The sequence below is a fragment of the Hyphomonas sp. genome, assembly GCF_041398465.1.
Taxonomy (GTDB): domain Bacteria; phylum Pseudomonadota; class Alphaproteobacteria; order Caulobacterales; family Hyphomonadaceae; genus Hyphomonas.
Genome location: NZ_JAWKUS010000003.1, coordinates 172,016 through 396,101 on the forward strand (window position 1 = coordinate 172,016; position 224,086 = coordinate 396,101).

Below are 224,086 nucleotides of genomic sequence, written 5' to 3' on the forward strand. Positions count from 1 at the left end.
TGAGATCGGTGGCAGTTAAAGCGGATGCGCTTTCAACTACACACGAGTTTCTCGATCAAGCCGATCGAGCAATTAGTACCGGTTAGCTTCACGCCTCGCAGCGCTTCCACACCCGGCCTATCGACGTGCTGGTCTTGCACGGCTCTCAGGGATACCTGGTTTTGAGGTGGGTTTCCCGCTTAGATGCTTTCAGCGGTTATCCCGTCCACACATAGCTACCCTGCAATGCGGCTGGCGCCACAACAGGTCCACCAGAGGTGTGTTCATCCCGGTCCTCTCGTACTAGGGACAAATCCTCTCAAGTATCCAACACCCACGGCAGATAGGGACCAAACTGTCTCGCGACGTTCTGAACCCAGCTCACGTACCACTTTAATCGGCGAACAGCCGAACCCTTGGGACCTGCTCCAGCCCCAGGATGTGATGAGCCGACATCGAGGTGCCAAACGATGCCGTCGATATGGACTCTTGGGCATCATCAGCCTGTTATCCCCGGAGTACCTTTTATCCGTTGAGCGATGGCCCTTCCATTCGGGACCACCGGATCACTATGACCGACTTTCGTCTCTGCTCGCTCCGTCGAGCTCGCAGTCAGGCAGGCTTATGCCATTGCACTCAACGAGCGATGTCCGACCGCTCTGAGCCTACCATCGCGCGCCTCCGTTACTCTTTGGGAGGCGACCGCCCCAGTCAAACTACCCGCCACACAGGGTCCCGGCCCCATCCAGGGGCGCGGTTAGACATCAAAGAAATTAAGGGTGGTATTTCAAGGTTGGCTCCACTCCGGCTGGCGCCAAAGCTTCAAAGCCTCCCACCTATCCTACACATAAGTTCTTTAATGCCACTGTGAAGCTGTAGTAAAGGTTCACGGGGTCTTTCCGTCTGACCGCGGGTACCCCGCATCTTCACGGGGAATTCAATTTCGCTGAGTCTATGTTGGAGACAGTGGGGAAGTCGTTACGCCATTCGTGCAGGTCGGAACTTACCCGACAAGGAATTTCGCTACCTTAGGACCGTTATAGTTACGGCCGCCGTTCACCGGGGCTTCAATTCAAGGCTTGCACCTCTCCTTTTAACCTTCCGGCACCGGGCAGGCGTCAGACCCTATACGTCGCCTTGCGGCTTCGCAGAGCCCTGTGTTTTTGATAAACAGTCGCAACCCCCAGTTTTGTGCCCCTCAGACCTGGTTGCCCAAGTTGAGGCCTCCTTCTCCCGAAGTTACGGAGGTAATTTGCCGAGTTCCTTCAACATAGTTCTCTCAAGCGCCTTGGTATGCTCTACCTGACCACCTGTGTCGGTTTCGGGTACGGTCTTAATGGGAGGCTATTTCCAGGAACTTCCAGGCTGCAGACCCAATCCAATAAGGGGCTACAACTTTCGAAATCCGTCACTCATCCCTTGGCCCACGAATATTAACGTGGTTCCCATCGGCTACGCCTTTCGGCCTTACCTTAGGGGCCGGCTAACCCTGCGCAGATTAGCTTTACGCAGGAACCCTTGGTCTTTCGGCGAGAGGGTCTCTCACCCTCTTTGTCGCTACTCATGTCAGCATTCTCACTTCCGATACCTCCAGCAAACCTCACGGTTCACCTTCGCAGGCTTACGGAACGCTCCGCTACCACTCTTTCGAGTCCGCAATTTCGGCGAATAACTTTAGTCCCGTTACATTTTCCGCGCAGAGGCGCTAGATCAGTGAGCTGTTACGCTTTCTTTAAAGGATGGCTGCTTCTAAGCCAACCTCCTGATTGTCTCAGCACCTCCACATCGTTTCGCACTTAGCTATTACTTAGGGGCCTTAATTGGCGGTCTGGGTTGTTTCCCTTTTCACGACGGACGTTAGCACCCGCCGTGTGTCTGCCACGCATAACTTCTGGGTATTCGGAGTTTGAGAAGGTTTGGTAATCCGGTGAGGACCCCTAGCCCATTCAGTGCTCTACCCCCCAGAGTCTAATCGTGACGCTCTACCTAAATAGATTTCGCGGAGAACCAGCTATCAGCAGATTTGATTGGCCTTTCACCCCTAGGCACAGGTCATCCGAGAGCTTTTCAACGCTCAACGGTTCGGCCCTCCAGTGCGTGTTACCGCACCTTCAGCCTGCCCATACCTAGATCATCTGCCTTCGGGTCTAATGCTACGTACTCGGTCGCCCTATTCAGACTCGCTTTCGCTGTGCCTACACCTAACGGCTTAAGCTTGCACGCAACACTAAGTCGCTGACCCATTATACAAAAGGTACGATGTCACTCCGAAGAGCTCCATCAGCTTGTAGGCATCCGGTTTCAGGATCTGTTTCACTCCCCTCATCGGGGTTCTTTTCATCATTCCCTCACGGTACTTGTTCACTATCGGTCGGTAAGGAGTACTTAGGCTTGGAGGATGGTCCCCCCATGTTCAGACAGGATTTCACGTGTCCCGCCCTACTCTAAAAGGTCTTCATGTTACGGATACGGGGCTATCACCCACTATGGCGTACCTTTCCAGATACTTCTCCTTATTTCAGACCAGGCCTGGTCCGCGTTCGCTCGCCACTACTAACGGAGTCTCAATTGATGTCCTTTCCTCCGGGTACTTAGATGTTTCAATTCCCCGGGTTCGCTTTTTAACCCTATGTATTCAGGTTAAAATACCTCGCTATTGAAATGTCAGATACATCGTCCGCGAACGGAAGATTTATCCAACATCTCGGAGGTGGGTTTCCCCATTCAGAAATCACCGGATCAAAGGATGCTCTCGCCTCCCCGGTGCTTATCGCAGAGTGCCACGTCTTTCATCGCCTCTTACCGCCAAGACATCCCCCGGATGCCCTTTTGACGCTTGATCGTTTTTGAAACCCATGTGCAGTGGAAAACGCATACGCGATACCACCACATGGATCTCGATCAGACATGTTGGTTTCTTGCAGACTGACCCTTTGGATGACGGCCTTGCGGCAATCATTTTATCGGCTGAAGCAACCAAGCCAGACCCAATGGGTCGAGCGGCGTGGCTGCCGGATCAATCTTTCCCTTACGATGACAAATATCCCGGAGCTTGCTCCGGAAACGGACGTTCTTCTTTCGATCGTTGTGTGCGCCATAAAAGGCGATGGTGGAGCCAGACGGAGTCGAACCGACGACCTCCTGAATGCAAATCAGGCGCTCTCCCAACTGAGCTATGGCCCCGTAACCCCGGCTTCCCGCCAGGTCGCATGCCCTGCCCTGCGTTGCCGCAGGCTTCGATGGTGGGCCGAGGAAGAGTTGAACTTCCGACCTCACGCTTATCAGGCGTGCGCTCTAACCACCTGAGCTACCGGCCCATGACTGGTCAGGGCCAGGCCCATCGCGGTCAAAGTCGAAGACAGGCGATAAAGCGCCCGCGGGGCTCGCTTAGTGCTCGAACCGACAAGATGCCGGCTCAAACAACGAACGAAGGAAGAGAAACGGAGACGGCGCGATAGCCGCATATGTTTTGCTCCTCAATGGGAGCTATTTAAGAAGCCTTGGAGTTCCGCGTGAGCAAAACAATCCAATGCATCCTTAGAAAGGAGGTGATCCAGCCGCAGGTTCCCCTACGGCTACCTTGTTACGACTTCATCCCAGTCACTGACCCTACCGTGGCCGCCTGCCTCCGAAGTTAGCACAGCGTCTTCGGGTAGAACCAATTCCCATGATGTGACGGGCGGTGTGTACAAGGCCCGGGAACGTATTCACCGTGGCATGCTGATCCACGATTACTAGCGATTCCACCTTCATGCCCTCGAGTTGCAGAGGACAATCTGAACTGAGACAGCTTTTTGGGATTATCCCATTGTCACTGCCATTGTAGCACGTGTGTAGCCCTACCCGTAAGGGCCATGAGGACTTGACGTCATCCCCACCTTCCTCCGGCTTGCCACCGGCAGTTTCCTTAGAGTGCCCACCCAAACGTGATGGCAACTAAGGATGAGGGTTGCGCTCGTTGCGGGACTTAACCCAACATCTCACGACACGAGCTGACGACAGCCATGCAGCACCTGTCACCGATCCAGCCTAACTGAAGGAATCCATCTCTGGAAACCGCGATCGGGATGTCAAGGGTAGGTAAGGTTCTGCGCGTTGCTTCGAATTAAACCACATGCTCCACCGCTTGTGCGGGCCCCCGTCAATTTCTTTGAGTTTTAACCTTGCGGCCGTACTCCCCAGGCGGACAGCTTAATGCGTTAGCTGCGTCACCGACAGGCATGCCTGCCAACAACTAGCTGTCATCGTTTACGGTGTGGACTACCAGGGTATCTAATCCTGTTTGCTCCCCACACTTTCGCACCTCAGCGTCAGTATCAGTCCAGTTAGCCGCCTTCGCCACTGGTGTTCCACCGAATATCTACGAATTTCACCTCTACACTCGGTATTCCGCTAACCTCTCCTGAACTCCAGACTTCCAGTTTCAAATGCAGTTCCGAGGTTGAGCCCCGGGATTTCACATCTGACTTAAAAGTCCGCCTACGTGCGCTTTACGCCCAGTAATTCCGAACAACGCTAGCCCCCTTCGTATTACCGCGGCTGCTGGCACGAAGTTAGCCGGGGCTTCTTTACCAGGTACTGTCATTATCATCCCTGGCGAAAGAATTTTACAACCCTAAGGCCTTCATCATTCACGCGGCATGGCTGCATCAGGCTTTCGCCCATTGTGCAAGATTCCCCACTGCTGCCTCCCGTAGGAGTCTGGGCCGTGTCTCAGTCCCAGTGTGGCTGATCATCCTCTCAGACCAGCTATAGATCGTAGGCTTGGTAGGCCATTACCCCACCAACTACCTAATCTAACGCGGGCCGATCTTTCGCCGATAAATCTTTCCCCCGGAGGGCGTATACGGTATTACCACTCGTTTCCAAGAGCTATTCCGTAGCGAAAGGTACGTTCCCACGCGTTACTCACCCGTCTGCCACTATGTCGTTCGACTTGCATGTGTTAGGCCTGCCGCCAGCGTTCGTTCTGAGCCAGAATCAAACTCTCAAGTTGAGTGTTGATCTGACGAAACCATCCATTGGAATGTGGACGGTTACTCAAGCTGTTAAGCATAAGTATTGCGTTCTTTTGACGAGAAACCCTTTGTCACAAAGAACGGGCCGAAACCCATTCGATGGATAAAAGAATTTTCTCTCAAGAAACGCATCCGTCGTGATCGTATGAACCTGCCGTCGATTGCTCTCTGGCGAGGTTCGCAAGCCATCACGCCGCCTGCGTTTCTCTTCCTTAATCTCTTACGATGTCAAACAGCTGGAACCGGAGTTCCGAAGCCCTTCAGAAGCCCGCGGCCCCGTCCGGAAGTGGCGGCTTATATGGGCCGCCGTTTTCCCCGTCAACACCCTTTTTTGCGCCTTCTGCAGTTTCCGGTTTGAACCGGGGAACCACCAGATTTTTAGCGCAAAAGAAATCCCCGACCGGTGACCGGCCCGTTATTTCAGAGCGTTTTGAAGAACCGCCTATATAGCTTCTGTTCGGTCCGAGCTGCAAGCTCTTTTTGCACTTCACAGAGGCCTTTTTGGCGGGCCCCGCTTCCGAAACCCGAGGGCGTCTTCAGCGGAGGCCGGGAGATACTCAAGGCACGGGATGGCCGCAACCCCCTTCTGCAGCAAATCGCAAGAAATAATGCGATTTCACTGCAGAGCGGCCATGCATCAACGCCGGATTTCCAGCTCTAAAATGCTAGAGCCTTGTAAAATCAGTATTGTGTCGCGATGTACGATTTCATCGCTTCGGCTTCGGCTTCTGTCTCGGCGATCTTCCATTTCACCAGATCGCCGATGGAAACGACCCCAATCAGCCGGTCATTGCGCAAAACCGGCAGGTGTCTGACTCGCCGATCGGTCATCAATTGCATCGCATCATCCACTTTTGTGGTCGTCTCGATGGTGATGACGTCGCGAGTCATGGCGTCTCCGACGTGAATATTCAGGGCCGCCCCTCCGTTGCGGGCGACGTGACGAACGATATCGCGTTCGGAAAGCACGCCGACGATCTCTCCGCCGTCACCCAATGCCACCACTGCGCCTATTCTTTTTTCGTCCAGGGTACGGGCTGCGTCGGCGAGGGTAGAATCAGCCTTCACCGAAATAATTTCGCGCCCCTTGTCGTTCAGGATCTGGTCTATTGTCATGCGCGTCCTCCGTTATGTGCGGACCGCTGACCGGCCTCGCCGTCACGGAAACCTAGCATAAAGCCTTCTATCCGGCGATCAGAATCGCGAAACGGGCCTCCGGGACCGGAAGAACTGGAATGCGACGGCCCCCGCAATGAAGCCGCCCAGATGCGCCTGCCAGCTGATTCCCGCCCCTAGGAGCGATGGTCCCATCAGCCACAAGGCCAGGTTCACCAAGGTAAAGAACAGGAAGACGGTCAGGAACCGCTTCGTCAGGATCCGCCCGCCCCGCCCTTCCTGTATGAGCACCCAGGCCGCAAACAGGCCGCTGGCGCCGCCTGACGCCCCGATCAGGCCGGTTCCGGCCGGATATTGGGTGATGAGGTGAAACAAGGAACCGCCCACCACGGACACCGCAAACACGATCAGGAAGGGAATCGCCCCGCTTTTCCGCCCTATAGAGAGAGATGCGTGCACCAGCCGGCCGAATATCACGATCAGCGCGGCATTCAGGATGGCTCCGGCCCAGCCATCATGCAGCAGGGCACTCGCAAGAAGCGGTATCAGTGCCTCCAGAGGGGAGTTGTACGGCAGCGCCCCCTCCGCCCCTATCCCCATGGATGCCCAGAACCGGTCCGTCTGCAGCACGCCCATCGGCAAAATGAAGCCCTGCCAGCTGGCCGGCGCGAGGACACGCAGGACGTGCGCCAGTAAAATGACACCCGCCAGACCGGTCACTGCCGGCGGGGCTTCTATAATGGGTGGCGTCCTCTTTGCGCGCGTCACGGGGCCGATTCTGTCCTTGCTTGCGGAACTCTCACCCCGGCAGGCTAGACGCGTGTGTCTGGGTTGGCCAGCGCTGGCACCTTCCCCGCAATAAAAAAGCCCCGCCTGGTCTGGCGGGGCTTTTCTCAATTGATGTGCAGGCCGTCCTAGAAGGACTTGCGGACCGTCATGCCATAGGTGGCCGGCTGGCTCGGATAGCCCGAGAATGAACCGGATTGCGCAACGGCCGGGAAGATCGATGTGACGAATTGTTCGTCAAAGATGTTCCGTCCCCAGAAGGTGAGGTTCAAGCCGCTATCCGTCGTAAAGCCGACCGAGGCGTTGAACAAATTGTATCGCGCTCCTGGTTGATGATGGCCTGCTCTGCCGGGTCGTCCCGGTAAGCGGTCGGGCCTTCATACTGCCAGTCGGCACGCAGGAAGGAATCGAGGCCCTTGAAATCGAATGTGTAAGCCGCCGATACCGACGTCGACACTTCCGAAATACTTGCAGGCTTCGAACCCGAGATGTCACCGGCGGAAGATTCAGGGAAGCTGTCATAGACAGGATCGAGGAACGTGCCGGCAAAGCCAAGCGTCAGGTTGTCCGTGGCGTTCCACGTCGCATCCACTTCGAGGCCCTGCGTCGACTGCTCACCCGCATTGGCGAGCGCGAAGCCCGTGCCGGTGAAGATGTTGGACTGGAAGCCTTTGATCTTCTGGTCGAACACCGCGAGGTTCACGGCGAAGGTGCTCCAGGCGCCCTTCATGCCGATTTCGAACACTTCCGCCTCTTCCGGACCGGCGAACCGGGTACCCGTTGTCAGGTTTGGCGTGGCGAGCCCGGCTGTGACGAGGTTCGCATAGCCCGTCGGTGTCGGACGGCTGTCGCGCGAAAGGTTCCAGGACGACGCCTTGAAGCCGGTCGCATAAGATCCGTACACGTTGATATTGTCCGTCGCGTCATAGGCGAGGCGCAGCGTGTAGGTCGTATCGCTGTCATTGGTGGAGCCGGACTCGACCGCGTTCGGGAAATTCACGAACTGCGGAAGGAACTGCAGCTGCTGCAGGCTGCCCGTCGCGCCTGCGGCGACGGCTTGCATTTGCGCGAACGCATCCGGATACGCACCGGCAAAAGCCATGACTGCGGCCGGGTCGGTGTAGTTCACACCCGCCCCGCCCAGCAGGCCCGCCAGCGTCGCCTGCGAGATGTAAGGTGCAAGCGGGCCGAGATCGACGGCCGAGAACGCGTCGGTCGAAATGACCTGCCCGTAGGCGTCCTTGTTGTCCTGCGTATAGTTCAGGCCCACCGTTGCCGTCAGGCGGTCGGTGAAGTGGTAGTCGATCGTGCCGAACAGCGAGAAGGCATCGTTGTCCTGGCCATAGGCCTCGGTCATGCCCTGCCCCGACTGGAAGAAGGTGCCCGGCGCAACGCCGAAGACCACAGGCTCCAGCCCCGTCAGCAGGCCGGACGACAGCACATCGATGTATGGGCGGATATCGTCGCCGTAGAAGATCTCGTTTTTGATTTCGACGCTTTCATCGAAATAGAAGGCGCCGACCATCCAGTCGAGATTGCCGGTGCCGTTCGAGGTCAGCCGCAATTCCTGCGTGAAGGTCTCGATGTCGGTGTCATTATAGAAACGGCTCAGCAGGTCTGCGCTGGTGAAGTCAGCGTCCTGGTTCGTCACGGCTTTCGACGTGCGGTAGGCCGTGATCGAGGTCAGGCTTGCGAAGCCCATGTCATAGTCGCCCTGCACGGAGACACCGGAGTTCTCGATGTCGTTCTCGGGCTTCAGGTTATAATAGACGTCATAGGAAAACGGGTCTTCCGGATCCAGTGCCCCGCCGATGCCGAAGATGGCCGCGCCGGTCGGGCCGTTCACGACGTTTGCCGCGACACAGCACAGCTCGTCGATCTTGTCGAAGTCGCCGATGATGCGGAAGCTCAGGTCTTCGGTCGGCTCGATCAGAAGCTGGCCGCGGACGCCCCAGCGGTCGCGATCGTTGATCTCTGCGCCGGTGTTCAGGTCATCGGCATAGCCGTCGCGGGTGTTGTAATTGCCGCTCAGGCTGAATGCGACGTTCTCTGCAAGCGGGCCGGTGATATCGCCGGCGGCGCGGAACAGGCCGAAATTGCCGACCGTGGCTTCCGCCGAACCGCCAAATTCGTATTGCGGCTTCGCGGTGACGACCGAGATCACACCGGCAGAGGCGTTCTTGCCGAACAGGGTCGACTGCGGACCGCGCAGCACTTCGACGCGCTGGATGTTCGGCAGGTCGGCGATCTGGGCTGCGGAACGCGACCGGTAGACGCCATCGATGAACACGCCAACCGACGGCTCGATACCGGCATTGTTATCGCCATTGCCGAAGCCGCGAATGATGAAGTTGGTGTTGGCAGACGACTGGTACTGGCCAACGCGCAGAGACGGCACGATCGACTGCAGGTCGCCGAGGTCCATGATCTCGGCCTGTTCGATGACCGAGCTGTCGACAACGGAGACGGCCACCGGCACGTCCTGAAGCGTCTGCTCCCGCTTGGTCGCCGTGATGGTCACGGTTTGCAGGGTGCGCGACGAGTCTTCGTCACCGGCTTCCTGCGCATGTGCCGGAAGCTGAGCTGTTGCCAGCGCCGTCAGGCCGACACCGAAACTGAGAAAGGCTTTGAAGCCCGCACGTGAATAGGCATTGGATGTGAGCACGAGGTCACTCTCCCTTTGGAAATTGATTTTTGAAAGACTGCTGAAGTGAGTGGAGGAAACGCCAGTCTTTGCGAGTTTTCTCGCACGCCTTTCGTATCCTTTAGGTTACCGACAGCAAGGGTTTCACCCACAATTGCTGCCCAAAGTGGATATACGTTGCCGGAAAGTCACGAACTGCAAAACGCGCGCTGTCTTTTTAGGCACGATTGCGGCTGATCTGTCCGCATTCCCGCTAGTGGGCCGAATAAATTATCCATACGGCAATGACCGGCAGCACCTGATCCCCAGGCCGAATCAACAGGCCGTCCCGTCGAGGGACACGTCTGGATCGCCATCGGTCGCTTCCCGCGGGCAATGCCCTGGAGCAACTCACCAAAAACCACTCATGCATGCCCCTACAGGGGAAAAGCCGGCACGACTCCCCTTCATAATTCGCCATGCTGGGGAAAAGCTGCGTCTGGAACAGTTATTGCGCAAGAGAGCCCGAACCGGCCCGCGGGGGCCTGCAAACAAATTCGGAGTTCCACCCAGTCATGAATGACCGGTCCATTCATCCCAATACGAGGGTCCTGCTGGACGCCTGGCGCCGCATGAACGCAAACAGTGCTGCGGGGGCCATTGAATCGCCACGCGTCGAAGACCATCCCGGCCTGATCGACCGCCTGTTCGTTCTCGAGAACAAACGCGATGGCGCCTGGCTGTTCCGCACCGCCGGCACATCGCTGACCGAATTGCTGGGCCGGCCGCTGGTGGACCACAACTACCTGAATCTCTGGACCGGCCCGGACAAGCCGATGATGTCGGCCTTCCTCGACGCGGTTCAGCTGGACGGGGCACCGGGTGTCATCCGCGGGCGTGGCGAGACTCTGACGGGGCAGCGCGTTGAGCTGGAACTCACCATCATGCCGCTGGCCAAGCAGACAGAGCGCCCGGACAGCAACCGCCTGCTCGGCCTTTACCAGACACTCGGCGGCGAACCCATGCTCAAGGGCCGCCCAGTCTGGCGCCACCGCGTGTCGATGCTGGTGCCGCCAGATACCCGCGCCAGCGAACCCCGCATGAAGCTGGTCGCTTCAAACGCCTGAACGCCCAGCGCCGGATCGCCGATACTGTAACGTCCGGCTCAAGCGCCAGTCAGTTCCGGAACTTCGGCCCGCGCCAGCAGCGGCTTTTTCAGGATCAGGTCGGCTGCCTTCTCGGCGATCATGATAGTTGGCGCATTCGTGTTGCCGCCAATCAGCGTCGGCATCACCGAGGCGTCGACCACTCGCAGGCCTTCAACCCCCTTCACTCTCATCTCACCGTCCAGCGGCTGGGAATCGCTCACACCCATCGCGACCGTGCCGACCGGGTGGTAGATCGTTTCGCCGGTGCGGCGGATGAAGGAATCGATGTCGTCATCGGAAGTCGCCCCAGCGCCCGGCAACATCTCTGCCCCCGTGAACGGCTTCAGAGCGTCCTGCGCGCAGACTTCACGCACCATCTTCACAGCTTCCCGCATGGCGCGGCGATCTTCTTCCGTAGCCAGATGGTTTGGATCGATCGCCGGGTTGGCGAACGGATCGTTGGAAGCAAGGCAAACCGTTCCGCGGCTTTCCGGACGCAACTGGCAGGCGTGAACCGTGTAGCCATCCTTTTTCGGGTCATGCTTGCCATGATCCATCATGATGGCATTGACGAGGTGCAGCTGCAGGTCTGGCATCTCAAGCCCCGGACGGGACTTCAGGAAGGCACCGGCTTGCAGGAAGTTGTCTGCGCCAGGGCCGGTCTGGTTGTAGAGATACCGGAGGCCAACGCCGAGCTTCTTGATACCCTTCTGCATCGAATAGGCGGAAATCGGCTGGGTCATCTCATGGATGACGGTCACGTCGAGATGGTCCTGCAGGTTCTGGCCCACGCCCTTGGAATCCACCACGGTCTTGATGTCGAACCGGCCCAGATGCTCTGCATTGCCGACGCCTGACAGCTGCAGGATCTGCGGAGACTGGACCGCCCCGGCGCAGACAATCACCTCACCGTCGGCAAAGACAGATTGCGGCAGGCCGCCCTTGCCTTCCACCACTTCAACACCCGTCGCCCGGGTGCCTTCGAACAGGACGCGGGTCACCCGGCCCGTGGAGATCACGGTCAGATTGTCACGGACATCCACGATCGGACGGAGATAGGCATAAGACGCGCTCCAGCGCTCGCCCTTGTGAATCGTTCGCTGGTAGGGGCCGAAGCCTTCCTGCTGCGCCCCGTTGAAATCGTCCGTTGTCTTGTAGCCGGCCTGTTCGCCCGCCTTGACGAAAGCGCGGTAAAGCGGGCTGGACATCGGCGCTGAAGAGACATGAAGCGGACCGGAGCCACCGTGGAAAGCGTCTTCGCCCTTGTCCAGCGTCTCTGATTTCTTGAAGTACGGCAGGACGCTCGCATAGTCCCAGCCCTTCAGGCCCATCTGGCCCCACTGGTCATAGTCACCGGCATGGCCGCGAATATAGAGCATGCCGTTGATGGAGGAGGATCCGCCCCACCCCCGTCCGCGCGGCCAGTAGAGCTTGCGCCCATTCATGTGCTTCTGCGGCTCGGTCCAGAACCCCCAGTTGAAATCATTCTCCTGTTTGATCAGGGCTCCCACGCCGGCCGGCATGCGCACCATCAGCGAGTTGTCCTTCTTGCCCGCTTCGATCAGACATACCTTTACCGCCGGGTCAGCCGACAACCGGTTGGCAAGGGTACATCCGGCGCTTCCTGCACCAACGATTACGTAATCATAGCGTTCCATGGGGGTCCTGTTATCCTCGTTCGCCGGTGGAATTTCGGCGGTTCGCGCAACACTTTGTGAACGAAAGCGTGCTAAGTAAAGAGCGTGGGGAGAAGTAGTCCGAAAGGACGGGTCAGCTCAAGGAGTGATTGATGACCTTCTCTACTTCTCAGGCTCTGACGACATCAGAAACGCCGGAAGAATATTTTGACCGCCGTCGCCATAAGCGCGTGGATATTCAGCTTCCGGGCCGGTTCCTTACGCATATTGGAAACGATGCGTCGCTTTCGACGATCAATCTCTCCTGTTCAGGTGCGCTGGTCCAGTCTTCGACCCTGCCGGATCCGGGCGCGGAACTTGTCTGCTATTTCGATGACCTTGGACGCGTGGTCGCCACCGTCGTGCGCCATACCGGCGAAGGCTTTGCCCTGTCTTTCAATGTGGCCTCGCACAAGCGCGAGAAGATCGCCGACCGTCTGACCTGGCTGCTCAACAAGGACATGCTGAACCTGTCCGAAGAGCGCGAAGCCCCGCGCTATGCGGCCGACGTGCCGGCCCAGGTCCTGCGCCGCAGCGGTCAGGTCCTGAATTGCCGGGTGCTCGATATTTCCCTCACCGGCGCGAATTTCGAGTGCAAGGGCGCTGCCCTGCCAAAGCTTGGCGAGGTCGTCAGTGCAGGGACGATCCCGGCGGAAGTGGTGCGCACAGGCCGCGGCGGATTTGCCGTGCGTTATCTGCAGAAAAGCGAACGCGATTCACTCTGATCCGGCCAGGCGGGGGGCGCAGGCCAGGCCAAAGCACGCGGGTCAGTCGATCCGCTTGAGGCCCGTCTTGTGGCGCTTCCAGTTCTCGACATAGTGCACAGCCGACATCTTGATCACCTGAACCTGGTGCTCGGAGACCGGCTTCACGACCTTGCCCGGCGCGCCCATTACAAGTGAATTATCGGGAATTTCCTTGCCCTCGGGGATCAGGGAGTTCGCGCCGATAATGCAGTTCTTGCCGATCTTCGCTCCGTTCAGGATGATCGAGCCGATGCCGATCAGCGTTTCGTCGCCGATCGTGCAGCCGTGCAGCATCACCATGTGCCCCACCGTTACATCGCGCCCGATGTTCAGCGGTTGGCCGACATCCGTATGCAGAACGCAATTGTCCTGAATATTGGAATTCTCCCCGATCGTGATCGGGTCGTTGTCCCCGCGCAGCACAGAGCCATACCAGATCGAGGCATTTTCCTTGAGGATGACATTGCCCATCACCTGGGCCGTCTCGGCGACCCAGTAATTGCCGTTTTCAGGCACGTCTGGTCGATTTCCATCCATCTCGAAAATAGCCATGCCTCATCCCTTCATTTCGCTTGCGGATTTAATGTTTACCATCTGATAACTCTGGTAGTGTCTATTCATCAACAGATTCGGACGTGGAGTACGGTCATCCTGAGACTGTGTCATACCCCGCCGCCCGGAAGATACCGGGTTGAGGTCCTGCCGCCCATCGGGCGTGTTGCCTCCCCTTCCCCCCAAGTTTCCAGCCAGCCGCTGCGCAATTTTGCCAGCGGCTTTTTTAGTCCCTGCAGCAAGGAGACCTCCCATGGGAAAACGCAACGCAGCCAAGCGCATGAAAACCGCTTCGGAAGTGAACACCTCTGCCTGGTTTGAAGAAACCGGCCGCGTGAGGGGGCCACGGCTGCAGGCTATTGAGGGAGGTCGGGCCTGGCATCCGGACGATGCCGACCAGAAATACAAGCGCGCCGCCACCGCCCCCGAGGGCGACCGCGGCCAGCGCTACCAGAAGAATGTAAAACCCCGCTCCGAGAATCAGGCCCGCCTGATGGAGGCGATGGACGAATACGCCCTCGTCGCCGCGCTCGGCCCGGCGGGTACCGGCAAGACCTATCTCGCCATCTGCAAGGCCGTCGAGGCGCTGCAGAAAGGCAAGGTCTCCCGCATCATCCTTTCGCGTCCTGCGGTCGAGGCAGGCGAGCAGATCGGCTTCCTGCCCGGCGCCATGGAAGACAAGCTCGCGCCCTACCTGCGCCCGCTCTACGACGCCCTGTCCGACCGGCTTTCGCCCGGACAGCTGAAACACATGCTGGCCGAAGGCGTGATCGAGATCGCGCCGATCGGGTTCATGAGGGGACGCACGCTCAACAACGCCTTCATCGTCATCGATGAAGCGCAGAATTGCACCTACACGCAGCTGAAGATGCTGCTGACGCGGCTTGGCTGGCACTCCACCATGGTGATCACCGGCGACCCGGCCCAGTCGGACCTGCTGCCGGAATTCTCCGGCCTCGCCAAAGCGGGTGAGCGGCTGGAGCAACTCGCCGGCGCCGCCGTGGTGACGCTGGAAGGCCAGGACGTCGTCCGCCACCCGCTCGTCGCCGACATGCTGAACGTCCTCTGAGCTAAGACCGCCTCACCCTTGATCAGCCCGCCGGAATGCCCTCCGGCGGGCTTTTTCTATGGGGCGGAAACGCGCGTTGATCCGGCATGATCCGGTATAGTCCGGTATGATCATGCCAGGTCATGCATGATCATGACGAAGTCAGATTTCGTGCGATGCTGGTCATGCTGGAATGGCGGTCGGGGACAGGTTCCTTTGTCTCCCACAGCCAACCCGCCGCAGTCCCCTGCGAAGGCAGGCATCTTCGTTAACTGGGGTAGGCGTGAATTCGTCGGATAAGCCCCCATGCCACGCTCCCCACCATGACCGACTGCACCGATTTCCTCTCCCAGGCCTTCAACACGCTCGCCCGTGCAATTGCGGAGGCGGGCGTGTGTGCGGATCTCTACAAGACGCCTGAAACAATCTCGAAATCGGTGAACCGGCGTGTGCGCGCAGAGCTGAAGCGGCTGGCCGTGCTGCTCCGCCGTCTGATCTTCCTGCTGGCGCTGAAGATGGAGCTGGCACCTCTGAAGCCGCGTATCGGCAGCAACTATTACGCGCCAAAGACTCCCGATGCAGAATACCGCTACATCTTCACCATGGTGCCTACGCCATCCCGCCCATGCCCGCACTTCCTGAAAGGGCCGGTGACGTTGCCCATGCCCGGGCCTGTCCCCGCCGCGCCGCTGATTGCGCGGTGGCAGGCCATGCTCGACACGATGAAACATCACAAGCGCCGCGCCCGCTGCCTCGCCCGCACGATCCAGCGCTGGCAGGCCGCGGGCGAAGCCCGGCCGCACGTGCTGCCGATCCCGAACACGCACCGCATGCCAGCCGCCGTCGCGCTCGTTTCCGGCGGGCTCACCGTGCAGCTGCTCGAAGCGCTGAAGGGTTGGCCCGAGCCTGACACGAGCTGAGCCTTCTCAAGAATCAGGAAACTTGCCGGAGCGCGGAGGCGTTTCCGGGCGAGCGTGCTGCCCGGAAAACAGCCTGTCCCTATTCCTCGCTATCGTCCTTCGCCACCGACGCCGCCAGCGAGGCGGACAGGAACCGGTCGATGTCGCCATCCAGCACGCCCTGCGTGTCGGAGGTTTCCACTTCGGTCCGGAGGTCCTTCACCATCTGGTATGGCTGCAGGACATAGGAGCGGATCTGGTGGCCGAAGCCGATATCGGTCTTGCCGGCATAGCTGGCATCGGCGACTTCGCGGCGCTTCTGCAGTTCCAGCTCATAGAGGCGGGAGCGCAGCATCTGCCAGGCCTGGTCGCGGTTGCGGTGCTGCGAGCGGTCGTTCTGGCACTGGACCACGATGCCGGTCGGCTCGTGGGTCAGGCGGACGGCCGAGTCGGTCCGGTTGACGTGCTGGCCGCCCGCGCCGGAGGCCCGGTAGGTGTCGGTGCGCACATCGGACGGGTCGATCTCGATCTCGATATTGTCGTCGATCACAGGCGTCACGGTCACGGAGGCAAACGAGGTATGGCGGCGCGCGGAACTGTCGAACGGCGAAATGCGGACGAGGCGGTGGACGCCCTGCTCCGACTTCAGCCAGCCATAGGCGCTGTCGCCCTTGATCTGGAGCGTCGCGGACTTGATGCCAGCCTCTTCGCCCTCGCGCTCGTCCATTTCCTCGACCTTGTGCCCATGCTTTTCGGCCCAGCGCACATACATGCGCCGCAGAATCGAGGCCCAGTCCTGGCTCTCGGTTCCGCCCTCGCCGGCATTGATCTGGATGTAGGCATCATTGCCATCGGCCTCGCCTGAAAGGAGCGCGGCGAGTTCGGCCTTCTCCGCCCGGTCAGCGGCGCGCTTCAGCGAGGCTTCAAGGTCGGCGACCATGTCATCGTCGCCCTCGGCCAGCTCCAGCAGCTCGCCGGCGTCTTCGGCTTCCTTTTCGAGGGCCTCGACGGTTTCGATCCCGTCGGCCAGTTTCTGGCGCTCACGCATCATGGCCTGGGCGGCCTGCGGATCGTCCCAGAAGTCCGGCTTCTCGGAGAGGGCGGTCAGTTCATCGAGGCGTTTTGTGGCTGTATCCCAGTCAAAGACGCCTCCGTAGCAAGGCGGCCGAGGAGCGGATCTGGTCAATCAGCGACTTGATTTCTGCGGACATGTGTTCGGCCTTTCGAAGGAATAAAATCTGCGAGGCGGGCCTATAGCGCAGCCGCCCCGCAGGGTCAAAACGGATTGGGGTCAGTAAGTGCCGTCGAGGTCGCCGGTCACAGCCTGCTCCTGCGGCTGCGTCGGGTCTTCCGGCACGACACCGGCATCGCGCTCCGGATCAAAGCCGGACACGCTGCCCGAGCTGCTACCGGAACCGCAGCTGCCGGAAATCGACAGGCAATCGTCGCTTCCGTTGAAGACCGAAAGCCCGGGCTCCGTACCCGGACGGAAGGCCTCGTCGATGATCACGCTCGTCTCCGGCCCCGGCAGCTCGCCCGTCCGGGCATCGATCTTCACAAGGCGAACGCCGGGCGGAATCCGGAACGGGATAGCCGGCTGGTCGGCCAGCGCCTTTTCCATGAATTCGGTAAAGATCGGCGCGGCAACGGAACCGCCGGCTTCGCCTTCGCCAAGGGTGCGGTTGTCATCAAAGCCAACCCGCACACCGACGACGAGGTCAGGCGAGAAGCCCATGAAGATCGCATCGCGATAATCGTCCGTGGTTCCGGTCTTGCCGGCCAGCGGCTTGCCGACGCGGAGCGCCCGGCGGCCGGTCCCCCGCTCAACAACGCCTTCCAGCATGTGGGTGATCTGGTAGGCAATGATCGGATCGAGAACCTGCTCGCCGACTTCGGCCAGCTGTGGCGGCTCCAGGCCATCCCACTCTTCAGACTGGCAGCCTTCGCAGATCCGGTCGTCATGCCGGAAAAGAGTGCGGCCATGACGGTCCTGAACACGGTCCAGCAGTGTCGGCGTGATCTTCTTCCCGCCATTGACGAAACCGGCATAACCCCGCGCCATGTCGATCAGATAGGCATCGCCCGCACCAAGGGACATGGCCGCATAAGGCGGCAGCTGGTCATAGACACCCATGCGGACGGCGAGGTCGCTGACCGCTTCCATTCCGATGTCCTGCGCCACGCGCGCGGTCACCTGGTTCAGCGACTTCTCCAGCGCGATCCGCAATGTGACCATCCCGTAGGACCGGCCTTCAGTGTAATTGGACGGGCGCCAGTAATCGCCAGTCGAGACATCGAAAGACACGAATGGCGCATCCAGCATCCGGGTCGCCGGGGTGTAGCCCTTTTCGAGGGCGGCGGCGTAAACAAACGCCTTGAAGCTGGAACCCGGCTGGCGCTTCGACTGGGTTACGCGGTTGTAGCTCGACTTGAAGAAGGAGAAGCCGCCCTGCATCGCGAGGATCCGGCCCGTATGCGGATCAAGCGCGATCAGCGCGCCATCCGCTTCCGGCACCTGGCGCAAAGTGGCATTGCCCACCGGCACCAGCATCGGCTCGATCTCGCCCTCGTCGATCTCATTGCCTTCCGGATCGAACTCGACTTCTTCGGACCGCGGCGCCAGCGTTTCGTCGGCATTGAGGACCTGGCGCTTGAGTTCCGCAAGAACGACCTGCCCGACCTGCAGCCCGGCCTTGCCGCCCTGAGGCTTGTAGGTCTCCGCCCACTCGACTTCTTCGGCGGGCAGAGCGATCGTCGCGCCATCGGTCAGCAAAAGCGTCGCGCCAGACTTCGACACCTTCTGCACCATGGCCGCTTCCCATGTGCCGTAGCCGCCGGGCAGCTTGACCTCGTTCAGGGCTTCCTGCGCGCCATCGTTCGGATCAATCGTGGCAACGGGACCGCGCCATCCATGGCGGCGGTCATAAGCGATCAGCCCATTGCGGAGCGCTTGCTGGGCGGCGAGCTGCAGGTGCGTATCGATTGTGGACCGGATTGAAAGCCCACCCTGCTCCAGCGTTTCCTCGCCGTATGACTTGATCAGGTCGCGGCGCAGTTCCTGGACGAAATATGTCGCAGCGACATATTCCGGCCCTTTCAGGCGGCGCGTTGTGGTGAGCGGCTTGGCGATCGCCTCGTCGGCCTGGTCCTGAGTGATGTACCCATCCTCGACCATACGTCCCAACACATAGTTGCGACGGGCCACAAGGCGTTTGGGATTTGTGTACGGATTGACGGCCGACGGAGCCTTGGCAAGAGACGCGAGGACAGCCGCTTCGGAGAGGTCCAGTTCCGGCAGCGATTTGTTGAAGTAGTTCAGCGCAGCAGACCCGACGCCATACGACCGGCCGCCGAGATAGATTTCGTTCAGGTACAGTTCGAGGATCTGGCCCTTGGTGAATTCCTTTTCCATGCGCTGGGCAACGATGGCTTCCTTCGCTTTGCGGGTCAGGTTCTGATCCCGCGTCAGCAGCATGTTCTTGGCCACCTGCTGCGTGATCGTCGATCCGCCCTGCAGGCCGCCCTTGCCGGTAATCTTGTTCTTCACCGAATTGATGCCGGCGCGAAGGATGCCAACATAATCGAGGCCATTGTGGTGGAAGTAGTTTTTGTCCTCAGCGGCAACGAACGCATCGATGACATGTGCGGGGATCGACTCGTACGGGACGAAAACCCTGTGCTGGTCAGCAAATTCCGCAATCAGGGTCCCGTCGCCGGCATGGACGCGCGAGGTGATTGGCGGTTCATACTGTTTCAGTTTGGCAATCGATGGCACGGTACGGCCGAGCGCTGCAAAATACAGCCAGAGCACAATTATGCCGATAACCGCCAGGACGAAGCCGAGCACGAAGAGCCGACGCATCCAGATCCACATCCAGCGTGGTCCGGGCAGGTAAACCCCATTGATTCCGAAGCGGTTTTCGACGCTTTCGTATCTGCCGTCATTCATGAATAGTTTCCCTGCCGTCTGCAGACGGAATCGCAGCCTTTTCAGGCGATAGTAAGGCGCGCCGCTGGCGCGTTAAAGGGGCGGGTGTCAGATGTCCTGACGGTCAACTTCGCCATCCGTCAGCGAGACATCCGGTAAGGCTTTGCGTTCCGGCTCCGGTAGGTTGAGCCCGTTTTCGAGCCGGTCAATGAGCGCGGCCTTTTCGGCAGCTGGCGGGTGGTTGTCGAGCGCAGCCTGCCAGGCCTCTGCTGCTGCCTCCTTGTCATCCAGATACCAGTAGATGTCTCCCAGATGGGTTTCGATCTCCCAATGCTGGTGCGGCTCCAGCTCCTTGCGGGCCAGTTCGATCAGGCGCTTGGCCTCGTTGAGATGGCCCAGCTTGAAATAAGCCCAGCCGAGCGAGTCAGCGATATAGGGATCGCGTTCCGCCATGGCGCGGGCGCGGCTCAGCACCTTGAAGCCTTCTTCCAGCTTGTCTGTCCGCTCGATCAGGAAATAGCCGAGCGTGTTCAGCATGTAGGGATCGTTCGGGCGCGACAACCGCTCGGTCCGGAGGATGGCGAGGGCCTCATTGATCTGCCCGTTCCGGCCCAACGCGTCTGCCAGGACGATACGCCGGTCATGCGTATCGTCGAGTTCGCGCGCCTGCTCGGCATGCTCGACCGCTAGCTGGGGATCACCGAACTGGTTGAAGATGTCCGTCGCCAGGCCATGCGCTGCTGCTTTTTCCGCCGGGTTCTCCGACATGGCGATGACTTCCTGAATCAGGTCCCGCGAGGCCTTCTCGTCATTCATCCGCGAGTGCAGCTGGAGCGCGCCGTAAAGCGTCGAGAGCCGGTCGTCGTCGTCCGTCAGGCTGAGCGCCCGGTCGATCGCTGCGCGGGCGGCATCTTCCTGACCCGTCATCAGCTTTGCCTGCGCAGCCGCAATCTGAAGGGAAGCCGTCGCTTCGGGCGCCGAATTGGCGACATGGGCCACGCCGTCATAGAGGGCGCTGGCGTACATTTCGTCGATAATGCCGGACCGCAGGTCTTCGTTTTCCGGAGAAACCAGCAGCGCGACCTGATCGAAGGCGGAGCGCTGATCGTCGAAGCCGTCGACCCGGCCGCCCATCATGATGCGGCGGATGACGCGCTGTTCCTGAAGAGCACGGGAGACGTCCGAGAGGGATTGGCTGAACGCTTCGACAACCGACTGCGGCTGGTTCCGCAGGTTCTTTCCAGTCTCCAGGCTGTCCATCGCAGCGGCGTAGCTGATCGCCTCTTCCGGCTCCGCGTCAGCCAGTTTCTGGTACACGGCCTTGGCCTCGTCGATCCGGCCCAGCCGCTGAAGCAGCAGGGCATGACGGGATATCACCGTACGGATGTGACTGTAGAGGAGTCCCTTGGGGTCGAATTGGTGTTCAGGTGCTTCGATCTTTGACGGCGTCATCGCCTCGTAAACGGCGAGCGCCTGGTCCGGCCGGTCGAGCGCGTCCAGCATCGCCGCGAGCGACAGGTCGCCGGTGAGGCCCGGCATGCCGCTGGCGGCGCCGCGGTGGCGGTTGATCGCCTCATCTGCCTTGCCTTCCATGGCAAGCAGCCAGGCATCGAGATAGATATAGAAACTGGTTTCGCCTTCTTCACCCGACCGCGCGCTGGCATCGGAGAGTGTCTGGCGTGCCTCTTCAATCCGGCCGGCGGCCGCCTCGTCCAGCGCGATGAACGCATCGAACAACGGGCTGGCATCCCGGTCTTCCATATCCAGATTGCGGGTCATCGTGAGGAAGGCAGCCATGTCACCGGCCTTCACCGCATCGGAGGGCACAGCATAGGCGTCCGGCCCGACAGGCTTGCCGCGCGCATCCAGAACAGACGTGGCGCGCGCCGCGTCGGAAAGAACCGAATAGGTCTCGGCGATTTCGATGTCTTCTGGCTGGTTCGCCACCAATGTTGCCGCGGGCGCCGACGCGCATGCCCCCAGTGAAACGGACAGGGACAGCGACAAGACAAGCGCACTTGCCGCGACAGAATTCTTGAAGCGCATGGGCTCTCTGGTCTCCAGCCTGGCTGATCAGTCGAGTGAAGCAGCCCCGTACGGCAAGAGCAAGGCGGCCACATGTTGAATAAGGCAGGTTTGCTGCCTTGTTCATAAACAGGGGCTTAATCTGCCCCGTTTGCCGGGATCCTGCCCTGTGTTCCGATACGAAACAGCCCGCTCCTTGTCAGGAACGGGCTGCACCATGATCGCCGGTAACGGTCAAATCACATATTCGGATAGGCCGGGCCACCGCCGCCTTCCGGGACGGTCCAGTTGATGTTCTGGTTCGGGTCCTTGATATCGCAGGTCTTGCAGTGGATGCAGTTCTGCGAGTTGATCTGGAACTTCAGCTCGCCGCCTTCCTCGACCCACTCATACACACCTGCCGGGCAATAGCGCGCGGACGGTCCGTCAAACACATCATGCTCGGACGATTTCTGAAGGGCCATGTCGGCCACCTTCAGGTGCACCGGCTGGTCTTCGCCATGATAGGTGTTGGTGAAGGAGACGTTGGTAAGCTTGTCGAAGCTGATGACACCATCCGGCTTCGGATAGTCGATCGGCTTGAACTTGCTGGCTGGCTTCAGCGATTCCGCATCCGTCTTCGTGTGATGCAGCGTCGGCAGGAATCCGAACCCGACCAGCGTGCGCATCCACATGTCCGGAACGCCAATCATGGCGCCGAGCAGTGTGCCGAACTTCGACATTAGCGGCTTCATGTTGCGGACAGGCGAGAGGTCCTTCCAGACCCAGCTGTCGCGGACAGACTGGCTGTAATCCTCAAGCACGTCGCTCTGGCGGCCATCCTTGATGGCTGCGAAGGCCGCCTCGGCGCCCAGCATCCCGGTCTTCATGGCATTGTGCGTACCCTTGATCCGCGGAAGGTTCACGAAACCTGCGGAACAGCCAATCAGGGCACCGCCCGGGAACGCCAGTTCAGGAATGGACTGAATGCCGCCGGACGTGATTGCCCGCGCACCATAAGCCACACGGCTGCCGCCCTTCAGGTACTGCACAACATCAGGATGGTGCTTGTACCGCTGGAACTCCTGATACGGGGCCAGATAAGGGTTCTTGTAGTTCAGGTGGACGACATAGCCCACCGAAATGAACGGCTCGCCATTGTCGCGGAAATGATAGAGGAAGCCGCCGCCATCGCCGCTCTTGCCCATCACCGGCCAGCCGAATGTGTGCTGGACCAGCCCCTCGGTGAAGTTCTCCTCCGGCACGGACCAGACCTCTTTCAGGCCGATGCCGAATTTCTGCGGATCGCAATTGTCACGCAGGCCGAATTTCGCCGTCAGCTCCTTGGTGAGCGAACCGCGCGCGCCTTCAGCGAAGAAGACGTATTTGCCCAGCAGCTCCATGCCCGGCTCATAGTCCGGCTTGTGAGAGCCATCTTCGGCGATGCCCATGACACCGGCCACGATGCCTTTGACTTCGCCGTTCTCGCCATAGACGACTTCGGAAGCGGCAAAGCCCGGGAACACTTCAACGCCGAGGTTCTCGGCTTCAGTACCCAGCCAACGGCAAACGTTCGCCAGCGAGCCGATGAAACAGCCATGATTGCTCATCAGCGGCGGGAATGGAGCCCAACCCACTTCTGCCGACCCGTTTTCGCCGAGCAGCTTGTATTTATCGACCTTCACTTCGGTCTTCAGCGGGCGGTCATCGCGGGTGCGCCAGTCGGGCAGCAATTCGTCGAGCGCTTTCGGATCCAGCACAACACCCGACAGGATGTGCGCGCCGATCTCGCCGCCTTTTTCCAGGACAACGACCGACAGGTCTTCACCCGCTTCGTTGGCCAGTTGTTTGAACCGGATCGCCGCTGCCAGACCCGCAGGGCCGCCGCCCACGATCACCAGGTCGAATTCCATCGATTCCCGTTCTATAGCGTCGTCCGCCATTGGTTTCTCCTCGCTTCGGCCTTAGAGTTGCCGCCCATATCTGCAATTACTTAAGCACTTACAATGTCTGCCGCGAAGGTCCAGAGCTTCTGAATGCCCGCCCCTACGTCAATCACTGCCATCGAAGCCCTCACCGATTGGTGGGAAGAGATGGGCGTGGACGTAGACCATGCACGGGTCGATGCACTCCTGAAGGCCGCAGACACTGTAGTTTCTGCTGCACCGCAGCAATCCGCGCCTGTCCGCCCGCGCCGCCGGAAGCCGACAAACTGGGTCGATGAGGCCAAGTCTCAGGCTGCAGGGTGCGACACTCTGGACGCCCTGAAGGCTGCAATCGAATCGTTTGAAGGCAGCCCGCTGAAGGCTGCGGCCCACTCCACCGTGGTTTACGACGGCACCCCCGGCGCCAGCCTGATGGTCATCGGCGAAGGCCCCGGTGCGGAGGAGGACCGTCGGGGCCTGCCTTTCGTCGGCAAGGCCGGGCAGCTTCTGGACCGCATGCTGGCGGCCATTGAGCGCTCGCGCGAGGCCAACGCCCTCATCACCAACGTCAATTACTGGCGCCCGCCCGGCAACCGGAACCCGGACCAGGAAGAACTGGACGTCTGCCGACCCTTCGTCGACCGGATGATCGAGCTGACGAAGCCCAAGCTGATCGTTGCTGCCGGTGGCGTGCCCGCCAAGGCCCTGCTGGACACGCAGGACGGGATCATGCGTCTGCGTGGCTCGGAGCACGTCTTCACCACCGCAGGCGGCTACTCCGTGCCACTGATCCCGCTACTTCACCCGGCCTATCTGCTGCGCCGTCCGCAGGAAAAGTCCCGCGCCTGGCGCGACCTGCTGCTGGTCGAGCAGCGGCTGGGCGAGCTTGGCGGCTGATGCCTGCTCCACTTTCCATAGTGATTCCAACGCTGAACGCCGAGGCGGAGCTTCCGCTTTGCCTCGATAGTCTGATGCCGGGTCTGGAGGCCGGGCTGATCCGGGAGGTCATCGTGGCCGATGGCGGCTCTGACGATGCCACCGCGAAGATTGCCGGGGCGATGGGAGCCAATCTGGTGACCGGCGCGCGCGGACGGGGTGCGCAGCTCGCCGCAGGGGCGGCTGCCGCGCGGGGTGACTGGCTCATGTTCCTGCATGCCGATACTGCGCTTTCGCGTGACTGGGCCGAGCGCACATCGGATCATGTCATGACCAAACCGGACCATGCCGCGTTCTTCGAGCTGCGGTACCGGTCCGATGCGCGCGCGGCCCGGACTTTGGAGAAGCGCGCGAACCGGCGCGCCCGGATGCTGGGCCTGCCTTATGGCGATCAGGGCCTGCTGATCAGCCGGAAGCTCTATGACGAGGTCGGCGGCTATCTGGACGTACCGCTGATGGAGGACGTGATAATCGTCCGCGCTATCGGCAAGCAGCGCCTGACGGAGCTGAACGCGGAGGCGCGCACCTCGGCTGCAAAATACGAGCGCGACGGCTGGCGCAAGCGGTCATGGCGCAACGCCTTCCTGCTGCTTCGCTTCCTGCTGGGCGCCAAACCGGAAGACCTGGCGAAACGCTACACCTGACGAGGACAGTCTCATGAGCGAGGAACGGAATTCGGTGGAACTCTACCGGCAGGAGGGCGAGCATTTCCGATCCGTCCGTGCGACGCTGGAAGCAGACAAATTCACGTTCGACACACAGGACATGGGCAAGCTGGTCGAAGAGATGTGGGGCGATTCAGACTATGAGTTCTGGACCGTCGTACCGAAGGAAGCCTGGGGCCAGTTGCTGATGGCGCTCTCTATCGAATTTTTCGCAAACGACCCGCAGGCGACAGACCGCCTGCACGATATTTGTATCGCCCATGGCGTTCCGTATGAGCGGGGCAGCTGGGCCTAGTCGCCATCCCACCAGATGGGATCGTCGAAATAGGCCTTGTGCGAGACACTCAGATAGTCCGCAATCGAAGCCTCTGTGGGCAATCCGCAGGTATAGGAATCGAGCTTTTCGATGCCATAGGCCTCTCGCTCTTCTTCGCTGACATCGCCGCACCAGGGCAGTTCGACATCGAATGCCTTCATACCGTCGGCATCGAATTCCGGTGCCCGACGGGTGACGCCGACGACATAGGCCGTTTCATCATCCTCGATCATCCTGATCTCGGTCAGCCAGACAGGGCCCATGGCGGTATCCATGAGCGGGACGAAGCGGATGCCCATCGGATCCTCGTCCTCATCCTCGCCGGGCGGCGGCATCATAAGATAGCCCTTGTTACCCCGGTTCGGCACAGTGCGGGCGCAGTCATCCGCGTCACTGCAGATAAGGACCGGCGAGGCCTCGTCGAGGCGGACCGCTTCGCCTTCCGGGATGAAAGGCGTGTCGCTCATGAAGCAGGCAGACAGGAAGCCAGCTGCTGCCATGGCCAGGGCAATGTTCAGGCGTTGCATCAGAAGGCCTCCTTTTTTGGCCCGGATTTGTCCCAGCCATCTTTCGCCGGACACCAGACAAAAGTAAGGCATTGGCATGGGACGTCCAACTCTTCTCGTATTCGCCAAGCCGCCGCGCATCGGCCTGTCCAAGACCAGGCTGGCCAAAGGCATCGGCCCGGCCGCCGCCCGGCGCATCGCCGGCTTTACCCAGGCACGCACCTTCCGGGCGGCCGTGCAGTCCGGTTGCGACACGATCATCTATGCCGCGCCGGACAGTGCGCTGCGTGATGTCACCACAACAGATTGGCCAATCCACCTGCCGCGCTGCAGCCAGGGGCCAGGCACGCTGACCGAGCGTCTGGAAAAGGGATTCGATGAATCCCCGCCCGGGCCGATCCTGTTCATCGGAACCGACGCGCCGGACGTGTCGCCCGCCTTGCTGCGCCAGGCCGTGCGCCTGCTGGCCCGGCACGATGCGGTCTTTGGTCCCGCCGAGGATGGCGGCTTCTGGCTGTTCGGCATCAACAAGGGCCCACGCACGCATTCGCCGTTCCGGAATGTGCGCTGGTCTGGCCCGCACGCCATGCAGGATGTCTGGTCCAACCTGCCCGCCCACGCGAATATCGGCCTTTTACCGATGCTGATGGATATCGACCAGTTGAGCGACTGGCGTGCCTGGAGCCGCCGGCGCCACACCTGGCGGCCGCCTGCGATCCACAGGAAAAAGCTAGAGGGACACTAGTTTGTTCTTGATTTGTTCTGATCCACATGGCTTTCTCCGGCCATGCGGACCGGACAGAAACTCTCCCCCAAAGGCCGTGTCAGCCTGATCGACACGAAAGACGCGTCCGAACGCGTAACGCAGCGCGGGCGCGGGGCTGTTTCCAACCAGACCGGCCGGTTCGAACGTGAAACCCGTTTCGCCTTCGACGATGGCTGGGACACGGTCGAGCAGGACGCCATGCGGATCGAGACGCTGGTGATGCCGGAAACGGCGCGGACGGTGATCACCTTCAACCGCTCGCCGGACATTTCCTTCGACCGAACGGTGAACCCCTATCGCGGTTGCGAGCATGGCTGCATCTATTGCTTCGCCCGGCCGAGCCATGCGTTTCACGGGCTTTCAGCCGGCCTCGATTTCGAAAGCCGGCTTTTCTACAAGACCAATGCGATCCGCCAGCTGGAATGGGAATTGTCCCGCCCCGGCTATGTCTGCCGCCCGATTGCGCTCGGCATGAATACGGACGCCTACCAGCCGATCGAGCGGACCTACAAGATGACCCGCCAGGTGCTTGAAGTGCTGGCCGCGCACAACCACCCGGTCAGCCTGCTGACAAAGTCTGCCCTGATCCAGCGTGACATCGACCTGCTCGCCCCGATGGCGGCCAGAGGCCTTGTGCGCGCGGGCGTTTCGATCACAACGCTGGACCGCACGCTCAGCCGCAAGATGGAACCGCGCGCCGCCACGCCGCAGCGCCGGCTGGAAACCGTGCGCGCCCTCAGCGAGGCCGGCATCCCGGTCACCGTGATGACCGCGCCCATCATCCCGGCCCTGAACGATCACGAGATCGAGGCATTGCTGGAAGCGGCTGCCGCGCATGGTGCGAGCGGCGCAGGCTATGTGCTGTTGCGCCTGCCGCACGAGATAAAGGACCTGTTCCATGAATGGCTGGTCCAGCATGTGCCGGACCGCGCGGCCAAAGTGATCAACACAATGCGCGACATGCGCGGCGGCAAGGATTACGACGCGCGCTGGAACGAGCGCATGCGCGGCCGCGGCCCGGTGGCGGACCTGATCGCGAAACGCTTTGCCCGGGCGGCGAAGCGGCTGGACCTCGGCAATCCCCGGCCGCCCCTGCGCTCAGACCTGTTCGCGCCTCCTGTACAAAAGGGCGGCCAGATGGCGCTGGACCTGTAGTGCCGCTTACGGCTGGCTCTTCGGCAAGTGCCAGCCGAAAATCAGCGCCGCTCCGCGTAGGACGAAAGCGACCAATACGCCGGACGCAAACGCCCACGTCTCTGGTACGCCCGAGAAATAGAGCGCCGCATAAAGCCCCGCGCCCACCAGCGCGGCGGTGGCGTAGATGTCTTCTTTCAGCAGGAGCGGATCGCGGTTTGCGACGACGTCGCGCAGAATGCCGCCGCCGGTTCCGGTCAGGATGCCCATGATCACCACAAACAGCGGGTCGTGCCCGAGGCTGGCGGTTTTCGCCGCGCCAGCGATCGCAAATATGGCGAGGCCCACGGCGTCGGCCCAGCGGATCGGCTTGAACGCGTCGACCAGGCCGTGAAGGAAGAACGCCATCACGCCGCCCGCAATGGCGCACCAGATGATCAACGCATCATGCAGCCAGAAGACCGGCTGGCCCAAAATGATGTCGCGGATTGTCCCGCCGCCCACAGCCGTGATGATCGCCAGCACGACAGCACCGAAGATGTCCATCTTGTTGCGGACGGCGACAATGCCGCCGGACAGGGCGAACACGAATGCGCCGATTGGGTTCACGATGGTGAGGATCAGATCGAGATCGAAAGTCATGGCCCGTTTCCTAATCCGATTTTGTGTCTGCTCTCAATCCCGGCAATCACCGCCCGAATTACACAGGGACTCACAGGGTTTTCCACAATTCGAATCACAGGCCTATCCACAGCTCGAATCAGCAACTAGTTTCGATTCCGGAACGATTCGGAGCCGGAACGAGGCGGCGCGGTTAGGGAATCACTAACCGGTGCAACGCACTGATTCGGGTTTCTGTCTTTCACGCGTTGCGTCTTCGGGGCTGTACCAATGGAACTGCAAAAGAACGTCATCATGCAGGGTGACTGCATCGATATCCTTTCCCGCCTGCCGGACCGGTCGGTGGATCTCGTCTTTGCTGACCCCCCCTACAACCTGCAGCTCGGCGGCGGCCTGACCCGTCCGGACCAGTCGACCGTGGATGGCGTGGACGATGAATGGGACAAGTTCGACAGTTTCGATGCCTATGACCTGTTCTGCCACCAGTGGCTGGAAGAATGCCGCCGCGTCCTGAAGGATGATGGCGCGATCTGGGTGATCGGCTCCTATCACAACATCTTCCGCGTCGGCGCGATCCTTCAGGACCAGGGCTTCTGGATCCAGAATGACGTGATCTGGCTGAAGTCGAACCCGATGCCGAACTTCAAGGGCACCCGTTTCCAGAACGCCCACGAAACGCTGATCTGGGCGGGCAAGTCCGAACGCTCGAAATGCACCTTCAATTACGACGCGCTGAAAGTATTCAACGAAGACAAGCAGATGCGCTCTGACTGGCTGATCCCGCTTTGCACGGGCGGTGAGCGGCTGAAGGATGATGAGGGCAAGAAGGCCCATCCGACCCAGAAACCGGAAAGCCTGCTGCACCGCGTCCTGCTTGCGACGACCAATCCCGGCGACACTGTGCTCGACCCATTCTCCGGCACGGGCACGACTGCTGCGGCCGCCAAACGCCTCGGCCGCAACTATATCGGCATCGAGCGGGACGAGACCTATGTGCGCCTCTCCCGCGCGCGGCTGAAATCGATCGAGCCTATCGACGGCGAAGCGCTGGAAACCGAGAAGAGCAAGAAGTCCCTGCCGCGCGTGCCGTTCGGCGCGCTGCTGGACAGCGGCTGGCTGAAGCCGGGCGACCGCCTGTTCAGCCCGCAGCGCCGCTACCAGGCCCGTATCCGGGTCGACGGCTCACTGACGACGGGCAATGTCTCCGGCTCGATCCACCGCCTCGGCGCGCATGTTCAGCAGGCCCCGGCCTGCAATGGCTGGACTTACTGGCACTACGAAACCGACAAGCGCGACCTCGCGCCGATCGATCTCCTGCGCCGCCGCTACCGCGAAGAAATGGGCCTGAACTAGGCCCTATTCGGCATCGTCCTATTCCAACGGCAACCGGAATGGACCGGCGGGCAATCCATTGCCATCGAACAAGTTGCATAGCGGCGCATCGCCCTGGCAGAAATGCACCTCATCGGCCTGCAGGCTGCGGGGAGCCTGGAGCACCACCGTGTCGCCGGCGACTTTTCCGTCCACATAGCTGCACTTGCCATTGTCGAGGCACATTTCAAATCCGATGACCCGATCGGAGCTGATCGTCTTCAGCCCGTCCGCGACACCTGCAAACCTGACTCGCACAGTGTCGCCGGAACGGACCACACCAACAACCTCCGGACCTGACGGCCCGACAACCGGCTCGCCATAAGCCAAACCTTCGAAGACGCGCGCGGCGCGCTCCGCGACAACCTGCTTTTCAGGCGGGTGAAGATTGTCCGGATCGCCAAGATCGATTGTGACCACAATACCGACCTTGTCATCTTGAGCAGCCACCTTTCGCTGGGCTTCCCGGACCCAGCCCCAACCGCCCGTGCCAGCCTTTGACGGTAGCGCCCCCCAACGCGGCAACTGGACCACCGCAACGGGCAGTTCAGTGTCGCCAAACGTGTCCCGCCAGTCCTGCACCAGAAGCCTCAGGAGGTCGGTATAGAACGGCTTACCGGCGTTCGATTCGCCCTGGTACCAGAGCACTCCTTTCATGCGCAGGCCGGCCAGGGGGGCGATCATGCCATTGTGCATGCTCGAAAAGCCCTGTCCCCGATACCATGGCGCAGGCGCCGCAGTGCCCATGGCGCCGGGCGCCTTCAGCCAGGTCCAGCCCTTTGTGATCGGTACCGATCCGCCGGATTCAAGATCGACCCGCACTGCTCCGTACGGCCCGATCAATCCACCAGCGCCGGACCTGTTGTGGACATTAACAACCAGCGTGTTCTCACCCGGTTTCAGCACGCCGGGCGGCACATCATAGTTGCGCATGATGTTCCAGCCGTTCGTCGCGCCGATGGCTTCGCCGTTCAGCCAGGTCACATCGACATCGTCGACACGCCCCAGGTTGACGGTCGCACCACCCTGCGCCTGAGACGGGGTCAATGTGAACGTGATCCGGTGCCAGACCATGCCGAGGAAATTGTCGAGTTCAGGCACGCCCCAATCGTGCCAGTCGGAGAGGCGTCCATCCGGCGTCGGTTGCCAATTCAGCGACGGATCACCCGTCCATGGCGCCTGGGCATTCCCCGGCCCCTTGCCCCGCCACCAGTTCGTCCAGCCTTTTGCATATTCGACTGCCGCTGCCTGGGGGTTTTCCCGGTAGAGCTTCAGGAGTTCGGCGGTCGATCTGTACTTGTCGCTGCCTGCCAGGGCCGTCTCGCCAATCCAGGGCTCGATCCGTGAACCGGCCCAGGACGCATCGATCAGTCCGACCGGTACATTGTATTTTGCGTTGAGGTCACGGCCGGTAAAATAGCAGACGGCTGAGAAGTCTGCCGCGGTCCCGGCGGAAGATACCTCCCAGGCGTTGCCCTTCGGCAAGGCCGCCTGCTCAGTCAGCGCGGCTGCGTGACTGATATCGAGCAGCCGGATCTGGTCATTCGCAGCATTGGAAAGTTCCTGCTTTGCGTAGATCGCGCTCTCCACCGGCCATTCCATGTTCGATTGTCCGGAGCAGAGGAAGACATCGCCGGCGAGCACGTCGGAAATGGACTGCACCGTCCGGCCACCGGATTTCAGAACAATCGAATGAGGCCCGCCCGCTGGCAGGGCCGGAAGGTCGACACTCCAATGGCCATCCGAGCCGGCGACCGCGCTATGCGATGTTCCGTCAAGGACAACATTGACGCTGGCATTTGCTCCAGCCGTTCCGAATACGGAAAGAGGAACGTCGCGCTGGACCACCATGTGATCGGTAAAGACGCTTGCCAGCTTCGCAGTCTCGGCACTGGAACACTGAACCAGAAGCTGCAATGCACAAAGCGTCCAGATCGGTTTCATCATTACGGATCGGCCTTTTTTTTCAGTTCTCGCTTTCGCCGGAATTCAAGCAGGGAAACCTGAAGATAGCGCGAATGGAAGGCTATATTGTGCCTAGTTTCAGGGCTTTGGCAAAAACGCTGGGCAGGCCTTCCACCTCGGCCAGCGGCACCCAGAACCCGTCTGCATCTGCCGGCCGGCGCAGCAAGTCGGTCCGCTGGACGGTGAGGCGAAGATCAAAGTGCGTGAAGACGTGGCGAACTTCGCCGATCTCCTGCCATTCAGCCTTGAACGGCGGGGCGGGATCTGAGCGTTCACGCTCCACCCAGTCGCTGGTCGGCAGGCCGGCCATGCCGCCGAGCAGTCCTTTGTCGGGCCGCCGCTGCAGCAGCACCTCACCCTTGTGAACTGCCACGAAGGCCACGCCGCGCCGGATGGGCTTCACCTTTTTCGGTGGTTTGATCGGGTAGCGCTCCGGCTCACCTTCGGCTTTGGCGACGCAATAGGCGGAGAGCGGGCAGATGAGGCAGTTCGGCCGGGTCGGCGTGCATACGGTTGCACCAAGGTCCATCAGCGCCTCGGCAAAATCCCCCGGACGGTCAGCCGGTACGAGGCGTTCCACTTCAGCATGGAGGCGCTTCTTCTCCTCCGCCCATTCGCCTTTCAGCGCCAGCAGGCGCGCGAAGACCCGGTCGACATTGCCATCGACGGCCGCAGCCGGCTGGTTGAACGCAATCGCAGCAATGGCGCCTGCCGTATAGGGGCCAATACCCGGCAACTTCTTCAGCTCCGCCGCCATTTCCGGCCAGCTGCCGCGTGCTGCGATTTCACGGGCACACTTCAGCAGGTTCCGGGCGCGGGCGTAGTAGCCGAGCCCCGCCCAGGCCGCCATCACGTCCTCATCCTTCGCCGCGGCCAGCGCCCCGACCGTCGGCCAACGCTTTGTAAAGGCGTAGAAATACGGCGTCCCGTGGGGAATGGTCGTCTGCTGCAGCATGATCTCGGCGAGCCAGACGCGGTACGGGTCGCGCCGCTCGCCCAGCGCCGTGCGCCAGGGCAGGTCCCGCCCATGCCGGTCAAACCAGACCAGCAAGTCTGCAGGCAGTCTGTTCAAATCCCCGTGTTTCGGCACAGCCTGCCTTTTCGTTGTCTTCATTCCCGTGCAATCTCAGATCAATGGTCACGAGATCAAGCATCGATCCCATCGAAGAGGCCCGTGCGCGGGTCCGCCTGCGCTATATGCGCGGCCGGGCCGTCCATCCCGGCATGGCGAAAATCGGCGTTGCAGCGGAGCGGCTGACCCGCAAGTCCGGCGCGAAGAAACTGCCGCCCATCCAGGTCCTCAAGAACCGCTGGCGCGAGATCGCCGGGGAGCAGCTCTACAAATTCTGCCGCCCCGAACGCCTGAGTGGCGGCAAGGATGGCCGGGTGCTGACCCTGCGCGTGCTGCCTCAGGCGGCGCCGATGGTTCAGCACCAGTCAGAGACCATCCGCCAGCGCGTCTCCGTCGCGGCGGGCGGCGATGTGGTCTCCATCAAACTGGTGCAGGGCGCGCTGACCACCAGCGAACCTCCCCAGAAACCCCGCCGGGTGATCCGACCGCTCACTCCAAAGGAGCGCGCAGAGCTCGAAGCGAGCACGGCGGGCATTCAGGACAAGCGGCTGCGGGAGGCAATTGTTGCGCTCGGCGCCGCCATGCTAACCGCGGAAGACACCGAAACAGCACCGGATAAATCATGACAGGTCTGATCCGACGTCTCGCCATCGCGGCACTCGCCTGCGCCGCCATGTCCGCTCCAGCCCGTGCCCAGGAAGACTGGCAGGAGTGGAACGCGGCAGATGAACTTGGCTGGGTGGAAGGCGCCGCCGATGCCCCGGTCACGGTGATCGAATATTTCTCCCCCACCTGCAGCCACTGCAAGGAGTTCGCCGAAGACGTCCTGCCGGTCGTCGAAGAGAAATATGTCGCCACCGGCAAGATCCGTCTGGTCATGCGCGAATGGGTCCGCAATTCGGTCGACAAGACGATCCTGACACAGGCGCGCTGCCTGCCGAAGGAGGATGGCCTCTCTTATCTGAAAGACATCTTTGCCCGGCAGGACGAAATCTTCGTCGCCGCTCAGGTCGGAACCCTGCCCGGCACACTTTTGATCGTCGGCACGCCCTATGGCATCTCCGACCGGGAGAAATTCGATACCTGCTACCAGAACATGGATATCCGCTTCGACATGCTTGAGGTCGACAAATCCTCCGAACACTACGACGTCCACGCCTCGCCGACCTTTATCGTCGACGGAACCCCCTATGCCGCCACAAACGCCATGATGACGCCTGAAGGCTTCACCGCATTCCTCGATGCGGAACTGGCCAAATCCACCCCTGCAACAAACTGAATGCACGCCAAAAGTTAACAGCAGCCCCCGCTTCCGTTAACCAGTTGGCAACCCAATCGACTCAATTCTTAACGCGAAAGCCATGATCATGAATCTTATCTCGAGACGCTCCGCCCTGGCCGCAGTTTCGGCCCTGATGCTTGCCGCTTGTGGCGGCGGCGACGGCGGCTCCACAGCGGGCATGCCCGCCATCACGAAGGGCGATCATGTAAAGGGCTCCGAGAGCGCCCCGATTACGATCATCGAATATGCTTCGCCGACCTGCCCGGCCTGTAAGTATTTCCACGACTCGATCCTTCCGGAACTGACCGAGAAGTATGTCGTCACCGGCAAGGTAAAGTTCGTCTTCCGTGAATATCCGATCCACGAACCGGACGTGCCCGCCTATGTCCTCGCCATGTGCGCCGGGGACGGCCAGTTCTACGACATCATGGACGATCTCTTCGCGAACCAGGCCGGTATCGTCACCGCTGCCCAGAATGGCACGCTGAAGGCCACTCTGCAGACCATCGGCAAGCGCCACGGCATCGAGACCACCGAACAGTTCGACGCCTGCATGGCGAACCGCGACTATCGCACCGTACTCGCCGACAAATACCAGGTCGCGACAGAGAAATGGGGCGTCGACTCGACCCCGACCTTCATTATCAATGGCGAGAAGCACCTGTTTGGCGGTGAGACCGGCTCGGTCGAGAACTTCTCGAAATTCCTCGACAAGATGCTGGGCGATGAAGCGCCAGCCGCCGAAACAGAAGCCACCGCTCCGGCCGAAGACGCCGCACCGCAGCCGACCCAAACCGGTGACGATGCTGGCGTTTCGGAATCGACCGACCAACCATAAGACAAGGGAGCCGGAATGCAGATCACTGAACTCCGCATTGCCGGCTTCAAGTCGTTCGTCGACCCGCAGGATTTTCCCGTCGAACCGGGCCTGACCGGGATCGTCGGGCCGAATGGCTGCGGCAAGTCCAACCTTCTCGAAGCGCTGCGCTGGGCCATGGGCGCCAGTTCGGCCCGCGCCATGCGTGGCGGGGAGATGGACGATCTGATTTTCTCCGGCTCCGGTACCCGGCCTGCACGCGAGACGGCCGAGGTCACGCTGATCCTCGACAATTCGAAGCGCACGGCCCCGCCGGAGTTCAACGGCTCCGACACGCTGGAGATCGTCCGCCGCATCCGCCGCGGCGCCGGCACGTCCTACAAGCTGAACGGCCGGACCGTCCGCGGGAAGGACATCACGCTCCTCTTCGCAGATGCCTCGACCGGGGCGAACTCTCCGGCGCTGGTGCGGCAGGGTCAGATCTCCGAACTGATCGGTTCGAAGCCGCAGAATCGCCGCCGCATCCTCGAAGAAGCCGCCGGGATTGCGGGCCTCAACACACGCCGCCACGAGGCGGAGCTGAAGCTGAACGCGGCAGAAGCAAACCTCGAACGTCTGTCCGAGGTCTCTGCCGAAGTGGAGCGTCAGCTGGCCAGCCTGAAGCGTCAGGCCGCAAAGGCGCGCCGCTACAAGAAGCTGTCCGAAGAAATCTACGCCCTCGACGCACTGATCGCGCATCTGCGCTGGCACGAGTCGAAGCTCGCCTGCGAGACAGCGCGCGACAAGCTGGAAGAAACGAAGCGTCAGGTTGAGGAAGCTTCCCGGCAGGACGCCGCTTGCGAAGCAGCCCGCATCGAAGCCGGCGAAGGCCTTGCACCGCTGCGCGAAGCCGAGAGCATTGTTGCCGCGAAACTCGGCCAGGCGCGCATCGCACTGGCAAAACTGGAAACCGAACGCAAGGTCGCCTCAGACGCCCATGCGCGGCTGGAAGCCGAAGCAACCCGTCTGATGGAAGACATCGAGCGCGAGCAGGCGGCCAAGACCGAAGCAGAAGACGCGCTCGCCCACGCAAAATTCGAACTCTCCGCCCTGCCGGTGGAAGACGAAGCTGCGAATGCCGAGACCGAAACGCAGACCCGTGTTGCGCTGGAAACCGCCCGCGCCGATCTGGTCAAGGCTGAACAGGCTGCCGACGATGCGCAGACCCGCCTGTCCGAAGCCCGCGCACGCCGTCAGGCCACGGAAGACCAGGCCGCCGCCCAGAACCGGCGGAAAATTCATCTGACTTCGGAAGTCGAGCGTCTTCGTTCCGACATGGCTTCACTGGAAGATGCCGTCTCGCTGGTGAGCAAGCTGAAGGCTGCAAAAGCGGCCGAGGAAGAGGCAGACGCCGCCTTACAAGCCGCCGAACGCTCCGTGGAAGATGCCGAACAACGCCTCAATGCTGCCCGCGAAGCCGAGATCGCCGCCCAGCCGCCGCGCGACGAAGCCGCCAGCGCTGTCCGCGAACTGGAAGCCGAGATCGGAGGACTGCGCAAGCTGCTGCGGAAAGCCGAGGGCCCGAGCGCTCCACCGGTTGTGGAACGCATCCGCACGCGCGATGGCTATGAGAAGGCCGTCGCAGCGGCGCTCGGCGATGACATCGAAGCGCCCACCGACAAGGCCGCCGCCATGTACTGGGGCGGCGCTGACGCTGTCGCGCAAATGTTGCCGAACGGCGCGACACCGCTCTCTCAGTACACGGACGCGCCGGGTGAACTTGCCGCCCGCTTGTCACAGTGCGGACTGGTCGATGCGACAGACGGCGCGCGTCTCGCAGGGCAGCTGAAGCCCGGCCAGCGTCTGGTTTCGAAGGAAGGCCATCTCTGGCGTTGGGACGGGTTCGCCCGTACACCGGACGCACCGGTCAGCGCCGCCGCCCGCCTTGAACAGCAGGCCCGCCTCGAAGCGGCGCTTGCCGAACTCAGCCCCCTCCAGGAAACGCTCGAAGCGCGGGACGCTGCGTTCGCCGCGGCGCGCGATGCCCGGGTGGCTGCAGAGGAAGCGCTGCGCAATTGCCGCTATGAAGTGGCCCCCGCCCAGCGTGCGCTGAACATGGCGCGCAGCACGGTGACCGATGCCGCGCAGGCCTCCGAACGGGCGGCGATGAAGCGCGATACGGCTGGCGAAGCCCTGCAGCGCGCCGAGTCCGAGCTGTCCATCGTCAATGAAACCCTTGCGCTGATCGCGCCGTCCGACAGCCGCGAACTGGAGAGCCAGCTGGAAGCGCGCCTCGCCGAAGCCCGCACTGCTGTTGCCGAGGCCCGGTCCGCCGAAATCGAAGCGCGAGGCCGCCTGACCGACATCACGCGTGGCCGGGAACAGGCCGCAGCCCGCCGCCAGGGCCTTGAGCGCGACGTCGAAACCTGGACCAGCCGCATCGCGGCTGCCGCCGAGCGTGTGGGCCGCCTGGTGGAGCGCCGGTCTGCTGCAGCTGCAGAAGCGCTCGCCGCAAAGACCCGGCCAGAGCAACTCGCCGCCGAGATCGACACGCTCTCAACCGAGGTCGCCTCGCTGGAAGCCGAACGTCAGAAATCGGCTGACCGGCTCGCAGAGAAGGAAGCCGCCATCCGCGAGGCCGAGTTTGCCGCCCGCCGCGCCTCCGCTGCCGCCTCAGAGGCACGCGAATCCCTCGCCGGCTGGAAAGTGAAACTCGAAACCGCCGAAAACCGGCTCGAAGAATCGGTAGAGATCGCCCGCAACAATTTCCAGCGCACCCCCGAAGGCCTGCTGGCGATTGCCGAAGCAGGTCTCAATGAAGAAGAAATGGGCGAGTTCACGCCCCGCGACATCGAACGCCGCGTCGAAGACCTGCGCCGCACCCGCGACCAGCTGGGCGGCGTAAACATGGAAGCCGAGGAAGAAGCGGCTGAAATGGAAGAGCGCCTCGGCGCGCAGGTCGTCGAAAAGGAAGATCTCGCCAAGGCGATCGCCAAGCTGCGTCAGGGAGTCGAGGCGCTGAACGAGGAAGGCCGCGACCGCCTCGTGAAGGCGTTCGAGCAGGTGAACGAGCACTTCAAGGCGCTGTTCACAGCGCTGTTCCGGGGCGGCCAGGCCGAGCTGCGCCTTGTCGATGCCGACGATCCGCTGCAGGCCGGCCTCGAAATCTTCGCCCAGCCGCCCGGCAAGAAGCTGGGCACATTGAACCTGATGTCCGGCGGCGAGCAGGCGCTGACGGCAGCGGCGCTGATCTTCGCCGTGTTCCTGTCGCGCCCAGCCCCAATCTGTGTGCTGGACGAGGTGGATGCCCCGCTCGACGACGCGAACGTCGACCGTTTCTGCAACATGCTCAATGAAATGCGCCAGCGCACCGACACGCGTTTCGTGATCATCACGCACAACCCGGTCACGATGAGCCGGATGGACCGCCTTTTCGGCGTCACGATGCGTGAACAGGGCGTTTCAAAGCTGGTTTCTGTGGACCTGCAGGCCGCTGAAGAGCTTGTTGCGGCGGAGTAGCGCACACATTACGAAAATAACCCAAGGAAAAACAGGGGGCTAGCTTTCTGCATCTCCGGTTGACTTGGACAGCCTGCCTACATAGTTTGCGCCGAAATCCGGGGGGAAGCCCCGTCGGCAAGGATTCGCGGCTGCGGAGCATCTGAAATCATGTCCAGCGAGGGACCGAATGACCTCGGCGAACGTATCGCCAAGGCAAAAGCGGCCCGCGATGAACGTGAGGCAAGAAAGCGGCGCGATGAGCAGGCAGACGGGACCAGTCTCTCTGCAGGGGGCTATGCCCTGCGATACGGCGCCGAATTCGTCGCCAATGTCTTTGTCGGAGGCTTTTTCGGCTTCTGGATCGACAAGTTCGCAGGCTCGGAACCTTGGGGATTGCTGATTGGCGGGACCCTCGGTTTCGTCGCAGGCATCCGGGCCATAATGCGCGCCTATAAAGAGCTGAATGCTCGGGCGCTGGAAATGACACAGGGGCAAAGTGCCCCGAATGAAGACGGGACCAAGGACGAATGACCTTCCTGATGCCGAGCGTAGCGATCGATCCGATCCACCAGTTCCAGGTCAGCAAATGGCTGGACCTCAACATCGGTGGCATTGACCTGTCCTTCACCAATGCCTCCGGCTTCATGCTGCTGGGTGTTGTGCTGACCATCGCCTTCTTCGGCGTGGCCGCATCGAAGGGCCTTCTCGTACCGTCCCGCCTGCAGTCGATGGCCGAGATCGGCTATGGCTTCGTCGCTGACATGGTGCGCGGCGCGGCCGGCGAGGAAGGCCTGAAATTCTTCCCGTTCGTCTTCACGCTCTTCTTCTTCATCTTCTTCGCCAACATGATCGGCATGGTGCCGTACGCCTTCACGACGACGAGCCACATCATCGTGACCGCGGCGCTCGCCCTGCTCGTGATCTCGATCGTGATCGGCTACGGCTTCTACAAGAACGGCCTGAAATTCTTCAAACTGTTCGCTCCGTCGGGCGCACCGTTCCTGATCTACTTCCTTCTCGTGCCGATCGAGGTCATCTCGTTCTTCGCACGTCCGCTGACCCTGGCACTGCGTCTGTTCGCCAACATGCTGGCCGGTCACATCATGCTGAAGCTGTTCGCCGGCTTCGCTGTTACGCTGATCGGTGCAGGCATCGCCTACGTTCCGGTGGCGCTTCTCGCTTTCTCGATGGGTGTTGCACTCAACGCGCTCGAATTCCTGGTTGCGGGTCTTCAGGCTTACGTCTTCGCGATCCTGACCTGCGTCTATCTGAACGACGCGCTGCACCCATCCCACTAGGAACCTGTTCGCCGGTGCGGCGTCAAAGCCGCACCAAAACCGCTTGACGCCTCCCACCGAACACGCTTCACGGGCGGCAAAATGTAGAAACCTTAAGCATTCCAACAAGGAGACACCCAATGGAAGGCGATATCACTCTCGGCCTCAAATATGTCGGCGCTGGCCTCGCAACGCTCGGCATGATCGGTGCTGCAATCGGTGTGGGCAACATCTTCGGCTCGTTCCTCGACGCCGCTATGCGCAACCCGTCCGCTGCTCCGCAGCAGACCGGCAACCTCTTCATCGGTATGGCCCTCTCCGAGGCTCTCGGCATCCTGTCGTTCCTCGTCGCCATCCTGATCCTGTTCGTGGTCTAATAGACCAACGTCCAGTCTGAACGGGCCGGCGGCACCCTTGCCGGCCGGCCCGATCCTGTCGTATCCCGACACAGAGGTAACCTGATGCTGATCGCATTGCTTGCTGAAGGCGCCGCCCACGGGCACACGCCGGACGACGCGCCACCGGCTTTCCCGCCGTTCGAGACCTGGCACATGCCGGGCCAGTTGTTCTGGCTCGCAATCCTGTTCACGACGCTGTACCTGGCAATGTCGCGCTGGATCCTGCCGAAACTGTCCGACACGCTGGAAAAGCGTTCTGACCGGATCGCTTCGGATCTCGATCAGGCTGCCCGCCTGAACGATCAGGCCACCGAAGCCCAGCAGGCCCTCGAACTGCGTGTCGCACAGGCCCGCAACAAGGCCCGCGAAACTTCGGAAAAGGCGAGCGAGAAGATGGAAGCCGAAATGGCCGCCGAAACCTCGCGCGTCGATGCCGATATCGCCAAGAAACTGGAAGCTGCCGATGCCCGCATCGCAACACTCCGGTCGAACGCGATGGCAAATGTCGAGCAGATCGCCATCGACACGGCCGAGGCCATGACGGCCCGGTTCGGCCTGAAAGCTTCTGCTGGTGACCTGAAGTCTGCCGTCACAGCCGCGATGGAGAAGAAGTAAGACCATGAAACGCATTGTCCTCTTCTCCGCTATCACCGCCTCTGCCCTGCCAGCCTTCGCTGCTGAAACCGAGCATGGCGCCGCTGGCGGCCATGGCGGTGGCGGCTTCATCGGTGGCCTGCAGTATGCAGCCACAGACCCGGTGACCTTTGCCGCCTTCCTGGCGCTCGCTTGCTTCGTTCTCATCGCCGCTCGCATGGGCGCATTCAAAACCGTTCTTGGCGGTCTTGATGCCCGCGCGGAAGGCATCCGCAAGGAACTGGAAGAAGCTGCCAGCCTCCGCGAACAGGCTGCTGAAGCCCTGGCTGCGGCTGAACGCAAGGCCCTCGACGCCGACAAGGAAGCCGAGGCCATGATCGAGCAGGCCAAGGCCGACGCCAAGCGCATCATGGAAGAGACCCGCAAGGACATCGCCGAGCGCCTCGCCCGTCGTGAAGCGCTTGCCGAAGCGCGTATCGCCCGCGCCGAAGCCGAAGCGACCGAGGAAGTACGCCGCGCGGCTGCCGATGCCGCTACCGAAGCGGCCCGCCGTCTTCTGGCCGGTGACACAGCTGTCGACCAGTTCGAGAAAGCCGCCCGCGAGATCGAGAAGGCGCTGACCAACTAGGCTCCTCTCAGGCACACCAAACAGAAAGCCCCGCGAAGCCACTTCGCGGGGTTTTTGTTTGGGCTGATAGCTTATGAATATGCTTGGCCTTCCCTACGCGGGATGGCACGTCAGCTGAGTTGCAGTTTCACAAGGCGCGCGTAAGCGCCGTCGGCGGCCAGCAACTCGTCGTGGCTGCCCTGCTCCACCACCCGGCCATCCTCAACCACCAGAATGCGATCCGCCGCGCGGACGGTGGACAGGCGGTGGGCGATGATCAGGACAGTACGGCCACGGCCAAAATCACTGAGCGCCTGCTGTACGCGGGACTCGCTCTCCGCATCGAGCGCTGAGGTCGCCTCGTCGAGCAGCAAGACGGGCGCGCCGCGCAGGATGGCGCGGGCGAGTGCGATGCGCTGGCGCTGGCCGCCAGAGAGGTTCCGGCCCATTTCACCGGCCGGAGACTGGTAGCCTTGCGGCAGGGCCATGATGAACTCATGCGCAAAGGCAGCGCGGGCAGCGACCTCGATTTCGGCCTTGGTCGCGCCGAGGCGTCCGAGCGCAATATTGGCCTGGATCGTGTCGTCGAACAGAGCCGAGTCCTGAGAGACGAGCCCCAGATTGTTGCGCAGGCTATCGCCGGTCATGCCCCGGATGTCCTGCCCATCGACGCGGATCGTACCGCTGGACGGATCATAAAGGCGCAGGAGCAGGTTGAAGATCGTGGATTTTCCGGCGCCTGACGGGCCGACGATCGCCACCGTCTCCCCCGGGGCAGCCTTGAAACTCAACCCCTTCAGGGCTGGCGTACCGTCCGGATAGGCAAAGGCGACATCTTCGAAGCTGACATCGCCGGACACTTTTCCGAAGTGCCTTGCGCCCGGCAGATCAGCCATGACGGGTTTCGCTTCGATGATTTCGAACACACGGTCGGCTGCCGCGCCACCTTCCTGCGCGACGGAGTTCAACGTGCCGAGGGCCCGGATCTCCGGCGAAGCAACGCCAAGCGCTGCGATGAAGGCCAGCAGGTCGCCAAGGGACATCTGGCCCTGCGATATCCGCCATGCGGCAAAGCCAAGGATACCCGCCAGTGCAACGCCGCCTGCAATTTCGAGGATCGGGTCGACGGCCGCCCGGTCGGCCAGCACTTTCAGGAACAGGCGCGAACGCTCGGCGAAACCGCTGCGGGCACGGCCCTTCTGATAAGCTTCGAGACCATACGCCTTGATCACCCGGGCGGACTGGAAGCCTTCGGAAAGCAGCGAGGTCATTTCCCCGACCTGCTTCTGCGCCCGGCGGGAGCGTTTACGCACCCGGTTGCCGAGGCTGATGACCGGCGCAAAAGCGATCGGATAAGCGACGAGGATCAACAGGGTCAGCTGCCAGTCGATCCAGGCCATCACGCCAAGACAGCCGATCGTAGTCGCCGTGCTCTTGGTGAAATTGTTGGCGAAGCGAAGCGCCGCGTCGCGGATGGCGTTCACATCATTGATGAAGCGCGAAACGAAGCCGCCTGAGGCATCTGAAGACAGGCGCGCGAAATCACCGTCGATCAGCGTTTCGAACTCGTGGGTCTGCATGCTGACCAGGCCGCGCTGGACGCCGGTATTGTTCAGCAGCGTCATCAGGTACATCGTCAGCGAGCGCGCAGCCGCCAGCGCCACGATTGCCGCGCCGATGTGCAGGATCCAGCTGGAATCGGCATTGCCACTCTCGCCGAAACTCGCTTCCAGACGGTCGCCCATCAGCTTCAGCACAAAGGTATAGGCCATGGCACATACGGACGTGCCCAGCGCCATCAGCGTGCCGCCGATGAACCAGCCGAGGTGCGGCCGGAAATAGGCCGCGAACAATCTCCGCAGGCTCCCCCGCTGCGCCTTCGGTTGCTCGGTATCAGACGTGATGGTGATCCCCCGTCAGCGGGTCCAGCAGCTTGTGCGCGTGCAGGATGAAGTAGCGCATTTCGGCGTGGTCCACTGTGCGCTGCGCTGCCGATTTCCAGGCGTCGTAGGCGTCCTTGTAGTTCGGGAAGGCGCCGACAAAGTCGAGCTTGGACAGGTCTTCGAACTCAACTCCGGTCACGTCCTTCAGCTCACCGCCAAACACGATGTGCAGCAGCTGCTGCTGGCTTTTCGGGGCGTCGCCCATGTTCTTGTGCTCCGTGGTTGTGGCAGCCATGGCCGCCCTTTCCTGTGGGTCAGGTATACCCACAAATCCTGTCCTGCGCACTAACAGAGGGTGAAGCCCGGCGCCAGCCGCGATGACACTGCGCTGAGCAGGAACTTCCTGATTGAACACAAGGGGTTCACCCTTGTGGGTGGTGACGACGCCGCCTGCCTGCTCGACAAGCACTGTCCCGGCGGCAAGGTCCCAATCGGACTTGCCCGCCAGCGTCAGGGTCGCGTCCCACTCCCCGGTCGCCACAAGGGCCATCCGCAGCAGGGTTGAGTTCGGTTTCGGGCTGGCAATTGTGATATCCGGCCATGGCTCGGGCCAGCTCGGATGGTCAATCATGCCTTCATTGGTGATCAGGCGGCAGCCGGTCTCTTCCGAGCAGGCAGACACACGGATCGCCTGCCCGTTCAGGAAGGCGCCGCCCGCCTCCCAGGCTTCGTAAAACCGGTCCTGTCGCGGCGCGTAGAGCACGCCCGCCACAGCGCGGCCTTCCTCGATCACGGCGAGGGCCACACACCAGTTCGGGTCATCCCTCATGTAAGCGCGCGTGCCGTCAATCGGATCGACGACCCAGCAGCGTTGTTTCTGCCGTGCATCCACGCTGTCGGTCGTCTCTTCGGACAGCCAGCCATATTCGGGCCGCGCCCGCTGGAGATGCGCGGCGCAGAGCCGGTTCACTTCAATATCGGCTTCGGTGACCGGACTGCCGCCGGTCTTGTGCCAGACGCGGTTCTGATGGCCGCGGTGCTGATAGGAGACGGCGAGCTCACCGGCCTCACGGGCAAGCGCCCGCATCGTGTCCATGTCTTCGAGGAGCGTCCGCTCAGCTGCCCGCAAGACTCATCCCTTCCACCAGAATGCTCGGTGCGTCGCGCGTACCGCGGAATTCGAGGTTGGACGCCGGAACGAGGCGCGAGAACATTGACGGCAGGTCGCCCGCAATCGTGACCTCGGACACCGGATAGGCAATCTCGCCGCCTTCGAACCAGAAGCCCGCGACACCGACCGAATAGTCACCTGTGTTCGGATTGATCGACGGGCCGAACATGTCGGTCACCAGCAGGCCTTCGCCAACGCTGGCCATCAATTCTTCCGGCGTCTTCTCTCCGGCGCGCAGATAGATATTGGACGTCGTGACGCCCGGCGGGTCACCGAAACCAAGCGCGGAAAAGCCGTTCGGCTCCAGCCCCAGCTGTTTCGCCGCCGGTGTGTTCAGCAACCAGGCAGTGAGGCGGCCATCCTCGATCAGGTGGGTCTCGCGCACCGGCAGGCCTTCGCCGTCATGGCTGCGAGAGCCCATGCCCAATTCCCGGAACGGATCGTCGGTGATGTAGACGCCTTTCGCGAACACCTGCTCACCCATCCGGTCCTTCAGATAGGACACGCCGCGTGCGATCGATGGGCCGGAAATCGCGCCCAGCATGGCGCCGATCAGACTGGCGGACACGCGCCGGTCGTAGATCACCGCCGCCTTGCGGGTGCCGAGCTTGCGGGCGCCGAGACGGGCGATGGTGCGGTCGCCTGCGGTTTTGCCGATCTCTTCGGGCAACGGCATATTCCTGAGGAAGCGGACCGACCAGGAATCATAGTCCCGTTCCATCTTCCCGTCCTTCTCCGCAACAGCCGAGAGGCCGAGGCTGGTGGACGAGCCCTGCTTGAAGGCCGCAAAACCATTGGAGGCGGCGACCCAACGCTTCGACCGGTTCCAGGAGGCCCCGCAACCAGCCACCGTCTTGATCCCCGGAATGGCAAGCGCTGCGGCCTCTGCCGCCAGCGCGCGTTCTTCCAGAGCTTCGGCAGGCATCTCCGGTTCGCCGGTCAGGTCCATATCGAGATCGCCGGTGGCGAGCATCGATGCGTCAGGCAGACCGCAATACTTGTCTTCCGGCACGGCCTTCGCCATCGCGACGCAGCGCTCGGCCAGCATTCTCAGCCCGTCGGGCGAGAGATCCGCGCCGGAGACATGCGCCTGTTGCTTGCCGTAGAAGCAGCGCAGCGCCACCGACACGCTTTCCTCACGCTCGATGCTTTCCAGCTTGCCGTCCCGCACCGCGACGCCAACACCGTCCGCCTCGCCGATACGCGCATCTGCTGCGTCCGCGCCGGCTTTGCGGCACTGCTCAATAAGTCCGGCAAGGAGATCTGCCGGGGGAATCCTGAAATCAGCCATGCGCGCTAGATGGCCTGCGGCACCTGCAGGCGCAATCCCCCGTGTCAGAAACAGCCGTGTCAGAAGAGGCCCTGCCAGACCAGCAGTCCGGCGATCACCAGCATCGGCACCCAGGTCAACAACATGCCGAGCGCACGTGCTGCCATCACCGAAGCTGAGAGCCCGGCGGCATGCAATAGACGTCCGGCGGTGAAACTCGCGCCAAGGACGTGAACCAGCATCGCCGAGCTGCCCATCACCGCGGTCATGAAAAGGCCGATCATGAAGGCCGGGACGTGCTCGCTGGCATTTCCGTGCGTTCGGATCCTGAGTGTCAGCGTATCGTTCCCGCCATCACCCACCGAGACCTTTGCAGATCGGCGATGCATCATCACCCGCACGGCCAGAACGACGAGGAGCGCGATGTTCAAGCCAACATAAAGCGACGCGACCTGTGTCGAGTTCATGCCTGTCCCTTCCTTCCCAAATGAAAGACCGCCAGCGTTTCCGCCGGCGGTCCCATAACCCCCCGCAAAGACAGATCAGTCGTCCCGGCGCGCATCCGGCAGCCGGTCGTTGATATCGTCCCGGATGTCGAGCAGCGTCACGATCAGGCCGCAGATCAGGCTGGCCGCGATCCAGCCGCCCACGGTGAACACGGCGAAATCGGCTACCATGGCCAGCGTACCCGTCAGGCCCACGAGTTCGCCCGTGAATTCGCCCTTGTTGTAAATGCCGAGTGCAATCCCTGACACGATAACGGCGATATAGGCCACATAAACCATCGTGCGGAAGCTGTTGATAATAAAGAACTTCATGGTCTTCCCCTTTCTGGAGCAAATCGGAATCTAAGGGGATTAACCCTGTTCGTCACGCAAATACTCGTCAGAAACGAACCTGACCCCCGCCAGCTGGTGCAGAATTGCACTATCCTGCGCGCTCAGCCGTCTTCTCCGGTCGAAAGCTCACACTTTTCCATTTCCTGTTCGGCATCGAAAAACTGCATCTTCTCGGAATCCGTCAGACTGAGAATGTATTCGCCGACCGGCCGTTTCTCGCGCGAAATCGCAACCGCTGCGCGCTTGAACAGGTCCGGGCTGAGCTTGGCCTGCATCGCATCGACAATGCAAACGCAGGTCTCCGGCACTTCACCTTCCGCGATGCACGTGTCGACAAGCTGGTCGTGACTGTTCTTCGAACCGCCACACCCGGTCAACGCAGCGGCGAAAGCCAGCCCTGCAATCATCATCGTGCGCATCGGTGTCTCCCTCACCGCCAACGACGGAAAACGAAGCATGAATCCCGCTGCGGGGGAAGCGACCCCGTTCGCGGGTGCTATTCGCGCTGCAGGATCTTGTCGACCTGAATACCCTTGCCGAAATCGCGCAGGAAATCCTCTTTCACCTTCAGCCGGTCATAGTCTTCGGCGATCCAGTCGAGGAAAGGCTTCCACTCACCGTCCGGCCGGCCCTCATTGAAGTCGGCATAGGCCTGGAAGAAGGCGTCCAGCATGCCGGTCTTGCCGTGCTTGATGTGGAGATACTTCAAGGAAAGCTGCTCAGTCGCCTGATGAAACGGGACTTTTTCCTTCAGCAGCATGTAGAGAACGGCCATCAGGCCAGCCCGGTCTGCGCCGGATTTGCAGTGCATCAGGGCCGGGTATTCGATCGTTTCGAACAGGTCGCGCGCGGCGAAAATCGCCTCTCGGGTCGGCGTATCGCGGGAAAAAACCTGAAAATCGATCAGGGTAATACCGGCTTGTTCGCAGGCTTCCTTCTCCAACAGGTAATAGCCTTTGGTGCTTTCTCCCCGCAGATTCAGGATCGTCTTCAGACCCAATTCTTTCGCATATTTCATGACCTTGGCAGGCGAAGGCTGGTTCGACCGGTACATGTCCGGCGAGATCTGGTGGAGGTTCTGGTAGATCGCGCGCAGGAAACCATGGTCCTGCCAGACCATTTCGCGCCGCGCCCGCGACCGGCCTTCCCGGGTCGAGAGGTCCGCCGCAACATGCTTGCGCTTTTTGCGCTTTGCCTTGGGAGTCAGTTTCACCATGAAGCCCCGCGATTAGCCTTCCGCCCGGTTTCCATCAAGCGCTGGCTCGCAGGGAAATCTAAACCGGACGGTAAGGTTCTTTTACGATCATGTCATGAATTGCTGGCCCCTCAGGGATTTGAGCCATGCCTGCCAAAATGCCATTTCGCGCCTTCCTTGCGGTCATCCTTGCCGCCGGGAGCGCTGCGTTCATGGCAGAAGCGCAGGGCCGTATCGGGCTCCAGCCGGCCAGCGTCGAACTGGAAACAGATGCCGGCCAGCCAATGCGTCAGGTCGTGACCGTCGCAAATCTTGACCGCGCCCATCCGGTTTCCGTCTCGCTGGCCCTCGCCGACTGGGCCTATGATTCAGACGGCGCGCCGGTTTTCACGCCCGCCGGGGAGAGCGAAACATCTGCCGCAGGCTGGGCGCGATATGGAGCGCCGACGATTTTACTGGCGCCCGGTCAGTCAAAACAGGTCGTCATCCAGCTCTCGGCCCCGGATAAACCTCCGCGAACCGGAGATTATCGCGTCGCCTTGCTCGCTTCATCCGTCATGAAGGACGCCGAAGGCCGCTGGCAGAAAAGCCAGATCGCGTCTCTCGTCAGCCTGACGATCGGCAAGGCAAGTTCCCGCCCGCGTATCGAAGCCAGCCGCCTGACGGTCACCGACGCCGGAGACCCGGCGATCGCACTCGACTTCTCCAATACCGGCAACGCCCATGCCCGCCTGGATGGCGTGATCGAAGTCCGCAGCGGCAGCGAAATCCTTCTCACGCACAAGCTGGACGATGTGATCGTGCCGGAAAAAGGCATTCGCAGCCTGATCGTCCCGCTGGACCAGCCCCTCCCGGCCGATGCCGACATCGAGGTTCGCCTGACCAACCAGTTCGCCCCGCAAACGACGCGCGGCGAGAAGGCCTTGCCGGTTCACAAGGTGAAAACCGAGGCCGAGGCCGCAACCGAAGTGGCAGACCTGTCCATCCCGGTCGGCGGGCTGAACTAGGTCCCTCCAAAAAAAATTCACATCCGCCGCATCCAAGCGGGGCCTTCACTGCATCTGACAGTCAAACAGCGGCAATTCCGCCGCGCGAGTTTGCAAGAAGGAGCCTGAAATGACCGAAGACATTCTCGTCCCGGCCATATTGTTCGGATCAATCGTCGGGATCGTGTGGCTGGTCAGCTACTTCAACTCCCGCAAGCGCAACACGATCCATGAGACGCTGCGCCACGCCATCGACAAGGGACAGGTGCTGTCCGATGACATGATGGTGCGCCTGTCGCTGGCGAACGACCCGGTGCGGGCCGATCTCCGCCGCGGCGTGCTGTTCATTGCTGCCGGCCTTGCCTTTGCGTTCCTCGGCACGATGGTGGGCATGGAAGAAGGTGAAGCGATCCGTCCGATGCTGGGCGTTGCCGCCTTCCCGGTCTTCCTGGGTGTTGCATACCTTGGCCTGTGGGTGTCGGGTCGCAATGAACGGAAGGCCTGACCTCTACCTGGTCACGGACGAAGGACGGGACATGCGCACGGATCCGGACCTGGCAGCCGATGCTGCACGCGGCAACGAGGCGGCTTTCGCCGAACTCGTCCGCCGCCACCAGGCCCGCGTGCGCGGCATGTCCCGGCGCCTGACCGGATCGGCTGCCGCCGGTGACGACATCGCCCAGGCCACTTTCCTCACGGCCTGGCAGAAGATCGGCACCTATGCCGGCGGTACGTTCAGCGCCTGGATCTGTGCCATCTGCTGGCGGGAATTCCTCCAGGTCCGCCGCAAGACGCGGCCGGAGATCGAGTTCGACGAGACGGCGGAGATCATCCCCTTCGACCGCCCGACTGACCGCCAGGACGACCGGATGGATCTCAGCCGGGCACTGGAACAACTGAGCGAGGCCCAGCGTGTCTGCGTCGTCATGTGCGTCGCCGCCGGCCTCACCCACCGCGAAGCGGCCGAAGCCACCGGTTGGCCGCTTGGCACCGTGAAATCCCATGTGCTGCGGGGTGTCGAAGCCCTCCGGAAACACCTTGCGAAGCCCGAAGTGGCGTGATGGAGTAGAAACATGCGCGAAGAAGAAACCTTCCAGGACCTCACCAGCCTTTTTGCGGCGGAAGACCGCGCGCTTGAAGCGAAGCCCTTCGTGGACGAGGTGATGGGCAAGGTCCGCCGCCGCGCCCTGATGCGCCGGGCAGTCCTGCTGGCTGTTGGCGGTGTGGGCGCAATCGTCGCCGCGCTGCAGATGCCGGGCCTTCTGGGAGACTGGGCCGCACTGGACAATACGGTCGTCAACTCAATCGCCTCCGCCCAGCAGCAGGCAGACCTTCTGGCCAGTTCGAACCCGCTCTGGCTTGGCATCGCCGCGGTTGTGGGCCTCTGCGTGGCAGCTGTCGCGACGATGGAACGGGCCTAGGAACCGCACGACGGGGGGCCGGAGGGAAGCAATGATACGCCTCCGCCCCATGCTGGCCAGCGAGTTCGCTGACTATGTCGCCTATTTCATTCCTGACTATGCTGCAGAGATCTCTGCAAACTACGATCAGGATACGGACACCGCATTGGCGTGCGCCAAACGGGATGTCGAGAGCAGCTTTCCGCAGGGCGTCGACACGCCGGGCCAGGATCTTCTGTGTATCGTTGACGAAGGTGACGCCGCGCTCCTCGGCTATCTCTGGTGCAAACCGGATGAAGACGGCCCGTGCGTTTTCATCAGCGACTTCTACATTCTTCCAGCCCATCGCGGTAAGGGATACGCCAAAGCCGCCCTGGTCGCATTGGAAAACCTGTACGCGATGACAGGACATCGCGAAATCCGATTGCGGGTGGCGGCAGACAATGACGTCGCACAAAACCTGTACCGGAGCGTCGGCTTCTCCCCGACCGGCATCAATATGCGAAAGGCGTTTGGCAGCAGTCCGGGAGAGGCCTGACAATGCTTCCAGCACACTTGTCCGGAGACGCCTTCGCGCTCCGGTAAATCGACCTGACGGGAAACACGCTCAGCCGCTGTCATTCCATGCGACAGCCAGCGCTTCATTCAAACGTACACTGAGAACCTGTGCGAAGCTTTCAGCCAACCGGCCGGCGCGGAAGCCGGGCACGACCTGAAGGCTGACCGGGTGCATTTCCCCCGCCGCCCGCCAGCGATGCAGCGCCCGCGCCATGCGCCGGGCGTGCGGTGCCGGGTCTGCGAGGATGCCGCCGAGCACGATCACTTTTTCGATGAAGCGCCCTGCGGGGACTTCGTCCGGCTTGGGCTTTGCCGGAATGTCCAGCATCGCGGGCATTGGGGCATAGTGGCCGGGCGCCAGCGCAAAGCGCCAGGGGCGCTGGCCGGACGCGGCCAGGAAGCTGGCGGTCACGTCTTCCACGCCATCGGGCAGCGCCGCACGGGACGCCCCTGCCCGCGGCTTCACCGGCGGCAGCGTATCGATCATGCCAGCCGCCAGCAGGAAGATCAGCTGGCGGATATAATTCATCAGGAAAGAGAGGCGCACCCGGCACTGCCGCGCCATGCCGCGCGACAGGACGCCAGGCCGCAATTGCAGCCCGGCGTGTACGATCAGATCGGCCAGCACATTCCGCGCCGTCTCCATCGCTTCTGAAAAGAAATCGCCTGTCTCATCCATGCGCGAAAGGATGGGGGCTGGATGGGCCTGTTGGGTTCAGGCGCGCGGATGTACTGTGGGTGTTGGCTTGAAGGGGTTGATATAAGGAGAGTTTTCCACGTTCTGCACCCACCATGCATCCTGCCCTTTGAGCCATATATGCTGACAGGTTGGAATGGGCCCAATGGTGCCGTTGCCTTCTCACGTCCTTCAAGGCACCCTTGGGCCAACTCAATAGGTTGCGCTTGCAGGATGGGGCTGTAGATGGATTTAAACTTCGTGCGAGCCGATCTCGAACAGCACCGCGAATTGCTCATTAATTTCAATATTGAGTATCTCTGCTGGGCCGGTGATTCGGTGCAAGAACGGTTCGGGCTCTCGCTGCCAAGTCTCTTGGGAATGCCTATTCCCGATTATGTCCACAGCTCGTTAAACAAGCTGTGTGAGGGAACGCCGCCAAACGGCGTTTATGTCGTCTTCAGTGGGGAGACCGCGCTTGGAATGGGTGGGCTCCGCCGCATACGAGACGGCGTTGGCGAGATCAAACGCATCTATGTCTCCCGGGCGAGCCGTGGCGGGGGAATAGGCGCGAAGATCCTGGATCGGCTCGTGCGCGACGCGCAGAGCTTTGGCTATCAGGAACTCTTGTTGGAAACTGGCCCCTTCATGACTTCCGCTCATCGCCTCTACGAGGCGGCCGGGTTTGTAGATATCCCGCCGTATGAAGAGGCAGAGGTGCCTGAAGCGCTACATCGGGACTGGCGCTTTATGCGCTGCCGACTGAGCTAAAAGATCGCCAGACGACTTCTTATGAGCGCCACCCCATCCCTTCCAGCAGCGCCTTCGTCTCATAAAGCGGCAGGCCGACAATCGCGGTGTAGCTGCCGTTGATGCCGGTGACGAAGGCGCCGGCGGCGCCCTGGATGCCGTAGCCGCCGGCCTTGCCCTTCCAGTCGCCGCTGGCGACGTAATCGGTAATGTCGCGGTCGGTGAGGCGTTTGAACTTCACGCGGGCAAGCACAGTGCGGGCGCTGAGGCGGCCATCGGGGGCGCGCACCGCAATGCCGGTGAGGCATTGGTGCGACCTGCCGGAGAGCAGCCGCAGGAAGGCTTCGGCCTCGGCCGCATCTGCCGCCTTCTCAAGGTTCCGGCTACCCAGCGCGACGACCGTGTCGGCGGCCAGCACATAGCCCTCTTCCGGGCAGGCCAGCGCCTTCTCGCGCGCAAGCCGCTCGGCCAGCGCGCGCGGGCTTTCGTCCTTGCGGCGGGTTTCGTCGATGTCTGTGGGGCAAATGGCGTCCGGCACAATGCCGATCTGGGCGAGCAGTTGCTGCCGCCGGGGGCTTGCGCTGGCAAGGATGAGCCGCGCGGCCCCGGTGGACGCCATGACGCTTACTTGAAGCGGTAGGTGATGCGGCCCTTGGTCAGGTCATAGGGCGTCATCTCGACCATGACTTTGTCGCCAGTCAGCACGCGGATGCGGTTCTTGCGCATCTTGCCAGCCGTGTGGGCGATGATCTCGTGGTCATTTTCGAGTTTCACGCGGAAGGTCGCGTTCGGCAGCAATTCCACTACCGTTCCCTCGAATTCGATCAGTTCTTCCTTCGACATGCAGTCTCCAAAACAGGACGGTCCAAAGCGCCGCCATCCGTAAATGTAGGGTGCGCCTTACAGCGTTGCAGGGATTCCGGCAAGGATTCGAGTCATCCGGCCGATCACCCGGCTGCCCTCGCCTGACCGGCATGGAGCGCGCAGATCAGGGTGAACAGGCGCCGGGCGGTGAGGAAGTCGACCTCCACCTTGCCCTGAAGGCGCTCTGCCAACAGCTCAGAGCCTTCATTGTGGATGCCGCGCCGGGCCATATCGATCGCCTCGATCTGGTGCGGCGACTGGGTTCGGATCGCGTCATAATAGCTGTCGCAGATCATGAAGTAATCGCGGATCACGCCCCGGAAGGGGTTCAGTGACAGGATGAAGGTGTGCACGTCCTTGCCATGCTCGTCGCGCACCGCGAAGACGAGGCGCCGCTCCACCTTGGACAAAGCCAGAATGAAGGGGCCTTCGCCATGGTCCGGCAGGGCGAAGCTGTTCTGCTCGATCAGGTCGAAAATGGCGACACGGCGCTCGTGCTCGGCGTCGGGCCCCGAGGCGCCCAGCGTGTCTTCGTCGATCTCGACCGCGATAAGACGGTTCTTATCCGACATCGCCAGTTCCTGTGCCTGGCCCTGAATTCGACCGGATGGAGACGGAACGCGCATGCGCCGGCAGGCGCTCGGCTTCAGCGAGACGCAGCGCCGCCGGGGCAAGTGCCGCGAAACCCTCAGCGCTCGCGCGCTGCACGCTCATTCGCTTCAGGAAGTCATAGAGCCCGAGGCCCGACGAGAACCGCGCCGCACGGCTGGTCGGCAGCACGTGATTGGAGCCGGTGACATAGTCGCCCAGCGCTTCCGGCGTGTGGTGGCCGAGGAACACCGCGCCTGCGTGGCGGATCTTTGGCAGCATGGCGTCAGGGTCTTCGACAGCGAGTTCGACATGCTCCGCCGCAATGCGGTTCGCGATGGTGGCAGCTTCATCCAGGTCACGCGCGAAGATGATCGCCCCATGGGACGACCAGGACCGCGCTGCGCGCTCACCCGTCGCCAGCGTTTTCAACTGCGAATCCACAGCGTTATCCACAGCCCTGCCCACAGCCTCATCCACAGCAATCAGGATCGACTGGGAGGATGGGTCGTGCTCGGCCTGGCTCAGCAGGTCGGCGGCAATCCAGTCGGGATTGGCTGTGCCGTCTGCGATGACGAGGATTTCCGAGGGCCCGGCAATCGTGTCGATGCCAACGCGGCCAAAGACCTGCCGCTTGGCTTCAGCGACGAAAGCATTGCCCGGGCCGACGATCTTGTCGACCGGCTTCAAACGCCCAGCCCCGAACGCGAGCGCGCCGACGGCCTGCGCCCCGCCGATGGGGTAGAATTCATCGACGCCCGCGCGCAGCGCCGCATAGGCGACGGCCGGCGCCATTTCGCCCTTCGGCGCGGGGGCGACCATGACGATCCGGTCCACGCCGGCGATCTTCGCCGGGACGGTGTTCATCAGGACCGAAGACGGATAGCTCGCCCGCCCGCCGGGAACGTAAACGCCAACACTTTCCAGAGACGTCCAGCGCCAGCCAAGCTCGACGCCTGCCTCGTCCGTAAACGAATGGTCTGAGGGGCGCTGGGCGCTGTGATAGGCGGCGATACGGTCGTGCGCGAAATCGATGGCCGCTTTCAGGTCCGCCGGACATTCGGCAGCCAGCGCCGGAAGGTCCACATTATCGGACTGGAGCGTGGTCGGGTCGATCTGCAGCTCGTCGAACTGGGCCGTATAGCGGGCCACGGCCTCACCGCCGCGGACTTCCACTTCGTCCAGGATCTTTTCCACGATCCCGCCGACATCATGACCGTCCGCCCGCTGTTCCCCAAGGAAGCGGCTGAACCGGGTTTCGAAATCCGGTGCGGATGTGTTGAATGTACGGGCCATTGGCGCGGAATTCCCAGGAAGGATTGGTGTTTCTGAACCCCGCTTCATGGACTCTCCGTCAGCCGCTGGCAAGGCGCTGAGTCGGCGCATCCCGCTGGCCGGGCTTTGCGGAAACCCTATCCCGGCTTACCGTGCTGCATCCGGCACGGTTTGGGAGGACCTCCGATGTACAGCCACGTTACCCTCGGCACCAATGACTGGGCCGCTGTGAAGCCCTTCTGGACGGCAGTCACGGAGGCGCTCTCCATCCCGGTCATGTTCGAATATGATCGCGGCATCGCCTATGGCGAGGCAACCGGGCCGAAACTCTTCATCGGCCCGCCTTTCGACGGCCAGCCCGCCACGAATGGCAACGGCACCCATGTCGCTTTCATCGCGGACAGCCGGGCGAAAGTGGACGCTTTCTACGCGGCCGCAATGGCCAATGGCGGATCGGACGAAGGCCCGCCCGGCCCGCGCCCGCACTATCACAAGAACTATTACGGCGCCTATGTGAGAGACCCCGACGGCAACAAGCTCCAGGCGGTTTGCCATCGGGCGGAGGGATAGCTGTGTCCAGCTCAAATCTGATCCCGGCCCGGCAGCCCCGGAAGGGTGAGGTTGCATCGTTCAAATCCACCGATGGTAAAATGGTCATCGCGATCACCACCAAGGGTGCTGGTGCCTTCCATGCCTTCAAATCGTCTCTCAGATTCGAGGACGAAGAGGGTGTCTACTATTGGAGCAACGAACACTCCCCTATTGGGGGCATGTACGGATCGGTCAGGTTAGCAAAATCCGATCTGGAATCCATTTTTGGCACTCTAGAACCTGAAAACTGAACCTCAGTGCGCTTGTATAGTTGCCTACCGCTTCCTGCGTTCGTGGCTTGGCGTGTGGCGGGTGTTCCAGATGTAGTCGCTGTCGAGCAGGGTCGCATCGAGCGCTTCCACTTTCAGCGCGATCTCGCCGTCACCGGCAAAGAGCAGCGTGACGGTGCCGCCCGGCGGTTCCTCATCCGGCGTGAAAGTCACCTGAAGCAATGACAGGATCAGTTCCGGGTCGGCCTTGGTCACGGCGCGGGTCTTCACGCCCAGCACGCCGTCAAAGGCCAACAGCGAGCGGATGCGTTCGCCATCATGGCGCTTCTGAACGCCCTCTTCCCAGCGGTAGCGGTTGATCTCCAGCGAGAAGCGGCGGATGCGCGCCTCGTAGTTCAGGTTCTCGGCCTTCACCACGGAATCCTGCACCGCGGCGGAAATGATCTCGAGATCCTCGGCCTCTTCAGCCAGGAGGCGGAGTGGTTTCAGTTCAGACATGCCAGCCCCTTTTACGTCAGCCCCTATTCCTCTTCCCCGGACCGGCGCTCAATGTGAGCGCCGCAGGCGGTCAGCTTCTCTTCCAGCCGTTCGAAGCCCCGGTCGAGGTGGTAGATGCGGTTCACCACGGTTTCGCCCTCGGCCGCAAGCCCTGCAATCACGAGCGAGACCGATGCACGCAAATCTGTTGCCATGACGGGCGCCGCCGTGAGGTGTTTGACGCCTTTCACGATGGCTTCCTGCCCGCGCACGGTGATGTCCGCGCCCAGGCGGGAGAGTTCCGGCGCGTGCATGAAGCGGTTCTCGAAGATCGTCTCGCGAATGACGCTGGTGCCGTCGGCGATGGCCATCAGGGCCATGAACTGGGCCTGCAGGTCTGTCGGAAAACCAGGGTGCGGCTGGGTCGACAGGTTCACGGCCTTCAGGTGCGTGCCATTCCGACGAATGCGCAGCGTGTGGGCGGCCTCGTCGGCGTCCACGGTCACGCCCGCTTCGCGCAGCTTGGAGATCAGGGCGCCGAGTGCCTCAACCGGACAGCCGTCCAGCGTCACGTCACCACCCGCCGCAGCCGCAGCGATGGCGTAGGTGCCAGCCTCAATCCGGTCCGGCATGACAGGGTGGTTGGTGCCTTTCAGGCTCTCCACGCCCTTGATGCGGATCACGGAGGTGCCCGCGCCCGAGATGTCTGCGCCCATGGAATTCAGGCAGACAGCGAGATCCTCGATTTCCGGCTCACGCGCGGCGTTTTCGAGGACGGTCGTACCTTCGGCCAGCGTGGCGGTCAGCATGGCGTGCTCGGTCGCCCCGACGCTCGGCATGGAGAAGTTGATGTGCGCGCCCTTCAGGCCGTGGATGGCCGCAGCCTTCACATAGCCCTGCTCCACTTTCAGGTCCGCGCCCATGGCGGCCAGCGCCTGAAGGTGCAGGTCCACCGGCCGCGCGCCGATGGCACAGCCGCCGGGCAGCGACACGGTGGCGTGGCCGGAGCGCGCGATCAGCGGCCCCAGCACGTTGAAGCTCGCCCGCATCTTCCGCACCTGGTCGTATGGCGCGATCGTGCTTTTCAGCTCAGCTGCGTTCAGGTGGCAGGTCGACTCGCCTCTCGGCCAGTAAACCTCCACACCGAGGGTTTCCAGCAACTGCGCCAGGAAGCGCGTGTCTGCCAGGCTCGGCATGTTGGTGAGGGTGATCGGCTGGTCCGTCAGCAGGCAGGCGACCATGAGCTTCAGCGCCGAATTCTTCGCGCCGGAGATCGGAATATGGCCATTCAGCTTGTGGCCACCTTGAATAACGAGTCTGTCCATGGGGGCTCTTATACCGTGCTTCGCGGTTTTGGGAGGGCCGGAATGTGTTGATTTTCAGCGGGTTTCAGCGGTGAACCAACAGAGCGCGGCTTAGCCGCTCTTATCCGGTTTCGCCGGGGCCTGAGCCGGGGGTTTACGCGCAGCGGCCTTTCGGCGGCGCAAATTGGCGCGCAGGGCGGCGGCCAGGCGTTCGGCTTTCTCGTCCTTGGGTGGGGATTTCTCTGTCATGTCAGGTGCAATTCGCGGCGAAACGGTCTTTTCATGTCGGATGGCTTAAGCTAAACGCCGCTTTCCGCACCTGCAATGCCGCGGTAGCTCAGTGGTAGAGCGCATCATTGGTAATGATGAGGCCGAGAGTTCAATTCTCTCTCGCGGCACCAGCGGATCCCCGGAAAATTCAGCGCTATATACGGGGCCTTACGGCTTTCCTTCCATGGGCCGGCTTCATATGGGATGAATATCCAACCCAAGAGACGCGATTCCATGGCCTCCGCAAAGAAGCCCCGCTTTACCTATAACCGCCTGAACCGGCGCCTCGATGTGCTGGTGCGGGGCAAGCTGTGGCTGCAGGTGATTTTGGCGCTGTGCGCAGGAATCGGCGTCGGCCTCGTCCTCGGGCCGGACATGGACGTGGTGCCGCGTGACCAGGCTGCTGTTATCGGTGACTGGCTGGGCCTGCCGGGCAACATGTTCCTGGCGCTGGTACGGATGGTGATCATTCCGCTGGCCGCCAGCTCCATCGTGCTCGGCATTGCCGGTACCGGCGGCGGCGAAGCCCTGCGAACCGTGGGCCGGAAGTTGCTGGTGTTCGTGATGCTGACAACGGTCACCGCCACCATGATCGGCATTTCGCTGGCACGGTTCATCCGCCCGGGCCGGGGGCTGGAACATGTGTATCCTTCTCCGCCCAGCCTCAAGCCGGAAAACCTGCAACTGGCTGAACACCAGCCTTCAGCGCTGGAAGGCATCACCCGGGACCTGCCGGACATGATCACCGGCCTCATCCCCCAGAACATCGTTGCTTCCGTGCTGGAGCAGGACATGCTGGCCATCGTCATGTTCTCCCTGTTCGTCGGGGTCGCCACAGTGACCGCGGACAAGAAGGAACTGACGCGCCCGCTGGTGGCACTGGCCGAAGCGCTGCTGGAAGTCTCGATGACGGTGATCCGCACCGCGATGCGCTTTGCGCCGCTCGCCGTTTTCGGCCTGATGGCGAAAACGACGGCTGCCAACGGCTTTAGCACGCTGGTCGATCTTGCCACCTATTGCGGCATTGTCCTGTCGGGCCTCGCCTGTCTTCTGGCGCTATATCTCGTGATCGTGACCCTGTTCGGACGAATGAACCCCGTGAAGTTCATCGAAGCGGTCATACCGGTTCAATTGCTCGCGTTCTCGACGTCCAGTTCGGCCGCCGTCATGCCGCTGACAATGAAGACAGCGATCGACAAGCTGAAGACGCCGCCCTCACTGGCAGGCGCCGTGGTGCCCTTGGCCTCGACTGTGAACATGGCGGGCACGGCGCTCTATCAGTCGGTCGCGATCATGTTCCTGGCAGACATTTCCGGCACCCCGCTGTCGCCGGGCGATCTTGCACTCGTGATGGTAACGCTGACCGGCGCCTCCATCGGCGCGCCGGCCGCGCCCGGCGCCAGTATCGCGATCCTTGCCACCACGGCGACCAGTTTCGGCGTGCCGCTAACGGGCCTGCCGCTGGTCATGGGTGTGGACCGTGTTCTCGACATGGCCCGGACACTGGTGAACGTGACCGGTGACCTTGTGCTTTGCCGCATCGTGACGCCGAAACGGCTTCGGACGGAGGCACAGCAAGAGCCATCGCCGCAGCCAGAAACAGGTCCTGCGGAAGAACCACAAACCGTTTAATGCGCCTGCAAAAAGAAACCCCCATCCGCAGATGAGGGCTCCCTGTATTCGGATCTGGCATCGAAGCCTAGAAGGCCGCCTGTGCACCGAGGAGGATGACGTTCGTGCGTCCCCCTCGGTCAGACCATGTGCTGCCGTCCGTGAAATTCCCCCCACTGATGAAGTTGAGCGGAGAATAGCCGACAACGTGCACCATTTCACCAAACAGGTTCACATTCGGAACCAGGTATCTTGAATAGCCCAGAACCCACTGGTCCTGACGTTCCCATGGCGCGCGCGTGTCGCCTGCGATGAAGGTGCTGTATTCCAGCGAGAGAGCGGAGTTTGCCTCGCCATTGACCAGTTCAGGACCGAACCCATACCGGCCACCCAGCATGAAAGACCTGGTCTTCTGGGCGTCATACTGGCTGAGCGGGTTGGTCGGATCCGGTACTTCCGAGCCAGGCCAGACATCGGTCGTCTGCGCGTATTCAGCCAGGAATTCGAACGGCCCCTTGTTGACTGAGCTATAGGCGGCCCAGGCGGGATTGTTGTCGTCACACGGATTGAAGTGAACCACCGGATAGGACTGGCAATACGCGCTGCCATGTTCGTAGCTGGCACCGAACATCGCGGCATCGCCTCCGCCGAACCCGAAGGAATAGCTGGCATCTATCGCGAAATTATTGAGCTTGGACGGCACGTTGGTGCCATCGACCGGAGTGTTCGCCGCACGGAACTGAGAGCCGCCCTGAATCGCCATCGCACGTAGGTTGAGCCCGTTCTTCAGGTATCCAATCTCTGCGCCGTAGGCGAGCCCTGCAAATGCATGCCAGACGGAAGAGTTTGAAAACGGGCTGACCGTGTCGTTCAGGCCGAACGGCGTGTACATCTTGCCGATCGATGCATAAACCGGGCTCTCATCCAGATTGCCCCACATCAGATAGGCCTGACGCATCTGGATCTGGTTCCGGGTGAGAGAGGTAATAGTCCCTGCCCCGAAGCTTTGTTCCGGGCTGTACAACATCTCGAAATAGGCGGTGATATTGTCGGTCAGTGCGGCTGTGACAGCAAACGACGACGAATGCACAACCGCCTCGGACACGGTGTCGCCGATCTGGTTGTTCAGCGTCGGATGCCGCATCAGATAGCCGAATTTATCGTCACGATTGCTGGTCTGGTAGTCGGCCAGCATGGTGACACCGCCGGACAGGGTAACCATCTGGTTCAGCTGGCCAGACTGGCGTGCTTCCAGCTGGAGCATACGCTTGCGGTTGACCCTCTCGGCATGATCGAGAACGTCGAAGCCGTATTCCGTTGCAATGCCGAGCAATGCCGACTGGTCTTCGGACGCCGATTCAACAGCAGCAACTGCTTCGGATGCAGGGTCGATTCTCTCAGGTTCCGGCTGGTCCAGCAGCCGCTCAACCATCTCCATCAGCTTGGCATTGTCAGCTTCGAGTTTTTCGATCCGAGCGAGCAGCGCGTCGGTATCGGTTTCCTCAGCATGCGCTGAAAAGCCTGTTATTTGGATAGCGGCCATTGCCACAATCGAAACGGCAAATGTGCGTGTCGAGTTTTTCAAATTTCCCCCTGCGGCACCAATGCGTGCCTGGATGTCGTAGCAATGCAGCAGGGTTGTGCAGGCGGAATATCAATCGACTACTAACACCGGCCCAGGAATCCGGCATTTCGTCGAGAATTTTGTACGAATGACACTGCAGGAGGCGCCGGCCGCCTTGCCTCACGCAAGGCAGTCAGCAATCAGAACCTATTCCGCAAAGCCGCGGTCTCGCATCAGGGCGCCGATTTCTGCGTCGCGGCCCCGGAACAAGCGATAGGCTTCTGCCGGGTCCATCGAATTGCCGGCGGCGAAAAGATATTTCACCATCGCTGCAGCGACATCCTGATCATAAAAACCGCCGGATGCTTCAGCGAAGGCTTCTGCCGCGTCGGACGTCAACACATCGGCCCAGAGATAGCCGTAATAGCCTGCCGCGTAGGCTTCGCCGGAGAATACATGCCCGAACTGAGGCGTGCGGTGGCGCATCACAAGTTCGGACGGCATGCCGAGTTCATCCAGCGTTTCACGCTCGAATTTGTCGGGATCGAGCCCTTCCGGGTCAGCCATGTGCAGCTTCATGTCGATCAGGGCGGACGCCAGGTATTCCGTCGTTGCAAATCCCTGATTGAAGGTAGCAGCCTTGCGGATCTTTTCTACCAGCTCCGCCGGCATCGGCTCTCCCGTCTCGGCACTGACGAGATAGGTGTTGATAACATGGTCGGTCGACAACCAGTGCTCCAGCAGTTGAGACTGGAACTCAGTATAGTCGCGCAGGCCGCCGCTCAGATCCGGATACTCCACCTGCAGAGACAGGTAGTGCAGCGCATGGCCGAATTCATGGAACATGGTCTCGGCATCGTCCCAGGAGAGCAGCACAGGCTCACCCGGTGCGGGCTTCACGAAGTTCGAATTGTTCGCAGCCAACACATTGGTTTCACCCCGGAAACTTTCATACGAACGATAGGTCGTCGCCCATGCGCCCGAACGTTTTCCGTCGCGCGCAAACGGGTCGAAATACCAGAGACCGACATTCTTTCCGGTCGCTTTGTCATTGACTTCGTAAACCGTGACGTCCGGATGGAAAACCGGCACGGAACCATCGGTGATTGGCACGAAATCGAAGCCGAACAGCTGCCCTGCCACATCGAACATGGCGAGGCGCAGATTGTCGAGCTGCAGGTATTGCTTCACCTCTTCGGAATTGAGGTCGTACTTCGCCTTGCGGACTTTCTCCGCATAGAAACGGTAGTCCCACGGCTCGATTTTGATGTCGGCACCTTCTGCATCGGCCAGCGCCTGCATGTCGGCGACTTCCTCATGCACGCGCCCGACGGACGCTTTCCACACCTGCAGCATCAGGTCGAAAGCCTGGTCCGGCGTCTTGGCCATGCGGTCTTCGAGGCACCATTCGGCAAAATTGTCATAACCGAGCAGCGCCACACGTTCATCGCGAAGCTTCAGGATCTTGGCAATGATGGCATTGTTGTCGTGCGCGTCGCCATTGTCGCCGCGATTGTAATAATTGCGCCAGACCTGCTCGCGCAGGTCACGCTCGGTGGAGAAGGTCAGGAACGGGTCCATGGAGGAACGGGTATTGCGCACGGCATACATGCCCGGGTGGCCCAGCGCCTCTGCCGCCGCTGAAGCGGAGCTGATATAAGAGTCCGGCAGGCCGCCCGTCTGATCCGGCGTGAGATAAGTGACCCAGCCTTGTTCATCGGCCAAGAGGTTGCCGGAGAATTCAGCATAGAGGCCAGCCAATTCCTTGTTGATGGCCGCGAATTTCTCCGCCTTTTCGCCCGTCAATGTACCGCCATTGCGGGTGAAGCGCCGGTGAATGATTTCGGTCAGTCGCTGCTGGGCCGGGGTCAGTGTATCGAATTCAGCACCCGTACGGACCGCATCGACGCGGGCGAACAACGCCTGGTTCTGGTTGATCGAATCCTCGAACGCCTGGATTTCGGGATCCATACGCGTCTCGATCTCGCGGAATTCAGGTGTCGAAAGGTTTGAGCCCCAAAGATAATAGAATGCCTCGGCGCGTATCAGTTCGCGGCCTGTATCTTCGAGCGCGGCAATGGTGTTTTCAAAGGTCGGCGCATCCGGGTTCGCGGTAATCGCATCGATTTCGGCCTGCTGGGATGCCATGCCCTTTTCCAGTGCAGGCCCGAGCAATGCAATATCCATCTTGTCGAACGCCGGCACACCGCCATAGGGGCCGGTGAAGACATCCCCTGGGCTCCAGGCTGCCTCATTCGTCATTTCCGGCGCAGCTTCGGATGAAGCGCCAGCGACGCTTGCCAACTCCACCGGATCACCGGCTTCGGTGGCATCTGGCGTGATGCCGGCGCAAGCGGTCATCATCGTGGAGCCGAGAATGAAGGATAGAAAAGTTCTTGTTCGGGTCATGTCAGGTCCTGACTGGAAGTTGCGGGATCAAGGGCGGGACGTGGCTGCTACCTTTGGAGGAATCGTTATTTTATATCAGCACGCTCATCGCACCAGACAAGCATGCGTCCCAGTTTGTTCAAATTATACTTCTGTTTTAAACAGAAATTCCTGACCGGCAATCCCAAATCAAAAAGAGCCGACCGTCCGGCCCGCCCCGAATATTCGAGATGCGAACCAGATCAGGCCAGCGTGCGGCGAAGCGCGGCCGACCACCCCTTCAACAACGCCGTCCTCTGCTCGTCGGTCATCCCCGGCTCGAACCGCGCGCCTTTGACTTCGCGCGCCTGCCACCCTGCCGCATCGACCCAGCCAAGCTGCATTGCCGCGAGCGCCGCTGCACCAAGCGCCGTCATCTCGCGATATTCCGGCCGCACAACCGGACGCGCACAGACATCGGCCAGGAACTGCATCAGCCAGTCATTCGCAACCATGCCGCCATCGACCCTCAGCTCGCGGATTTCCACGCCGTCCGCCTCGAACGCATCCAGCAGGTCTCTTGTCTGATAGGCGACGGCTTCAAGGCCTGCGCGTACAAGGTGGGCCGCCGTGGTCGCCCTTGTGATGCCGCTGATCGTGCCGCGCGCATCCGCATTCCAATGGGGCGCGCCAAGGCCGGTGAACGCCGGCACGATGTAGACACCGCCATTTCCCGGCAACGCTGCGGCCATCTCTTCGCTTTCCGCTGCATCGGAGATCAGGCCCAGATCATCGCGCAACCATTTCACGACCGTCCCAGCATTGAAGATGGAGCCCTCCAGCGCCATCGCCCCGCCTTCCGCCGTTTCGTAACCGACGGTTCCCAGCAGGCGGTTTTTCGACTCCGGCTTTTCCGTGCCGGAATTGGCGACCAGGAAGGCACCGGTGCCGTAGGTGATCTTCGCCATGCCCGGAGAAAGGCAGCCCTGCCCGACGAGCGCTGACTGCTGGTCACCCGCCGCAGAGAGGATCGGCAACGCTTTGCCGAACAGGCCCTCGTCGCTAGTCCCGAAGTCCGCCGCATTGGGCTCTACCTTCGGCAACATACTCATCGGTACACGGAAGAGGCTGCACATGGCATCACTCCAGCCACCCTCGTCTCCCAGGCCGAGGCGGTAAAGCAAGGTCCGCGACGCATTCGACACATCGGTGGCGTGCACACGGCCGCCCGTCAGGTGCCAGATGAGGAACGTCTCGACCGTGCCAAAGGCGAGTTCTCCTGCCTCGGCACGCTCACGCGCACCGGTGACCGTATCGAGGATCCACGCGATCTTGGTTCCCGAGAAATAGGGATCGATCAGCAGGCCGGTCTCGGTCTGAACGGCGGCTTCGTGCCCAGCTGCCTTCAGCGCGTCGCAGGCGCTGGCGGTGCGCCGGTCCTGCCAGATGATGGCCGGGGCGACGGGCTTGCCGGTCTTGCGGTCCCAGACGAGGGTCGTTTCCCGCTGGTTGGTGATGCCGATGCCGGCGATCCGTTCGACGCCACCTGCTTCAGAAAGCGCGGCGCGGCATACCTCGATCGTTTTCTCCCAGATCGTCTCACCATCCTGCTCCACCCAGCCATCGGCGGGATAGGCAAGTGGCACTTCTTCCTGCGCGAGGGACACCTGGTTGAAGTCTCGGTCGAACACGATAGCCCGCGTCGAAGTCGTACCCTCATCGATCACCAGGATAGCGTCAGCCATGTATTTGTTCCTCCGGGATTTTCCGGAAGGATGGACCGGTCAGCCCAGTGCCGTCAACGCGCCTCTCGCCTCGGCCCCCGGTCACCAAACCACCAGAGCGTGGCCGCCGTCGCAGCGAACGTGGCCGTATCCACTATACCCGCCTGCCCGGCTTCATCCGCTCCAATGAAAACCGCGCCGGTTATGCCCCAAAGCAACACAGTCAAGGCAGGCCGGGTCAGCGCACGCACGGCATTCACCCATTTGTAGCTCGCGCCGATGGCCGCCTCTGCAGCCATGGAGGCTGACAGACCCGCCCAGGCACCGGACGCTTCTGTGTTCCGCAGTTCGGCTTCCCGCCCTGCCGCTTCGGCTTCAACGCGCAGTTCCAGCATGTCGGTTTCGTGTTCCCAGCGGGCGCGCTCATGCGCCTGGGCCTGCCGGGCTTCGACCAGTCCGGCGATCCGTCCGATGGCCGTGCCGACAAGACCGAACAGGCCGCCGCCGGCGGCGCTTGCTGCCAGTCCCGCTATGTCCGCCATGACGCTTCGCTCCCCGGATAGAGCCAGCGCGCCGGGCGCGGCCGCCGGTCGAGATGAAGGAAGGTTTTTCCCAAACCGAGCCCGGTGAAACCTTGTCGCTCCGCCGCCGCCAACAATGTATGCCGGTCTTGTCCGTTCAGCGAAATGTCCGCCGCGATGGACCTGTGAAAACTGAACCGGACTCCGCCGACATAGGTGTTCCACACCGCGCAGCGATGACCGGAATTTATCACCAGCGGGAGGCCTGCATCGGCCCGCAATGCTTCGAGCGCGTCGAGGAAGTCCGGCGCGTGCCAGTATTCGCCCGCACAGAACCGGCCGCCGCAGCGGCAGGCCAGTTCTGTTGGAGTGAAATGCGGCCAGCGCCAGCCGTCCGCATCGAAGTCAGAGACGTTTTCTATCAGCATGCGCACAAGTCTGCGCGCAGTGCTTATCGGGTGGATAGATTTAGGCAGACAGAAAAGCGCGGCCCATGTCACCGCAGGCCGCGCCAGTTGCCGGTGTCGGATAGACCCGGTTTTATCCCCTCGTCATCAGCCCGCGGTGGCAGGCGTTGCGCCCCAGGTGCGCGGCTGGTTCAGCTTTTCAATTGCTGCGTTGTACTCGGCTTCGAGCTGGTCCACATAGTCGGCCACCGGTCCACGCTTCTTGACCGCGCCGATGCCCTGGCCACAGCCCCAGATGTCTTTCCATGCCTTGCTTTTGGTGTTGCCGCCCGAGCCGAAGTTCATCTTGCTGGGATCGCTCTCGGGCAGATTGTCCGGATCGAGACCGGCTGCCTCAATGGATGGCTTCAGATAGTTGCCGTGTACGCCTGTGAAGAGGTTCGAATAGACGATGTCTTCGGCGCCGTATGACACGATCGCGTCCTTGTAACCTTCCACCGCATTGGCCTCGTCACAGGCGATGAAAGCCGAGCCCATATAGGCAAAGTCCGCGCCCATCGCGAGCGCGGCGGCAATCGCCCCGCCATTGGCGATGGAACCGGACAGCGCCAACGGACCGTCGAAGAATTCGCGGATCTCCTGGATCAGCGCAAACGGGGAGAGCCGACCTGCATGACCGCCTGCACCGGTACAAACGGCGATCAGGCCATCAGCACCTTTCTCCAGCGCCTTCTTGGCGAAGAAGGTGTCGATCACATCGTGCATCACCACACCGCCATAGGAATGGATCGCGTCATTGACAGCTTTCTGCGCGCCGAGAGACGTGATCACCAGCGGCACCTTGTACTTCACGCAGGCCTCGACGTCGTGTTCCAGACGGTCGTTCGACTTGTGCACGATCTGGTTCACGGCGAAGGGCGCAGCCGGGCGGTCCGGATTCTTCTCGTTGTGCTCGGCGAGTTCCGTCGTGATCCGGTCCAGCCATTCGTGCAGCACCGGGCCCGGACGAGCGTTGAGCGCCGGAAAACTACCGACGATGCCAGCCTTGCACTGAGCGATCACCAGTTCCGGTCCGGAAATGATGAACAGCGGCGATCCGATCAAAGGCAGGCGCAGGTTCTGAAGCGCGGACGGCACAGCCATGGGCAATTTCCCCTTAAAGTGAACAGTGTTTACATTGGCCCCAAATCTAGCGCCCTGACGCCCATGGGCAAGCCATAACGTGGGGGGAAGCTGCTTCTGGTACGGCCTCGTCCCAAAATCGGAATCAGCCAGCCTCGCCTGCGCCGGGCGGCGTGACGAGCACCTTGTCGACCCGACGGCCATCCAGGTCCATCACCTCGAACCGGTAGCCTGAAACGTGCACGACATCCCCATCGCGCGCGAGGCGTTGCAGGTGATGAATGATCATGCCACCAACCGTAATGGCCCCACCATCCGCTTCCCCGAAATCCGGTGCGGACAGCAGGATTTCCAGATCCTCGACCGGCATCAGGCCGTCGATGAGCCACGACCCGTCTTCGCGCTGCGCCGGTCGGTCGATCCCCTCACTGGGAGAAAAGGCGCTGTCGCCCGCGATGGCGCCCAGCAGGTCCGCTGCTGTGACCATGCCCTGAATGCTGCCATGTTCGTCCACGACCAGCACCATGCGCACTTCCGTATCCTGCATGGATTTCAGAAGACGCATGACCGACAGCGTTTCCGGCACGAATGTGACCGGCCGGGCGACGGTCTTAAGGTTCGGTCCCTCGCCGCTCAGGTCAGTGGCGAGAAGGTCCTTTGTCTGCACCACGCCAAACACGCGGTCCAACCGCCCGTCCGCCACCGGGAAACGCGACTTGCCGCTTTCGAAGATCTCCCGTTTCACGTCCGTCCACGGATCGGTTGTGTCGATCCAGACGATGTCCGGCCGCGGGATCATGATGGAGCGGACATCCCGGTCGGCAAGACGCATGACACCGCGCATCATGCGCTGTTCCTCAAGGTCGATGACACCGCTGGTCGCCCCCTCATCCAGGATGGCGTGGATCTCTTCTTCGGTGACAGGCTCCTGCTTGATTCCCGCGAGCCCCAGCAGGCTGAGCAGGCCTTCGGTCGAAACCCGCAACAACCACACAACTGGAAAGGCGAGCTTTGAGATAAACGCCATGGGCGGCGCCATAACGGTACCGATCGCTTCCGGCGCAATCAGGGCAATCCGCTTGGGCACAAGTTCGCCAATGACCAAAGACAGGAAGGTGGTGAAAACGATCACCAGCCCGAACGCGATTTCGCCCGCCTCGGCTTCAATGGCCGGCACGTGTTTCGCGATGACGGGCGATAGCTCGTTTGCAATCGCCGTCGCACCGTAGGCGCCGGCCACAATGCCGACCAGCGTGATTCCGATCTGTACGGTCGACAGGAAGCGGGACGGATCGTTCTGGAGGCCGATCACCGTCGTGGCGCCCCTGTCGCCCTGATCAGCCTTCGCCTGCAGGCGCGCCGTCCGGGCGGAGACAATGGCCAGTTCCGACATCGCGAATATGCCGTTCACCACGATCAGTCCGAGAAGGATGAAGAATTCGACCATGGCGCGTCGTGCCTCTGCCCATAAAGTGGAACCAGCACGGGCAAGGCCCGGCCGGCATGAACGCCAGAACGGCGCAGGTGGATGGAAAATCAGAGCCTAGAGAGCTTGGCACCCGCGCTCAATGCCCAACCGGCAAAGCAGCCTGTCAGCCGATCCGCGCGCTGCCACCACCATCGACAGGCAACAGGGCACCCGTGATGAAGCGCGCTTCATCACTCGCCAGGAACAACGCCGCATGCGCGGTGTCCCAGCCGGAGCCCATGAAGCCCATCGGCACACGCGCCGCGCGCTCCTTGCGCAGGTCATCTTCCGGGACACCGCGCATCTTCGCGATGCCTCGGATTGCCATGGGCGTATCCATCAGGCCCGGCAGGATGCCGTTGCACCGTACGCCCCGCGATGCGCCAGACATGGCCACGCTCAGCGTCATCCGGTTCATGCCCGCCTTGGACACTTCGTAAGCCATCTGGAAACCGCCTGCGAGGGAAGCCAGCGACGAGATATTGACGATGGCGCCTGCTCCCCGCTCGCGCATGCCCGGCAGGACAGCCTTGGTGACGAGCCAGGCGCCTTTGAGATTGATCTTCAGCGTGCGGTCGAAGGCTTCTTCGGTCAGCTTGTGCGGCGGACCATCGCCGGCGTCACCGATGCCGACATTGTTGATGAGGATGTCCGGTGGCCCGAACGCCTCTTCAGCGGCTGCGGCAATCGCCGCCGCGTCTTCCGGTTGGCTGACATCCGCGGCGAATGCCTTCGCCACCCCACCTTCAGAGGCAATCTCCGACGCGGTAGCTTCGGCACGCACCATGTCCCGGTCCACACAGAGGACGCTGGCACCTGCCCGGGCAAACAGGAGCGCTATAGCCTTGCCATTGCCAACCGTTTCGCCGGGTGTCTGGCCTGCGCCCGTCACGATGGCCACTTTGCCGGTCAGGCGGCCGGCCACATCTCCGAGGCTCATTTGACGAGATCCTGGTCCAGCTCGAGGTCGTCATCCAAAGGCACACCGAAACTGTTCAGCATCATGGAAACCTGCGTGTACTGGCCGACCGTCATGACGAGGTCCATCTTCTGCTTATCCGTGAAGCCTGAAAGCGCAGCCCAGGTCTCGTCCGTAATGAAGGCATCCGACGTCAGTTCGTCGGTCGCCTGAAGCAGAGCCTTGTCGTTTGCGTTCCAGCCCGGCGCGTCCGGCCCGGCCTTGATGCGTTCGATCTCTTCCTCTGTCAGCCCGCAACCGAGCCCGATGCGCTTGTGCTGGGCCCACTCATAGCCAGCCTTCCAGTTGTATCCGGCGCGGAGGATGACCAGTTCCCGGTCTCGTGGGCTGAGGTCATTATACTTGGAAAGGATGTACCCACCCCAGCCCATGAAGCGCTTGTAGGCTTTGGGCGCGCGGGCAAGCGTGCGGAAGACGTTGAACACCGGCGCGTCGCCGAACCGGCCGGCGATCATCTCCTTCACTTCCGGGCCCATCTCCGAATCGGCGAGTGGCGCTATGCGCGGTTTCTTCAGTCTCATGGCTTTCCTCCCGGCCTTTTTCTCTGCCGGGAACTAAACCTGTCACGCGAACACACCGCAAGCCGGACGTGAGGTCAGCCGCGCTCCATCCGGGCCTGCATCATGGACAACCAGGCGTGCTGGCGGTGAATCATGGAGACGAGTTCGGCGTCGTCCCCCTCCTCCAGAAGCCGGTCGAGCCAGAGGCCTAGGATTCGCGTGTGGGAACCCATCCACTCCTTTAGCAGGTCCTGGCGCACGCCGCGGGCTGCTTCGCCCTCGTCTTGCAGCCCACCATATGCGCCGGAAGTGTCCGCCGGGACGATGCCCGCACGCCCGTCCAGCCGCGCATCTTCCCAGCGTGCCCCCGTTTTCGATATGCCGGAATCGCCCGTACTTATTGGGCCTTCGCATGGAATGAGCTTCAGAACTGCGCGCGCGTGTCTCATGGGAATCTCCATATTGCGAATAATTCTCATTCGCATAACTGGGATCTTGCGTCAAGTCGTTCCGGGCCGCTACGGAATGCCGCCAAGTAAGTGGTTCACTTTTCTTGTTCTTTGCGCCAATACACGGGCCATCATGGCAGACGACATCCTCCCGCTTTCCAGCACTTTTCCGGACGCCACCGAAGCCGAATGGATGGCTTCGGTCGAAAAGGCCCTGAAGGGCCGTGGCATCGACGCAATCACCCGCACGACGGCGGACGGGCTGAAGGTCCGCCCGCTTTATCGTGAGAGCGACTTCCCGGCTTCGGAAGATCCGCTTGGCACGCCCGGCGTGGCGCCTTACCTGCGTGGCCCGACGGCGGCGCCAGACCCGTGGCTGCCCTGGGATATCCGCCAGGCATTTACCCATGCCTCGCCCTCCCACACGCATGGCGAAGTGCTGCGCGACCTGGAACGCGGCGTGAGTTCGGTCGAACTTTGCGTCGACCCGACCGGACATAACGGTGTCCAGGCCATGACTATGCCGGACTATGACATTGCCTTGAACGGCGTCGACGCGACCATTGCAGGCGTCGCGCTTGACCCGGTCATGACCTCGGGCACGCGCGAAGCCGCCTTCCTGGCCGAGTGGGCCCGTAACAGGGCCGACGCGAAACTCGACTTCAATATGGACCCGCTGGGCGCCCTCGCCCGCACCGGCAAACTGGCCGGCGGCCTCGACGCCGCCTTCGCCGAAGCAGGCAAGCTGGCCACCGTCCTCACCGGAAAGTATCCAACGGCAAACCTCCTCCGCATCGACGCCCGCGCCGTGCATGAGGCTGGCGGATCGGAAGCGCAGGAACTCGCCGCGCTGATCGCCTCGGCGGTCGACACGCTGCGCCGCCTCGCCCCGCACATGGGCGCTGCGGAAGTGGCCGCGAAGACGATCTTCTGCCTCGCGCTGGATGCCAATTACGGCATCGGCGTTGCCAAGCTCCGCGCCGCGCGCCGCCTCTGGGCCCGCGTGGAAGAAGCCCTCGGCCTCGACGCGAAGCCGATGCGCCTGCAGGGCTACAGCTCTGCCCGCATGCTGACGCGCTATGATGCCTGGACCAACATGCTGCGCAACACGGCCGCCGCCTTTGCGGGCGCTGTCGGCGGTGCGGACATCCTGACCATCCGCGCCTTCAACGAGCCGCTGGGCACGCCGGAGGAACTCGGCCGCCGCATCGCGCGCAACACCCAGTTGATCGCCATGGAAGAAAGCCAGCTTGGCCGCGTGGCGGACCCGGCAGGCGGCGCATGGTTCACCGAGACCTTCGCGAATGAACTGGCCGCGGCCGCCTGGGCCGAATTCCAGAAAATCGAAAGCGAAGGCGGCTATGCCGCATCGCTCATGTCCGGCGCTTTCCAGGGCCGCGTAAAAGCGACCCGCGACGCCCGCGCCAAGGACATCGCCAAGCGCAAGATCCCGGTGACCGGTGTTTCCGAATTCCCGCTGCTGGAAGAGATCGCCGCCCCGGTGGCCGACGCCCCGCACCTGCGCACCGGCGCAGAGCTGACGGATGAAGCGCTGCAGGCGCTGGTGCCGGACCTGCCGCCATCCACCGGCGACGACGCAACCGCAGAAGCGCTGGAGCCGATCCACCTCGGCGCAGACTTCGAAGCCCTGCGCGACAAGGCCGCTGCGGCTGCCAAGCCGCCAGCGATCTTCCTCGCGACGCTTGGGCCGCTCGCCGAATTCACGGCACGCGCAGACTTTACCCGCAACATGTTTGCCGCAGGCGGCCTCACCGCGAAAGAGCCGCCTGTGCCGCCGAAAGACGCTGCCGAAATCGCTGCGGCGTTCAAGGCTTCCGGCTGCCGGATTGCCTGCATCTGCGGAAGCGATGCGCGCTATGCGGACGAAGCGGACGCTGCCGCCAAGGCGCTGAAAGATGCCGGCGCGCAACATGTCTGGATCGCCGGAAAGCATGAAGGCGGCGGCATCGACTCGCAGGTCTTCATGGGCTGCGATGTGCTGCACAACCTGAAACTTGCCCACGCAGAACTGGGGCTGTGATCGCCATGATGCTCGAATTCACCGCCGAGAACTGGGAAAACCACCCCTGCGTGAAGGGCCGTCCGGCGATCGAACAGGATGTGCGGGAGAACCGCGCCATCTTCGCGACAGCGGGTTCCGGCGAAGAGAGTGTTGCCCCGGTCGACTGCCCGCTGCCGGCCGTACTGACGCGCGCAAACGGCGACCGTGTTTCCGTCATCATCCTGCAGGCTCAATGGTCTGCAGACCGCTCGGGCTATGTGTTCGGCGCCGTCGATCAGGATGGCAAGCCTTACGTTTCCACGTCCGACGAAACTCTCATCCTGAAACAGCCGACCCCGGAATGGACGGCTAATCTGGAGATGTCCAAATGACCAATTTCCCTGATTTCACCAAGCTCGACCTCGGCGCCCCGCACGCGAAGGCCGCCGCTCCGAAAACCGGCGAAGCATGGGAAACGCCGGAAGGCGTTGCAGTGAAGACCGCCTACACCGAGGCCGACCGCGCCGGGCTGGACTTCCTGGACGATTATCCGGGCCTCGCCCCATTCGGCCGTGGCCCCTACCCGACCATGTACACGAACCAGCCCTGGACGGTTCGTCAGTATGCAGGTTTCTCGACGGCTGAAGACTCCAACGCCTTCTACCGCCGCAACCTCGCCGCCGGCCAGAAAGGCCTCTCGGTCGCTTTCGACCTGGCCACGCACCGCGGCTATGACTCCGATCACGTCCGCGTCTCTGGCGATGTCGGCATGGCCGGTGTGGCCATCGACTCCATCTATGACATGCGTACGCTCTTCTCCGGCATTCCGCTGGACAAGATGTCCGTCTCGATGACCATGAACGGCGCCGTCCTGCCGATCCTCGCGCTTTACATCGTGGCCGCTGAGGAACAGGGCGTCGGACCGGAAAAGCTGGCCGGGACAATCCAGAACGACATCCTCAAAGAATTCATGGTGCGGAACACCTATATCTATCCGCCCAAACCTTCGATGCGGATCATTTCGGACATCTTCGCCTATACCTCGCAGAACATGCCGAAGTTCAACTCGATTTCGATCTCCGGCTATCACATGCAGGAAGCCGGCGCTTCGGCAGACCTGGAGCTGGCCTACACGCTGGCCGACGGCATCGAATACATCCGCGCAGGTGTGGCCGCGGGCCTCGACGTCGACGCATTTGCGCCGCGCCTCTCCTTCTTCTGGGCGATCGGCATGAACACGTTCATGGAAGTCGCCAAGATGAGGGCGGCGCGCCTGCTTTGGGCGAAGCTCGTCAAAGAGAACTTCAACCCGAAGAATTCGAAATCCCTCAGCCTGCGGACGCACTCGCAGACCTCCGGCTGGTCGCTGACCGCGCAGGACGTCTACAACAACGTCATCCGCACCTGCCTTGAGGCCATCGCGGCCACGGGCGGCCAGACGCAGTCGCTGCACACGAACAGCTTCGACGAAGCCCTCGCCCTGCCAACGGACTTCTCGGCCCGGATCAGCCGGAACACCCAGCTCTTCCTGCAGCAGGAAGCCGGTGCCTGCCAGACGATCGACATGTGGGGCGGCTCCTACTACGTCGAGCGCCTGACGCATGACCTTGCCGCCAAGGCCCTCGCCCATATCGAGGAAGTCGAGAAAATGGGCGGCATGGCCAAAGCCATCGAGGAAGGCCTGCCGAAACTGCGCATCGAGGAAGCCGCCGCGAACACGCAGGCGCGCATCGACAGCGGCACGCAGACCGTCGTCGGCGTGAACAAGTTCCTGCTGGACGAAGACGAAGACGTTCCGGTGCTGAAGGTGGACAATGCCGCCGTGCGCAAGATGCAGCTGGACAAGCTGGCGCGCCTGAAGTCCGAACGGAACGAAGCCGAAGTTCAGGAGAAGCTGGACGCGATCGCCAAGGCCGCCGCCGGCACCGAAGGCAATTTGCTGGCCCTCGCCGTGGATGCCGCACGCGCCAAGGCGACCGTCGGCGAGATCTCCGAAGCGGTCGAACGCAGCCAGGGCCGCCACCAGGCCGTCATCCGCTCCATCAAGGGCGTCTATGGCGGCGGCGTGAAAGGCACGGAGAAAGCCGACGAAGCCCTCAGCCTCGCCGAAGCCTTCGAGAAGCAGAACGGCCGCAAGCCGAAAGTCTACATCGCCAAGATGGGCCAGGACGGTCACGACCGTGGCCAGAAGGTCGTCGCCTCCGCGCTGATGGATCTTGGCTGGGACGTTGTGATCGGCCCGCTGTTCCAAACGCCGGAAGAAGCCGCCGCAGACGCGCGTGAAGCGGGCGTCGACATCGTCGCCGCCTCCTCGCTCGCCGCCGGCCACCTGACTCTGGTGCCGGAACTGAAGCGCGCACTCGGCAATGAAGGCGCGGCCAACGCCCGCATCATCGTGGGCGGCGTGATCCCGCCGCAGGACTTCGACGCGCTCTACGCCGCCGGGGCCTCCGCCATCTTCCCGCCCGGCACCGTCATCGCCGACAGCGCCCTGAAGATGCTGGAAATCCTGACCGACGGCGACGATGGGGCGAAGACGGCAGCGGAGTAATTGATTGAGGGTCCTTGAAACGGGGGCGCAAGCTCCCAAATATATCGTTATTCGATAATTTGAAAGGATCACCCTCCATGCTCGTCACCACCACGCCCACCGTGCAGGGCCATGACATCAAGAAATATCTCGGCGTCGTCTGCGGCGAGGTCGTGGTCGGGGCGCACCTTGGCAAGGATATCCTGGCGAGCTTCACCAATATCGTAGGTGGGCGTTCCAATGCGTATGAGAGCACGCTGCGCGAAACGCGCGACGATGCGCTGGCCGAGATGACGGAAGAAGCCCGGAAGCTCGGCGCAAACGCCATTGTCGGCACCAAGTTCGACTACACCGTGATCGGCCAGAACGGTTCGATGATGATGGTCGCGGTGTCCGGCACGGCCGTGACGCTGGCGTGAGCCTGCTCGACCAGACCGCTCCATCGGCGGAGGACATTCTCAACCTCGCCGAAGCCTGTATCGCCCGCCTGCCCCAGCACATGCAGGCCGCCGCGAGCGCTGTGCGCATCATCGTCGAGGATTATGCCGAGGACGAAATTCTCGACGAGATGAAGATCGACGATGCGCTGGAACTGTCAGGGCTCTATTCCGGCGTGCCGCTGGTCCATGAGAGCGTGACGCATCCGTCGATCCAGCCGCCGCTGGTCTATCTCTACCGCCTGCCCATCCTGTTCGAATGGGCCGCGCGGGGAGATGTCACGCTGGAGGAACTGGTCGCCCACGTCACCATCCACGAATACGGGCATCATTTCGGCTGGTCCGACGAAGAGATGCACCGCCTGCTGGACGCAGCAGACTGACCGCTCAGTCTTTCGACTTGTGCGCCAGCGTGTGGGCGTGCTTCTCCCAGTTCTGCCCGTCGAACTTGTTCACCGTGACGTTCAGATCCTGCCAGTCGTCGATGCAGCGCCAGGTAACGGCGACGCCATCCGGATTGGACCGCGGGATGTAGAAGCTCTTTACCCCGCACGTCTTGCAAAACCGGTGCTTCGCAACGCCGGTGTTGAACGTGTATTCCGTCAGGTTCCCCGCTCCCTGCATCAGGCGGAAACGGCTGGACGGGACGATGATGTGGATGTTGCCCGACATCGCACACATGGAGCAGTTGCAGTCCTCCACCTCGAACGCGTCCGGCAGGTCCACTTCCCACCGGACCGCGCCGCAATGGCATCCGCCGAAATGGGTTTTCAACTCGCTCATCGTCTTCCGTTCCGCTTGGTTCAGCCCACCCACACTGGAGGGCGCTTACCCGCCCATGGCCGGGCCTGTTCCAATTGTCCAGCCAGACGGAACAAAAGGCTTTCCGCGCCGAGCCGCCCGCCAAACATCATGCCGATCGGCAGGCCACCTGCCGCTTCTTCAGTCGCATCGGTCCAATGCAGCGGAACAGACATGGCCGGACAGCCGGTCTGGTTGAACAGCGGACAATGCGCGCCGAACCCGGCAATCGCCTTGCCCATCGCATCCCCGTCCTGCGTCAGCGACATCGTGCCCAGCTTGTCCGGCGCGCGGTGCGTGACCGGCGAGAGCGTCAGGTCGAACCCGCCATCGATGAGGAACTGCTCATAGTCGATAGCGACGGAGTTGAAGAGATTGTTCGCCTTGGCGAGTTCCACCATCGGCACTGTCCGGCCAAGCGCAGCCATGGACGCCGTGATCGGCTCCATCTCGTCCTCGCGGACAGGCCGGCCCAGCATGGCGGAGCGGTCGTCGAAGGCCGCAGCGATGTTTGCCGAGATGGTGAACAGCGCGTACTTGGCGAGCAGCTCGCCATCCAGTTCCGGGCCTGCCTCCACGACTTCGTGCCCGAGATCCGCAAGCAGTTTCGCCGTCGCCATCAGTCCTGCATCCGCATCGGCGTCCGGCATCGTGCCGTTCGGCGCCCGCTTCCACAGCGCAATGCGCAGCTTGCCGGGGCCACGAGAAACTTCCTCCAGATACGGACGTTCCGGTGCAGGGGCGACATAGCGGCTGCCCGTCTCTCTGCCATGGCAGGCATCCAGCAGTGCCGCGCTGTCCCGCACGCTGCGGCTGACCGCGTGGACGGTCGACATGCCGTTCCAACCTTCGGTACGGCCGGGCCCCATCGGCACGCGCCCGCGCGACGGCTTGATCCCGAAGAGGCCCGTGCAGGAGGCCGGAATCCGGATGGAGCCGCCGCCATCGCTGGCCTGCGCCACCGGCAGCACGCCCGCCGCGACCGCCGCACTCGCCCCGCCGGACGACCCGCCCGATGTGCGCGTCAGATCCCACGGATTGCGTGTCTGGCCATAGAGTGTGGATTCGGTGGTGGTGGTCAGGCCGTATTCCGGGCTGGTCGTCTGGCCGAAGAAGACGAGGCCCGCCTCACGGTAGCGCTCGGTCAGCACAGAGTCGCGCTGGGCGACATTGCCTTTCCACGCAACAGAGCCATTGGTCAGCGGCGCACCTTTCACTTCGACAGCAAGGTCTTTGGTGACAAAGGGCACACCCGCAAAGGGGCCATCGCCCACGCCGGTTTCCAGCTGCGATTTTGCGAGATCCGGATAGAGCGCGCTGAAGCAATTCAGCTTGTCCTGCGCGGCCTCCGCTCTAGTGACCGCCGCTTCCAGCAGTTCTGCGGCGCTGACCTGTTTGCTGCGGACAAGCTCCGCCAGGCCCAGTCCATCATAATCGGCATATTCTCTCATTCGGCCCTCCCGTTTTGCCACCAGTGTGGAACGGCGGGCGCCGAAAGGAAAGCCTGATCACGGCTCCATTTCAGGAGGCGGTGGCGGCGGAGGTGGAGGCCCATCCATCGGACCGCCGCGTTCACCGGGCTTCAGCTTGCGCTTGGCTTCGTGATCGCGCGGGCCACGTCTCAGGATTTCCGCCATATGCTGGCGTTCTTCCACCGTCATCGTGGCGAAGAGCTCTGCCATCGAATCGTGGGTAACTTCGTTCACCGCGTCGTCTGCTGACCGCAGGTTCCGGAATGCCGTCCGCACCGCATCGGCATCATAGGGTTCGGCGGTCACCGCTTCCGCCAGCTGCCGGCGCGATTCCACGCGGGCCATGCGCTCTTCTGCGGAGGCCTTGAAAGCTTGCTTGAACACCCGCCGTACGGCCTCGCGGTTGGGATCGTCGCGCTCACCCCAGGAGATGCGCTCCCGCGGCGGGCCATCAGGCTTTCCCTTTGGGCCAGCTTGCAGCAGGAACCCCGCCATAAGACCCACAAGGATCATGTTCGCCATCAACGAAACAATCAGCCAAAGCGGCCATTGGCGCGGCGTGTCAGACGTGTCGCTCATTCTGCGGCCTCACTCATCAAATCCAGGTCGCCAAAGCCGAGGGCGGCATACATCACCGCATCGGCATCATCCGTCGTCTGGGCACTCGCCACCGATGAAGGCAGCGAAACATTCACACCGATCATGATCCCCATGACCAGCGACGCAACGGCCCCCGCAGGCAACCAGCCTGGAAGGAACCGGCGCAGACGGATTTCCGGCCTTGCTGCGCGTTTCGGCTTCGGAGCGCTTGCGAGCAAACTATCCCGCAAAGAAGCAGAGACTTCCGTCTCAGGAACGAGATCCAGAAACTGATCCAGACGGCGGGCATCATCTAGGGCTTTGGCGAACAAGCCCGGCGCCTCTGCCATCCGGCGCGCAGCGGCATCGCTCACTGCCTCGGGAAAGGCAGCGGGATCGGCGCCGTAAGCCTCGATCAGGTCGAGGATCCGTTCGTCAGACAAGGTCGATGTCATCCTTGGGTCCTTCATGCCACACTCCGTTCGGCCAGTGTCACCCTCAAGCTGCGCCGTGCGCGAGCCAAGAGGCTTTCCAGCGCTTCTTCGCTTGTTTCCATGATCTCCGCCGCTTCCACCTGAGAGTGTCCCTGCAGGGCGCAGAGCGTCAAGGCAGCTGCCTGGCGCTCCGGAAGAGCGGCAATCGCGGCTTCGATCGCTTTTACCCGTTCGGTCTGCATCATCCGTTCGGGTGGGGTCGGGTCCGGGTCCGTCATTTCCGGCAATTCGCCGGGCAATGACTCCCGCTTTTTACGCAGGATGTCATAGCAGAGGTTCAGCGCCACGCGGTGCAGCCAGGTCGAGAACTTGGCCCGCGGTTCCCAGGTGGGGAGCGCTTTCCATGCGCGAAGGAAGGTCTCCTGTGTCACGTCTTCTGCTTCCATCCGGTCGCCCAGCATCCGCGTTGCCAGCCCGAGCACGCCCGGGGAGTAGCGGTCGACCAGCCACGATATGGCTGACGGGTCGCCCGCCGCCGCCCGTGTGATCTGGTCGAGGTCCGATACAAAAGCCACGGAACCGAGCTTACTCCGTTGAAGGCGGGATGCACGCACTCAATACGGTGATACGTGCTGAATGCGTGCTGTGCCGCCTTACCGGGCCTTGGCCCTACGTCCTATTCGTCTTCCGGCGGCGGCGGTGGCATGCCATCCATGCCGCCCATCATGCCTTTCCGGCCGAACTTGCCACGCTTGCCCGGGCCCATGGGCGCGGATTCGAACTCTTCCTGGCTGATCGTGCCATTCCCGTCCTTGTCCATCTTCGCAAAGCGCTCGGCTTGCATCTCGGCGCCCTTCTCGGCCCATTCCGCTTCGTGTTCAGCTCTCTTCGCTTCCCGCTCGGCCTTTTGTGCTGCCTGAACGGCCGTGACTTCGGCACGCGTGATCGAACCATCCTCGTTGGTGTCGAATCGCTCGAACATTCTATCTGCGCGGTCACCGCGGCGATCTTCGAAGCTGGCCTTCATCTGGGCGCGTTTGGCTTCGTGATGGGCTGACAGTTCGTCCTGCGAAAGCTGGCCGTCGCCATTTGTGTCGATCACGGTGAACATCGCCGCCTTATGCGCCTTGATTTCTGCTTCGGAGACTTCTCCGTCACCGTCTGCGTCCATCATCGCCACCATGCGGTCCCTCATCATGCCCGGTTCACCGGGACCGCCGCCGCGCGGACCAGCCATCGCGGGTGCGGCCAACATGGCCACTGCGGCCAGCGATGCTGTCGCGAGAAAGATACGTTTCATCAGGGGTAACTCCTCTCTTTGCGGCTGCCGCTCTTGCGGGGCAACCAGTGTCTGTAGAACGAGGAGACGTCAGCTTTCCGTCGCGTCGAGGTGCAATTTTTCGATAGCCAGCTTGTGAATCCTTGATTTTGTTGAGGATAATTCAGTTTCCAGTTTGCTGAACGTGCTGGCCTCCACCGCCCGGCACAGACGGTCGCGCAGGCCTGCAGGCATGACATCCGAACGTGTTTCGGTGCCAATCGCCACGCGCTGCACTTGCTGGAGGGCCTGAAGCAGGCGCAAGCCCTCCGTCAGCAGCAGGCGTTCCTCGATGTCGAACGACGAACATTCGATGGCGTCCTGCGTCGAGGCACAAATCGCTCCGGCCCGCCCGCCAAGCAGCATGTCCTGCTGGACGACGAACTCCACATCAATCAGTCCGCCCTCGGCAGTTTTCAGGTCCCACAGCCCCTTGCCCGGCTTTTCCCGGTAGAGGCGCTGGCGCATGTCAGTGATGTCAGCCGGAATGGTGCTGGAATTTATCTTCGCACGTTCCGTGATCGCATCGAATGCAATGTCCATGACGGTCCGCCCCACCGCTTCATCGCCCGCAACCGGGCGCAGCCGGGTCAGGGCCATATGCTCCCACGTCCAGGCGTCCTTGTGCTGATAGGATGTGAAGGCCGGCAAGCTGACGGCGACGGGACCAGCCCGCCCGGATGGGCGCAGGCGCATGTCGACTTCATAGAGTGCGCCTTCCGCCGTTGGCGCCGTCAGAGCCGTGATCAGGCGCTGCGTGAAGCGGGTGTACCAGGTCTGCGCTTCCATCGGATCGGCATCGTAGATGACGAGGATGTCGAGGTCTGACCCAGCCGTCAGTTCCTTGCCGCCCAGCTTGCCCATGGCGAAAACGCCCCACTGTCCGGGCTGCGGTCCGTTACGCCGCTCGGTTTCCCATTTCGCAGCAGCCGCCATTTCCCGGATCGTATCGTCGGCCAGTTCGGTCCAGTAGTCCGCCGCATCCCGTGCCGGGATCAGGCCATGCAGCAGGCGATGTCCAGTCAGGAAGTGCTGGTCGCGGTGATAGCGGCGCCAGGCGTCGAGGGCGCCGTCGAAACTCGTGTCGGGACCAATTTCCGGCCGAACGGGCGCCTGCCCGCTGACCAGCGATTCCAGAAGGTCCGGACGGCGCGAGAGGATTTCCGCGAGGCGCGGCGCCAGCGCCAGCGTGGCGACAAGATCGTCCAGCAGGTCCGGCTCCGCCATGAGCATTGCCAGCGTCTGCACGCCAGACGACAAGCCTCCGAAGAAACGGGAGAACCAGCGAAACGCTTCGTCCGCCTCCCCCGTCTTGCCCATGTCTTCCAGCAGACGTGGCAGGATCGCCGTCAACAATTCACGCCCCCGCGCCGTACGGGTGGCCGGCACACGGCCGCGGTGCCAGTTGCGGATCGTCTCAATGGCCGCGCTCGGATCGCTGAAGCCCAGATTGCGCAGGGTTTCGACCGTCCCCGGATCATCATCGACGCCGGTGAACACGAAATTTCCTGACCTGGTTTCCCCGGCCGCGCGGTCTTCCGCAGCGAACAGCGCATCATAGGCCGACTGAACGATCCGCCTCGTTTCGAGAACATCCCGATCGAATTCTTCCAGATTGCCATACCCACTCAGGAAGGCGACCACCTCCCGCGCTTCCGGGTCCTTGGGCAGAGTGTGGGTCTGCTCGTCATTGCGCATCTGGATGCGGTGCTCGACATTGCGTAACTGGCGGTAGGCCTCGGTGAGATCCCGGGCAGTCTTGTCCTCCACAACGCCACCATCGCACAGCGCCGCCATCGCACCGAGGGTTGTGTTGTCCCGCAGTTCCGGGCGCCGGCCGCCGAGGATCAGCTGCTGGGTCTGGACGAAAAACTCGATCTCGCGAATGCCTCCCGGGCCAAGCTTTATGTCCGGGTTCGGAAGGCTGAACTCTCGCGCCTTGGCCTTGGTATTGATCATCCGCTTGATCGCCTGGATGTCGCCGATGGCCCAATAGTCGAGGTTCCGGCGCCAGACGAACGGCTCCATCCCCTTCAGGAAACGTTTCGCCGCAGCGATATCCCCTGCAGCCGGGCGGGCCTTGATCCAGACCATCCGTTCCCAGTTCTGGCCAACGCTTTCATAATAGACGTCCGCCATCGTGGTGGATACGGCCAGCGGTGTCGAAGACGGATCCGGTCTCAGGCGCAGATCGGTACGGAATACGTAACCATCTTCCGTGATGTCATCGAACATCCGCACGATGTCGCGCGCGACGCGTTGGGCAGCCTCCCCGGGAGATCGCTCCCCACCATCGAACACGTTCGGGTCGTAGAAAATGCAGAAATCGATATCGCTGGAATAGTTGAGTTCGAACGCGCCCATCTTGCCGAGCGCAATGGCGAAGATGCCCTCGCCCGACAGGCCGTAGTGTGCGAGGGCGATTTTGAGCGCGGTATCGACGCATTCGCAGGCCAGTTCGGTCAGCACCAGCGTGACGTCCATCACGTCCAGCGTGCCCGACAGGTCTTCTCCGGCCAGCGACAAATGCGTCGCCTGCTTCGCCCGGCGCAAAACCCGCATGGCCTCTGCGACGGGTTTCTGACCCAGTTTCGGCAGCATACGCACAGTTTCGATAGCTTCGCGCCAGTCCCGGTCTTCAAGGTCCCGGCCCGCCAGCCGGCGGAGATAAGGCGCCCGATCGCAGGCGAGTGCCAGCGCCGCTTCAGGTGTGTCGGCAATCGGTCTTACGTTCAGCATGCTTATGCCCTGGGCAATCTCAATGTCGCTTTCAGGCCGGGCGATCCTGCCGGACCATTCCCGTCTGACAGGATCAGCTCACCGCCGTGCATTTCCGCAACCGACACGACGAGCGCAAGCCCAAGCCCGCTGCCCGGCTGGGTACGTGCGGAGTCCATTCGCTGGAAGCGCTGTACGACCCGCTTGCGAGCGTCCGGCGGCACGCCCGGCCCAGTGTCGACAACGGTAAGATCGACAGTGCCCTCCGGACCGCGCGCAACGGTGAAGCTGATCGTGCCGCCCGCAGGCGTATATTTGATAGCGTTGTCGAGCAGGTTGGACAGCGCCTGGCCGATCAGGTCCCGGTCTCCCAGCACCATCAGGTGTTTTGCGATGTGGCTGCGGAAAGTCTGCTCGGCCTCGTCACTGGCAGGTTCGAACAGTTCAGCGAGTTCCTCAGCGAGTTCGCTGACGTCCATCCGCACACGCTCGCCTTCAGCGCCGGCCTCAAGGCGCGCAAGACGCAGGATCGCGTTGAACGTGCCAAGCACCCGGTCCACTTCCTCCACCGTTTCGCCGAGCGTCGCCTCGGCGCTTTCCTTGGACATCGGTTCGGAGAGCGCGATCTCGAGCCGGTTACGAAGACGTGACAGCGGGGACCGCAAATCGTGCGCGATGGCGTTGCCGGTATTGCGGGTCGATTCCACCAGCTTCTCGATCTGGTCGAGCATAGCGTTCATGCGCTGGCCGAGCCGGTCGAATTCGTCTCCCGATCCGCGCACGGGCACACGGCGGCCAAGCTCGCCGCCCATCACCATTTCGGCGGTTCGCGCCAGTTCGTCCGCTCGCCTCGCCGCCCCGCGTGAAATGAGCAAGCCGCCCAGCAATGACAGGACAAGCCCGATGGGCGCCGCGATGAAGATCGCGTTCTGGATGCGCCCGACGATGGCTGTCTGTTGCGCGGTATCGAAGGCCACGAGCAAGGCCCCGCCATTGTCTCGCAAACGTACGATTCGGCCGGCCACGGGACGGACAACTTCAGATCCGTCAGGCTCTGTCAGTGTGACTTCGAAATAGACGGTCTGGACGTCGAGATCCGGATTGTGCGCCGGCATGCGCTGGAAGTGTCCGGCGATGCGGCGGCCCGAAGCATCTTCGAGATAGTAGAAAAAGGTCGACCCGTTGCGGGTCATCCGCTCGAACACCGACTCGCTGAGGCGCTCCATGCCCCCGGTGAAGTAGGCATTGCCCAGCTGTTCGAATTCGAGGTCCATCCGCCGGTCGGATTCGGCACGGATGTAATAGACCGTCGAATAATAGAGATAGACCAGCAGCGCCGCCGAAAACGCCGCGAACATGGCGCTGTACAGTAGCGCCAGCTTGAATGTGGTCGTCCTAAGGAAGGTCGGCAGGGCGAATTTCATGGCTCGCTAGTGCCAGCGCCCTGCCAATCCGTCTAGCCCTGCAGCCTGTATCCGGCCCCGCGGACCGTGTGCAGCAGCGGCTCGTCGAATTCCTTGTCGATCTTGGCGCGCAGGCGCGAGACGTGGACGTCGATCACATTGGTCTGCGGATCGAAATTATAGTCCCACACCTTCTCCAGAAGCATGGTGCGCGTCACGACCTGGCCAGCATGGCGCATCAGGTATTCCAGCAGGCGGAATTCTCGTGGCTGCAGGTCAATCTTCTGGCCAGCCCGCGTGACTTTGCGGGTCAGCAGGTTCATTTCCAGGTCGCCCGCTTTCAGGACCGTGACCGGGGGTTCCTGTCCGGGCGTGCGGCGGCCGAGCGCTTCAACGCGTGCGGCCAGTTCCGCCGGCGCGAACGGCTTGGCGAGATAGTCCTCTGCGCCCGCCTTCAGGCCCTGAACCTTGTTCTGGACGTCGCCCAGAGCAGAGAGGAAGAGCGCTGGTGTAGTGCCGCCTGCATCGCGGAATTCCTTCAGCAGGGTCAGGCCATCCTTCTCGGGCAGCATCCGGTCGACCACCATGGCATCGAACTCTTCAGACCGCGCCTTTGCCAGTCCACGCTCGCCATCATCGGCCTTGTCGACTGAATGCCCGGCCTCAACGAGGACCTTCTCGATAAAGCCGGCCATTTCTGCATCGTCTTCGATCACCAGCACACGCATGGGATCCTCCTGAACTGTGTCTAGCATTTTCGCCTCACTTAGTCTTCGCTGATGTCGATGGTGCGGTAAGTCGTGATCTGGCCCACGCGAACGGCGATCAGCACTTTGGTCCGGTTCGCCTTCTTCGCCGCATCGATCGCCTTCTTCAGAACCTCGACGCTCGAAACCGGCTCATTGTTGGCTTCAAGAATGACCATGCCGCGCTGCAGGCCAGCCTCTTCAATGGCCCCGCCGCGCTCCACTTCGGAAATCACGAGACCGGCTTCGTCCTCGTCGAGGCCGAGACGCTGGCGCATCTCGTCATCGAGCGGCACGAAGGTGACGCCGAGTGATTCCAAGGTTGCTTCGTCCGCATTGTCCTCCGAGCCTTCGGACAGGGCCGACGCCGGAATGCGCTGGGCATTCAGGCTGTCGCCACGCTCGCCGACCACAACATTGATCGTCTGGCGCTTGCCGCCGCGCATGATGTCGAACTTGTTCGATGTGTTCGCGATCAGGCGGCCAACAAGGCGCGTGGTCGAGGTTGCGTCACTGACCTTCTGGCCATTCACGGACAGGATGATGTCACCGCGCTGCAGGCCTCCCTTGGCGGCCGGGCTTTCGGCGGTCACATCGGCGATGATCGAACCATCATTGCTGTCCATGCCCTGCGCTTCAGCCATGTCTTCGGTCAGGTCCTGGATCTGTACGCCCAACCATCCGCGGGAGACGTGGCCGTCCTTGATGATGGCCTGTGTCACTTCCTGCGCGAGTTCCGCCGGAATGGCGAAGCCGATGCCGACCGAACCGCCGGTGGGCGACAGGATCTGCGTATTCACGCCCACGACATTGCCGTGCAGGTCGAAAGTCGGCCCGCCGGAGTTGCCGCGGTTGATGGCAGCGTCAATCTGCAGGAAGTCCGTGTACGGGCTGTCGTTGCCAAGCTCCCGGCCATCAGCCGAAAGAATGCCGGCGGTCGCCGTGCCGCTGAACCCGAATGGGTTGCCCAGCGCCACAACCCAGTCGCCTTTCCGGAGGTTATGGGAGTTGCCGAAGCGGACGTAGGGATATTTGCCCTTGTCCTTCACCTTGATCACGGCGAGGTCTGTGTCCGGATCCGTCCCCACGAGTTCGGCTTCGTATTCGTCCCCGTCTTTCGTCACGATTTCAATCTGGACCGCATCTTCGACCACATGATTGTTGGTCACGATGTAGCCGTCCTGCGAAATGAAGAAACCGGAGCCCAGCGAGCGTGCTTCGCGCGTCTGCGGCTCCTCGCCTTCTTCCTGCTGCTGGCGGCGCTGCTCCAGGAAATCATCGAGGCCTGGCAGGCCGCGAAACTGTTCGAAGAACTCCTGCATGTCTCCGGCATCGTTGACCTTGCGCTCGGACACCACGTTGACACTCACGACGGCAGGTTCGACACGCTCGATCAGGTCGGCAAAGCTCATCGGCGCGCCCGCAGGCGCCTGGATCGCGATCGGCTGTGCGCCGGCCTCCGGGCTGAGAATCTGAGGCGCGATCGACAAGGTCCCAACCGCTGCGGCTCCGAAAAGCGCTGCAACCAGTGCCTGCCGAGAAATGCCAAGTTTCATGATTTCTCTCTCCAACTCTCTGAAATATCGCCGTTTGTCCGGACGAACGTTACATAATCATACGAAGGCGAATGTGGTCATTAAAAGACAGTAAGTCGAATGGAATCAGGAGATCAGCCCGCCGGGGGCATTCGCGGCAAATTTCCGCGCGCTCCTGTCCGGTCTCGCGGCACGGGCGCGGCGCTTCGGAATTTGGCTATTCACTTATTTTAGCACTAAAAGGCTTCGTACAACTCAGGTGAATATGCAACGACAGTCCGGTCAATCGGAATTAAACATACCGCCAGTATGACAAATTTGAAAAAGTCCTTGAAATACTACAGTTTGCGAGACATACTAGTCTTCACTATAGATCAGAAGGGGCTGATTTGTGCGCTTGATTAACCGCATGCCAAACAGGCTGTTGCGTCGTCGCGCCGATGCCTCAAACAAGTTGCCGGCGCTGGAAGGGCCCAATCCCCGGGCCTTCCGGTGTCAATCACCACTTCGTGCGACCCACCTACTGCCAAGGTGGCGTGCGAAGTCCCGTTCAGACGTCAAGCAATGTCCCCACCCAGCCTGACGGCTATTCCCTGGGGGTCGGCGCCGGCAAACCCACCCCTCGCAGTTTCGCGATACGCGTTGAACGAGAACGCCTGATCAGGCGTCTTCCGATTTGATCTGCTGGGCGACGGTCTGCTTCCGGCGCGCCGTGAGGATGCCGATCAGCGCACCGAAGGCGAGCAGCAGAAACGGGCCGAGCCACAAAAGCATGCCGCTGAGATCGTTACCCTTCGGGCGGAACAGGACAAACTCGCCATAACGGCTTTCGAACCAGTCGCGCACTTGCTGATCCGTCGATCCTTCGCCGACCATTTCGCGAATGCGCGCACGCATGTCTTCAGCGATCGGCGCGGCAGACTGGGAGACAGGTTCGTTCTCGCAGGCGACGCAGCGCAACTCCCGCATCAGCGCCTGCGCACGCGCTTCTTCCGAAGGATTGTCCAGCGGGACATCTGCCGCCAGCGCCATCACGAGAGACAGCAACAAGGCCTTCATCGCTTCACCTTCGCCATGCTGAGCGCGCCACCGAGGCCGATCAGAAGCACGCCAAGATAAACCAGATCGATGAGCGGGTTGAAATAGACCCGGAACACCCAGCGAGCCTGCCCGTCGACGACTCGCTGTTCACCGAGCGCCGCATAAAGATCGCCAGTGCCGGTTTTGTAAATCGCCGTCTCCGTCGTCGGCATGCGCGCGGCCGGATAGTAACGTTTCATCGGCTGGAGCACGGTCTTCACACCGCCCTTGACGGCATTGAGGACAGCCTTGTCGGCATACCAGTTGGGCCCTTCAATTGAGCCGACATCGTCCAGCGTCAAAGTCCAGCCAGCGGCTTTGCCTGATCCGCCTTCCGCCAGTGCGACGGTGGTTTCATAGCGCCCGGTCGTTTCGACCACCGCGCCGATGATGAACAGCCCGATACCCATATGCGCCAGCGTCATGCCCCAGATACGCGGTGAAACCCGGAACACCCGGTTCAGCGTCACGGCGCGCCGCCGCAGTTCCCACAAGGCTCCGCCGATCAGCCATACGCCAAGCGCCAGTCCGAATGCCGCCCCGATCGAAATCTTCCAGACGCCAACGCCCAGCACGGCAAACACGGCAACCAGCGCAACACCCGCGATGGCCCAGCGCGTCCACTGCTTCAGGTCAGCCTTCCCCCACGCCCAGTTCTGGGCAACCGGCAAGAGGACCAGCAGGATAGCGAGGATCGGCACAAAGGTGAGCCGGAAATATGGTTCGCCCACGGACATGGTCCGCCCGGCCGCCTCGGCCATCAGCGGGAACAGAGTGCCGAGCAGCACCGTCAGCGCCGCCACGATCAGCACGATATTGTTGGCCATCAGCGCGCCTTCCCGGCTGCCGATCAGCCAGGGCTTCGCGCCTTTCAGGGACGGTCCGCGCCACACGAAGAGGCCGAGCGCCAGCACGCCATAAACCATCAGTCCGAACAGGAGGATCGTCCCCCGTGTCGGGTCGACGGCGAAGGCATGCACGGAGGTCAGCACGCCGGAGCGGACGAGGAAGGCCCCCATGATCGAGAACAGGAAGGCCAGCACAGCGAGCAGCGCAGTCCAGGCCGCAAAATTCTCGCGCTTCTCGGTTACGAGGACAGAATGCAGGAGCGCCGCCCCGATCAGCCAGGGCATCAGTGAAGCATTCTCCACCGGGTCCCAGAACCACCAGCCGCCCCAGCCAAGCTCATAATAAGCCCAGTAGGAACCGAGCGCGATGCCGAAGGTGAGCGGGACGAAAGCCGCAAGCGACCAGCGCCGCGCTTCCCTCGCCCAGACCCGGTCGATCCGGCCCTCCATCATACCCGCGGCCGCCAGAGCGAAGACAAAGGAATAGCCGACATAGCCGAGATAAAGCATCGGCGGATGGAAGGAGAGCGCGGGATCCTGCAGCAACGGGTTCAGCCCGGCACCCTGGAACGGCGCGGGATCGAGCCGAAGGTAGGGCGAGGAGGCGAACAGCAGATAGCCCATCGCGCCGGCCGTGAGGAACCCCTGTATGCCAAGCGCGTGAGCCTCGAAACTTTGGCGCTCTGTCTTCATCAGGGCGGCGGCGGCGGCACCGAAGGCGAACGTGACCAGCGCCCAGAGGGCCATGGAGCCTTCATGGTTTCCCCACGTCCCGGCGATCTTGTAGAGCATCGGCTTCAGCGTGTGGGAATTGTTCGCGACCAGCTCGAGCGAAAAGTCCGACACCGCAAAAGCATGCACAAGCGTCATGAAGGAAAAGGCCATCAGGCCGAAGCCCGTCACGGCTGCCATGCCCGCCCAGCGGCGATCGCCCTTCAGGCCGAAGATGGTCTGTGCCAGTGCGGCGCCCAGCGCCAGGAAGGCCGCGAAATGCCCGGCTTCGATCATCCGCCGATGGCCTCGGGGCGCAGTTCGCGCGGCTGGTAGTTCTCGTCATGCTTCGCGAGGATCTGACGGGCGGTGAATGTCCCGTCGGCATTGAACTGGCCGATGGCGACAACGCCCTGCCCTTCGCGGAACAGGTCCGGCGCGATGCCGGTGAACGACACCTTGATGTCGGCGTCGCTGTTGTCCATGACCGTGAATATCATCGTGGCACCGTCGGCCGCATAAGTCAGCGAACCAGGTTCGACCCAGCCACCGACTTTCACCTCACGTCCCTGTTTCGGAAGGCCTTTTTCAGCCAGCGTCTGGGGCGTGTAGAAAAGGTTGGCGTTCTGGCGCAGGGCCACGAAGGCAAGACCCGCCGCAGCCAGCAGCAGGACAGCAGCAATTCCAAACGTATAGAGTCGTCGAGTGCGTGCGCGCATGCGCATCTTATAGATCGCTCCGCATCAAATTGGGAGTGCGGCAGATGCATCCGGCGCAGGCACACCGCAGACAGGAAGGGCAAAGCCCGCGCCCGCCAGCTTATGGCTGTCTTCTTCGGGGCTGTGCGCTTATACCTGGTTTCATGAAACCAGCAGTATCTGAGGCCTTCTTCGGATGATCGAACTGACGATCAATGGACGTACCATCGAAGTCGTGGAGGGCGGTACTCTGCTCGATGCCGCCAAAGAAGCCGGCATACATATCCCGACACTTTGCCATTATCCGGGCCTGCCATCGCATTCCGTCTGCCGGATGTGCCTGGTGGAGGTTCAGGGCGAACAAAAACCGCAACCGGCTTGCACCACTCTCGCCAAACAAGGCGATATCGTCGAAACGGAGTCGACTTCGCTTCAGGCATTCCGCCGTAGCAATGGGGAATGGCTACTCGCGCGGCACCCCAATGATTGCATGCACTGCGAGGTCAATGGATCCTGCAAGCTGCAGACACTGGTCGCGGAAAACCAGTGGGAGGAGCGCTGGGAGGAAGTCCCTCCTGGCTCTGCAGCACATCCCGAGCACCCTCCGGCAGATCACACATCGCCCAGCATCTGGCGCGACCTGTCCAAATGCATCGAATGCGGCCTGTGCGCTGAAGCGTGTGGTGAAGCCGGCCAGCAGCAATTCATCATCGGCTTCGCGGAACGCGGATACGACCGTGTTCCCGTCACCGTCTTCGACGAGCCCTTGTCTGAAACGGCATGCATCTCCTGCGGCCAGTGCACGCTTGTCTGCCCGGTGGGCGCCTTGATCGAAGCCCCCCACTGGCACGACGTCCTGCACACACTCGACTCCGGCAAGCGCATCTCGGTGGTTCAGATAGCGCCGGCGACGCGTATCGCGATCAGCGAAGAGTTCGGCATGAAACCAGGGACGGTCAGCACCGGCAGGCTGATCAATGCGCTGCGCCAGCTTGGGTTTGACTATGTGTTCGACACGAACTTCACAGCCGACCTCACCATCATGGAGGAAGGGACGGAACTCCTGTCGAGACTGGAAGCCGGGACGGATCTTCCCCTTTTTACGTCCTGCTGCCCAGGTTGGGTGAACTGGCTCGAACTCAACCGGCCAGACCTCCTCCCCCATCTCAGCACAACCAAATCCCCTCAGCAGATGCACGGCGCCATCGCCAAGCGGGGGAACTTCGCGCGGTCACTCGGGCCGGAGTTCTCGGAAGGAAGTACAGAGCCTTACGTCGTCAGCGTGATGCCCTGCACCGCCAAGAAAGACGAGGCAAAGCTGCCCGGCATGTCTGGCGACGTGGACCATGTACTGACCACGCGCGAACTCGCCCGGATGATCCGGTCCCGCGGCATCGCCTTCGGTGCCCTTGCCGAAGACGGCCGCTTCGACAGCCCGCTCGGTGAGAGCACGGGCGCCGCCCAGATCTTCGGGGCGTCCGGAGGTGTGATGGAGGCGATGGTGCGCACCGCCGCGCACCTCAAGGGTCTGGAAGACCAGATCCCGCTGGAATGGCAGCAATTGCGAGGGGTGCGCGATGCGGTGAAGACGGCAGCCATCCCCGGTGTCGGCACGGTCGCCGTATGCAACGGCATTGCCGCCGCCCAGCGCATGCTTGAGACAGATGATTGGCGTACGGAATTCATAGCAATTGAGGTCATGGCCTGCTCGGGCGGTTGCCTTGGCGGCGGCGGTGAGCCGAAATCCATGGATCCCGATGTCCTGAAGAAACGCAGCAAGGCGATCTATGACATGGATGCGGGCGCACCGCGCAGGCGTTCCTATGAGAATGCAGATGTCCGTAAACTCTATGAAATGGAACTCGGAGAGCCGAATTCAAAGGCAGCGCACGCCCTGCTGCATACGGCCCACATTGCCCGGCACTCCGAACGGGCATTGCTGGCGCGCTTTCTGGACTGTGTGGACCGGCGCGACGGCGAGGCGGCGGCAAGCCTGTTCCATACGGAGGGTGTCTGGTCCACCGCGTCTCCGTTCGGAGACATCCACGGTGCAACGGACATTGCAGCACTCATCAACACAAAACTGCCACCCCGGAATTACGGGCCGCATTATGTGCGGCATCGGCTGGAAACGACTGCCAGGGACGATGACCTGACCGTCACAACGCCTGACGGCCAGAAATGCCGATTCACGATTGAATCGTGCCCGGCAGATGAGGGCCGTCAATCACAGCTCCTTATCAAGAGACTGGTGCGCCACCTTCTGTGATGCGGCCCGATGCGCACTCACCGTTCCTTTTGCCCATTGCTTCCCGATAATTCGAAAGTGGCCGCAAACACCTAGATTTGACGAAAGCTGGCTCCGCCATCGACCAGAACACCCTTGCCAGGCACAAAGTTCACCTCTCCACGGATACCGTCCGGATCTTCGAAGAGTACGGAGTAATATCCCGGCGCCCAAGGTCCGGCTTCCGGTGCATGAACGATGGTTGCGCCGAGTTCCATCAACAATGCATGCACTTCGTCAACCGTTTCGCGGTCTTTCGCCCGCAAGCAGTAATGGTGCAGCCCGGCACGCTCCTGAACGAAGCGCTCGCCGGCGTGTTTGGCATCCGGAGGTCGTATACCGATCGCCGTGCGTGCGCCCACGCCGTAAAGGACGTTCTCGTCATCCGACACGATGGTCATGCCAAGTGCCGGTAGAAAACGGCGATAGAATGCCGCTGATTTCTCAAAGTCGCCCGCAGTCAGAATGACGTGGGCCATACCACTGATTTCCATGGCCTGCTTCTCCGGAAAGTTGACTACTATACCCCTGCTCGCGCCTGGGAAACACAGTTCTATTCCGTCGGCGCAGCTTCTGGTGAAGGCGCGGCTTCGTCGCCCTGCCCGATGGCTTCGATCATGCCGCGAAACCGCTCACGGCGCGGGTCATCTTCAGCGAGATGATTGTAGATGTACCGCATGGCCTGTTCGGCCTTGTCCTGGTCACCCGCCTGCGCGGCGCCCATCGCCGCCCACATGCCGGCGCGAACCTGCGTCTGGTCGAGTTCATAGGCCCGGCCATAGAGCCGGGTCGCCTGCGGGCTGACACCGCCGCCGGACAAGGCCACGACCGTATCGGCCAGCGCCACCAGTGCCGGAACGAAATCCTCGTCCCGCCGCAGGGCGGACTGGTAAGCCCGCGCCGCATCTTCCGGGCGGCCCTCCGCGCGCAGCATCTCGCCGATGAAGAAGTGCGGCTGCGGGTCGTTCGGGCGCTTCTGGGTCGCGAGTTCGAGGCGCGACAGGGTCTCTGCGGGCGTCAGCGTTTCCGGCGCAGTGGCGATTTTCTGGGCGAGGCTTTCCTGCCGCTTTTCCATCGGTTCATCCGGCATGCCGGGCTTGCCCACCGCCAGATAGCCTGCCACGGCCACAGCGACGCAGAGACCGGCGACAGCAATATTCAGGCGGTTCATCGTTTCGGAAACCTCAGGCGTGCGCGAAGGCCCCCGGCCGGGGCCTCATCCAGTTCAAGCACGCCCTTATGCAGCTCTGCCAGCTCCGTGACAATCGACAGACCCAGCCCGGTACCCGGGGTTGTTTCATCAAGTCGCACCCCGCGCTTGAGGGCGCCTTCGCGTTCTTCAGCGGTCAGGCCCGGCCCGTCATCGTCGACTTCGATCCGCAATTCCTCCGGATCGTCCTCTACCTGCACCCGCACATCGGCCTTCGCCCATTTGCAGGCGTTCTCCATGAGATTGCCGACCATTTCCTCAAGGTCCTGCTGTTCCCCGCGGAAGACGGCAGCCTCGCCGCCGAACACGGACACATCGATACCCTTCGCGTCGTAAAGCCGGTTCATCAGCCGGGCGATACCGTCCAGAACGGGGCGAACTTCAGTCCGGGCCCCCAGCGCCTCGGCCCGTGCGGCCATACGGGCACGCTTCAGGTAGTGCTCCACATTGGTCTGCATGGAATCGACCTGCCGGCGCACGACGTCGTCCAGCTGTGTGCCGCCGGTCGCTTCGTTGCGCAGCACCGCGATCGGCGTCTTCAGGGCATGGGCGAGGTTGCCGACATGCGTGCGCGCCCGCTCCACGACTTCGCGGTTGTGGTCGACCAGCTTGTTCAGTTCTTCCGTCAGCGGCTGCACTTCGGAAGGGTAATCATCCGGCAGTTTCAGCCGCGTGCCCTCGCGGATCTCCGCAATGTCATGACCAAGCTTCACCAGAGGCCGCAGCGAATAGCGAATACCTGCGACCATCGCAGCGAACACACTGCCGAACAGGACGACCATCGTGCCGATCAGCAGGTTGCGAAACCGAGTCGCGGCGGCATCGTTCTGCGCCCTGTCAGCAGCGGCGACCAGAACCAGAGGCGTCTCACGGTTCTCGACGAGGATCGCTTTGGCCGCTGCAAAGATGCGCTGACCCGCTGGGCCCGGACCGATGCCGAACTGTGTCGTGCCCGGTGTGGCAAGCGCCCGCTTCAAAAGCCGCGGCGACATCGGCACGGGCTCGTCCCACAGGCTGCGGGAACGGAGGTCACCGACGGCGTCCCCCTCGTCATTGACCGCAACGATCGCCCAGTAGCGGCCGGAATACTGAGTCTGGTACCGGGAATCCGTCGACAGGAAGACGTGATTGTCGTCCGTCACCCGGCCGTCCGGCAGGAACGCGCCTTCCCGCGTCATGTCGCGCGTCAGGGTGATCAGGGTCTGGTCCAGATCGTCGGAGAGAAGAGACAGTGTTTGAGCCCGGTAAAGCGCCGACAGGGCGACCGCTCCGCCGATCAGCACGATCAGGCCCCAGACGGCAGCCGCCAGGATGATCCGCCGCGCCAAGGACAGGCGCGTCCAGCGGTCGAGGAATGTATCAGGTCTGGTGTCAGCTTCGCTCATACCCGGCGGTCAGCACGGGCCGGCATCAGCCGGCCACGCGTGCTTCATTCTCCGGCACAACCAGACGATAGCCGAGGCCGCGTTCTGTCTGGATACGGTCCTGCCCGATCTTGCGGCGTAGCCGGCCGATGAACACTTCGATCGTGTTCGAGTCGCGGTCGAAATCCTGATCATAGATGTGTTCGACCAGCTCCGTACGCGGAACAACCCGGCCCTGATGGTGCATCAGGTAGGACAGCACACGATACTCATGCGCGGTCAGCTTGATCGGTTCGCCATTGATCATGGCGCGCGCGGCGCGCGTGTCCACCATGAGCTTGCCGGCTTCCAGCGTTGCAGCAGAGTGGCCGGCGGCACGGCGCAACAGGGCTCGCAGGCGGGCCAGCAGCTCTTCCGTGATAAACGGCTTGGTCAGGTAGTCGTCGGCGCCGGCATCGAACCCGGCCACCTTCTCGCTCCACGAATCGCGGGCGGTCAGGATCAGGACCGGGAAGGACTTGCCGTCGGCGCGCCACTTCTTCAGCACGCTCACCCCATCCATCTTGGGCAGGCCAAGGTCCAGGATCACGGCGTCATACGGCTCGGTATCACCCAGAAAGTGACCGTCTTCACCATCGGCGGCGAGGTCTACCGCATAGCCTGACTGCCCCAGCACGTCGGCCAGCTGGCGGCGCAGGTCAGCATCGTCTTCAACAACCAGGATACGCATGGTTCGGCTACTCCCTGAAATGGCTAAGGGCTAATGTTGGCTCAGGCACCGCGGCGGTCAAGGATGGCGCCCGTTTGCGCATCGACCACGAAATGCATCTTGCGGCCATCTTTGGTCATCCAGTCGATCTCGTAGACCGATTTGCCGTTGCCCCGGTCGTACAGGTCGGCACCCAGCTGGTAGCCGCCATATTGCCGCTTCAGATTGTTGAAAATCTGACTCAGCGGCACCGTTTGCCCCTGATTGCGCGAATCGCGCGCCTGTCCGGGCGAGAACTGGTTGGCCCAGCCCTGTGCCGACGCGGCAGGCGCGACGACAAGGCCAAGAGCCAGAAAAAAGGCGGCAATCCGTTTCATACGCTGCGGTATAGGGGCAAAGCGCTGAATGTGAAGTGAACGATACCGTTTTGAATCATTCAGTCTCTTTCGACACCCCATAATCGGGATGACGGTCCCGAATCGCCTTTTCGATCTGCGGCTCAGAAGCAATGACGATGCCGCGGGATACGCCTTTGATCACGGCAGATGTCCGGTCTGATACGTTCAATTTCAGAAATATCCGCCGCGCATAGGTGTCCACCGTCTCTTGTGACAGGTCCAGGTTTCTCGCGATGGATGCGTTACTCTTCCCTTCTGCCATCTGGTGCAGCACATCCAGTTCCCGGCTGGACAGGCGCGGTACCGGTTCGGCGTCGGCGACGATCAGCTCACAATAGCGAAGATACGAGGTCTCTGCGACAACCCACAGAAGCTCCATGTCTGCCGTTTCAAGCCCGTCGGGCTCTTTCGGTCCGCTAATCCCTACAAATCCTACACGCGCAGCAGACCCATAAACCGGGATCCCGATCCCATCCGACATCCCCCACTTCTCCAGGGATTTGATGTAGGCAATCTCGGAAGGCTGCAAAGACAGCGTGCCTGGAAGCTTGCCCCACCTGAAAGGCCTGCCAATTCGCAGGGCAATAAAGGGCAATGGATCGGACCCTTTTGGCGCGTTCCGATAGGCTTCTTCCCATTCCGCTGGATAGCCGAGGTTGAACATCGCCGGTCCGACTGTCCGATCCATAACGATCGGCGTCAAATAATATGCCCTGGTAAACCCAAGCGCATTGAATGCCGCCATGCTCGGCACACTGAGGCCGAACACCGTCTCGGCTTTCAGTATCGCCCGTAGCAGTTCCAGCATTTCGTTCCTCCGGAGAGGATTTACCTTATTGGGTATTCCTCGCCGGTCAAACCTGCAGGCCGTACTTCCGGTTGAAAGCCGCCTACAGCCGCGATCCAGTCAGTTCGACATCCGCATTTGCCCATGCCGTAGCCAGATGGTGGCGCACCTGCATCGCTTCATCCGCTTTGCCCTGCGCCTCCAGCGCCTTTGCCAGGCCGGCCATGGACCAGCCATTGTGGGGGTATTCCTCCAGGTCGCGCCGGTACACCGCTTCAGCTTCTGCATTTTTGCCGGCCATCATGAGGGCCTCACCCAATGACTGACGCGTCGGATAGTACCAGAAAGGCGGCTCCGTATAGGGCAGCGCGTCCTGAAGGCTGACCGCCTCCGCAAAGTAGGGAATAGCCGTATCCCAGTCGTCATCTGCCATGGCGATCTCTCCACGCAGCAGAGCGTCCGCGATATTCAGAAGCGTACCCGCCGGATAGTCATTCGTGTCCATGAACTGAATCTGGACGGTATCCTTCACCGCGGCGAGCTGTTCCTCTTCCAGAGCTGCCAGGTGTGCCTTGCCTTTCCGCGCCAGCGAGACGCCGCGGGCGTAGTGCCAGATGGCGTTGGAATAATCGAGATCGGCGGGCGGCGCCTCCATCGCCAGGATCTCGTCCCATAGTCCGAACTGGACATGCGCCAGCATCGGGACGGTCTTGAAGAATTCGATCGTCGGGAATTCCCGGATCTGCTCTATACGCACATTATCCGATAGCCTGTCCGCGGCATCCAGCGCCAGGGCGCTCTGCCCCGACATGCTGGCGGCCGCCCACAGGAAGTGGATATTGTGCGGATAGTACAGCGCTGGATAGAAGCCCTGCGCATTGCACTGGGCGATATAGTCCTCGTCCACCTTGGCCGCGAGAATGTTGGCCTTGGCTGCATCGTCATAGCGCCCGACGCGCCAGTAGATGTGCGCGGGCATGTGAACCAGGTGGCCAGACCCCGGCACAAGGGTCGCCAGCGTGTCTGCCTCGTCTTCTGCCCGGCCCGGATTCGCAGAGGCCTCGACCGCATGGATATAGAGATGCAGCGCCAGAGGGTGTTCCGGCGAACGGGCGAGGATCGTTTCCAGCGCGTCGATAACCTTCACCGTCTCCTCCCTGGGAGAGCCGTCAGCCGACCAGTAATCCCATGGCATCGTGTTCATCCAGGCTTCTGCGTAGATCGCAGCCGCATCGTCATCATCCGGATGATCGGCCACATACTGCCCCATGGCTTCGGCATAGGCGATGTCCTGTGGTTCACGTTCTGCTTCGAAATCCGCGCTGTACCGGGTCGCCAGCGCATCGATCAGGTCTTGCTCTGCCGGGCTGGCAAACTCCTTCAGTTCAACCGCCTTCTGGATGGCCGCATAGGCTGCTGCCCTGTCCTGCGGTGACATCACCGCCTTGCCCTTGCTGGTGACATTGATGTTTGGCCCGGTCGCGAGCGCCTCACCCCAGAAACACATCGCGCAGTTCGGATCCAGTTTCTGCGCCGCCCGGAAGGACCGGATCGACTCGGCATGATTGAAGCCAAACGCCAGCACCATTCCCTGATCGAAGTATTTCTGCGCGTCTTCGCTAGCCGTGGTCACGGGACGGTGAAACGCGCCCATGCCTTCGAACAGCGGCGCTCCGGCCCGCGTGGCGAGATCTTCCTGAACATCCGAAGCGACAAGCGTCTCTGCCGGACCGGCGGGTTTAGTAGCCTGACAAGCAGACAGGGCCAGCACGCTGGCGGCCGCGAACAAGAGTTTCGTGCGCATTGAGTATCCCTCCATCTTGCCCCGCTTCTGTGGCGGTTATGGAGGGACCCTATCACATTTCAGGCTGCCTGAGCAGACAAGCGCTTGATCAGGACTTCTCGGCCCACTTGCGCAGGCCTTCATCCTTCGGGTTATCCAGGACGATTTCCAACCGGACATAGAGGTCGCCCGGCGGCGTGGTTTTCACGCCCTTGCCCTTCAGCCGCAATTGCGCGCCGGTATTGGATCCGGCCGGCACTTTCAGCGTGACGTGCCCGGAAGGTGTCTTCACTTCCACACTGCCGCCAAGAACTGCTTCCTTCAGGCCGATCGGCAGCTTCATGCGCAGATCCTTGCCGTCACGTTCCCAGATCTTCGAGGCGCGAACTTCAATCTCCAGAAGCGCATCGCCGGGCGGCCCGCCATATGGCGATTGCTGGCCCTGGCTTTTCAGGCGCAGCGTCTGACCGCTGTCGATCCCGGCGGGGATATTCACGTCCAGTGCGCGGCCGTCAGCCATGGTCATGCGCCGGCGGGCGCCCAGCACGGCGTCCTCGAAATCGACCTGGACCCGATAGCGGACATCGCGGCCCTTCTGCGGACCGGGGCCACCACGCCGGGATCGGCCACCGCCGAACATGCCGGAGAGAATATCCTCGAACGGGTCGCCCTGCGCGCCTTCGAACGGACTTTGCCCGGACGTGCTCTGCCAGCGGAATCCGCCGCCACCGCCCGGATGGCCGCCACCGGGAAAGCCGGTCGGGTTGCCGTCGCCGTCTATCTCGCCGCGGTCGAATTTCGCTTTCTTTTCCTTGTCGCCCAGGATCTCATAGGCTGCTGAGACACGTTTGAACTCTTCAGCCTTTTTCGGATCATCCTTGTGCTGGTCCGGGTGCAAGGCTTTCGCCTTTGCCCGGTAAGCCTTCTTGATCTCGGCCTCCGTCGCCGAGCGCGGAACGCCAAGCACGATGTAGGGGTCGATGGCCAAGTGAGTCGGATCCTTCTGGTAAGTCATTTGCTGACATACAGTTAGGGCGTCCCGAGGGGGATTGGAACCCATATACCCATGCGGCCATCTGCACCGACTTCAGCAACACGTGCAGCAATCGCCCCGGGAGGGATCTCCGCCGAAGGGATCTCGACCACTGTCTCGGCGCCAAATCCGGTGCCTGTATCGAACTGAACCGCGAACCGGCCCGTGTTCTCGGCTTCCGGCAGGGTCCAGCTCTCCGGCAGGCCTGCCCCGCGGCGCACCCAGCTCAGCTGCGCTCCCGATGCCTTCAGATGGCAAACCGGCCAGGGCCGCCCGCCTTCATCATTGAAGGCCAGAGACATGCGCTCGTCATCCCCGGATACTTGCCAGGCAAGCTCCAGGCCCATCTCTGTCGGTGACAATGCCGTCAACGCATCCGATCCGTCGAGCAGCAGGACGCGTGCGCCCGCCTCCGCCGCGGCGCTGACGCTGCCGCGCTGGCCGCGCAACAGGCCCGAAAGTGCCCACAGATCCGGACCAATCAATTCCGCCGTCTCGAACTGGAGCAGTTCCCACCCCTCTACCGTTTCCAGCAGCAGCGTGTTGCCACCGGAAAGCACCTGCGATGCCGGCAAGCTGGCGAACGTGCCAGTCGTTTCCACAAGGAGCGTATTGCTGCGGTCCCATCGGCCGACAGGTCCGGGCGCTGCGGCTGTGGCAAGAAAGCCGGTGACGGCAGGCCGGGACAGGACAGTCCGCGCGCTCATCGACCCGGCGTCCGGCCCTGCCAGCACCTGCACTTCGCCTGGCCATGGGTCTGCCCAGGCGGCAACGCGCACACCCGCCACCTCTCCGGCAAGACGCGGCCCATCGATCAGGACCAGGTCCACGCCGCCGAAGACGGGCGCAGGCTCTGGCACACCGCCGCTGCCAACGGACCGAACCCGGCTCGCCGCGGGCAGGTCTTCCTTCAAAGACAGGACGCGCTCCGCACCTCGGTCCACCACCTCGCCGACACGCCACAACATACCGCCGTCCAGCCGCACCGCATCGCCCGGCTCAACCGCTAGCCCGGACAGCGGCAATGCAATCTCCGCCGTCTCCCCGCTGGTCGCGCGCGCCAGCAACCGCCCGGCAATCTCGTCCGCCTCGATGGAAGAGAGCAGCAGCGGCACGCTCGTATTGGCGGTGAGCCGGACGTCTCCACCTGCCCGGCGTGCCTCGGTCAGTGAGGGTCCGAAGTCCTCACCGCCATCGACATATTGCAGACGCAGCCGCCCGGGCGATTTGTCCAGCAAGGCCCGCGTCGTGATGAGGCCAGCTTCCCCGATCCGCCCACTGTCGATTTCGTGGATCGGCCCGTCGCCTTCCATGACGAAGACGATCATCCCGTCCCGCTCCACCGCTTCGAAGCCAAAGGCCAGCCGTAACGGTTCCAGCGCCCCGCGGACGCTGTAGACACCATCCAGCGTAAAGCCCTGCACCACGCCATCAAGGGCGCTGGCATCCACGGCCTCCACGCCGCCCCGTGCGCATACGTCCCTCACAACATCGCTGAGCGGTGCGAGCCCCGCCCGCCCGTTCAGCCAGTGCCCGCGGGGCCAATTACCCCCATCGCCCCAGATATCGTCCCGCAGTGGCCAGGCCGGGAACGGCCGCCCGTCCCACGCCCAGACCATTGCCGCCTCCACCAGCGGGCTCGCCTCCCAGTGCGCCAGCGTGACCGCCAGCGCCTGACGCTGGAACACATCATCCCGTGATCCGGTAGAATATGGCGGCAGGGCGCTTTCGGTGCTCTTGGGATCGTAGAACAGGTTCGGCGCATTGCCGCCCTTGTCCACCGCCCCGAAGCCGATCTCGCTCAGGCGGATGGGCTTCGACCCCGGCACCCAGCCCGTCGGCGCCGCCGCCCTCACCCCGGCCGGACGCGGATAGTGTGCATTCCCGGCCCACCCCGAGAGATCCTTCGCGCGGAACACCCAATGCTCACCATGCGCGCTGTCATTGATCGGTGTACGCATTTGTGCGTCCCGATCGGCCTGGCTGGCATAGTACCAGTCATACGCCTCCCCGCCGCTGATCTGGAAGGTAAGATACGACGGATCATCCGGCCCGGCATAGCCTGCCAGCGCGTCCAGATGATCTGTCCCGCTCCGCCAGTCGCCCATGGGCGGATACCAGTCGATACCGACGAAATCCACGTCCGCGCTCGCCCACAGTTCATCCAGCGGGAACAGCACGTCGCCGCTGCCATCGCCGGGCACATAGGCGCCGTATTCCGTCCAGTCCGCGGCATAGGAGACGTTCGCCCCCGGCAGGATCGCTTTCACCTCGGCAGCCAGCGACACCAGCGCCTCCACGAACGGAAACGCGCCTGCCTCATCCCGCACGCGGGTCAGGCCCACCATCTCGCTACCGATCAGGAAGGCTTCCACACCACCTGCCTCCGCGCAGAGGGCCGCATAGTGCAGGATGAACCGCCGGAAGCCCGCCGCCCCGTTGACGAACCCATCAATCTCACTGCGCGCCGCCGCCGTACCATCCGCATTCACAGATACACGCCCGCGCCACGGGAACCCTTCGCTGTCCATGAACAGGAAAGGCGAGAAGGTCACGGCCAGCCCGCGTGCCGTCATCTCGGCAATCGCCTGCTTTACGCATGCATCGGACGGCGTGCCGCCATAGTTCGGCCGGTCTTCCGCATCCCGCGAGACGAGATAGGCGCCCGCCCGGTCCAGCCCGGCGACGCTCCAGCCCTGCGGCACGGTCACCCGCTCCCGCGTCTCCACGCCGGGATGGATCTCGCACACTCCCGCCGCGACGCTGGTGCCGAACCAGCCGACGGTCAGCGCCGCCCGGTTCACGCGCGGCAGGTCCGCCTCCAGCTGGTCCAGCGAGACGAGAAAGTCCGCCCGCGCCTCGCCGGAGTTTGCGTTCAGCGCCCGTTCCTGCCCCCGGCGCAAACGTTCCCGCACGATCTCCGTCGCATAGACGAACTCGCCGGAGGCCGGAATGATGTTCACCCCTGTCACCGAGGCATCCAGCCCCGGCGCGTCACTGCCCGGCGGCACACGGACGATCTCGAAACTCAACTGCGGGATGCGATTGCCGAAATCATCCAGCGGCAGATCTTCGAACACGATATAGGCCGTGCCGCAATAGGCTGGCGCCGCACCCTCGATCATCTCGATCAGCGGATCGGGCGCCTGCGTCTCCTCCCCGCGATAGAGGCGATGCGTCACTTGCGACAGGTCAAGCGGTGCGCCATTCGCCCAGGCGCGTTGCACGGCCAGAACCGGCCCTTCACCCAATGCCACCGCGATACTCACCGTATAGTCATAAGTCGTCACGCGGGGGCCGCCCTTGCTGCCGCTGGACTGCGTCGCGCGATGCTCCCGGAACCGGGACGCCCAGATCACCTGCCCGGCGACCCGCATCCGCCCATAGACAGATGGAATGCCAACGCCTTCGCGCGACTCCATCACCGGCAGCGTCTTCACACGCGGGCCTTCCACCGGCGGCGCCAGCCGCGCATCGATCAGACTGCCTGCCAGCGCACCAGCGGCCCGCCCAATCGCCGCCCCTGCCACCTGCGTGCCCAGGAATTTCAGGCCCTGCGGCAGCAGGTGGCGCCCCAGCGCCGCCCCGGCCTGAGACAATACAATCTGTGCCATGCCTAGTCCTCCACCCCTGGAAAGCGGAACGCCGCCACCACCCGCCGCTGCCACCACGGCACCAGCCGCGTCTCCACCGCCGACCGTCCCCAATAGGCATGCACCAGCGTGCCTTCGCCGGTGGCGATGCCGCAATGTTTCGCCGGAACGCCCGCCGCCATGCGGAACAGCAGGACATCACCGGCGCCAGCCGCACCAACCGGTATTTCGATCAGGTGACGGCGCGCCGCGTCCAGCAGCGTCTCCTCGCCCAGCGCCTCGGCCCAGTCGGGTGAATAGGCTGGCGCCGCCTCGGGTTCGGGCCCGACCAGGTCCCGCCACACGCCGCGCACAAGGCCGAGACAGTCACAGCCTGCGCCTTTCAGGCTGGCCTGATGCCGGTAAGGCGTGCCGATCCAGCCGCGCGCGGCGGCCACCACATCTGCCCGTGTCATCGCTTGCCCCCATTGTTGCCGGTCGCTGCCGGGCCTTCCAGCACGAACTCCGCCCCCGGAAGATGCGGGAAGCCCCGGAAGTTTTCAGTGTTGCCAAACACATCCCGGCAAGTCGAAAAGCGCTGGTCACAGGAAAGGTCCGGAAACGCGCCCGTCTCCACGCCGCAGCGCGTATCGCCCAGCACCGCATCGCAGGCGCGCGCATAGACGCGCCCGACGGGCCGCTCCAGATCTGCTTTCAGTGAGACAAGCTCTGCCTCGAACCCGCCCGGTCCGCGCGTTACTTCGCTGAGGCGCCCGCTCCAGATCGTCACGAACAGGTCAGGCCGTTCCCAGTCCACGCGCAGGACGTCGACGCGCGCGCCATCCCACAGACCCTGTGCAAGATCGGCTTCCGTGATCGCGTCATCGGCCAGCACGCCCCCCGCTGCGGCCTGCCCCGGCTGGAGGCCAGCGCCCTGCGTGAAGCTGCCCGCACTCAGCGCCCCGCCCGGCTGGTAGGTCACACCATCCACAAGCAGCGCCCGGTCATGTTCCGTCGCCGCCAGCACGAAGCCATCGCTGCGCGTCAGGCGCCAGCAGAGGCAGGTCGTCGTCGCGCCGCTCTCGAGCCGGGCCGCGAATTCATTGTCAATCAACCGCATGGATCAGCCCACCAGCTCGATCAGCGGAATGCTCAGCAAACGGCCCGCGCCAAAGGCTTCGAGGTTTACGTCCATTCGGTCGGTATCAAACCGGACCGGGCAATCGAACCGGTAGCCTACTGAAATGACGGCGCCTGCCACTGGCGCCGTGCCCAGTGTGACAATGCCCGTGGTCTCATCCACCGCGGCCGGGGTAGCCACACCATCCACCGCCACGACGACACTGCCCGCCACCGGCTTAAGGATGCGCCGCGAATAGGAGCCGTATGCTTTCACCAACTGAAAAGAATTGGTTTCATCATCCCCCGTGCCGATCACCTGGTCCGTCGCGCTCACCGTGCCGCCCGGCGCGCAGCTTCGTTCGTCCAGCGCATCGCGGAACCGGAAGCCACTCAGCCGCCCGCCACGGGCCTCAAAGAACGCAACGACCGCCTGCAATGTATCCAGCCGCGTGACGGCACTTCCGACATCCCAACGCCGCCGGGAACCGGCCCATAGCGCATTGCGCGCCTCCGCCCCGCTCGCCAGCGTCACGACTTCGGTCTTCCGCTCCGGCCCGCCGCTCGCCGCCAGCGCCAGTGGCACGGGAAAACTCACTTCGTGGAAATTGCTGAGGCTCACAGGAACCGCCCTCCCTGACTGACGAGGCGCGCCAGAACGGCGCCGATGGCATTGCGCCCGGTCACGGCAGATTGCTCCGTCCCCTGCGCGAAATTCATGTTGACGTTCAGGGCGGAGGATTGCTGCCCGCCATTGAACACGGCCTCGGCAGCGACACGCGCGATGTCGCGCAGGATCGCATCTGCCATGCGCTGGAAGTCCAGCTCGCCGCTGCGCGCGGCTTGCGCCAGCGTCGCTTCGATCCGTTCGCCCGCCTTGCCGAAGGCGGCCTCCAGCGCGTTCGCCGCTTCCGCGCCCGGTCCCTCCGCCAGCGCCTGCAGCGCATCGGCCGCCGAGGCGAGATCACTCTCGAAATTGTTCATTCGTCTTCTCCATCCGGAAAGGCGCCCATCAGCGCCGCGAGCCGCCCACGGCTCATCGCTTCGCCGCCTTCACCGGCCAGCCAGCGCCATTCTCGCAGGGACAGCCGCCAGAACGCGTCGGGCGCGATCCCGGCGGACAGGGCTGCGCGCAGCATCACCGCCCAGGGAAAAAGGGAGGGCAACATCAGGCCGCCAGCCCCAGCCGGAACGCCTCTGCCACCGCGCGCGCTGCGGCGCCGGGGGAGACGTCCGCGCTGCCGAGACGAGTCGCCGCTTCGTCCTCACCGCCGCCCCGCAACAGCGCCGCCAGCACGAGTGTCAGGTCTGCAGCGGAAAGACTGCGCAAGCGCGCATCCAGTTCCGTCATCCGCTTGCAGCCGAACGCCGCCTCGATCTCCGCCAGCGCGCCGAGCGTCAGGCAGAGGCGTCGCGCCTCTCCGCCGATCATCAGACTGGTCTCTCCACGTGCCGCGTTCATGGCATCGCCTCGAAGCTGACCAGCCCCGCGCTTTCCAGCGTGACGGAGAATTCCGCCTCGCCGTCATGTTCGCCGCTCCAGCTGAGTTCGCTGACCTGGAACGCCCCCGATAATGTGCCGAAATCCGGCAGGATGAACTGCCAGTCCGGCGTCTCGCCCGCGAAGAAGACAGCGCGCATGCGTGCATCGCTGGCCGCATCCTTGAACACCCCCCGGCCGGTAACCCTGGCCGCCTTCGCGCCGGCCCCGGCCAGCAGTTCGCGCCAGGCCTCCGGGCTGTCGGCACTGGTGGCGTCCACCAAAGCGGCGGAGAGCTGGATCTTGCTCGCGCGAATGCCTGCCAGCGTGACGTAGCCGCCCGCCCCATCTGAAATCTTCAGCAGGATATCCCTGCCTTTCTGCCCAGCCATCAGGCGGCCTCCTCTGAAATGATCCGTATCCGCACCACGCCGCGAAAGGCGCGCTTGTCCGGCGTGCGCATGGCGTCCGCGAAGATGACCTGCGACAGCACGATGTGCTGGCCTTCAACGGCCCAGACCGCGCCTTCCACCGCCGCCCTCAGGGCCGAGAGGCACTCCTTCGCGCCGCGCACGCCATAGTCGCGGGTGTAGCAGGCGAGCGTGATGCGATGCTCCAGCCCGTCCACCAGACTTGCCCCGGCGGGGCTCGACTCGTGCCTGTCGATCAGCGCGTAGGGATAGAGCGGCTCCTCGCTCTCCGCGTCCAGCACGCGGGCGGGCACCCCGAAGACGGCCTTCACGCCCGCATCGGCGCGCAGCAGCGTCATCAGCGCCGCCTGCACGGCCTCCTCCGCCCGCCCGCTCACAGCCGCACCTCGGTGCGTGCGGCCAGCACCGCCGCGACATCTTCCAGCATGTCAGCGTCCTCGGCCCGCTGGTAAGCCACCAGCACCAGCCGCTTCAGCGCCTGCACCAGATCCGCCGGCACATCCGCTGCGTCACCATAGCCCGCGACGAACGTCACCTCGACGCGCCCGCCGAGCGGGATGGACGGCAAAGCCACGAAGGGCTTCAGCTTCAGCCGCCCGGCTTCCAGCACGAAGCGCGTCGTGACGGTTTCCGTCCCGCCTTCCAGCCCGACGATCTCGACCGCGACCAACGCTGTCGCAGGCGCGGGCAACAGGCGCGCTCCGTTCCGCGTCATGCCCGCAGGCCAACTCTCCCAGCTGCGCTTCAGCGTCCGCGTCACCAGCGCGAGGCCACCCGCCGTCTCCAGCCGCGCCTCCGTCGCAGGGATCAGCGCCGCGACCAGCCCGTCCTCCCCGTCATGCCCTATGCGGAGATACTCCTTCGCCGCAGCCAGAGACAAAGCCGCCCCCGCTGGCGGTGTGATCACCGTCAGATTGCTCATGTTCTTTTCCTTGCTCAGCGCTGTTGCCGCCTGTCGGCGGCGCGCCTGCGCCTGCGCGTTGCTTGTGGTCTTGCTCCGTCTGCCGCCCCGCCCCGGAGGACGAAGCGGCGATACGGAACCTCTTAGACCAGCGTCTCCAGTTTCTCGACCACGGCCGAGCCGATCGGCAGGCCGATGGAGCGGATCAGTTCGTCGTCGATTTCGGTCTCGGTCGAATTGATCAGGGTGGCGACGGCTTCGGCCACTTTCGTGGTGAACTCGTCCTGCTGTGCCTTGGTCAGCAGCGCGGCCTGGCGGATGATGGAGACGATGACAGATTCAAACATGTTGGTTTCCTTTTCTGAGAGAGTGAATTTTCTGGTGGCGTCACCCCCGACGGGCCCCGCCCGTCAGGGGGCCCATCTCCCGCCAGCGCCTCACGCACATGAGGAAACGACCGGAGATGGATCCCCAGACCGCTTCGCGGTCGGGGATGACGCGAGAGGGGACGCCATTAGAAGACCATCACCTTCGCGGCGTCGAAGTTCTGCACGCCGCCGCCGACACGCTTGGTCGTGTAGAAGAGGACGTAGGGCTTGGCGCTGAACGGGTCGCGGAGGACGCGGGCGCCCTGCCGGTCGGCGATCAGGTAGAAGCGGCGGAAGTCGCCAAAGGCGATGGCCGCATTGCCCACGCCGATGTCCGGCATGTCTTCGACTTCCGTCACCGGATAGCCGAGGATCGTCGCCGGGTCTCCGCCCGTGCCCGGCTGCCAGAGGTAACGCCCGTCACCATCCCTCAGCTTGCGGACGGCGGCCACGGTACGCCGGTTCATCACAAAGCGGCCATTGGCGCGAAACTGGGATTTCGGCGTGTAGATCAGGTCGATCAGCTGGTCGGCCGCGTTCACCGCTGTGAAGTCGCCGGCGACAGAGCCGATCTGACCCCAGGTGTGGCTCGCCTCAGCGATGATCGTGTAATCGAGGAAGCCCTTCGGCTTGTTCGTGCCGTCGCCCGTAACGAAGGCGGCAGACTCCTGCGCGGCAAAGGCATTCTCCACCTCGTCGGCCAGCCAGGCGTCGATATCCGAATAGGAATCCTCCAGCAGGGCCTGCGTTGCCGCGGGCATCGCGTAGAGCTCGCCCGCCGGGAACTCCAGCAGGGAGAGACCGGAATGCGCCGTCTCCGTCCGCGCGCCTTCCTCCGCCACCCAGCTTGCCGCTGCGCCGAGGCTGACGGGCTTGCGATAGGTCCCGGCAGAAGTTTGCCGCACGGTCGCGATCTGACGCATCGGGCTCGCGGCCAGAAGGCGCGCTTCAATCAGCCGGTCGAGTTCGGGCGGGGCAACATAGCCGCCCTGCGCGTCGGTGCCGGTGTTCAGCGCCTTCACATCCAGCCTCGCGAGGCCGCTGTCGTCACCCTGGCGCAGGTAGCGCCCCCAGGCTTCGGTGCGGGCATCCGGCTCCGCAGCGGGTGCTACGCCCGCTTCCGGCCGCGCCATTTTCAGGCTCAACGCCTCCAGCCGCCGGTCGATCCGGGCAAGACGCTCATCCGTCAGCGGATCGCTTGCGCCTTTCGATTCAATCTCGGCAAGGCGCGCATCGTTGGCCTCGCGAAAGGCTTCGAACGCGGCCATCAATTCGGCCTCCGCCGCCTTGTTGCCGCCCGCCATCTTGGTTTCCTTGGTCATTCCTTCTCCTTCACCAAACTTCACGCGGCGTGTGCCGCCACTGTTTCCATCACCGTGAACCGCGCCCGTGCCTGCATCGGCGCCTGCACCAGCGAGACCTCCACGAGATCCACCTCGATCAGTTCCCGTCCGCCGCCGGGCAGCGGCTTCCAGAGGCGCGGGCGGAAGCCGATGGAGAGGCCGCTGAGGCCCTCCCGCACCAGCCGCTCCACACCGGTATTTTCGATCAGCCCACGCATGAACAGGCCACGCCCGTCTTCGGCGATGCGCGTCCAGCGCCCGGCCAGCGCGCCCTGCCGATGCTGCAACAACATCGGCAGGGCGGCCCCGGACCGGAGTGTGTGCGCGAACGCCCCCGCGCGCACGACGTCTCCCGACTGGTCCGGTATCCCGAACAGGGCGGCGTAGCCTTCGATCAACAGCTCACTCATCGCGCGCCTCCATGCGGCGCTCGATCCGGTTCAGCTGACCGCTCACGCTTTCCAGCTGGGCCTCGACGCGCACCAGGCGCTCGGAGACCATCTTGCGGTCGTCGAGTTCCGTCTCCACGGCGCGAATGCGTTCGGCGGCAGAGCCCGCCCAGACGAGCGCCCCGCCGGTCTGGACGAGGATGGCAACGATCAGGCCGACCGTGACTTTCTTTTCGATCTCCATCAGCCGAGCCCCGCCAGTTTGCGTTTCTCTTCCGGCGTTGCGAAGGAAGCTGCTTCCAGCCTTGCCCACAGGGCTTCCCGTTCGGCGGAAAGTGCGGGCACGCGGTCGAGGTCGCAGCGCACCTCCACATCGCCGCCCAGCGGCTCGTCCAGCCAGACCGACAAGGACGCCGCCATCTTCTCGGCCAGCGGCAGCACGGTCATGCGCCAGAAGGCGAGATTGGCTTCCTTGTAGTTCGCATACGTATTGTCCCCAGGAATGCCGAGCAGCTGTGGCGGCACGCCCAGCGCCAGTGCAATCTCCCGCGCAGCGCTGTTGCGCGCCTCCAGGAAATCCATGTCAGCCGGCGACAGCGACATCGGCCGCCAGTCGAGCCCGCCTTCCAGCAACAAGGGCCGTCCTGCGTTGGCCGCGCCGGAATAGAGCGCGTCGAGATCTGCCTTCAGCCGGTCGAATTGTTCGGGCGGCATGCGGCCATGGCCGGACCAGATCAGCGCGCCGGAGGGTTTCGCCGAATTGTCGATCAGGGATTTCGCCCAGTCGGCGGAAGCATTGTGCAGGTCCAGCGCGCGACGGGCCGGGGCAAGTGCCGGAAGGCCCAGAATGTCGTCCTGCGGGTGGAACAGCTTCAGGTGCAGCACCGCCTCACGCGGCAGCTGGCGTTCGCCTTTGCGCTCACGCACTGCCCAGCGTTCGGCCCAGCCCCGGCCATCGGTGATGGGGCGCACGCGGCCCGGCTGCAACGGATAGAGCGCAGCAATGCCCTCCCCCTCGTCCGGCAGGCGCACCGCCTCGATGAAGGCATTCCCGTGCAGCTGAAGCTGTGTGTAGACGCCTTCCAGGAAGGCCGGCCCTGCCACATCCGGCGCCGGTTTACGGATCAGCCGGGCTGCTGCCTCGTGCGCTGTCACCAGCGGGACCGAGGCCGCCGCTTCGGCCACCATGCGCACACAGCGATAGGCGACCGCGTTGCGCAGATAGCCGTCGCGGGTCAGCGCGCCACCATCCCGGCCGCCCCAGTTCGGCCCGCCGGGATCGGTCAGCGCCACCAGCGGTGGGGCAGATTTCGACTCTTGCCTGTTTTTTCCAGGGATCCAGTTCCACGCCATTCCGCCGCATCCGCCTCCGTCGTTTGATGGCGTGAAGTTAAGACGCGGCCTTCCCCCGGAGGATTCAGTTTGGAATTATCCTGACTTTTCAGTGTGTCGTATTGCTAATCCTGCGGGAGAGGCGCTGCAATTTCCCACAGAACTGCGACGTTCAGGCGTAGCCATCGGGGGCCAAATCTGCTTTGTCGGTTCTTCCATATTGAGGGGTCTGGGAGCTGAAGAATGTCGGCACGTGTCATTTCGATTGCCAATTCCAAGGGTGGCGTCGGCAAAACCACAACAACGGTCAGCCTGGCGGAAGCCTTCGCTGCGGAAGGCCGCCGGGTTCTGGTCGTCGACCTCGACACGCAGGCCAACGCGTCCCTGCTCGTTTTCGGCCATGAGGGCGACGAGCACCTGTTCCAGGCGATCAATGACTACGCCACCATCTCGGACTGGCTGCTGGAGAATTTCGAGGCCAACGAGCAGAAACGGCTGGAAGAGTTCATCGTCACCGACGCCTCCGACGTGACCGCGAACGGCAAGCCGCTGCCGCTGGACCTGATTCCGTCGAGCCCGCGCCTGCGCAAGACCGAGAAAGAACTGATCTATCACCTGACCGAGCAGGGCTATTCCATGGAAGCCCTGGAGAACCAGGTCGGCCGGCGCCTGCGCGACGACTTCAACCTGCTGAAGGCGAAGTATGACGTCATCCTGTGCGACTGCCCGCCCGGCATTTCGACAATGACGGAATCGGTGCTCGCCGCCAGCCACCTCGTGATTGTGCCGACCATTCCGGACTTCATGTCCACGCTCGGCCTCGACCTCTTCACCGGTGACGTGATGAGCAATCTGCGCGACCGCGACGTGAAAAAGCTCCCCATGGTGCTGGCGACCCGGTATGACAATTCTCCTCACCAGCAGGTCGTGCTGAACGCGATGCGCGAAGCAGCGGCTGCGCAGGAAGCCGAGTTCACCATGTTCAAGACCGTCATCCCGATGAAGTCCGGCTTTGCCACCAACCCGATCGAGCTTGGCCCCGAGCCGACGATCGATGCCAAATGGTCCGGCGGCGCCCTGCCCGTGGTCAAGGACCTGCTGGCCGAAGTGAAGGCGGCGCTGGCATGAGCGGCGACGCACACAAGGCCGGCGCCGAGGCGCTGACAGCCCTCCTGAACCAGGCCTTCAGCGCGCTCGGCGAAAAGGAATACGCCGCCGCCGCGGGCCTGCTCACCAAGAAGCTGATGATCTCCGCCGGGCAGACGGTGGAAGTCATGCGCGCCCTGCGCGATGCGGTCGGCAAGGACATTTTCGAAGCCCAGCTGAAATCGCTGACGGCGCACCAGGCGAGATTGCTCGCCCGCCGCCTCGACAAGACCGTGCCGGACATCGAAGTTTCCACCGCTGGCGCCGCCTGCGCCTGGATCCGCGACCTGATGGACGGCAAGACGCCAGACGCTGCACCGGCCACCGAGGCCCCGGCAGAAGCCCCTGCAGAAGCCGAAGCGGCAAAGCCAGCCTCGTCCGGTTCCTATTTCGGCCGCAAGAGCTTCCGCACCGGCGGCTGACCGGCTCACAGCTGGCGCACGCCCAGCACCGCTTCGTCCAGCATCAGCGCCCACACGGCCCAGACCAGCGCATCCACGCGGTCAGGTGATCCTGCAAAGCCCTCGGCCCCGAACGCGCACATTTCGTCTTCGAGGTCTCCGAACTGGCCGGCATGATGCACGCGGCCCTGCTCGTAGAGGGTCGCCACCGGCAAGGCCCTCGCCCGCTTCGACAGGCGCGCGTGCACCAGCCGCACCGGCACCGGACAACCCGCCGTCTCCAGCACCTGCCGCACCATCTCGCCGCCCTGGTTTGCTTCCGCGATCACTTCGCGCGCCCCCACCCGGCGGACCAGCGCCACCGCCCGCCCGGCCCAGTCCAGCGGGCGCAGCCCGCGCGCCGAGGCATCGCCCAGCACATAAGCGTCATTCCCCACCCGGCCCGCCGCGATGATACCGCAGGCGTCCGCCGCTTCGCCGCTGGTCGCGGGCGGATCGACCGCCACAACCACGTCCCACAGCGCGGGAACAATACCGACACGCGCCTCATCGATCCGGGAGCGGAGGAACAGCGCGCCCTCAGGGTCCTCCACCATCCGGCCTTCCAGTTCCTGCCGCCCGAGGCGTGTGCCGCCATAGGCAGCCTCCATCGCCGACAGGAAGCCGGGCGCCAGATGATCCGCATTCTCCCGTGTCGCGCTTTGCGTCACCACCGTGTCCGGCGCGGCATGCAGCCGCCGCATCAGCGCGGTCGGCCGGGGCGTCGTCGTCACCAACGCAGCAGGATGCGGCCCAAGCCGCAGGCCCATCTGCAGCATGTCCCATGTCGCTTGCCCATAGTGCCAGGCCGCCGCCTCGTCGCACCAGGCAGCGTCGAATTGCGGCCCGCGCAAACTGTCCGGATCTTCCGCCGAGAATACGTAGGCCCGGGCCCCGTTCACGAACTCCAGCATCCGGCGCGAAGCGTGGTAGACCGGCCGCCAGCGGGTTTCCGGTTCGACATTCATCAGGCCGCTCTCGCCATGGATCATCACCTCGCGCGCATCGTGCAGCGTCGGCCCGACTAGCGCGATCCGCCCGGCGCCGCAGATCGCCCGCCAGCGCACCCATTCGGCCCCGGCGCGGGTTTTGCCCGCCCCGCGCCCGCCCTGGAACAGCCAGGTTCGCCAGCAGCCCGGCGGGGGCACCTGTGCCTCCCGGCAGGTCAGCAGGAAGGGGAAATAACCCGTGAACGCCCTCAGGTCTGGCTGGCCCTTCGCGCCTGCCTCCTTCCAGTCCTGCACTCTTTGTCTCAACGTCCCGGACCAGACGTCCGAGAAGTCCTTCGAGATGGTCGTGCCGCTCCCGTGCGGCTTCCGCATTTGCATTGGCTTGCTCCCCTTTCGCCTCATGCATCCGGCGCACTTCCCCCGCCATGCGCACGATGATCGCGGCGGCGGCGTTTATGTCCTCCGTTCCCTGAGCAGAGATCAGCGCGTCGATTTGCAGGTCCGCCGCGTATTCCAGCGCCAGCGTCTGGCGCTCCAGCGGCGCTTCGGGCCGCTTCAGATCATGCCGTTTCATGTAGCGGGAAATGACCGCCGCATCGCGGCCAAGGCGCCGCGCAATCTCGGCCACGCTGCGCCCGCTGAGATGCAGCAGCCGCATCGCCCGTCCATCCCGGTCGGTGATGTCTCGTCTTTGTGTTCGGTTTGCCATGCGCGCAGTGTGGCGCGGGGCGCTTATCCGTCGAATAGGGAGAGACGAATGCCCGGCTTCAGCCCATTTCCCGCACGCCCGCAATACATTGCGAGGGGCATGGATCGGAGGTCGGATCGGTCACGTCCCCGGTCTTCTCGATCGCGGATTTCGCGCAATCATAGTCGAGGTCCACGATAGCATCGAACTGGTTCAGGTAGACATTGCCCGTCAGATCCTGCAGGAAATGCGTGCGTTTCAGCCGGTCCATCACCGGTCCCTTCACTTCGCTGAGGTGCAGCGTGACGCCGGCATCCTTCAGGCGCCGGTTGATGGCTTCGAGGCTTTCAAGCCCGCTGACATCGATATGGTTCACTGCCGGACACATCAGCACGATGTGCTCAACGTCCGGCCGGTTCCCGAGGACACAGTAAACTGTATCCTCCAGGAAGCGCGCATTGGCAAAGTAGAGGCTTTCGTCGATCCGTATCGTGACAATGTGCTTCGGAACCACCACGGCATGCCGGTTCACATTGCGGAAATGATGGGTGCCCGGCACCTGCCCCACAATGGCGAAGTGCGGCTTGGAGGTCGTGTAGAGGTGCAACCCGATGGACACGATAATGCCGGTCGTGACGCCGAGTTCCACGCCTGTCAGAAGCGTGACGAGGATCGTGCCGAGCATGGCGGCAAAATCCCACCTCGAATAGCTGAGCGTGTGAACGAGTTTCTTCAGGTCCACGAGGCCCAGCACAGCAACGATCACGGTTGCGGCCAGTACGGCCTGCGGCAAATTGTAGAGCAATGGTGTCAGGAACAGCGCGGCAAGCGCCAGGCCGACGGCCGTGAAGGCACCCGCCGCAGGCGTCTCGGCGCCCGCATCGAAGTTCACCGCGGACCGCGCAAAGCCGCCAGTCACGGGATAGCCGCCGGAAAAGCCTGCTGCGATGCTGGACGCGCCGAGGGCAATGAGTTCCTGGTCAGGGTTGATCCGCTGGCGCCGCCGCGCAGCCAGCGTCTGCGCCATGGAGACGGACTCGATGAAGCTGATCATCGCGATCAGGGCAGAGGAACCCAGCAGTGAGCGCCACAGGCCGGGGTCGAACGCCGGCACGGTCAGGCCCGGCAGGCCTTTCGGAATGTCGCCGACAATGTTCACGCCTTTGGCTTCCAGCCCGAAGGCCACGACCGCCACGCCGCCCAGCGCCACGGCCAGAACCGGCGCGGACCGGGCCAGCGTGCCTGCGATATTCTCCTTCAGGCCCAGGGCCAGCAGCAGCGGCTGAAGGCCCTTGCGCGCCCAGAACAGGAAGGCCACCGCCGGGATGCCGATGGAAACGGTGTACCAGTTCACATCGCCCAGATGGCTGACGATGCTGGCCAGTGTCTCGATAATGTTGTGGCCGCTCGCCTGTACGCCCAGCAGGTATTTCAGCTGGCTGACGGCGATCAGGATGCCGGCTGCCGTGACGAAACCGGAGACAACCGGGTGGCTCAGGAAATTGGCGAGGAAGCCCAGCCGGAAAACGCCCATCACCACCAGCATCAACCCGGAGATGACGGCCAGAATGATCGCGGCCATCAGGTATTCCGGTGTGCCCTGCTCGGCCACCTTACCGGCGGCCACCGCGGTCATCAGCGACAGGATCGCCACCGGGCCAACCGCCATCGTCCGACTGGTGCCGAAAATGGCGTATACGATCAGAGGCAGGATGGAGGCATAGAGCCCCACCTGCGGCGGCAGGCCTGCCAGCATCGCATAGGCCAGCGATTGCGGGATCAGCATGACCGTCACGATCACCGCAGCCACCATGTCATTGGCGAACGTGCCGCCATTGTAGGTGCGGCCCCATTGCAGAATGGGCAGGTGATCGGACAGTCTCACGCGTTCAGCCCCCGGCTTTTCCCGGCACTATAGAGCGTTCAGCGGAATTTTCAGATAGCTGGTGCCATTATCGTCCGGCTCGGGCATCTGGCCGGCGCGCATATTGATCTGGATCGAGGGCAGGATCAGGCGCGGCATGTCCAGCGTCGCATCCCGCGCCTCGCGCATGGCGACGAATTCGTCCTCGGTCACCCCGTCATGGACGTGGACATTGTTCGCCCGCTCCTCGGCAACCGTGGTTTCCCATTTGTACTCGTCGCGGCCCGGCGCCTTGTAGTCGTGACACATGAACAGCCGGGTTTCAGGCGGCAGGCTGAGAACTCTCTTGATCGAATGGTAGAGCGTCCGGGCGTCTCCGCCGGGAAAGTCCGCCCGGGCGGTGCCATAGTCCGGCATGAACATGGTATCGCCAACGAAAGCCGCATCGCCGACGACGTAGGTCATGCAGGCCGGCGTGTGGCCGGGCGTGTGCATGGCATGGGCCTCGATGTTCCCGATACGGAAAGTGTCGCCGTCGACCATCAGCTTGTCGAACTGGCTGCCGTCGCGCTGGAACCTGGTGCCTTCATTGAAGATCTTGCCGAACGTGTCCTGCACGGTGCGGATCTCGGCGCCAATGGCGATCTTGCCGCCCAGTTTTTCCTGCAGGTAGGGCGCGGCCGAAAGGTGGTCGGCATGAACGTGGGTTTCCAGGATCCATGCCACTTCCAGTTCATTTTTCTGAATGAACTCAATGATCTCGTCGGCGGATTCGGTGTTCGTGCGGCCGGATGCGGGATCGAAATCCAGCACGGAATCGACTACCGCGCAGACCCTGGTTTCAGGGTCGGCCACGACATAGCTCACCGTATAGGTCGGCTCGTCGAAGAAGGCTGTCACAACGGGATTTGTCATCTCGGGGTTCCTCAATTCCTGGCTTTGGGTGTCTTGGAAATGCGCACTTGCGGATCGGCCTGCTTGCCCAGCATCACCGAGCAGATCGCATCCACCATCGCATGCGCGCGCTTGTCTGAAAGTGTATAAAAAACCTGCCGCGCATTCCGGCGCGCGGTCAGCACGCCCTCCTCCCGCAGCTTGGCAAGTTCACGCGACAGGCGTGGCTGCGGGATGCCCAGGTCTGCTTCCATGTCCCCGACAGAAGTTTCCCCGCCGCGCAACTGGCAGCAGATCATCAGCCTGTCCGGATGGCTGAGGGATTTGAGCAAACCACTGGCTTCGGCCACCAACGGCTCCATATTCTCGCTGTCCCTGATCATAGCGGTCTCTCTCCGGGCTTACTTTACACTTTACATAAGCGTAAATTATGATTTTCCAAGGGGGTCGCTACACCCAGATTCAACGAGTCGGGACACGCCGCCCCGATCAGGCGGCTATTTTCAAAAACGCATACAAAATTCAGTAAGATCGCTTCGCGGCTGTTGCCCGAATGACGCAGTGTCCGGGCAAACTTCGGTTTCATGGCCGCGGCGTACCGGTAAACGCCCCGTGTCACCGAACCGTGACAATTCCGAGATCAGCCCGTCAAGAAACTATGGGAAGGCCCGCTCGATTTACAGAGGGGTCTGTCATGACAAAATCATATCGTTCACTGCTCGCGCTCGGGGTTGCCTCGGCCGGTCTCATTCAGGCGGCGTCCGCCGACGTCATCACCGGCAAGGTGACCGACGCATCCGGCGAGGCACCGCTCCAAGGCGCACTCGTCACTATTGAGGAACTGGGTCGCACGGTTTCGTCCGACCGTTTCGGTGCTTACCGGTTCAACAACATCCCGGCTGGCGACTACACGCTTTCAGTTTCCTATGTCGGCGCAGATGCTGTCACTGCGGACGTCTCTCTGGCTGGTACGGCCAAGGTTGACCTGATGCTCGGCGGCGATGTCCGCTATCTCGACAACATTCTTGTTGTCGGCTCTGCCGCCGCGCAGGCCGGCGCGATCAACCAGCAGCGCGCTTCCGATGCCCTGATCAATGTCATCGACTCTGACGGTCTCGGCAACTTCCCCGACACGACTGTGGCCGACTCGCTGTCGCGCGTGCCTGGCCTGTCGATCGAAAACGACCAGGGCGAAGGCCGCTACGTTTCGATCCGCGGCATCAACACCGACCTGATCTCCGCCACCATCAATGGGGTGCGTACCCCGTCCCCGGAAGACCGCCGCGGCGTCCTGCTGGACGGCGTGCCGTCCGACCTTCTGGACGGCATTGAAGTTCAGAAATCCCTGACGCCGGACGTCGACGCTGATACAATCGGCGGCGTGATCAACCTGAAAACGATCTCGGCATTTGACCGCGACGGCCAGTTCTTCCGCGCAAAGCTGGAAGGCTCCTACAACGAAATCACTGAAGAGATTTCACCGAAAGGTACCCTCACCTACTCCAACGTATTTGGTCAAAAACTGGGCGTAGCCGCCTCGCTGAACTACCAGGATCTGCGCATTCAGGCGCACAACAACGAAACCGGCGGCTGGGGTTACAATGACGACCTCGGCGCCTTCGTCCCCGACGATGACTATGAGCAGCGCTTCTATGACCTGAGCCGTGAGCGTATCGGCCTCGTCGTCAACATCGACTACCGGTTGACGGAAAACACTGAACTCTACCTTCGCACCCTGTATAACCAGTACAAGGATGATGAAACCCGCAACAAGTGGGAATTCCGCAGCCTCGACGAGGAAGACCCGGCACTCACCGCCAACGGTTTTGCCTTCGACTATGCCGAAGCGGACGCCGAGGTGCGCGTACGCGAAGAGGTTCGCAACATCCAGACCTATGCTGTCGGCGGCCAGACGTTCGCTGGCAACTGGGCTTTCGACTACGAAATCTCCTATGCCTACGCCGAGGAAGACGACTCCAACAACCACGACGTGAACTTCCGTTCCGACGACATGAGTGGCAGCGGCATCCTGCTGTGGGATAATTCCAACCCGAAAAAACCGGTCTTCTCCGGCCCGGGCTTCGATTTCCTGCTTGATCCGTCCAACTATGAAATGGACGCCTACGAACGCGAGTTCACCATCAATGAAGACACCGAATGGTCCTACAAGTTCGACGTGACGAACGACACGGTGCTGGGCGATACGCCGGTCACCTGGAAGTTCGGCATGAAACTGCGCGACCGTGAAAAAGTCCGCGACGAGAACCTGATGATCTATGAGCGTGACGATGTCCTGCTCACGGACTACATCACCGACAATGCCCAGGTTTCCGGCTGGCGCATGGGGAACCCGATGTTCGAGTGGCCGAACGGCGACCTGACCAAAGCCCTGCGCAATGCCTTCACGGCAGACGAACTGGACGCAGATGGTTCCAACTTTGACAGCCTCTCGGCCGACTACACCATCAACGAGAAAATCCTTGCCGGTTACGGCATGGGTACGTTCCAGATGCAGAACCTGACCGCCGTGGTCGGTGCCCGGATCGAAGCGACCGATGTTTCGTCCACCGGCAATATCTTCTTCGAAGAAGACGATCCGGCCAATGTCGGCAAGCGCCAATATGAAGATACGTACGCGCACTTCCTGCCGAGCCTGAACCTGAAATACGCGTTCGCCGACAATTTGATCGGCCGCGCGGCATACTACTCGTCGATCGTGCGCCCAGCCTTCGGTGAAATGCGTCCGACCTTCGCTCTGAACGACGACCGTGACGAAGCAGAAATGGGTAACCCGGCGCTCGATCCGTACGAGGCCAGCAACATCGATGCTTCGATCGAATACTACCCGACCAAGCTCTCCGTCCTGTCGGCCGGCGTGTTCTACAAGAGCATCCGCAACGCCATCTTCCCGGTCACCTATGACATCGAAGACGTTCCGGGTTCGATCGACCTTTCCTTCCTGGACTCTGCCACACTTGCCGGTCTTGAAGAGGTTGCGACCTATATCAACGCCGGTGAGGCGACGGTGAAAGGTGTCGAGTTCAACTATGTCCAGGGCCTTGGCTTCCTCGGCGGTGCATTCGATGGCTTCCTCGTCTCGGCGAACCTGACGCTGGCCGATTCCGAAGCGACGCTGCCGGATGGCCGCGAAGTTCCGCTGTTGAAGCAGAACGACACGGTGTGGAACGTCTCTCTCGGTTACGACAAAGGCCCATGGGACCTGCGCGTGTCGGCCAACTATCGCGGCGACTATGTCGATGAACTGTTCGGCGAAAACCTGGACCGTTACACCAGCGACCACATGCGGGTCGAAGCCTCCGCCAAGTATGAGCTGAACGATCACATTCAGGTCTATTTCGAAGGCAAGAACCTGACCGACGAGCCGGAATTCTACTACCACGGCAATGAAAGCCGTTTGTCGCAGTATGACGAGTTCGGCTGGTCCGGCGTGTTCGGCGTGCGGCTGACATACTAGTCAGTCTACGCTAGTAAACAGACTCACGGGGGGCCGGGATTCGCCAAGCGGATTCCGGCCCTGCCACACAAGATCAGGATATTTGCAATGAAATCCACCTACTGGCTCGCCGCCCTCGTGCCGCTCGCAGCCTGCGCCACAGGTCCGGCACCCTACACTGGCGAGATTGCCACCGTGGTGGCGATGAACGAAACCGCCCCGATGAATGGCGAAGGCGACCTCGCAGACGACCCGGCCATCTGGGTCAACACGTCCGATCCGGCCAGTTCGCTCATCCTCGGTACGAACAAGGATGAAGGCGTTTACGTCTACGCCCTCGACGGCGGCGAGTTGCAGGAACTGCCCGTCGGCCAAGTCAACAATGTCGACCTGCGCGGCAATACCGCGATCGCCTCCAACGATTCCGACAATGCAATTTCGTGGTTCGACATCAATCCGGAAACGCTGGCCGTGTCGCATATCGGCAATTCGCCAACCGGCAAGGAGGAGCCTTACGGCATCTGCGCGGGCCTGTCCGGCGAAACCTACATGGCAGCGGTCACCTACAAGGATGGCACGGTCCAGATCTGGTCTGCCACCTGGGAAACCGTCGACACGCTGGCCCCATCTCTCGATCGCGTCGTGAAGCTGCCCTCCAAACTGGAAGGGTGCGTGTTCGACGACGCAAATGGCCGACTGTTCGTAGGCGAAGAGGCGTTCGGTGTTTGGGCGGTGAACCTGAAAGACGACACTGCAGAGCCGGTTGTGGTCGATACGATCGCAGCAGCCAACGGCCTTGTCGAGGATGTCGAAGGGATGAGCCTCTGGCTCGGCGATGATGCGGATTCCGGCTACCTGGTCGTATCTGCACAAGCGGCTGACCGTTATGTCGTTTATGACCGTGCCCCGCCTTTCGCCCCGCGGGGCGTCTTCACGATTGTAGACAACGAAGCAACCGATATCGGCGGCGTGAGCCACACGGACGGTCTCGACATTTCCTCCGCCCCATTGCCGGGCTTGCCTGCCGGCCTGCTGGTTGTCCAGGACGACGCCAATCCGGTCTCCGAACTCAATCAGAACTTCAAGATGGTGGACTGGTCCGTGATTTCCGAGGCGCTCGGTCTCAACTGATCAGTAATGCACCAGGACCCAGACGCTGGCGCTGTAGATCAGGGCCAGCGTCCCGATCCTCACCACGGCTGAAATAATATGTGGGCGGATGTCGTCCCAGGTCGTTTCGCGCGCAATATCCGCGACGGCGGTGGCCACATCATGATGCATCTGGCTGCGGTCTTCTCCCGCAAGCATCAGCATGACAGCGCCCGTACGCGTCTGCTTCCGGTTCCCTGCCTCGGCCAGCACTTCTTCGAAAACGCGCGCGGCGATTGTCTCTGTCACCGCCCGCTTCGGATGCCAGCCATGGCGGTGCAGCTCTGTCAGGGTCAGCCGGATGGCGGGATAATTTATCCACAAGTCGCGCATCATGAACACAGACAGCGTCATCACCGTGATGGTCGCAAAGACAGGCCGCGGCATGCCGGCAAAATGGTGCAAGCCCCACAGCCAGAGCAGGATCACCAGCTTGATCCCGGTTGCGATGGCGAAGCGGCGGAAACCGCGCGAGACGAACAACATCGTGTCAGCCCGGATGCGGTGGCGCGCTTCCTGAACCGCGGATTCAATAGCCTTGTTCTTCCGGCCGCTGATCTCCTTCCCCAACAGCTTACGGCCTGCGACGAAACCGGCACCAAGGGCTGACAGGATCATGAGTGGGACACGCATGTGTTTCATGTAGGGAGCATCGGGGCGAATGTCTCGCCCGCTCCTCACGGCGGCCGCGTGTTCAGGCACATTTGCCCCTTCCGGGGTAACCGCAGATAGAGGCGGTAAATTCCTGCAGTTCAGAAGAAGGCTGGAGCGGGTAGACGGAATCGAACCGACATACTCAGCTTGGAAGGCTGCTGCACTACCATTGTGCTATACCCGCGCCGCAAGCATGCAGCCGCCTGAGGTGGTGGAGGGAGCTGGATTCGAACCAGCGTACCTTGCGGACCAGATTTACAGTCTGGCGGTTTTAACCACTCACCCATCCCTCCACGGGACCTCACGGGCTGCACGGCGTTGACGCCGTACGACCGGGGCTTCACATAGGCGCCGCAGCACCGCCGATCCACACCGGAAGCGGCCTTATAAGGAAACACCAAATGGCGCGCAACCATGGAAGACGGCGAAATGCACAAGGCCGTCCGGGACGCCGTCAGGACGGTGCCCCGCCGCAGGGGCACCGCCCCGGCCCCCGGCATCCCAACAAGGGCCACCCAAGTGGCGATTCCGGCGTCTGGATCTGGGGTATCCACGCCGTTGAAGCGGCGCTGGCCAACCCGGAACGCAAGCTGATCGAGCTGCTGGCGACCGAAAATGCCGCTGCCCGTCTGCCCGCCGACGCACCGAAACCTCATATTGTGACCGCCAGTGATATCGATACCAGGCTACCGCCCGGTTCGGTCCATCAGGGCCTCGCCCTGCGCGCAGAGCCGCTGGACCCGGTCGCGCTGGAAGACCTGATCCATGAAGGCTTGGAGCGGATCGTGGTGCTGGATCAGGTGTCCGACCCTCACAATCTGGGGGCGATCTACCGTTCTGCTGCTGCCTTCGGCTTCGGCGCCCTTGTCTTGCAGACCCGGAACGCCCCGCCGATCACCGGAATCGTCGCCAAAAGCGCCGTCGGCGCCATCGAAACAGTGGCCGAGGCCCGCGTCGTCAATATTTCCCGCGCGCTCGAACAATTGGGCGAGGCAGGCTACCACACGGTTGGCCTGGCGGGTGAGGGCGAGGCGGACATCGCACAGGCCGTCAAAGGTGCTGGCAAGCTGGCCATCGTACTGGGCGCCGAAGGCCCGGGCCTCCGCCCCGGCGTGGCCAAGGCCTGCGCCGAACTTGCCCGCATCCCGATCAGCGCCGCCATGGAAAGCCTCAACGTGTCCAATGCTGCCGCAATTGCGTTCTACGAAGCGGCTCGGAACAGTTTTCCCGGCGCCTGAACCTCTGCTAGGGTCAGGCTGCGATTCACCGTACGGAGCACGTGACCGCCATGTTGAGATTTCTCTCGATCCTCGTCCTTCTGGCTGGCCTTCTTGTGGCAGGTTATGGCGGTTCGCGCCTCATGGAGGTATATGCGCCGAAATACGGCGTGACGGTCGAAGCGATGCCGACAGAAGAAGCCATCGCGATGGACGATGTGACCGTCGAAGCCCTGCCGGAAGCAGAAGCCCTGCCGCCCATCCCGGATGAAGAAATCCTGGCCGAGACGGCGTCGGCGCCTTCGCTTTCCCGCTCGCTGCCCGCCCCGACCCTGGACGAGCCGATGTTCAGCACCGAAGGCGTGTCCGGGAGCGGTGCGGCCGGTACCGAATCCATGGCCGGCATTGAAGTCGCCCCGGATGTCATGGCGCCTGCGCCGTCCGACTCATTCCTCGAAAACCTGAAGACGGTGCCGGTCGCCCACGAAACGCCCGCAGCCGCCGAATACAAGCGCCCGTTCGAAGCTGTGCTTGCCATCGATGCGACGGGGGATTCCACGGCTGTCGATGCCCTTCCAGGCCACGGCAATATTTCCGAAGGTACCGCGCAGGTCTCCAAGACGGTGGAAGCACGCCTGTCGGGCTCAGGCTTCGCGATCAAGGCGATGACGCCGGAACAGCAGACGATCTCGCCGCTGACCGAAAACACCTGGCGATGGTCGGTCACGCCTCTGACTGCGGGCAACCAGGAACTGACCTTTGATATCTATGCCATTGATGACGGACCTGCTGTGCCACTGCGGACCTTCCATAATACGGTGACTGTGAAAGTGACGGGTCTCAACCGCGCGATCGCGTTCGCGGACCAGGCCAACCCGCTCGCCGTCTTCCTCGGCGGTGTCGGTTCCGTGCTCGCCGGCCTGTTCGGCGCCATCAAATTCGTCCGTCGCCGCTAGGATATCCGGCAATTGGTACAGTAAGGTTTCCCCAAGGGGATGATCGCTTTGACTTTCCGGCCGAAGGCCGGTTTGACTGGCGACCATGGACCAGACGACCGGGACGCTGCCTTTGACCCTTGATGCTGCGCAGGAATTTCTGCGGCAACAGGCTCAACGGATCGACATAGACCCAATGACCAATTCGGTCTTTGCGCTGACCCAGACCCTGTTCCGGGACCTGGAAGATGGAAAGGTCACGCAATCCGACCTCGCATCACTGGCCAATGAAGTTCATCTCGAGCTGATCGGCGAGCGGGCTGACCGTTTCCGTGCCCAGCATGCCGGAGCGGACGAAAAAACTGCCTGGGCACCGCTGATCGCCCGGTTGGAGGAGATCGCCGAAGAGGGGTTCGATGCTTTTGCCGCCGCATTGGCTCAGGAACGCGGCGGGCTGGTCTTCACCGGGCATCCGACCTTTGCCCTGTCGACCGATCTGCGTGCGGCTTTCGCCGCCCATGTCCACAAACCGACGAAAGCCAGCCGCGCCCGGCTCGCCAAGCTGATCAAGTCCGATAGCCGAGGCTGGAACCAGTCGATCAGCCTCCATGGCGAGCATGAAGAAGTGCAGGCGGCCCTCGAAAACACAGCGCACGCCCAGCGCAGGATGGCGGAAACCATCCTGCGGATCGCAAGGAAGAGATTCCCCGACCATTGGCGGGCGCTGCGCCCCGCCTTGCCCACTCTCGCGTGCTGGGTCGGTTATGACCTGGACGGCCGGGCTGACATTCACTGGTCGCAGTCGCTGACCTTCCGCCTGACGGAAAAAGCCATGCAGCTGGAGCGCTACGCCGCCCGGGCGCAGGACATTCTCTTCAGAACCGGCAAGTCGGCGTGGCTGGATGGCCTGGCCGGGCATCTGCGCAAGGCAGCAGCCCTGACGCGCAAACATGCCGACCTTTTTGCGCGGGACCTGACAAACGCGGACAATCTTGTCGTTGCAGCAAACGCCATCACGGAACATGCCCCGCCGACAATCCTGGACGCCGGGGAGATTTTGCATGGTCTCGACGAGGGCCTGCGCACTGCCAGCGACGATCTCGCCGCGGAACTCATTGTCTTCCGCGCCGAAGTCGAGGCCCAACAGCTCGGCACGGCGCGGATACATCTGCGCGTCAATGCCGCTCAGGTCCGTACGGTGATCAATCGCGATCTCGGCCTCGAGACAGAAGATCGCGAGCTTGGCCGGGTCGCCCTCGCCGAGCTTGCCCAGAAGGCGCGCAAATCAAAGCCCGTGAATGTCAATTTCGGCGACCTCTTCATGGAACAGTCGACCGCCCGGCGCCAGTTCATGATGTGCGCCCAGATCCTGAAGCATATCGATGCCGGCTCGGTCATCCGTTTCCTGATTGCGGAAAGCGAGAACCCGGCCACCGTCATGGGCGCGCTGTATCTCGCACGGCAATATGGCGTCGACGAGATGCTGGACATCTCGCCCCTGTTCGAAACGCCGGAAGCGCTGGAAACAGGTGGGCGCTTCATAGAGCGCCTGCTGGAGGAACCGGAATTCCTCGCCTATGTGAAGCAGCGCGGATATTTGTCCATTCAGCTCGGCTTCTCCGATGCCGGACGGTTCATCGGGCAGGTCGCCGCCGACATGGCCATCGAGCGGATCCATAATCTCATCTCCCGGGCGCTGGCGGCCAAGAATGCGGGCGTGGACCTTCTCATCTTTAACACGCATGGCGAATCCATGGGTCGGGGTGCGTGGCCGGGCACGTTCCAGCAGCGCTTCGATCATTTGCTGACGCCCTGGACCCGCGCCGGTGCGGACATGCGCGGCCTGAAGCTGCGCCATGAAGTCAGCTTCCAGGGCGGGGACGGGTATCTCCATTTCGCCAGCCCGGTGCTTGCCGACGCGACAATGGCCGCATGGGGCGTGCATATTTTCCAGCCGGTCGATGAAGCATCGAAGACAGACCCGTTCTACACGCGCACCGATCTGGTCTGGGATTTCTACCGTGCCCTGCGGGCCTGGCATGAGCGCCTGTTCGTGAATCCGGACTATGGCCGCTTGCTGGGAGCATTCTCCAGTGGGCTGACCGTGAAGGCGGGTTCGCGACCGAAGCGCCGTGCTGCGGGCCCTGCCGGTCCGCGTTCCCTGCGCGCGATTTCCCATAATGCAACGCTGCAACAATTGAGCGTTCCAGTGAACACGGCCGCCGGGATCGGCTCCTCCCTTCAACGTGAAACCGAACGGCTGGTGGACCTGATTGATCACAGCCCCCGCATGCGGCACCTCGTCTTCCTCGCCGCTAAAGCCCGTAGCCTCACCAGCCTGCCCGCCCTTCGCGGGTATGCCCGTGTCTACGACCCCGGCGTCTGGATCGCGCATGCCCGCATGATGAAGACCGAAAGCGGCGCTGGCGCTTACCGAGCCGTCTATTATGCCCTGCGCGCAGACGAGACGGCCGTCTCGATAGACCGGATCGCCAACCTCCTATCGGTGGACCTCCGGCGGTTCGACCGTTTGACAGCACAGCTGCTGGATGCCCCTTCCACGGAAGAGCGCCACGAGAACCGGCTTGCCCTGCACGTGCTGCATGCCGTGCGGCAGGCGCTGATGATGCGCGCCTTCGCACTCGTTGGCGGCTTGCCCCGGCTATCTGAACGCCATGACGCCAGCGCCCGCGATGTGGTGAACATGGTTTCAGAAATGCGCTTTGCTGAAGTGGTCGAGCTGCTCGGCGAAATTTTCCCCCGCGCCCGGGACGAAGACACACCCCTGCAGGCACTGACCGAAGCCGGTAGCCAGACGCGTAGCTCCTCTTACGGCTATGAGCGGATTCACAGAGACATCATTGACCCGCTGGATGAGATCGGCCGAACGCTGCACGGCATTAGCCTGGCCGTGACGCATGCCTATGGAGCATTTGGCTAGGCTGTCGCTACGGTTCCCGTATGTACGCATCGGTCGGGCTGTAGCCCAAGGCCTTCGGTCTTTGCCGTGCCCCCGGGACACTGAGGATCAGACGATTGCGCCGCCGGTCTATCTGCACCCGGAAGGCGGAAAGGATGTCTATGCCGAGCACCATTGCCGGCTCTTGATCCAGGCCCATGTATTCAAACAGGGGCGGATCCGAAACGAGGATGTCGGCCCGGGCAATACCATAGTCTCCAATATCCATAGATCGCGCGGTGGCAATGCGGAGTGAGAGGTCTCCATTCGTGGCCCCCTGCAACAGCTTTGTCTTCTCTTCATTCGTCCGGGTTCCGGAATATTCGGCAAACGAACTGTTGATGAAGGTGACATTCGAACCGGTGTCGACCAGGGCTTTTCCCTTGCGGCCATTAATTTCGACCTGGATGAAGATCAGACCGTCCCGGTCTTCGTAACGAATAGAGCTTGGGATCAACCGGACGCTTCGGTCAGGCCGGCCGTCGTAAACCATCACACGCTGGTTCTCGAAATCGAAGTCCAGCACATCGCCTTCGAAGGCATTCGCTGGCAGAACGTTCTGCGTTCCAATGACATCGAAATCTTCGTTCAGCGCGACAGGCATGTCCGTCTTCGACACATTTCCAACCACCATGGAATCCAGGCTTACAACCGGAAAAATATCCTCGCCCGCCAGACCCAGCACGCTGATCAAGGGTGGGTTTTCACCGAGCTCCGGGATTTCAGCGAGGCGCGCTGTTCGCCGGTTGATCATCGGAAAGGTCGCTGCCGTGTCGATGACAGCGGTGGCGCGGTCATTCCCGTTCACTTCCATTCGAACGACAATATGGTCGTACTCATTCACCTCGAATGGGATCACTTGGCGCTCGCTTGCAACCGCCGGAAAGCTGCCCATCAGGGCCAGCAGGCTAAATAGGGCACCCTTGGTGTGCCACCCGTCCGCCATTTTGGTCGGCCGGCGTTTCGACTCCCGTGTCATTTGAACAATATCTCACATTCGATAGGATAATCAAAATCACGCTGTATTGACGTTAGGTACTCTGCCCCGGCGTCACGACTTCCGCAGCGCCTTACGTTCGCGTAAACCTGCGGAACACAACTGAGGAAACCGGAGACTGATCATGGCTGACGCCTTCATCATCGATGCCTGCCGTACACCGCGCGGTATCGGCAAAGTCGGCAAGGGCTCGCTTGCCCACCTGCACCCACAGCACCTGGCCGCCACCGTGCTTGGCCAGATTGCCGAGCGTAACAAGCTCGACACAGCCACCGTTGACGACGTCATCTGGGGCTGCTCCAGCCAGCGCGGCGCTCAAGGCGCTGACATGGGCCGGATGGCTGCACTCGACGCTGGCTATGACGTGAAAGCGTCCGGCGTCACGCTCGACCGTTTCTGCGGTTCCGGCATCACAACCGTGAATCTCGCTGCGGCACAGATCATGTCCGGCATGGAAGATTGCATCGTGGCCGGCGGCTGCGAAATGATGAGCTACACGGCTTCCACCGCCGACCCGAAGAACCCGCCGATGATGGACGCCGGCAACCTGCACCTGCGTGACCTGCACCCGCAGTCCCAGCAAGGCTGCTGCGCTGATGCGATTGCGACTCTGGAAGGCATCACCCGCGAAGCCGTCGACCAGCTGGCCGTGGTCAGCCAGGAACGCGCAGACGTCGCCCTGAAGGAAGGCCGTTTCGACAGATCTGTCGTGCCTGTCTACAACCGCGACGGCACGCTGGCCCTCGACAAGGACGAATTCCCGCGTCCGGGCACCTCGATGGAAAGCCTCGCCGGCCTGAAGACTGTCTTCAACATGTTCTGGGACATCCCGGTCGACGACAAGGGCCTGACCTACGGCAACATGATCGAGAAGGTCTACCCGCAGCTCAAAGGCAAGATCCAGCACGTGCACCATGCCGGCAACTCTTCCGGTGTTGTGGATGGCTCGGGCGCTGTTCTGATGACGTCCGAAGGCTACATGAAAAAGCACGGCCTGAAGCCGCGCGGCCGCATTGTTGCCACGGCGAACATGGGTGACTGCCCGACGCTGATGCTGAACGCCCCGGTTCCGGCTGCGAGAAAAGTGCTGGCCAAGGCTGGCCTCACCGCCGGTGATATCGACGTCTACGAAATCAACGAGGCTTTCTCGGTCGTCGCCGAGAAGTTCATCCGCGATCTCGATCTCGATCGCAGCAAGGTCAACATCAATGGCGGCGCCATGGCCCTCGGCCACCCGATCGGCGCAACCGGTTCGATCCTGATCGGCACCGCGCTGGACGAACTTGAGCGTTCCGGCGGCCGTTATGGCCTCGTCACCATGTGTGCCGCTGGCGGCATGGCCCCGGCGATCATCATCGAGCGCCTCGACGCCTGATTCCCTGCCTGAAAGCAGGTTATTTTCCTGACGCCCGGTCCTGCCCAAGGACCGGGCGTTGTTCGTTCTGCTCAAAAAGCATCAATACGGCCTTTTTGTGCAAATAATTCTCATTCGCTATTGCCAATCCAGCTGATCTTGAATACCGAAGTATCCACAGAATTCGGGAAACACTCAGAACAGACTAAGCGGAACAGATCGCTGGGTCCGCAATAACTTCGGCTGTTTCGGACTTTGATCCGGAGCCGGGAACCCTTCTGTTCGGGGATTTTTCGAATTGAACATCGACGGTTCGTAATTGGCTGTCCCCCAAAAATGTCGTTCCGGTTCGAGAGCACCAGAGCGGCATCGGCGCCCGGTCCCCCCAACGACCGGGCGTCTTCTATTTTATCGCCAAACACACCATGCAAATAATTCTCATTTGCAGTTGCGATTTATTCTCATTTGCAATATCGCCTCCTTTCAATATTCACGGGGAAGACTTCAGGGAGTCCCAGATGAGACCAGCCATTCGCCAGCCAAAAAACCTTCGGACGCAAATCGGTGCTTGCGCCCTGATAGCGGTCAACGTGGCGGTATCGGCCTACGCTGACACTCCGGAAGAACCGGAACTTCGCAACGAGACCATTACTGTCACCGACATCACTGCGGACACCAATCCTTATGGCGACCCGGATGCGCCCTATCGCGCGATCCGCTCGGCCAGCGGCCTGTTCACCGAGGATCTGCTCGACACGCCGAAAACCATCACGGTTATCACTGACGAGACCCTTCACGACCTCGGCGCCAAATCCTTCCGCGACCTCTTCCGCAGCCAGCCCGGCATCACGCTCGGCACCGGCGAGGGTGGCAACGCATTTGGCGACCGGATCTTTATCCGCGGTTTTGATGCCCGTAACGACGTCTATGTCGATGGCGTCCGCGACCCGGGTGTCGGCTCCCGCGAGACCTTTGCTGTCCAGCAGATCGAAGTTCTGAAAGGCCCGTCCTCGGCCTTTGGCGGCCGGGGCACGACCGGCGGCGCCGTCAGCCTCGTCTCGAAGAAGCCGGGTGAGGGTGATTGGGGCGACGTGGAATTCACCCTCGGCTCCGACGCGACCCGCCGGGCGACGCTGGATGTGAACCACGAAGTGACCGACACGCTGACCGTCCGCCTGAACGCCATGACGCACGACTCCGAAGTTGCCGGACGCGATGAAGTCTTCAACGACCGCTGGGGCATCGCCGCGGCGGCCGAGTGGACCCCGACCGACGCGCTGACCTTCGGCTTTGACTACTACCATCTGTCCACCGACTACATGCCGGACTGGGGCCACCCCTACGACACCGAGAACAACCGTCCGTTCGCCGTGAACCGGGACAATTTCTACGGCGTCCTCTCCCGCGACTTCGGCGAAACCTTTGCTGACGTCTATACCGGCAATGTGAACTGGGTGATCTCCGACAAGGTCGAATTCGCTTCCACGCTGCGCTATGGCCAGAGCAAGAACGCCTACACCGCCTCGGCCCCGGAACGCCCGGATGCCGACGCGCGCACCGTCAGCGCCAATGCCAAACGCCGCGACGCGATTACCGACTACTGGACCAACCAGAGCCGCTTCACCTTCCGCTTCGACACCAGCACGATCGGCCACACGCTGGTCACCGGCATCGAGCTGTCGCGCGAGGAAACACTGAACCGCCAGCGCCGCTTCACCGAATGCGCTGAACTGCCCTGCACCGGCGCCACCTCCAATCCGCTCCTGAACCTCGACAATCCGGATAATTCCATTCCGTGGGGCAACGATACCGAGGTCACCGGACGGCCGACCATCGAGACCGAAACGGCTGCGCTCTATGCCCTCGACACGTTGACCTTCACCCCGCAATGGGAAGCCTTCATCGGCGTGCGGGCAGATACCTACTCTGCCGATGTGACCGGCCTGACCAATCGTGACGGAACGCCTGCCGAAGATCGCAATGCCGATAGCGACTTCATCAACTGGCATGCCGGGCTCGTCTACAAGCCGGTCGAGAATGCGTCGATCTATGCCAGCTATTCCTCCGCCTCGAACCCGCCGTGCGAACAGCTAGACGCCTTCGCGCTCGACTATGGCGGCTGCGATGCGCTGGTTGCGGCGCTGGATCCGGTCGAGAACAATTCCTTCGAGCTTGGCGCGAAGTACAATCTCGGCGGCCACCTCGACCTGACGGCAGCTGTCTTCCAGATCACCCGGGACGGCGTGCCGATCTCCAATGGCCGCGGTGCCACGACCGCCGGGTCGCAGGACCAGGAAGTTACTGGTGTGGAGTTCGGCGTGGCCGGCAACATCACCGACAAGTGGAGCCTGTTCGGCGGCCTCACCCTGTTCGAGACCGAAGTGACCGACAGCTCGATCGCCTCCCAGATCGGCGAGATGTTCCCGAACGTCTCGGAAGAGAGCTTCACGCTGACCTCCCGCTACCAGTTCACCGACCGCCTGCACCTTGGCGGAACGGCCGGGTACAACAGCGAGAAGTTCGGCGGCACGGTTGCGGCAGGCTCCACTTTCGTACCGGACTATTGGCGCTTCGATGTCTTCGGCGGCTACCAGCTGACCGACAATATGGAAGTGACCTTCAATATCCTGAACGCCACCGACGAGCTCTACTATGATGCGCTCTACCGTTCCGGCACGCCGTTCTCCTATGTCGCGCCGGGCCGTTCGGCCCTTGTGACACTGGACATCGACTTCTGATCATCCGAAAGAGGGGCGGCCCTTTCCAGGGCCGCCTTTCATCCTTTTCGTAGAGTCCGCCCATGCTGATCTGTATCCCGCAAGTCCTGACCAAAGCGCAGGTGAAAGACATCCGCCAGCTGATCGATGCAGCGGAGTGGGTGGACGGCCGCGTCACCGCCGGTGTCCAGTCTGCCGAGGCGAAGCGTAACACGCAGCTGCCGGAAGACAGCCCGGCGGCCCGCAAGGCACAGCAAATGGTCAGCATTGCCATTGGCAACAATCCCTTGTTCCTGGCGGCGGCGCTGCCGCAGAAAGTGTTTCCGCCCCTGTTCAACCGCTATGTCGTCGGCGACAGTTTCGGAGCCCATGTCGACAATGCGATCCGCTCGGTCAAGAACTCCCCCGAACGCATCCGGACCGACCTTTCCTGCACGCTTTTCCTGACCGAACCGGAAGATTATGACGGCGGTGAACTGGTGATCGAGACCCTGTTTGGCGCCCAGGAAGTGAAGCTGGAAGCGGGCGACGCGGTCCTCTATCCGGCCTCCAGCCTTCACTCTGTCAGCGAGATCACGCGCGGCGCGCGGATTTCCTCCTTCTTCTGGCTACAGAGCATGGTGCGCGACGATGGCGAGCGGACCCTGCTGTTCGATCTCGACCAGTCGATCCAGGCGCTGGTGGCGGAGAAGGGCCACAAGGACCCGGAAGTCATTCGCCTGACCGGCATCTATCACAACCTCATCCGGCGCTGGGCCGAGGGCGCTTAGGTTCGGCGCAGCACGTGCGGCCGGAGTGGCGGACGCCATCCGGTGGTGAGAGCTGCATTCGGAAGGGATGCCAGCTAAGGCGGCCCACGGACGTGCAGCCCATGATCATGCCGGACTATGTCATGACTATGCATGACCATACCGGACTTATCCGGATCATGACGGACTGGCGCGTCTGACGCGCGCACGCAATCCGGCACATCGCTGCCAAGGGCAGGATGGTCCCATGCCGCCACGCGCGGCGCTTCATATGTATAGAGAGTATCGGGCGGCGGGGCATCGGCCACATAGGCCAGCCGGAGATTGCCGAACGGGTCCACCGCGAACAGGACATCCCGCCCCGTGCGTTCGTGCCAGCGGGCCGCGCGCACAAGGTTCCAGACCAGCCACGGCCAGAACACCGGCCAGACAAGCTGGAAGAGACGGCGGAGATCAGGGTGCATGGGCGGGAGGATGAGGCCGGATGCTTTCCGGGTGGATAGAGAGCCGGATTTCGCGCCTGTTTCCCAGCCGTCGCTGGCCGAAGGTGTGGGGACAACACAAACCCTCTCCGCCACTGGAAATCAAGTCGCACCCCCTTGCGTCACACCCGATGGCCGCAGGCCATCTGGGTGCCCATCTCCGAACGGCCCGGCAGAGGACGTCATGCGCGGCGGCGAATTTCCCCGAACCGGACATGACGCACGAGTCCGCTTCGTTCAGAGCTGGGCCCCCAGACCGCTGCGCGGCCGGGGGGTGACGCGCGGGGAGCGTACGGTGCCCTGCCTTTCCCCCACCCGGCTTCCCGCGTAAGGTCAGCCCACCGGAGGACATTCATGAAACACGCATCCCTTTTCGCCGCGCTTGCTGGCGCCGCCCTGCTCACCGCTTGTGAGACGACACCCCTCGAAGCCGTCGCCGAAGCGCCCGTCGAGGCCGCAGCGCCCGCCTATGACGAAGCCTTCCCGCCTGCCATCGAAGAGGTTTCCTTCGATAGTCATGGCGACCGGTTGAACGGGCTTGTCTATGTCGCGGACGGGCCGTGGCCGCACCCGGCCGTCGTGCTGCTGCACGGCTTTCCGGGCAATGAAAAGAACCTCGATCTCGCGCAGGACATGCGCGCGGCGGGGTGGAACGTGCTCTTCTTCCATTATCGCGGCGCGTGGGGCAGCGAGGGTGACTACACCCTCACCCATGTGATCGAGGATGTTGCCGCCGCGACGGACTTCCTGCGCACAAATGCTGACCAGTACCGGACCAATCCGGATCATATCGTGCTTGTGGGGCACTCCATGGGGGGCTTCGCATCGCTTCAGGCCGCCGCGCGCGATGGCGCCATCAGCTGCGCCGCGGGCATCGCCCCGGCAGACATCGGCGTCATGGCCGGCGTCTTCGAGACAAGCCCCGAGGCGAAGGCCGGCTTCATGGCCTACAGCGACAGCCTGCAGATGCTGCACGGCCTGACCGGCGAGAAGATCATGACCGAGATCCAGACCAACAAGGAGGCCTTCAGCCTGCAGGGCCTCGCGCCCAAACTGGAGGGCAAGCGCATCCTCGTCGTGGGCGGGGACAAGGATGGCTCCGTTCCGGCAGATCTGGTGATCAAGCCGCTCATCGCCGCTTATGAGGCAGACCCGGCCATCGACACGACGGGCGTCGTCCTCTCTGGCGACCACTCCTTCTCATGGTCGCGCGACGAATTGATCGGTACCGTGATGGACTGGGCGGAGGGCTGCCGTTAGGCCGCCGTCCACGCCATCGCCTCATCCAGGGAAGCGAGCGGGAAGACCCGCATCTTTCCCGGGATGAGCGGCGCGAAGAAACGCATGGAATTGGCGAGCCACCCGATGTCGGTGACCATGGCGATCCGCTCGAACGCCGTGTAGTGCGCGGTGCCGAAGACGGCATCGTCCAGCATGGCATGGGCGGTGTAGGTTTCGAATTCCGGGCCGAACCGGATCAGGATACGCGCCTTGCCGTGTTCCTTGATGGCCGCATCGACCACGGGAACGAGGATCGTCTTGTAATCGGAATCGGTGATCTTGCCTTCGGCATCGAAGGCGACAATCCCGGGCGGGGCGGAAGGGATGCGCTTGAACATGCCCTTCAGATGGGCACGCCCTGCCCGTCAGGCAAATGAACTCGCGGCCATGAAAGCCTAGTTCGGGCGGTCTTCTTCGTGGTCGCCGTTCCAGAAGCGTTTGATGCGGCCGAGAAAGCCTTCGCTTTCGGGGTGGCAGTCGGCGCCGGAACAGTCGCAGAATTCGCGAAGGATATCCTTCTGGCGCTGCGTCAGGTTGCGTGGGGTTTCCACGAACATCTCGACGAAGAGGTCGCCCGTGTGGGCGGACTGGCGGACGGACGGCATGCCCTTGCCGCGCAGGCGCAGCTTGCGTCCGGTCTGGGCGCCTTCCGGCACCACGACACGGGCGCGGCCGCCATCGATGGTCGGGATCTCGATCTCGCCGCCAAGGGCCGCGGTCACCATCGGCACCGGCGCGCGGCAATAGAGGTTCGGCCCGTCGCGTTCGAAAATGTCATGCTCGACGACATCGACGAAGATGTAGAGGTCGCCCTTGCCGCCGCCATTGGCACCGGCTTCGCCTTCGCCGGCGAGGCGGATGCGCATGCCGCTTTCGACGCCGGCCGGGATCTTCACGTTCAGCGTGCGCTCTTCGCGCACCTGACCGGCCCCGCCGCAATCCTTGCACGGCTTCTTGATGGTCTTGCCCTTGCCGCCGCAGCGCGGGCAGGTGCGTTCCATCGTGAAGAAGCCCTGCTGGGCGCGCACGCGGCCTGCACCGTGGCAGGTCTCGCAGGTTTCAGGCTCGGTGCCCGGCGCGGCGCCAGACCCTTCGCAGGTCTTGCAGTCGACGGCCTGGGGCACGTGAATGGTTTCGTCCTTGCCGGTGAAGGCCTCGGCCAGCGTGATCTCGAGATCGTAGCGCAGGTCTGCGCCGCGCTGGGGGCCGCCGCGGCGGCGTCCGCCACCGAAACCGCCTGCGCCGAACACCTGGCTGAACAGGTCCTGGAAAATGTCTTCGGGGTGGACGCCTGCGCCAAACGGATTGCCGCCGCCGCCCATGCCGTTTTCGAAAGCGCCATGGCCGAACTGGTCATAAGCCGCTCGTTTCTGCGCGTCGGAAAGGATCGCATAGGCCTCGCCGACTTCCTTGAATTTCTCTTCGGCTTCCTGGTCGCCCGGATTCTGGTCCGGGTGGTATTTCATGGCCAGCTTGCGGTAGGCGGATTTCAGCGCCTTCTCATCGACATCGCGTGAGACGCCAAGAACCTCGTAATAATCGCGCTTGCTCATGGATGGATGGCTCGCCGTTTTTCTCTAGTCCTTTGCCCTGCCGGGTCATGTGGGGCGGGAATTACACAGGTGCAAGGGAGGGATGCAGGCAGAATGCGAAGGATTCGCCGTCAATTTGCCTGACAATTCGTCTGGATCAGCTCGCCCCCGGGCCGAACTGGCTGGCGCCCTTCTCGATCAGCTCTGCGCCGGTCGGGCGGATCTGCATCACGGCGAGGCCGCGCTGGCTGGTGCCATCGATGCGGAAGCGGAACAGGCCGTTGACGCCGAAGAAGCCGTCGGGGTCTGTCACGCCATTGTATTTGAGGTTGTCTTCGCCCGCGAGGCTCACAGCCACGGCGGCCGCGTCATAGGCGACGGCAGCGAGGTCTGTCGGCGCCTTGCCATAGATGCGGCGATAGGCTTCGCGGAATGTGGTCAGGTTTTCCGGATCCGGCGCGGGATAGACGGCGCCATCGAGCGTCGGCTCGCGCCAGATGGATTCATCGCTCCATAAGCTGGTGCCCATCAGGGTGATGTGGGTCATGTCCACACCGTTATAGGGAAGCAGCGGCGCGATGGAGAGCAGTTGCACACCGCGCTCCGGGATCATCACGGCAACCTTTTTCTTCGGCCGCACCTCGATTTCGGATTTCAGGATTTCGGAGACGGACCGGGCCGCATCGGTGGCGCCGGCCTCCGGCATGTAGAAGGCAGAGGTGAGCACCACGCCGCCATTGTTGAAGGCTTCAGTGCGAAGGGCGTTCTCGATCTGGCGACCATAGGTGGTTTGCGGCCCGAGGAAAACATAGCTGAAAATGCCCTGCCCGGCCGCGTATTCGACCATGCGGCGCACTTCCTCTTCCGGCGAGACGGAAGCCAGGTAAGCGCCGCCGCCCGCCGCGGTGCGGTCGGTCGAGAAGGCGATGATCGGGACCTGCTTTTCCTGTGCGCGCTCGCGGATGGCTTTCACATTGGCGCCGAACAGCGGACCGAGCACAACATTGGCCTTCTCCTGAATGGCCTCGTCGATGCGGGCCTCGGTCACGGAGGTCTTGCCGGCGGTGTCTTTCGGGATGATCAGGAAATCATCGCCTGCATACTGGAACAGGGCGAGTTCGATGCCGGCCAGCATGCTTTCCGCCTCGGCGCGGACCTGGGCGTTGGGGTGGGAGAATGGCAGCAGCACGGCGGCGCGCTTGATCTCGCGCCCTTCCATGAAGGCCGGTGTCAGGCCGCCATCGCCGAGAACCTGGGTCAGGTCTTCCGGCTCGCCCAGATCCGTGACGTCGACGCCCTCTTCCGGCTGTTCTTCCGGCCCGGTGACCGGCTCGACCCGCGGGCCGCCCGTACCGATCTGGACAGGCGGGCGCGCTGGCGCGCTGGCACAGGCGGTAGCAAACAGGAAACCGATGAGAAGAAAGCTTGGCGCTTTGATCGTCCTGAGCAATGGTTGCAGCAATGTCATCTCCTGAAACATCTTCTGGAACTTCCGGCGCGCAGGCGATTCCCGGCTGGCGCGACTCTAGGGGGGGTGGGCCGGACGGGCAACCGTCCCAGTCATCCGCGCAGGCATTGTCTCCGGGTCTCTATGTTGTCTCCACGCCGATCGGCAACCTCCGGGACATTACGCTCCGCGCGCTGGACGTGCTGGCCGCGGCCGATGAAGTGCTGGCCGAGGACACACGCGTGGCGGGGAAACTCCTGTCCGCCTATGGGGTTAAGGCCCGCCTCAGCCCCTATCATGACCACAATGGGGCGGAACGGAGACCCGAACTCCTGCGCAAGCTGGCCGAAGGCGCGCGCATCGCGCTCGTCTCGGATGCAGGTACGCCGCTGGTATCCGATCCCGGCTGGAAGCTGGCGCATGAAGCGCTGGAAGCCGGCCACCGCGTCTTCCCGGTGCCGGGCGCCTCGGCGATGCTGGCGGGCCTTGTGGCCAGCGGCCTGCCGAGCGACCGGTTCTGCTTCGCGGGATTTCTGCCGCCAAAACAAGGGGCCCGGAAGCAAAGCCTCGAAAGCCTGAAGACGGTTCCAGCTACGCTGATCTTCTATGAGAGCGGGCCGCGGCTCGCCCACACGCTGGCGGACATGGCCGCCGTGCTGGGCGCGGGCAGGTCGGGCGCCGTGACGCGTGAGCTGACCAAACTGTTCGAGGAAACCCGCCGCGGCACGCTGGCGGAGCTTGCGGCGCACTATGCCGAAGCCGGCGGCCCGAAAGGCGAGATCGTCGTGCTGACCGGCCCGCCGCTGGAAGAAGAGGTCACGCCCGAACGCCTCGACGCGGCCTTGCGCGAAGCCCTCGCCGACCAGCCGACCAAGGCCGCCGCCAACGCCGTCGCCGACGCGCTTGGCCTGCCAAAGCGGGACGTCTACCAGCGTGCGCTGCAGCTGAAGGCGGATGGCTGAATGCCATGGCCCAGCCCAACCGCCAGGCTGCAGAGAGACGGGGCCGCAAGGGCGAGTGGCTGGCCGCGCTGTACCTGCAGGCGAAAGGCTATCGCATCCTCGACCGGCGCGTGCGCACACCGATGGGCGAAGTGGACCTGATCGCGAAGCGCGGAAACCTCGTCGCCTTCATCGAAGTGAAGCACCGCAAGACGCTGGACCTCGCCGTGGAGAGCGTGACCCACCGGTCCTGGCAGCGGATCGACCGCGCGTCAGAGTTCTGGATGGCCCGCCACCCGGCCCTCGCCGACTGCGGCTGGCGCTTCGACATCGTCGCCATGGCGCCCCGGCAGATGCCGCGTCATGTACGCGATGCCTGGCGGCCGGGAATGGCTTGAGTCTGGTCCTACCGCTCAGGTCGCCGCCTGCCCCGCCACCACCGGCGCTACAAACAGCGTCCGCAGGGTCTGGATGTTGCGGCCGACGACGACGAGGCCGTCGCCGCCTTTGACGATCGTGCTGCGGTCCGGGTTGGCGACCGGCTCCGCGTCGCGCCGGTTGATCTGGACGACGAAGAAGCCCCCGCCGACTTTCGCTTCGATCTCGGCAATGCTGAAGCCTGCAAGCGCACCCTTTTCGGCGACGATGATGACGTCGGTCTCCAGCCCCAGCTCCCAGAGGGAGTGTTCGAGCACCTTCATCTTGTCCGGGTGCGCACTTTCCTGGAAGAGGATGAGTTCGGCGATGCGTTCGGCCCCGATATGGGTCGGCAGCACGACACGGTCTGCGCCGGCCTGGATCAGCTTGCTCTCCGTCGAGGGCAGTTCGCCGCGCGCAATGATCTCGATGCCGGGATTGAGACTGCGGCCCGACAGGGTGATGAACACATTCGCTGCATCGTTCGGCAGCACGGTGGCAAGCGTCCGTGCCCGGTCAATACCTGCGCGGCGTAGGGCGTCCTCGTCGGTCGCATCGCACAGCAGGCAGAGATAGCCGAGCCCCCTCGCCTCCAGCGCGCGCTTTTCATCCTTTTCCAGCACGACGAATTCGGCGCCGCCGGTCTTCAGTTCCTGCGCCAGCTGGACGCCGATCCGGCCAAAGCCGACCAGCACGATATGGTCCTTCAATTTATCGAGGGCATTCTGCATTCGGGTCACTCCCAATACTTTCTGCAACTGGCTGACAGTCAGGAACTGGACCAGCAATCCGGTGAACACGATCATCCCGGTGCAGCCGAACACCATGGTGGCAACCGTGACGATGTGGAGATAGGCGGTATCGACCGGGTGAACCTCGGTGTAGCCGACCGTGTAGACTGTCAGCAGCACCATGTACAAAGAGTCCGAGAAGTTCCATCCGGCCGCCATGTAGGCGATCGTCGCCAAAAGGAAGACGAGCAACATGAACGCCACGATGGCGAAGAGATTGCGTCCCGATGATCCCGGAATACCCATCCTGCATCCCCGTTTACCTTTGATCCACCCAAAACTACCGGCCAGTCCGTTGCGGTAGAAAGCTTCTGTCCGAACCTTGCCAGTCTTCGTGTCCCTCGCACAGGAAAACAGCGCAATCGCCTGTGTGGCGGGCATTCGGTCGCAGCCTGCGTTAACCGTCAATCAAGCTGGTCCGCGTAAATTTTCAGCGTGGAGAGTTGAATTTCAGGGACGGAATCAAAATCATGCAAGCAGTTGCTACTGCCGAGGCCAAGCCATCGGCCGCCCCTTCGAATGGGTCTGATCTGAAGCAGGTATTCCGAAACGCGCAAAAAGCGTTCGACCTGATCCAGAAGTACCGTACCCCGCCGGAACCGAAGACTTATGCTGTCTGGTACGCTTATGTGAACGCAACCGACAAGCGGGTTGTGGACCGTGTGGACAGCGCGATTGCCCAGAATGGCACGCTGACTCCTTACGACATCAGCGCAATTTTCCGGGAATTGCTGACCGAAGAAACCGGCGCATCCGCCCGCCATACGATTGGCCTCGCCATCGAAAAGGAAATCGACGAGGTCATGAAGATCATCCAGCAGGGTGTTCAGAACAGCGACGATTTCGGTGCCTGCCTCGACAAGGCGAATGAGGAACTGCCCGGAGCGGCGTCCAGCGGAAACATCGCCTCGCTGCTCTCCACCCTGATGGAAGACAACAAGCGAATGGCTGCGACCACGCGCGAATTGAACCAGGGCCTGATGGATTCCCAGAAGCAGATCGCCACGCTCAACCAGGAACTGGAGGAAGTCCAGACCCAGTGCATGCGTGACCCGCTGACCGCGATCGCCAACCGCCGTGCCTTTGACGAGCGGCTGGAACGGGAAGTCCGCGCCGCTGCCGAAACCGGCGAGAAACTGTGCCTGGCGCTGGCTGACATTGACCACTTCAAGGCGGTCAACGACACGTATGGCCACCAGGTCGGCGATGCAGTGCTGCAGCAGTTTGCGGCCGTCGTGACGCAGAACATCAAGGGTCAGGACATGGTCGCCCGCTATGGCGGTGAGGAGTTCGCGGTCATCCTTCCGGAAACGGACCTCTTCTCGGCCTACAACCTGCTTGTGAAGATCAAGTACAACTTCAAGAGCTCTGAAACGCCGATCGAGGGCACGCTGAAGACGATCAAGGACGTGACCGCCTCCTTCGGCCTCGTGCGCTTCGAACCGGGCATGACGCCTCGCGACATGATCGAACAGGCCGATCACTTCCTCTACGAAGCCAAGAATGCCGGCCGCGACCGCGTGAAAGCCAAGGGCTTCTAAAAACCCCGATCAGGCCGTCACTGTTTTGTGGTGCCCCGCACGCTGGGGCATCACAATCATTGCGACAACCATCATCAGGCTGAGCGTTCCGACGATCAGCGGCCTGTCGAGCGCCAGCCCGCCATGGTCCGGCTTGTCGAGGAAGTTGCCCAGCACCGCGCCCAGCGGCCGGGTCAGGACAAAAGCCGCCCAGAAGAGCCACACGCCGTTGATCGTCCGCTTCATCTGCAGGCCGAGCACGACCAGCAGCATGGCGCTGATCACCAGCGCTGACCCCCAATAGCCAAGCCCTGCCGTATCGGCGAACCAGTCTCCCAGCGCGGTACCCAGCGTCTGGGAGAATGTGATGGTGATCCAGTAGAACAGCTCTGTCTTCCGGTCCGCGATCTGGTCGGCGGACACCCGCCCAAGGGCGAACCGCCACGCGATCAGTGACGCGATCACCAATGACAATAGAAGGATCGACCCACCGGTATAGCCGAGACCGATGGAACGTGTGGAATAGTCCGCCAGCGTCGTGCCCGCAGTCGTGGACGCTACGATGGTCAGCCAATAGAGACTGGCGTGGAACCGCCGTGCGAGTATCTGGATCAGGGCGAGCGACACAAAGAGCGTGGCGAGAATGGCGGTCGCGGCCAGATACCCAAGACCCATGTTCATGCTGAACAGATTGCCGCCGACTTCCCCAAGCGTTGTCGCCAGAATCTTGACGATCCAGAAGCCTGCGGTGGCGGCCGGTACCTTGCTGAGAATCTCTTCTGCGGTGGTTTTTTGTTGCTCCATCAGGCGCCTCCCGCGCGGTCAACATGCATTGGCCTAACAAGTGTGCGCCCGGAAAAATAATGAATTATCTTTTGGAATCCGGCTTGGCGGCGCCTTCCCCCACCGTCACCCACGTAGTTTCCCTGATTGCCGATTCTGCCGTGCTGCGCGGTAATGGAATGTCTACTCCGGTGGAGGGAGTGCATCATGGATGGCAGCTTTTACTCGGAAGAATTGTCGGCTCATACTCGTGAGGATGGGCGTGAGTGGGACGAATTCTGCGCCGGAGTAGACGAATTTCTCGATCGCGAACTGACAGAAGACCTGCGGGCCGCCGGGCGCGCGACGACCGGGCTGAAGTCAGACGCCGAAGCCTGCCGGATCTGGCGTGAGAAGCTCAACACCCGGGGCTGGTATGCCCCGACATGGCCGGTGGAACATGGCGGCGCGGGCTGGACGGCGGAACAGCGCATCTACTTTGAAAATGCATGCGCGGCCCGCGATGCGCCGATCCTGATGAATTCCGGGGTACGGACGATTGGCCCCCTGATCATCGAGGCCGGCACACAGGAACAAAAGGACCGTTACCTGCCTGCCATCCTGAATGGCGAGCATGAATGGTGCCAGGGCTTTTCCGAGCCGCAGGCGGGATCTGACCTGTCGGCCCTGTCGATGAAGGCAGAGCGGGACGGCGACGATTTCATCCTGACGGGCAGCAAGATCTGGACGAGCTTTGCCCAGTACGCGACGCACATGTTCCTGCTGGCCCGCTGTGACCCTGCCGAGCATGGCGGCAAAGGCGTCGTCTTCCTCCTGGTGGAGATGGACCGTCCTGGCATTGAGGTGCGCCCGATCAAGTTCATCGATGGCGAGTACGAAACCAACGAAATTTTCTTCAATGGCGTGCGCACCCCGGTGGCGGACCGGATCGGCGAGATCGGCGAAGGCTGGAAAACCGCCAAGCAATTGATGGCGATTGCACGAGGCAACAATACGACGACCGGCTTGCTACGCCGGGCCATGCGAGCCGCCCGCCGGAATGCTGCTGCAAACGGCGCCCTGCCCGCTTCGCTCCAGATACGCTTTGCCGAACTGGAAATGCGGATCGACGGGCTCGAAGCGCTGGATGAGCGCACGAACGAGGGCGTCGGCACGCTGACGGGCGGACCCGCCTCCTCGCAGCTGAAACTGCTCGCGACGGAGCTGCACCAGGCCATCACGGAAGCGGCGCTGGAAGCCGCGCCGGACTGCGATTTCGCGCAGGCCAAATATATGGCCACCCGCGCCGCGACGATCTATTCCGGCACCAGCGAGGTGCACCGGAACATTCTCGCCAAGGCTATTGGCTGTCCGTAGCCGGGGTCGGGGCCGGGGGCGGCTCCCAGTTTTCCAGCCACGCGGCGCTCGACATGGGCACCTCCACGTCTGCCGTCTCCTCTGACCGCCAGCTGCCCTGCTGGTAGGCCGCAACCGCGCGATAGATCAGATTGCAGGCGGCTTTCCTGTCCGGTGTATGCACCGTCGCGCCGAACATTTTTGCGATGACGGAATTATATCCCGAACGCCCCCGTGCGGCGACATAGGCGTCCATTGTGCGGCCCATGGATTCCATCACCTTCGCGTCGTCTGCCGCTTCGCTGAACCAGTCTTCTACCGGGACAGGCCCCGGAGATACGAGCGGGTCCAGAGTGTCGGTCGGAACGATGATCGGCTGCGGCAGGGCTTTCTCCACTTTCTCCAGATCGGAGGCATTGAAGTCGCGCCAGATGGAATTTGACGTTTCCCCCGGTTCCAGAACGGCATCCCGGAAAACCTTCACCTTTTCGACCAGGTCGCGCGCCGTTTCCGGATCTTCCTCGACAATGTTACGCGCCCAGATCAGCTGTGAGTTGGCGAGCGATTTGAGCGTAATGTTTGGTATGCTGCTCCACGGCTCGGTCATCTCGCAGGCACTGGCGAGACGCTCTGCAAACGGCACAGCGGCGTGTCCGAATTGCTCGTTCCGGACGAACCAGCTGCCAGCGGCCGACACGTCCTGATTCTGGACGTCGCCACACGTTTCAGGAGCTTCTTCGCTGGACAGGTAGGGATGGGTCTTCCCGGCCCGCACATGCATGTCCAGCAGAGACGAGATCAGGCTTGTACGCAGATCGCTTTGTTCGACATAGGACAGGCCCTTCTCAACCGGGAAATCGTTCTGCGCCACCGTGTATTTGCGATCACGGTCCGGCAGCGCCCAGAAAGCCTGGCTATAGGTGAACGCTTTCTCGATCTCCGGCATGATCGCATCTGCGCCTGCCTTCTCGGTGTTGAGGGTCTGGGCCTTGGTGAGGTGGGCGACCGCCGCATAGTGCAGCGCATAGGTGTTGTCGGGACACCGGGCCGCTGCACCATCGAACGCCGGCAAAAGGTCGTCGAGTTTGGCCCGCCGGTATCGCACATCCTCAACCGCCTTGAGCAGAGACCCGACGAGACCGCCTTCGCAGTCCAGCTCGGGCTGCGCTTGCGCATTCGCCGGCGCGGCGATGATCACCGACATGATCAGTCCAAGCGCACCCGCCTTCGCCAATCGCCTCATGCCTATCCCTCCGTTTGGTCTTGCGCGCAGGCTAAAGGAGACTTTCCAACAACTCCAGAGAGAACCGGCTCAGTCGAAGGGGCGACCTGTCGCACCGCAGAAAATGAGTTCCGCCCCGCTCATGAAAATGTTGCGGATCGAAACCGTTTGCAGGAGATCGGCGATGTCTTCCGGCAGGGCATCCGGGTCCACATAGGGCAAGGAATCCACTTGCACGGCCCCGGCCGTCAGATTTATCAGCGCCATCAGCATGCGCATGCCGTTGCCGGTTTCGAGGTTCATCATCCGGTCCATTTTGTCCGAAACGGCCTGTCCGCAAGCAAGTATCCGCTGCTTGGAGGAGACCATCGAGTCCAGAGCGACACTCCGCTCAATCGTGCGGGCGAGCTGTGCGCGCAATATGAGCAAGGCGGGATGTTCGATCAGGCTGTCGATAAACGCTTCGCAGAATGCCCGGCCGGACATGCCTTCAGTCAGGCGATCACCAAGCTGAGTGAAAGCCCTTATGAAAGCCCGCTCATAAACGGCGAGGAGCATTTCTTCCTTGTTCCCGAAATACAGAAAGACCGTGCTCTTGGAAATGCCAACCCTGGCAGCGAGCGCCGACACAGCGAACCGCTCATTCCCGGATTTGAGGAGCAGGTCTTCAGCCGCGTCGAGGATCTCGTTGCGGCGGGCTTCTTTTTCCAGGTCGGTACGCGCACGCTGGAAGTCTTCACGGATTGCCATCAGGCACCTCAAGCAATTGCCTGGCTGGGAGCGACGGCCGCGCAATCCCCGACGCGCGGCGCAAGCCGTGTGATTTCCACCCAGAACAGACGACTCATTCAATGTGAGGTACTGTATAGATGAAGTCTATGACGGCAACGTCACTATTGCCATCAACTGCAGTCGTGATTGCTACTTTTGCGGATCCCGATCATCAGAAGTTCCGCACCGCTCAAGAAGGCCTCACGGAAATCGAATGACCGGACGCCATCTGCGACTTCTTCGTCCATCTTTTCGGTCGCAAGGAGTTTGCCAATATCCGCCTGTACGGCCCCGCACATCAGATTGACGAAACTCTTCATCACCCTGCGGCCATCGCCTGCCCCCAGCTTCAGAAGTTCTTCCACATGGTCGGCTGCAGCCGTGCGGTAGAGATAAATCTCCTTCACGGCGTCGTGGATATAGTCCTGATTCAGGCTCTCTTCCACGACACGCATGATCATGGGGCGCATCAGGCGGAATCCCGGAAACTCTATTGCCGTGTCGATAAACGCCTCGCTGAAAGCCCGGTCCGACATGCCTTCGTGGAGCCGGCCCAGAAATGTTTCGAAGAAGTTTTTGCCCACTTGCGTATAGAGTGTGGTCAATAGTTCTTCCCGGTTCCGGAAATGCAGGAAGATCGTGCTTTGAGAAACGCCAAGGCGCTGGGCCACGTTACTGATCGAGAACCTCTGATTGTGGGACTCCAGCATCAGCTTTTCAGCCGCCTCGAGGATCGCGGCGCGGCGGGCAGCGTTTTCCCGGTCGGAGCGTGGGCGCACGAAGTCTTCCCGAATGTTCATTACACCCCTTTAGATTGAATCCGAGGAATTGAAAACCCTTTAATTAACCGATAGTCATTTATCTGTCCCGGGCAAGCCCCGGTCCGCACAAGACCTGCAATAGCCAAAACAGCACCCTCACCGGCATCCGAATTCAGCGCATAAAAAAAGACCCTCCTGCGGGTTGCAGGAGGGTCTTCTTTTTTATGTCAGACAGGTCAGGCGTCGGCAGGTTCCGGCGTCTTCGCCGTCTGTCCCGAATAATCGAACTCCTCTGCATCGAGGTCGATATTCGGCAGTTCGTCTTTCTCGTTCCAGTAGTCCTGCGTGTGCTGCCAGATATATTTGGAGCCGCGCTTCGGCAGGAGGTCCATGGAGCGCATGAGGTAGCTCGGATTGAAGTCCTGCGGATCGATCCAGGGCAGGATTTCCATGTCCTTGTCTTCCTCGCGCAGCTTCACGCGAACCTGGCTGACACCCTTCTCATCCATGTGCTTCAGGAGACGGGTGATGAAGTCGCCCATCAGGTCGACCCGCAGCGTCCATGAAGCGCGGAAGTAACCGAACACCCATGCCATGTTCGGCACACCGGTGAACATCATCCCGCGATACGTGACGGTCTTCGAGAAATCGACAGGCTCGTTATCTACCGTGAACGGAATATCGCCGAGGACGGAGAGATTGAAACCAGTCGCCGTGATGATGATATCGGCTTCCAGTTCCTGGCCACCCTTGGTCAGGATGCCCTTCTCGGTGAAGCGTTCGATCTCGTCGGTCACCACGTCAGCCTTGCCGGATGCGATACCCTGGAACAGGTCGCCATCCGGAACGAAGGCAATGCGCTGGCGCCACGGGCGGTAACGCGGCGTGAAGTGCTTGTCGATCGGATAGTCTTCTCCCAGGAACAGTTTCACGCCTTCGAGCAGTTCCTGCGTGACGACGTCTTCTTCTTCGAGACACCGGCGCGTGAAGTCATGCTGGTCGAACAGGACTTTCTGCCGGGCGATCCGGTGGATCGTATCCCAGTCGATGCCGATCTTTTCGAGTTCCGTCACCAGCTCGTTTTCGTTCCTGCCCGGAATGAAATAGGTCGGCGAACGCTGCAGCACGGTGATATGCTCAACATCCCCGGCGATCGCAGGCACCACTGTGGCAGTCGTTGCGCCGGAGCCGATGCACACAACTTTCTTGCCTTTGAGGTCGATATCCTCCGGCCACAGCTGCGGGTGGACGATCTGGCCCTTGAACTTGTCCATGTCCTGCCAGTCCGGCGTGTAGGGCTTGGTGTAGTTGTAGTAGCCCTGGCACATCCAGAGGAAGTTGCAGGTGAAGGTCAGCACTTCATCCGTTTCGGCGCGGCGCACTTTCAGCGTCCACAGGCTATCCTTGGAGGACCACTCTGCCGACAGGATCTGGTGGCCATAGCGGATGTGCTTGCCGAGGTCGTTTTCCTCGATCACTTCACCCATATAGGTGCGGATCTCTTCGGCGGTGGCGATCGGCGTTCCGGTCCAGGGTTTGAATCGGTAACCGAACGTGTAGAGGTCGGAGTCGGAGCGGATGCCGGGATATTTGTGCCACAGCCAGGTACCGCCGAAGCTCTCCAGCTTTTCGAGCACGGCATAGCTCTTGCCGGGACATTGCGTCTTCATGTGATACGCCGCGCCGACGCCGGAAATGCCGGCCCCTGCAATCAGCACATCGAAATGTTCTACTTTGCCCTCAGCGGGCTTCGCTTTCGTTTCCGTCCCTGTCATGGCTCTCCGTCCATCTGAATTCGGCGCAGCCGGACCACCCGACCGCGCAATTCCTCATGTTGCATTGAAACCAGAAAAATCCCGCCCGCACTACGGGAGACCCCGTATGACGTCGCGGCAGAGGAGCCAATTACCGCACGCATTTTGGGCCGGTGCCCGGCGCTAGCGCCAAAATCCCCGGCTGGCTGTCCCTGCTGCAGGCAGGGCGTGCCTTCACACTGCCGTAATCCTCTCGCATTTACCCTCAGCGATTATCGATTCTACTGGCAGGCGGACATGGCGCAGAAGGGTAAGAAAACCCCGGCCCAACGGACGATCAAGGTGCCCGGCGGTGGCTTTGCCTCCCGCCACCCCCGTCTGGTGCGCTACACGCTGATTGTGTTCCTGGTCGTCTTCCTGGTCGTCGGTGGCTGGGGCTTCTGGAAATGGCGCTCTCTCTATGCCGGCATGCCGAAATTGCCTGAGGTGGCAGACCTCTGGGCTGTGAAACGCGAAGCCGCCATCGAATTCATCGACCATGACGGCAACACGCTGGACGTGCGCGGCCCCCGTTACGGCCGGGCGACATCCGTGGACCAGCTGCCGGAATACGTGCCGCAGGCCTTCATCGCCGCTGAGGACAAGCGCTTTTACGAGCATGACGGGGCAGATGATGCCGCGATCGCCCGCGCGGCCTGGTCAAACCTGCGTGCAGGAGAGACCGTCTCCGGCGCCTCCACGATCACGCAGCAGCTCATCAAGAACCTCGTGCTGACGTCTCACCAGACGGTGAAGCGCAAGGCGCAGGAGGTGAAGCTCGCACGAGAGCTGGAAACCAGAATGAGCAAGGACGAGATCCTCTCGCTCTATCTGAACCGGGTCTATTTCGGCGCGGGGCTCTACGGCATCGACGCGGCGGCACGCTATTATTTCGGCAAGGAGCCGCAGAAGCTGACCGTGGCAGAAGCCGCGATCCTCGCCGCCCTGCCCAAGGCGCCGTCCAAGCTGAACCTGCGCGAGAACCTGGAAGGCGCAAAGGAACGCCAGTCCTACGTCCTCGCCCAGATGGTGGATCTCGGTTTCATTCGTCCTGCCGACGCGGAAGCCGCGAAAGTCGAAGACATCACCATCATCGATCCGCCGACCTATGACCCCCAGCTTGGCTATGCGCTGGATGCAGTGTCCGAGCGGGTCAAGGCCATGCTGCCCCGCATTCCGGGCGACCTCGTCGTGACCGTCTCGCTGGACATCCCCCTGCAGGAAAAGGTCCGGGCGCAGCTGGCCAAACGTATGGAAAGTGACGGAGCAGAAGAAGGCGCGAGCCAGATGGCTGCGATCCTGATTCAGAAAGACGGCCGGGTCGCCGCGCTCGTCGGCGGAACCGACTACACAAGTTCGGAGTTCAACCGCGTCACGCAGGCCCTGCGCCAGCCGGGCTCCAGCTTCAAGCCGTTCGTCTATGCCACGGCATTGGAAGACGGCTACTCACCTTATGATGTGTTCGAGGATGCCCCGATCACCATCGGCAAATGGAACCCGTCCAACTATACCGGCGCCTATCTGGGCCCCATGACGATGAGCGAGGCCATCGCCCGCTCCATCAATACGGTCGCGGTGGAACTGACCCAGCTATCCGGCCCCGCCCGCGTGGCTGCGACAGCCCGGCGTTTCGGCATCACGACAAAGCTGGAAGCTTATCCCTCCATCGCGCTTGGCAGCCAGGAAGTCTCCTTGTGGGAGCTGACGCGCGCCTATGGCGTGTTCCAGTCCGGCGGTTTGCGCCTTGACCCGTGGCTGATCGAGAAGATCGAGGATTCCCGCGGCGTCGTCCTCTATGAGCGCCCGGACTATGATCGCGACCGTGTGTACTCGGAAGAACTCTCCCGCGAGATGAATGCGATGCTCTACCGCGTCGTGAATTCCGATATCGGCACCGGTGGCCGGGCGCGCATCAAGAACTGGACTGTCGCAGGCAAGACAGGCACCAGCCAGGACTGGCGCGATGCATGGTTCATCGGATACTCGGCGGATTATGTCGGCGGCATCTGGGTCGGCAATGACGACGACAAGCCGATGAAGAAAGTGACCGGCGGCGGCCTGCCTGCAGACCTCTGGTCAGACATGATGGAACTTGCCCATGCAGGAAAAACACCTCAGCGCCTGATCGGCGCCGAAAGCGGCCTGATCGTCAGCGAGGAGGCCGAAGCCCGCATCGCCTTCTATCGCGGCCTCAGCCAGGCCTTCTCCATCGCGGCGGGCCAGCCGCTGGCCGGGCGCAGCGGTTACCGGGTCGAACGCTAGGCACCGCATCGCCCGATTGCGCCCGCCCCGTCATGCGCGTAGAGAGCGCCCATGTTTGACGCCGTTGTTTTCGATACGCTTTCCCTCGCCTTTGAAGAGGCTGACTTGTTGCCGGAGACGGGCAATATCCTCTGCCTGCGCGCCGAGGCCGTACCCTTTCTGATGCGCCTGCCGAAAGAGCGCCTGACCTGCCAGAACAGTTTCAAACCTGATCATGATGCGCTGAAGGCCGCCGGATTCACAGTCCTGCCGCCGGAGACGGAGACATTCCCGTCCGCCGCGCTGACCGTCATCCTGCCGCCTCGCCAGCGGGACGAGGCCCGCGCCCTGTTCGCCCGCGCCATGCGCGATGCGCCAGTCGGCGGCGTGATCGTGGCGAGCCTGCCGAACACGCTGGGCGCCAAGACGGGCGAGAAAATCCTCGCGGAACTCGCCGGCGAAACTCAGAGCCTGTCGAAGCACAAATGCCGTGCCTTCTGGGCAACCAAGACCGAAGACTGGAACGCTCCGCTGGCGGAAGAGTGGATTGCATTCGACACGCCGCAGGAAGTCGACGATGGCGCCCTGTGGAGCCGGCCGGGCCTCTTCAGCTGGGACCGTGTGGACGCCGGCAGCGAATTGCTGGCCGACAGCATTCCGGAATGGATCCGCGGGAATGGTGCAGACTTCGGCGCCGGCCAGGGCTATCTCTCCCGCGAAGTGCTAACGAACTGCCAGCACGTCGAAAGCATGACCCTGTTCGAGGCGGAATATCGCGCCCTCGCCTGCCAGCAGAAGAACCTCGAAGGCTTCGCCAACTGGACGGCGCACTGGGCCGACGCCACGAAGGATGCCCCGAAAGCGGAATTCGACTTCATCGTCATGAACCCGCCCTTCCACACGGGCCGGGCGGACAGCACCTCGCTGGGACAGGATTTTATCCGCGCCGCAGCAAACGCCCTCAAGACTGGCGGCACGCTCTGGCTCGTCGCCAACCGGCACCTGCCCTATGAGAGCGTGCTGGCCGAGTGTTTCAAGAGCCACGAGATGCTGGAAGACGAGGGCGGCTACAAGATCATCAAGGCCGAGAAGCCGAAGCGGAAGCGGTGACACCCACGCCATGAAGGAAGCGCGCCAGCTCGCGAAATACCTTGCCCATCTCGGCTATGGCAGCCGCAAGGAGATGGAAGCCGCCATCCGCCGCGGCCGCCTGACAGACGAAGGCGATGACCTCCGCTTCGATGGTGAGCCGCTGGACCCGCCACCCGGCATGGTCATCCTGATGAACAAGCCCGCGGGCTTCACCTGCTCCCGTGCCGATCAGGGACGGCTCGTCTATGAGCTGCTGCCGCCGCGTTTCCTGTTGCGGACACCGCCGCTTTCAAGCGTCGGCCGCCTCGATGCCGACACGACCGGGCTCCTTCTGTTTACGGATGACGGGAAACTGCTGCACCGGCTGATCTCTCCAAAATCCGAGATGCCGAAAACCTATGAGGCGACCGTTGCCCGCCCGCTGGAAGGCCATGAGGCAGACCTGTTCGCCAGCGGCACGCTGATGCTGCGCGGCGAGGACAAACCCCTCCTGCCCGCGCAGTTGGAAGTGACCGGCGAGCGCACCGCGCGCCTCACCATCACGGAAGGCCGCTACCATCAGGTGCGCCGCATGTTCGCCGCCGCCGGCAATCATGTCGAAACCCTCCACCGCGCCGCCTTCGGCCCCCTCACCCTCGGCGACCTGCCAGAGGGTGAATGGCGCCTGCTGAGCGAGGACGAAGTGGCCTCTCTCGCCTAGGCCGCTGCCTTGAAGTATGGCCGGTCGCCCGCGATGGTGACGCGTTCCATGATGCGGACGTTCGGGAAATAGTCGCTGGCGGCATAATGCTGGCAGGCGCGGTTGTCCCAGAAGGCCAGCGAACCTGGCGCCCAGCGGAAGCGGCACTGGTATTCCGGAATGGCGGCGCGCGAGTAGAGATACTTCAGCAGCTCGTCGCTCTCCTTGCGGTCCATGCCCTTGATATGGTCCGTGAAACCCGTGTTGACGTAAATCAGCCGCTGGCCGGTCTCCGGATGGGTGCGGATAACGGGATGCTCCATGGGTGGGTATTTGGCGTGAAGCTCTGTCGCGTCCTTCTTCAGGCGCTTGGCGAACACGCGGGCGATGTCATGCACCGCCGTCATCTGGCAGAGCCGCGCTTTCAGGCCATCATCGAGGTCTTCATACGCCATCACCATATTGGAAAAGAGCGTGTCCCCGCCGACCTCCGGCAGTTCGATGGCGCGCAGGATGGAGCCCAGCGACGGCGCCTCGCGCCAGGTCACGTCAGAGTGCCAGGAATTCTCCGTGCCGCGGGAGTTGGGCCCGTGCGCAATGCGGAGGACTTCACGGTCCGGCTGCTCCAACGGCGTGGCCGGGTGGATTTCCAGTTCCCCGAACTTGCGGGCAAAGGCGATGTGCTGCTGGCGGGTGATGTCCTGATCGCGGAAGAAGACGACCTGATAGCGCAGCAGCGCGGCGCGGACTTCAGAGACCAGCACATCGGTCGGGTTGCGTAGGTCCGCCCCGATCAGCTCCGCCCCGATGGCGGGCGACAGGCGGCGGGCCTCGAATTGCGTGAACGCAGTCTCATTGTCCGAATAAGCCAATTTTGTTCCTCCCGGTTATGTTTTTCAGGAGTGTAGCAGTCTGCCCCATGTCTGGGAAAGCCGGACAATATGGGCGGATAGCCTAGGCTTGGTCGTCAGGAAGGTTTCGAGACGACACGCAGCATCTCGAAGCGCCAACTTTTTTGATTCTGGTTACTCTTTTTCATGGAATCTTTATATCGTTAAGGTAATATTCCCCTTAGACGAGATTCCACCAGAACGCAGAAGTTTCCATACAGGTTTGGCCAGGACGGCCAGGGAGTAACATTGTCTTTCGGACGCCACCGGGTCGCGATCCTCCACACTGAGGATGAGCCGCAGAACATTCGCAGGCACCTGATCTGCATCATTGAAGATGCGCTGAAGCAGCTGGGCGTGGACATCGTAGACCTGTACGGCACAGACAAATTCGTGCCGGCAGATCTATTGTTCGTACATTATGATCGATCGGTCGTGCCGACACATGTCGAGCGCTTCGCGAGGCAATATCGCCGCCGGATCAATGCCGGTGCGCGCGATATCCGGAAGCATACCTATGCCGACGGCCTGCTCGCTCCGGACAGCCCCTATGAAGGCCGCGTCATTGTTAAATCCACGCTGAACTATGGCGGTCAGCCGGAAGAGAGCTCCCGGTCCCTGCTCACCCGGATCCGCAACAAGGCCAGCCGCCTCGCGGGCCTGCGGGACGCCCCGTTGATTCACTCCAAGCAGGGCTACCGGATCTATGAGCGGCTATCGGATGTGCCGGCGGCCTATTTTTCGCATCACCACGTCGTTCAGAAGCTGCAGCCGGAATGGGATGGCGAGAAAAATATTCTCAGGGAATACATATTCCTCGGCAACAATCATTTCGAGAATATCGAGCGTTCATCGGACCTGATCATCACCGAAGACGAAAATGTCTCCTGCCATCCGTTCAATCCGCATCCGCGCCTGCTGGAGATGCGCAGGAAGCTGAAGCTTGACTATGGCAAGCTTGATTACACGATGATCGATGGCGAACCCTTCATTTTCGATGCGAACAAGACGCTGGGCCTTGGCGAATATGTCGACCAGGACGCCTCCAGTACCGAATATGTCAGCATGCTGCATGCATTCGCGCTCGAAATCGTTCGCATTCTCAACGACCCGGAGTTCCGGTCCTACGACCTCACCCGCCTGCACGGCGCCCTGAGAGCAGGCCCAGCGCGGTTGCCTCAACCCCAGCCGGGCGCCCTGCCAGCTGCCAAAGTGCAAAATGGCTGATCACATAGGTCAGCGCGCCGAGGCCTGACAGGGTCACGGCGCGCACCACGACCGGCATGAGTGCGTCATCTCCTTCCGCAAAGAGCATGGTCCGCAATGTGATCACAACGCCGGCCATGATGAGCGCTGCGAGCGCAGAACGTACGATCGCACCCGCCTGACCTGCAAAGCTGATCCCGGCAGTCCGGGCGACCAGACTGCCGCACAGTCCCCACCATATGACCGCGGTCACCACTGTGGCGCCGAGCGCGCCATTGAGCCCTGCGAAATAGACGCCCGCCAGGATCATCGGCAGGTGCACCAGGACGGAAATCACCTTCACACCGAATACGGCACGCGTATGGCCCAGCGAGATCGTGAGCGACGTGCACAGCCCCGCGAGCAGGTGCAGCGCCATTGCAGGTGCGATGAAACCCAGCACCAGCGCCGCGACAGACCATTTCGGTCCGAGCGCGATGGCGATGATTTCAGGTGACAACAATCCCATGCCGACGCACACCGGTGCGATAAAGGCAAAGCCGAAATGCATGGCTTTCAGGAAAGTACCCCGAAGGCGTTCGGGGTCATGACGGATGGAGCTGAACGCAGCGAACAAGGTGCGCTCCATCGGGGCGTACAGCACCAGTTCCAGCCTGTCCGCGAATTGCGATCCGACGGACCATGCACCGAGGCGCGAAATGCCGACATATTTGCCGATCAGGAATGTACCTGTTTTGTCGCGCACACTGTCGGCAATCTGGCCCAGACCCAGCCAGACAGAAAAGCCGAAAAACTTCCGGAACTCCGACAGGCAAAAAGCCGGCAAACGCGGGCAGAGCACATAGGACAAGATGACCGCCGCGACGCCGGATGAGATAAGGCTGAGCGGCAACGCCCAATAGCTGCGGGTCGCGATACTGATGCCAAGGACGACAGAAAAGGACACCACTTTGGTGAGCGTCTCCACCAGCGCTTCCCAGCGAAAATCCATGTCGCGCGTATATTGTTCGAACCACGCATTCCGAAGGCCCAGCAGGACCGGATAGGAAGAGAGTGCGAGCACGATCGCCAGGAGACGCGGATCATCAAACACTATGGCAATCGGCCAGGCGCACGCGGCCATCATGGCCGCAACAATGAGACCGCGGAGAAAATTGATCGTCCACGCCGTGTCGAAGTCGGCTTTGGTTGCGGTCTTCAGTTGCACGAGTGCCGTACCGACCGGCAGCTCCACCAGCGCTGCAGCAATACCAAATACACCCATCGCAATCGCAACCACTCCGAAATCTTCCGGCGTGAGGAAGCGGGCCGCAACCAACGTGCTGGCGAGACCTACAACATTGCTGAATATCCGTCCGGCGAGCAGCCAGGACGTACCCTGCAGGATCTGCCGCTTTAACATGGAGCTCCCTGCTTCCGGGTTCGCTTCGCCCGGATGGGCGTCGTTTCATGGCTATATATAGGCAAGTTTAAGGAACCCTTTGTCTGGCCTCGCTGATGTGCCCTCTGGCGCCAACCCGCCCCTCACGCTACATCGCCGCCATGGCCGCGCCTCCGCTGATCACGCTTACCGATATCCGCCTCTCTTTCGGGGGCAAGCCCCTGTTCACGGGGGTCAGCTTCTCCCTGTCAAAGGGCGAGCGCGTGGCATTGGTGGGCCGCAATGGCGCGGGTAAATCCACGCTGATGAAGATCATCTCCGAACGCGTGGAAGCCGACAGCGGCGAGGTCTGGCGCCAGCCGGGTATCACCTTCGCCAGCGTCGCGCAGGAACCGGACCTTGCCGGATTCGAAACGGTGCTCGCCTATGCCAGCGAAGGCCTCGACGGCGAATATATGGCCGAAGCCGAACTGATGGAGTTCGGCGTCGAGGCGGATGCAGACCCGGCCACGCTTTCCGGCGGCCAGCTGCGCCGGGCGGCGCTCGCCAAGGCCTTCGCCGCCGATCCGGACGTTTTACTGCTGGACGAGCCGACCAACCATCTCGACGTGCCGATGATCGAGCAGCTGGAAGCGCGCCTGAAAAGCTTCAACGGCGTCGTGCTCGTCGTCAGCCACGACCGCCGCTTCCTCGAGAACATCTCCACCAACACGCTCTGGCTGCGCCAGGGCAAGGTGCTTAAGAGCCCGGAAGGCTATGTGAAGTTCGACGAATGGGCCGAACAGATCGAGGTGGAGGAAGAACGCCAGCTGCGCCGGATGACGACGCACCTGAAGGACGAGCAGCACTGGCTGGCCCGCGGCGTCACGGGCCGTCGCAAGCGCAACCAGGGCCGCCTCGCCAAGCTGAAAGACCTGCGCGCCGAGCACGCCGAGATGCGCGCCGCCCTGCAGGACCGCAAGGCCACGGCAGACCTCAGCGTCGATGCCGGGGACTCGATGAGCAAGAAGGTGATCGAGGCGCGGCACCTGACCAAGACCTATGAGGGCCCCGACGGCCCTTTCACGCTGGTCAACGATCTCTCGATGAAGATCCTGCGCGGCGACAGGATCGGTATCATCGGTCCGAACGGGGTCGGCAAGACAACGCTGGTCAAACTCCTCCTCGGCCGGATCGAACCGGACAGCGGCAGCGTGAAACACTCGAAAACGCTAGAGGTCACCTACCAGGACCAGACGCGCGAGACGCTGAACCCGAAGGACACGATCTGGGAAGCCCTCGCCCCGAATGGCGGCGACTCCATCATGGTGCAGGGCCGCCAGCGCCACGTGGCAGCCTATGCAAAGGACTTCCTGTTTGCACCGGACCAACTGCGCCAGCCGGTCGGCGCGCTTTCTGGCGGTGAACGCAACCGGCTCGCCCTCGCCATTGGCCTGGCCCAGCCGTCGAACCTGCTCGTCATGGACGAACCGACCAACGATCTGGACATGCAGACGCTGGACCTGCTGGAAGACATGCTGCTCGGCTATGAAGGCACGCTGATCCTCGTCAGCCACGACAGGGCCTTCCTCGATGAGACCGTCACCAGCTGCCTCTGCCCTGTCGGAAACGGCGAGTGGATCGTCACAGCGGGCGGCTGGAGCGATGCGCAGGAACAGCTGAAAGGCTTCCGGCAGAGAGGCGCAGTGAATACTCCGAAGGCGGAAAAACCGAAGACAGACAATGCACAGCGCCCGAAACCTCAGACAAAACTCTCCTTCAAGGACGAGCATCGCCAAAAGGAACTGGACGCGCTGATCCCGAAACTGCAGGCGGAAATCGCCAAGCTGGAACAGGACATGTCAGACCCGGATCTCTATGCCCGCGATGCGGACGCCTTCAACAGGAAGTCCACCCGCGTCGGCGCGGCGCGCGAGGAACTCGACATGGCCGAGTTGGAATGGTTGGAGATCGAGGAAAAGCGCGAAGCGCTGGCGAAATAGGTCCTCCGAAAAGAACGCCCGGCGGCGAACACTTCGTTAAGCAGGCCTTACTAAACTCAGCCTGACAGATGGAGACGACGCCCATGCGCCTTGTACCTCTTATTGCATTTGCCTTGCTGGCTGCGCCCGCTTTTGCCGACACGCCCAGCATGAAGCCTGACAAGCCGGCGAAAGGACAGGAAGCTGGCGTCTATCGCTTCGGTTCCACCTACTCGGTTAGCCCAGCTGAAAACGCCTCCGCCTGCCAGTCGATTTGCGCGGAAGACGACAAGTGCGTCGCGTGGAGCTATATTGCGACTTACGAAGGCGCTGATGCGCGGTGTGAGTTGAAGCAGGGCGGCGGTAAAGCGCGGCCAAACCCGCTGGCAACATCCGGCGTGTCGCCCACGCTCGCAGCAAAGTTCATTCCGGAACCGAAGCCCGAACTCGAAGGCGGCCCGGAAGGCGAATAAGCGCCCTAGAGCGCGCGTTCTTTCGTTGCGGTGAAGCGGATGTCCGGGTTCTTTTCCTGGGCGTAGCCGACATCCCACGCATTCTTGGCAAGATAGACCGGCGCATCGTCGAGGTCCGTGCCTGAGGCGGACTTGTTCTTGTCCAGGAAGGCTTCCAGCACTTTCGGATCGTCACACGCCAGCCAGCGCGCGACATTGTAAGGCGCAGGCTCGAACACTACTTCGAGGTTGTACTCCGCCGCCACGCGCTCGATCATCACTTCGAACTGCAGCTGGCCGACGGCGCCGACGATCATGTCGGACCCGATGGTCGGCTTGAACAACTGGGTCACGCCCTCTTCCGCGAGGCTTTCGAGGGCCTTGCGCAAGTGCTTTGCTTTCATTGGGTCTTTCACGCGTGCCCGGCGCAGGAGTTCCGGCGCAAAGTTCGGGATGCCCGCGAACTTGATATCTCCGTTCTCGGACAGGCTGTCACCGACGCGCAGCTGGCCATGGTTCGGCACGCCGATCACATCGCCCGCATAGGCTGTCTCGGCGATCTCACGGTCCTGCGCGAGGAACATCATCGGATTGTGGATGTTCAGCTGTTTGCCGCCCGCCGTCTTCAAGCGCATGCCGCGCTTGAACTCACCCGAGCACAGACGAAGGAAAGCCACGCGGTCCCGGTGGTTCGGATCCATGTTCGCCTGGATCTTGAAAACGAAGCCCGACACCGTGTTGTCGCCCGCATGGACGATGATCGGTTCGCCCTTCTTCTCCGCCTTCTGGTCGCGCGGCGGGGGCGCATAGGCATGAAGCGTGCGAAGCAGTTCCAACACGCCGAAATGGCGGAGTGCCGACCCGAACACGACCGGCGTCATATGCCCGCCAAGGAACGCTTCCTTGTCGAAGTCCGGCAGCAGGCCCGTTGCCATCTCCATGCCTTCGGAGAGTTCGCCATAGACGCTCTCATCAAGGTTTGCCTGAAGCGTGGCCTCATCGCCGGCAATTCGCGGCGCGGTGCCAATCTTCGGCGCCTCTCCCGGGCGGCGTTCGAACTGGATCAGTTCCTTCGTGGCCAGGTCGATCATGCCAGAGAAGCGCTGGCCGCTGGCGGCGGGCCAGTAGAGTGGCGCGGTATCCAGCTGCAGCTTTTCCTGCACTTCATCCAGCAGCGCGATCGGGTCCTGTGCCTCACGGTCCATCTTGTTGATGAACGTCACGATTGGGATGTCACGCAGACGACAAACTTCGAACAGTTTCAGCGTCTGCGGCTCGATACCTTTTGCAGCGTCCAGAACCATGACGGCGCAGTCGGCCGCGGTCAGCGTGCGGTAAGTGTCTTCGGAGAAGTCTTCGTGGCCGGGCGTGTCGAGCAGGTTGAAGACGAGGTTCTCGAACTCGAACGTCATGACGGAGGCCGAGACAGAGATGCCGCGGTCGCGTTCGATCTTCATCCAGTCGGACGTCGTACGTCGCGCTTCACCGCGCGCAGCCACTTCCCCGGCCGCACGGATGGCCCCGCCGGCCAGCAGCAGGTTCTCCGTCAGCGTGGTCTTGCCCGCGTCAGGATGTGAGATGATGGCGAAGGTCCGCCGGCGGGCGGCTTCTGCAGCGTGGGACATGTTGAAACGGCTCGTCTTTTACAGGCCGAGGCCCTAGCCGATTTGGGCCGCAGATAGAAGGGCCGGTATCAGGCGGCTTTCGGCCAGATCTGTTCGAGGTCCGGCGCCTGGCCTTCATGCTCGTGGCGCTCGCGCAGGCTGGCAAGGATGGTTTCCGGCAGGATCGTCAGGCGGGCCTCGCCGACACGCTTCTCTTGCACCGGGAAGAGTGCAGCATTTGCACCGGTCTTGGCGATGATCAGGGCCGCAAGGTCTTCGACGAGGCCCACTTCCATCGCGACGCCTTCCTCGACATGGGCCGACACGACCCGCGCGACGAATTCCAATGCCTCGCGCGCCCGCATGCTCGACGGGTCTCCGCAGCCCAACACTTTCCAGCGCTTCGACAGATGGATTTCAGGTATCGCCACGTCGACGATCTGTTCGTTCAAGAGAAACAGCATAACCCCGCCTTGCCCAGTATCCTGATTCGATTTTCAAGCTGCCCGCGCGGGGTTAGCGGGCGGTTAACGCAGGCTTGCCGGATGCAAAGGAATTTGCCGGATGCTGCGACAGGATTCAGGCTCCTTTTTCAGGAACCTTCCTCGACATGCTCGGTCAGGAAATGGCGCCCTTCCCTGTCCTCGATCTCGATGACCCAGAGATCGCTATCGCGTTTGCGGGCACGGGCGACATAGTCATCCACTTCGCGCTCCTCAGGCCCCACGCCCTGCGCAGCGAGGTTCATGAAGATGCGGTTACCATCCATGTCCATCGACGGGACGTAAGCTGCTGCGGTCCCGTCCAGGCGGGCGACCTTCAGCAAGACATCGCCGCGATCATCGTCGCCATGCTGCACGATGAAGCCCGACGCCCCCGCAACTTCGGCCCGGCGTATCAGGGCCTCGATCCAGAGGCGGGTGGGCAAACGTTCCATCATGGCGGGGCTCCTTCGAAACGGCACGATGCTTGCAGTTTCCAATCCAGTGTTAACGCACTGGTAACGACCGACGGAAGGGGCCAGAGCATGAAAAGCAGTGACCTGATCCTGCTCGCACCAGCCATCGCCTTCGCCGGTGGCCTGACAGGGCTCATCCAGCACGCGAACTATCCAGGCGACGTCCTGTTCCTCAGCACGTCTATTGTTCTGTTCGCGATCGGCGCCGCAATTTTTGGCGGCCTGTTCCTGCTGGTGCGGGCGAACCTGCCGGAAGACGAAGACGTCTAATTCCTGACGCAAGGATTATTGCGCGGCATCGTCCATGGGTTCGATGTCGGCATCGTGTGCGCGCGGCAGGGTAACGGACACACGTGTGCCCTTGCCGAGAGTCGAGCGGATTTCGATTTGTCCGCCGTGCAGCTCTGCGAAACGTTTGACCACGGCGAGCCCCAACCCGGTGCCCTTCACGCCGCGTGCGTTGCCGCCCTGGGCAAATGGCTCCAGGGCGAGGCTGACATCTTCCTCACTCATGCCAGCACCCTTGTCGGTGACGGACAGGATTGCGGCATTGCCGCTGATCTCTGCGTCCAGCACCACAGCGCTACCGCTGTCCGAATATTTGATCGCGTTGGAGACGAGGTTTTGCCAGATCTGACGCACGGCGCGCGCATCCGCCTGGGCCCAGACCTCCTCATCTGCTTTCAGGCGCAGCTTCACCCCGGCCCGTTCGGCCTGGTTCTCCAGCTGCCGGATCACCGAATGCGCAAAGGCTGACAGGTCCACCGGTTCGGGCTCCAGGCGGTAACGTTCGGCATCGGCCTTGGCGAGGTCCAGCATATCCTCGACCATGAGGAGCAGCTCCTGCCCGCTATCATGGATGATGGCGGGATAGTCCTGATAGGCTTCGGGAAGCGGGCCGCGTACACCATGGCGCATCATGTCGGCATAACCGATGATGGCGTTCAGCGGCGTCTTCAGATCGTGGCCCATAGACGCGAAAAACGCCGTCCGCTGCCGAACAGCATCACGTGCATGCGCCTCGGCATCGACGGAGGACTTATTGTCTTCCTGCGCGGGCCGATCGATCAGCATCAGATGGATGCCGCCCTCATATGGCGTCGAGCAGAACGCAATCTTGCGACCGTTCGCAAGTTTCGCCTCCCCTGCCATCGTAGGTGTGCCAAGCAGTTTCGACGGCGGCGTCGAGGCATCCAGAATATCGCGCAGCAGAGTGCCGGCGCCGATCGACGGCATGCCGAGCCGGTCGCCATCGGCACCGCGGATCATGCCATCAGGCGTCACATCCAGCAGGAGGACGCCGGAATCTGCAGGCACCGGTATGGTCGCTTTCGCCGGATGGGAAATTTCGGCCAATGGGTATTGTTCCTCTGCCGCCGCGTTTTGTTCCCGCCCGTGGGCGAGGTACCATACCAGCAAGGCACAGGTGACCAGCGCTGCAAAAGCCAGCAGGCGGGCAACGCTTGAGAAGCCCGTAACGGCCTCGCCCATCGGCAGAATCCCGATTTCGGACAACAGGATTGCCACGAAATAGGCCCCGGCACCGAAGATCGATGCTTCCGCTGCCATGCCTGAATTTTCGAGATTCAGCGCCACCAATGGCGCGACCACAAAAAGAACCGCCAGTGGAGACATTGCTGCACCGCTCAATGCGAGCGCGAATGCCGCAAACACAGTCCACGTAATCACCAGAAACGACGGGGCAAACTGGTTCAGAAGCCTGTCAGGCCCGAGCAGCAGATAACCCGCAAATCCGGGCAGGGCTGCCAGCCCCAGCCAGGCGAACGACAATGCCTCTCTTTCGCGCGACACGAGAATGGAACAGGCGACCGCAACCACCATGGCCAGCCAGCCAAGGTGTATAATCCGTAATCTCTGACGCTGCTTTTGGGGCAACATATTAATACCCCGGTGAGATTCATTAGGCATTGTGACGGTGTCGGCGGTTTCTTGCTGTATTTGTAATGCAAGAAGCGGGCAAGCTGCTGTTCCCCCCTTGGGGAAGTTCAGGCAGACAGTATCGTGTGACGCGTGAGGGAGTGAGCGAACATGAATTCCATCAGAATGATCGGGGCTATTGTTGTCGCTATGGGGATGGCTCTCGGAGCCTCCGCACAGGAAGTCCAAACCGAAGAAAAGAAATCTGGCGACGCGATCTCGGAATCCGCCGCCGTTTATGCCACCTACCAATCCGAAGTGACGGACGTGAAAACCAAACCGCTCGGCTCTGCCGGCGATATCGATCACGCGCTGAATTCACTTGGCGGACACAATCCGGACCAGCTTTCACAAGGCTGGATCTCCTATTCTGCGCTCATCGCTTCTCAGGACCCTGAGTATCGCGCTGCCGTGCGTGACATTGCGGACTTCTATGGCCGCGATGCCATGATGAACGGTCTTGCCAATGACGTGCGCTATGCCCGTACGCTGAATGGCGGTGACACGGCTGTCAGCGCTGCGCTGGCCGCAACCGAAGCCGACAGCCGCCGCCTGACCAGCGCCGCCGCCTTTGTGAAGGAACAGGCCTACTCGCTGCAGGCTTCCGGCTGGGCCAAGGCCAAGATCGGCAATTCGCGGGCGAAAGCCACGACGCTCGACAAGATCCAGAAGGCCGGCATCCCGGCCAGCCAGCCGCTGGTCAACGCCTTCAGCGCGTCTGACATTGACGGCGTGCTGGTTCAGGCTGGCGTCGCCGGCGCCCCATCGCTGTGGGACAATGTCTCGTCCGCCGCAAGCGCCGTGCGCTTCCCGGTCGCGGTGACCTCCGGGCTCAAGCTCAATCGCAAGCGCGTGAAGTACGGCAAGGAGCCGATCGCAGACCAGATCGCCACGCTCGCCGCTTTCCGCGTCATGGGTTCTGAAGCCGCCACCCCGGCGCAAATGTCCAGTGCCATGTCAGAACGCGAAACTCGCGGCTGCATGAACATGGCCAATCTGAATCTGCAACAGTGCGTTGCCGCTGCAAACCAGCAGTACGAAGTACCTTTCTGTATCGGAGAGCACGCGCTCGCCGATGTGGGTAAGTGCATTGGTGGGGTCTACCAGTAAGCCCCTTCCATCTCTCAACCTTCACCCCCGGGGCCCATGGCCACCGGGGGTTTTCTTTTGGGCCTGGATGCCCCATGTCAGCGCCCATGAGCATTGCCGAAACCGCCGCAGACATCCGTGAAGACTTCTCCTGGCTCGAAGACTGGGAGGCGCGCTACGCCCACATCATCGATCTGGGCAAGGCGAACCCGCCGCTGGAGCCGCATGAGCGGACGGAAGAAACCCGCGTGCGCGGCTGTGCCAGCCAGGTCTGGCTGGTTACAGGCTGGGAGGATGGCAGGATGGTGCTGCGCGCCGAGTCCGACGCGATGATCGTATCCGGCCTGATCGCCCTGCTCGTCCAGCTTTATTCCGGTGCCACACGGGAAGAGATCCTGTCTTTTGATGCCAAGGCCTTCCTGGACGAAATCGGCGTCAGCGGCGCGCTGACGGCCCAGCGCTCGAACGGCCTTGCCTCCATGCTGGCACGCATTCAGGACGACGCGAACGCCCTGCCCACATCCTGACCCCAACCCGTAAGGCGATAGACTCCGGCCAGCTCCACCAGCACACCTCGCGCGTCTTCCAGTCCGGCGCCCGTTCGTTGGCGAAGCGCGGACAGTGTGAACCTGTCCAGCACCAGCATCTCCGCCATTCCAGCCATGTCGGGCCCGAGCACCCGCTCCACCGTCAGAAGCCTGTTTCGGGCCGCGGATAGGACTTTCGGATCATTCGTCCGCAGCCGCCCGGGCGAAGCTGCGAGATGGTAGTCGGCTTCGAACCGCCCAGCCGCCGCGCGCAGGCGAATGCCCAATGGGTCTGTGCTTGCAAGATGAGCCAGCACACGAACCCTGACCAGACAGGCCGCCGGTGCCATGTCGGGCAACGGTACCTCGAGCGACATACCGTCTGCCTGTATCAGACGGTCCGGATCATCCCGGAAGGAAGCCAGGACGCAAGCTGCTTTCAGACGCGCAACCACATGAGCCGGGACGCGCCCGCACCGACTGCTCCGCTCATCTGCCCACTGATGAACCCGGAAAGAGGCACCATCCCGGACGATTAGTCCTCCCGCACACACAAGGCGCCTGGTACGCCAGCCTGACAGGACACGATCGCGCTTAGCCGGCACAGGCAATCCTCGCATCCTCGAATGAGGTACCGCCCAGAACCGAGACGCTGCACAGGCCGACGGACAATTGCTCCACCCAGAGATCGAAGTCCGGGTCGTCGCGCAGATCCTCGATGACGTGGCAGGCATAGGCGACGGTCGACCGGTCGCGGCCGAAGGCGTGGGCGACGCGGCTGAGGCTCATCCCGAGGCACGCGCGCAGAAGGTACATCGCGACTTGTCTCGCCCGTGACTCGGCGGCGGAACCGCGCCCGCCACCCAGCACCTCCTCCGCTTTCAGCCCGAGCGCATAGGCGGTCAGAGCACCGGCGAGATAGGCACGGTCTTCATCTTTACGGGGATCGAAATCCGACAAGTCATCCTCCTGCTGTCTGGAACAGGCAGAAGACTACCCGAGATCAGGCAGTGTAGGATAACTTTCCTATGCGCGCAATGCCGGCCCCGGCCCGGCAAGGGATTCAGGCGGCGTGCAAGTTCGATTTCTGGTGGATAGCCGCGCCACCCGGCGGCGTGAGCAGCAGGCGGCGGCTGGTGAGCTCCTCGTCATGGCACAGCACCTGGTTGATCCGGCCATCCGCGCCCGCCAGCGGCAGGCGAAGCCAGGCATGCAGCCGCTCCCCGGTTTCGATGACGCCGCCAACCGGCGTACCCCGGTCGATCGCGGCGGACAGGCCGAGTGCATAGGTCTCAGCCGCGGTACCGGCGACATCCTCGATCCGGCGACCGCGCGCCTCGAAGCCCAATAGGTCACGCAGGCGGGAACCTGCAATCCGGAAGCGCCCTGCGCCCGATTCGTCGAACTCCACGATGGAAATGCTGGCCAGCACGGACCGCAGGTGTCCCGGGTCAATCGAATCGCGGCGCGGCACACCATCCGATTCGCCCAGACGGCACCAATAGTCGACGAGACTGCGCTGGACAGCCGTTACGCCTCTGAAAACATTCTGTTTCGTCATCTTCAGCCACCCCCGTGGTGATTCGATAGAATCACCTATCGCGCGAGTTGCAGGTCCGAATCAAGAGTCTTTGTGATGTTTTGTTAACCAAGATTACCGGAATATTTCGTTTCGCTTCCGGAACAACAAGTATTCGCAGCCCTGTTCTTTTACTTTTCTGCGCGGCCAAGGCCCATCTTCTTGGCGAGTTTTGAGCGCTGGCGGGAATACCCCGGCGCGACCATCGGATAATCCGCCGGCAACCCCCATTTCGCCCGGTAATCTTCCGGAGACATGTCGTACGCCGTGCGAAGATGGCGCTTCAGCGACTTGAACTTTTTCCCGTCCTCCAGGCAGATCAGGAAATTATCAGAAACCGATTTCGCAACAGATACAGCAGGTTCGGGCATCTGCACCTGAGGTTCGCCGCTGGCAATGTCCGCGAGAGATCTGTGTACCAGACGGATCAGGTCTGGCAGGTCAGCGGATGCCACCGTGTTGTTGCCGACATAGGCGGCGACGATTCTTGACGTACTTGCGACCAGATCCTGCTGGTCTTGCTCATCCGCAATAGTGCCTGACATCTGCCTTGCCCCCCCAAAGCCCGCTTACCGGCTAGCACTTCGTGAGAAAGTGGAAAACAGAAATCCCGAAATAGCAGGCGCGGCGCCCGCCAGAACAGCGAGGACCGCGCCAGTGATCAAATTTCAGGCAGTTCTCTAGCCGACCGCCATGAATGACAGGAGCAGGACGATGCCCAGCAACGCCGCCGTCCAGATCGTCATCGCGCCGTTCAGCACGCCGCCACGGGCCAGTTCGCCCCGCGGGCTGAACGCCGCCTCGATCCAGTTGTAGGCCCGGCTGGTCAGCCGGAAGAACGCAGCCGTCATCGCCGGGCCGGCCTTGCCCCAGACCGTCCCGGCCCAGGTGACCAGGCTGTAGCCCACCTTGCGGTAGGACCAGTCGCTGTCGAGGATCACGCCGCGCTTCTCCGGCGGGTAAACGTGGAAACGCTTCAGCAGGACGAAGGCAAAGATCGCGAAGATCAGCAGCTGGAACTGCGTGATGATGTGATCGAACGAGAACAGGTGGTGATGGGAATAGCCCATCGCCTCCTCTCTGTAAGGCAGCAGGCCGTATAGCCATTCATGGCCAAAGCCCGGGAACAGGGCCGGCAGGCCAAGGAAGATGCAGAGGAAGGCAGCGATGCCCATGGCGAGCAGCATGTTGAACGGCGCTTCCTTCACGCGCAGGCCGCTGTCGTGGCCGAAGAAGGCGTAATACGGGATCTTGATGCCCGAGTGTTCCAGCACACCGGCCGAAGCGAACATGAGCATCAGGAAGATCACGGCATAACCGGCGGTGGCGACTTCCGATATGATCATCGACTTGGTCACAAAGGCCGAGAACAGCGGGAAGGCTGAGATCGCCATCGCGCCGATGATGCAGAACAGGGTCGTCCACGGCATGGAGCGGTGCAGCCCGCCCAGCTGGCTCGCCTTCACCGTACCGGTACGATAGAGCACGGCGCCCATCGACATCATCAGCAGGCCTTTAAAGAAGATATCCGCAAAGGCGTGAGCCGCGACACCGTTGATAGCCAGCGGAGTGCCGATACCGACACCGCAAACCATGAAGCCGACCTGGTTGTTGATCGAGTAAGACAGCACGCGGCGCAGATCATTCTCGATCACGGCGAAGAAGACCGGGAAGACGGTCATCGTGGCACCGATCCAGACGAGGTGCTCCTGCCCCGGGAACATGCGCGCCAGCGCATAGACGGCCAGTTTCGTCGTGTAGACCGACAGGACGACAGAGCCGACGACCGTCGCCTTCGGATACGCATCCTGCAGCCAGTTGTGCAGCAGCGGGAATGCCGCCTTGATGCCAAACGCGATGAAGATGAACAGCACGCCCGGATCGGAAAGATCGGTAAAGGCCTCCAGCGAGAGATCCCCGCGCGACTTCAGGACGTAAGCGAGACCGTTCAGCAGCAACACGCCGGACAGGACCTGCACGCCCAGATACCGCATGGCGGCGTAATAGGCCGCCTTGGTCTGCGCCCGCAGGATCAGGAAGACGGAGCTGATCGCCGTCAGTTCCCAGAACACGAACAGGGTCATCAGATCGCCCGCGAGCGTCGCGGCGACAGCGGCCCCGGCATAGAACAGCGCGGCGCCATCCTGGATCCGGTCATCGGAATGGAGGGCGTAGATGCCGTTCAGCACAGCGGCGATCAGGAACGCCAGGCTGAAGATGAAGTTCAGCGCGTCGACGCGGTAGAGCACCATTTTCAGGCCAAGCACCTGCGTTGTCACGAGATCCGCGTTCTGCGGTGCGGTCACAAGCAGCGCCAGCGCCAGCAGCGGCGCAGCAATCGTGACCACCTGACGCGCCTGGCGCATGGTGATGAAAAGGCTCGCAATGCCTGCGATAATCAGCACCCAACCGGGATTGAGACCTGCCAGCATGGACGGCATCACGCGTCTCCCTCGGAAGTGTGGTGCGGCGCCGGCAGATCGTCTGCCATCGGGGCCTCCGGATCGACGCCCTCAGGCGGTCCGCCCGCATCGCCGTAATAGTTTTCGTCCCGGCGCAGCATGTGGCCCAGCGGCCAGCCCATGATCACGGCGAACGCGAAGCAGACAAAGCCCCACACGCCATAGAAGCCGGCATAGTTCGCGAAGTTCAGATACTCGTGCCGTGCGTGGAAGAAGTCGACGGAAATGACGGCCAGCGCCAGGACCAGCAGCGTCCAGAAGATGATGTTGCCGATGCCCTTGCGGTGCGTCCAGCCGAACAGGATCTGCGACAGCGGGTGAATGCCGTCTTCGGATGGCGTGTGCAGATTGTGCACGGACTCTGCGGCGCGCTTCACGAAGCGGCCGGAGCCGTCACGGCCATTTTCGGTCGGGTCGCTCATGGCTGGCCTCCATCCGCGATGTATTCGACGCGATCCCCGACGGTCGGGGACAGGAATTTCGAAATCGGGCCGACCGCAAAGAACAGGATGATGCACAGCGTGGCTGTGATCAGCGGCGCGACAACTGTGGGCATCGGTGCCCCGTCAGGACGTTTGAACGGTTTCGGCTCCTTGGTGCCGGGCGGTGGCAACAGGGCCATCAGCGGGATCGGCAGCAGGTAGGCGATGTTCAGCAACGAAGAGGCGATCAGGACCAGCGACAGGTAGACATTTCCATGGTCGATGGCGCCCTGCATCAGCTCGTATTTCGGCCAGGCCCCTGCGAAGGGCGGCAGGCCGATGATCGACATGGAACCGATCATGAAAGCGATGAACACCAGCGGCATCTTGCGGCCAAGGCCGCGCATGTCGGAGATATTGGTCAGGCCTGTGGCGACGTAGATCGCGCCCGCACACATGAAGAGGGTCATCTTGCCAGCAGCGTGCGCGGCGATCTGGAGGCTGCCGCCGAGCCAACCGGCCGGGTCCGCCAGCATGGCACCGGCCACGACGTAAGACAGCTGCGCAATCGTCGAATAAGCGAGACGCGCTTTAAGATTGTCCTTGGTCATGGCGATCAGCGATCCGACCACCATGGTGAAACAGGCCACCCAAAGCACGAACTCCCGCGCGGGCGTCGCTTCCAGCAGGTCTGTCCCGAAGATGAAGATGGCGATCTTCATGATCGTGAACACGCCGGCCTTCACAACGGCCACCGCGTGCAGCAGGGCCGAGACAGGCGTCGGCGCGACCATGGCGTTCGGTAGCCAGAAATGGACCGGCATCAGCGCAGCCTTGCCGACGCCGAAGGCGAACAGGATCAGCAGCGCGCTGGCCACAGCCGGGCTGATGTCCGCCCCGGCCAGAAGGCCGCCCGGAACGAAGTCCAGGTTCTGTCCGGCAAGCACCCAGGTCCACATCACGGCCGGCAGCAGCAGGCCGATCGAGGTGCCCATCAGGGTCAGCAAATAGATGCGCCCGCCGCGCTTGGCCGCGGCATCGCCCTTGTGGGTGACCAGCGGGAATGTCGAGAGCGTCAGGACTTCGTAGAAGACGAACAGCGTGAACAGGTTGGCCGACATGGCGACGCCCAGGGCGCCGAAAATAGCGATGGCGAAGCAGATATAGAACCGCGTCTGGTTCCGCTCGCGGTTCCCGCGCATGTAGCCGACCGAATAGAACGAGTTCACGATCCAGAGGCCGCTGGCCACGAGCGCGAACAGCATGCCCAGCGGTTCCAGCTTGAAGGCGAGGCTGAGGCCGGGCGCCGCCTGGCCGAGGTTCAGTTCAGGGCGCTCCCCGCCAGCCACATGCATGGTCAGCAGGATGATCACGACAAACAGGAGGCCTGCGCCGGTAAAGGTCACCCCTTCCCGCAGGTTTGGCGACCAGCCCATCACGGCGATGCCAGCCGCAATCAGCAGCGGCAGGACAAGTGCGGCGAGGATCAGGGTCTCAGGGCTCATCGGAACGCCTCCACGCCGAAGGCCGCAGCGGCTGCGCTACGCGCAAGCTGGAACGGGAAATCCGCGGCTATGCCGAAATAAAGATTGGCCAGGGCCAGGGTCCAGAGCGGAACCAGCAGGAGGACGGGCGCCTCCTTGCGCGTCTTTCGCGGATTGACCGGAGGCTGGAAGAACACCGCCTCCAGAACGCGGCCCATATAGATCACCGCGAGGAAGGACGAGAAGACGACGAGGCCGACCGCCCACCACAGGCCCTGATCGAACAGCGCGAAGCCAAGCTGGAGCTTCGACTGGAAGCCTGCGGTCAGCGGTACGCCGATCAGTGACAGCGCAGCAATGGCAAATGCCGTCATAGTCCACGGTGCGGACCGTCCTAGTCCGGCAAAGTCGCGTATAGTCGTGCCCTGGTAGGTCAGAACCACACCGGCGACCGCCATGAACAGCGCGCCTTTCATCATGGCGTGGTTGATCAGATGGAAGAGACCAGCCGACAGTCCCGCCGTCGTGCCGATGGAGACGCCGAGGATCATGTAGCCCACTTGCGCAACCGAGGAGTAAGCGAGGATCCGGCGGACATCGGTCTGGAATACCGCCTGGAAGCTGCAGATCACCATGGCCGCAATGCCGAGCGGCATGAGGATCGCGCTGAAAGCAGAGATCTCGAACCCGTAGTCCGGACGGAACACGGTGAACAGGAACCGGATCAGCGCATAAAGCGCCACCTTGGTCGCCGTCGCCGACAGGAACATCGTCACGAAGCTGGGGCTGTAGGAATAGGCGTTCGGCAGCCACTGGTGCAGCGGCCACATGGCGGCCTTCAGGCCGAGGCCAACGAGAATGAACGCAAAGCCCGCCTGCACGCTGCGATGCCCGGCCAGTTCCGGAAGCAGCGTAGACATGTGGTACATGTTCAACGTGCCGGTCGCAGCATAGAGGAAGCCGATCCCGATAATGTAGAAGCTGGCGCCCAGCGTGCCCATGATGAGGTAGTTGAACGCGGCCGGCAGGGCCCGGCGGTCCCGGCCCGAGCCGAGCGCAACCAGAACATAGGTCGAGATCGACGAAATCTCGAGGAAGACGAACAGGTTGAACGCATCGCCCGTGATCGCCACTCCGTTGAGACCGGCGAAGCAGACGAGGAATGCGGAATAGAACAGCGACCGCTTCTGCTTGGGGATTTCCGCTTCCACAGTCGGCCATGAGAAGACCGATGCCAGCAAGCCGATCGTCGTGACGATCAGCAGGATCATCGCATTCAGCGCATCGACGCGCAGCTCAATACCGAGTGGTACAGGCCAACGGCCAACCTCATAGGAAACGACACCAATCGGCGATGTCTGAACAAGGCCAAGCAGGATGATCGCAAACAGGAAGCTGATGCCCGTCGCCGCGACGGAGATCAGCCACGCGATGCGGCCGCTCGGCACCAAGGCCAGCAACGGCGCCAGGAACAACGGCACCATGACGAGCAGCGGCGCGGCATGCGTCTGCGCCCAGGCTGGCGCTGCATTCGTAATTGCTTCGATCATGCGGTCGCCTCACTCACGGCTTTTTCCGCTTCGGCGTGCTGGGCCAGCGCGGTTTCAAGATCGATTTCATTCACTTGGTCATTCTCGATCGAGCCATAGGCTTCGCGGATACGCACGACGAGGGCGAGGCCGACCGACAAGGTGGCCACGCCGACGACGATGGCTGTCAGCATCAGGACGTGCGGCAGCGGATTGGAATATGTATTGGTCAGGTGCGCCACGCGGTCGGCATGTTCCCCGCCTGCGGCCAGCACGGCGTCTAGCGCCGCATGGCCACCTTCTGCTTCTGCACCGTGACCGGCACCGTGATGCTCAATGGCATCGTCACCGAACAGGATCGGCGCCGTACCGCCGGACACCTTGCCGAGTGTAACGTAGAACAGGCAGATCGTCGTCTGGAAGAGGCCGAGGCCGACCATCCGCTTGATCAGGTTCTGCGATGCAAAAGTGATATAGAGGCCGATCATCATCAGGACGATGACGACCCAGTAGTTCGCGCGTTCGAGCAGGAATTCCAGCATGGCTTACCAGTCCTCGTCGCGGATTTCGGCCACGCGGCCAGCAAAGGCGTAGAAGATCGTCAGCATTGCGCCAGACACGCCGCACAACACACCAAGCTCGATCCCGAGGATACCGATATGCTGGCCATGGTGTTCGCCCGGCGGCTCATGAAACAAGGCCTGGTATTCCAGGTAGTGACCGCCCTGCAGCAATGCCCAGAAGCCGACGCCGGCATAGATCATCACACCGACCGCAGCGAGCGAACGGGTGAAGACTGGCGGCACGGCGCGCATTGCCGCGGGGACGCCGAAGACGAGTGCGTAGAGGATCACAGCGACGGCGATGATGACACCGGCCTGGAAACCGCCGCCCGGGCCGAAGTCACCGTGGAACTGAACATAGAAAGCAAACATGGTGATCACGGGGATCAGCATCTTTGCGATGACGCGCAGGATGACGTGATGATCGGTATTCATGCGGGATCCTCGTCGCTGGCCGCCGAGACCTTATTGGTGCGGCGCTCGCCCGAACGGCCCTCATTGCGAATGCGTTCAGCCAGCGAGCGCTCGCCAAAGCCGAGCAACAGCGCGACCGCGAGACCGGCGGTAAACACAACGCACGTCTCACCCAGCGTATCGAAGCCACGATAACTGCCGAGGACAGGCGTCACGACGTTCGGAATGCCGGTTTCGAACCAGGCGACCTGAAGATAGGTCAGCCCCACGCCGGCGTTTGCCGGGGAAGACGCGTCGCCAAGTGCCGGGAGGTCTACCGTTGCGTAGATCAGGGCGGCGCCGGTCGCGAGACAGACAAGCAGCGGTCCAAGACGAAAAGCAAGTTTCTCGGGCTTTGCCGTGCGCGAGGTGAGCAGCATGGCCCCCAGCAGAACGACAGTCGACATGCCAGCGCCCACAGCCGCCTCGGTAAAGGCAACGTCCACTGCATCGACAGCGACATACCATGCGGCTGAAACGAGAGAGTAGATGCCTGACAGCATCACGATCGCGAACAGGCTGCGCATCCGGGCAATCGCCACGGCGGTCGCGAACAGGATGGCGAGCAGGAAAATGTTGACGAGGACGACACCGAAGTCGCCGTTGAACATGCTGTGCATCAGGCGTCCTCCCCTTCTCCGTCCGACGCACCGACACGGCCGATGATTGGCTGGACCCCAGCGGTATGCGCCGCATTGGCCAGCGCGTGCGACGCGGTCGGGCTGGTCAGGAAGATGAAAACGCAGATCGCGAACAGCTTGGAAATCACGAGCCAGCCGGGCGACAGCAGCATCATGCCGATCAGCACCAGCCCTGCTCCGGACGTATCAGTAATCGAAGCTGCATGAAGACGGGTGTAGATGTCCGGAAAGCGCAGGACGCCCACCGTGCCGATCACGCAGAGAATGGACCCACCGAGGCACAGAAGCGCGCCCAGAGGGAAGCGGATCACCTCCCAGTATCCATGAAGGTCAGCGAACAACTCAGCCATCAGCATTGCCTCCCTGCCCGCGGCGCACCAGCGGCACCTGGAACGACCGGTAGCGGAAGAACTTCAGGATCGCGATCGTCGAAACGAAGTTGATCAGTGCGTAGGTGATGGCAATATCGAGGAATTCGGGACGGTCCATCACAAAACCAAGCAGGCCGAGTGCCAACACGGTTTTTGTGCCGAACGAGTTCACGGCAAGGATGCGGTCATAAAGCGTCGGCCCGATGAAGGCGCGCAGCAGGAGCAGCGCCATACCGAACAGGATCGCGATTAGCGCGGCGGCGATCATGCAGCAGCTCCCTTTCCGTCAATCGCGCGGGCGGAGCGCTGGTCCATTTCAATGAAGGCTTCCGGCTGGGAATCCTGTTCGTACAGTCCGTGCACCAGCAGCTTGTCGCCTTCGATCTCCACCGTCACGGTGCCGGGCGTCAGCGTGATCGAGTTGGCGAATGTGACCTTGGCGAGGTCCGACTTGCAGATCGTCTTCACCTTCACCAGCGCTGGCGCGATATCGAGGTCAGCTTTCACACAGGCGCGGATAACGCTGATGTTCGCCTTGACGATCTCCTTGGCCAGCCAGGGGAAGTAAAGAAGGAACCCGACGAGGCGCACATAGGGCGAGCCTTCACGGTCGATGATGTCCAACCTGTAGGCCAGAATACACGTTACGATGAGCGAGATGCCGCCCAGAGAAAGAATCATCGGGGTGTTGTGGCCGGACATTCCGAGCCAGAACGCCGCCAAAGCCAGTACCAGCCCCAGGAAATACGCCACGCGCAACCCTCTTTTGATCGCCCTTAACCGGGACAGGGACTAAAGGGGGAAACAGGTTTTGAAAAGCCCGTTGGAGACTGTTTTGCAGTTTTGAACGGTTATCTGCCAAAAACCAGACGTGCAGTCCGCTGTGCAGCCGAGAACTCTGCTTCTTCATTCGCGGCCTCGGGCATCTCCGTTCCGCTTTGTACCGCGCCTGGCGAATAGGCGGAAGACAATGCCCAGTTCCAGTAACGCAATATGGTCTGCGCCTTCGCTACGCTCAAAAGCTCATAAACTTCAGAGACATGCTTGAATTGGGGATGGACCACTCCCTCCTCAATTTCGAGCTCTTTCTGTAATGCCACCCACAGAACGGGCAAGAAATCGCGCTTCACACCGGTGGCCTTGCATAGCACGGCGAGCGCCTCTCCCCCCTCATCGCCCAAAATCTTGGCAGCAGTGACCGGTTTTACCCCCGACAGGTATCCGATCTCCTGTGAGGTTTGGGCATCCATACCGTTCAGGGCAGCTGCGTTGATCGCACTTTCCAGACTGTCGAAAGGGCTGCGCTCCAGAGCAGCACGATTGCGCTGGCGGCGCTCGATCAGCTGGATCGCCTTGCGCGCCACCGGATCGGCCCACTGCTCTTCCGCCATCATTTCGAAGACGTCCTTGCAGGAGTCGATGATTTCCAGCCGGTCTGATGCGTAGCGCTGCAGGATGCGCTTCCGGGTCGCTCCATCGGCCCACCAGAACAAGGTCAGCGCATGCGACGGGATCGTCTCCAGCCGTTCTGCAATCAATGGACAAAGCTCCGGCACATCGCGGGACCGCCGGACGAGCTTGTCGATCGCCTGCTCCGGCAGTTCGGCGCCCCGGTTTACGACCAGCTCTTTCAGGACATGATCCTCGCCGGCATCGGCGAGATAATCGCTGACCATGCCTGGAACGATCTTTCGCTTCGCAATGGCAAGGCGGTGATCAGGCGTGCCGGTCATGGCAACGTCCCGCAGGTCGCAGGCGTCGAAAGCTTCATTCAATTCGAGAAGTGGCGCCGCGATCTTGTAAGGGCATTGCGCGAGATAACGCAGAAGGCGCCGCGGGGCTTCCTTGCTTTCAGCGAGGCGCCGCGCACACAGGGCGCGATCGTCATTGTCGGCGTGGAACAGCATGTCGAGCAGAATGTCCGCGGCCATATGGCGGTCTTGCTGGGTCAGCCGGCCGCTGGAAGGCATCGAAACGATATCCACAAGGCGACGGAACAAAGTGTTCCGCGCGCGCCCCGTGCGTGGCTTTTCGGCCTGTTCGATCGATTCCATGTCGAATTCGTATCCGTTGAACCGGGAAAGGGTCGCAGGAAACAGTTAACGAGGAGTGGAATGCGCGCTTGTCAGCTAGCCTCGAATACGGCCCGGATGCACGACCATGACCAGCAGGCTAGCCACTAGCATCAGGATCGACAGCATGAACAGCTGGCCTCCATCCGTCGCTGTGCTTGCAGGATCAAGTGAAACCGGGATTTCCCGGCCAAGCCAGGGCGAAAGATGAAACGCAATAGCTGCACCGCAAACCAGCGCGGCCACCGCTGCCCCGACGCGCCGGGAGAATGGTAAAAGCAACAGGAAGCCGGCGAAAAGTTCGACGATCGCGATCACGAACCGTCCAGCCGGCTCGAACAATGATACGCCTGAACGTTCGGCGATGGTCTGGAAGACAATATTCTGACCCGGAGCATCGAACAGTTTCACAGAACCCTCCGGCGGATCCGGCAAGGGGGCAATCGTCGACTGGATGAACATGGCGATCAGGAACAGCACGAGCGCCCAGCTGATGAGATGTCTGAATATACGCATGGTTCACCCAGAAAACCGGTAGGTGGAACAAGGCTACCGGGCGGGACGCAGTAGTGCAACTGGCTGAAACCCGGCGTTTCTGTGGCGAAGCGGGCTTTCCATCCCTGCCCGGCCTACATAATGTCCCGCCTCAAGCGGGAGGTTGAATGGAAGAACAGGTCGAATCCATTGCCGATGAGATTACCGAGGACGCGGCGGGCGACGTCACGTCTCCGGTCAGCGGTGTCAGCGAAGCGCTGACGGCGGGCGCCTCGCTTCTGTCGACAGCCAGCCACTGGCGCGCCCGGCGCATTCGCCGGGTCGTGAAGATCGAGCTGCCGGCCTATCTTCTGGTCCAGTGCAGCTGGTTCATGGCGTTCGGCCTCCAGATGGTGCTGTTCCCTTACCTGATTACCGATGCCAACCACCTGCACCGGGATGGCCTCGCATTGGGGCTCGCTAATATGGCCCTTTCCGGTCCTTCAGTGATTTTCCTTTTGCTGGGCGGCGTGGTGGCCGAGCGGGCAGACGGCAAACGCCTGCTGATCCTGCTGCACCTTCTGGCAGCCGCCCCGGCACTCGCGCTGGCAGCCTTTGTCTGGAAGGGCACGCTCACCTATCCGGCCATGATCGCCTATGGCCTCACCATCGGCACTGTGGGCGCCTTCATGATGCCTGCACGTGATTCCATCGTGAACGAAGTTGTGGAACGCCGCGCCCGGGTGGGGTCCGGCGTGACGCTGCAACTCGGGGTGACGCTGGCAACGATGGCGCAGTTTGTCGCCCAGATTGGCGGCCTGATCATCGGCGGTTATGCCGACAAGCTGACAAAAATGCCCGACTGGATGGGCGGATTCGGGATTGGTCCGATCCCGGCAGAGCAACTCCTCTTCATACAAGGCAGCGTCCTTGCATTCGGCGCCATTTTCGCACTCTGGCTGGGCAAGGGCCGCCAGTTGCTGAGCAGCGGTCGTGGTGTCAAAGGCGCCCTCGCCGATATCGCCGACGGCTTCCACGCTGTCCGGTCAGATGGCAAGCTGTGGGCGATGACGGCGCTGATGTTTGGCGTCGGCATCTTCGTAATCGGGGCCTTCCTGGTCGTGCTGCCCATCGTCAACCGGGACATCTACGGCTTCGGCCCGGATGGCATTCGGGACATGTTCGTCACATTCTGGATGGGCGCATTCGTCTCGTCGGTCGTGCTGTCCATTTTCAAGCGTATCAAGCGGCAAGGCCGGCTGTTGCTGATCGCCCAGTTCCTGGCGTCTCTCAGCATTCTCCTGATGATGTGGCCGATCCCGCACTGGGGCTTCCTCGCCATCGTTTTCGTCTGGGGACTCGCCGCCGGTATTTCCATCGCCATGAGCCGCTCCATCGTCCAGGACGCCGCGCCAAAGGAAAAGCTCGCGCGTGTGCTGTCGATCTACCAGCTGGGCTTCATGGCGGGGGCTCCGTTCGGCGCCTTCCTGATGGGCGCGCTGGTAGATCTGTTCGGCCCGCAAAAGATCGCCATCGTACCGGCAGGCGGCATGATTATCCTTATTCTCTGGATGGTTTTCTTCACGCCGGTCTGGAACATGAAGGGCTCTGCCTGGCTCGCGCATCGCGAAAAGGCCTGAAAAGGGCCGCCATTGCCGGGCTGACATTTGGCCAGAAGCCAATTAACCCCTGCAGATATGTCGTCCCAGCCTCGCGCCACCGTTCACCTGAACAATATCGTCGCCAACTGGCGCACGCTGGCCGGGCTGAACCCCAAAGCGAACACTGCCGCAGTGGTAAAAGCGAACGCTTATGGCCTCGGTGCGGAACGCGTCTCATCCGCGCTCATGGCTGCCGGGTGTGATACCTTCTTTGTCGCCTACCCCGAAGAAGGTGCGGCGGTGCGCAAGGCGGTCGGCCCGGCGCCGGCCATCTTCGTCCTGAACGGGCCATCCTCGTCCACAATGCACCTGTTCCACGCGCACGCCCTGACGGCGGTTCTGAACAGCCAAGTGCAAATCCGCCTCTGGGCCGATGCACAAGGCCTCCCCTGCGCGCTGCACTTCGACACGGGCATGAACCGGCTGGGCCTACCCGCCAACGTGCTGGACACCGATGGCGACGCGCTACGCGCCCTGAACCCCGTTCTGGTTATGAGCCACCTCGCCTGCGCCGATGAACCGGATCATGAGCTGAATGCAATCCAGCTCGCCGCGTTCAGCAAAATTTCTGCCGCTTTCCCCGGCGTGCCCGCAAGCCTTGCAAATTCGGCCGGTTGCTATCTTGGACGCGACTACGGATTTCAGGTCGCCCGGCCTGGCATCGCCCTTTATGGCGGCTCCACCCCGCCCGCGCGTGTCAGCATCCAGCACGCCGTGACGCTGGAAGCGGAGATCCTGAGCGTGTTCCCGGTCAAAGCCGGAGAAACCGTCGGGTACGGCGCGACGTTCACCGCACCGCAGGACATGTTGCTGGCGACCGTCGGGCTTGGTTATGCGGACGGCGTGCTGAGATCGGCGTCTAACTGCTTCATCGGCTGGCTGGATGATGTGCCTTGCCCGGTGACCGGCCGGGTGACGATGGACCTCATCACGATTGATGTATCCAAAGCACAGCAATTGGCAAAAGCAGGCCGGCGCGTTGAATTCCTTGGCTCGCATGCCAAACTCGAAGAACAGGCCGCGCGGGCCAACACGCTTGGCTATGAACTACTCACAGGACTCGGGACTCGTGTCGAACGCCTCCACCCGTAAACGCGGGATCCCCAATCCGCTGGCCTGGATCGGCGCGGCGACACTCGGTCTCTTCGCGGAGATCGGCCGCCTGGCCGTGTTCGCGGCCCGGGTGAAGGCGGCGGCGTTTTCACCGCGCTGGTATTTCGGCCAGATCTGGAAGCAGATCGTCCAGATCGGCTTTTTCTCCCTGCCGGTCGTGGGCATGTCCGCCATCTTCATCGGCGCGGCGCTCGCCCTGAACATCTACCAGGGCAGTGGCCGCTTCGGCGCCGAACAATTCGTCCCGAACATTGTGGTGCTTGGCATCACGCGCGAGCTTGGCGCGACGATCACAGCCCTGATGCTGGCCGGACGCGTCTCAGCCGGTATTTCAGCCGAAATCGGCGCCATGCGGGTGACCGAACAGATCGACGCCCTGGAATCCCTCTCCGCCTCGCCCTACCGCTATCTTTATGCACCGCGCTTCCTCGCCGCGCTGATCGCCCTGCCCCTGCTGGTGCTGGTCGCCGACATTATCGGCGTCATGGGCGGCTGGGCCGTGTCCGTCTTCGGCCTCGGCTTCGACTCCACGGTCTATCTTCGCAACACGCTCGACTTCGTGACCCGCAATGACATCCTGACCGGCCTGATCAAGGCCGTGATCTTCGGCGCTGTAATCGCGCTGATGGGCTGTTACCAGGGGGACAAATCCAAGGCGGGCGCCACAGGCGTCGGCCGCGCGGCGACCCTGTCCATGGTTGGGGCCGCCGTGCTGGTGCTGGCCGCCAACTATGTCATGTCGACCATCTTCGTGGAGATCGGACTGTGACGACGCCTATCCTCAGCCTGCAGAACGTCGAGAAGCGTTTCGGCAAGAACCATGTCCTGCGCGGCGTAACGCTGGACGTGGCTCCCGGCGAAAGCCTCGTCGTGATCGGCGGTTCGGGCTCTGGCAAGTCCGTCATGCTCAAGAACGCGCTCGGCCTGATGACGCCGGACTCCGGCCAGATCCTGTTCAACGGCGAAGATGTAACACAGGCGAAAGGCAAGACACGCGCCCGCATGCGCGAGCGGGTCGGCATGCTGTTCCAGTCCGGCGCGCTGTTTGACTCCCTGACGGTCTGGGAGAACGTCGCCTTCCGCCTTGTGAATTCCGGCGTGGTCAGCCGAACCAAAGCGAAAGACCGCGCCATCGAGACACTGAGCAAGGTGCGCCTCGGATCAGACGTGGCAGACCTTTACCCGGCAGAGATTTCTGGCGGCATGCAGAAACGCGTCTCGCTGGCCCGTTCGATCATCTCCAAGCCGGACCTGATCTTCTTCGACGAACCGACCACGGGCCTCGACCCGATCACGGCGGATGCGATCAACGACCTCATCATTGAACAAGTACGGGGCCTCGGCGCCGCCACGGTGACCATCACCCACGACATGGCCTCGGCCCGCAAGATCGCCGACGACGTCGCCATGCTGTTCGAAGGCGAGATCATCTGGCGCGGCAAGGCATCGGAAGTCGACAATAGCGGCAACCCCTACGTCGACCAGTTCGTACACGGACGCGCCGAAGGCCCTATCCAGCCCGCGCTTTAAGGTCTTCCTTCAACTCGCAAACGCCCCTATTCCGGCACCATGGCCAAAACCGCTACCACCGCCTTTGTCTGTCAGTCCTGCGGGGAAGTGCACTCCAAATGGAGCGGCAAGTGCAATGGTTGCGGGGAATGGAACACGCTGGTCGAGGAAGTCACCGGCGGCGTGCCCGGCGGTCTTGCGGCGCCGAAGACGGGTTCCAAACGTTCCGGCAAGGCGGAATTCGTTGCGCTGAACGATACGGCTGAGGCGCCGGCGCGGATCGTGATGGGCGTGAACGAACTGGACCGCGTGTTCGGCGGCGGCATCGTGCCCTCTTCCGCAACGCTGATCGGCGGTGATCCCGGCATCGGTAAATCGACCCTGTTGCTGCAGGTTGCGGCGCGTCTGGCACGGAATGGGCTGAAGACAGTCTATGTCTCGGGCGAGGAGGCCGCGCCCCAGATCCAGGACCGCGCCAAGCGCCTCAAAGTGGCTGAAAGCCCCGTCCAACTCGCGACGGAAACGGACTTACGCAAGATCATAAGCGCACTAAAAGCTGCCGAACCGGACTTTGTCGTGATCGACTCGATCCAGACGCTCTGGTCCGACAGCCTGGAAGCCGCGCCCGGCTCGGTCGCCCAGGTGCGGGCCTGCGCACAGGAGCTGACCCGCTGGGCCAAGAAGTCCGGCGCTGCGCTCGTCCTCGTTGGCCATGTCACCAAGGAAGGCACGATCGCCGGCCCGCGTGTCGTGGAGCACATGGTGGATGCGGTCTTCTATTTCGAAGGCGAGCGCGGCCACCAGTTCCGCATCCTGCGTGCCGTGAAGAACCGCTTCGGGCCAACCGACGAGATCGGCATCTTCGAGATGCACCAATACGGCCTCGCCCCGGCGAAGGAGCCGTCCGCCCTGTTCCTCAGCGCCGATGGCGAGAGCGAGGGCGGCGCAGCCGTGTTCGCGGCCATGGAAGGCTCTCGCCCTGTGCTGGCAGAGGTGCAGGCCCTTGTTGCCAAAAGCGCCTATGGCACGCCGCGGCGCAGCGTCGTTGGCTGGGACTCGGGCCGCCTCGCCATGCTGCTGGCCGTGCTGGAAGCGCGCTGCGGCGTTACGCTGGCGGGTATGGATGTCTATCTGTCCGTGGCGGGAGGTTACAAAATTATGGAGCCTGCAGGCGATCTCTCCGCCGCTGCGGCCTTGCTGACATCCCTGTCGGCCAATCCTGCGCCGGAACGCAGCGTGTTCTTCGGCGAAGTGGCGCTGTCAGGCGCCGTGCGCCCCGTCAGCCGGATGGAACAGCGTCTCAAAGAGGCAGAACGACTGGGCTTCGAGCGCGCTTTTGTCCCGGAAGGCGCACCGACCGCAGTGGATGGCTTGACCGTGACGCCGATTAAACGGCTTATCGACCTTGTGGAGTTGCTTGCCCCGGACGCACTGAATGCTTGAGTCCATTACAGCTTTCGACGGAATCGCGCTGGCGGTTGTCGTGATCTCAGGGATCATGGGGTTTGCCCGTGGCTTCCTCAGGGAATTGGCCACGCTCGGCGCCTTCATCGGCGCGCTGGCCGCAGCTTACTATGCCCGCGTATTCTTCCATGACGACCTCTCAGCCCTGCTGCCGGCGAATCTTGCGCCATGGACGGCCGACGTGATTCTGCTGATCGTCGCGTTCGTCATCGTTTATGTGCTGATTGCGTGGCTGGGGCAGCGACTTTCGAAAAATATCCACGGCGCCGAAGGTATCGGCATGTTCGACCATGTGGCCGGCGCTGTGTTTGGCGTGCTGCGAGGCTTCGTAGCCCTTGTTTTCTTTGTAGTCCTTCTGGGTCTCGTGCTGGAACAAAGCCGCATTCCAAGCTTTATCCAGAACGGAATGAGCTATCCGCCACTGCGGAATCTGGCTGATTTTGTGAACGTAGAAGCAGCCAAGGTCGGAAAAGAAGTGCAAGCCCCCCTTTCCTCTGAAGAGGAAAACGGGCAATAGGCCCCTGTCGCAAGTCTGTCATCCAGGAGGCGCGTGTCGTATGGTCCATTTTGATCACGATGACGACAAGCCCCGCGAAGAGTGTGGCGTTTTCGGAATTTTCGGGAACCACGAAGCGAGTCTTCTGACCGCGCTTGGCCTGCACGCGCTGCAGCACCGCGGACAGGAAGCTTGCGGGATCACTTCTTTCGACGGGAAGCGTTTCCCGTCCGAACGCCATATGGGCATGGTGGGCGAACACTTCGGCGGCGACCTGCGTGCCCGTCTGCCGGGACACGCCGCGATCGGTCATAACCGCTATTCGACGCAAGGCCGGCCGATGCTTCGCAACATCCAGCCGATTTTTGCGGACCTTGCCGGCGGCGGTTTCGCTGTTGCTCACAATGGCAACCTGACGAATGCCCGCAAGCTGCGCCACGACCTGGTGCGCGACGGCGCGATCTTCCAGTCGACCATGGATACCGAGGTGATCCTTCACCTCGTCGCGCGCTCCAGCCGTCCGCGTTTCCTGGAACGCCTGATCGACGCGCTGCAGAAGATCGAAGGCGGCTATGCCCTGGTCGGCCTGACCGGGAAGAAATTGATCGGCGCGCGTGATCCCGTGGGCCTGCGCCCGCTGGTACTTGGCCGCCTTGGCGACGCTTACGTCCTTGCCTCGGAAACCTGCGCGCTGGACATCATCGGTGCTGAATTCGTGCGCGAAGTCGAGAATGGCGAGATTGTCGTCATTTCCGACAAGGGCATTGAATCCCATCGCTTCACGCAAGCCCGCCCTGCGAGCCCCTGCATCTTCGAATATGTCTACTTTGCGCGCCCTGACAGTATCGTTCAGGGCCGCTCTGTTTATGAAGTCCGCCGCCGCATGGGCCACCAGCTGGCAGCGGAAACCATGGCTGACGCTGATGTCGTCGTGCCGGTGCCGGATTCCGGCGTGCCTGCAGCGCTCGGCTTCTCTGAAGCCTCGGGAATTCCGTTCCAGATGGGTATCATCCGGAACCATTATGTCGGCCGGACCTTTATCCAGCCAACCCAGACCGGCCGCCAGAGCGCCATTTCCAAGAAGCACAGCCCCAACAAGGCCGTTCTGGATGGGAAGCGGGTCGTGCTGGTCGACGACTCAATCGTGCGCGGCAACACGTCGAAGAAAATCGTGCAGATGGTCAAAGACGCTGGCGCCAAGGAAATTCACTTCCGCTCCGCCAGCCCACCCATTGTGAACCCGGATTTCTACGGCATCGACATGGCCGCAAAGTCCGAACTGTTCGCCGCGATCCACACGCATGAGGAAATGGTGCGTGAGCTGAAGGTGGACTCTCTCGGCTTCCTGTCGGTTCCCGGCCTCTACAAGGCGATCGGCGAACCTGTGCGCAACAACATGATGCCGCAATTCTCCGACCATTGTTTCACCGGCGAATACCCGACCCCGCTGGTCGATTATGAGAGCGATGAGAGCGACAAGGAGCGTCAGCTCTCCCTGCTGGACGACGCGTAAGGCCTGCGCTAGACGCGCGGCATGACCCAACCACGTCTCATCCTCGTTACCGGCGCCTCGCGCGGCATCGGCCGGTCCGCCGCCCTTCACCTTGCAAAACAGGGTGACATCGTTATCGCCATCGCCCGCTCGAAACTGGCCCTCGAAAAGCTGGACGACGAGATCCGCGCGCTCGGCAGCGAAGCCGTTCTCGTGCCGATGGACCTGAAGGACACCAAGGGCATCGAGACGCTTGGCAAGGTCATCGGCGAACAGTTCGGCCGTCTCGACGGGCTCGTGGCCAATGCCGGCATTCTCGGTACGCTGGGCCCGCTGGAAACTTGCGGGCCGCGCAGCTTCGAGGAAACGATCGCGGTGAACCTCACCGCCAATTTCCACCTGATCCGGGCGCTTGGTCCATGGCTGCACAAGTCGGATGCCCCGCGCACCGTGTTTGTGACGTCCGGCGTCGCGCGCCACCCGCGCGCCTTCTGGGGCCCCTACCAGGCCGCGAAGGCAGGCCTCGAAGCCATGGTGCTCGGCTGGGCCGATGAACAGGAAAACCTCTCCCTGCGCGCCAACCTCTTCAATCCGGGCGGCACCCGCACCGGCATGCGCGCCGAGGCCATGCCAGGCGAAGACCCGATGACCATTCCGTCACCGGATGATGTGGCCGCCGAACTGGTCAAGCTGGTCAGCAAGGACGAAACCCGCACAGGCCAGCTGATCAATTACCGCGAAGTCGCCGCCGCGCATTGATGGCGAGCGAGCCCGCCGCCCGGTCCGCCACGCGCGAAGACCTGCCGCTCCTCAAGGACTTCGAACAGGGCATCATCACGGCTGAGCGGCCCTATGACCACACGCTGAAGCCGGACCCGATCAGCTATTACGACATCGGGGAGCTGATCGACTCCGGCGATGCGGAGGTCGCCGTCGTGGAGCTTGGCGGTGAGATCGTCGCGTCGGGTTACGCCCACAAGCAGCGCTCGAAACACTACATCCAACACGAGTATCACGCTTTCCTCGGCTTCATGTTCGTGCGCCCGGAGTATCGCGGACGCGGCTTGAACAAGGTGCTGATCGATCACCTCACCGGATGGGCTAAGGCCAACGGCCTCAGCGAGATCCGGCTGACGGTCTACTCGACCAACGAGCCGGCAATCCGGGCCTATGAGAAGGCCGGTTTTGCGCCCTACATCACCGAGATGCGCCTGAATCTGGACGAGTAGTCTCGCGTTTGCGTTCCTCTTGGCGCACAGCTTCCCACTTTTTGCGCAACCGGGCGACGCGTTCCGGGAAACGTGTGTCCAGCATCTCGACCTGCCTCACCCGGTCGGTGCGGAAGTGGCGGAAACCTTGCCGCAATTCACACCACGCGCACATCATGCGGATATGATCCGCATAGACGATCAGGAACGGCCAGACTGTGCGGCGTGTGATATTTCCCCCTTCATCTGCATAACCAAGGTCCAGTTTTTTCTGTGTTCGGATGGCTTCTCGCACCAGCGCCACGTCGAAGGAATCCTCCGGCCGCCTGCGGAAGCTGACCGGGACGAGCCCCGCATCCATGATGACTGGCTGCAGATCCAGCGGCACGGCGGTTGAAAGCTTTGCGATCAGGTCTTCTGCCCCACGCACCAGCCGCGCATCGCCGCGTGCCGCCACCCAGCGGGCGCCCAATACAGCAGCCTCCAGTTCGTCCGTCGTCAGCATCAGCGGAGGCATGTCATAGCCGGAGTCCAGGACGTATCCGGTACCCGCCTCCCCGCGAATCGGCACGCGTTGGGCGATCAGCTCGGCCATGTCGCGATAGAGGGTGCGCAGGCTCGTCTCAAGCTCTTCGGCCAGTTCGCGTCCCGTCACCGGACGGTTCTTCCGGCGGAGGATCTGAATGATCTGGAACAGTCTCTCGGTGCGTCTCATGAAATCGACCCTACTGCCACGCTGCTGACACCATGCTGTCAGCAGGCCTCCGGTATCAAGCCCTCATCGCAACCCGAACCAGGAGAAAGACGATGATCACGCTTTATGGATGGGGCCCCATGTTCGACTGCCCCTCACCCAGCCCCTATGTCATGAAAGCCGACATCCAGCTTCAGATGCTGGGCGTGGATTTCACGCGCGCCATCGCGGACCTCGACTCCGTGCCGAAGCACAAGGCGCCTTATGTCATCGATGACGGCCAACTGATCGAAGACAGCAATTTCATCCGTCTCCATTACGAGACAAAGCTCGGCAAGGGCCTCTATGACGGCATGAGCGGCAAGGATATCGCGCTCAGCTGGGCTCTGGAACGGATGGCCGAGGGCCAGCTCAACAAGATCATGGCCTTTGAGCGCTGGATGAAGGACGAGAACTTCAACAAAGGCCCGGCCCAGTTCTTCTCCGACGTTCCCGCACCGGCCCGTCCCGCCGTGCTGAAGGAGGTCCGCGAAGGCGTTGCCGCCACCCATACGGGCGAAGGCACGGGCCGCTTCACTGAAGCGGAACGCATGCAGCTGGCTGATTGGGACATCGGCGCGATTGCCGCCCAGCTTGGTGACCAGGACTATTTGCTGGGTGACCAGCCGACCTGTGCCGACGCAGCCGTCGCGGCCGTACTGATCGCCTGCGCGACGGAGTTCTTTGATACCCCGCTGACCGGCCTCGTCCGGAAGCAAGCGAACCTTCCCGCCTATATCGACCGGATGACCGCTAGGTATTTCGCGCACGTCACTTGGCCGGATTGGCCAGAACTGGAACCCGCCTGATCAACATCAGCCGTAGACTGATCATATAGAAAGAACTTCCCGGGGGATGGTTTCGCATCCCCCGGGAATAACGTATACTGCGCACCAGACGCCGGGCCACCCCTGTCACGCGTCCCGGAACGGAGGCTGCATGAAAGGCGCGATATTCTATTCAGGCCAATATGGCAGCACGGCCCAATATGCCGACTGGATCAGCGAAGCGACCGGCCTGCCGGTGTTCAATGTCAAACAGGCGAGCGTCGATCCGTCTGAATTCGATTTCGTGGTGCTGGGCAGTTCGGTCATCATCTACAAGCTCACCATTCGCAAATGGGTGACCAGGCACCTGCCTGCTCTCCTGAAACGGCCGGTCCTCCTCTATACCGTGTCGGGTGCAGCCCCCGGTCCGAAACTAGACGGATGGGTCAATGACAGCCTGCCTGCAAGCCTAGTCTCCCACGCAGAGCGTTTCGGCTTTCAGGGCAAGCTCGATATGGATTCCGTTGGCTGGTGGACCCGCACGGTGCTGAAGATCGGCGCCATGATGAACAAGGACCCAGAGGGTCGGAAGGACGAACTTCACGGGTTCGACTATATGGACAAATCCGCGATTGATCCGCTGGTTGCCCGTATCAATGAACTGATAGCGACGCCGCGCAGCGCCCTCTAAAGCCGGAAGTGCTTCGACAGTTTCAGGCCCTGCCCCTGATAGTTCGACCCCTTGCCGCCATAGAGCGCAGCGGGTTTGCCCAGCATCGGTTCATAGATGAGCTTCGCGACCGGCTGGCCGTGTTCGAGGATGAACGGCACATCGCGCGAGCGCACTTCCAGCACCGCGCGGCTACCGCCCGTATTCGTGCCGAAACCCGGATCGAAAAACCCTGCATAGTGCGCACGGAATTCGCCAAGCTCCGGCGCGATGGGCGCCATTTCGGCCGCCTCGTTCGGGGCAACCTTCACCGTTTCGCGTGAGACAAGGATGTAGAACTCTTCCGGGTTCAGCACGATACGCCCGTCGCGCGGATAGACCGGTTCCCAGAACTGGGCTGCGTCATGCGCGCCGATCCCGCGCAGGTCCACCACGCCGGAATGATGCTTCGCCCGGTATCCCGCCGGTTGGCCTGCCGGAGGCTCCAAATCGATGGAGACCACTTTCTCTTTCAACGCCTCTGGCCGCTTCTTCTTGAACCGGATTTGCGCCAGCCGGTCACCCGGGCGCACCATGATCGGGAAAGTCCGCGGCGACACCTCGAGATAAAGCGGTCCGGAATACCCAGTCGGCACCTCGTCAAAAGCGCGGGACCGGTTGGTGACCAGCCGCGTGAACACGTCGATCCGGCCGGTTGAGCTTTTCGGGTTCGCCCGTGCAGCGATCCCTGCCGGCAGGCGCAAATGTTCCTGCAACGGCACGAGGTAAACACAGCCTGTCTCCAACACAGCGCCTTCCTGCGTCAGGTCAATCCGGTGCAGGTGGATGCCCGGCTCCTGCAGCATCTCGGCGACGGTCCGCTCCTTGCCTGGCAGGAAGCTCGCCCGCAGGCGGTAGGCATCCTCTGCAAGGCGCAGGTCAAGGCTCGCCGGCTGGACCTGTCCATCGTCCAGCGGCGTGTCCGTCCGGATGGCGCCGGAAGCTACCAGCGCCTCGATTTCCCGGTCGGGAAGAACACCTGTATCCTGTGGCATCACTTGCACCCCTCGCCTTCTCAGGCATAAGGGCGAAACACGGAAACACAAGGAATAAGCTGCCATGGCAGACGCATCGGGCGGAGACGCCAAAAAAGGCTGGAAACCTGCCACCAAAGCGGTGCGCGGCGGCCTCATGCGCTCCGAGCATGGGGAGATCGCTGAAGCGCTCTATCTGACCTCCGGTTACGCCTATGACAGCGCCGAACAGGCGATGCGGCGCATGGCAGGCGAAGAGCCGGGATTCGTCTATTCCCGCTATGGCAGCCCGACCTGCGAGATGCTGCAACAGCGCCTCGCCCTGATTGAAGGCGCGGAGACCTGCCGCGTGACCGGATCGGGCATGGGCGCTATCTCCTCGGCCATCATGGCCCCGCTGAAAACCGGCGACCGTGTGGTGGCGGCAAAGGCCCTGTTCGGCTCCTGCCGTTGGATCATCGCCAACCAGATGCCGAAATACGGCATTGAGACCGTCTTCGTTGACGGCGCCGACATGGACGCATGGGAACGCGAAATCGCCAAGGGCTGCCAGCTGGTGCTGATCGAAAGCCCGGCCAACCCGCTGCTGGACGGCGTGGACATCGCGGCTGTTTCGGAACTCTGCCGCAAGGCCGGCGCCTTGCTGGTCGTGGACAATGTCTTCGCCACGCCGATCCTGCAGAAGCCGCTGGAGCTTGGCGCAGACGTCGTTGTCTACTCTGCGACCAAGCACATGGATGGCCAGGGCCGCGTCATGGCCGGGGCGATCCTGTGTGACGAAACGCGGATGAGCGAGATCTACGATCCCTGGCTTCGCCATATGGGGCCGGCGGCCTCGCCGTTTAATGCCTGGGTCGTGCTGAAAGGCCTCGAAACCCTGCAGCTACGGGTCGAAGCGCAAAGCCGCAGCGCCGCGCGCCTCGCCGATGCCATCGCAGATCACCCCGCAGTCGCCGCTGTGCGCTACCCGCACCGCAAGGATCACCCGCATTACGAGGTCCACAAGAAGCAGATGCGGATGGGCGGCACGATGATGGCCCTGTCGGTGAAAGGCGGACAGGAATCCGCGTTCCGCTTTCTCAACGCGCTGGAGCTGGTCGATATCTGCAACAATCTCGGCGACACCAAATCGCTGGCTTGCCACCCGTCGACCACGACGCACCGCGCTCTCAGCGATGAGGAGCAGGCAACGATGGGTCTCGACCGTTCCTGGATCCGCTTCTCTGTGGGCCTCGAAGACGCCGACGACCTTGAATCGGACCTGATCCAGGCTCTTAACAAGGTGTAAACGAACAACGGGCAATTTCACCGAATGGCTCGAAGGTCGCCCCCACCCCAGTACGAACACGTCACCGACGGAGTGCGCATCCGCGTGCGCCCGAAGTTCATGTATGACGAGTCCGAACCTGCGGCCGGCCGCTTCATGTGGTCCTACACAGTTGATGTGGAAAATGAGAGCGACCGCACCTGGACGATCATCCGGCGACACTGGGAAATCGTCGATGCGATGGGCCGGCTCCAGGAGGTCGATGGCGAAGGGGTGATCGGCCAAACACCAACCCTCGGCCCGGGTGAGCGGTTCAGCTACACGTCCGGCGCGCCGCTATCCGCCCCATCCGGGATGATGCGGGGCACCTATGACCTGATAGATGATGAAGGCGGCGAACTGGTCGCCCTGATTCCCGCCTTCTCGCTTGACAGTCCTTACGACCGGTCGCGGCCGATCTGACGCCCCAGCTAGCCGTTCAGCGCTTCCTTGATGGCGTCCTTGACGCCCTGCTCATCCGCGCCGCCGATAGCGGTGTCACCAATGTAGAAGCCCGGTGTGCCGTCCAGGTTGAGCGCATGTCCCAGCAGCTGCATGTCGTTCAGCTGCTTCTTCAAGGTCACAGACTTCATGTCTGCCCGCATTTTGCGGACATCGACACCGATCGCTTCGGCGATTTCATCAATCTTCGCCTCGGTCAGCTCATCGTTCGACTTCACGTTCATAAGGGCAGCATGCATGTCGTAATACTTGTCCTGCTTGCCAGCCGCGAGGGCAGCAAGGGCCGCCGTTTCGCTGATGCCGCCGAAGATCGGATATTCCTTGAAGACGACGCGCACCTTGTTGTCGAACTCTTCCGGAAGCGCCTGCACGAACGGCAGCGACCGCTTGCAGTAGCCGCAGCGATAGTCGAAGAACTCCACGACCGTCACGGGCGCATCGGCAGGGCCAATGAAGTGGTCCGTATCCAGACTGTAAAGCTGGTCCTTGTTCTGGCTGATCGCCTCCTGTGCAGCCTTGGCGGCCTCGGCACGATCACGGGCATTGAGGGCGATAATCGCTTCCTCGATCACTTCCGGATGGGTGACGATGTATTCGTGAATGATCGTCTCGAGCTCAGCCCGGTCCATGCTGACGGGGGTCTTGCCGCTTTCGGCACAGGCGGGAGTCATGGCGACCATGGCAACAGCGGCGGTCGCAAGCAGGGGGCGGATCATCATAAATACCTTTCCAGGCCCGTCACGGGCTGCTTCATTTCGGCGCGACTATACTTGCAAGGGCCGGGCCGTCCATCAGTCCTGACAGAAAGTTGAACGGATTCAGTGCTCACCGACTGAGATTGAGAACTGGTTCACCCCACGACGGGCAGCGCGGTTGTAGAAATCGCGATTGTCGGGATTGTTCGGGTCGGTGATCAGCAGGATGTCGTCGGCACGGCGATAGTTCACCGTGTTGCGTTCCAACTGCTCGCGGGCACGGTGCGCGAAGATGTTGGCGCGTTGCAGGTCACCCACGGCGTAGGCGGATTCTGCTGTTGCCAGCTGGGCCTCGGCACGGCGCCCCTGCTTCTCCAGCGTGATCGCCAGCTGCTGCCAGGCGAACGCATTGTCCGGCTCCGCAATCAGCGCGTCTCGGAGGGCAGACTCGGCCTCCTCCACATCACCGGGCTCGGCGCGAGCGTTCAGGGAACGCGCATAATTGATAAGCAGCAGCGGTTGGCCTGGCTTCAGTTCCAGCGACTTGTGGTGCGGCTCGACCGACTCCGCAACCCGCCCGCCCTCAAACAGGATCTGTCCCTTCAATTCCCAGAAATAGGGATTGTCGGGCTCGTCCACGAGCAGGGAATTGACATCATCAAGGGCCACCTGGATGTCAGATGCCTGCAATGCCGCAATGGAGCGTGCGTAGCGTGCAGGCTCGCTCTGGTCGCTGTCAGGGTATTCCCGACGCACCTTTCCCGGCGTGTCGAGGAAGCCGATCAGTTTGGCGCGCATCATCTCGTACTGGTGCTGTTCCCTGTCCGTGGGCGGAACGTCCCGCGTGGGCGATTCATCGGCCAGCATACGCACATTGCGGATCCGGTCAGATGCCAATGGGTGAGAGCGGAAATACGGATAGCGGCGGGCCTGCGAGATCACTTCCTGAGCGCGGAACTTTTCGAAGAACTCGACGATCCCTTCCGGCGACTCTCCGAGTTCGGTGAGATAAGAGACCGCTGCAGTGTCGGCCATGGCCTCTTCGGAACGGGTGTGCACGTAGAAGTTCAGCGCCGCAAACTGCGAGGACGAGCCAATCAGGGCAGCACCAGCCCCCGGCTCCCCCGCTGCAATCGCCAGGATACCGAGGCCGATGGACACAAGCGCCGGTCGCGAGGCGACACCGGCAGCCCGGCTTCGGGTGACGGTATGGCCGCAAGCGATATGGCAGGTCTCGTGCGCCAGCACGCCCTTGATCTGGCCGGGCGAATCCGCAGCGATGATCAGGCCGGTATGGATGTGGATATTCTGGCCATTGGCCACGAAGGCGTTCAGCGACGGATCATTGATCACATAGAGGCCGACATCTTCATGCTTGAGGCCCGCGACATCGAGGATCGGGTCAGTCCACTCGCGCAGCGTTTCCTCAATCTCCGCGTCGCGGATCAAGCCCTGCGCAGAGGCCGAGATAGCCAAGGTCAAAGTGGCTGCTGCCATTGCGATATATCGCAGGAAGGTACGGGCCATGCGGGTCCTGTCTCCGTTTTCCGCCATTCCCCCGAATCTACGGGCCAAAGCCCGCAAATGCGAGGGGGAAGCTACAGGATAACAGAAATGTCAGGGTTTGGCTGAGGGGAACATGAACGAAAGCGCCGGATCGAGCCGGATTCCCACTTTTTCACCCGCTTTTGGCGCCTGATGTCGTGGCACGAGCGCGACGAGGCGCTGCCCCGCGGCATCCAGAACCAGCCTGTTCATGGCGCCGGTCACCTGGCTCGCCAGAACGCTCGCGTGCACATTTGACGACGGATCGAGGCAAATACCTTCAGGGCGTACGACCAGTTCCGTTCCTTGGGCCACATCTGCGAGCCCTGACGGCACATCCGCCGCCGCCATGCGGTTCACCGGGCCGAGCGAAGCGGCCACGTCTGCGCTGACCGGCTTCATGTACACTTCGGCCGCCGGGCCTTCCTGGCGCACCTTGCCGCCGCGCATGATGGCGACATGGTCCGCCGCTTCCAGCGCCTCAACCGGATCATGAGTCACGAGCAAGGCCGGGATGCCTGCGGCCCGCACCGCCTCCAGCGCGGCGTCACGTACGCTGGCCCGCAGAGCCGGATCAAGGCCGGAGAACGGTTCATCCATCAGGATCGCGGCGGGTTTCGGAGCCAACGCCCGTGCGATGGCGACCCGCTGTTGCTCGCCGCCGGACATTTCGTGCGGATAGGCATCGGCCCGTTCGGTCAGGCCCAGCCGGCCGAGCCAGGCGAGCGCCTCGGTTCTGGCCGCGTCTTTGCCCAGCAGCTTCAGGCCGAACGCAACGTTCTGTAACGCCGTCAGGTGCGGGAAGAGTGCAAAGTCCTGAAAGATCAGGCCGATATGCCGCTTGTCCGGCGCCAGCGTGGTCTTCGTGGAAGACAGTACCCGATCGCCAAGACGGATCTCGCCTTCGTCGACAGGTTCCAATCCCGCAAACAAGCGCAGCAAGGTCGACTTGCCTGCCCCGGACCCACCGAGCAACGCGGTGACCACGCCGGGCTTGAGATCCAGCGAAACGGAGTCGACGACACGCACGCCATGATAGGCGCGGCTCACTCCAATGGCGGACAGGCTATGACTCATGCGTATGCTCACCCGGCCGCGAATGAGAGAGTTGCCACGACAAAAGGATCACAGGGATCAGCCCCGCCACCGTGATCAGCAGCGCAGGCAAGGCCGCAGCCGCAAGGCGTTCGTCAGAAGCATAAGCATTCGCGCGCACCGCCAGCGTATCCCAGCTGAACGGGCGCAGCATCAGCGTTGCCGGCAATTCCTTCAGGCATTCGACAAACAGGATCAGCGCCCCTGCACTTGCCCCGGAAAGCGCGATCGGCAGGTCCACTTCCCGTGCGCGGCGGAGCGGAGATGCACCAAGGCTTTCTGCTGCGTGGCCAAGAGAAGCGGGTGCGCGCGCGAGCGCCGCCACCATGGGTTCGGCACCGGTCGTCGTGAACCGGCTGGCATAGACCCACGCCAAAGCCAGCACCGGCACAATCCCCGTCAGCGTCAAACCCAGCCCTCCCAGAACGACCAGCGCGCCCAGCGCCAGCACGGCCCCCGGAATGGCATAGGCAGACGATGCCGTCAGCCGCGCAAAGGCAGCCGCCGGTCCTTTCCCGCGGCCCGCCAGCGCAATCACCAGCGCCAGGACGAAGCCGAAAGCCGCGCCAGCCCCCGCAAGGATCAGCGTATTCTTCAGCGCCTCACCTACCGGGGCGATATATTCCCGTGCCTCAAGCGCCCGCCAGACGAGACGCGAGACCGGAACAAGGAAACCTATGGAAAACCCGACAAGGCAGAACATGGCGGCGCCGATCCCCCCCAGGCCGGACAGCTTCGTCCGCGAGACAGCCCGCCATCTCGTGGAACTCTGCTGGCTGCCCGCCCTTCCCCGGCTCCAGCGCTCGGCAAGCAACAGGCCAACGACCAGAACCAGCAGGATGACCGCGAGACGCGCGGCGGCGGCAGGTTCACCGAAACTCTTCCAGGCGCGCACGATGCCGAAGGTCAGCGTCGGCACGCCCAGATATTCCGCGGCGCCATAGTCTGCCGCGGTTTCCATCAAGGCCAGCGCAAGGCCTGCGGCAATCGCCGGGCGAGCTGCTGGCAGGACAACGCTCCAGAGGCTGCGCAGCTGCGATGCACCGAGACTGCGGGCCGCTTCAAGAGCGCAGATGGATTGGGAAACGAACGCCGTACGCGCCGTCAGATAGACATAAGGATAGAGACCGCTCGCCAGTACGAAAGCGAGGCCCGGCATCGACCGCATGGATGGGAACCAATAGTCCCGCGCCGACCAGCCGGTCATGTCCCGCAAGGCAGACTGGACAGGTCCACCGACGCCCATCAGGTCGCCCCAGGCATAGGCCAGCACGTAGCCCGGCGCCGCCAGAGGCAGGATCAGCAGCCACTCGAAAACAGGCCGCCCGGGAAAGTCGTGCATCGTTACCAGCCAGGCTGCTGGTACGGCAAAGGCAAGCATGAAGAAGGCTGCCATGGCCAGCGTGCCCAGCGTGCCTCCCAGATACGGCAGCATCAGCGTATCTCGAATGTGCTGCCAGGCTTCCCCACCTCCCATGAACAGCGCCGCCACCAGAACAGAGACAACCGGCACAGCGATGATCACGCCTGCAAGCACCGCCGGCGTATCGGCGGGCCGCAAATTCAGGCGCTTGGGGAGGAACGCCCGCGCAGGAAGGGGAAGGCCAGCCAAGCGCGTCGCCTCAGTTCCAGCCAGCCTTGTCATAGATCTCCTGCGCTTCGGACTGGTGCGTGCCCAGTTCATCCAGCGGGAAGTCGCTCTTCTTGAAGTCCGGCAGGGCAGCAAGCCCCTCCGGCAGGGGGGCGCCCTCGATCATCGGGTATTCCTTGGTCTCACCTGTAAGCCAGGTCTGGCCGTCAATACCGGCGAGCCATTCGATGAACTTGATCGCGTTCTCGCGGTGCGGCGCATTCGCAGCAATGCCAGCGCCCGTGACATTCACATGGGTGCCGGTCGTGTCCTGTTCCGGAAAGCTCAGCTTCACCTTGGCAGCGGCGGCCTGCTGGCTCGGCGCCCCGGTGGTCATACGGACATAGTAATAGTGATTGGTCAGTGCGACAGAGCATTCGCCGGCTGCAATGGATTCAATCTGCGTGATGTCTCCGCCCTGCGGCGGACGGGCAAAGTTTGCAACGACGCCATCGGCCCAGGCCTGCGCCGCATCATGTCCCATCCGGCCAATCAGCTCCCCCATCAGGGACAGATTGTAGATGTTGGTGGAGGACCGCTGGCAGACTTCACCCTTGAAGCGCGGATCCGCGAGGTCGCTGTAATGGGCGACCTCTTCCGGCGTCACACGCTGCGGATCATACGCAATGACGCGGACCCGGCGGGCAAGCCCAAACCAGTAACCGTCCTTCTGGCGGAAGTGCTCCGGGATCTTTTCGTCCAGCACAGTATCATGCACTGGTTGCAGCAGACCGGCTGCTTCAAAGCGGTACAGCGTGCCGGCATCGGACGAAATGACGACGTCCGCCGGGCTCGCTTCACCTTCGGCTTTCATGGTTTCAAGAAGTTCCGGAGCGCCCGATTCGCGGAAGCGGACCTTGATTCCTGTCTCGCTCTCGAACGCCTTGTACATGGCCTTGTCGGAATCATAGTGGCGGGCTGAGTAAATATTCAGCACACTCGCGCTCTGTGGCTTGTCCCCTGATTCAGCTACAGATTTGCTCGAATCGGAAGCAGGGGCGCCCGCATTCCCGCATGAGGCGAGGAGGATAGTGGCGGCGACGAGCCATGGGCGAATTCCGGTCATATCAGAGCCTGTATTTGCTTTTCAGCTCATCAAACATGGTTGAGAATAATTCGCAACAAGGTGATGTCGCGACTTTTTGCCCGTTTTTTGCACATGCGAATGGAATTCTCCCGTTGGGGAAGAATGTGCTTCAAATTTTCCAAGGTTTCCGATTTATTAATTCGAAACCTGGGGAATACAGGGGTTGGTGGTTATGACGACCGACATTGTGGTGGATCTAGGCTTGAAGTCGGCGGAAGAAGTCGCCCTTCTCGCGGTTGTGGTGGACGCATTCGTTCAGCAGTTCCTGGGACGGAACCGCCAGGGCGACGCACCAGACATGATGGTACGCACGGCATTCACACCGGACGGCGAAGTCTCCAAAGCCGTCATATTCCAGGACCGGAAATGGGCAGACGCCTTCGTCAATTTTTGGGAAGTCCGGAAAAGCCAGACCGACGCCGCCTGAGTCCTTCCTGAAAACGGACCATGTGCCGCCGCGTCAAAGCGGATAGTTCACCTTCGCACGCAAACCTCCTAAATGAAGGGCCATGAGCCCGCCCCTGCCTCCGCCAATTTCGAGTTTCACACCGAAAGTCGCCATCCTCGGCGCGGGCATTATCGGCCTTGCGACTGCATTTGAACTCGCCGTGAAGCGCGGCGTTCCAGTTACGCTCTACGACCCTGCCCCGATGGGACGCGGCGCCAGCTGGGCTGCGGCAGGCATGCTGGCCCCGGCCTATGAAGCTGCCGCCGAAGAAGGCGTCCACCCGCACCTGTTCGAGCTCTGTATGGAGGGCGCTGAACTCTGGCCGGACTTTTCAATCGACCTTGCTCACGCGGCCGACACCGATTCCGGCTATAGCGGCCGCCCTTCTCTCGCACTCGCCTTCGACGAGGCAGAGACAGTTGCCATGCACAAGCTGGCCCGTGCACTTGATGCCCGCGGCATCGCGCATGAGGAACTGCCACCCGCCACGGCACACCTGCTTGAACCCTCTATTGCCAAGGATCTGATCGCCGCCCTGCAGATGCCGACCGATGGCCAGGTGGACAACCGCGCCGTCGTCCGTGCTCTGATCATGGCCCTGCAGCGCAGCCCGCTGGCGACCCTGCGCAGCGAACCCGCACCGCTTCGCAGTGAAGGCGGACGCCTGACGCTGGAAGGGCACGACCTGATCCTCGCCGCAGGCGGCTGGAATACGGCCGCCATCAAGGTAGAAGAAAACGGCCAGCCGCTCAGCCTGGTCAACTGGGATCCTGCGCTGGACCAGATCGATTGCTATGGCGGCCAGATGCTGTCGGTCGCCCACGGCTACGGCTCGCCGGAAACGACGCTCCGCTGCGGTGCGATCTATATCGCCCCCAAGGCAGACCGCGTGATCATCGGCGCCACGGTGGAGCCCGGCGTCGCCACTGAAGCACCTGAGCCTGAGGCCATCGCCGCCCTGCACGCCCGCGCTGCACGCCTCTGCCCGGTGCTGGAAGGCCTGCCCGTGATCGAGACCTGGGCCGGCATCCGCCCCGGTACGCCGGACCGCGCGCCCATGATCGGCCAGACAGCCTCGCCCGGCCTGTTCGTTGCCGCCGGTCACTACAGGAACGGCATCCTGCTTGCGCCCATCACGGCACGGATCATCGCAGACCAGATGCTCTGCAAGCCGCTCAGCCCGCTGCATGAGAGCTTTGCACCGGGCCGTCTTTATGAAGCTGCCTGAAAATTTGCCCCGCGCCCTTGTATTCCCGGCGCGCGCGCTCTAAGTCGGCCCCTCGGCGAGCCCCGCCCGAAAGCTGAAGGATGCCCGAAATGAAAAACGCACCGCGCTTCGCCCTGCGTTCCAACCTCATTTCACGGCCCCTTCATGACCAGCTTTCTGACACTCGACTCTCTCTCCCTTTCCACGCCTGACGGCACTCCGCTTTTCGGTAATCTGACTCTGTCGCTCGGCCGCGAGCGTGTGGGCCTTGTCGGCCGTAATGGGTCCGGCAAGTCCACACTCTTGCACGCCATCATGGGCAGCGTGGCGCCGACGAGCGGAGGCATTCATCTGAACGGCACCGTCGGCATGCTCCAGCAATCGCTGGACGAAGCGCTCGACCTTGCCGGCGCCCTCGGCATCACCGATTCCCTCGCCTGCCTTGCCCGGCTGGAGTCCGGTGACGGCAGCGTCGAAGACGCCGCCGACGCCGACTGGACCCTGCCGTCGCGTGTGGAACAGGCCATCGCCGACACGGGCCTGCGCGATATCCCGCTGGATACACCAGTCGCCACTTTGAGCGGCGGCGAGCGCATGCGCGTCGCCCTCGCCCGCCAGATTCTTGAAGCGCCGGATCTGCTCCTGCTTGACGAACCGACCAACAATCTGGACACGGAAGGCCGTCAGGCTATCGCGAGCCTGATGCGCGCATGGCCGGGCGGGCTTCTGATTGCCAGCCACGACCGCGACTTGCTGGAACAGGTCGACCGGATCGTGGACCTCTCTCCCGTTGGGGTCACCATCTTTTCCGGCGGATGGAGCGAGTACGCCGCAGCGCGCGAAGCTGCCCGAGAAGCTGCAGAAGCAGACCTTGCCCGCGCCAGCGACACCCTCAAACGCACACGGAAAAGTGTCCAGCAGGCGAAAGAAAAACAGGACCGGCGCGACAAGGCGGGCCGCGCCGCCCGCACCAAAGGCGACGCCCCGAAAATGCTGCTCGATAAAAGGCAGGAACGCGCCGAGGCCACGCGGGGCAAAGGCAGCGCGCTCGCCGCCCGGCAGATGACGGAGAGCGAAGAGGATTTGGCCACCGCCCGCGCCCGGATCGAAATCCTCGCGCCGATTACGATGGACCTGCCGCATTGCGGGCTCCCCTCCGGCCGGCGCCTGATCGAGTTCAAGGGCGTGGAAATGGCGTTCGGTGGCCGGCACCTGTTCGGCCCGCTCGACTTCCAGCTGACCGGTCCGGAGCGGGTGGCGATCGCCGGGCCGAACGGTTCCGGCAAGTCTACCCTGCTCCGCCTTGTCACCGGCGCGCTGCAGCCCACATCCGGCACGGCATCACGCCTGACTGAAAATTTCGCCCTGCTGGACCAGCATGTCAGCCTGCTGGCGCCGGACGAAACCATCCTCGACAACATGCACCGGCTGAACCCCGGCCTCAGCGCCAACGCGGCACATGCCGCTCTCGCCCGGTTCGGCTTTCGCAATGACGATGCCATGCAGATGGCGGGCACGCTGAGCGGCGGCGAAAAGCTCCGCGCTGGCCTCGCTTGTGTCTTTGCCCGGCCTGAGCCGCCGGATCTGCTGATCCTCGATGAACCGACGAACCACCTCGACCTCCGCGCCATCGAGGCGCTGGAGACCGGCCTCAACGCCTGGGACGGCGCCATCCTTCTCGTCAGCCACGATGCCGCCTTCCTGAACGCGATCGACGTGACGCGGACCGTGAACCTATGACGCTGGGTCGCGCTGCCTGGAGTCTGGACGATTTCAAGTCGACATCCTAAGTCTCCCTCCGACAAGAGGAGATACCGGATGTACCAGATTGCGCCGATGAGCGAGGACCAGGAAGCCATCAAGGCCGCCGTCGAGAAGACGCTGGAGCCGTTCGACGACGAATACTGGGGCAAGGTGGACGAGACCGGCAATTGGCCGGAGGAGTTCTGCGATGCCATGGCCAAGGGCGGCTGGATGGGCATCGCCTTCCCCGAGGAATATGGCGGCGCGGGCCTTGGCCTCACCGAAGCGGCTATCATGATGCAGACCGTCACGCGCACGGGTGCAGGCTTTTCCGGCGCCTCGGCGATCCACCTCAACATCTTCGGGCCGAAACCGCTGGAGAAATTCGGCAATCCGGAACTGAAACAGGAAAACCTGCCCAAGATCATCTCCGGCGAGGAGAAGATGTGCTTCGCCGTGACCGAGCCGAATTCCGGCCTCGACACGTCCAGCCTCGAAACCCGGGCCGAGCGCACGAACAATGGCTATGTCATCAATGGCCGCAAGATCTGGACGACGGGCGCCCAGCGCGCGGACAAGATCCTGATCATCGCCCGCACGACGCCGAAGGACCAGTGCTCCAAGCCTCACCTCGGCCTGTCCCTCTTCTACACCGACCTCAACCGTGACCGCATCGAAGCGAACCCGATCCCGAAAATGGGACGCAAGGCGGTGGAGTGTAACACGCTCTTCATCGACAATCTCGAAGTGCCGAAGGAACACCTGATCGGCGAGGAAGGCGCAGGCTTCAAATACCTGCTGCAGGGCCTGAACCCGGAACGCGTACTGTTTGCCGTGGAATCTATCGGCCTCGGCTTTTCCGCGCTGGAGCGCGCTGCGCGATACGCCAATGAGCGGGTCGTGTTCGGCCGCCCGATCGGCCAGAACCAGGGCATCCAGCACCCGCTGGCGAAATCATGGGCGGAACTCTCCGCTGCAGAGCTGCTCGCCTACAAGGCCGCCGGTCTCTACGACAAGGGCCAGGATTGCGGCGCCGAAGCGAACTCGGCGAAATATCTCGGCACCGAAGCCGGCTTCCGCGCCTGCGAGACCGCCGTGCTGACCCATGGCGGCATGGGCTATGCGAAAGAGTACCATGTCGAGCGCATGATGCGCGAAGCCATGCTCGCCCGCATCGCCCCGGTCAGCCGCGAGATGATCCTCAACTTCATCGCCGAACGCGTGCTGGGCCTGCCGAAGAGTTACTAGGCCCCGCCGGGACTACATCTCATCGGTTTTCTTCATGTTCTGGAAGAACTCTTCCTTGCTGTTGGTGCGGGGGTAAGGGCCTTCCGGCACCGGCACGCCGAGGAAGGCGCAGAGCGGTTCCCAGCCATCTTTCGCCGAATGGACCAGCAGGCGGTCAGCGGGAATGGCCGCCTTCACTTCGGCTTCATGCGCGAGGAAGTTGGCGATCAGTTCGTCTTTCGTCTTTGCACTGCCGAAGCTGCGCTCGAGCACTTTGGTGACCATCGTGAACCATTCGACCGCTTGTGGCGGCCAGTTCTCCGGTGCCCAGACCGCGGAAAGGATTGTCTCCGAGATGCTGCCATACCAGCTCTCGGCAGAGCGGGACGAGAGGATGATCTTCGCATCCGGATAGTAATCCGCCAGCTCCTTCCAGAAGGCCGCCGACGGCCAGTCCACCGCCGAGCTGTAGCCGTCATAGATGGCATCAAAGTCCGGCTTGCCGCCCAGCGCGTCGTTCCACAGCGGCACTTGTTTCTCGCCCTTTTCGATCACTTCGATCATGTGATGGCAGGGCCCGAGGCCCAGCTGTTCCAGCGCAAGTTTGAGGGACATCGTCCCTGTCCGGCCATAGCCGGCACTGATTACCTTGAGTGTCACGTCATTCTCCCTGAGCCCGGTTCATCCGGAACTGTTTCATCAGCGCTAGCACATTTGCCCGGCGCAAGACAGACACGCATTAGTGGCGCGGAACCCGCCCGCGGATCCGGTCAAACCCGGCTTTCACATTGGCGAACCGCTCCATGATCGCGGCCTCGAACTCCAGATCCGTAAAGATGTAGGGCCAGTTGCCCTCGATCCCTTCCCGGACAAGCTCACCCACATAGAGCGGATCGATGCCGTGAGCGATCGCTTCGCGGGCCATCTGCGCGAATTCGGAGTCTGCCACATTGGCGTCTTCCCCTGTCGTGTCACGGGCCCCGGCAAACCGGGCCGGCACATTGCGGGCGGAGTCCATGATCTTTGTCCGGATGAAACCGGGACACAGCACCGACACACCGATACCGCGCGGTTCAAGTTCCGTCCGCAGGCCTTCGCTAAGGGCAACGACGCCGAACTTCGTGACATTGTAGGGCGGGTTCGTGACAGGCAGGAAGCCGGCAATGGAAGCGGTCGACACGATCTGTCCACCGTCACCATGCGCCTCGATCAGGGGCCCGAAGATCTCGATCCCCCAGACAACAGACATCAGGTTCACGCCGATGGTCCAGTTCCAGCCCGCATCGGTCCATTCGCCATAACTTCCGCCGCCGCCCACGCCGGCATTGTTGACCAGGATATCCACCCGGCCGAAGCGCTCCATCGTTGCATCGGCCGCTGCCTGTAGCTGGTCCTTCAGGGAAACATCGGCGATCACACCATCGACGTCGGCATTGGTCTGCTTCAGTCCGCCGACTGCGTCATCCAGCGCATCTTTTTCGATATCGCACATCATCACCTTCACACCGGACTGTGCCAGCGCCGTGGTGATGCCAAGCCCGATGCCCGAGGCTGCGCCTGTTACAAAGGCGACCTTGCCTGCCAGATCTTCCATGATGTCCTCCCGGTTTATTATTTTGCCGGGAAGCATGCGCCCACCCTGCCGAGCGGACAAGAGTGGACGAACGGAAAATCAATACACCCTGGCGGACAGCCGGTCAGGCTCAGGCGACGTCGCGCTGCGATCCTTCCAGCATTTCCCGGTAAGTCGGGAAGCGCTTTTCACCGACCAGATACGCATGAAGGTCACGCGCCTCCAGCGGCGGGGAATAAAGATAACCCTGTACCAGGCGGCAACCGGCGCTGCGTGCGATCTCCAGCTGCTCGCGAGTTTCGATACCTTCGATAATGCACTCGATCGACAGAGACCGGCAAAGATGCTGGATGGTCGCGACAAGGCCGAGGCCACGGGCCGTCGTGTTGATGGCCGCACCGAAACTGCGGTCGATCTTCACGATGTCAAACTCCAGCTCCTGCAGGTAGCGCAACGAGGAATACCCCGTGCCGAAATCATCCAGGGCGATCTTCAGCCCCATGAAGCGGAACTTCATGAGATTGTAGCGCGCTTCTTCCATGTCGTTCAGCAGCGACGATTCCGTCACTTCGAGCACCAAACGGTGGCGCACACTTTCCGGTTCCGCCAGGATCATGGCAACAAGCGCATCGCTGGTTTCGCGGCTGATGATGTCCTGCGCCGACAGGTTCACCGACATGGACGGCAGTTCCGGCCAGTTGCGGAGATGATCCAGCGCCTTGCGGACGACCACGCGGGTCAGCTTCTGGGTCATCCCCATCTTCTCGGCGACCGCCACGAATTCGACCGGCGGCACAGAGCCCAGCCCGGGGCTGTCCCACCGGGCAAGCGCTTCGCACCGGGTCACGTCGCCTTCGGTGGAATTCACGATCGGCTGGAAGACAAGGCGCAGCTCTTCATCAAGATTGGCTTTCTTCAGCGCCTGATGCACCACGGCTTCGCGCATTTGAGATTCGGCGTGGCTGGCGGAGAATTCAACCGCCTGCCCCACCTTGTGTTCTTTGGCGCGGAAAAGGGCAAAGTCAGCCTGCTCCATCAGATCGTGTGCGGAGCCTACCGGGAATGAACGCGAAGAATAGCCGACCGACGCCGATACACGGCTTGTGTCATTGTTCGGCAGCCGAACAGGTTCGTTCATCGCATTGACGATCTGCTGCGCGATGCGCTTGGCATCCTTCTGACTCGTCGTCCTGGGCAGGATGTAAGCGAACTCGTCGCCGCCGAGACGCGAAACGCTGGCATTGGTACCCAGTACGCGCTTCAGGCGGCGGGCGGTCTCCACCAGCACGGCATCGCCTGCTGTGTGACCGAACACGTCATTGATCGGCTTGAACCCGTCAAGATCGATCAATCCGATGACCGGAAGCCTTTGGTCTGTCTTCGGATTATATACAGCTTCAACATCCATAAAGAACTGACGGCGATTGGGCAGGCCCGTCAACATGTCCGTCAGGGCCATGGACTCATTCGTATTGGCCAGCTCGGATGAGCGGCGGTTCTCTGCATTGAGCCGGTTCAGCAGAACAACCGATTGGGCCAGACGCAGCTTGTATGTCCGGGATGCCAGAAAGAAGACGAGATAGGTGATCCCCAACTGCATTGTGGCGTAGAAATAAAACCGTTCGCTCCAGTCGAAGAACAGGAAGCAGAAGACGCCCAGCGTCATGAACAGGCACACGCCCACCAAACGCGGCCGCGAAATCGCACAGATCGTCGAGGAGGCACCTGTAAAGGCGGTAAAGAAGGACAGATAAAGCCGTTCCTGGCTGGTCGCATACGGAAGAAGCGTCCAGACCCAGACACCAAGGAGCAGGAACAAGCCTGCTGTGAGCGCTTCAACCTGCTTCAGCTTTACGCGCGCTTCGTCCGGATGCTCGAGCCGGCTGTTGCCGAATTTCCAGAAGGACAGGCGGACAATGCTGAGCGTCACAAAAATGGCTGGAACACCCAATGTAAGAAAATCCGGCGCGTTACCGACAAAGGTCGCACCGAGCGCCACGGCGGCTACCGTCAACATCATGTAGAGTGCCGGGATGTTCTGCGAAATCGCCCGCAGCTGCTCCATCATCACGGCTTCTTCTGGCGTGCGCGCGTTTTGCAGCATCGTCCGGTAGGTATTGATGTTGGTTCTCTTGAGCATACGTTCCGCCGGGTTGGTCTCTCCTGACTAGACAAGAAACCCTAATCTTCAGTGGATTCCGGGCGGGAATTTGCGGGCTTGGTTAAGCACCTGTTTAACATGTTTGATTGCCAGCGGACTGTCCCGCAGCAAAACCACGCGATCTGTCGTGATCATTGCGCCCCGCCCAGGTCTATCCAACTGGATTGGGACCGGTTCAGGATGGCAACATGTCTTTCCTTCACCCCCCTTCCGGCTTCCCGCCGCATCTTGCTGTGATCTGGCCGCTCATCTGGGCCCAGTTGCTGCTCCTGCGTGCTGCGGTGCGGGCCGCCTATGGCAAAGGCGTTCAATATCACTGGAGTGTCAGCCCGTTCGGCCGGGTCTTCCTGACATCGATAGACTGGATCCCCGGGCAGAAGGCCGACCGCATTTCGCTGAAATCCTGCACCCACTTCAATGACCGCCTCGCCGCCGCCTGCGACGGCCGCGCGGCCACGCCCGCTTACCTTCGCAATCCCGCGATCTCCGATACCTCCCGCCAGGGCCGGAGTCATGAATCGCACGATCCGCACTCTGCGGTGCTGTCTCCCCGCATGTTCGGGATGGCGCTGGCACAGGCGAACCTGCCCCTGCCGGAAACATGACGCGCCCCCTTCCCTGAAAATCCATTCCCTCCCCCAAGCGCCTTCACGGGCGCCGCACGTGCTGGCCGAAAGGTTTCCCTGCCTGGTCCCTCTTGCCGTGGGCGCGGCCCACGCTAAAACCGCAAACATGACTGATCAGCTTCCCGACCGCCTGTGCGTTGACCCCGACAGCCCGTTCCACGATCCGGAACTCCTCCAGCAGGAGATCGGCGTGCGTTTCAACGGCACCGAAAAGACCAATGTCGAGGAATACTGCATTTCCGAAGGCTGGATCAAAGTTGCCGCCGGCAAGGCGCTCGACCGCAAGGGCAAACCGCTGACCCTGAAGCTGAAAGGCCAGGTCGAAGTCTGGATCAAGGACGGCAGCGAGGGCTGAAGCCCCTTTCAGTCGGGGCCAACTCGCCGTAAGCTCCTCTCCGGGAGGGCCCCGTCATGGCAATTTTCATTCTCGGTCTGGTGATCTTTTTCGGCGCGCACGTGTTTTCGGCCGTGCGTTCCCGGGAGCCGGGCAAGGACCTGAAGAAGAAGATGGGATATGGGCCCTATATGGGGGCCTATACGTTCGTCTCCATCGTCGGCTTTTTCCTGATTTGCGTGGGCTATGGCGAAACACGCGGCATGGGCCTTGTTTATTCTCCGCCAAGCTGGGGCAAGCACGTCAATTTCGCCCTTATGCCGCCCGCCTTCATCCTGATCGTGGCCTCGCAGCTGCCGGTCGGCCGGATCAAGAAGTGGGCGAAGCATCCGATGCTGGTCGCCGTGAAACTCTGGGCATTCGGGCACTTTTTTGCGACCGGCCAGCTGAACGCCTTCCTGCTGTTCACCGCCTTCATGACCTTCGCCATTTTTGACCGGGTCATGGTCAAACGCCGCGGCGACAATGGCCCGGCACCGGAAGCGCCGACGAAACTCTGGCCCGATGTCGTCTCGGTCATCGGCGGCATCGTGCTTTATGTCGTGTTTGTCGGCTATCTGCACGCAGCGCTGATCGGCGTACCGGTGATCATGCCGGGCTGAGTCCGGCAGATAAACTCCTTGTAATCCCGGAAGGAATTCTTGCCCGCGTCCGCTGGAGCGGATAAGCCGCAGCGCATGTCAAAGCAAACACAGATCACCCGCAAGACCGTCAAGGACATCGCCAAGGCCAAGGGCGGTACGCCTCTGGTCATGCTGACGGCCTACGACGCGCCGATGGCCGAGTTGATGGACCCGCATGTGGACATGCTGCTCGTCGGCGACAGCCTCGGCATGGTGGTACACGGCCTCCCCTCCACGGTCGGTGTAACAATGGAGATGATGATCCTGCATGGTCAGGCCGTGATGCGCGGCTCTGAACAAGCTTTCGTGGTCGTCGACATGCCTTTCGGCAGCTACGAAACGAGTGAGGACCAGGCGTTCCTGAACGCCGTGCGGATCATGAAGGAAACCGGCTGCCAGGCTGTGAAGATCGAGAGCGGCGCCTACGCTGCCAAGCAGATCGCCCACCTTGTCGAGCGCGGCATCCCGGTCATGGGGCACATTGGCCTGCGCCCGCAGGCGATCAATGTCGACGGCGGATTCCGCGCCAAGGGGCGCACCGAGACCGAGCGCGAAATCGTCATCAACGAAGCCCGCGCAGCTGATCGTGCCGGGGCCTTCGCCATCGTCATAGAGGGGGTCGCCGAAGACCTCGCCGCCGAGATTACAGCCGAAGTCAGCTGTCCCACGATCGGCATTGGCGCCTCCGCCGCCTGCGACGGCCAGGTCCTCGTCGCCCAGGATATGCTGGGCCTGTTTGACTGGGCCCCGAAATTCGTTCGCCGCTATGCAGATCTGCGCGCCGAGACAGAAGCCGCCGTTAAGGCCTATGCCGAAGATGTGCGAACCCGCAATTTCCCCGGAAAAGCTGAAACCTACAGCCTGCGAAAACCTTGATCAGAACAGCGCTGGCACATTGCAGCCAGCCGCGGCGGCGTCTAGGTTCCCGCCAGAATTGTGAACCCCGACCGGAGCGGCCCATTGAGCGACATTTTTGAAGAAGTCGACGAAAGCCTTCGCCAGGACAAGATCGAGACCGCCTGGAAGCGCTATCGTCTCTTTGTCTATGGCGGCGCAGCGCTTCTTATTGGAGCCGTAGCCGTCAACGAATTCGTGCTTTATCCCCATTTTGCAGAAATCCGCACCGAACGGGCGAAAGCTTTTGAAAGCGCGGCAACCCAGCTGGCGGACGGGGACTATACCGATGCCGAAGCCGGCTTCCGGGCACTTGTGGAAGAAGGGTCGAGCCTGTCTCCGCTCGCCGCAAATTATCTGGCGCAAACGGTCTATGAAGGCAGCGGCGATGCCGCCGGTGCCACAAATGTGCTGGCAGAGACCGGCAAGGCCGATGGAACGCCCTTCGAGCGCGGCGCCCTGCTGAAAGCGGCTTATGCCAAGGCTGACACCGCCTCGCTCGCAGAGCTGGAGACCCTTCTGGGCGACCTGAAGGAAGAAGAAAGCGGCCTTGGCGCCCTCGCCCGCGAGCTGATCGCGGCAAAGGCTTATGCCGAGGGGGACGCCGCCCGCGCGCGCACCGCTTACAACCGCCTGAAATTCGATGCTGCGGCCCCACAAGGCGTGGTCCGGCGTGCGGAAATCGCGCTCGCCGCGATCCCGATCCCTGCCGAGACAACCACAGACATTCCCGCTGAAGAGGCGGCACCCGCCGAGGCGTCCGAAACCACTGAGGAGACCGGTCAATGACCCAAACCCGCAAGTTCCTGCTGGCCGGAGCCGCGCTCGGCTTCCTTGGCCTGACCGCCTGCTCAAGCTTGCCGAGCTTTAACTTCGGCAACAACAAGGCGAAGGAACTGGCCGAGGCTGAAAAGGCCGGACGGATCACCATGGTCCTGTCGGATACCGACCTCGAAGCCGCCCCGGACCTAGCAACCGAGACAATCACCCTGCCCCCGGCGCAGGAAGTCGACTCCTGGGCCCAAGCCGGGTCCAATGCAGCGAAAGTGAACGGCCATATCAAGGCCGCCGAGACGCTGTCGGTTGCCTGGCGCAACGGTGTCGGCAAGGGCTCGAGCAAGAAATCCGCACTCTCCACACCGCCGGTTGCCAGCAATACGACGATCTTCACGCTCGATTCCGAGCAGCAGGTCGTTGCGACGGATATTGCCAGCGGCAATACGAAATGGCGCAAGAAGCTGAAAGGCCTGACCAAGCGTGACAAGGCTGCGCTCGGCGGCGGGCTCGCGGTTGAAGGCGATTCACTGGTTGTTGCCAGCGGCTTTGGCTATGTCACAGCGCTGGACGCCAACACCGGCGATGAAAATTGGAAGAACACGCTGAGCGCGCCAATGACCGGTGCTCCGACCATCAAGGACGGCCGCATCTTCGTTGAATCCAACAACAACGAAATCTACGCTCTGTCGCTGGAAAGCGGCGAAGTGGAATGGTCGGACCAGGCGATCTCGGAAACGGCGCGAGTGTTGGGAAGCCCCAGCCCTGCTGCGGTCGAAGATTTCGTCATCGCGCCCTTCTCTTCAGGCGAAGTGATTGCGTATCTCGCCTCGAACGGCCGCCGCCTGTGGACGGATGCCATCTCCAGCGCCGGCCGGTTTACGCCGATTTCAGAGATCAACGACATCGGCTCACGACCGGTTCTCGCCGGCGGCCTTGTCTTTGCTTCCAGCCAGTCCGGTATCACCATTGCCATCGACGGCCGTAGCGGCCAGCGGATCTGGACCGCGCAGATCGGCTCTGTCCAGCCGCCTGCCGTGACCGGCCAGCACATGTTCGTGCTCGGAACGGACGGGAAGCTCGCCTGCCTCAACTCGACTACTGGTCAGGCTTACTGGATCGTCCAGCTGCGCCAGTTCGAGAAAGAAAAGAAAAAGAAAAAGCGCATCTCCTATTCCGGTCCGATCGTCGCGTCCGGCCGGGTTCTGGTCGTCTCATCGACCGGACGGTTGCTCGCTTACTCGCCTGAAACCGGGGAAGAAGTCGGGTCGATGAAATTGGGTGATCGCGCCTACCTCGAACCTATTGCCGTGCAGGACAAGCTCATTGTCCTGACGGATGACGCAAAACTGATCGCAATCAAGTAAGGGGCAGCGCCGGCAGGCGCGACCCCCGCTTATGTCACGGGCCTGCCATGCCGCTCAAACTCGCCATTGTCGGACGTCCGAACGTCGGAAAGTCCACGCTCTTCAACCGGCTTGCCGGTAAGAAGATTGCGTTGGTCGACGACCAGCCGGGGGTCACCCGCGACCGCAAGGAGGCAGAAGGCCATCTCGCCTCCATGCCGCTGATCCTGATCGATACAGCGGGATACGAGAGCGTCCACGACGACAGTCTCGAATCCCGGATGCGCGAGCAGACCGAAGCCGCCATCGCGGAAGCCGAGCTTTGCCTTTTTCTGGTCGACGCCCGCACCGGCATCACGCCGGATGACGAAACCTTTGCTCAGCTGCTGCGCAAGTCGGGCCTGCCGATCGTGCTGGCCGCCAACAAGGCCGAAGGACGTCAGGGCGAAGCAGGCGTGATGGAAGCCTGGTCACTCGGCTTTGGTGAACCGGTGGGGCTATCTGCCGAACATGGCGAAGGCTTCGCTGAACTCTTCGATGCGATCCGCCGCGCCCTTGGCGAAGAAGCCTTCGAAAAGGCGATGGAAGAGCCGGAGCCAGATTATGCACGCGGTGGTGGCGAGGATATCCTCGAAAAGCTCGCCCATATCGACATCGATGACGAGACCCTCTCCGACGACGATCTCGTTGCCGCGATCGAGGAAGCCGATGTCGATGTAGAGCCGGAGCCTCCGTGTACGGACAAACCTGTCAAGCTGGCCATCGTCGGACGCCCGAATGCCGGCAAATCCACGCTGATCAACCAGTTGCTGAAATCCGATCGCCTGCTGACCGGGCCGGAGGCCGGTATCACGCGGGACTCCGTGACATTGGACTGGGAATGGGAAGGCCGCCGCGTGCGCCTCGTCGATACGGCGGGCCTGCGCCGCAAGAGCAAGGTGCAGGAACGGCTGGAGCGAATGTCCACCGCCGAAACCATCCGCTCCCTGAAATATGCAGAGATCGTCGCGCTGGTGATGGATCCGCACGATGCGCTGGAGAAGCAGGACCTTCAGATCGCAGACCTCTGCCTGCGCGAGGGCCGCGGCCTCGTCCTCGTTGCGTCCAAATGGGATACGGTGAAAGATCCAGACGCCGCTGCGCGGCATATCCGCGACATCGCCAACCGCCTGATGCCGAATGCTGGCGGCGCGCCGGTCGTGTTCCTGTCCGGCCTGACCGGAAAGCATGTCGACCGGCTGATGCCGGCGGTCATTCAGGTCCACAATGACTGGACCGCGCGCGTGAAAACCGGCGACCTGAACCGCTGGCTGCGCCACACGATTGAACGTCACCCTCCCCCGGCCGTCCAGGGCAAACGGATCAAGCCGCGCTATATGGCGCAGATGAAATCGCGCCCGCCGACCTTTGTGCTGATCGCCTCCCGCGGCGACCAGATGCCGGAGACCTACAAGCGCTACCTCATCAACGAATTGCGCGAAGCGTTCGACCTGCACGGCGTGCCCATCCGCCTGTTCGTACGTCAGGGCAAGAACCCCTATGCCGGTAAACCTGCCGGTTTTCAGAAGCCCCCCTCCAAGAAGGGCAGCAAGCACTAAAATCCCACACACCAGAATGTTATTCGTCTGATACCGTGCGCCTTTATATGAAGGACGAACTTTCAGAAGGAGTCGGGGCATGAATCAGATTCAGGACATCGTCAAAACCTATTACGGGGAAACACTGTCCACTTCGATGGATCTGAAGACCGATGCGTGCACCACGGCGGACCGGCCGCCCCCGCACGTCTCTGCCGCACTGGCCGCTGTGCATGACGAAGTTGCCGCGAAATATTATGGCTGCGGCCTCGCCATCCCGACGGTACTGGACGGTCTGAACGTGCTCGACCTTGGCAGCGGCGCCGGGCGGGATGTTTTCGCTTTGGCGAAACTGGTCGGACCGGACGGTCACGTCACCGGGGTCGACATGACCGATGCGCAGCTGGACGTCGCCCGCGCGCACGAGGCCTGGCATGCGGAACAGTTCGGCTACAAGGCGCCGAACACGCGTTTTGTGAAAGGATACCTGGAGAAACTCGGCGAACTGGACCTTGAGCCCGGTTCGTTCGACCTGATCATCTCCAATTGCGTTATCAATCTGTGCACCGACAAACCGGAAGTGTTCCGTCAGGCCCACCGCCTGCTGAAGCCGGGTGGGGAGATTTACTTCTCCGACGTCTACGCAGACCGGCGCATCCCGGCAGACCTTGCGGCAGATCCCGTTCTCTATGGCGAATGCCTTTCCGGCGCGCTCTACTGGGGAGACTTCCAGTCTATCGCCAAGGCTGCTGGCTTCACCGATCCACGGACCGTGAACCATCGCCGCCTCGGCATCATCGATCCAGCCCTGAAGGACAAACTGGGGCCGATCCGCTTTGCCTCCGTTACGGCGCGCCTTATCAAGCTCGAAGGGCTCGATGCGGCGTGTGAGGATTATGGCCAGGCCGTGATCTACAAGGGCGGTATTCCGGGCATGGAACAGGTCTTCGTGCTGGACGCGGAGCACAGCATCGAGGCCGGCCGGGTCTTCCCCGTCTGCGGCAACACGCTGGCCATGCTGAAGGATACGCGCTTCGCCCCCTATTTTGACGTCATCGGAGATGGCGCCACCCATTACGGCCTGTTCCCCGGTTGCGCTGCGCCAGACGTGTTCGCGGCCACTATCGCCGACGAAGCCCCCGCCTCCCCCGGCGGCTGCTGCGGCTGATCTTCACGGTCCAGGTATTCTCCTGTTTGCATTTTGCGCGCGATAATATATAGATATCTATATATTATCAGAAAAGGAGGCGGCGATGCTGTCCCGGCGCGCACTTCTCGTTACTGGCGGTGCCAGTATTCTTGTCCTAGGCGGCGGCTATGCCGGCCTTTCCAGCATGAGTGATATCAGCTCCGCACGCGAGCCTTGGAAGCAGGCAAGCAAAGGCTTCGGCGATGCCCGTCTGAACGCCGCCGCCTACGCCATCCTCGCACCCAACCCGCACAACCGACAGCCATGGATCATCCGGCTGGAGGGTGACGACAGCCTCACCCTGTTCTGTGACCTGAACCGCCGCCTGCCGGAAACCGACCCGCCAGACCGCCAAATCACGATCGGCCTTGGCGCTTTCCTCGAGCTAATGCGTCAGGCTGCTGCTGAACAAGGAAACCGCCTGGAGGTCACAAAATTCCCGGAGGGCGAACCGGGAAACCGGCTGGACGCTCGTCCCATTGCTCATGTGCGCTTTGCAAGAGACGCCAATGTCGAGCGCGACCCGCTATTTGGCTACGTTCTTCGGCGCCGTACAGCCCGGCTGAAATTCGACCCAGGCAGGCCGGTTCCAATGGACCGATTGGCAGCGCTGATGGAAATTTCGACGGCCTTGTCCGGTCTCGATACGACACGGATCGATGGCAGCAGCGATCCTGAGAAAGTCAGCTGGCTGAAAGATCTCTGCAAGCGTGCCTGGGAAATCGAATTGCGCAAGCCCGAGACGTGCCATGAAAGCTCCAACCTCACCCGTATTGGCGCCAAACAGATCAACGCCAATCCGGATGGTATCTTCCTCGCGGGTCCGATGATGGAAGCTTATCGAATGTCCGGGATGCTGACGCAGGAGAACATGGACGAAGTCGGCTCCACTGCCTGGCAAGCCACCAAGTCCTTCTACGATGGCCTGATTGAAAGTGCGCCGACATTCCTTTGGTTCACCACGCCCGGAAACTCGCGGTCCGAACAGCTGGACAGCGGCGCGGTGTGGGTCAGGCTGCAACTGGCGGCAGCAGCTGCCGGAGTCGGTTTCCAGCCTCTTTCTCAGGTGCTGCAGGAATACAGCGAAATGGCAGCGCCGTTCGCCGAGATCCACGAGCATTTCGGCGTGACGCTTCCGGGCCGGGTGCAGGGCCTCTTCCGGCTGGGATATTCGCGCGGCCAGCCTCCCTCCCCCCGGTGGCCGCTTGAATCGCGGATCGTCACATGAGCCGGCCAGCCGGTCTCGCCGGCGATCCGGTCGAGTTCGAGGTGATGACAGAGATCTCAATCATCGCCCACCTCGCCGACAACGCTTTTGCCCGCCGCCTACCGGATGGTCTGACCACGGCGCAATTTACCGTACTGAATCATCTTTTACGGTTGGAGGTGGAGCAAACAATCGGAGAACTCGCACGTGCGCTTCAGGTGTCCCAGCCGACCATGTCTTCCACAGTACGGCGGCTGGAGGAAAAAGGCTTCGTGACGCTGCTGCCCGATCCGAACGACCGGCGCATCCGGCGCGCTTCGGTCACCCCTGCGGGCGCGGAGATACGGAAACGGTCCGTAAAGGCGCTGGATGCGGCTAAACCAGAGCTGGCGGCACTCTCTCAAGCGGAATGGAAGCAGCTCCTGCCGGTTCTGTTCAAGCTGCGGGTCGCGCTCGATTCGGCGCGTTGAGCCCTATTCCTCCGTCCGGTCGACGCTCCCGCGCAGGGACTTGATCTCTCCACGCTTCTTTTTCGTGGCGATGCGCCGGCGAATACTTCCCTTGGTCGGTTTGGTGCGAATACGCCGCTTGGGTTTGTGGCTGGCTTTCAGGATCATCTCCGCCAGCCGCTTGCGTGCGGCTTCGCGGTTCAGGACCTGGCTGCGATGATTGCCTGCTTCCAGTATCAGGCGGCCGTCATTCGTCATGCGGCTGCCGAACAGTTTCACGAATCGCGCCTTGATCTCCGCCGGCAGGGAGGACGCCTCGACATGCCAGGTCAGCTGCACAGCCGTGGACACCTTGTTCACGTGCTGCCCGCCCGGCCCGGAGGCCCGCACGAAAGCTTCCGATAGCTCCCACGCCGGGACGGTAATCGCTTCTGAGACACGAAGATCGCCGAAATCGGACATGGATAAAGCTTAACTCCCCGTTCAGAGACCGTTCAGGCCGGAAAAAGTAGGTTTGCTCCAATGCGCGATGCGCGACAACCAGACGGCCCGCCAATCACAGTGCGGCAGGCCATTTCGACGGAGGCTCAGCCTGCCATGAAACTGATGAACACATTCGGAAAAGCCATGGCGGCGCTGGCCGTTGCCGGCCTGACCATCGCCCCCATCGCCAGCGCCGATCCCGACCGGGGCCGCGACCGCGGCAGCTACGATCGTGGAGACCGTGATCATGACCGCAGCCGCAGGGATCGCGGCGATCGTCATGACTACCGCGGAGACCGGCGTGATTATCGCGGCGACCGCCGGGATTATCGCCGGGACCACAGCCGGTATGACCGCCGGGATCGCTACGAGTATCGCCGCAGCTATCACCCGCGGTACGCATACCGTCCACCTGTACGGCATTATTATGCCCCGCCGCCTCGCTATAGCTCTTACGCGACCTATGGCTACCGGACCGGACCGTACTTCCGCACGGGCTATATCTCGCCCTACCGGATCGGCGGCTATTACCGCCCGCACCCGCGCACGGTCTATATCCGCGACTATGACCGTTACGGCCTGTATGCCCCGCCGCCCGGATACTACTGGGTTCACGACTATGATCGCGGCGACGCGATCCTGGCTTCGGTGGCCACAGGCGCAATCATTGGCCTCGTTGTTGGCGCGCTCGCCTACAATTAAGGCTGATCGGGCGTCCTGCCCGCTTGGTGAACGCCCGGATGTCTTCCCGGCATCCGGGCGTTTTACGTTCAGATTGTGAATTTGGGCCAAAAAGTCGCGTTCTTAACTTTTGCATGGCGCAAATCATGCTTAACTCTGAGTCGTCCGGGATGGTCCCGGACAAAAAGTACGCGCCTGTTGCGCGCCTGAAAGGAGGTGATCCATGTCGAGTGAGAAACCAGGTGAGGCCAAGTGGTCCAAGTCCTATGGTGTCTTGTTGGAGCAGCCTCTGATCAGCGCCTAGAGATTTGTACCGGTAAGCTGAGACGCTGCCGGGACCATTGTCCTCAACGGACTCACGGGAGCCGTCCTCATCAGGGCGGCTTCTTTGATTCTGGAAGGGATTTCATTGTCCCTGGCGGTAATTGCTGGCCGAAACGGGTTCGCGCGGGCGCGCAATTCGGCTATCTGGCTGCAAACACCCGAACGGAGACATGCCCATGACCGTCCTTACCCACGCCGCTTCCGGATGGACCATCGGGACGGGAAAACCGCTCTCCGTGATCGCTGGCCTGAATGTGCTGGAAGATGAGGGCCTGGCCCTGGAAATCGGCACCGAACTGAAACGCATCTGCGGTGCGCTTGGCCTGCCCTACGTGTTCAAGGCCAGCTTCGACAAGGCGAATCGCTCCTCGATCAAATCCTATCGCGGGCCGGGCATGGAATCGGGCCTGAAGACACTGGCCAGCGTGAAAGCCAAGCTCGGCGTGCCGATCTGTGCCGACTTGCACGAGCCTGGCCAGGCCGAACCGGTTGCCGCAGTTGTGGACATCGTCCAAATCCCCGCCTTCCTGTGCCGTCAGACAGACCTCGTCGTCGCCACCGCGAAAGCCACAGCAGCAGCGGGCGGCATCATCCAAGTGAAGAAGGCTCAGTTCATTGCACCGTGGGACACGAAGAACATCGTCTCCAAGATCGGTGAAGCAGCCGATGTCGGCGTGATCCTGTGTGAGCGCGGCTCCAGCTTCGGATACAACAATCTCGTCGTCGACATGCTGGGCATCCCGGAGATGCAGAAGCTTGGCTGCCCGGTCACGATCGATGCAACTCATGCCGTCCAGTTGCCGGGCGCTGACCCGCGCACCGCTGGCGCCTCCACGGGCGGACGCCGTGACGGCGTGGCGATCATCGCGAAAGCCGCCATCGCATCGGGCGCGGACGGCGTGTTCCTCGAATTCCACACCGATCCGGACAAGGCGCTTTGCGACGGGCCGAGCTGCCTGCCTATCACAGATGCCGAAGGCCTGCTGACGACGCTGAAGGCGCTGCACGAGGTGGTGGCCGCGTGAGGCGGGATGCCAACCAGGAAACGCGCGTCATCCTGCTGAACAAGCCATTCGGCGTGCTCTCCCAGTTCACGGACAAGGGAAACGCAGGTTCGAAGCGGCGGACCCTGTCGGAACTGATCGACATTCCCGGTGTCTACCCGGCGGGCCGGCTGGACCAGGATTCCGAAGGCCTGATGATCCTGACCAATGACGGCCGCTTGCAGCACCGCATCGCCAATCCGGCCAACAAGATGCCCAAGACATATTGGGCGCAGGTGGAAGGCATTCCGGACGAAGCGGCCTTGCAGCGCCTGCGTGATGGCGTGGACCTTTCCGACGGCCTGACCGCCCCGGCGAAAGCCAGCGCCCTTCCCGCACCTGAAAATCTCTGGCCGCGCGTGCCGCCGATCCGTTTCCGCAAATCCGTGCCAGACAGCTGGATCGAACTGACGATCACGGAAGGACGCAACCGTCAGGTCCGCCGCATGACAGCCGCTGTCGGCCACCCGACCCTGCGGCTGGTCCGTGTCCGTATCGGCGAGTGGGAGCTCGGAAACCTTCAGCCCGGCGAATGGCGCGAAGGCCATGTGCCGCAGCCACCAAAACACAGGAGTCGGGGCAGTTTACGCCACTGACACGACAGGGACGACAAGACCCAGGGGAATTCAGAATGGAAAATACCGCCCAGCTCCAGTCCATCGGCGGCTGGTTCGACCAGAACGCGCCTCAGTGGGCACAAGATGCCGCCAGCTATATCGCCACGGTCTGGAACCAGGGCGATTACGGCCTCACCTATGGCGAGATCTTCACGGCTGTCCTGATCGTGGCCGTCGCACTGATGGTCCGCGGCCTGTTCGCGCGGATCATCGTGTCCTCCATCATGCGCCTCACGGCAGGCACCAAGACCCGGCTCGACGATGCGCTGGTCAATTCGATTGCGACCCCGCTGAAGGTCGTTCCAGTGATCATCGGCATCTACATCGCCCTCCAGGTGACGGATATTTCCGGCGAAGCGGAAGTGTATGCCAACCGGATTCTGCGCTCGGTGATCACGCTCGCTGTGTTCTGGACACTAGCCCGGGCCGTAAACGCCTTCGAGTTCATGTTCGGTACGCTGCGCAATGCACTGTCTTCGGCGGCAGTCGACTGGATGGTGAAAGCGCTACAGGTCCTGCTTGTGGTGCTGGGAATGGGCGCGGTGGCCGAACAATGGGGCATCCAGATCGCGCCACTTCTGGCCGGGCTTGGCGTGCTGGGCATTGCCGTCGGTCTGGGCGCGCAAGACCTGTTCAAGAACCTGATCTCCGGCATCCTGATCATCACCGAGAAACGCTTCGTGCCCGGCGAATGGATCAAGGTGGATGGCGTTGTCGAAGGGACAGTGGAGAAGATCAATTTCCGCTCCACGCTGATCCGGCGGTTCGACAAGAGCCCGGTTTATGTGCCCAACAGTGCCCTGTCCGACGCGGCCGTGACGAACTTCTCCCGCATGACCTATCGGCGGATCAAATGGGCGATTGGCGTCGAGTACCGAACAACGGTCGATCAGCTGAAATACATCCGTGACGAAATCGAAGCCTGGCTCTGGAATGACGACCGCTTCGTGAAACCACCTGAAGCAGCGCTGTTCGTGCGCGTCGACAATTTCAATGCCAGCTCCATCGACTTCCTCATCTACACCTTCACCAAGACGAAGGACTGGGGCGATTGGCTAGCCATCAAGGAAGAGTTCGCCGTTGCCGTCATGGAGATCATCGAGAAAGCCGGTACAGGGTTCGCCTTCCCGAGTCAGACGATCTATCTGCAGGAAACCGATCCGCCGGAAATCATGGCACCGCCGGCAGCCAGCGAAGGCGTGGAGCGCGCACAGAAAATGATAGCGGAGAGTGGAAACCGGCGTGGTATGGGCGAAGCCGACGATGACGGCTGACCCTACCGCGCTACTCCATTTCAGGCAGCAGCTCCGGCTGTACCATGCTGCAGATCAGCGGTGATGCGTCTTTCAATTCGTAGAACATCGCCGTGTCTTCCAGCGTGTTGAGATGCGCCGTAAACTGACCGTCAGCACATTCCGGGCCGATCCGCGTTGCTGAACAGTCCAGATAGAGCGGCACGTTCACCTTGCCGGGAATCAGCACAGCAGCCAGTTCCTCGCTGCCATAAAGGACGAGATGGGCGCTCATGTCTGACTTGTCGCAGATGTAATCCATCTCCCGTGTCAGGCCGAGTGCAGCGGCGCGCGCTTCCGGACTGGTGACCGTATCATCAGACGTAGAGACTGCTGCAACGTCTGCAGGTTCCGTAATGATTTCCTCCGCAGGAGGTGTTTCGCCCGGATAGCCTGACCCCACCGCGTCGTCGCATGCTGCAGGGATCAACAACAGTATTGAGCATAGTCCGGCACAGCGCATCACGCATGATCCTCCTCCACCCTATCGGAAAGAGTATCATGCGGAAGGCGATTCCGGAAACGCGGACTATTTCACCCAGGCACCCGGCGAATTCGTCCGGTAACCGAGCGAGCGGTACGCCGCGTCGATCAGGCTCTGTCCACGGTCATTCAACAGGATGCCATTACCCATCTGGTTCATTGTGTAGCTGAAGGCGAGGCCGCAATCCGGATCGGCGAAACCGATGGAGCCACCCGCGCCGACATGCCCAAAGGCCCGTTCACCCATGATCGCGCTGGTGCCGGGGCCCATCTTGCGGCGCCGGTTGTCCATGGATTTCATGAAGCCGGAAGCAAAGCGGGTCGGGATCAGCAGCGTCGCATCCCGGTGGGTTGCGGTCGACACCATGGTCATGTTGTTGAGCCGGTCTTCAGAGACCAGGGACCCGTCATTGGTCGCAAGCGGTGTGTACATCGCCACCTGCCCGCGTGCATTGGACAGGCCTCCGCCGCCGCCGATTTCGGCGGTCTGACCCTTGCGGTCGTTGAAGTCCCAGCCGCCGGTGTTCATGAAACTCTTGTGCTGGATCGATTCCGGATCGGTCATCAGCTTGATGCCGAACTCCGTCGCCTCATCACCCGGCTGAGGAACGTATTGGCGGATCGGGGCGATGTGCACATCCTCCGTTTCCGGAAGGCCCAGCCAGAAGCGCGCGCCGGTTTTCTCCGCCACTTCTTCGCGGAAGAATGTGCCAAGCGACTTGCCGGACACACGGCGGACGAGTTCGCCCACCGTCCATCCGAAATTGATCATGTGATATCCATTGCGGGTGCCCGGCTCCCAGAAGGGTTCCTCGTCCGCCATGCGCTGGACCATGTAGTCCCAGTCAGCAAAGCCGCCTGGCTTCACCGGGTCGCGTAGCGTGGGCAGTGCACTCTCATGGTTCAGCATCATCTGAACCGTGGTCTTCTCCTTCCCGTTCTTCGCAAATTCCGGCCAGTATTCCGAAACGAGTGCTTCGGGATCGAGTTCGCCCCGGTCAATCAGGATGTGAGCGCACAGCGCTGTCGCGGCTTTGGAACAGGAGAAGACGATGGAGATCGTGTCTTCCTGCCAGGGGTCATTCGTCTCGGGATTGGCCATGCCGCCCCAGAGATCGACCAGCGTTTCGCCATTCACGGACAGGCAGACCGACGCGCCGACCTCGCCGCGTTCTGCAAGGTTCTTTTCGAGTTCGCGTTTCACTTCCTCGAAACGCGGGTCGCACGTGCCGTGCACCTGACTATCGGACATTTATTTCCTCCCGGTATTTTCCCGCGAGCATAAGCATCCGTCTCTCAGGATGCGAGTACGAAAAGGGCCGTACCTTCCGGCACGGCCCCATAACGTCGCGGCAATTCGCCAGCTAAATCGCTGCCTATCAGGCGGGCTCCTGAGAGCCCTTCTTGGCAGCCGGCTTTTTCTTCTTCGGCTTTTCGGCCACATACTTGAACGCCAGCTTGCTGTCGTCGGCCTTGTCGATGTCGATATGGACCACGCCGCCCTTCTGCAGTTCGCCGAAGAGGAGTTCCTCCGCCATCGGCTTCTTGACGTGCTCCTGAATCGTCCGGGCCAGCGGCCGGGCGCCCATGTCGGCATCGAATCCGCGCTTGGCGAGCCAGTCGCGCGCCGCCTTGGAGATTTCGATCGAGACATTGCGGTCTTCCAGCTGGACTTCCAGCTGCAGGATGAATTTCTCGACCACGCGGTCGATAATTTCCGGCGTCAGGCCGCCAAAGGTGATCACAGCGTCGAGACGGTTGCGGAATTCCGGCGTGAAGAGGCGCTTGATGGCCTCGTCCTGCTCGTCGTCCTTCTTGCCGGCGCCGAAGCCAATGGCGTTTTTCGCGGCATCCGATGCACCGGCATTGGTGGTCATGATCACGACCACGTTGCGGAAGTCGACCTTGCGGCCGTTTGCATCGGTCAGCGAGCCATTGTCCATCACCTGCAGCAGGATATTGAACAGGTCCGGGTGGGCCTTCTCGATTTCGTCGAGCAGCAGCACGCAGTGCGGATGCTGGTCCACGCCATCGGTCAGCAGGCCGCCCTCGTCATAACCGACATAGCCCGGAGGCGCGCCGATCAGGCGGGAGACGGTGTGACGCTCCATATATTCCGACATGTCGAAGCGCAGCATCTCGACGCCCATGATGGAGGCGAGCTGTTTGGCAACCTCGGTCTTGCCGACGCCGGTCGGGCCAGCGAACAGGTAGGAGCCGATCGGCTTGTTCGGTTCGCGCAGGCCGGCCCGGGCGAGCTTGATCGAAGCGGACAGCGCCTCAATGGCCTCGTCCTGGCCGTAGACGACACGCTTGAGATCAGTTTCCAGCGACCGCAGAGCTTCGGCATCGTCGGACGAAACCTGTTTCGGGGGAATGCGGGCAATCTTGGCCACGACGGCTTCGATGTCTCGCACGCCAACCGTCTTTTTCCGCTTGCTGGACGGGAGCAGCCACTGGGCAGCTCCTGCCTCGTCGACCACGTCGATGGCCTTGTCCGGCAGTTTCCGGTCCGTGATATAGCGGTCGGACAGCTCCACCGCCGACTTGATCGCGTCATTCGTGTACCGAAGGCCGTGGAAATCCTCGAAGCGGGATTTCAGACCGGTCAGGATCTTGATGGCGTCTGCCACGGTCGGCTCCACCACGTCGATCTTGCGGAACCGGCGGGACAGGGCGCGGTCCTTTTCGAAGTGCTGTTTGTATTCCTTGAACGTGGTCGAGCCCATGCAGCGCAGGCCGCCATTCTGCAGGGCCGGTTTCAGGAGGTTCGACGCATCCATCGCTCCGCCAGAGGTCGCCCCAGCGCCGATGATCGTGTGGATCTCATCGATGAACAGGATGGCTTTTTCCTGCTGCTCCAGTTCCTTCATCACTGACTTCAGACGTTCCTCGAAGTCGCCGCGATAGCGGGTACCGGCCAGCAGAGCGCCCATATCGAGCGACCAGATGATGGCTTCGTCCAGAATCTCCGGCGCCTCGCCATCAACAATCTTCTTGGCAAGGCCCTCAGCGATGGCCGTCTTGCCGACGCCCGGATCGCCCACGAGGATCGGGTTGTTCTTGTTCCGCCGGCACAGAACCTCGATGCAGCGGTTGATTTCCATATCGCGGCCGATGAGCGGATCAATCTTGCCGGCACGCGCCTTCGCGTTGAGGTTCACACAGTAAGCATCAAGCGCCTCGTGCCCCTGCTTCACCGCTTCCTCTTCGGCAGGCTCCGCGCCGCGCGGGCTCGACGGGCGCGACATGCCAGGCTGCTTGGCAACGCCATGGGAGATGAAATTGACCGCGTCATAGCGGGTCATGTCCTGCTCCTGCAGGAAGTAGGCAGCGTGGCTTTCGCGCTCGGAAAAAATCGACACCAGCACGTTGGCGCCGGTCACTTCGTCCCGGCCGGAGCTTTCGACGTGAAGGATGGCGCGCTGGACCACACGCTGGAACGCAGCGGTCGGTTGAACACGGCCCTCCCCGTCTTCCACGATCAGGCTGGTCAGCTCGTCATCGATGTAACGGACCAGTTCCGCGATCAGAACTTCTATATCGACCTTGCAGGCCCCCATCACTTCCTTCGCGTGCTCATCCTCTGTCAAAGCCAGCAGGAGGTGCTCGAGTGTGGCGTACTCATGCTCCCGTTCGGAGGCCAGGGTGAGGGCCTTTTCAAGAGCCGTTTCCAGGGAGGGGGACAAGCGTGGCAATGTGGAAGCCTTCCGGGGTTAGAGGTCTAGTCGTCTTTCTCCATGACACATTGGAGAGGGTGTTCGTGCCGCTTCGCAAGGTCAAGCACCTGGGCAACCTTTGTTTCGGCCACCTCATATGTGTAGACCCCGCACAGTCCGACACCCTTCTGATGCACGTGAAGCATGATGCGGGTCGCCTGCTCTCGCGAGCGGTTGAAGAACCGTTCGAGGATGAACACGACGAATTCCATCGGCGTGTAGTCATCATTGAGCAAAAGCACACGATAGAGCGAGGGTTTCTTGGTCCGCACACGAGTCTGCGTGGACAGGCCATATTCGATTCCGTCATCGCCTGTACCTCCGTCGCCGGGCGGTGCCGGCGGCTCGGGATCGTTCATTCGATAATGCGGAATGCCCTTGCTCATGACTCTTAAGATATACGGTTCAGGGCAAGATTGAAGATGTGACAGGCGGCAAAATCATTTCCTGCCTGCTTTTAGGGCAGGCGTGCTCAGCGTGTACCTATCAATTCGAGTAGTTCCTGCACTCGTTTGGCGTTGGTTCCGAGATCGGAATAGCCGATGCGAGATCCGGAATAGATGGCCACGCTGGACCTGCCAGCGTCGCCGTCCACGGGTACGGCCTGGACGTACACATCGTCCTTGAACTTCATCAGTGGCGTCACCGCGATAAACGAAATCCGGAGCGTATCCGGGTCTGAGGCGCGCAGGCGCCACTCTACCCGTTCCAGCACCAGGTCCATCACCACGTTGAAGACCTGCTTCGGCGTCTTTTCGAAAACCGGCGCCGTTTCGTCCACGGGCACCATTCCGGTAAATCCATCTGGCGCAACCAGGCAGTTGTTCGGCCGGGCCGGACGCTTCAGGGCAGGAAACTCGATCAGATCAGGCAGTCGTGACATGGGGAGCATGTAACCGTGTTGCGCGAGACTCGCCAACTCTGTTTTTGGCCTTGTTTTCCGGGCTCCTTTACGGAAACGACCCAGCAAAACATACGCCCTGAACAAAAGAACCGGACCAATCAGGTCCGGCTCTTCTCAATCTACTGCACTCTACAATCAGGCGGTTAGGCCCGATCCCAGAAGCTTATTTTGCAGCGAAGGCCATGAACGGCTTTGCCGCGTCGCGCCATGCAGACATGCAGAGTTCTGCCTGCGCGTTCATTTCTTTCGTATACGCCGAAAACATGGATTTCGCAAATCCAGCCTGGATTTCCATCACCTGGCGAACGTCTTTCGCAGAAGTGATCGCCTGAGTTGCTTCAACGCCCTGCTCCAGCGATTTGGTGAAGAAATCCATGTTCCGGCTGCCCAGTTCGCGCGCCATGTCGGTCGAAGCCGCGGTGCGCTCGCTGAACGCTTTCAGGCCGGATTCGGCGTACTCGCCGAACATGCCGGTGAAACCGGAGAGCTGTTCCATGCCCTCGCCGAGCATCTTGGTGGTGGTGTCCATTGCTGCACTCGCTTCGGCCTTCGCACGCTTCGCGGTGGTGGCCGTCTTTGCCTTCGTCATCGATCGTTCCTTTTGTACTACCCTGCGCTTACCCTACGAAAACATTATTACACTTTCCTCTTCGCGTTCGCAATAATTTTTTGTGCGCCGCAACATAGCGCATTCAGCACGCATTTTGCATCGTTTTTATTACGTTTCCGCAATCCGTGCCCCAAGTTGCTGTTAAGGTGTGGTCAAGGGATTTGGAGGATTCTAGATTAAGCTCCGGTGGGCCGGGGTTAACTATTCGGGAGACTTTGGATGTTCCTGCGCGCATTCGCAGCCCTCACCCGAGCCGTTGGCGCCGGAGCGTTCCTGGCGATAATGGCCTTTGGTGGCGGAACTGCCCTGGCAGAGAAGTACGCCGCGATCGTTATCGACGCCGATACGCAGGAAGTGCTTCACGACCGGCACGCTGACGAGCCGCGCTATCCGGCCTCGCTCACCAAGGTGATGACCCTCTACATGCTGTTCGACGCCCTCAAGAGCGGCGAGGTCTCTCTGGATGAGCGTCTGGTCGTCTCCCGCTACGCTGCCAGCCAGGCCCCCTCGAATCTCAAGCTGAAAACCGGCTCACGCATTACCGTGCGCGATGCGATCGGCGCCCTGATCACCAAATCCGCCAATGACGTGGCCGTTGTCGTGGCTGAACGTCTGGGCGGCACAGAGAGCCGTTTTGCCCAGCTGATGACAGTCAAGGCCAAGGCACTTGGTCTTGAGAACACACGTTTCGTCAACGCATCCGGCCTGCCTGACACACGCCAGCTGAGCACGGCGCGCGACATGGCTCTGCTCGCCGAGGCGATGCTGAGCAATCATGCCGATTACTATCACTATTTCGCGACCGAGCAGTTCTCCTGGGGCGGCAAGACCTACAAGAACCACAACAACCTCCTCGGCGAGGTCAATGGCGTCGACGGGATCAAGACCGGCTATACCCGCGCTTCGGGCTTTAACCTGATGGCTTCGGCCAAACGCGACGGGCATCGCATCATTGCCGTCATGCTGGGCGGCACCACAGCCCGTGCACGTGACAGCCATGTGGAGTCCCTGCTTGAGGCAGCCTTCAGCTCCTTTGCCCTTCCCGCCGATGACCCGGCCCTTCGCAGCCGCCTGGCCTTTGCGATGCTGGAAGAGCCGCTGAGCCCGGAAGCGGCTGCAGAGC

220 protein-coding genes, 5 tRNA genes, 2 rRNA genes and 1 pseudogene (1 of these 228 only partly in view) are annotated in these 224,086 nt (G+C 62.1%); 91 read left to right on the top strand and 137 right to left on the bottom strand.

What is annotated here, in order from left to right; all coding sequences use genetic code 11:
* Window positions 1-51 precede the first annotated feature (51 nt).
* The 8 genes from R3C98_RS11225 to R3C98_RS11260 all read right to left on the bottom strand — a co-directional run bounded on the left by R3C98_RS11225 (window position 52) and on the right by R3C98_RS11260 (window position 9,564).
* Window positions 52-2,821 (bottom strand): 23S ribosomal RNA (locus tag R3C98_RS11225).
* Window positions 2,822-3,086: 265 nt separating this feature from the next.
* Window positions 3,087-3,162 (bottom strand) — tRNA-Ala (locus R3C98_RS11230).
* 57 nt (window positions 3,163-3,219) lie between these two features.
* Window positions 3,220-3,296, bottom strand: a tRNA-Ile gene (locus tag R3C98_RS11235).
* Window positions 3,297-3,520: 224 nt separating this feature from the next.
* Window positions 3,521-4,975 (bottom strand): 16S ribosomal RNA (locus tag R3C98_RS11240).
* Together the 16S and 23S rRNA genes with 2 tRNA genes alongside form the textbook arrangement of a ribosomal RNA operon.
* Window positions 4,976-5,678: 703 nt before the next feature.
* Window positions 5,679-6,113: a CBS domain-containing protein gene (locus R3C98_RS11245; protein WP_371314173.1), complete on the bottom strand. Its 435-nt coding sequence runs from the start codon at window positions 6,111-6,113 to the stop codon at window positions 5,679-5,681.
* 78 nt (window positions 6,114-6,191) lie between these two features.
* Complete coding sequence (locus tag R3C98_RS11250; protein ID WP_371314174.1) at window positions 6,192-6,881, bottom strand: rhomboid family intramembrane serine protease; 690 nt, start codon at window positions 6,879-6,881, stop codon at window positions 6,192-6,194.
* Between the two features lie 146 nt (window positions 6,882-7,027).
* On the bottom strand, window positions 7,028-7,171 hold the full coding sequence (locus R3C98_RS11255) for a hypothetical protein (RefSeq protein ID WP_371314175.1): 144 nt from the start codon (window positions 7,169-7,171) through the stop codon (window positions 7,028-7,030).
* Window positions 7,168-9,564, bottom strand: a complete 2,397-nt coding sequence (locus tag R3C98_RS11260) for a TonB-dependent receptor (protein ID WP_371314176.1) — start codon at window positions 9,562-9,564, stop codon at window positions 7,168-7,170. Before R3C98_RS11260 ends, R3C98_RS11255 begins: the two co-directional genes overlap by 4 nt.
* Before the next feature lie 533 nt (window positions 9,565-10,097).
* On the opposite strand from R3C98_RS11260, the gene R3C98_RS11265 reads away from it, so the two are divergent.
* On the top strand, window positions 10,098-10,649 hold the full coding sequence (locus R3C98_RS11265) for a PAS domain-containing protein (protein ID WP_371314177.1): 552 nt from the start codon (window positions 10,098-10,100) through the stop codon (window positions 10,647-10,649).
* Between the two features lie 38 nt (window positions 10,650-10,687).
* On the opposite strand, the gene R3C98_RS11270 is transcribed toward R3C98_RS11265, so the two are convergent.
* A complete protein-coding gene (locus R3C98_RS11270) occupies window positions 10,688-12,328 on the bottom strand; it encodes a choline dehydrogenase (protein WP_371314178.1) in 1,641 nt (546 codons plus the stop codon).
* Between the two features lie 131 nt (window positions 12,329-12,459).
* Between R3C98_RS11270 and R3C98_RS11275 the strand changes: the two genes are divergently transcribed.
* Window positions 12,460-13,071 carry a PilZ domain-containing protein gene (locus tag R3C98_RS11275; RefSeq protein ID WP_371314179.1) on the top strand — a complete coding sequence of 204 codons (612 nt, stop codon included), beginning with the start codon at window positions 12,460-12,462 and terminating at the stop codon, window positions 13,069-13,071.
* A gap of 42 nt (window positions 13,072-13,113) precedes the next feature.
* Here the strand turns inward: R3C98_RS11275 and R3C98_RS11280 are convergent, their stop codons facing one another.
* Window positions 13,114-13,644: a gamma carbonic anhydrase family protein gene (locus R3C98_RS11280; protein ID WP_371314180.1), complete on the bottom strand. Its 531-nt coding sequence runs from the start codon at window positions 13,642-13,644 to the stop codon at window positions 13,114-13,116.
* Between the two features lie 253 nt (window positions 13,645-13,897).
* On the opposite strand from R3C98_RS11280, the gene R3C98_RS11285 reads away from it, so the two are divergent.
* Together R3C98_RS11285 and R3C98_RS11290 are read left to right on the top strand one after the other, a co-directional pair.
* The gene (locus tag R3C98_RS11285; RefSeq protein ID WP_371314181.1) at window positions 13,898-14,713 is read left to right on the top strand and encodes a PhoH family protein; all 816 of its coding nucleotides are present in this window, start codon (window positions 13,898-13,900) and stop codon (window positions 14,711-14,713) included.
* A gap of 302 nt (window positions 14,714-15,015) precedes the next feature.
* A complete protein-coding gene (locus R3C98_RS11290) occupies window positions 15,016-15,612 on the top strand; it encodes a hypothetical protein (protein ID WP_371314182.1) in 597 nt (198 codons plus the stop codon).
* Window positions 15,613-15,691: 79 nt separating this feature from the next.
* Here the strand turns inward: R3C98_RS11290 and prfB are convergent.
* The 4 genes from prfB to R3C98_RS11310 form a co-directional block, all read right to left on the bottom strand.
* Window positions 15,692-16,802 (bottom strand): peptide chain release factor 2 gene (prfB, locus tag R3C98_RS11295; protein WP_371314183.1). Its coding sequence is split into 2 segments (ribosomal slippage): window positions 15,692-16,732 and window positions 16,734-16,802, totalling 1,110 coding nucleotides; the frame shifts between segments, so codons are not numbered across the junction.
* 80 nt (window positions 16,803-16,882) lie between these two features.
* Window positions 16,883-19,540: a penicillin-binding protein 1A gene (locus R3C98_RS11300; RefSeq protein WP_371314184.1), complete on the bottom strand. Its 2,658-nt coding sequence runs from the start codon at window positions 19,538-19,540 to the stop codon at window positions 16,883-16,885.
* Between the two features lie 87 nt (window positions 19,541-19,627).
* Complete coding sequence (locus R3C98_RS11305) at window positions 19,628-21,565, bottom strand: tetratricopeptide repeat protein (protein ID WP_371314185.1); 1,938 nt, start codon at window positions 21,563-21,565, stop codon at window positions 19,628-19,630.
* Between the two features lie 218 nt (window positions 21,566-21,783).
* Window positions 21,784-23,466 (bottom strand): electron transfer flavoprotein-ubiquinone oxidoreductase, encoded by a 1,683-nt coding sequence (locus R3C98_RS11310; protein WP_371314186.1) that lies wholly within the window; start codon window positions 23,464-23,466, stop codon window positions 21,784-21,786.
* A 93-nt stretch (window positions 23,467-23,559) separates the two neighbouring features.
* Here R3C98_RS11310 and R3C98_RS11315 point away from each other — a divergent pair, with 93 nt between their 5' ends.
* The 3 genes from R3C98_RS11315 to R3C98_RS11325 are packed head-to-tail and all read left to right on the top strand — an operon-like array spanning window position 23,560 to window position 25,344.
* Window positions 23,560-24,345 carry a uracil-DNA glycosylase family protein gene (locus R3C98_RS11315; protein ID WP_371314187.1) on the top strand — a complete coding sequence of 262 codons (786 nt, stop codon included), beginning with the start codon at window positions 23,560-23,562 and terminating at the stop codon, window positions 24,343-24,345.
* Window positions 24,345-25,028 (top strand): TIGR04283 family arsenosugar biosynthesis glycosyltransferase, encoded by a 684-nt coding sequence (locus tag R3C98_RS11320; protein ID WP_371314188.1) that lies wholly within the window; start codon window positions 24,345-24,347, stop codon window positions 25,026-25,028. The genes R3C98_RS11315 and R3C98_RS11320 overlap by 1 nt, the downstream gene beginning before the upstream one ends.
* 13 nt (window positions 25,029-25,041) lie before the next feature.
* Window positions 25,042-25,344: a hypothetical protein gene (locus R3C98_RS11325; protein ID WP_371314189.1), complete on the top strand. Its 303-nt coding sequence runs from the start codon at window positions 25,042-25,044 to the stop codon at window positions 25,342-25,344.
* Here the strand turns inward: R3C98_RS11325 and R3C98_RS11330 are convergent.
* Window positions 25,341-25,892 (bottom strand): hypothetical protein, encoded by a 552-nt coding sequence (locus R3C98_RS11330; RefSeq protein ID WP_371314190.1) that lies wholly within the window; start codon window positions 25,890-25,892, stop codon window positions 25,341-25,343. The genes R3C98_RS11325 and R3C98_RS11330 overlap by 4 nt on opposite strands.
* Window positions 25,893-25,968: 76 nt before the next feature.
* On the opposite strand from R3C98_RS11330, the gene R3C98_RS11335 reads away from it, so the two are divergent.
* Window positions 25,969-26,616, top strand: a complete 648-nt coding sequence (locus tag R3C98_RS11335) for a DUF2064 domain-containing protein (RefSeq protein WP_371314191.1) — start codon at window positions 25,969-25,971, stop codon at window positions 26,614-26,616.
* A gap of 42 nt (window positions 26,617-26,658) precedes the next feature.
* Window positions 26,659-27,792, top strand: a complete 1,134-nt coding sequence (locus R3C98_RS11340; protein ID WP_371314192.1) for a PA0069 family radical SAM protein — start codon at window positions 26,659-26,661, stop codon at window positions 27,790-27,792.
* A 6-nt stretch (window positions 27,793-27,798) separates the two neighbouring features.
* Here the strand turns inward: R3C98_RS11340 and R3C98_RS11345 are convergent, their stop codons facing one another.
* On the bottom strand, window positions 27,799-28,413 hold the full coding sequence (locus R3C98_RS11345; protein ID WP_371314193.1) for a trimeric intracellular cation channel family protein: 615 nt from the start codon (window positions 28,411-28,413) through the stop codon (window positions 27,799-27,801).
* Window positions 28,414-28,662: 249 nt separating this feature from the next.
* On the opposite strand from R3C98_RS11345, the gene R3C98_RS11350 reads away from it, so the two are divergent.
* Window positions 28,663-29,745: a site-specific DNA-methyltransferase gene (locus R3C98_RS11350; RefSeq protein ID WP_371314194.1), complete on the top strand. Its 1,083-nt coding sequence runs from the start codon at window positions 28,663-28,665 to the stop codon at window positions 29,743-29,745.
* A gap of 18 nt (window positions 29,746-29,763) precedes the next feature.
* Here R3C98_RS11350 and R3C98_RS11355 read toward each other — a convergent pair whose 3' ends face one another.
* Both R3C98_RS11355 and mutY read right to left on the bottom strand, forming a co-directional pair.
* Window positions 29,764-31,710: a sialate O-acetylesterase gene (locus tag R3C98_RS11355; protein ID WP_371314195.1), complete on the bottom strand. Its 1,947-nt coding sequence runs from the start codon at window positions 31,708-31,710 to the stop codon at window positions 29,764-29,766.
* A 79-nt stretch (window positions 31,711-31,789) separates the two neighbouring features.
* Window positions 31,790-32,842 (bottom strand): A/G-specific adenine glycosylase, encoded by a 1,053-nt coding sequence (gene mutY, locus R3C98_RS11360; RefSeq protein ID WP_371314196.1) that lies wholly within the window; start codon window positions 32,840-32,842, stop codon window positions 31,790-31,792.
* 20 nt (window positions 32,843-32,862) lie between these two features.
* Here mutY and R3C98_RS11365 point away from each other — a divergent pair, with 20 nt between their 5' ends.
* The 9 genes from R3C98_RS11365 (at window position 32,863) to R3C98_RS11405 (ending at window position 41,276) form a co-directional block, all read left to right on the top strand.
* Window positions 32,863-33,426 carry a DUF721 domain-containing protein gene (locus R3C98_RS11365; protein ID WP_371314197.1) on the top strand — a complete coding sequence of 188 codons (564 nt, stop codon included), beginning with the start codon at window positions 32,863-32,865 and terminating at the stop codon, window positions 33,424-33,426.
* Window positions 33,423-34,079: a thioredoxin domain-containing protein gene (locus R3C98_RS11370; protein WP_371314198.1), complete on the top strand. Its 657-nt coding sequence runs from the start codon at window positions 33,423-33,425 to the stop codon at window positions 34,077-34,079. Before R3C98_RS11365 ends, R3C98_RS11370 begins: the two co-directional genes overlap by 4 nt.
* 82 nt (window positions 34,080-34,161) lie before the next feature.
* Entirely contained in the window at window positions 34,162-34,920 is a 759-nt protein-coding gene (locus tag R3C98_RS11375) for a DsbA family protein (protein WP_371314199.1), read from the top strand.
* Window positions 34,921-34,935: 15 nt separating this feature from the next.
* Complete coding sequence (gene smc / locus R3C98_RS11380) at window positions 34,936-38,397, top strand: chromosome segregation protein SMC (protein ID WP_371314200.1); 3,462 nt, start codon at window positions 34,936-34,938, stop codon at window positions 38,395-38,397.
* 150 nt (window positions 38,398-38,547) lie between these two features.
* Window positions 38,548-38,910, top strand: coding sequence for an AtpZ/AtpI family protein (locus R3C98_RS11385; protein ID WP_371314201.1), 363 nt, complete (start codon window positions 38,548-38,550; stop codon window positions 38,908-38,910).
* An 8-nt stretch (window positions 38,911-38,918) separates the two neighbouring features.
* Entirely contained in the window at window positions 38,919-39,677 is a 759-nt protein-coding gene (locus R3C98_RS11390; RefSeq protein WP_371314486.1) for a F0F1 ATP synthase subunit A, read from the top strand.
* A 119-nt stretch (window positions 39,678-39,796) separates the two neighbouring features.
* Window positions 39,797-40,033 (top strand): F0F1 ATP synthase subunit C, encoded by a 237-nt coding sequence (locus R3C98_RS11395; RefSeq protein ID WP_034737903.1) that lies wholly within the window; start codon window positions 39,797-39,799, stop codon window positions 40,031-40,033.
* 84 nt (window positions 40,034-40,117) lie between these two features.
* Window positions 40,118-40,669, top strand: a complete 552-nt coding sequence (locus tag R3C98_RS11400; protein WP_371314202.1) for a hypothetical protein — start codon at window positions 40,118-40,120, stop codon at window positions 40,667-40,669.
* Between the two features lie 4 nt (window positions 40,670-40,673).
* The gene (locus R3C98_RS11405; RefSeq protein WP_371314203.1) at window positions 40,674-41,276 is read left to right on the top strand and encodes a F0F1 ATP synthase subunit B; all 603 of its coding nucleotides are present in this window, start codon (window positions 40,674-40,676) and stop codon (window positions 41,274-41,276) included.
* Window positions 41,277-41,386: 110 nt separating this feature from the next.
* On the opposite strand, the gene R3C98_RS11410 is transcribed toward R3C98_RS11405, so the two are convergent.
* The 7 genes from R3C98_RS11410 to R3C98_RS11440 form a co-directional block, all read right to left on the bottom strand.
* Window positions 41,387-43,108, bottom strand: a complete 1,722-nt coding sequence (locus tag R3C98_RS11410) for an ABC transporter ATP-binding protein (RefSeq protein ID WP_371314204.1) — start codon at window positions 43,106-43,108, stop codon at window positions 41,387-41,389.
* 40 nt (window positions 43,109-43,148) lie between these two features.
* On the bottom strand, window positions 43,149-44,267 hold the full coding sequence (locus R3C98_RS11415) for an inositol monophosphatase family protein (protein WP_371314205.1): 1,119 nt from the start codon (window positions 44,265-44,267) through the stop codon (window positions 43,149-43,151).
* Entirely contained in the window at window positions 44,254-45,600 is a 1,347-nt protein-coding gene (locus tag R3C98_RS11420) for a TldD/PmbA family protein (RefSeq protein ID WP_371314206.1), read from the bottom strand. The genes R3C98_RS11415 and R3C98_RS11420 overlap by 14 nt, the downstream gene beginning before the upstream one ends.
* Before the next feature lie 59 nt (window positions 45,601-45,659).
* Window positions 45,660-46,046, bottom strand: coding sequence for an MAPEG family protein (locus R3C98_RS11425; protein WP_371314207.1), 387 nt, complete (start codon window positions 46,044-46,046; stop codon window positions 45,660-45,662).
* Between the two features lie 75 nt (window positions 46,047-46,121).
* A complete protein-coding gene (locus R3C98_RS11430) occupies window positions 46,122-46,397 on the bottom strand; it encodes a hypothetical protein (RefSeq protein ID WP_371314208.1) in 276 nt (91 codons plus the stop codon).
* A gap of 122 nt (window positions 46,398-46,519) precedes the next feature.
* The gene (locus R3C98_RS11435) at window positions 46,520-46,837 is read right to left on the bottom strand and encodes a hypothetical protein (protein ID WP_371314209.1); all 318 of its coding nucleotides are present in this window, start codon (window positions 46,835-46,837) and stop codon (window positions 46,520-46,522) included.
* Window positions 46,838-46,914: 77 nt separating this feature from the next.
* On the bottom strand, window positions 46,915-47,634 hold the full coding sequence (locus tag R3C98_RS11440; protein ID WP_371314210.1) for a tyrosine-protein phosphatase: 720 nt from the start codon (window positions 47,632-47,634) through the stop codon (window positions 46,915-46,917).
* 125 nt (window positions 47,635-47,759) lie between these two features.
* On the opposite strand from R3C98_RS11440, the gene R3C98_RS11445 reads away from it, so the two are divergent.
* From R3C98_RS11445 to R3C98_RS11465, 5 genes are all read left to right on the top strand, one after another.
* On the top strand, window positions 47,760-48,620 hold the full coding sequence (locus tag R3C98_RS11445) for a hypothetical protein (RefSeq protein ID WP_371314211.1): 861 nt from the start codon (window positions 47,760-47,762) through the stop codon (window positions 48,618-48,620).
* Between the two features lie 109 nt (window positions 48,621-48,729).
* A complete protein-coding gene (locus R3C98_RS11450; RefSeq protein WP_371314212.1) occupies window positions 48,730-49,104 on the top strand; it encodes a DUF6249 domain-containing protein in 375 nt (124 codons plus the stop codon).
* Window positions 49,088-49,660 (top strand): RNA polymerase sigma factor, encoded by a 573-nt coding sequence (locus R3C98_RS11455; RefSeq protein WP_371314213.1) that lies wholly within the window; start codon window positions 49,088-49,090, stop codon window positions 49,658-49,660. Before R3C98_RS11450 ends, R3C98_RS11455 begins: the two co-directional genes overlap by 17 nt.
* A 12-nt stretch (window positions 49,661-49,672) precedes the next feature.
* A complete protein-coding gene (locus tag R3C98_RS11460) occupies window positions 49,673-50,020 on the top strand; it encodes a hypothetical protein (protein WP_371314214.1) in 348 nt (115 codons plus the stop codon).
* A 31-nt stretch (window positions 50,021-50,051) separates the two neighbouring features.
* The gene (locus R3C98_RS11465) at window positions 50,052-50,537 is read left to right on the top strand and encodes a GNAT family N-acetyltransferase (protein WP_371314215.1); all 486 of its coding nucleotides are present in this window, start codon (window positions 50,052-50,054) and stop codon (window positions 50,535-50,537) included.
* 69 nt (window positions 50,538-50,606) lie between these two features.
* Here the strand turns inward: R3C98_RS11465 and R3C98_RS11470 are convergent, their stop codons facing one another.
* Entirely contained in the window at window positions 50,607-51,236 is a 630-nt protein-coding gene (locus R3C98_RS11470) for a hypothetical protein (protein WP_371314216.1), read from the bottom strand.
* 243 nt (window positions 51,237-51,479) lie between these two features.
* On the opposite strand from R3C98_RS11470, the gene R3C98_RS11475 reads away from it, so the two are divergent.
* A complete protein-coding gene (locus R3C98_RS11475) occupies window positions 51,480-52,004 on the top strand; it encodes a GNAT family N-acetyltransferase (RefSeq protein WP_371314217.1) in 525 nt (174 codons plus the stop codon).
* A gap of 19 nt (window positions 52,005-52,023) precedes the next feature.
* Here R3C98_RS11475 and R3C98_RS11480 read toward each other — a convergent pair whose 3' ends face one another.
* The 4 genes from R3C98_RS11480 to hisD form a co-directional block, all read right to left on the bottom strand.
* A complete protein-coding gene (locus R3C98_RS11480; RefSeq protein ID WP_371314218.1) occupies window positions 52,024-52,602 on the bottom strand; it encodes a nucleoside triphosphate pyrophosphatase in 579 nt (192 codons plus the stop codon).
* 5 nt (window positions 52,603-52,607) lie between these two features.
* Window positions 52,608-52,826: a translation initiation factor IF-1 gene (gene infA, locus R3C98_RS11485; protein WP_011646371.1), complete on the bottom strand. Its 219-nt coding sequence runs from the start codon at window positions 52,824-52,826 to the stop codon at window positions 52,608-52,610.
* 104 nt (window positions 52,827-52,930) lie between these two features.
* Complete coding sequence (locus tag R3C98_RS11490) at window positions 52,931-53,419, bottom strand: UPF0262 family protein (protein ID WP_371314219.1); 489 nt, start codon at window positions 53,417-53,419, stop codon at window positions 52,931-52,933.
* Window positions 53,409-54,731, bottom strand: a complete 1,323-nt coding sequence (gene hisD / locus R3C98_RS11495; protein WP_371314220.1) for a histidinol dehydrogenase — start codon at window positions 54,729-54,731, stop codon at window positions 53,409-53,411. The genes R3C98_RS11490 and hisD overlap by 11 nt, the downstream gene beginning before the upstream one ends.
* A gap of 165 nt (window positions 54,732-54,896) precedes the next feature.
* On the opposite strand from hisD, the gene R3C98_RS11500 reads away from it, so the two are divergent.
* Window positions 54,897-55,280, top strand: coding sequence for a VOC family protein (locus R3C98_RS11500; protein ID WP_371314221.1), 384 nt, complete (start codon window positions 54,897-54,899; stop codon window positions 55,278-55,280).
* A 2-nt stretch (window positions 55,281-55,282) separates the two neighbouring features.
* Window positions 55,283-55,552: a hypothetical protein gene (locus R3C98_RS11505; RefSeq protein WP_371314222.1), complete on the top strand. Its 270-nt coding sequence runs from the start codon at window positions 55,283-55,285 to the stop codon at window positions 55,550-55,552.
* Between the two features lie 24 nt (window positions 55,553-55,576).
* Here the strand turns inward: R3C98_RS11505 and R3C98_RS11510 are convergent, their stop codons facing one another.
* From R3C98_RS11510 to R3C98_RS11520, 3 genes are all read right to left on the bottom strand, one after another.
* A complete protein-coding gene (locus R3C98_RS11510; protein WP_371314223.1) occupies window positions 55,577-56,029 on the bottom strand; it encodes a DUF2948 family protein in 453 nt (150 codons plus the stop codon).
* A 23-nt stretch (window positions 56,030-56,052) separates the two neighbouring features.
* On the bottom strand, window positions 56,053-57,333 hold the full coding sequence (gene murA, locus R3C98_RS11515) for a UDP-N-acetylglucosamine 1-carboxyvinyltransferase (RefSeq protein ID WP_371314224.1): 1,281 nt from the start codon (window positions 57,331-57,333) through the stop codon (window positions 56,053-56,055).
* A 90-nt stretch (window positions 57,334-57,423) separates the two neighbouring features.
* Window positions 57,424-57,561, bottom strand: a complete 138-nt coding sequence (locus R3C98_RS11520; RefSeq protein WP_371314225.1) for a hypothetical protein — start codon at window positions 57,559-57,561, stop codon at window positions 57,424-57,426.
* 77 nt (window positions 57,562-57,638) lie between these two features.
* On the opposite strand from R3C98_RS11520, the gene R3C98_RS11525 reads away from it, so the two are divergent.
* Window positions 57,639-57,713 (top strand) — tRNA-Thr (locus tag R3C98_RS11525).
* A 103-nt stretch (window positions 57,714-57,816) separates the two neighbouring features.
* Complete coding sequence (locus R3C98_RS11530) at window positions 57,817-59,214, top strand: dicarboxylate/amino acid:cation symporter (protein ID WP_371314226.1); 1,398 nt, start codon at window positions 57,817-57,819, stop codon at window positions 59,212-59,214.
* Between the two features lie 67 nt (window positions 59,215-59,281).
* Here the strand turns inward: R3C98_RS11530 and R3C98_RS11535 are convergent, their stop codons facing one another.
* The 10 genes from R3C98_RS11535 to R3C98_RS11580 form a co-directional block, all read right to left on the bottom strand.
* Entirely contained in the window at window positions 59,282-60,778 is a 1,497-nt protein-coding gene (locus R3C98_RS11535; RefSeq protein ID WP_371314227.1) for a hypothetical protein, read from the bottom strand.
* Window positions 60,779-60,964: 186 nt separating this feature from the next.
* Window positions 60,965-63,019, bottom strand: a complete 2,055-nt coding sequence (locus R3C98_RS11540; RefSeq protein ID WP_371314487.1) for a M3 family metallopeptidase — start codon at window positions 63,017-63,019, stop codon at window positions 60,965-60,967.
* 368 nt (window positions 63,020-63,387) lie between these two features.
* Window positions 63,388-64,869 carry a glycerol kinase GlpK gene (glpK, locus tag R3C98_RS11545; protein ID WP_371314228.1) on the bottom strand — a complete coding sequence of 494 codons (1,482 nt, stop codon included), beginning with the start codon at window positions 64,867-64,869 and terminating at the stop codon, window positions 63,388-63,390.
* 53 nt (window positions 64,870-64,922) lie between these two features.
* On the bottom strand, window positions 64,923-65,390 hold the full coding sequence (locus tag R3C98_RS11550; RefSeq protein WP_371314229.1) for a hypothetical protein: 468 nt from the start codon (window positions 65,388-65,390) through the stop codon (window positions 64,923-64,925).
* The gene (locus tag R3C98_RS11555) at window positions 65,378-65,797 is read right to left on the bottom strand and encodes a D-Ala-D-Ala carboxypeptidase family metallohydrolase (RefSeq protein ID WP_371314230.1); all 420 of its coding nucleotides are present in this window, start codon (window positions 65,795-65,797) and stop codon (window positions 65,378-65,380) included. The genes R3C98_RS11550 and R3C98_RS11555 overlap by 13 nt, the downstream gene beginning before the upstream one ends.
* A 126-nt stretch (window positions 65,798-65,923) precedes the next feature.
* A complete protein-coding gene (locus R3C98_RS11560; RefSeq protein ID WP_371314231.1) occupies window positions 65,924-66,919 on the bottom strand; it encodes an NAD(P)H-dependent flavin oxidoreductase in 996 nt (331 codons plus the stop codon).
* Between the two features lie 124 nt (window positions 66,920-67,043).
* Entirely contained in the window at window positions 67,044-68,345 is a 1,302-nt protein-coding gene (locus R3C98_RS11565) for a hemolysin family protein (RefSeq protein ID WP_371314232.1), read from the bottom strand.
* 145 nt (window positions 68,346-68,490) lie between these two features.
* Entirely contained in the window at window positions 68,491-69,306 is an 816-nt protein-coding gene (locus tag R3C98_RS11570) for an SDR family NAD(P)-dependent oxidoreductase (protein ID WP_371314233.1), read from the bottom strand.
* The gene (locus tag R3C98_RS11575) at window positions 69,303-69,866 is read right to left on the bottom strand and encodes a carboxymuconolactone decarboxylase family protein (RefSeq protein ID WP_371314234.1); all 564 of its coding nucleotides are present in this window, start codon (window positions 69,864-69,866) and stop codon (window positions 69,303-69,305) included. Before R3C98_RS11575 ends, R3C98_RS11570 begins: the two co-directional genes overlap by 4 nt.
* A 74-nt stretch (window positions 69,867-69,940) precedes the next feature.
* Window positions 69,941-70,294, bottom strand: a complete 354-nt coding sequence (locus R3C98_RS11580) for a hypothetical protein (RefSeq protein ID WP_371314235.1) — start codon at window positions 70,292-70,294, stop codon at window positions 69,941-69,943.
* Between the two features lie 133 nt (window positions 70,295-70,427).
* On the opposite strand from R3C98_RS11580, the gene R3C98_RS11585 reads away from it, so the two are divergent.
* From R3C98_RS11585 to R3C98_RS11605, 5 genes are all read left to right on the top strand, one after another.
* Entirely contained in the window at window positions 70,428-72,335 is a 1,908-nt protein-coding gene (locus R3C98_RS11585) for a methylmalonyl-CoA mutase family protein (RefSeq protein WP_371314236.1), read from the top strand.
* A gap of 5 nt (window positions 72,336-72,340) precedes the next feature.
* Window positions 72,341-72,688 carry a hypothetical protein gene (locus tag R3C98_RS11590; protein ID WP_371314237.1) on the top strand — a complete coding sequence of 116 codons (348 nt, stop codon included), beginning with the start codon at window positions 72,341-72,343 and terminating at the stop codon, window positions 72,686-72,688.
* Window positions 72,685-74,847, top strand: a complete 2,163-nt coding sequence (scpA, locus tag R3C98_RS11595; protein ID WP_371314238.1) for a methylmalonyl-CoA mutase — start codon at window positions 72,685-72,687, stop codon at window positions 74,845-74,847. The genes R3C98_RS11590 and scpA overlap by 4 nt, the downstream gene beginning before the upstream one ends.
* Before the next feature lie 77 nt (window positions 74,848-74,924).
* Window positions 74,925-75,245: a YbjQ family protein gene (locus R3C98_RS11600; protein ID WP_371314239.1), complete on the top strand. Its 321-nt coding sequence runs from the start codon at window positions 74,925-74,927 to the stop codon at window positions 75,243-75,245.
* Window positions 75,242-75,646: a metallopeptidase family protein gene (locus tag R3C98_RS11605; protein WP_371314240.1), complete on the top strand. Its 405-nt coding sequence runs from the start codon at window positions 75,242-75,244 to the stop codon at window positions 75,644-75,646. Before R3C98_RS11600 ends, R3C98_RS11605 begins: the two co-directional genes overlap by 4 nt.
* Before the next feature lie 4 nt (window positions 75,647-75,650).
* On the opposite strand, the gene R3C98_RS11610 is transcribed toward R3C98_RS11605, so the two are convergent.
* The 13 genes from R3C98_RS11610 to ccmE all read right to left on the bottom strand — a co-directional run bounded on the left by R3C98_RS11610 (window position 75,651) and on the right by ccmE (window position 89,627).
* Window positions 75,651-76,046 (bottom strand): GFA family protein, encoded by a 396-nt coding sequence (locus R3C98_RS11610; protein ID WP_371314241.1) that lies wholly within the window; start codon window positions 76,044-76,046, stop codon window positions 75,651-75,653.
* 20 nt (window positions 76,047-76,066) lie between these two features.
* Window positions 76,067-77,515, bottom strand: a complete 1,449-nt coding sequence (locus R3C98_RS11615) for an amidase (protein ID WP_371314242.1) — start codon at window positions 77,513-77,515, stop codon at window positions 76,067-76,069.
* 57 nt (window positions 77,516-77,572) lie between these two features.
* On the bottom strand, window positions 77,573-78,115 hold the full coding sequence (locus tag R3C98_RS11620) for a periplasmic heavy metal sensor (protein ID WP_371314243.1): 543 nt from the start codon (window positions 78,113-78,115) through the stop codon (window positions 77,573-77,575).
* Window positions 78,112-78,585, bottom strand: coding sequence for a hypothetical protein (locus R3C98_RS11625; protein WP_371314244.1), 474 nt, complete (start codon window positions 78,583-78,585; stop codon window positions 78,112-78,114). Before R3C98_RS11625 ends, R3C98_RS11620 begins: the two co-directional genes overlap by 4 nt.
* Window positions 78,582-79,124 carry an RNA polymerase sigma factor gene (locus tag R3C98_RS11630; RefSeq protein WP_371314245.1) on the bottom strand — a complete coding sequence of 181 codons (543 nt, stop codon included), beginning with the start codon at window positions 79,122-79,124 and terminating at the stop codon, window positions 78,582-78,584. Before R3C98_RS11630 ends, R3C98_RS11625 begins: the two co-directional genes overlap by 4 nt.
* Before the next feature lie 101 nt (window positions 79,125-79,225).
* Complete coding sequence (locus R3C98_RS11635) at window positions 79,226-79,849, bottom strand: EF-hand domain-containing protein (protein ID WP_371314246.1); 624 nt, start codon at window positions 79,847-79,849, stop codon at window positions 79,226-79,228.
* 69 nt (window positions 79,850-79,918) lie between these two features.
* Window positions 79,919-82,606: a bifunctional [glutamine synthetase] adenylyltransferase/[glutamine synthetase]-adenylyl-L-tyrosine phosphorylase gene (locus R3C98_RS11640; protein WP_371314247.1), complete on the bottom strand. Its 2,688-nt coding sequence runs from the start codon at window positions 82,604-82,606 to the stop codon at window positions 79,919-79,921.
* A gap of 2 nt (window positions 82,607-82,608) precedes the next feature.
* Entirely contained in the window at window positions 82,609-84,009 is a 1,401-nt protein-coding gene (locus R3C98_RS11645) for an ATP-binding protein (RefSeq protein ID WP_371314248.1), read from the bottom strand.
* Between the two features lie 32 nt (window positions 84,010-84,041).
* Window positions 84,042-84,716, bottom strand: a complete 675-nt coding sequence (locus tag R3C98_RS11650) for a response regulator transcription factor (protein WP_290936501.1) — start codon at window positions 84,714-84,716, stop codon at window positions 84,042-84,044.
* A gap of 38 nt (window positions 84,717-84,754) precedes the next feature.
* Window positions 84,755-86,290 carry a Do family serine endopeptidase gene (locus R3C98_RS11655; RefSeq protein WP_371314249.1) on the bottom strand — a complete coding sequence of 512 codons (1,536 nt, stop codon included), beginning with the start codon at window positions 86,288-86,290 and terminating at the stop codon, window positions 84,755-84,757.
* A gap of 639 nt (window positions 86,291-86,929) precedes the next feature.
* Window positions 86,930-87,328 carry a cytochrome c-type biogenesis protein CcmH gene (locus R3C98_RS11660; RefSeq protein WP_371314250.1) on the bottom strand — a complete coding sequence of 133 codons (399 nt, stop codon included), beginning with the start codon at window positions 87,326-87,328 and terminating at the stop codon, window positions 86,930-86,932.
* Window positions 87,325-89,205, bottom strand: a complete 1,881-nt coding sequence (locus tag R3C98_RS11665) for a heme lyase CcmF/NrfE family subunit (protein WP_371314251.1) — start codon at window positions 89,203-89,205, stop codon at window positions 87,325-87,327. The genes R3C98_RS11660 and R3C98_RS11665 overlap by 4 nt, the downstream gene beginning before the upstream one ends.
* Window positions 89,202-89,627 (bottom strand): cytochrome c maturation protein CcmE, encoded by a 426-nt coding sequence (gene ccmE, locus R3C98_RS11670; RefSeq protein WP_371314252.1) that lies wholly within the window; start codon window positions 89,625-89,627, stop codon window positions 89,202-89,204. The genes R3C98_RS11665 and ccmE overlap by 4 nt, the downstream gene beginning before the upstream one ends.
* 175 nt (window positions 89,628-89,802) lie before the next feature.
* On the opposite strand from ccmE, the gene R3C98_RS11675 reads away from it, so the two are divergent.
* Window positions 89,803-91,875 carry a [FeFe] hydrogenase, group A gene (locus tag R3C98_RS11675; RefSeq protein WP_371314253.1) on the top strand — a complete coding sequence of 691 codons (2,073 nt, stop codon included), beginning with the start codon at window positions 89,803-89,805 and terminating at the stop codon, window positions 91,873-91,875.
* Window positions 91,876-91,946: 71 nt separating this feature from the next.
* On the opposite strand, the gene R3C98_RS11680 is transcribed toward R3C98_RS11675, so the two are convergent.
* The 23 genes from R3C98_RS11680 to R3C98_RS11790 all read right to left on the bottom strand — a co-directional run bounded on the left by R3C98_RS11680 (window position 91,947) and on the right by R3C98_RS11790 (window position 110,133).
* The gene (locus R3C98_RS11680; protein ID WP_371314254.1) at window positions 91,947-92,387 is read right to left on the bottom strand and encodes a VOC family protein; all 441 of its coding nucleotides are present in this window, start codon (window positions 92,385-92,387) and stop codon (window positions 91,947-91,949) included.
* Window positions 92,388-92,446: 59 nt separating this feature from the next.
* Entirely contained in the window at window positions 92,447-93,064 is a 618-nt protein-coding gene (locus R3C98_RS11685; protein WP_371314255.1) for a tetratricopeptide repeat protein, read from the bottom strand.
* Complete coding sequence (locus tag R3C98_RS11690) at window positions 93,061-94,488, bottom strand: ATP-binding protein (protein WP_371314256.1); 1,428 nt, start codon at window positions 94,486-94,488, stop codon at window positions 93,061-93,063. The genes R3C98_RS11685 and R3C98_RS11690 overlap by 4 nt, the downstream gene beginning before the upstream one ends.
* 25 nt (window positions 94,489-94,513) lie before the next feature.
* Window positions 94,514-95,197, bottom strand: coding sequence for a response regulator transcription factor (locus R3C98_RS11695; protein ID WP_371314257.1), 684 nt, complete (start codon window positions 95,195-95,197; stop codon window positions 94,514-94,516).
* Between the two features lie 41 nt (window positions 95,198-95,238).
* Window positions 95,239-95,553 (bottom strand): PepSY domain-containing protein, encoded by a 315-nt coding sequence (locus R3C98_RS11700; protein WP_371314258.1) that lies wholly within the window; start codon window positions 95,551-95,553, stop codon window positions 95,239-95,241.
* 55 nt (window positions 95,554-95,608) lie between these two features.
* A complete protein-coding gene (locus R3C98_RS11705; protein ID WP_371314259.1) occupies window positions 95,609-96,382 on the bottom strand; it encodes a LuxR C-terminal-related transcriptional regulator in 774 nt (257 codons plus the stop codon).
* An 82-nt stretch (window positions 96,383-96,464) separates the two neighbouring features.
* Window positions 96,465-98,165, bottom strand: coding sequence for a tetratricopeptide repeat protein (locus R3C98_RS11710; protein ID WP_371314260.1), 1,701 nt, complete (start codon window positions 98,163-98,165; stop codon window positions 96,465-96,467).
* Between the two features lie 88 nt (window positions 98,166-98,253).
* Window positions 98,254-99,159, bottom strand: a complete 906-nt coding sequence (locus R3C98_RS11715) for a DnaJ C-terminal domain-containing protein (RefSeq protein ID WP_371314261.1) — start codon at window positions 99,157-99,159, stop codon at window positions 98,254-98,256.
* Between the two features lie 14 nt (window positions 99,160-99,173).
* Entirely contained in the window at window positions 99,174-102,791 is a 3,618-nt protein-coding gene (locus R3C98_RS11720; RefSeq protein WP_371314262.1) for a glycoside hydrolase/phage tail family protein, read from the bottom strand.
* Between the two features lie 2 nt (window positions 102,792-102,793).
* Window positions 102,794-103,225, bottom strand: coding sequence for an NlpC/P60 family protein (locus R3C98_RS11725; RefSeq protein ID WP_371314263.1), 432 nt, complete (start codon window positions 103,223-103,225; stop codon window positions 102,794-102,796).
* On the bottom strand, window positions 103,222-103,869 hold the full coding sequence (locus tag R3C98_RS11730; RefSeq protein ID WP_371314264.1) for a DUF2163 domain-containing protein: 648 nt from the start codon (window positions 103,867-103,869) through the stop codon (window positions 103,222-103,224). Before R3C98_RS11730 ends, R3C98_RS11725 begins: the two co-directional genes overlap by 4 nt.
* Window positions 103,870-103,872: 3 nt before the next feature.
* Window positions 103,873-104,490: a TIGR02217 family protein gene (locus R3C98_RS11735; RefSeq protein WP_371314265.1), complete on the bottom strand. Its 618-nt coding sequence runs from the start codon at window positions 104,488-104,490 to the stop codon at window positions 103,873-103,875.
* On the bottom strand, window positions 104,487-104,852 hold the full coding sequence (locus tag R3C98_RS11740; protein WP_371314266.1) for a phage tail tape measure C-terminal domain-containing protein: 366 nt from the start codon (window positions 104,850-104,852) through the stop codon (window positions 104,487-104,489). Before R3C98_RS11740 ends, R3C98_RS11735 begins: the two co-directional genes overlap by 4 nt.
* The gene (locus tag R3C98_RS11745; RefSeq protein WP_371314267.1) at window positions 104,849-105,037 is read right to left on the bottom strand and encodes a phage tail assembly chaperone; all 189 of its coding nucleotides are present in this window, start codon (window positions 105,035-105,037) and stop codon (window positions 104,849-104,851) included. The genes R3C98_RS11740 and R3C98_RS11745 overlap by 4 nt, the downstream gene beginning before the upstream one ends.
* Window positions 105,037-105,330, bottom strand: a complete 294-nt coding sequence (locus R3C98_RS11750; RefSeq protein WP_371314268.1) for a GTA-gp10 family protein — start codon at window positions 105,328-105,330, stop codon at window positions 105,037-105,039. Before R3C98_RS11750 ends, R3C98_RS11745 begins: the two co-directional genes overlap by 1 nt.
* Complete coding sequence (locus tag R3C98_RS11755) at window positions 105,327-105,740, bottom strand: phage major tail protein, TP901-1 family (protein ID WP_371314269.1); 414 nt, start codon at window positions 105,738-105,740, stop codon at window positions 105,327-105,329. Before R3C98_RS11755 ends, R3C98_RS11750 begins: the two co-directional genes overlap by 4 nt.
* Window positions 105,740-106,132, bottom strand: a complete 393-nt coding sequence (locus R3C98_RS11760) for a DUF3168 domain-containing protein (protein ID WP_371314270.1) — start codon at window positions 106,130-106,132, stop codon at window positions 105,740-105,742. The genes R3C98_RS11755 and R3C98_RS11760 overlap by 1 nt, the downstream gene beginning before the upstream one ends.
* Before the next feature lie 20 nt (window positions 106,133-106,152).
* A complete protein-coding gene (locus tag R3C98_RS11765) occupies window positions 106,153-106,701 on the bottom strand; it encodes a hypothetical protein (RefSeq protein WP_371314271.1) in 549 nt (182 codons plus the stop codon).
* A gap of 122 nt (window positions 106,702-106,823) precedes the next feature.
* A complete protein-coding gene (locus R3C98_RS11770; RefSeq protein ID WP_371314272.1) occupies window positions 106,824-107,027 on the bottom strand; it encodes a hypothetical protein in 204 nt (67 codons plus the stop codon).
* Between the two features lie 167 nt (window positions 107,028-107,194).
* Entirely contained in the window at window positions 107,195-108,370 is a 1,176-nt protein-coding gene (locus tag R3C98_RS11775) for a phage major capsid protein (protein WP_371314273.1), read from the bottom strand.
* A 20-nt stretch (window positions 108,371-108,390) separates the two neighbouring features.
* Window positions 108,391-108,801, bottom strand: a complete 411-nt coding sequence (locus R3C98_RS11780; protein WP_371314274.1) for an HK97 family phage prohead protease — start codon at window positions 108,799-108,801, stop codon at window positions 108,391-108,393.
* A complete protein-coding gene (locus tag R3C98_RS11785) occupies window positions 108,794-109,024 on the bottom strand; it encodes a hypothetical protein (RefSeq protein ID WP_347447886.1) in 231 nt (76 codons plus the stop codon). Before R3C98_RS11785 ends, R3C98_RS11780 begins: the two co-directional genes overlap by 8 nt.
* Complete coding sequence (locus R3C98_RS11790; protein ID WP_371314275.1) at window positions 109,024-110,133, bottom strand: phage portal protein; 1,110 nt, start codon at window positions 110,131-110,133, stop codon at window positions 109,024-109,026. Before R3C98_RS11790 ends, R3C98_RS11785 begins: the two co-directional genes overlap by 1 nt.
* Before the next feature lie 222 nt (window positions 110,134-110,355).
* Between R3C98_RS11790 and R3C98_RS11795 the strand changes: the two genes are divergently transcribed.
* Both R3C98_RS11795 and R3C98_RS11800 read left to right on the top strand, forming a co-directional pair.
* A complete protein-coding gene (locus tag R3C98_RS11795) occupies window positions 110,356-111,240 on the top strand; it encodes a ParA family protein (protein ID WP_371314276.1) in 885 nt (294 codons plus the stop codon).
* Entirely contained in the window at window positions 111,237-111,680 is a 444-nt protein-coding gene (locus R3C98_RS11800) for a hypothetical protein (protein WP_371314277.1), read from the top strand. The genes R3C98_RS11795 and R3C98_RS11800 overlap by 4 nt, the downstream gene beginning before the upstream one ends.
* A gap of 5 nt (window positions 111,681-111,685) precedes the next feature.
* On the opposite strand, the gene R3C98_RS11805 is transcribed toward R3C98_RS11800, so the two are convergent.
* From R3C98_RS11805 to R3C98_RS11825, 5 genes and pseudogenes are all read right to left on the bottom strand, one after another.
* Complete coding sequence (locus R3C98_RS11805) at window positions 111,686-113,020, bottom strand: DNA-packaging protein (protein ID WP_371314278.1); 1,335 nt, start codon at window positions 113,018-113,020, stop codon at window positions 111,686-111,688.
* A gap of 202 nt (window positions 113,021-113,222) precedes the next feature.
* Window positions 113,223-113,357 (bottom strand): annotated as a pseudogene (locus R3C98_RS11810) (helix-turn-helix domain-containing protein); the annotation flags it as partial.
* A 58-nt stretch (window positions 113,358-113,415) separates the two neighbouring features.
* The gene (locus R3C98_RS11815) at window positions 113,416-115,221 is read right to left on the bottom strand and encodes a SulP family inorganic anion transporter (protein WP_371314279.1); all 1,806 of its coding nucleotides are present in this window, start codon (window positions 115,219-115,221) and stop codon (window positions 113,416-113,418) included.
* A 27-nt stretch (window positions 115,222-115,248) separates the two neighbouring features.
* Window positions 115,249-116,115, bottom strand: a complete 867-nt coding sequence (locus R3C98_RS11820) for an MBL fold metallo-hydrolase (RefSeq protein ID WP_371314280.1) — start codon at window positions 116,113-116,115, stop codon at window positions 115,249-115,251.
* 11 nt (window positions 116,116-116,126) lie between these two features.
* Window positions 116,127-116,477: a metalloregulator ArsR/SmtB family transcription factor gene (locus tag R3C98_RS11825; RefSeq protein ID WP_371314281.1), complete on the bottom strand. Its 351-nt coding sequence runs from the start codon at window positions 116,475-116,477 to the stop codon at window positions 116,127-116,129.
* A 311-nt stretch (window positions 116,478-116,788) separates the two neighbouring features.
* Between R3C98_RS11825 and R3C98_RS11830 the strand changes: the two genes are divergently transcribed.
* Entirely contained in the window at window positions 116,789-119,569 is a 2,781-nt protein-coding gene (locus R3C98_RS11830; RefSeq protein ID WP_371314282.1) for a TonB-dependent receptor, read from the top strand.
* Between the two features lie 87 nt (window positions 119,570-119,656).
* Window positions 119,657-120,679 carry a phytase gene (locus R3C98_RS11835; protein ID WP_371314283.1) on the top strand — a complete coding sequence of 341 codons (1,023 nt, stop codon included), beginning with the start codon at window positions 119,657-119,659 and terminating at the stop codon, window positions 120,677-120,679.
* Here R3C98_RS11835 and R3C98_RS11840 read toward each other — a convergent pair whose 3' ends face one another.
* From R3C98_RS11840 to R3C98_RS11850, 3 genes are all read right to left on the bottom strand, one after another.
* Window positions 120,680-121,330 carry a hypothetical protein gene (locus R3C98_RS11840; protein ID WP_371314284.1) on the bottom strand — a complete coding sequence of 217 codons (651 nt, stop codon included), beginning with the start codon at window positions 121,328-121,330 and terminating at the stop codon, window positions 120,680-120,682.
* Between the two features lie 131 nt (window positions 121,331-121,461).
* A tRNA-Gly gene (locus tag R3C98_RS11845) sits at window positions 121,462-121,535 on the bottom strand.
* A gap of 25 nt (window positions 121,536-121,560) precedes the next feature.
* Window positions 121,561-121,644, bottom strand: a tRNA-Tyr gene (locus R3C98_RS11850).
* Between the two features lie 108 nt (window positions 121,645-121,752).
* Here R3C98_RS11850 and R3C98_RS11855 point away from each other — a divergent pair.
* From R3C98_RS11855 to R3C98_RS11865, 3 genes are all read left to right on the top strand, one after another.
* Window positions 121,753-122,589: a TrmH family RNA methyltransferase gene (locus R3C98_RS11855; RefSeq protein WP_371314285.1), complete on the top strand. Its 837-nt coding sequence runs from the start codon at window positions 121,753-121,755 to the stop codon at window positions 122,587-122,589.
* A gap of 50 nt (window positions 122,590-122,639) precedes the next feature.
* Entirely contained in the window at window positions 122,640-123,524 is an 885-nt protein-coding gene (locus R3C98_RS11860; protein ID WP_371314286.1) for a hypothetical protein, read from the top strand.
* A gap of 85 nt (window positions 123,525-123,609) precedes the next feature.
* Window positions 123,610-126,444 (top strand): phosphoenolpyruvate carboxylase, encoded by a 2,835-nt coding sequence (locus tag R3C98_RS11865; protein WP_371314287.1) that lies wholly within the window; start codon window positions 123,610-123,612, stop codon window positions 126,442-126,444.
* 7 nt (window positions 126,445-126,451) lie between these two features.
* Here the strand turns inward: R3C98_RS11865 and R3C98_RS11870 are convergent, their stop codons facing one another.
* On the bottom strand, window positions 126,452-127,441 hold the full coding sequence (locus tag R3C98_RS11870) for an aspartyl protease family protein (protein ID WP_371314288.1): 990 nt from the start codon (window positions 127,439-127,441) through the stop codon (window positions 126,452-126,454).
* A 142-nt stretch (window positions 127,442-127,583) separates the two neighbouring features.
* On the opposite strand from R3C98_RS11870, the gene R3C98_RS11875 reads away from it, so the two are divergent.
* The 3 genes from R3C98_RS11875 to R3C98_RS11885 all read left to right on the top strand — a co-directional run bounded on the left by R3C98_RS11875 (window position 127,584) and on the right by R3C98_RS11885 (window position 132,300).
* Window positions 127,584-128,834, top strand: coding sequence for an acetyl-CoA C-acetyltransferase (locus R3C98_RS11875; RefSeq protein WP_371314289.1), 1,251 nt, complete (start codon window positions 127,584-127,586; stop codon window positions 128,832-128,834).
* A gap of 497 nt (window positions 128,835-129,331) precedes the next feature.
* Window positions 129,332-131,551, top strand: a complete 2,220-nt coding sequence (locus tag R3C98_RS11880) for a TonB-dependent receptor (protein ID WP_371314290.1) — start codon at window positions 129,332-129,334, stop codon at window positions 131,549-131,551.
* A gap of 62 nt (window positions 131,552-131,613) precedes the next feature.
* On the top strand, window positions 131,614-132,300 hold the full coding sequence (locus tag R3C98_RS11885) for a Fe2+-dependent dioxygenase (protein ID WP_371314291.1): 687 nt from the start codon (window positions 131,614-131,616) through the stop codon (window positions 132,298-132,300).
* Between the two features lie 74 nt (window positions 132,301-132,374).
* On the opposite strand, the gene R3C98_RS11890 is transcribed toward R3C98_RS11885, so the two are convergent.
* Entirely contained in the window at window positions 132,375-132,743 is a 369-nt protein-coding gene (locus R3C98_RS11890) for a hypothetical protein (RefSeq protein ID WP_371314292.1), read from the bottom strand.
* 372 nt (window positions 132,744-133,115) lie between these two features.
* On the opposite strand from R3C98_RS11890, the gene R3C98_RS11895 reads away from it, so the two are divergent.
* Window positions 133,116-134,021, top strand: coding sequence for an alpha/beta hydrolase family protein (locus tag R3C98_RS11895; RefSeq protein ID WP_371314293.1), 906 nt, complete (start codon window positions 133,116-133,118; stop codon window positions 134,019-134,021).
* Here the strand turns inward: R3C98_RS11895 and R3C98_RS11900 are convergent.
* From R3C98_RS11900 to R3C98_RS11910, 3 genes are all read right to left on the bottom strand, one after another.
* Window positions 134,018-134,380, bottom strand: a complete 363-nt coding sequence (locus R3C98_RS11900; RefSeq protein WP_371314294.1) for an STAS/SEC14 domain-containing protein — start codon at window positions 134,378-134,380, stop codon at window positions 134,018-134,020. The two genes, R3C98_RS11895 and R3C98_RS11900, sit on opposite strands and share 4 nt — an antisense overlap.
* Window positions 134,381-134,437: 57 nt before the next feature.
* Window positions 134,438-135,595: a molecular chaperone DnaJ gene (gene dnaJ, locus R3C98_RS11905; RefSeq protein ID WP_371314295.1), complete on the bottom strand. Its 1,158-nt coding sequence runs from the start codon at window positions 135,593-135,595 to the stop codon at window positions 134,438-134,440.
* A gap of 136 nt (window positions 135,596-135,731) precedes the next feature.
* Entirely contained in the window at window positions 135,732-137,054 is a 1,323-nt protein-coding gene (locus tag R3C98_RS11910; RefSeq protein ID WP_371314296.1) for a penicillin-binding protein activator, read from the bottom strand.
* Between R3C98_RS11910 and rsmI the strand changes: the two genes are divergently transcribed.
* On the top strand, window positions 137,036-137,983 hold the full coding sequence (rsmI, locus tag R3C98_RS11915; RefSeq protein WP_371314297.1) for a 16S rRNA (cytidine(1402)-2'-O)-methyltransferase: 948 nt from the start codon (window positions 137,036-137,038) through the stop codon (window positions 137,981-137,983). The two genes, R3C98_RS11910 and rsmI, sit on opposite strands and share 19 nt — an antisense overlap.
* Window positions 137,984-137,988: 5 nt before the next feature.
* Window positions 137,989-138,360 carry a YraN family protein gene (locus tag R3C98_RS11920; RefSeq protein WP_371314298.1) on the top strand — a complete coding sequence of 124 codons (372 nt, stop codon included), beginning with the start codon at window positions 137,989-137,991 and terminating at the stop codon, window positions 138,358-138,360.
* A 15-nt stretch (window positions 138,361-138,375) separates the two neighbouring features.
* On the opposite strand, the gene R3C98_RS11925 is transcribed toward R3C98_RS11920, so the two are convergent.
* Entirely contained in the window at window positions 138,376-139,416 is a 1,041-nt protein-coding gene (locus R3C98_RS11925; RefSeq protein ID WP_371314299.1) for a TrkA family potassium uptake protein, read from the bottom strand.
* A 224-nt stretch (window positions 139,417-139,640) separates the two neighbouring features.
* Between R3C98_RS11925 and R3C98_RS11930 the strand changes: the two genes are divergently transcribed.
* Window positions 139,641-140,711, top strand: a complete 1,071-nt coding sequence (locus tag R3C98_RS11930; protein ID WP_371314300.1) for a GGDEF domain-containing protein — start codon at window positions 139,641-139,643, stop codon at window positions 140,709-140,711.
* A 9-nt stretch (window positions 140,712-140,720) separates the two neighbouring features.
* Here R3C98_RS11930 and R3C98_RS11935 read toward each other — a convergent pair whose 3' ends face one another.
* Window positions 140,721-141,494: a hypothetical protein gene (locus R3C98_RS11935; protein ID WP_371314301.1), complete on the bottom strand. Its 774-nt coding sequence runs from the start codon at window positions 141,492-141,494 to the stop codon at window positions 140,721-140,723.
* 186 nt (window positions 141,495-141,680) lie between these two features.
* Here R3C98_RS11935 and R3C98_RS11940 point away from each other — a divergent pair, with 186 nt between their 5' ends.
* Window positions 141,681-142,829 carry an acyl-CoA dehydrogenase family protein gene (locus R3C98_RS11940; protein ID WP_371314302.1) on the top strand — a complete coding sequence of 383 codons (1,149 nt, stop codon included), beginning with the start codon at window positions 141,681-141,683 and terminating at the stop codon, window positions 142,827-142,829.
* Here the strand turns inward: R3C98_RS11940 and R3C98_RS11945 are convergent.
* From R3C98_RS11945 to R3C98_RS11960, 4 genes are all read right to left on the bottom strand, one after another.
* Window positions 142,813-144,051: a hypothetical protein gene (locus R3C98_RS11945; protein WP_371314303.1), complete on the bottom strand. Its 1,239-nt coding sequence runs from the start codon at window positions 144,049-144,051 to the stop codon at window positions 142,813-142,815. The genes R3C98_RS11940 and R3C98_RS11945 overlap by 17 nt on opposite strands.
* A 69-nt stretch (window positions 144,052-144,120) precedes the next feature.
* Entirely contained in the window at window positions 144,121-144,780 is a 660-nt protein-coding gene (locus R3C98_RS11950; protein ID WP_371314304.1) for a TetR/AcrR family transcriptional regulator, read from the bottom strand.
* A gap of 152 nt (window positions 144,781-144,932) precedes the next feature.
* Window positions 144,933-145,601 carry a TetR/AcrR family transcriptional regulator gene (locus R3C98_RS11955; RefSeq protein ID WP_371314305.1) on the bottom strand — a complete coding sequence of 223 codons (669 nt, stop codon included), beginning with the start codon at window positions 145,599-145,601 and terminating at the stop codon, window positions 144,933-144,935.
* A 197-nt stretch (window positions 145,602-145,798) separates the two neighbouring features.
* Window positions 145,799-147,337, bottom strand: coding sequence for a flavin-containing monooxygenase (locus R3C98_RS11960; RefSeq protein ID WP_371314306.1), 1,539 nt, complete (start codon window positions 147,335-147,337; stop codon window positions 145,799-145,801).
* Between the two features lie 276 nt (window positions 147,338-147,613).
* On the opposite strand from R3C98_RS11960, the gene R3C98_RS11965 reads away from it, so the two are divergent.
* The 3 genes from R3C98_RS11965 to R3C98_RS11975 are packed head-to-tail and all read left to right on the top strand — an operon-like array spanning window position 147,614 to window position 151,388.
* A complete protein-coding gene (locus R3C98_RS11965) occupies window positions 147,614-149,617 on the top strand; it encodes a transglycosylase domain-containing protein (RefSeq protein ID WP_371314307.1) in 2,004 nt (667 codons plus the stop codon).
* Window positions 149,618-149,668: 51 nt separating this feature from the next.
* Window positions 149,669-150,706 carry a class I SAM-dependent methyltransferase gene (locus R3C98_RS11970; RefSeq protein WP_371314308.1) on the top strand — a complete coding sequence of 346 codons (1,038 nt, stop codon included), beginning with the start codon at window positions 149,669-149,671 and terminating at the stop codon, window positions 150,704-150,706.
* A gap of 10 nt (window positions 150,707-150,716) precedes the next feature.
* Window positions 150,717-151,388: a pseudouridine synthase gene (locus R3C98_RS11975; RefSeq protein WP_371314309.1), complete on the top strand. Its 672-nt coding sequence runs from the start codon at window positions 150,717-150,719 to the stop codon at window positions 151,386-151,388.
* On the opposite strand, the gene R3C98_RS11980 is transcribed toward R3C98_RS11975, so the two are convergent.
* Window positions 151,385-152,239 (bottom strand): TauD/TfdA dioxygenase family protein, encoded by an 855-nt coding sequence (locus R3C98_RS11980; protein ID WP_371314310.1) that lies wholly within the window; start codon window positions 152,237-152,239, stop codon window positions 151,385-151,387. The two genes, R3C98_RS11975 and R3C98_RS11980, sit on opposite strands and share 4 nt — an antisense overlap.
* A gap of 267 nt (window positions 152,240-152,506) precedes the next feature.
* On the opposite strand from R3C98_RS11980, the gene R3C98_RS11985 reads away from it, so the two are divergent.
* Window positions 152,507-153,484, top strand: coding sequence for a hypothetical protein (locus tag R3C98_RS11985; protein ID WP_371314311.1), 978 nt, complete (start codon window positions 152,507-152,509; stop codon window positions 153,482-153,484).
* Here the strand turns inward: R3C98_RS11985 and R3C98_RS11990 are convergent.
* Window positions 153,390-154,865 carry a lipopolysaccharide biosynthesis protein gene (locus R3C98_RS11990; RefSeq protein WP_371314312.1) on the bottom strand — a complete coding sequence of 492 codons (1,476 nt, stop codon included), beginning with the start codon at window positions 154,863-154,865 and terminating at the stop codon, window positions 153,390-153,392. The genes R3C98_RS11985 and R3C98_RS11990 overlap by 95 nt on opposite strands.
* A 95-nt stretch (window positions 154,866-154,960) precedes the next feature.
* Between R3C98_RS11990 and R3C98_RS11995 the strand changes: the two genes are divergently transcribed.
* A complete protein-coding gene (locus R3C98_RS11995) occupies window positions 154,961-156,826 on the top strand; it encodes an ABC-F family ATP-binding cassette domain-containing protein (protein ID WP_371314313.1) in 1,866 nt (621 codons plus the stop codon).
* 83 nt (window positions 156,827-156,909) lie between these two features.
* Window positions 156,910-157,278 carry a PAN/Apple domain-containing protein gene (locus R3C98_RS12000; RefSeq protein WP_371314314.1) on the top strand — a complete coding sequence of 123 codons (369 nt, stop codon included), beginning with the start codon at window positions 156,910-156,912 and terminating at the stop codon, window positions 157,276-157,278.
* A gap of 5 nt (window positions 157,279-157,283) precedes the next feature.
* Here R3C98_RS12000 and R3C98_RS12005 read toward each other — a convergent pair whose 3' ends face one another.
* From R3C98_RS12005 to R3C98_RS12015, 3 genes are all read right to left on the bottom strand, one after another.
* The gene (locus R3C98_RS12005) at window positions 157,284-158,882 is read right to left on the bottom strand and encodes a peptide chain release factor 3 (protein WP_371314315.1); all 1,599 of its coding nucleotides are present in this window, start codon (window positions 158,880-158,882) and stop codon (window positions 157,284-157,286) included.
* 68 nt (window positions 158,883-158,950) lie between these two features.
* Window positions 158,951-159,325 carry a hypothetical protein gene (locus R3C98_RS12010; protein WP_371314316.1) on the bottom strand — a complete coding sequence of 125 codons (375 nt, stop codon included), beginning with the start codon at window positions 159,323-159,325 and terminating at the stop codon, window positions 158,951-158,953.
* A 128-nt stretch (window positions 159,326-159,453) separates the two neighbouring features.
* Window positions 159,454-159,801 (bottom strand): DUF1491 family protein, encoded by a 348-nt coding sequence (locus R3C98_RS12015; RefSeq protein WP_371314317.1) that lies wholly within the window; start codon window positions 159,799-159,801, stop codon window positions 159,454-159,456.
* An 87-nt stretch (window positions 159,802-159,888) separates the two neighbouring features.
* On the opposite strand from R3C98_RS12015, the gene R3C98_RS12020 reads away from it, so the two are divergent.
* Complete coding sequence (locus tag R3C98_RS12020; protein ID WP_371314318.1) at window positions 159,889-160,089, top strand: hypothetical protein; 201 nt, start codon at window positions 159,889-159,891, stop codon at window positions 160,087-160,089.
* A 15-nt stretch (window positions 160,090-160,104) separates the two neighbouring features.
* Here the strand turns inward: R3C98_RS12020 and R3C98_RS12025 are convergent, their stop codons facing one another.
* Complete coding sequence (locus R3C98_RS12025) at window positions 160,105-161,718, bottom strand: ATP-binding protein (protein WP_371314319.1); 1,614 nt, start codon at window positions 161,716-161,718, stop codon at window positions 160,105-160,107.
* Between the two features lie 150 nt (window positions 161,719-161,868).
* Between R3C98_RS12025 and R3C98_RS12030 the strand changes: the two genes are divergently transcribed.
* On the top strand, window positions 161,869-162,867 hold the full coding sequence (locus R3C98_RS12030; RefSeq protein ID WP_371314320.1) for a hypothetical protein: 999 nt from the start codon (window positions 161,869-161,871) through the stop codon (window positions 162,865-162,867).
* Between the two features lie 74 nt (window positions 162,868-162,941).
* On the top strand, window positions 162,942-163,373 hold the full coding sequence (locus R3C98_RS12035) for a SufE family protein (RefSeq protein WP_371314321.1): 432 nt from the start codon (window positions 162,942-162,944) through the stop codon (window positions 163,371-163,373).
* Here R3C98_RS12035 and R3C98_RS12040 read toward each other — a convergent pair.
* The 16 genes from R3C98_RS12040 to R3C98_RS12115 all read right to left on the bottom strand — a co-directional run bounded on the left by R3C98_RS12040 (window position 163,340) and on the right by R3C98_RS12115 (window position 175,465).
* A complete protein-coding gene (locus tag R3C98_RS12040) occupies window positions 163,340-163,750 on the bottom strand; it encodes a hypothetical protein (RefSeq protein ID WP_371314322.1) in 411 nt (136 codons plus the stop codon). The genes R3C98_RS12035 and R3C98_RS12040 overlap by 34 nt on opposite strands.
* Window positions 163,751-163,967: 217 nt before the next feature.
* The gene (locus R3C98_RS12045) at window positions 163,968-164,333 is read right to left on the bottom strand and encodes a helix-turn-helix domain-containing protein (RefSeq protein WP_371314323.1); all 366 of its coding nucleotides are present in this window, start codon (window positions 164,331-164,333) and stop codon (window positions 163,968-163,970) included.
* Window positions 164,334-164,436: 103 nt separating this feature from the next.
* The gene (locus R3C98_RS12050) at window positions 164,437-164,934 is read right to left on the bottom strand and encodes a PAS domain-containing protein (protein ID WP_371314324.1); all 498 of its coding nucleotides are present in this window, start codon (window positions 164,932-164,934) and stop codon (window positions 164,437-164,439) included.
* Between the two features lie 149 nt (window positions 164,935-165,083).
* The gene (locus R3C98_RS12055; RefSeq protein ID WP_371314325.1) at window positions 165,084-165,497 is read right to left on the bottom strand and encodes a MucR family transcriptional regulator; all 414 of its coding nucleotides are present in this window, start codon (window positions 165,495-165,497) and stop codon (window positions 165,084-165,086) included.
* 135 nt (window positions 165,498-165,632) lie between these two features.
* Complete coding sequence (locus tag R3C98_RS12060) at window positions 165,633-167,393, bottom strand: Na(+)/H(+) antiporter subunit D (protein WP_371314326.1); 1,761 nt, start codon at window positions 167,391-167,393, stop codon at window positions 165,633-165,635.
* Window positions 167,393-167,836 carry a hypothetical protein gene (locus tag R3C98_RS12065; protein WP_371314327.1) on the bottom strand — a complete coding sequence of 148 codons (444 nt, stop codon included), beginning with the start codon at window positions 167,834-167,836 and terminating at the stop codon, window positions 167,393-167,395. The genes R3C98_RS12060 and R3C98_RS12065 overlap by 1 nt, the downstream gene beginning before the upstream one ends.
* A complete protein-coding gene (locus tag R3C98_RS12070; protein WP_371314328.1) occupies window positions 167,833-169,341 on the bottom strand; it encodes a proton-conducting transporter membrane subunit in 1,509 nt (502 codons plus the stop codon). Before R3C98_RS12070 ends, R3C98_RS12065 begins: the two co-directional genes overlap by 4 nt.
* Entirely contained in the window at window positions 169,338-170,870 is a 1,533-nt protein-coding gene (locus tag R3C98_RS12075; RefSeq protein WP_371314329.1) for a monovalent cation/H+ antiporter subunit D family protein, read from the bottom strand. Before R3C98_RS12075 ends, R3C98_RS12070 begins: the two co-directional genes overlap by 4 nt.
* Window positions 170,867-171,391 carry a cation:proton antiporter subunit C gene (locus tag R3C98_RS12080; RefSeq protein ID WP_371314330.1) on the bottom strand — a complete coding sequence of 175 codons (525 nt, stop codon included), beginning with the start codon at window positions 171,389-171,391 and terminating at the stop codon, window positions 170,867-170,869. Before R3C98_RS12080 ends, R3C98_RS12075 begins: the two co-directional genes overlap by 4 nt.
* 3 nt (window positions 171,392-171,394) lie before the next feature.
* Window positions 171,395-171,847 (bottom strand): Na(+)/H(+) antiporter subunit B, encoded by a 453-nt coding sequence (locus tag R3C98_RS12085; RefSeq protein WP_371314331.1) that lies wholly within the window; start codon window positions 171,845-171,847, stop codon window positions 171,395-171,397.
* Entirely contained in the window at window positions 171,844-172,485 is a 642-nt protein-coding gene (locus R3C98_RS12090) for a DUF4040 domain-containing protein (RefSeq protein WP_371314332.1), read from the bottom strand. Before R3C98_RS12090 ends, R3C98_RS12085 begins: the two co-directional genes overlap by 4 nt.
* Window positions 172,485-172,856 (bottom strand): monovalent cation/H(+) antiporter subunit G, encoded by a 372-nt coding sequence (gene mnhG / locus R3C98_RS12095; protein ID WP_371314333.1) that lies wholly within the window; start codon window positions 172,854-172,856, stop codon window positions 172,485-172,487. Before mnhG ends, R3C98_RS12090 begins: the two co-directional genes overlap by 1 nt.
* A complete protein-coding gene (locus R3C98_RS12100; RefSeq protein ID WP_035583873.1) occupies window positions 172,849-173,145 on the bottom strand; it encodes a monovalent cation/H+ antiporter complex subunit F in 297 nt (98 codons plus the stop codon). The genes mnhG and R3C98_RS12100 overlap by 8 nt, the downstream gene beginning before the upstream one ends.
* Entirely contained in the window at window positions 173,142-173,630 is a 489-nt protein-coding gene (locus tag R3C98_RS12105) for a Na+/H+ antiporter subunit E (RefSeq protein WP_371314334.1), read from the bottom strand. Before R3C98_RS12105 ends, R3C98_RS12100 begins: the two co-directional genes overlap by 4 nt.
* 98 nt (window positions 173,631-173,728) lie before the next feature.
* Window positions 173,729-174,931 (bottom strand): DUF2336 domain-containing protein, encoded by a 1,203-nt coding sequence (locus R3C98_RS12110; protein WP_371314335.1) that lies wholly within the window; start codon window positions 174,929-174,931, stop codon window positions 173,729-173,731.
* Window positions 174,932-175,006: 75 nt separating this feature from the next.
* A complete protein-coding gene (locus R3C98_RS12115) occupies window positions 175,007-175,465 on the bottom strand; it encodes a hypothetical protein (RefSeq protein ID WP_371314336.1) in 459 nt (152 codons plus the stop codon).
* Window positions 175,466-175,611: 146 nt separating this feature from the next.
* On the opposite strand from R3C98_RS12115, the gene R3C98_RS12120 reads away from it, so the two are divergent.
* From R3C98_RS12120 to R3C98_RS12160, 9 genes are read left to right on the top strand one after another with little or no spacing between them, the layout of a single operon-like run.
* Window positions 175,612-177,063 (top strand): MFS transporter, encoded by a 1,452-nt coding sequence (locus tag R3C98_RS12120; RefSeq protein WP_371314337.1) that lies wholly within the window; start codon window positions 175,612-175,614, stop codon window positions 177,061-177,063.
* 57 nt (window positions 177,064-177,120) lie between these two features.
* On the top strand, window positions 177,121-178,176 hold the full coding sequence (alr, locus tag R3C98_RS12125; protein ID WP_371314338.1) for an alanine racemase: 1,056 nt from the start codon (window positions 177,121-177,123) through the stop codon (window positions 178,174-178,176).
* The gene (locus tag R3C98_RS12130) at window positions 178,154-178,966 is read left to right on the top strand and encodes an MlaE family ABC transporter permease (protein WP_371314339.1); all 813 of its coding nucleotides are present in this window, start codon (window positions 178,154-178,156) and stop codon (window positions 178,964-178,966) included. The genes alr and R3C98_RS12130 overlap by 23 nt, the downstream gene beginning before the upstream one ends.
* The gene (locus tag R3C98_RS12135) at window positions 178,963-179,727 is read left to right on the top strand and encodes an ABC transporter ATP-binding protein (RefSeq protein ID WP_371314340.1); all 765 of its coding nucleotides are present in this window, start codon (window positions 178,963-178,965) and stop codon (window positions 179,725-179,727) included. Before R3C98_RS12130 ends, R3C98_RS12135 begins: the two co-directional genes overlap by 4 nt.
* Window positions 179,728-179,766: 39 nt before the next feature.
* The gene (gene radA / locus R3C98_RS12140; protein WP_371314341.1) at window positions 179,767-181,149 is read left to right on the top strand and encodes a DNA repair protein RadA; all 1,383 of its coding nucleotides are present in this window, start codon (window positions 179,767-179,769) and stop codon (window positions 181,147-181,149) included.
* A complete protein-coding gene (locus R3C98_RS12145) occupies window positions 181,142-181,687 on the top strand; it encodes a CvpA family protein (RefSeq protein ID WP_371314342.1) in 546 nt (181 codons plus the stop codon). Before radA ends, R3C98_RS12145 begins: the two co-directional genes overlap by 8 nt.
* A gap of 40 nt (window positions 181,688-181,727) precedes the next feature.
* Complete coding sequence (gene purF, locus R3C98_RS12150; protein WP_371314343.1) at window positions 181,728-183,179, top strand: amidophosphoribosyltransferase; 1,452 nt, start codon at window positions 181,728-181,730, stop codon at window positions 183,177-183,179.
* Window positions 183,180-183,200: 21 nt separating this feature from the next.
* Window positions 183,201-183,917, top strand: coding sequence for an SDR family NAD(P)-dependent oxidoreductase (locus tag R3C98_RS12155; RefSeq protein WP_371314344.1), 717 nt, complete (start codon window positions 183,201-183,203; stop codon window positions 183,915-183,917).
* Window positions 183,917-184,387, top strand: coding sequence for a GNAT family N-acetyltransferase (locus R3C98_RS12160; protein ID WP_371314345.1), 471 nt, complete (start codon window positions 183,917-183,919; stop codon window positions 184,385-184,387). The genes R3C98_RS12155 and R3C98_RS12160 overlap by 1 nt, the downstream gene beginning before the upstream one ends.
* Here the strand turns inward: R3C98_RS12160 and R3C98_RS12165 are convergent.
* Window positions 184,356-185,081, bottom strand: a complete 726-nt coding sequence (locus tag R3C98_RS12165; RefSeq protein WP_371314346.1) for a helix-turn-helix transcriptional regulator — start codon at window positions 185,079-185,081, stop codon at window positions 184,356-184,358. The genes R3C98_RS12160 and R3C98_RS12165 overlap by 32 nt on opposite strands.
* Window positions 185,082-185,173: 92 nt before the next feature.
* Here R3C98_RS12165 and R3C98_RS12170 point away from each other — a divergent pair, with 92 nt between their 5' ends.
* Together R3C98_RS12170 and R3C98_RS12175 are read left to right on the top strand one after the other, a co-directional pair.
* Window positions 185,174-185,908, top strand: coding sequence for a glutathione S-transferase family protein (locus tag R3C98_RS12170; protein WP_371314347.1), 735 nt, complete (start codon window positions 185,174-185,176; stop codon window positions 185,906-185,908).
* Window positions 185,909-186,038: 130 nt separating this feature from the next.
* On the top strand, window positions 186,039-186,557 hold the full coding sequence (locus R3C98_RS12175; RefSeq protein ID WP_371314348.1) for a flavodoxin domain-containing protein: 519 nt from the start codon (window positions 186,039-186,041) through the stop codon (window positions 186,555-186,557).
* Here R3C98_RS12175 and R3C98_RS12180 read toward each other — a convergent pair.
* Window positions 186,554-187,570: a 2'-deoxycytidine 5'-triphosphate deaminase gene (locus R3C98_RS12180; protein WP_371314349.1), complete on the bottom strand. Its 1,017-nt coding sequence runs from the start codon at window positions 187,568-187,570 to the stop codon at window positions 186,554-186,556. The genes R3C98_RS12175 and R3C98_RS12180 overlap by 4 nt on opposite strands.
* A gap of 64 nt (window positions 187,571-187,634) precedes the next feature.
* On the opposite strand from R3C98_RS12180, the gene metZ reads away from it, so the two are divergent.
* Together metZ and apaG are read left to right on the top strand one after the other, a co-directional pair.
* A complete protein-coding gene (metZ, locus tag R3C98_RS12185; RefSeq protein WP_371314350.1) occupies window positions 187,635-188,837 on the top strand; it encodes an O-succinylhomoserine sulfhydrylase in 1,203 nt (400 codons plus the stop codon).
* Between the two features lie 24 nt (window positions 188,838-188,861).
* Window positions 188,862-189,278, top strand: coding sequence for a Co2+/Mg2+ efflux protein ApaG (apaG, locus tag R3C98_RS12190; RefSeq protein ID WP_371314351.1), 417 nt, complete (start codon window positions 188,862-188,864; stop codon window positions 189,276-189,278).
* A gap of 8 nt (window positions 189,279-189,286) precedes the next feature.
* On the opposite strand, the gene R3C98_RS12195 is transcribed toward apaG, so the two are convergent.
* The 5 genes from R3C98_RS12195 to R3C98_RS12215 all read right to left on the bottom strand — a co-directional run bounded on the left by R3C98_RS12195 (window position 189,287) and on the right by R3C98_RS12215 (window position 195,219).
* Window positions 189,287-190,036 carry a DsbA family protein gene (locus R3C98_RS12195; RefSeq protein ID WP_371314352.1) on the bottom strand — a complete coding sequence of 250 codons (750 nt, stop codon included), beginning with the start codon at window positions 190,034-190,036 and terminating at the stop codon, window positions 189,287-189,289.
* Between the two features lie 99 nt (window positions 190,037-190,135).
* On the bottom strand, window positions 190,136-191,539 hold the full coding sequence (locus R3C98_RS12200) for a M48 family metalloprotease (RefSeq protein ID WP_371314353.1): 1,404 nt from the start codon (window positions 191,537-191,539) through the stop codon (window positions 190,136-190,138).
* Window positions 191,540-191,629: 90 nt separating this feature from the next.
* Window positions 191,630-192,634, bottom strand: coding sequence for an ABC transporter ATP-binding protein (locus R3C98_RS12205; protein ID WP_371314354.1), 1,005 nt, complete (start codon window positions 192,632-192,634; stop codon window positions 191,630-191,632).
* Window positions 192,624-194,264 carry an ABC transporter permease gene (locus tag R3C98_RS12210; RefSeq protein ID WP_371314355.1) on the bottom strand — a complete coding sequence of 547 codons (1,641 nt, stop codon included), beginning with the start codon at window positions 194,262-194,264 and terminating at the stop codon, window positions 192,624-192,626. Before R3C98_RS12210 ends, R3C98_RS12205 begins: the two co-directional genes overlap by 11 nt.
* Window positions 194,265-194,274: 10 nt before the next feature.
* Window positions 194,275-195,219: an extracellular solute-binding protein gene (locus R3C98_RS12215; protein WP_371314356.1), complete on the bottom strand. Its 945-nt coding sequence runs from the start codon at window positions 195,217-195,219 to the stop codon at window positions 194,275-194,277.
* Between the two features lie 322 nt (window positions 195,220-195,541).
* On the opposite strand from R3C98_RS12215, the gene R3C98_RS12220 reads away from it, so the two are divergent.
* The 4 genes from R3C98_RS12220 (at window position 195,542) to R3C98_RS12235 (ending at window position 200,015) form a co-directional block, all read left to right on the top strand.
* A complete protein-coding gene (locus R3C98_RS12220; RefSeq protein WP_371314357.1) occupies window positions 195,542-195,796 on the top strand; it encodes a hypothetical protein in 255 nt (84 codons plus the stop codon).
* A gap of 82 nt (window positions 195,797-195,878) precedes the next feature.
* The gene (locus R3C98_RS12225) at window positions 195,879-197,045 is read left to right on the top strand and encodes an NAD(P)/FAD-dependent oxidoreductase (RefSeq protein WP_371314358.1); all 1,167 of its coding nucleotides are present in this window, start codon (window positions 195,879-195,881) and stop codon (window positions 197,043-197,045) included.
* Between the two features lie 144 nt (window positions 197,046-197,189).
* Window positions 197,190-198,764 carry an ABC-F family ATP-binding cassette domain-containing protein gene (locus R3C98_RS12230; protein ID WP_371314359.1) on the top strand — a complete coding sequence of 525 codons (1,575 nt, stop codon included), beginning with the start codon at window positions 197,190-197,192 and terminating at the stop codon, window positions 198,762-198,764.
* Window positions 198,765-198,842: 78 nt separating this feature from the next.
* Window positions 198,843-200,015 carry an acyl-CoA dehydrogenase family protein gene (locus R3C98_RS12235; RefSeq protein WP_371314360.1) on the top strand — a complete coding sequence of 391 codons (1,173 nt, stop codon included), beginning with the start codon at window positions 198,843-198,845 and terminating at the stop codon, window positions 200,013-200,015.
* Between the two features lie 12 nt (window positions 200,016-200,027).
* Here R3C98_RS12235 and R3C98_RS12240 read toward each other — a convergent pair whose 3' ends face one another.
* From R3C98_RS12240 to R3C98_RS12250, 3 genes are all read right to left on the bottom strand, one after another.
* Window positions 200,028-200,654 carry a sulfotransferase family protein gene (locus R3C98_RS12240; protein WP_371314361.1) on the bottom strand — a complete coding sequence of 209 codons (627 nt, stop codon included), beginning with the start codon at window positions 200,652-200,654 and terminating at the stop codon, window positions 200,028-200,030.
* Between the two features lie 79 nt (window positions 200,655-200,733).
* The gene (locus tag R3C98_RS12245; RefSeq protein ID WP_371314362.1) at window positions 200,734-201,588 is read right to left on the bottom strand and encodes an SDR family NAD(P)-dependent oxidoreductase; all 855 of its coding nucleotides are present in this window, start codon (window positions 201,586-201,588) and stop codon (window positions 200,734-200,736) included.
* 109 nt (window positions 201,589-201,697) lie between these two features.
* The gene (locus R3C98_RS12250; RefSeq protein WP_371314363.1) at window positions 201,698-203,707 is read right to left on the bottom strand and encodes a putative bifunctional diguanylate cyclase/phosphodiesterase; all 2,010 of its coding nucleotides are present in this window, start codon (window positions 203,705-203,707) and stop codon (window positions 201,698-201,700) included.
* A 209-nt stretch (window positions 203,708-203,916) separates the two neighbouring features.
* On the opposite strand from R3C98_RS12250, the gene R3C98_RS12255 reads away from it, so the two are divergent.
* The 10 genes from R3C98_RS12255 to R3C98_RS12300 all read left to right on the top strand — a co-directional run bounded on the left by R3C98_RS12255 (window position 203,917) and on the right by R3C98_RS12300 (window position 212,828).
* A complete protein-coding gene (locus R3C98_RS12255) occupies window positions 203,917-204,333 on the top strand; it encodes a hypothetical protein (protein WP_371314364.1) in 417 nt (138 codons plus the stop codon).
* A gap of 127 nt (window positions 204,334-204,460) precedes the next feature.
* Window positions 204,461-204,709: a DUF3297 family protein gene (locus R3C98_RS12260; protein WP_371314365.1), complete on the top strand. Its 249-nt coding sequence runs from the start codon at window positions 204,461-204,463 to the stop codon at window positions 204,707-204,709.
* Between the two features lie 56 nt (window positions 204,710-204,765).
* Window positions 204,766-205,350 carry an NnrU family protein gene (locus R3C98_RS12265; protein WP_371314366.1) on the top strand — a complete coding sequence of 195 codons (585 nt, stop codon included), beginning with the start codon at window positions 204,766-204,768 and terminating at the stop codon, window positions 205,348-205,350.
* A 75-nt stretch (window positions 205,351-205,425) separates the two neighbouring features.
* The gene (gene panB / locus R3C98_RS12270) at window positions 205,426-206,247 is read left to right on the top strand and encodes a 3-methyl-2-oxobutanoate hydroxymethyltransferase (protein ID WP_371314367.1); all 822 of its coding nucleotides are present in this window, start codon (window positions 205,426-205,428) and stop codon (window positions 206,245-206,247) included.
* Between the two features lie 84 nt (window positions 206,248-206,331).
* Window positions 206,332-207,054, top strand: coding sequence for a hypothetical protein (locus tag R3C98_RS12275; protein WP_371314368.1), 723 nt, complete (start codon window positions 206,332-206,334; stop codon window positions 207,052-207,054).
* A complete protein-coding gene (locus R3C98_RS12280) occupies window positions 207,051-208,406 on the top strand; it encodes a PQQ-binding-like beta-propeller repeat protein (RefSeq protein WP_371314369.1) in 1,356 nt (451 codons plus the stop codon). The genes R3C98_RS12275 and R3C98_RS12280 overlap by 4 nt, the downstream gene beginning before the upstream one ends.
* A gap of 47 nt (window positions 208,407-208,453) precedes the next feature.
* Window positions 208,454-209,983: a ribosome biogenesis GTPase Der gene (gene der, locus R3C98_RS12285; RefSeq protein WP_371314370.1), complete on the top strand. Its 1,530-nt coding sequence runs from the start codon at window positions 208,454-208,456 to the stop codon at window positions 209,981-209,983.
* Between the two features lie 79 nt (window positions 209,984-210,062).
* A complete protein-coding gene (locus R3C98_RS12290) occupies window positions 210,063-211,130 on the top strand; it encodes a methyltransferase domain-containing protein (RefSeq protein WP_371314371.1) in 1,068 nt (355 codons plus the stop codon).
* Window positions 211,131-211,215: 85 nt separating this feature from the next.
* Window positions 211,216-212,379 (top strand): nitroreductase family protein, encoded by a 1,164-nt coding sequence (locus R3C98_RS12295; RefSeq protein WP_371314372.1) that lies wholly within the window; start codon window positions 211,216-211,218, stop codon window positions 212,377-212,379.
* Complete coding sequence (locus R3C98_RS12300; protein ID WP_371314373.1) at window positions 212,376-212,828, top strand: MarR family winged helix-turn-helix transcriptional regulator; 453 nt, start codon at window positions 212,376-212,378, stop codon at window positions 212,826-212,828. Before R3C98_RS12295 ends, R3C98_RS12300 begins: the two co-directional genes overlap by 4 nt.
* A 3-nt stretch (window positions 212,829-212,831) precedes the next feature.
* Here R3C98_RS12300 and arfB read toward each other — a convergent pair whose 3' ends face one another.
* Window positions 212,832-213,269 carry an alternative ribosome rescue aminoacyl-tRNA hydrolase ArfB gene (arfB, locus tag R3C98_RS12305; RefSeq protein ID WP_371314374.1) on the bottom strand — a complete coding sequence of 146 codons (438 nt, stop codon included), beginning with the start codon at window positions 213,267-213,269 and terminating at the stop codon, window positions 212,832-212,834.
* Window positions 213,270-213,404: 135 nt separating this feature from the next.
* On the opposite strand from arfB, the gene R3C98_RS12310 reads away from it, so the two are divergent.
* From R3C98_RS12310 to R3C98_RS12325, 4 genes are all read left to right on the top strand, one after another.
* The gene (locus tag R3C98_RS12310) at window positions 213,405-213,992 is read left to right on the top strand and encodes an RcnB family protein (RefSeq protein WP_371314375.1); all 588 of its coding nucleotides are present in this window, start codon (window positions 213,405-213,407) and stop codon (window positions 213,990-213,992) included.
* A gap of 479 nt (window positions 213,993-214,471) precedes the next feature.
* Window positions 214,472-215,320 carry a 3-deoxy-8-phosphooctulonate synthase gene (gene kdsA / locus R3C98_RS12315; protein ID WP_371314376.1) on the top strand — a complete coding sequence of 283 codons (849 nt, stop codon included), beginning with the start codon at window positions 214,472-214,474 and terminating at the stop codon, window positions 215,318-215,320.
* Window positions 215,317-215,934, top strand: a complete 618-nt coding sequence (locus tag R3C98_RS12320) for a pseudouridine synthase (protein WP_371314377.1) — start codon at window positions 215,317-215,319, stop codon at window positions 215,932-215,934. The genes kdsA and R3C98_RS12320 overlap by 4 nt, the downstream gene beginning before the upstream one ends.
* A 35-nt stretch (window positions 215,935-215,969) precedes the next feature.
* Window positions 215,970-217,229 carry a mechanosensitive ion channel family protein gene (locus R3C98_RS12325; protein ID WP_371314378.1) on the top strand — a complete coding sequence of 420 codons (1,260 nt, stop codon included), beginning with the start codon at window positions 215,970-215,972 and terminating at the stop codon, window positions 217,227-217,229.
* A gap of 10 nt (window positions 217,230-217,239) precedes the next feature.
* Here the strand turns inward: R3C98_RS12325 and R3C98_RS12330 are convergent, their stop codons facing one another.
* From R3C98_RS12330 to R3C98_RS12355, 6 genes are all read right to left on the bottom strand, one after another.
* A complete protein-coding gene (locus tag R3C98_RS12330; RefSeq protein ID WP_371314379.1) occupies window positions 217,240-217,713 on the bottom strand; it encodes a hypothetical protein in 474 nt (157 codons plus the stop codon).
* A 63-nt stretch (window positions 217,714-217,776) separates the two neighbouring features.
* On the bottom strand, window positions 217,777-218,982 hold the full coding sequence (locus R3C98_RS12335; RefSeq protein ID WP_371314380.1) for a serine hydrolase domain-containing protein: 1,206 nt from the start codon (window positions 218,980-218,982) through the stop codon (window positions 217,777-217,779).
* Window positions 218,983-219,109: 127 nt separating this feature from the next.
* On the bottom strand, window positions 219,110-221,428 hold the full coding sequence (gene clpA, locus R3C98_RS12340; RefSeq protein ID WP_371314381.1) for an ATP-dependent Clp protease ATP-binding subunit ClpA: 2,319 nt from the start codon (window positions 221,426-221,428) through the stop codon (window positions 219,110-219,112).
* 26 nt (window positions 221,429-221,454) lie between these two features.
* The gene (gene clpS, locus R3C98_RS12345; RefSeq protein WP_281199011.1) at window positions 221,455-221,835 is read right to left on the bottom strand and encodes an ATP-dependent Clp protease adapter ClpS; all 381 of its coding nucleotides are present in this window, start codon (window positions 221,833-221,835) and stop codon (window positions 221,455-221,457) included.
* 86 nt (window positions 221,836-221,921) lie between these two features.
* Window positions 221,922-222,332, bottom strand: coding sequence for a DUF1499 domain-containing protein (locus R3C98_RS12350; RefSeq protein WP_371314382.1), 411 nt, complete (start codon window positions 222,330-222,332; stop codon window positions 221,922-221,924).
* A 184-nt stretch (window positions 222,333-222,516) separates the two neighbouring features.
* Window positions 222,517-222,942 (bottom strand): phasin family protein, encoded by a 426-nt coding sequence (locus R3C98_RS12355; RefSeq protein ID WP_371314383.1) that lies wholly within the window; start codon window positions 222,940-222,942, stop codon window positions 222,517-222,519.
* 240 nt (window positions 222,943-223,182) lie between these two features.
* Here R3C98_RS12355 and R3C98_RS12360 point away from each other — a divergent pair, with 240 nt between their 5' ends.
* Window positions 223,183-224,086, top strand: the 5' portion of a protein-coding gene (locus R3C98_RS12360; RefSeq protein WP_371314384.1) for a D-alanyl-D-alanine carboxypeptidase family protein. 293 nt of this gene lie beyond the right edge of the window; the window shows 904 of its 1,197 coding nt (coding positions 1-904); it begins with the start codon at window positions 223,183-223,185; its stop codon lies beyond the right edge, outside the window.

What these genes read in the sequence shown, in the direction of transcription:
- R3C98_RS11245 (WP_371314173.1), bottom strand. Translation starts at nt 6,113, where the DNA reads ATGACAATAGACCAGATCCTGAACGACAAGGGGCGCGAAATTATTTCG.
- R3C98_RS11265 (WP_371314177.1), top strand. Translation starts at nt 10,098, where the DNA reads ATGAATGACCGGTCCATTCATCCCAATACGAGGGTCCTGCTGGACGCC.
- R3C98_RS11270 (WP_371314178.1), bottom strand. Translation starts at nt 12,328, where the DNA reads ATGGAACGCTATGATTACGTAATCGTTGGTGCAGGAAGCGCCGGATGT.
- R3C98_RS11275 (WP_371314179.1), top strand. Translation starts at nt 12,460, where the DNA reads ATGACCTTCTCTACTTCTCAGGCTCTGACGACATCAGAAACGCCGGAA.
- R3C98_RS11280 (WP_371314180.1), bottom strand. Translation starts at nt 13,644, where the DNA reads ATGGCTATTTTCGAGATGGATGGAAATCGACCAGACGTGCCTGAAAAC.
- R3C98_RS11285 (WP_371314181.1), top strand. Translation starts at nt 13,898, where the DNA reads ATGGGAAAACGCAACGCAGCCAAGCGCATGAAAACCGCTTCGGAAGTG.
- R3C98_RS11290 (WP_371314182.1), top strand. Translation starts at nt 15,016, where the DNA reads ATGACCGACTGCACCGATTTCCTCTCCCAGGCCTTCAACACGCTCGCC.
- R3C98_RS11300 (WP_371314184.1), bottom strand. Translation starts at nt 19,540, where the DNA reads ATGAATGACGGCAGATACGAAAGCGTCGAAAACCGCTTCGGAATCAAT.
- R3C98_RS11305 (WP_371314185.1), bottom strand. Translation starts at nt 21,565, where the DNA reads ATGCGCTTCAAGAATTCTGTCGCGGCAAGTGCGCTTGTCTTGTCGCTG.
- R3C98_RS11310 (WP_371314186.1), bottom strand. Translation starts at nt 23,466, where the DNA reads ATGGCGGACGACGCTATAGAACGGGAATCGATGGAATTCGACCTGGTG.
- R3C98_RS11315 (WP_371314187.1), top strand. Translation starts at nt 23,560, where the DNA reads ATGCCCGCCCCTACGTCAATCACTGCCATCGAAGCCCTCACCGATTGG.
- R3C98_RS11320 (WP_371314188.1), top strand. Translation starts at nt 24,345, where the DNA reads ATGCCTGCTCCACTTTCCATAGTGATTCCAACGCTGAACGCCGAGGCG.
- R3C98_RS11325 (WP_371314189.1), top strand. Translation starts at nt 25,042, where the DNA reads ATGAGCGAGGAACGGAATTCGGTGGAACTCTACCGGCAGGAGGGCGAG.
- R3C98_RS11330 (WP_371314190.1), bottom strand. Translation starts at nt 25,892, where the DNA reads ATGCAACGCCTGAACATTGCCCTGGCCATGGCAGCAGCTGGCTTCCTG.
- R3C98_RS11335 (WP_371314191.1), top strand. Translation starts at nt 25,969, where the DNA reads ATGGGACGTCCAACTCTTCTCGTATTCGCCAAGCCGCCGCGCATCGGC.
- R3C98_RS11340 (WP_371314192.1), top strand. Translation starts at nt 26,659, where the DNA reads ATGCGGACCGGACAGAAACTCTCCCCCAAAGGCCGTGTCAGCCTGATC.
- R3C98_RS11345 (WP_371314193.1), bottom strand. Translation starts at nt 28,413, where the DNA reads ATGACTTTCGATCTCGATCTGATCCTCACCATCGTGAACCCAATCGGC.
- R3C98_RS11350 (WP_371314194.1), top strand. Translation starts at nt 28,663, where the DNA reads ATGGAACTGCAAAAGAACGTCATCATGCAGGGTGACTGCATCGATATC.
- R3C98_RS11355 (WP_371314195.1), bottom strand. Translation starts at nt 31,710, where the DNA reads ATGATGAAACCGATCTGGACGCTTTGTGCATTGCAGCTTCTGGTTCAG.
- mutY (WP_371314196.1), bottom strand. Translation starts at nt 32,842, where the DNA reads ATGAAGACAACGAAAAGGCAGGCTGTGCCGAAACACGGGGATTTGAAC.
- R3C98_RS11365 (WP_371314197.1), top strand. Translation starts at nt 32,863, where the DNA reads ATGGTCACGAGATCAAGCATCGATCCCATCGAAGAGGCCCGTGCGCGG.
- R3C98_RS11370 (WP_371314198.1), top strand. Translation starts at nt 33,423, where the DNA reads ATGACAGGTCTGATCCGACGTCTCGCCATCGCGGCACTCGCCTGCGCC.
- R3C98_RS11375 (WP_371314199.1), top strand. Translation starts at nt 34,162, where the DNA reads ATGATCATGAATCTTATCTCGAGACGCTCCGCCCTGGCCGCAGTTTCG.
- smc (WP_371314200.1), top strand. Translation starts at nt 34,936, where the DNA reads ATGCAGATCACTGAACTCCGCATTGCCGGCTTCAAGTCGTTCGTCGAC.
- R3C98_RS11385 (WP_371314201.1), top strand. Translation starts at nt 38,548, where the DNA reads ATGTCCAGCGAGGGACCGAATGACCTCGGCGAACGTATCGCCAAGGCA.
- R3C98_RS11390 (WP_371314486.1), top strand. Translation starts at nt 38,919, where the DNA reads ATGCCGAGCGTAGCGATCGATCCGATCCACCAGTTCCAGGTCAGCAAA.
- R3C98_RS11395 (WP_034737903.1), top strand. Translation starts at nt 39,797, where the DNA reads ATGGAAGGCGATATCACTCTCGGCCTCAAATATGTCGGCGCTGGCCTC.
- R3C98_RS11400 (WP_371314202.1), top strand. Translation starts at nt 40,118, where the DNA reads ATGCTGATCGCATTGCTTGCTGAAGGCGCCGCCCACGGGCACACGCCG.
- R3C98_RS11405 (WP_371314203.1), top strand. Translation starts at nt 40,674, where the DNA reads ATGAAACGCATTGTCCTCTTCTCCGCTATCACCGCCTCTGCCCTGCCA.
- R3C98_RS11420 (WP_371314206.1), bottom strand. Translation starts at nt 45,600, where the DNA reads ATGGCTGATTTCAGGATTCCCCCGGCAGATCTCCTTGCCGGACTTATT.
- R3C98_RS11425 (WP_371314207.1), bottom strand. Translation starts at nt 46,046, where the DNA reads ATGAACTCGACACAGGTCGCGTCGCTTTATGTTGGCTTGAACATCGCG.
- R3C98_RS11430 (WP_371314208.1), bottom strand. Translation starts at nt 46,397, where the DNA reads ATGAAGTTCTTTATTATCAACAGCTTCCGCACGATGGTTTATGTGGCC.
- R3C98_RS11435 (WP_371314209.1), bottom strand. Translation starts at nt 46,837, where the DNA reads ATGCGCACGATGATGATTGCAGGGCTGGCTTTCGCCGCTGCGTTGACC.
- R3C98_RS11440 (WP_371314210.1), bottom strand. Translation starts at nt 47,634, where the DNA reads ATGGTGAAACTGACTCCCAAGGCAAAGCGCAAAAAGCGCAAGCATGTT.
- R3C98_RS11445 (WP_371314211.1), top strand. Translation starts at nt 47,760, where the DNA reads ATGCCTGCCAAAATGCCATTTCGCGCCTTCCTTGCGGTCATCCTTGCC.
- R3C98_RS11450 (WP_371314212.1), top strand. Translation starts at nt 48,730, where the DNA reads ATGACCGAAGACATTCTCGTCCCGGCCATATTGTTCGGATCAATCGTC.
- R3C98_RS11455 (WP_371314213.1), top strand. Translation starts at nt 49,088, where the DNA reads ATGAACGGAAGGCCTGACCTCTACCTGGTCACGGACGAAGGACGGGAC.
- R3C98_RS11460 (WP_371314214.1), top strand. Translation starts at nt 49,673, where the DNA reads ATGCGCGAAGAAGAAACCTTCCAGGACCTCACCAGCCTTTTTGCGGCG.
- R3C98_RS11465 (WP_371314215.1), top strand. Translation starts at nt 50,052, where the DNA reads ATGATACGCCTCCGCCCCATGCTGGCCAGCGAGTTCGCTGACTATGTC.
- R3C98_RS11470 (WP_371314216.1), bottom strand. Translation starts at nt 51,236, where the DNA reads ATGGATGAGACAGGCGATTTCTTTTCAGAAGCGATGGAGACGGCGCGG.
- R3C98_RS11475 (WP_371314217.1), top strand. Translation starts at nt 51,480, where the DNA reads ATGGATTTAAACTTCGTGCGAGCCGATCTCGAACAGCACCGCGAATTG.
- R3C98_RS11480 (WP_371314218.1), bottom strand. Translation starts at nt 52,602, where the DNA reads ATGGCGTCCACCGGGGCCGCGCGGCTCATCCTTGCCAGCGCAAGCCCC.
- infA (WP_011646371.1), bottom strand. Translation starts at nt 52,826, where the DNA reads ATGTCGAAGGAAGAACTGATCGAATTCGAGGGAACGGTAGTGGAATTG.
- R3C98_RS11490 (WP_371314219.1), bottom strand. Translation starts at nt 53,419, where the DNA reads ATGTCGGATAAGAACCGTCTTATCGCGGTCGAGATCGACGAAGACACG.
- hisD (WP_371314220.1), bottom strand. Translation starts at nt 54,731, where the DNA reads ATGGCCCGTACATTCAACACATCCGCACCGGATTTCGAAACCCGGTTC.
- R3C98_RS11500 (WP_371314221.1), top strand. Translation starts at nt 54,897, where the DNA reads ATGTACAGCCACGTTACCCTCGGCACCAATGACTGGGCCGCTGTGAAG.
- R3C98_RS11510 (WP_371314223.1), bottom strand. Translation starts at nt 56,029, where the DNA reads ATGTCTGAACTGAAACCACTCCGCCTCCTGGCTGAAGAGGCCGAGGAT.
- murA (WP_371314224.1), bottom strand. Translation starts at nt 57,333, where the DNA reads ATGGACAGACTCGTTATTCAAGGTGGCCACAAGCTGAATGGCCATATT.
- R3C98_RS11520 (WP_371314225.1), bottom strand. Translation starts at nt 57,561, where the DNA reads ATGACAGAGAAATCCCCACCCAAGGACGAGAAAGCCGAACGCCTGGCC.
- R3C98_RS11530 (WP_371314226.1), top strand. Translation starts at nt 57,817, where the DNA reads ATGGCCTCCGCAAAGAAGCCCCGCTTTACCTATAACCGCCTGAACCGG.
- R3C98_RS11540 (WP_371314487.1), bottom strand. Translation starts at nt 63,019, where the DNA reads ATGACGAATGAGGCAGCCTGGAGCCCAGGGGATGTCTTCACCGGCCCC.
- glpK (WP_371314228.1), bottom strand. Translation starts at nt 64,869, where the DNA reads ATGGCTGACGCTATCCTGGTGATCGATGAGGGTACGACTTCGACGCGG.
- R3C98_RS11550 (WP_371314229.1), bottom strand. Translation starts at nt 65,390, where the DNA reads ATGGCGGACATAGCGGGACTGGCAGCAAGCGCCGCCGGCGGCGGCCTG.
- R3C98_RS11555 (WP_371314230.1), bottom strand. Translation starts at nt 65,797, where the DNA reads ATGCTGATAGAAAACGTCTCTGACTTCGATGCGGACGGCTGGCGCTGG.
- R3C98_RS11560 (WP_371314231.1), bottom strand. Translation starts at nt 66,919, where the DNA reads ATGGCTGTGCCGTCCGCGCTTCAGAACCTGCGCCTGCCTTTGATCGGA.
- R3C98_RS11565 (WP_371314232.1), bottom strand. Translation starts at nt 68,345, where the DNA reads ATGGTCGAATTCTTCATCCTTCTCGGACTGATCGTGGTGAACGGCATA.
- R3C98_RS11570 (WP_371314233.1), bottom strand. Translation starts at nt 69,306, where the DNA reads ATGAGCCTCGGAGATGTGGCCGGCCGCCTGACCGGCAAAGTGGCCATC.
- R3C98_RS11575 (WP_371314234.1), bottom strand. Translation starts at nt 69,866, where the DNA reads ATGAGACTGAAGAAACCGCGCATAGCGCCACTCGCCGATTCGGAGATG.
- R3C98_RS11580 (WP_371314235.1), bottom strand. Translation starts at nt 70,294, where the DNA reads ATGAGACACGCGCGCGCAGTTCTGAAGCTCATTCCATGCGAAGGCCCA.
- R3C98_RS11585 (WP_371314236.1), top strand. Translation starts at nt 70,428, where the DNA reads ATGGCAGACGACATCCTCCCGCTTTCCAGCACTTTTCCGGACGCCACC.
- R3C98_RS11590 (WP_371314237.1), top strand. Translation starts at nt 72,341, where the DNA reads ATGATGCTCGAATTCACCGCCGAGAACTGGGAAAACCACCCCTGCGTG.
- scpA (WP_371314238.1), top strand. Translation starts at nt 72,685, where the DNA reads ATGACCAATTTCCCTGATTTCACCAAGCTCGACCTCGGCGCCCCGCAC.
- R3C98_RS11600 (WP_371314239.1), top strand. Translation starts at nt 74,925, where the DNA reads ATGCTCGTCACCACCACGCCCACCGTGCAGGGCCATGACATCAAGAAA.
- R3C98_RS11610 (WP_371314241.1), bottom strand. Translation starts at nt 76,046, where the DNA reads ATGAGCGAGTTGAAAACCCATTTCGGCGGATGCCATTGCGGCGCGGTC.
- R3C98_RS11615 (WP_371314242.1), bottom strand. Translation starts at nt 77,515, where the DNA reads ATGAGAGAATATGCCGATTATGATGGACTGGGCCTGGCGGAGCTTGTC.
- R3C98_RS11620 (WP_371314243.1), bottom strand. Translation starts at nt 78,115, where the DNA reads ATGAGCGACACGTCTGACACGCCGCGCCAATGGCCGCTTTGGCTGATT.
- R3C98_RS11625 (WP_371314244.1), bottom strand. Translation starts at nt 78,585, where the DNA reads ATGAAGGACCCAAGGATGACATCGACCTTGTCTGACGAACGGATCCTC.
- R3C98_RS11635 (WP_371314246.1), bottom strand. Translation starts at nt 79,849, where the DNA reads ATGAAACGTATCTTTCTCGCGACAGCATCGCTGGCCGCAGTGGCCATG.
- R3C98_RS11640 (WP_371314247.1), bottom strand. Translation starts at nt 82,606, where the DNA reads ATGCTGAACGTAAGACCGATTGCCGACACACCTGAAGCGGCGCTGGCA.
- R3C98_RS11645 (WP_371314248.1), bottom strand. Translation starts at nt 84,009, where the DNA reads ATGAAATTCGCCCTGCCGACCTTCCTTAGGACGACCACATTCAAGCTG.
- R3C98_RS11650 (WP_290936501.1), bottom strand. Translation starts at nt 84,716, where the DNA reads ATGCGTGTGCTGGTGATCGAAGACGATGCAGAAATGGCCGGCTTTATC.
- R3C98_RS11655 (WP_371314249.1), bottom strand. Translation starts at nt 86,290, where the DNA reads ATGAAACTTGGCATTTCTCGGCAGGCACTGGTTGCAGCGCTTTTCGGA.
- R3C98_RS11660 (WP_371314250.1), bottom strand. Translation starts at nt 87,328, where the DNA reads ATGAAGGCCTTGTTGCTGTCTCTCGTGATGGCGCTGGCGGCAGATGTC.
- R3C98_RS11665 (WP_371314251.1), bottom strand. Translation starts at nt 89,205, where the DNA reads ATGATCGAAGCCGGGCATTTCGCGGCCTTCCTGGCGCTGGGCGCCGCA.
- ccmE (WP_371314252.1), bottom strand. Translation starts at nt 89,627, where the DNA reads ATGCGCGCACGCACTCGACGACTCTATACGTTTGGAATTGCTGCTGTC.
- R3C98_RS11675 (WP_371314253.1), top strand. Translation starts at nt 89,803, where the DNA reads ATGATCGAACTGACGATCAATGGACGTACCATCGAAGTCGTGGAGGGC.
- R3C98_RS11680 (WP_371314254.1), bottom strand. Translation starts at nt 92,387, where the DNA reads ATGGAAATCAGTGGTATGGCCCACGTCATTCTGACTGCGGGCGACTTT.
- R3C98_RS11685 (WP_371314255.1), bottom strand. Translation starts at nt 93,064, where the DNA reads ATGAACCGCCTGAATATTGCTGTCGCCGGTCTCTGCGTCGCTGTGGCC.
- R3C98_RS11690 (WP_371314256.1), bottom strand. Translation starts at nt 94,488, where the DNA reads ATGAGCGAAGCTGACACCAGACCTGATACATTCCTCGACCGCTGGACG.
- R3C98_RS11695 (WP_371314257.1), bottom strand. Translation starts at nt 95,197, where the DNA reads ATGCGTATCCTGGTTGTTGAAGACGATGCTGACCTGCGCCGCCAGCTG.
- R3C98_RS11700 (WP_371314258.1), bottom strand. Translation starts at nt 95,553, where the DNA reads ATGAAACGGATTGCCGCCTTTTTTCTGGCTCTTGGCCTTGTCGTCGCG.
- R3C98_RS11705 (WP_371314259.1), bottom strand. Translation starts at nt 96,382, where the DNA reads ATGCTGGAACTGCTACGGGCGATACTGAAAGCCGAGACGGTGTTCGGC.
- R3C98_RS11710 (WP_371314260.1), bottom strand. Translation starts at nt 98,165, where the DNA reads ATGCGCACGAAACTCTTGTTCGCGGCCGCCAGCGTGCTGGCCCTGTCT.
- R3C98_RS11715 (WP_371314261.1), bottom strand. Translation starts at nt 99,159, where the DNA reads ATGACTTACCAGAAGGATCCGACTCACTTGGCCATCGACCCCTACATC.
- R3C98_RS11720 (WP_371314262.1), bottom strand. Translation starts at nt 102,791, where the DNA reads ATGGCACAGATTGTATTGTCTCAGGCCGGGGCGGCGCTGGGGCGCCAC.
- R3C98_RS11725 (WP_371314263.1), bottom strand. Translation starts at nt 103,225, where the DNA reads ATGACACGGGCAGATGTGGTGGCCGCCGCGCGCGGCTGGATCGGCACG.
- R3C98_RS11730 (WP_371314264.1), bottom strand. Translation starts at nt 103,869, where the DNA reads ATGCGGTTGATTGACAATGAATTCGCGGCCCGGCTCGAGAGCGGCGCG.
- R3C98_RS11740 (WP_371314266.1), bottom strand. Translation starts at nt 104,852, where the DNA reads ATGAACAATTTCGAGAGTGATCTCGCCTCGGCGGCCGATGCGCTGCAG.
- R3C98_RS11745 (WP_371314267.1), bottom strand. Translation starts at nt 105,037, where the DNA reads ATGTTGCCCTCCCTTTTTCCCTGGGCGGTGATGCTGCGCGCAGCCCTG.
- R3C98_RS11750 (WP_371314268.1), bottom strand. Translation starts at nt 105,330, where the DNA reads ATGAACGCGGCACGTGGAGAGACCAGTCTGATGATCGGCGGAGAGGCG.
- R3C98_RS11755 (WP_371314269.1), bottom strand. Translation starts at nt 105,740, where the DNA reads ATGGCTGGGCAGAAAGGCAGGGATATCCTGCTGAAGATTTCAGATGGG.
- R3C98_RS11765 (WP_371314271.1), bottom strand. Translation starts at nt 106,701, where the DNA reads ATGAGCAATCTGACGGTGATCACACCGCCAGCGGGGGCGGCTTTGTCT.
- R3C98_RS11770 (WP_371314272.1), bottom strand. Translation starts at nt 107,027, where the DNA reads ATGTTTGAATCTGTCATCGTCTCCATCATCCGCCAGGCCGCGCTGCTG.
- R3C98_RS11775 (WP_371314273.1), bottom strand. Translation starts at nt 108,370, where the DNA reads ATGACCAAGGAAACCAAGATGGCGGGCGGCAACAAGGCGGCGGAGGCC.
- R3C98_RS11780 (WP_371314274.1), bottom strand. Translation starts at nt 108,801, where the DNA reads ATGAGTGAGCTGTTGATCGAAGGCTACGCCGCCCTGTTCGGGATACCG.
- R3C98_RS11785 (WP_347447886.1), bottom strand. Translation starts at nt 109,024, where the DNA reads ATGGAGATCGAAAAGAAAGTCACGGTCGGCCTGATCGTTGCCATCCTC.
- R3C98_RS11790 (WP_371314275.1), bottom strand. Translation starts at nt 110,133, where the DNA reads ATGGCGTGGAACTGGATCCCTGGAAAAAACAGGCAAGAGTCGAAATCT.
- R3C98_RS11795 (WP_371314276.1), top strand. Translation starts at nt 110,356, where the DNA reads ATGTCGGCACGTGTCATTTCGATTGCCAATTCCAAGGGTGGCGTCGGC.
- R3C98_RS11800 (WP_371314277.1), top strand. Translation starts at nt 111,237, where the DNA reads ATGAGCGGCGACGCACACAAGGCCGGCGCCGAGGCGCTGACAGCCCTC.
- R3C98_RS11805 (WP_371314278.1), bottom strand. Translation starts at nt 113,020, where the DNA reads ATGCGGAAGCCGCACGGGAGCGGCACGACCATCTCGAAGGACTTCTCG.
- R3C98_RS11820 (WP_371314280.1), bottom strand. Translation starts at nt 116,115, where the DNA reads ATGACAAATCCCGTTGTGACAGCCTTCTTCGACGAGCCGACCTATACG.
- R3C98_RS11825 (WP_371314281.1), bottom strand. Translation starts at nt 116,477, where the DNA reads ATGATCAGGGACAGCGAGAATATGGAGCCGTTGGTGGCCGAAGCCAGT.
- R3C98_RS11830 (WP_371314282.1), top strand. Translation starts at nt 116,789, where the DNA reads ATGACAAAATCATATCGTTCACTGCTCGCGCTCGGGGTTGCCTCGGCC.
- R3C98_RS11835 (WP_371314283.1), top strand. Translation starts at nt 119,657, where the DNA reads ATGAAATCCACCTACTGGCTCGCCGCCCTCGTGCCGCTCGCAGCCTGC.
- R3C98_RS11840 (WP_371314284.1), bottom strand. Translation starts at nt 121,330, where the DNA reads ATGCGTGTCCCACTCATGATCCTGTCAGCCCTTGGTGCCGGTTTCGTC.
- R3C98_RS11855 (WP_371314285.1), top strand. Translation starts at nt 121,753, where the DNA reads ATGGCGCGCAACCATGGAAGACGGCGAAATGCACAAGGCCGTCCGGGA.
- R3C98_RS11860 (WP_371314286.1), top strand. Translation starts at nt 122,640, where the DNA reads ATGTTGAGATTTCTCTCGATCCTCGTCCTTCTGGCTGGCCTTCTTGTG.
- R3C98_RS11865 (WP_371314287.1), top strand. Translation starts at nt 123,610, where the DNA reads ATGGACCAGACGACCGGGACGCTGCCTTTGACCCTTGATGCTGCGCAG.
- R3C98_RS11870 (WP_371314288.1), bottom strand. Translation starts at nt 127,441, where the DNA reads ATGACACGGGAGTCGAAACGCCGGCCGACCAAAATGGCGGACGGGTGG.
- R3C98_RS11875 (WP_371314289.1), top strand. Translation starts at nt 127,584, where the DNA reads ATGGCTGACGCCTTCATCATCGATGCCTGCCGTACACCGCGCGGTATC.
- R3C98_RS11880 (WP_371314290.1), top strand. Translation starts at nt 129,332, where the DNA reads ATGAGACCAGCCATTCGCCAGCCAAAAAACCTTCGGACGCAAATCGGT.
- R3C98_RS11885 (WP_371314291.1), top strand. Translation starts at nt 131,614, where the DNA reads ATGCTGATCTGTATCCCGCAAGTCCTGACCAAAGCGCAGGTGAAAGAC.
- R3C98_RS11890 (WP_371314292.1), bottom strand. Translation starts at nt 132,743, where the DNA reads ATGCACCCTGATCTCCGCCGTCTCTTCCAGCTTGTCTGGCCGGTGTTC.
- R3C98_RS11895 (WP_371314293.1), top strand. Translation starts at nt 133,116, where the DNA reads ATGAAACACGCATCCCTTTTCGCCGCGCTTGCTGGCGCCGCCCTGCTC.
- R3C98_RS11900 (WP_371314294.1), bottom strand. Translation starts at nt 134,380, where the DNA reads ATGTTCAAGCGCATCCCTTCCGCCCCGCCCGGGATTGTCGCCTTCGAT.
- dnaJ (WP_371314295.1), bottom strand. Translation starts at nt 135,595, where the DNA reads ATGAGCAAGCGCGATTATTACGAGGTTCTTGGCGTCTCACGCGATGTC.
- rsmI (WP_371314297.1), top strand. Translation starts at nt 137,036, where the DNA reads ATGTCATCTCCTGAAACATCTTCTGGAACTTCCGGCGCGCAGGCGATT.
- R3C98_RS11910 (WP_371314296.1), bottom strand. Translation starts at nt 137,054, where the DNA reads ATGTTTCAGGAGATGACATTGCTGCAACCATTGCTCAGGACGATCAAA.
- R3C98_RS11920 (WP_371314298.1), top strand. Translation starts at nt 137,989, where the DNA reads ATGGCCCAGCCCAACCGCCAGGCTGCAGAGAGACGGGGCCGCAAGGGC.
- R3C98_RS11925 (WP_371314299.1), bottom strand. Translation starts at nt 139,416, where the DNA reads ATGGGTATTCCGGGATCATCGGGACGCAATCTCTTCGCCATCGTGGCG.
- R3C98_RS11930 (WP_371314300.1), top strand. Translation starts at nt 139,641, where the DNA reads ATGCAAGCAGTTGCTACTGCCGAGGCCAAGCCATCGGCCGCCCCTTCG.
- R3C98_RS11935 (WP_371314301.1), bottom strand. Translation starts at nt 141,494, where the DNA reads ATGGAGCAACAAAAAACCACCGCAGAAGAGATTCTCAGCAAGGTACCG.
- R3C98_RS11940 (WP_371314302.1), top strand. Translation starts at nt 141,681, where the DNA reads ATGGATGGCAGCTTTTACTCGGAAGAATTGTCGGCTCATACTCGTGAG.
- R3C98_RS11945 (WP_371314303.1), bottom strand. Translation starts at nt 144,051, where the DNA reads ATGAGGCGATTGGCGAAGGCGGGTGCGCTTGGACTGATCATGTCGGTG.
- R3C98_RS11950 (WP_371314304.1), bottom strand. Translation starts at nt 144,780, where the DNA reads ATGGCAATCCGTGAAGACTTCCAGCGTGCGCGTACCGACCTGGAAAAA.
- R3C98_RS11955 (WP_371314305.1), bottom strand. Translation starts at nt 145,601, where the DNA reads ATGAACATTCGGGAAGACTTCGTGCGCCCACGCTCCGACCGGGAAAAC.
- R3C98_RS11960 (WP_371314306.1), bottom strand. Translation starts at nt 147,337, where the DNA reads ATGACAGGGACGGAAACGAAAGCGAAGCCCGCTGAGGGCAAAGTAGAA.
- R3C98_RS11965 (WP_371314307.1), top strand. Translation starts at nt 147,614, where the DNA reads ATGGCGCAGAAGGGTAAGAAAACCCCGGCCCAACGGACGATCAAGGTG.
- R3C98_RS11970 (WP_371314308.1), top strand. Translation starts at nt 149,669, where the DNA reads ATGTTTGACGCCGTTGTTTTCGATACGCTTTCCCTCGCCTTTGAAGAG.
- R3C98_RS11975 (WP_371314309.1), top strand. Translation starts at nt 150,717, where the DNA reads ATGAAGGAAGCGCGCCAGCTCGCGAAATACCTTGCCCATCTCGGCTAT.
- R3C98_RS11990 (WP_371314312.1), bottom strand. Translation starts at nt 154,865, where the DNA reads ATGTTAAAGCGGCAGATCCTGCAGGGTACGTCCTGGCTGCTCGCCGGA.
- R3C98_RS11995 (WP_371314313.1), top strand. Translation starts at nt 154,961, where the DNA reads ATGTGCCCTCTGGCGCCAACCCGCCCCTCACGCTACATCGCCGCCATG.
- R3C98_RS12000 (WP_371314314.1), top strand. Translation starts at nt 156,910, where the DNA reads ATGCGCCTTGTACCTCTTATTGCATTTGCCTTGCTGGCTGCGCCCGCT.
- R3C98_RS12005 (WP_371314315.1), bottom strand. Translation starts at nt 158,882, where the DNA reads ATGTCCCACGCTGCAGAAGCCGCCCGCCGGCGGACCTTCGCCATCATC.
- R3C98_RS12010 (WP_371314316.1), bottom strand. Translation starts at nt 159,325, where the DNA reads ATGCTGTTTCTCTTGAACGAACAGATCGTCGACGTGGCGATACCTGAA.
- R3C98_RS12015 (WP_371314317.1), bottom strand. Translation starts at nt 159,801, where the DNA reads ATGATGGAACGTTTGCCCACCCGCCTCTGGATCGAGGCCCTGATACGC.
- R3C98_RS12020 (WP_371314318.1), top strand. Translation starts at nt 159,889, where the DNA reads ATGAAAAGCAGTGACCTGATCCTGCTCGCACCAGCCATCGCCTTCGCC.
- R3C98_RS12025 (WP_371314319.1), bottom strand. Translation starts at nt 161,718, where the DNA reads ATGTTGCCCCAAAAGCAGCGTCAGAGATTACGGATTATACACCTTGGC.
- R3C98_RS12030 (WP_371314320.1), top strand. Translation starts at nt 161,869, where the DNA reads ATGAATTCCATCAGAATGATCGGGGCTATTGTTGTCGCTATGGGGATG.
- R3C98_RS12035 (WP_371314321.1), top strand. Translation starts at nt 162,942, where the DNA reads ATGTCAGCGCCCATGAGCATTGCCGAAACCGCCGCAGACATCCGTGAA.
- R3C98_RS12040 (WP_371314322.1), bottom strand. Translation starts at nt 163,750, where the DNA reads ATGTCGCTCGAGGTACCGTTGCCCGACATGGCACCGGCGGCCTGTCTG.
- R3C98_RS12050 (WP_371314324.1), bottom strand. Translation starts at nt 164,934, where the DNA reads ATGACGAAACAGAATGTTTTCAGAGGCGTAACGGCTGTCCAGCGCAGT.
- R3C98_RS12055 (WP_371314325.1), bottom strand. Translation starts at nt 165,497, where the DNA reads ATGTCAGGCACTATTGCGGATGAGCAAGACCAGCAGGATCTGGTCGCA.
- R3C98_RS12060 (WP_371314326.1), bottom strand. Translation starts at nt 167,393, where the DNA reads ATGCCGTCCATGCTGGCAGGTCTCAATCCCGGTTGGGTGCTGATTATC.
- R3C98_RS12065 (WP_371314327.1), bottom strand. Translation starts at nt 167,836, where the DNA reads ATGAGCGACCCGACCGAAAATGGCCGTGACGGCTCCGGCCGCTTCGTG.
- R3C98_RS12070 (WP_371314328.1), bottom strand. Translation starts at nt 169,341, where the DNA reads ATGAGCCCTGAGACCCTGATCCTCGCCGCACTTGTCCTGCCGCTGCTG.
- R3C98_RS12075 (WP_371314329.1), bottom strand. Translation starts at nt 170,870, where the DNA reads ATGATCGAAGCAATTACGAATGCAGCGCCAGCCTGGGCGCAGACGCAT.
- R3C98_RS12080 (WP_371314330.1), bottom strand. Translation starts at nt 171,391, where the DNA reads ATGCTGGAATTCCTGCTCGAACGCGCGAACTACTGGGTCGTCATCGTC.
- R3C98_RS12085 (WP_371314331.1), bottom strand. Translation starts at nt 171,847, where the DNA reads ATGAATACCGATCATCACGTCATCCTGCGCGTCATCGCAAAGATGCTG.
- R3C98_RS12090 (WP_371314332.1), bottom strand. Translation starts at nt 172,485, where the DNA reads ATGCACAGCATGTTCAACGGCGACTTCGGTGTCGTCCTCGTCAACATT.
- mnhG (WP_371314333.1), bottom strand. Translation starts at nt 172,856, where the DNA reads ATGGCTGAGTTGTTCGCTGACCTTCATGGATACTGGGAGGTGATCCGC.
- R3C98_RS12100 (WP_035583873.1), bottom strand. Translation starts at nt 173,145, where the DNA reads ATGATCGCCGCCGCGCTAATCGCGATCCTGTTCGGTATGGCGCTGCTC.
- R3C98_RS12110 (WP_371314335.1), bottom strand. Translation starts at nt 174,931, where the DNA reads ATGGAATCGATCGAACAGGCCGAAAAGCCACGCACGGGGCGCGCGCGG.
- R3C98_RS12115 (WP_371314336.1), bottom strand. Translation starts at nt 175,465, where the DNA reads ATGCGTATATTCAGACATCTCATCAGCTGGGCGCTCGTGCTGTTCCTG.
- R3C98_RS12120 (WP_371314337.1), top strand. Translation starts at nt 175,612, where the DNA reads ATGGAAGAACAGGTCGAATCCATTGCCGATGAGATTACCGAGGACGCG.
- alr (WP_371314338.1), top strand. Translation starts at nt 177,121, where the DNA reads ATGTCGTCCCAGCCTCGCGCCACCGTTCACCTGAACAATATCGTCGCC.
- radA (WP_371314341.1), top strand. Translation starts at nt 179,767, where the DNA reads ATGGCCAAAACCGCTACCACCGCCTTTGTCTGTCAGTCCTGCGGGGAA.
- R3C98_RS12145 (WP_371314342.1), top strand. Translation starts at nt 181,142, where the DNA reads ATGCTTGAGTCCATTACAGCTTTCGACGGAATCGCGCTGGCGGTTGTC.
- purF (WP_371314343.1), top strand. Translation starts at nt 181,728, where the DNA reads ATGGTCCATTTTGATCACGATGACGACAAGCCCCGCGAAGAGTGTGGC.
- R3C98_RS12155 (WP_371314344.1), top strand. Translation starts at nt 183,201, where the DNA reads ATGACCCAACCACGTCTCATCCTCGTTACCGGCGCCTCGCGCGGCATC.
- R3C98_RS12160 (WP_371314345.1), top strand. Translation starts at nt 183,917, where the DNA reads ATGGCGAGCGAGCCCGCCGCCCGGTCCGCCACGCGCGAAGACCTGCCG.
- R3C98_RS12165 (WP_371314346.1), bottom strand. Translation starts at nt 185,081, where the DNA reads ATGAGACGCACCGAGAGACTGTTCCAGATCATTCAGATCCTCCGCCGG.
- R3C98_RS12170 (WP_371314347.1), top strand. Translation starts at nt 185,174, where the DNA reads ATGATCACGCTTTATGGATGGGGCCCCATGTTCGACTGCCCCTCACCC.
- R3C98_RS12175 (WP_371314348.1), top strand. Translation starts at nt 186,039, where the DNA reads ATGAAAGGCGCGATATTCTATTCAGGCCAATATGGCAGCACGGCCCAA.
- R3C98_RS12180 (WP_371314349.1), bottom strand. Translation starts at nt 187,570, where the DNA reads ATGCCACAGGATACAGGTGTTCTTCCCGACCGGGAAATCGAGGCGCTG.
- metZ (WP_371314350.1), top strand. Translation starts at nt 187,635, where the DNA reads ATGGCAGACGCATCGGGCGGAGACGCCAAAAAAGGCTGGAAACCTGCC.
- apaG (WP_371314351.1), top strand. Translation starts at nt 188,862, where the DNA reads ATGGCTCGAAGGTCGCCCCCACCCCAGTACGAACACGTCACCGACGGA.
- R3C98_RS12195 (WP_371314352.1), bottom strand. Translation starts at nt 190,036, where the DNA reads ATGATGATCCGCCCCCTGCTTGCGACCGCCGCTGTTGCCATGGTCGCC.
- R3C98_RS12200 (WP_371314353.1), bottom strand. Translation starts at nt 191,539, where the DNA reads ATGGCCCGTACCTTCCTGCGATATATCGCAATGGCAGCAGCCACTTTG.
- R3C98_RS12205 (WP_371314354.1), bottom strand. Translation starts at nt 192,634, where the DNA reads ATGAGTCATAGCCTGTCCGCCATTGGAGTGAGCCGCGCCTATCATGGC.
- R3C98_RS12220 (WP_371314357.1), top strand. Translation starts at nt 195,542, where the DNA reads ATGACGACCGACATTGTGGTGGATCTAGGCTTGAAGTCGGCGGAAGAA.
- R3C98_RS12225 (WP_371314358.1), top strand. Translation starts at nt 195,879, where the DNA reads ATGAGCCCGCCCCTGCCTCCGCCAATTTCGAGTTTCACACCGAAAGTC.
- R3C98_RS12230 (WP_371314359.1), top strand. Translation starts at nt 197,190, where the DNA reads ATGACCAGCTTTCTGACACTCGACTCTCTCTCCCTTTCCACGCCTGAC.
- R3C98_RS12235 (WP_371314360.1), top strand. Translation starts at nt 198,843, where the DNA reads ATGTACCAGATTGCGCCGATGAGCGAGGACCAGGAAGCCATCAAGGCC.
- R3C98_RS12245 (WP_371314362.1), bottom strand. Translation starts at nt 201,588, where the DNA reads ATGGAAGATCTGGCAGGCAAGGTCGCCTTTGTAACAGGCGCAGCCTCG.
- R3C98_RS12250 (WP_371314363.1), bottom strand. Translation starts at nt 203,707, where the DNA reads ATGCTCAAGAGAACCAACATCAATACCTACCGGACGATGCTGCAAAAC.
- R3C98_RS12255 (WP_371314364.1), top strand. Translation starts at nt 203,917, where the DNA reads ATGTCTTTCCTTCACCCCCCTTCCGGCTTCCCGCCGCATCTTGCTGTG.
- R3C98_RS12260 (WP_371314365.1), top strand. Translation starts at nt 204,461, where the DNA reads ATGACTGATCAGCTTCCCGACCGCCTGTGCGTTGACCCCGACAGCCCG.
- R3C98_RS12265 (WP_371314366.1), top strand. Translation starts at nt 204,766, where the DNA reads ATGGCAATTTTCATTCTCGGTCTGGTGATCTTTTTCGGCGCGCACGTG.
- panB (WP_371314367.1), top strand. Translation starts at nt 205,426, where the DNA reads ATGTCAAAGCAAACACAGATCACCCGCAAGACCGTCAAGGACATCGCC.
- R3C98_RS12280 (WP_371314369.1), top strand. Translation starts at nt 207,051, where the DNA reads ATGACCCAAACCCGCAAGTTCCTGCTGGCCGGAGCCGCGCTCGGCTTC.
- der (WP_371314370.1), top strand. Translation starts at nt 208,454, where the DNA reads ATGCCGCTCAAACTCGCCATTGTCGGACGTCCGAACGTCGGAAAGTCC.
- R3C98_RS12290 (WP_371314371.1), top strand. Translation starts at nt 210,063, where the DNA reads ATGAATCAGATTCAGGACATCGTCAAAACCTATTACGGGGAAACACTG.
- R3C98_RS12295 (WP_371314372.1), top strand. Translation starts at nt 211,216, where the DNA reads ATGCTGTCCCGGCGCGCACTTCTCGTTACTGGCGGTGCCAGTATTCTT.
- R3C98_RS12300 (WP_371314373.1), top strand. Translation starts at nt 212,376, where the DNA reads ATGAGCCGGCCAGCCGGTCTCGCCGGCGATCCGGTCGAGTTCGAGGTG.
- arfB (WP_371314374.1), bottom strand. Translation starts at nt 213,269, where the DNA reads ATGTCCGATTTCGGCGATCTTCGTGTCTCAGAAGCGATTACCGTCCCG.
- R3C98_RS12310 (WP_371314375.1), top strand. Translation starts at nt 213,405, where the DNA reads ATGAAACTGATGAACACATTCGGAAAAGCCATGGCGGCGCTGGCCGTT.
- kdsA (WP_371314376.1), top strand. Translation starts at nt 214,472, where the DNA reads ATGACCGTCCTTACCCACGCCGCTTCCGGATGGACCATCGGGACGGGA.
- R3C98_RS12325 (WP_371314378.1), top strand. Translation starts at nt 215,970, where the DNA reads ATGGAAAATACCGCCCAGCTCCAGTCCATCGGCGGCTGGTTCGACCAG.
- R3C98_RS12335 (WP_371314380.1), bottom strand. Translation starts at nt 218,982, where the DNA reads ATGTCCGATAGTCAGGTGCACGGCACGTGCGACCCGCGTTTCGAGGAA.
- clpS (WP_281199011.1), bottom strand. Translation starts at nt 221,835, where the DNA reads ATGAGCAAGGGCATTCCGCATTATCGAATGAACGATCCCGAGCCGCCG.
- R3C98_RS12350 (WP_371314382.1), bottom strand. Translation starts at nt 222,332, where the DNA reads ATGTCACGACTGCCTGATCTGATCGAGTTTCCTGCCCTGAAGCGTCCG.
- R3C98_RS12355 (WP_371314383.1), bottom strand. Translation starts at nt 222,942, where the DNA reads ATGACGAAGGCAAAGACGGCCACCACCGCGAAGCGTGCGAAGGCCGAA.